This window comes from Streptomyces peucetius (genome assembly GCF_025854275.1).
GTDB lineage: Bacteria > Actinomycetota > Actinomycetes > Streptomycetales > Streptomycetaceae > Streptomyces > Streptomyces peucetius_A.
The window spans coordinates 7479956-7708964 of the sequence record NZ_CP107567.1; the positions used below are offsets into that span (position 1 = coordinate 7479956).

Consider the following 229009-nt stretch of genomic DNA (forward strand, 5'->3'; position numbering starts at 1 on the left):
CAGAACGTCGTGGACACCTTCTCCACCTGGTACGGCAACGTGATCTACATCGTCGCCATGCTGGCCGTCGGACTGCACGTCCGGCACGGCTTCTGGAGCGCCGCCCAGACCCTCGGCACAGGCAGCGCCCGCCGTGACCGCGCCCTCAGGGCCACTGCCGACGGCCTGGCGCTCGCGCTGACCGCCGGTTTCGTCTCCGTACCCGTCGCCGTCATGACCGGAGTGGTGAGCTGACATGAGTTACGCCGAATACCGGGCCGGCGCACCGATCGCCGACACCAAGGCCCCCGCCGGACCCGTCGCCGAACGCTGGGCCAAGCGCCGCTTCGAGGCGAAGCTGGTCAACCCGGCCAACCGCCGCGGCCACACCGTCATCGTCGTCGGCACCGGCCTCGCGGGCGGCGCGGCAGGCGCCACCCTCGCCGAACAGGGCTACCACGTCGAGCAGTTCTGCTACCAGGACTCCCCGCGGCGGGCCCACTCGATCGCCGCGCAGGGCGGGATCAACGCCGCCAAGAACTACCGCAACGACGGCGACTCGATCCACCGGCTCTTCTACGACACCGTCAAGGGCGGCGACTTCCGCGCCCGCGAGTCGAACGTCCACCGCCTCGCCGAGATCTCGGTCGAGATCATCGACCAGTGCGTCGCCCAGGGCGTTCCGTTCGCCCGCGAGTACGGGGGACTGCTCGACACCCGCTCCTTCGGCGGCGTCCAGGTCTCCCGCACCTTCTACGCCCGCGGCCAGACGGGCCAGCAACTGCTGCTCGGCGCCTACCAGGCGCTCTCCCGGCAGATCGCGGCCGGCACGGTGACGATGCACGCGCGCACCGAGATGCTCGACCTGATCGTCGTCGGCGGACGGGCCCGCGGCATCGTCGCCCGCGACCTGGTCACCGGCGAGATCTCCACGTACTTCGCCGACGCGGTGGTGCTCGCCAGCGGCGGCTACGGCAACGTCTTCTACCTGTCGACGAACGCCATGAACTCCAACGCCACGGCGATCTGGCGGGCCCACCGCCGCGGCGCCTGGTTCGCCAACCCGTGCTTCACCCAGATCCACCCCACCTGCATCCCGCGCACCGGCGACCACCAGTCCAAGCTCACGCTGATGAGCGAGTCGCTGCGCAACGACGGCCGCATCTGGGTGCCCAGGGCACGCGGTGACCAGCGGCCGCCGAACGAGATCCCCGAGCACGAACGCGACTACTACCTCGAGCGGATCTACCCCTCCTTCGGCAACCTCGTCCCCCGCGACATCGCCTCCCGGGCGGCGAAGAACGTCTGCGACGAGGGGCGTGGCGTCGGCCCCGGCGGCGAGGGCGTCTACCTGGACTTCGCCGACGCCATCGCGCGGATGGGCAGGGCCAAGGTCGAGGAGAAGTACGGCAACCTCTTCGAGATGTACGAGCGGATCACCGCGGAGAACCCGTACGAGGTCCCGATGCGGATCTACCCCGCCGTCCACTACACGATGGGCGGGCTGTGGGTCGACTACGACCTGCAGACCACGATCCCCGGCCTCTTCGCGATCGGTGAGGCCAACTTCTCCGACCACGGCGCCAACCGGCTTGGCGCCTCCGCCCTCATGCAGGGACTCGCCGACGGCTACTTCGTCCTGCCGTCCACCATCAACGACTATCTCGCCCGCGGCGGCCTCGACGCCGTGGACCCCTCCGATCCGGCGGTCACCGAGGCCGTCGCCGACACCGAGGACCGGCTCAACCTGCTGCTGGCCGTCGACGGCGACCGAACGCCCGACTCGTTCCACCGCGAGATCGGCGAACTCATGTGGGACTTCTGCGGAATGGCGCGCACCGACGAGGGCCTGCGCAAGGCCCTGGACCGGATCCCGCAGATCCGGGAGGAGTTCTGGCGCCGGATCAAGGTGCCGGGCACCGGAGCCCAGTTCAACCAGTCGCTGGAAAAGGCCAACCGCGTCGTCGACTACCTGGAGCTCGCCGAGCTGATGTGCCTCGACGCCCTGCACCGCGCCGAATCCTGCGGCGGCCACTTCCGCGAGGAGTCCCAGACCCCCGACGGCGAGGCCGCCCGCAAGGACGAGGAGTTCGGCTACGCCGCGGCCTGGGAGTTCCGGGGCACCGGCGAGCCGCCGGAACTCCACAAGGAAGACCTCGTCTTCGAGTACGTCCACCCCACCCAGCGGAGCTACGCATGAAGCTCAACCTGCGCGTCTGGCGCCAGCAGAACCCGGACGCCGAAGGCGCCATGGCCACCTACGAGGTCGACGGCATCTCCCCGGACATGTCCTTCCTGGAGATGCTCGACACCCTCAACGAGGACCTCATCCTGCGCGGCGAGGAACCCGTCGCGTTCGACCACGACTGCCGCGAGGGCATCTGCGGTGCCTGCTCCCTGGTCATCAACGGCGACGCCCACGGTCCGGAACGCACCACCACCTGCCAGCTGCACATGCGCTCCTTCCGCGACGGCGACACCATCGACGTCGAACCGTGGCGGGCCTCGGCCTTCCCCGTCGTCAAGGACCTCGTGGTGGACCGCTCCTCCTTCGACCGGATCATCCAGGCCGGCGGCTGGATCAGCGCCCCCACCGGCTCGGCGCCCGAGGCCCACGCCACGCCCGTGCCCAAGCCCGACGCCGACTTCGCCTTCGAGCACGCCGAGTGCATCGGCTGCGGAGCCTGCGTGGCGGCCTGCCCCAACGGCTCGGCGATGCTCTTCACCTCGGCCAAGGTCAACCACCTGGGCGTGCTGCCCCAGGGGGCTCCCGAGCGGGAGACCCGGGTGCTCGACATGGTCGCGGCCATGGACGACGAGGGCTTCGGCGGCTGCACCCTCACCGGGGAGTGCGCCAGCGCCTGCCCGAAGGGCATTCCGCTGCCGTCCATCGCCGCGATGAACCGGGAGTGGCTGCGGGCGACCCGGAAGGTCAGGCGGTAGGCCGTAGATCGGCGCCGTACACCGTCGCGTAGTCGGGCACGACGATCCGGGAGGCGGGGGACAGCCGGCGGACCTCGGCGGTGAACGCGTCGAGGTCCATCGCCGGATCCCTTCGGGGCGGCGCGCTGAGAGGCTCCTCGAAGTTGTCCCAGTGCACGGGGACGACCGTCCCCGGGTTCCCGAGCGTGCTCAGCAGCCGTGGCAGATAGCGGTGCGTCGACCGGCTCGAGGGCGTCGCGGCCATCAGCACGTCGGGCCGCAGACCGGCCGCGGACCGTTCGTCGAAGTCGCTCGCGCCCATGAGGAAGAACGAGGGCCCGTCGGCGACGGTCACCTGGAAGGCGAGCGTGTCGCCCTCCGGGAGATCGGAGACCGTCCGAGGCGCCGGGCGCGGCGGGGCGTGGAGCGTGCCCGGCGCGAAGTAGGACCACTTGGCGTTGCGGCTGTGCCGGGAGGCCACCACCTCGACCGTGAAACCGTCGAAGTCGAGCACCTCACCGCCCTTCACCACACTGATCTGCCCGGCGTCCACGCCGAGCGCCCGCAGCACGTGATACGTCGTCTCCGTGCCGATGACCCGGGCGCCCGTCGACGTCGCGATGCAGGGCACGTCGCCCACATGGTCCCAATGGGTGTGGCTGACGAGCACCAGTTCGGGGCGGCCCGCGTGCCGGGCCACCAGCTCCTCGTCGCTCCTCAGCCGGGTGTCCGGGTCGAAGCCCTTCGGCCCGAACAGTCCGGTCGGGAAGCGGGTGATGTACGGGTCGAAGAGAACGGTCCGGCCGCCGACACCGACGCCGATGCGCCAGCCGGACGTGCCGAGCCAGCGCAGGGTGGCAGCGTCGGGGCGTACCGCGCCCGACGCGCTCCCTGCCGAGCCGACCGGTGCCGCGTCCGCGCCGACCGGTGCCGCGTCCGGGGCGGCCTGCGCCGCGCCGGCCGCCGCCGGCAGCAGCGGAGCCGCCGCGCCCACGGCCGCGCCGCGCAGCAGGGTCCGTCGTACGAAGGTCCGCCGTCCGTCGTCGTGCCGCATGTTCGTGTGTTCGCTCATGGGACAGAGAAGATCAGCCCCAGGCGGCGGGCGTCCAAGACCCGGCCGCCGCACGACTCATACCGCCGGACGCATGAGGCCTGGTCAAAGGGGCTGCCCGGTCCCGGTGCCGCGCAGCAGATCCACCGCGGTCCGCGCCGCCGTACCGATGGCCACGTCCGTCTGCGTATGGTTCGCGACGAGGTCCGGGGTGCGGGCGAACACGGCGACCGCGTACCGCCCGCCGTCCGGGAACTCGACCACACCCACCTCGTTGTGCAGCCCGGGCAGCGTCCCGGTCTTGGCCGCGACGCGCACGCCGTCGCCGAACCCGGCGGCCAGCCGGTGCCGGAACACCTGCCGGGCCATCAGGTCCCGCACCTGGGCACACGCCTGCGGCGGGCCGGCCTCGTCACGCCACACCATCCGCAGCAGCCGCGTCATCTCGCGCGGTGTGCTCGCGTTCGTACGGGCAGGGTCGTGGACGCCGAGCGCCCGCACCTGCTCGGGGGACAGGGTCGGGAACACCGCGGCGAACTCCCGCTCGTCTTGGGCCCCCACCTCGGCGAGCATCGACTCCAGCAACTGCCTCGGGCCGCCCACGATCCGGGTGCCCACCAGACCGAGTTCCGCGGCGAGCAGCGCCACGGTGTCCGCCCCGACCCGTTCCATCAGCAGGTCGGCCGCCGTGTTGTCACTCACCGCCATGGCGAAGTGCGCGAGGTCGCGCAGCGAAAGCTCCACGTCGTCCAGGCAGCCGCCGGTGCCCCAGCCACCGAGCCTGCGGTCCGCGCTCACCCGTACCCGCTCCCGGGGGTCGAGCTGACCGGCAGCCGCCTGCCGGGCGAACTCCAGCACCAGCAGCACCTTGAACACGGAGGCCACCACCACCGGTTCGTCGGGGCGGCACCCGACCTCCCCCGGGCCGTCGATGTCCACGGCGTGCAGCGCCCCCGCGGCCCCCGCCGCGGCGAACACCGCACCCAGCCGCTCCTCCACCCGCATCCGGATCAACACTCCCGCCTGTCGCCTAAGGTCTTCCCCGTGGATCTCCTGCGCCACTTGCGTATCTTCGTCGCCGTCGCCGACGAGTTGAACTTCGGGCGGGCAGCCGAACGGCTCGGGATGGCCCAGCCCCCGCTGAGCCGTGCCGTGCGCAGACTGGAGGACGACCTCGGGGCCGAACTCTTCGACCGCTCCCGCCGGCAGGTGCGGCTCACCCCGGCCGGCTCGGTGCTCCTCGACGAGGCGAGGGAGCTGCTGGCACGCGAGGAGCGTACGAGAGCGCTCGTCCGGCGCGCCCGCGACGGCGACCTCGGGACGCTGCGCGCCGGCGTGCCGCCCGACACCTCGGCCGCGGTGCTCTCCGCGCTCCTCGTCCGGTGCGACGAGCGCGGACTGCGGGTCGATCTCCAGGAGGTGACGACGGACGAGCAGCTGCGGCTGCTGGCCTCCGGGGGCCTGGACACAGGGCTGGTGCATCAGCCGGTCGACGCCACGGAACTGGAGTTGGGACCGGAGGTCCGTATCGAGCTCGGAGTGGTGCTGCCCCGGACATCGCCTCTCGCGCGGCTGCCGGAGGTCGCCGTGGGCGACCTGGCGGGGCACGACCTGGTCCTCTTCCCCCGGACGTCGGCGCCCGGCTGGTACGACACGACGCTCGACGTCTGCCGGCGGGAGGGCTTCGTCCCCGGCAGGATCAGGCACGCACGCAACCCGGAGTTCCTCATCGGCCTGGTGACGGCGGGTCACGGAGTCGCCTTCGACCAGGGGACGGTCGCCCGCAAGGAGCCCAGGGCCGCCTGGCGGCCGCTCGTCGGCCGGCCGCTCGCCCAGCGGATCTGTGCCGCCTGGCCCCGCCGGTCGCCGCACGGCGCCGCGGCCCGGGAGTTCGCCGCTGTCGCGGCGGAGGTGCTCGGGCGCGACCGTACGGCGGTGCCGTACGGCGGGGGAGGGGAGGCGGGGCCACGGCCCTGGTCGGTGGTGTACGGCTGAGGGGCCGTCACGGCCGTCGAGCGGACCGGGGCCGGGGGCGGTCCAGGAGCGGGGCCGGAGCAGAACCGGCATATGTTCCGGTCATGTTTGCGGCGTGAGAATGTGCATGGATTCTGTGCCCGCACCGAAGAACGTCCGTTGAGGGCCCGCCTTCAGGGCGGAATATTCGCTTCCTGTGGTACCCGCAGGCCGCGTGATCGCAAGATCAACTTCTGTTCAATTCCGTACCTCTCGCGTCGAGTTGTCCATTTCGCGGCCAAGCGGCCCCCGCCGTTTACCGGGCGTCTCGCGGATCCAGGTAGGCATGTCCGCGGGCGGTGCCGACCACACCGCCGTACGGACCACAGCACCTCTGGGGGATCAGTCATGTCCCGACTCACCCGCCGTCAGGCCCTGGGCGCCGGCGCCGCCGCGGGCCTCGCCGTCGTCGGCGCCGCGCCTCCGGCACCTGCCGCACCTGCCACGGCTGCCGCACCGGCCGCCGTGCGACGGCGCACCGTCCACGGCACTCCGCAGCCCTTCGACGAGGTCTACCTCGGCCGTCGCATACAGGGCGGCCCGTCGCACAGCGGCGGCCACCACGCACACCACGCGGACGGCTGGATTGTGCGGATCGACGGCCAAGAACTGCACGTCATGCGCAACGCCGACGGTACGTGGATCAGCGTCGTGAACCACTACGAGCCGCAGGCCACCCCGCGGGCCCTCGCGCGCGCCGCGGTCCTGGAACTCCAGGGCGCCTCCCTCGTCCCCCTCGACCTCGCCTGACCCGGGAGCAGCCCGCACCATGACCGTACGCAAGAACCAGGCCGCGCTCACCACCGCCGAGAAGAGGCGTTTCACCGACGCGGTGCTCGAACTCAAGCGGACCGGCCGCTACGACGCCTTCGTCACCACCCACAACGGTTTCATCATGAGCGACACCGACCACGGGCCCCGCACCGGCCACCGGTCGCCGTCGTTCCTGCCCTGGCACCGCAGATTCCTCCTCGACTTCGAGCAGGCGCTGCAGTCCGTCGACCCGTCCGTCGCCCTGCCGTACTGGGACTGGACGGTCGACCGCACACCCGCCTCCTCGCTCTGGGCGGCCGACTTCCTCGGCGGCACCGGCCGCAGCCGCGACGGCGCAGTCATGGACGGGCCGTTCGCCGCCGCGGCCGGGAACTGGCCGATCACCGTGCGGGTGGACGGCCGTGACCATCTGCGGCGCTCGCTCGGCGCCCGCGGCCTCCAACTGCCCACCCGGGCCGAGACCGACTCGGTCCTCGCCATGCCCGTCTACGACATGCCCCCCTGGAACAGCGCCTCAGACGGCTTCCGCAACCACCTCGAAGGCTGGCGCGGCGTCAACCTCCACAACCGGGTCCATGTCTGGGTCGGCGGTCAGATGGCCACTGGAGTCTCCCCCAACGACCCCGTGTTCTGGCTGCACCACGCCTTCATCGACCGGCTCTGGACGCAGTGGCAGACCCGTCACCCGGACTCGGCGTACGCCCCGGCGGCCGCCACGTCCGACGTGGTGGACCTGCACGACCCGATGCGCCCCTGGAACGACGTGACACCCGCCGACATGCTCGACCACAGACCGCACTACACCTACGACACCGCCGCGTAGCCCCCGCCGCGGGGGCGACGGAGCCTATCGTCCGAGCGCCTCGGCGAGATACGGCGCGGTGCGGCTGCCCGCCGCCCGCGCCACCTCGGCCGGGGAGCCGGACGCGACGATGCGGCCGCCCTCGTCACCCCCGCCCGGACCCATGTCGATGACCCGGTCCGCGCCCGCCACCACGTCCATGTCGTGCTCGACCACCACCACCGTGTTCCCTGCGTCGACCAGGCCGTGCAGTTGACGCATCAGTACCTCCACGTCGGCGGGGTGCAGCCCGGTCGTCGGCTCGTCGAGCACGTACAGGGTGTGACCGCGGCGCAGGCGCTGCAGCTCCGTGGCGAGCTTGATCCGCTGGGCCTCACCGCCCGACAGTTCGGTCGCCGGCTGGCCGAGCCGCAGATAGCCGAGCCCCACGTCGAGCAGCGCGCGGAGACTGCGCTCGGCCGCCGGGGTCCCGGTGAGGAAGTCCGCCGCGCCCTCGACGGTCAGGTCCAGCACCTCGGCGATGTTCAGGCCCCGGTGCCTCACCTGGAGCGTCTCCTCGTTGTAGCGGGCGCCACCGCAGGCCGGGCAGGGCGTGTACGTGCTGGGCAGGAACAGCAGCTCCACCGAGATGAATCCCTCGCCCTGACAGGTCTCGCACCGCCCGCCGGACACGTTGAACGAGAACCGGCCCGCCCGGTAACCCCGCTCCCGGGCCTCCCCGGTGGCGGCGAACACCTTGCGGACCACGTCGAACAGGCCCGTGTACGTGGCGAGGTTGGAGCGCGGCGTACGGCCGATCGGCTTCTGATCGACCGTCACCAGACGTCCGACGCCCGGGTGTTCCTCCGTGACGGAGCCGACGAGGGTGGACTTCCCCGAGCCCGACACACCCGTCACCGCGGTGAGGACCCCGAGCGGCAGGCGCGTGGTGAGCCCGCGCAGATTGTGGCGGGTCACCGGCCCCAGCGTGAGGTGGCCGGACGGTTCGCGCGGTGTCCGGACGGGTGGCGGCCCGGCCTCCAGGAGGAAACGCCGGGTGACCGACTCGCTCACCCCGGCCAGCTGCTCCGGAGGACCGCTGTGCAGGACCCGCCCGCCGTGCTCGCCCGCCAGCGGCCCGACGTCCACCAGCCAGTCCGCGTGCCGGACCACCCCGAGGTGGTGCTCCACCACGAACACCGAATTGCCGCCCGCCTTGAGACGGTCGAGGACGACGAGCAGCGCCTCCGTGTCGGCCGGATGCAGTCCCGCCGACGGCTCGTCCAGCACGTACACCACGCCGAACAGTCCCGAGCGCAGCTGGGTCGCCAGCCGCAGCCGCTGCAGCTCACCGCTGGAGAGCGTGGGAGTGGCCCGGTCCAGGCTCAGATAGCCGAGGCCCAGTTCGGTCACCGTGGCGACCCGCGCCAGCAGGTCCGCCGTCAGCACCCGCGCCGTCTCACCGCCGTCCCCCTCCCGCAGCACTCCGGCCAGGGCTGTCAGCGGCAGCGCCGCGAGCTCGGCGATCGTACGGCCCGCGAAGGTCACCGCGAGCGACTCCGGCCGCAGCCTGCGGCCCGCACAGACCGGGCAGGGCTCACTGGTCAGGAACCGCTCCGCCCTGGCGCGCAGCGTCCGGCTCCTGGAGTCCGAGAACGTGTGCAGCACATAGCGCCGGGCGCTCATGTACGTCCCCTGGTAGGGGCGCTGGATGCGGCCCGCCTCCCGGACCGGGTGCACGGTGACGACCGGCTGCTCGTCCGTGAAGAGGATCCAGTCCCTGTCCTGCTGCGCCAGGTCCCGCCAGGGCCGGTCCACGTCGTGGCCGAGGGCGTCCAGCACATCACGCAGGTTCTTGCCCTGCCAGGCGCCGGGCCAGGCGGCGATCGCCCCCTCGCGGATCGACAGCGAGGGATCGGGCACCAGCAGCTCCTCCGTGGTGCTGTGCACGCGGCCCAGGCCGTGGCACTTGGGGCAGGCGCCGGCGGCCGTGTTCGGCGAGAAGGCGTCCGAGTCGAGACGCGGTGCGCCCTCGGGGTGGTCGCCGACCCGGGAGAACAGCATGCGCAGCGAGTTGGAGAGCGTGGTGACCGTCCCCACGGAGGAGCGCGAGGAGGGGGAGGAGCGGCGCTGCTCCAGCGACACCGCGGGCGGCAGACCGGTGATCTCACCCACCTTCGGCGCGCCCACCTGGTGGATCAGCCGGCGGGCGTACGGCGCGACGGACTCGAAGTACCGGCGCTGGGCCTCTGCGTAGACGGTGCCGAACGCCAGCGAGGACTTGCCGGAGCCGGACACGCCGGTGAACACGACCAGGGCGTCGCGCGGGATGTCCACGTCGACGCCGCGCAGGTTGTGCTCCCAGGCGCCTCTGACGCGCACATACGGGTCGTGAGGGGTGTGCATAACGGACGATTCTAGGTGTCGGCGCTGGTCAGCCGGTCGGCGACTGCCCTGTGATCCGGGCCAGACGCCGCAGCGAGTCCAGCAGCGCGGCACGGTCGTAGGTGCTCGTCGTGACCAGCACCTCGTCGGCGCCGCTCTCCTTCACCGCTGTCCCCAGCGCCTCGGCGACCTGCTCCTCGGTGCCCGCGATGTGGCCCCGCAGGCCCGACTCGTACAAGTCCCGCTCCTTGGCGGTCATCTCCAGGGCCTCGATCCGCTCCGGCGGCATGAGCGGCGGAAACGTCCCGTGGGTGCGGGAGTACGCCATCGACCAGGCCTCCGGCATCAGCAGCCGGTGCGCCTCCTCCTCGGTCCCGGCGACCGCGACCGTCCCCGCGACGACCACGTACGGCCGCTCGGCCCACCGGGACGGGCGGAACTCCCGCCGGTAGCCGTCCACGGCCGTCAGCAGCCGGTCCCGGCCGCGCAGATCACCGATGACCAGCGGCACGCCGGCCCGCGCCGCGATCCGCGCGCCTTCCCCGGTGGCGAGCAGGTACGGCGGCACCCGGAGGCCCTCGGAGGGGCGGGCGCGGACGTGGGGATGCGCCGTCTGCCCGCCGGTGAACCAGCCGAGGAGTTCCTCCAGTTGCACCGCGAAGTCCTCGGCGTCCTTCTTCTCCCGGCCCAGCGCCCTGCGGATGCCGTCGGTGAAGCCGACGGAACGGCCGAGGCCCATGTCGACTCGGCCCGGGAAGAGCGACTCCAGCACGCCGAACTGCTCGGCGACGACCAGCGGCTGGTGGTTGGGCAGCATGACCCCGCCGGTGCCCACGCGGATCGACGTGGTGGCGGCCGCGACGGCCGCCGCCAGCACGGTGGGCGCCGAACCGGCGACGCCGGGCACACCGTGGTGCTCCGAGACCCAGAACCGGTGGTAGCCCAGGGCCTCGGCGTGCCGGGCGAGGCTCACGGTGTCGCGCAGCGCGGCGGGAGCGTCGTACCCCTCCCGGGTGCGGGAGCGGTCGAGCACGGACAGGCGGGTCGATGCGGTCACTGAGCTCACATACCGGTTCAACGCTCACGGCCCGCCGGGATTCCCGTTCCCCGCTCTAGGGTGGGCGGTGTGACACACAGCAGCAGGCCGCTGGCCGTATTCGACCTCGACGGGACGCTCTCCGACGCCGGGCACCGCCAGCATCTGCTGGAACGCAAGCCGCGCGCCTGGGACGCCTTCTTCGCCGCTGCCCCGTACGACCCGCCGCTCGCCGAGGGCGTGGCGCTGTGCCTGGAGGCCGCGAAGGAGTGCGAGGTCATGTACCTCACGGGCCGACCGGAGCGGTGCAGGGCGGACACCCTGGACTGGCTCGCCGCCCAGGGGCTGCCGGAGGGCCGCCTCTTCATGCGGCGCAACGACGACCGGCGGCCGGCCCGCAGGACCAAACTGGAGATCCTGCGGCGGCTCGCCCGCGACCGGGAGGTCGGCATGCTGGTCGACGACGACGAACTGGTCTGCCAGGACGCGGAGCGCGCCGGCTTCAGGGTGGTACGGGCGGCGCGCTGGGGCGCGTCGAGCACGACACCCGTGATGCGGGACGCGCAGGAGCGCGAGGGCCGCACCTGAGGCGGCCGTCCCGCGAGGGCGCTCGGGCGGTCAGTCGCCGTCCTCGAGACGGAAGCCCACCTTCAGACCGACCTGGTAGTGCTCGATCTGCCCGTCGACGATGTGACCGCGGACCTGCGTCACCTCGAACCAGTCGAGGCCCCGCAGCGTCTGCGACGCCCGGGTGATCCCGTTTCGGATGGCCTGGTCGACACCGTCGTGCGAGGTGCCCACGATCTCGGTGACGCGGTAGGTGTGGTTGGACATGTCTGTCGCGCTCCTCTCGATGCGTTCACTCCACCGTGCCCCACGAAAAGGCTTCCCGCGAGGCGTCGGTGTCCGGCGGCCGTGCACGCCGGGCCGTGCACGCCGGCGTGCCGCACCGGCGGCGACGGGGCGGTGGCGTTCCGGCCACAGCCATGAATGCCGTGTGAAGGTCAGGTGAGCGCCCCGTGGACGGTACTCACGGGTCCTCCTTCGGTTGCCGGACTTGACCGGACCTTTGGTGCAGACCAAAATCCAGCCACACGCCCGTGCGAGCGCCGCGCGCTTCCCCCCACGTCGGGTCCATCCTCCGTGCCACGCAGAAGGTGTCCTACGTGAAGAACCGCTCGTTCGCCCTGTCCACCGCGCTCGTGTGTGCACTCACGCTCGCCGGCTGCGGGGTCCTCCCCGGCGGTTCGCAGAAGACCACCGTGGACGTCTGGCTGATGCAGGGCAGCGTCTCCGGCGAGTTCCTCGAGCGCTTCACCAGTGAGTACGAGAAGGAACATCCGTCCGTGGAACTGGAAGTCACCTTCCAGCAGTGGACCGGCATCGGCAAGAAGGTCATGGCGGCGCTCGAGAGCGACGACGCACCCGAGGTCATCGAGGTCGGCAACACCCAGGTCGCCCGGTACGCGGAGAGCGACGCGCTGCGCGACCTGACCCTGGAGTCCGTCCGCGACCTCGGCAGCGAGGAGTGGCTGCCCGGCCTCGCCGAACCCGGCAGCATCAACGGCTCCCAGTACGGCATCCCCTGGTACGCCGCCAACCGCGTCGTCATCTACAACAAGGACCTCTTCGCGGCGGCGGGCATAACCGAGCCTCCGAAGGACCGCGCCGAGTGGCTGGAGATCTCCGAGAAGCTCGACGGCAACGGCCGGCAGGGCATCTACCTGTCGGGCCAGGACTGGTACACCCTCGCCGGGTTCGTCTGGGACGAGGGCGGAGAGCTGGCCGTCGAGAGGGGCGGCAACTGGGAGGGTGCCCTGCACACGGAGGCGGCGCTGCGCGGCATGGCCTTCTACCAGGAACTCCAGTCGCACGGCGACGGACCGAAGGACGCCGACGAGGTCACGCCTCCCCAGGCGGAAGTCTTCGCCAAGGGCGACGTCGGGCAGATCATCGCGGTGCCGAGCGCGGTGCCCGCCATCGAGAAGGCCAACCCCGCGCTCAAGGGGAAGCTGGGCTTCTTCCCCGTGCCCGGAAAGACATTGGAGGCGCCGGGCGCCGTCTTCATCGGCGGCTCCGACCTGATCGTGCCCGAGAAGGCGGACCACCGGGCCGCCGCCGTCGAGGTGGTCACGGCACTCGCGAGCGAGAGGTGGCAGACGGAACTCGCCCTGACGATGAACTACGTGCCGAACAAGACGACGCTCGCCGGTGTCATCGAGGGCAACGAGGGCACGGCCGCGATGGCGGCCGGCGCCGCACGGGGTCGCGCCACCCCGAACTCCCCCCAGTGGGCGGCGGTCGAGGCCGACAACCCGATCAAGCCGTACATGACGGCCGTCCTCCAGGGCCAGGACCCGGCCCGCGCGGCCCGCGCGGCCTCCGAAAGGATCACGGCGGCGCTGCGCCCCTGATCCGGCGGTGGCGCGCCGAGGTGCCTTGCCCCCGGCGGGCACCGCGGGCCCGGTCGCCCGGCATTCAGAGTCCTCACATCCGCTCTCCGCCGGGCGGTCATGTCGAGTCCAGCCGGCCACGGAAGAAACAAGGAGCCGGGCCGCCGCACCCGCGGTCCGTCCCTCCGTCCGGCACAGGAGACCGTCATGCCCGCATCCCCGCTCGTCGTGCCTGCTCCGCTCCCCGCACAGGCCCCCGCGCCCGCGCCCGCCCCCTCCTCCGTACCGGCTCAGGGCGGCGAGCCCCGCTACGTCGTCTCGCTCGCCCGCGACCAGGAAGACGTCCGTGCCGCTCAGCGGCTGCGCCACCAGGTGTTCGCCGGAGAGATGGGTGCCCGGCTCGACGGACCCGAGCCCGGGCTGGACACCGACGCCTTCGACGCCTACTGCGACCACCTGCTCGTCCGCGAGGCGGACACCGGTGAGGTCGTCGGCACCTACCGGCTGCTGCCGCCGGAGCGCGCCAGGATCGCCGGCCGCCTCTACTCCGAGGGGGAGTTCGACCTCACGCGCCTCGACGCCATCAGGGACGACCTCGTCGAGGTCGGCCGCTCCTGCGTCCACCCGCTGCACCGCAACGGCGCCGTGATCGCCCTCACCTGGGCCGGCCTCGCCCGCTACATGACCCGCACCGGCCACAACTGGCTGGCCGGCTGCTGCTCCGTCCCCCTCGCCGACGGCGGCGGCCTCGCGGCCGCGACCTGGAACACCGTACGGGAGAAGAACCTCGCCCCCGAGGAGTACTGGGTCACCCCGCACAAGCTCTGGAACGCCGAGACCGTCACCCGTCCCGCGGGCCGGGCCGAACTGCCTCCGCTGCTGCGCGGCTACCTCAGGCTCGGCGCCTGGGTGTGCGGCGCTCCCGCCCACGACCCCGACTTCAACGTCGCCGACCTCTACGTCCTGCTGTCGCTGCGCCGCACCAACCCGCGCTACCTGCGCCACTTTCTCTCGCTCGCACCGGTCCGATGAACGTCTGGCTGCCCACCTCGCCCTGCACCCCGCAGGGCTGCGCCGGCCACCACGGAGCGGTGGCCGGCAGGGCCAGGGCCGCAGTCCGGCTGACGGCCGGCCTGGCGGTCGTCGCCTGCGGCGTACTGCTCGCGCCTCTCGCGGCGCTGCTCGGCAGGCTCCTGGGCGCCGCCGTCCGCCACCGGCTGACCCGCTGGTGGTCACGGGCCGTGCTGCGGGCGTTCGGCGTACGGGTACGGGTCGTGGGCGTCCCGCACGGGCTGCGGGGCGCGCTCGTCGTGGCCAACCACATCTCGTGGCTGGACATCCCGCTGATCGCCGCCGTACTGCCGGGGCGGATGCTCGCGAAGAGCGAGGTCCGCTCATGGCCCGTCCTCGGGCCGCTCGCCGCCCGCGGCGGGACTCTCTTCGTGGAACGGGACCGGCTGCGCACGCTGCCCGCCACCGTGGCGGCGATGGCGGGCGCGCTGCGCGACGGGGCGCGGGTCGTCGTCTTCCCGGAGGGCTCCACCTGGTGCGGTCGCGAACGGGGACGGTTCCGCCCGGCCGCCTTCCAGGCCGCGCTCGACGCGGGCGTCGCCGTCCAGCCCGTACGCATCACCTTCTCCCCGACCGGAGCGGCCGCCTTCGTCGGCGACGACCCGTTGCTCGTCTCGCTGTGGCGGGTCGCGACGGCCGGGAGGCTGACCGCGGAGATCCGGCTGCTGCCGCCGATCCTCCCCGGGAGCCGGCCCGACCGCCGCTCACTGGCGCTGGCCGCTCAGTTCGCCGTCGCGAGCGACAGGGCGAACCGGCCCTCCTTGTCCGTCCACCAGTGCGTCAGCTCCAGGCCGGCCGCCGCGAGTTCGGTCCGCACACCGTCCTGACGGAACTTCGCGGACACCTCCGTGCGCAGTTCCTCGCCCGCCTCGAACGGCACCGCCAGATCCAGCTCGGGAATCTTGACGGTGAGGGCCGAACGCGCCCGCAGCCGCATCTCGATCCACTCGTTGTCGCGGTCCCACAGCGCCACATGGTCGAAATCGCCCGGGTCGACGTCCGCGCCCAGCTCCCGGGCGAGGACCGCGAGCACATTCCGGTTGAACTCGGCGGTCACCCCGGCCGCGTCGTCGTACGCACGCACCAGCACCGCCTCGTCCTTCACCAGGTCCGTCCCCAGCAGCAGGAAGTCGCCGGGGTCCAGCAGGGCGCGCACCGACCGCAGGAACACCGCCCGCTCGCCGGGCAGCAGATTGCCGATCGTGCCGCCCAGGAACGCGACCAGCCGCGGCCCCGGTGTGCCGGGCAGCGCCAGCCCCCGGGTGAAGTCGGCGATCAGAGCATGCACGTTCAGCGACGGGCGCTCGGCGAGCAGCGCCTGAGCCGCCCCCGACAGAGCGCTCTCACTCACGTCCACCGGCACATAGGTGTGCAGGCCCGGCAGCGCGTCGAGCAGGAAACGGGTCTTCTCCGAGGAGCCGGACCCGAGCTCCACCAGGGTCCGCGCCCCGGTCGCCGCCGCGATCTCCGGCGCCCGGCCGGCGAGGATCTCCCGCTCGGCGCGCGTCGGGTAGTACTCGGGGAGCTGGGTGATCTCCTCGAAGAGCTCGCTGCCGCGCGCGTCGTAGAACCACTTCGGCGGCAGGGACTTGGGCGTACGGGTCAGGCCGTGCAGGACGTCACCGCGCAGCGCGGCGTCCGTCGCGTCCTCGGGCAGGGTGCGGGTCAGCAGGAAGGGGCTCACTTAGGTCGGCTCCTTGAGCTCGGTCAGCAGGATCTCGGTGCGGGTCGCGGTGAGCAGCGTGCGATCGGGCACCTCCTGCCAGCGCGGATCGTCGTCGTACGGCTCGGAGGCCACGACCGTGCGCCGGCCGGGCCCGGTGAGATACCAGAGGGTGTCGCCCCACGCGGTCGCGGCGACCGCCGTGCCGTCGGTGAGGAGCAGGTTCAACCGCGACTGTGGCGAGAGCGCGGCCGTGTCACGGACGGTGTCGGCGAGCGCCTGCCCCACGCCGTCGCCCGCGCGCAGCCGGTGCAGCACCAGCGCCCACAGCAGCGCCGAGTCGTTGCGCGCCTCCATCGACAGCAGTTCGTCCGCGGGCAGCGTCACGGCGAGCGCCCCCATCGAGGCGGGCCAGCCGCGCACCGCCCCGTTGTGGCTGAACAGCCAGGGCCCGGACGCGAACGGCGCCGCCGCGGCCTCGGCGTCCGCGCCCGGGGCGGTGGCGTCCCGTACGGCGGCGAGCACCGCGGAGGTGCGCACCACGCGCGCCAGGTCGGCGAACGACAGGTCGGCCCAGATCGGTCCCGCGCGCCGGTACCTGGCGGGCACGGGGTCGCCCTCCGCGTACCAGCCGATGCCGAAGCCGTCGGCGTTGACCGTGCCGTGACGCTGCCGGCGCGGCGCCCAGGACTGGCGCAGCAGACCGTGCGCCGGCTCGACGAGCGAAGTGCCCAGCGGCTCCGGCGGTCCCAGTACGGCTATGTGACGGCACATCAGATCGGCTCTCCGTTCCCGCTGCCCCGCTCCTCTGCGTCCCGGGCCGTCCGGAAGCCGGAGAAGATCTGCCGCCGCACCGGCAGGTCCCAGTTGCGGAACGTGCCCCGGCAGGCGACCGGGTCGACGGCGAAGGAACCGCCGCGCAGCACCTTGTGCTCGCTGCCGAAGAACACCTCCGAGTACTCCCGGTAGGGGAACGCGACGAAGCCCGGGTACGGCAGGAAGTCGCTCGCGGTCCACTCCCAGACGTCGCCGATGAGCTGCCGCACACCCAGCGGGGACGCCCCTTGCGGATAGCTGCCCGCAGGCGCGGGCCGCAGATGGCGCTGGCCGAGGTTCGCGTGGGCCACCGACGGCTCCTCGTCGCCCCACGGGTAGCGGCGGACCAGGCCCGTGCCCGGATCGTGCCGGGCCGCCTTCTCCCACTCGGCCTCAGTGGGTAGCCGGCGCCCCGCCCAGCGGGCGTACGCGTCCGCCTCGTACCAGCTCACATGCAGGACGGGCTCGTCCGGCGGCACCTCCTCGGTCACACCGAAGCGGCGCCGCAGCCACACGTGACCCTCCCGCCGCCAGAACAGCGGAGAGCCGATGTCGTGCCGGCGGATCTGGTCCCAGCCCTCACCGGCCCACCAGCGCCGGTCGCGGTAGCCGCCGTCCTCGATGAACGCCTGGTACTTGCCGCAGGTCACCGGCACCGTGTCGATGTGGAACGCCGGCACGATGCGTTCGTGCGCGGGCCGCTCGTTGTCCAGCGCCCACGGCTCCGTGGACGTCCCCATCGTGAACGCACCGCCGGGGACCAGGACTTCGGGCGGCAGCGGTCCGGTGTCATGCTTCGGCGGCGCGGGCGCCGACAACGCGGCCGGACCCTTCCTCAGCTGATGCGTGATCAGCATGGTCTCGTCGTGCTGCTGCTCGTGCTGGGCGATCATGCCGAACGCGAAGCCCGCGTCCACGAGCGGACCACCGCCCTCGAACGGGGTCCGCTCCAGGACGTCGAGGACCCGTCCGCGGACGTCGGAGGCGTACAGCCGTGCCTCCGCGGGCGCCAGCAGCGGCAGCGAGGGGCGCGCCGCCCGCGGATGCTCGAAGGCGTCGTAGAGGGAGTCGATCTCGGGCCGCAGCGCCTCGCCCCTGCCGACGTTGCGGAGCAGCCACTGCTCCTCCTGGTTGCCGATGTGGGCCAGGTCCCAGACCAGCGGCGACATCAACGGAGAGTGCTGCGCGGTCAGATCACGGTCGTCGACGCAGGAGGTGAGAGCGGCGGTACGGGTACGGGCGCGGGTCAGCGCGTCGAGGGCCTGACGCCGCAGTTCGTCGGTCATGTGCCGGACTCCTTGGCCACGGAGGGGAAGCTCGGGTCGTCGGCGGGGCACCGGCCCCGAAGGACATGGCGCTCGTTGAAGCGGGCGACGGCGTCGCGCACGGGCGTGGAGACGCCGAGCCGGTCCAGCGACTCCAGCGCGGCGGCGAAACACGTCACCGCGGCGGCGTGCAGCTCCTGATCGGCCAGCCCGTGCCGCGCCGCCGCCACCCACAGCGGATTGCGCGGAGCGGCGGCCTGCGCGTCCATGCACTCGGCGAGCGGCTTGAGGGCGCGGTACACGCTCTCCGCCGCTTCGGGATCGTCGAACAGCGCGGTGGCCACCGCCAGCGGCACCATCCAGCCGTCCTCGCCGGACTGCGCGTCGATCATGCGCAGCTCCAGATGGCCCCGGGGCCGTACAGGCGGGAAGAGCGTCGTGAGGTGGTACTCGAGATCCTCCACGGTCGCCGGCCGCCCCGTGTCCGAACGCAGCCACTCCCGGAAGGTGAGCCGGTCGGGAAGGGGCCAGGGCCCTTCCGGCGTGCGCACGCACATCACCGGGGCGTCCAGGACGTGCGCCGTCCACGCCGCACGCGGCTCCGCCTCCAGCGGCGGCGCCATCGGGCGCACCGGATCCAGCATGTTCCACACCGCCTGCCGCGTGGAACGCCAGCCGGTGCGACGCCCGGCCAGCACGGGGGAGTTGGCGAACGCCGCCAGCAGCACGGCGCCGAGCAGATGGGCGAGCCGCCAGCGGCGGCTGTGCCCGAGCGGCCCCGGCTCCTCCTCACCGGTGTCCAGGCAGACCTGGATCGAGGCGGAACTGCACATCATGGCGCGGCCGAAGGGACCGGACCGGTCGAGATACGTCTCCATCGCGTCGTAGCGCGGCTGGTGGAGGATGCGGCGGGGCGGATGCCAGGGATCCAGGCCCAGCCCGTTCAGAGTGAGACCTGCCGGGTGGAGGGCCGCTCGTACGGCCTGAAGGTCGGCGGCTGTGGAGTCGATGCACTCCATCAGCGAAGCGGCGGGGGGCGAGCTGAGCTCCAGCTGGCCGCCCGGCTCGAAGGTGAGGGCGGAATTCAGGGGCAGGGCGCGTATGTCGTCGAAGGCCGCCTCGAGGCGGTCCTGCGGTACGGGTTCCTCAGGCTGCTCCCGCGCGTGGACCAGCCATTCCAGCTCCACACCGACGGTGCGGGGAGGGCCCGTCTTGAAGCAGATGCACCGGAGCAGGTCCTCTGCCTCTGCCTCGGACATCGGACGGCCGACGTCGGCCGAACCGGGTGGGTGCATGATCGGCTCCTCCTGTCGAAGGGACTCAGCCAACCTAAGGCCACTGCCGCGGCCGCGCACAAGAGCGCCCCTGAGGAGCGGAAATGTGTTTGCGGCCGTCACCTGCGGTTCTCGATGATGCAAGCCATGAGCGCACGACTGCGGGGGATCGCGAAGCAGACCGAGGAGATCGTCCGGGCCGGGAGGTACCGCCTGCCCGACGGACGCGAGGTGAGCATCGGACAGCAGCTCGCCACGGCGCTGGAGGGCACCCGGATGTACGGGCCCGCGCCGGTGGCCGTCACGCCGGACACCGACCGGTCAACCGCCTGCCACGTGACGGGCGAGAGCAGCACGGAGGCCGCCCGCCGCCTCACCGGAGCCGGACCCGGCCCGGTCGCCGTCCTGAACTTCGCCTCCGCCCGTAACCCCGGCGGCGGCTATCTGGGCGGGGCGCAGGCACAGGAGGAGGCGCTCTGCCGGGCCTCAGCCCTGTACGCGACGCTGCTGCGGGTGCCCGAGTTCTACGACCACCACCGCGCGGAACGAAGCGTCTTCTACACCGATCGGGTGATTCTCTCGCCCGGCGTGCCCGTCTTCCGTGACGACCGCGGCCGCCTGCTGGAGACGCCGTACACGGCCGGCTTCCTCACCTCGCCCGCGCCCAACGCCGGGGTCATCACACGCCGGACACCCGGTGAGACCCACCGCATACCCGCCGCGCTCGCCGCGCGCGCCGAGCGCGTCCTGGAGACGGCGGTGGCGGGCGGCTACCGCCGTCTCGTCCTCGGAGCGTGGGGCTGCGGCGTGTTCCGCAACGACCCGGCCGTGGTGGCTGGGGCCTTCCGCGCCCTGCTGACCGGCGAGGGCCGGTTCGCCGGCCACTTCGACGAGGTCGTCTTCGCCGTCCTCGACAGGTCGGGCACGTCCCCCACCCTGGCCGCATTCCGCGGCGCCTTCGCCGACCGGCTCGGCACGGGCGCTCAGCTCCAGCCGTAGCGCTCCCGCAGCCGCCGCACGACCTGGTCGAAACGCGGCCGGTCCAGCGCGCACGCCTCACGGCGCATCCCCGCCTCGTGCACCCGCAGCACCCGGTCCAGATCCACCCACGACTCGCGCCCGGCGCCGTCCCACGGCCCGACGCCGATCGGCACCCACTCGCGGTCGTGGTCGTGCTGCTTGCTGGACAGCTGCACGGCGAGCAGGGTGCCGGCCGCCTCCCGGGCCACCACCAGCACCGGCCGGTCCTTGCCGCGGCCGTCGTTCTCCTCGAACGGCACCCACGTCCACACGACCTCGCCCGGGTCGGGATCGCCGTCACGGTTCGGGGCGTAGGAGGTGCGGACCGGCCCGACGTGCGCCGGGTCGGCCTCCGCGGTGGCGGCCGGCCCGGTGCTGCCCGGCAGGTCCGGGGAGGCATCGGCGCGGGACGAACCGTGCGGGCGCGGTGCGCCGGGGACGGGGGTGGTGGAATGCGTCATCCCGTCACCGTAGTGCGCGGCGCGCGGCGGGTGTCTAGCGTCGCCTCCATGAACACTCAACCGCAGCGCTTCGGGATCCTCGTGGTCCCCGAAACCGCCAAAGGCCTGGACCCCGCCGCCCTCGTCCGCCACGCGATCCGCTCCGCCGTCGTCGACGCCACCGGCGAGCAGGGCGCGTCCGGCTACCCGCGCTACGTCGGCGACGGCGTCGAGGCCGACATCGACCCGGAGACCCGCGCGGTGGAGGCCCTGCTGGTGGACGGGGCGGAGCTGACCCTGGGCCTGGTGGCGCGGGTGGTCGACGCGAACGAGGTGTAGCGGGGGCTTCCGCGCGCCGGGACCGGCTGCGCCTTTCCCGGCCGGGGCTCGGTCCGGGACCGCCCGTCACCGGGCTCGGCTCTCCTGGGCCGGGCTCCGCCCGGACCCGTTCACCGCGCCCCGTGCTGTCCGCACCGCATCCCCCGGGCCCTGCCGTCGGCGGCGCCGGGACCGTCGACGGGCTCTGTCGGGACCGCCGGTCAGCGGGCTCGGGGCCGCCGTTCCCGGGCCGGGGCTCGCTCCGGACCCGTTCACCGTGCTCCGCGGTGTGCCGGGGGCCTGCCAGGCCCGGGCCGGCGGCCGGGGGCGCACCGCGTGCCCGCGCTCCTGCGGCGGGCGGGAGCGGGCCCGTCACCGGGCTCGGCGGCCGGCTCGTGCGGCAGAGTCCGAGAACACCGCGCGAGACGCGGAGCGGGTTCGCGATCCGGGGCGGAGCCGCGGTTCCGGGAAGGGGCGGGGTGGGGAAGCGGCCCGCCGCAGGCGCCCTTGGCCGACCGCGCCGCCGCTGCCGTCACGTCGCCCGGCGCCGGCCCCGCCCGCCCGTCACGCCGCCCCCGTCACCCCCGTGACCGCCTCCACCGCTCGCAGCTCCGTCTCCACCCGCCCCGCCGTCTCCCGCAGTGCCGCCAGCATCGTCGCCCGCATCCCCTCCGCACTGCCCCGCCCCGCGTGCTGGGCGACGTTCAGCGCGGCCACCACCCTGCCCCGGCGGTCGCGTACGGGGACGGCGAGCGAGCGCAGACCCTCCTCCAGCTCCTGGTCGACCAGGGCGTGACCCTGCACGGCCACCTCGTCCAGGACCGCCGTCAGACGGCCCGCCGAGGTCACCGTGTGACCGGTCAGCGCCGGCAGTTCGGCCGGCAGAGCGGGCCGCTCACCGGCCGGCAGGCCGGCGAGCAGCACCCGCCCCATCGCCGTGGCGTACGCCGGGAAGCGGGTGCCGACGGTGATGTCGATGCTCATGATGCGCACCGTCGGCACCCTCGCCACGTAACGGATGTCGGACCCGTCGAGGACCGCCAGCGAGGCCGACTCGCCGACCTGCCGCACCAGGGCCGCGAGGTGCGGCTGCGCGATGTCGGCCGGCCCCAGGCCCGACAGCCGGGCGCAGCCCAGTTCGAGGACGCGCGGCCGCAGCGCGAACCGCTGCCCGTCGGGCCCCCGCCCCGCGTAACCGAGGTGCTCAAGGGTGAGCAGTGACCGCCTGGCCGTGGCCCGCGCCAGTCCGGTCGCCTTGGCGACCGCGGTCAGCGGCATGCCGCCGCCGGGGTCCGCGCCCAGCGCGCGCAGCACGTCCAGCCCGCGGGCCAGGGACTGCAGATACACGGGCCCCAACTCCCGTTTCGCGCCCGCGGACAGGTCCCGCGAGGCCGCCGCCACGGCACGCTGCGCCCGCGGCGCGGCGAGCGCGTCCTCCAGCGTGCCGCGCACCTGACGCAGCCGGGGCAGTACCGCTCGGGCCAGCGAGTCCGCGGTGTGCCTGCTGGTGTGACTGGCGACGCCGACCGCGCACACCGTACGCCCGGCCGTGTCCCGCAGGGGCAGCGCGACAGTCACCAGGCCCGGTTCGACGAGCTGCTCCTCGCAGGCCGCCTCCAGCCCGTCCCGGAAGACCGCGCCGGCCGCGCACCGCTCGGCCGGCAGCGCGTCCCCGACCCTGAAGCTGAGGTTCATGGTCCGGCGGCTCGAGGCCCGTACGACAAACCTCACCAGGTCCTGGTCGGGGACCGCGACGGACACCGGCTCGCCGAACTCGTCGGCGAGGCGCGCCACCGCCGGGCCCAGCGCCGCGGGGACACCGCTCGCCGCGAGATACGCGCCGCCGAGTTCCAGCAGCCGGGGCGCGAGCGCCACTTCGCGTCCGTCGCCGCGCACCATCTCCAGACGGGCGAGCGTGGACACCACCCGGTCCACCGTGGAGCGGGCGAAGCCCGTCGTACGGGCCAGCTCGCTGTGCCGGACCCGGTCCGGCGCCCGGGGCAAGGACAGCGCGCGCAGTACGGCGAGGCCGCGGTCGAGCGGACCCACGGGAGAGGGCAGGGGCTGCGGCACGGTGCCTCCTTGCGCGGTGGGTGCCCGGCCCGGCCGTTGACAGCGGGCACGGCCGGGCCGAAACTCGGGCACGAACGATTGTGAATGAAAGTTCACCATGCGAACAGCCGCACGAACACACCGTACCGAAGACCCGCGAACAGCCCCGACCGAAGAACTGAACAACCCCGCCGCTCCAGGCCCTGGGAGACAACCGATGAGCATCCGCGACGTGTACATCGTCGACGCCGTACGCACCCCGATCGGCAAGTTCGGGGGCGCGCTCTCCGCCGTACGGCCCGACGACCTCGCCGCGCACGTCGTGAGGGCGCTCGTCGACCGCACCCCGGACCTCGACCCGGCCCGCATCGACGACGTCGTCCTCGGCGACGCCAACGGGGCGGGCGAGGACAACCGCGACGTCGCCCGGATGGCGGTGCTGCTGGCCGGACTGCCGGTCTCCGTGCCCGGCGTGACCGTCAACCGGCTGTGCGGCTCCGGCCTGGAGGCGGTCGTCCAGGCCGCCCGGGCCATCGCCCTGGGCGACGCGTCCGTCGCGATCGCCGGCGGCGTCGAGTCGATGTCCCGCGCGCCCTGGGTGCTGCAGAAGCCCGAGCGCGCCTTCCCGGCGGGCCACCAGCAGCTCCACTCGACCACTCTCGGCTGGCGCATGGTCAACCCGAGGATGCCCGCCGAATGGACCGCGTCCCTCGGTGAAGGGGCGGAACTCGTCGCCGACAAGCACGCCATCACGCGTGAACAGCAGGACGCCTTCGCCCTCGCCAGCCACCAGAAGGCGGCCGAGGCCTGGGCGAAGGGCCTGTACGACGGCGAGGTCGTCCCCTACGGCGATGTGGACCTGCCTCGCGACGAATGCATCCGCGACACCACGTCCATGGAGGCGCTCGCCAAGCTGAAGCCGTCGTTCCGCACCGACGGCACGGTCACCGCGGGCAACGCCTCACCCCTCAACGACGGCGCCGCGGCGCTGCTCCTGGTCGACGAGGAGGGACTGCGGGCGACGGGCCGCGAGCCGCTCGCCCGGATCCGCGCCTCGGCGGTCACCGGGATCGAGCCGCAGCTCTTCGGGCTCGGCCCGGTCGAAGCCGTGAGGCGGGCGCTCGCTAAGGCGGACAGGTCCTTCGGCGATCTGACGGCCTTCGAGCTCAACGAGGCCTTTGCGGCACAGTCGCTCGGCTGCCTGGCCGAGTGGCCGGAGCTGGACCCCTCGGTCGTGAACCGGCGGGGCGGCGCGATCGCCATCGGCCATCCGCTCGGCGCGTCGGGCGCGCGCCTCGCCGGCTCCGTGGCCCACCAGCTCGCGGCGGCGGGCTCGGGAACCGGGGTGGCGGCCCTGTGCATCGGGGTGGGCCAGGGAATCGCCCTGGTGCTGGAGCGCTGACGCCGGCACACGTGCGGGGCGTGACCGGACCTTGTCCGCTCACGCCCCGCACGTACGACACGGTACGACTCACGGCCCGGGACAGGCCGTGAGCGCCGAGGTCAGGCCCCGGCCTGGCCGCCCTCGGGTGCGGCAGCACCCTGCTGGGCCTCCTCGATCGACTTGCGGACCTCGTCCATGTCGAGGGCGCGCGCCTGTCCGATGACGTCCTCGAGCGACGACTCGGGCAGCGCACCGGGCTGGGCGAAAACCGCGACGTTGTCGCGCACGATCATCAGCGTGGGGATCGAACGGATCTCGAAGGCCGCCGCGAGCTCCTGCTGGGCCTCGGTGTCGACCTTCGCGAACACCAGGTCGGTGTGACGCTCCGACGCGCCCTCGTAGACCGGCGCGAACTGGCGGCAGGGACCACACCAGGAAGCCCAGAAGTCGATCAGGACGAAGTCGTTGTCGGTCACGACCTGATCGAAGTTTTCCTTGGTGAGCTCAACGGTGCTCATGACGTACTACCTCTTCCTGACGTCCGGCGGACTCGCCCCGGACAACGGCGCCCGGGGTCGTGGTATTCCTGCCCCTGCCCATGTGGCCAGGACGCACACCCCGGATCAGACTGGCCCTATGACCCAAGCTGTGGAGTACGACGTCGTAGTGCTGGGCGCGGGCCCTGTCGGGGAGAACGTGGCGGACCGGACGAGAGCGGCGGGACTGAGTACCGCGGTGGTGGAGAGCGAACTCCTCGGCGGTGACTGCTCGTACTGGGCGTGCATGCCGAGCAAGGCGCTGCTGCGCCCGGTCATCGCCAGGGCCGATGCCCGCAGGCTGCCCGGCCTGAACGGCGCGGTACAGGGCCCGCTCGACACCAAGGCCGTACTCGCCCGGCGTGACGAGCAGGCGTCCCACTGGAAGGACGACGGCCAGCTGGCCTGGCTGGACTCCATCGGCGCCCGCGTCTACCGGGGCAAAGGAGCTCTGCACGGTCCGAGGAAAGTGGTCGTGTACGGACCGGAGGGCGAGCACTGGTCGCTGACCGCGCGGCACGCCGTCGTCGTGAGCACCGGCAGCCGGGCGGTCCTGCCGGACATCCCGGGCCTGGCCGGAGCCGGCGCGTGGACGAGCCGTGAGGCGACCAGCGCGCGCGAGGCGCCGGGGCGGCTGGCGATCGTGGGCGGGGGAGTGGTCGGCGTCGAGATGGCCACCGCCTGGCAGGCGCTCGGCTCGAAGGTGACCCTGCTCGTACGCGGCGGTGGACTGCTGCCCAGGATGGAACCGTTCGTGGGCGCGCACGTGGCCGAGGGGCTGAAGGAGGCCGGCGTCACGATCCGCACGGACACCGAGGTGACCGGCGTCGAACGCCCCGGCGGCAAGGGCCCCGTGACGCTGGTCCTCGGCGGGGGCGAGCGCGTCGAGGCCGACGAGGTGCTCTTCGCGACGGGCCGCGCCCCGCGCACCGACAGCATCGGCCTGGAGACCGTGGGCCTGGAACCGGGTTCCTGGCTGAAGGTCGACGACAGCTGCCGCGTCGAGGGCTCGCAGTGGCTGTACGCGGTCGGCGACGTCAACCGCCGGGCGCTCCTCACCCATCAGGGCAAGTACCAGGCGCGTATCGCCGGGGACGTCATCGCGGCCAGGGCGCAGGCCGTTCCGCTGATGGAGTCCGACCGCTGGGGCGCGCACTCTGCGACGGCCGACCACGCCGCGGTGCCACAGGTGGTGTTCACCGACCCCGAGGCCGCCGCCGTGGGCCTGTCCCTCGCCGAGGCGGAACAGGCAGGACACCGGGTGCGTGCCGTCGACCACGACCTCGCCGCGGTCGCGGGCGCCGGTCTCTACGCGGAGAACTACCGCGGCCGCGCCCGCATGGTCGTCGACCTGGACCGGGAGATCCTGCTCGGTGTGACCTTCGTCGGGGCGGGCGTCGGCGAGCTCCTGCACTCGGCGACGATCGCGGTGGCGGGGGAGGTGCCCATCGACCGGCTCTGGCACGCGGTCCCGTCGTACCCGACGATCAGCGAGGTCTGGCTGAGGCTGCTGGAGAACTACCGGGCGGGCTGAGCCGGACCGCGTTGTGACCGGGGGGCCGCCCCTCCGCCCGGAGCCGTGTGACCGGGGCCGCCTTTCCGCCCGAAGCCGCCGGAAGGCGCCTTGACCGCTCGCCGCCTGGAGCCGTGCGGTTGCCGCGGGGCCGCGCGGGGCTGTCCGGGGCCGCCCGAAGCCGCCGGAGGTGGCCCGGGGTGGTCCGGGGCCGTCCGCGTTGACCGGAGCCACCCCCTCCGCACGGGGGCGGCCGAGGGGTCGTGATCACCCTCGGGCATGCTGGCGCGGTGACCGTGCTCTCCGGCTTCCTGCCCATCTGGGTGATCACCGCGGTCGGCTGGGCGGCCGGCCGCTTCGGCGTACTCGGAGAGCAGGCCCAGCACGTTCTGGGCCGGTTCGCCTTCACGTTCGCCATGCCCGCGCTGTTGTTCGTGACCCTGTCGCGCGCCCGCGTCTCCGATCTGGCGAACCCCGGGGTGGCCGTCTTCGCCGTCAGCGTCCTCGTCATGCTCGGGCTCGGGCTGCTGATCGGGCGCTGGGTCTTCCACCGCAAGCCGGCCGAACGGGCCATAGGCGCGATGGCGGGCTCCTACGTGAACTCCGCCAACCTCGGCATACCCGTGGCCGTGCACGTCCTGGGTGACGCCTCGTTCGCCGTCGCGGCCGCTCTCTTCCAGACCCTGTTCGTCACACCCCTGATCCTGACCCTGCTCGACCTCGAGGCCGCGCCCGGCGCGGGCGGCAGGCGTCGCCTGTTGCGGCTGCCGCTGCGCAACCCGATCATCGCGGCGTCGGCGGCGGGCGTGGCGGTGGCCGCCCTCGGCCTGCGCCTGCCGGAGGCGGTGACCGCACCGGCCCAGATGCTCGGCGGCGCCGCCGTTCCCGCGGCGCTCTTCGCGCTCGGCATGTCCCTCGACATCCGCACGACGGGAAGCGCCGCCGTACCGCTCACCGAACCGGCACCGGCCGCACGCGCCGAGCGGCACGTCCTCGTCACCCTCAAAACGGTCGTCCAGCCGCTGGTCGCCTACGCGCTCGCCCGCTGGGTCTTCGGCATCGAGGGCCATGACCTGCTGGCGGTCGTGCTGTGCGCGGGCCTGCCGACGGCCCAGAACGCGTTCATCTTCGCGTCCCAGTACCGCCTCGACACACGGCTCGTGTCGGAGACGGTCCTGCTCTCCACCCTGCTGTCCATGGGCACCCTGTCTCTGATCACCTGGCTCCTCGCCTGAGTCTCACGGCCGCTGACCGGCGCCACGGTGCGCCGGTGGAAAACTCGGGAGCGGAGGGTGGACTTCCGGCGCCCGTACGGGAATAGGTTGTGTCCCATGAGCAATCTCGATCGCCAGGCCACCCCCACCGTATGCGGCGGTCGGGGGTTCGTCGTCGCCGAGCCCGTCCGCGAACTCCTCAGCCCCCGCCGTGTCCCGCTCGGCGAGTCGACCGAAGTCCGCCGCCTGCTGCCCAACCTGGGCCGGCGCATGGTCGGCGCCTGGGCGTTCGTCGACCACTACGGCCCCGACGACATCGCCGACGAACCCGGCATGCAGGTGCCGCCGCACCCGCACATGGGCCTGCAGACGGTCAGCTGGCTGCACGAGGGCGAGGTCCTGCACCGCGACAGCACCGGCGCGCTCGCCACGATCCGCCCCCGGGAGCTGGGCCTCATGACCTCCGGGCGCGCGATCAGCCACTCCGAGGAGAGCCCCCGGCCCCACGCCCGCTTCCTCCACGGCGCCCAGCTGTGGGTGGCGCTGCCCGCGGAACACCGCCACATCGAGCCCCACTTCCAGCACCACACCGACCTGCCCCGCGTCACTGCCCCCGGCCTGACCGCCACGGTCGTCCTCGGCAGCCTCGACGGAGCGACGTCACCGGGCCCGACGTACACCCCGCTCGTGGGTGCGGATCTCGCCCTCGCCCACGGCACGGAGGCACGCCTCCCGCTCGACCCGGACTTCGAGTACGCGGTCCTCGCCATGTCCGGCGAGGCCCACGTCGACGGCGTCCCGGTGCTCCCCGGCTCGATGCTCTACCTCGGCTGCGGCCGCACCGAACTCCCCCTGCGCGCCGAGTCCGACGCCGGCCTGATGCTGCTGGGCGGCGAGCCGTTCGAGGAGGAGATCATCATGTTCTGGAACTGGATCGGCCGGACCCAGGAGGACATCGCACAGGCCCGCGAGGACTGGATGCACGGCACCCGCTTCGGCGAGGTGAAGGGCTACGACGGCACTCCGCTTCCGGCGCCGGAGCTGCCGGCGACGCCGCTGAAGGCGCGGGGGAGGGTGCGCTGACCTGGGGCAATCGTCTGAACTGGCCTCGGGCGGGCCGACTTGGGAGAGGTTCCGTTTCCTGACGACTCGTAGCTGCTCGCTCGGCCCTTGAGGTGTGCTGCGGGCCTTGGGTGCGACTCCCATGTGGCGCAGGGTGTGGTGACGTTTGGCGGAACGAATGCTGACTCTATGCTGACTTTACTGACGGGTAGTCAGTTCATTTGGTGGCGACCCGCGCGTTGGCGTCGCGCCGGGAGTGAGCCAGCCGAAGGCTCCGCCGGCAAGGCCGTCTCGTACACGTGCGGAGTCGTGGCGTGTCTTGCGTCGCACGAGATGGGCAACGGTCGACTCCGTCTACGCCGATCCAGCGAGTTGTGGGTAGTCCACAAAGGATGCCCTCTCAGCTTCCCTCAGTTCGCGGCGGGACCGCGTCTGCGTGCGGGATCATGAGGTTAGTCGCCGAGTTCGCGAGAATGCCGCCGGAGAAGCGGCATCGGTCCTCCGTAAGTTGTTTGGCGGCCCGCGAAAGTCATCTCGGGGCCGCGGCAGATCTGGGTTTGTTGGGACGGACTGCTGATGTGCCAGCTGCCTCTACGGTCTGCTGGGAAGGCGATGCGGCGCAGCAACGGCGCACCCGCATCGTCGCCGTTGGTGCGATGCGCCCGCGCGGCGACAACGGCGGTTTCTAGGGGTCGTTGCAACACGTGGTCGGTTGTTCAGGCCGCGAGGAGTTTTGCAGGTGCTCGGCTGGGGTTTCCCAGTCGAGCGTTTTGCGTGGGCGGCCGTTGAGCTGGGCGGCAACGGTGTCGAGGTGTTCGCGGCTGTGGGGGGACAGGTCGGTCCCTTTGGGAAAGTACTGCCGTAGCAGGCCGTTCGTGTTCTCGTTGGAGCCGCGCTGCCAGGGACTGGCCGGGTCACAGAAGTAGACCGGGACGTCGGTGGCGAGGGTGAACGAGCGGTGGGCAGCCGTCTCGGAACCCTGGTCCCAGGTCAAGGACCGCTTGAGATGGGCGGGAAGCCGCTGGACGGTCTGCTGGAGTGCGTCGCGGACGGCCTCGGCGGTGCGGCCGTTGGGCAGGTGTACGAGCATGACGTAGCGGGTGGCGCGTTCGACCAGAGTGCCGATCGCCGAGCCGTTGTCCTTGCCGATGATCAGGTCGCCTTCCCAGTGGCCGGGCACTGCCCGGTCCTCGGCGTCGGCCGGCCGCTCGCTGATCATGACCATCGGGTCGGTGAAACGGGGCTGACGCTGGTGGGCCTGGCGCTGCGGCCTGCGGCGGGCCTGTCCGCTGCGCAGTGCGCCCGCGAGCTCTCGCCGTAGTTCTCCGCGTCCTTGCAGGTAGAGGGCCTGGTAGACGGTTTCGTGGACCACGTGCGTCTCCGGCCGGTCGGGGAACTGCCTGCGCAGAGCCTGACAGATCTGCTCGGGGCTCCACAGTTCGTCCAGGCCGGCCTGGACGACGGCCCGCAGTTCCGGGTTCTGGCTGATCTTGCGGGGTTTGGGGCGGGGCGGCGTTCATCGGCCCGGGCCTGGGCCGCGAAGGGCCGGTACTGACCGCTTCCAGGGTGGCGGTTGCGTCGGATCTCCCGGCTGACCGTGGACGGACTGCGGCCGAGCTCGGCGGCGATCGCCCGGACGGTGGCGTTCTCCCGCAGCCGGTCCGCGATATGAATCCGGTCGGCCTCGCACAGGTACCGCGCCGGCACGGAAAGCGGCTCCACCGCTTTGATCAAGACAGCGAACCGGGTGCTGCTGGGGCTGCTCGGCCTCGGGTTGTTCGCTCTGGGCGGCGGCGTGCTACTGGGTGGTCTGGATCTGCAGCGCCGATGGGGTTTCGACGTGCCGGGCTGGTGGCGCTTTCGCGGCCCGGCCGATGTCGTCCTGGGCAGCGAGGGGCGCCTGCGGTGGCGGGCGGGGGGCTGGTGGTGGCCGACCGTCATCACGGTGCTCGCCGCGTTGCTGGTGCTGCTGCTGTGGTGGCTCTGGACACTGCTGCGCAAAGACCGGCTGCATCAGGTCCTTGTCGACAGCCAGGACGGGACGGCGGCCCGACTCGACGGCCATGCACTGGAGGACGTGATCGAGGAAGACGCGCAAGCCTTGGACGGAGTCGCGCGGGCACGGGTGCGCCTGAGGGGCCGACGGACCGCCCCGGTCGCGCGAATGCGACTGTGGCTGGAGCCTCACGCGGAACCGGAACGGATTTTGGACCGACTCGACCGGGACACGCTCGCACGCGCACGGGACTCGCTCGGTCTGGACCGCCTCCCGGCGGAGGTCAGCCTCCGGGAAGTCCGCCACCGCGCCCATCGGGTCGACTGAGAATTCTCCGCCGTATCCAGGGAGATCCCACCCGCCGGCTCCCGGTCGCCGCGGCCGTCACATCGCACCTGATCGGCTTGCCGATCAGACGGCTTCTGTTCATACACGCGGGAAGGGCAGGAGAGTGACAGCCTGACAGGCCACCTCGGCGGCTTGCGCCTACCCTGGAATCGAGGTACCTGCGAGGCTGGAGGTCACCATGATCATTCTCGGGGTCATCCTGCTCGTCATTGGGTTCGTGGCCAGCATTTCCATCTTGTGGACGATCGGGATCGTCCTGGTCGTGATCGGGGTCATCCTGTGGATCCTCGGGGCGGTCGGTCACGCGGTCGGCGGACGCCGTCATTACTGGTAGGCGGCTCCGCTCCGAGCCGACGCAGCCCCCGTGGTCGAGTCTTCACCAGGCCGCCCTGCCGCAGGGAGGCGTAGCGCGATGTTTCTCTTCCTGATTCTCCTCAGCAGCGCCATCGCACTGATCGTCATCGGCGCTGTCGTGGACGGAACGCTGTACCTGCTCTCCACCGGGGTGCTGCTTCTCGTCGTCGCCGTGATGTACCTGCTGGTGCGCTCGATACTGCGCTCGCGCCGACGTAGGCCCACCGTGTTCTGACGGTAGGGGCCAACGTCACGCGGCCCTCCGGATGGCCGGCGAGTGGGTGAGGCGGCCCGCACTTCGGCCGCTCAGTGAGCGGCGAGAAAGATGGCGATGTAGTGGGCGGTGAAGGCTGCCACTGTCAGTGCGTGAAAGACTTCGTGGAAGCCGAACCAGCGGGGTGAGGGGTTGGGGCGCTGGAGGGTGTAGACGACGGCGCCCGCGCTGTAGAGAAGCCCGCCGGTCACGATCAGGGAGACCACGGCCACCCCGCCGCTGTGCAGGAAGTCGGGCAGGTATCGCACGGGCGCCCAGCCCAGAGCCAGGTAACAGGGGGTGTACAACCAGCGGGGAGCTCCGACCCACAGGACACGGAAGGCGATGCCGACCAGGGCGCCCGTCCACACGATCCACAGCAGGACCGACCACTGGTCCGGGGAGAGCAGGAGCACGGCGAGCGGGGTACACGTGCCGGCGATGATCAGGAAGATGTTGGCGTGGTCGAGGCGGCGCAGAACGGCCTCGCCGAGTGGACCCCAGGTGCCGAGGTGGTAGACGGCGCTGGTCCCGAACAGCAGCCAGGCCGTGACGGAGTACACGGTGCAGGCCAGCACGGCCTGTGGCGTCCCTGCCAGGCAGATGAGGACGATGCCCGCTGCCAGCGATGCTGGGACCATGCCGGCGTGAAGCCAGCCGCGCAGCCTCGGCTTGACGGGTTCCACCAGAGCGGCTGCACGCTCGACCAGGTCGGCCACCGGGCGGGAGTCCTCGGCTGCCCCGTCTCGTCGCGATCCCGAGGAAAGGCCGGTCGAGTCGCGTCCTTTGACCGTCGGTGGGGAAGAGACACTGCGGGCTTCGGCGTCGTCTCGGGACACTGCTTCCCCTCCCGAATCGGACTGCTGGGTATCACGGGCAACCATGTGCACATGCTAGGAACCTGACCGCGACGGGAGCCCAAGAGGTCCCCTTCATCGCGCGTAGTCGGTTCAGTCACCTCACGATTCCGGTCCCGGCTGCCTGCCGACGGCTGGGACCGTGGGAGTTGCGTATTCGGCGGGCCACCGAGCGCTGTCGGTGTTGCTCGGGCCACAGGCACTCACGGAACCGGTGGGGGCGCGTCTCGCCACCCAGGATGATTGCGGCCGGTCCGCAGGAGAGGGAAGCCGGCCACGTAGCCGTCGCCCCGCAGGATGGTTTCGAGGACACTTGTAAAGCCCTACCGTGGAAGACAGGGAACAATGCGCTGGAAGGCACCGTTGAACGCCTTCCAGATCGCCTTCGAAGGACGCCTCACCCCCACCAGCCACTGATACCTCAACAACCAAGATCAGCCGTTGATTGGACAGACCCCGCTGGTTCTGCAGAAGGTACGGCTGGAACGGGATGCTGGGGTTCTTGGAGTGCCGAAGCAGGTAGCCGTCTGACGTGCCGTACTTGTCGGCGTACCGCTCGATGGTGCGTTTCGTGCGCGCCGGGAGCGGGACGTCGCGGTACTCGCCGGCTTTGCGGTGCTTGAGTCGGTCGTACGTCTTGGTGCTCTGGTTCACCAGCTCGGTGATGCGGTAGACGTCGTCGGCCACGATGTTGTTGATGTTGACTGCCGCGGCCTCGCCATTGCGCATCCCGCAGCCGCTCATCAGGTCGGCCACGAGCAGGAAGGCGTCGTCGCCAGCGATGCGCACGCTCCGGAGCTGTGCGGGTGAGGGGATGACGGCGCGCTTGGGGTCGTACTGCGGTGGCCTGACGCCCAGGAGGGGGTTGTCCTCGAAGAGGCCCAGACGATGTGCGTCAAGGAGTATCGACTTCAGCTTGTCATACGCGTTCGACTGTGCTGCCAGCCCTGCGCCGTTGCGCTCCATGGTGCGGATGAAGCCGTCCACCACCTTGTGGTCGAACGTGCCCATCCGACGGCTCCCCAAGGCGGGGAAGACGTGGTGCTGGAGAAGCGTATCGAGGTGGCTGACCGAGGCTGCGGCGAGATGGCGCTGGCCGGCCTTCCTCTCCGCGGTGTACTCCCGGAACCGCATGTTTCCGTACTTCTCGATGCGCTCGCTCTTCGCCTGCTTCCGTGGAGCGGCATTCTTCGCCTTGTAAACACTGGTCAATCGGTCGATGGCCAAGTCCTGGGTCTCGAAGCCGGACTCCTCAACCTGCCTTCCGCTCGCACTCCGGTAGCGGATCTGGTAGAGGTGTGGGCACTTCGTCCACCGTGAGGGCGTGTGCTCGCAGTCCTTGAAGAACTTGCCCATTCCTCGCGGGAGCTTCTTGGCCGCCATGTTCCGGGGACTCCTGGGGTACCGATGCTGACGGTTTGCTGACCGTCAGCGACCCACAGAGTGCCTGACCTGCGGAAAGGCGCCTGCAACGCGATATGTTCTGGAACTGGATCGGCCGGACCCAGGAGGACATCGCACAGGCCCGCGAGGACTGGATGAACGGCACCCGCTTCGGCGAGGTCAAGGGCTACGACGGCCCTCCGCTCCCGGCCCCGGAGCTGCCCGCGACGCCGCTGAAGGCGCGGGGGAGGGTGCGTTGACCTGGAGCGTTTTCCCGTCCCGGCGTCAGGTGGGCTGACTTTCTGAATCCTCCGCTTCTGGTCGGGTCATAGCCGCCGCATCTTTATTGACGGGTAGTCAGTTCACCTGATGGTGGTCCACGCGTTGTCGTCGCGCCAAGGGCGAGTCGGCCGGCGCTGCGTCGGCAGGGCGGTCTCGTAGTCGGTGCAGGGGCGTGGCGTGTGTTGCGTCGCGAGTGATGCGCAACGGCCGCCTCCGCGTCTACGCCGATCCGGCGGATTGTGGGTAGTCCACAACATGCCCTCTCGCCTTCCCTTCAGCTCGAGGCGAGACCGCGCCTACGTGCCAGATCATGATGCGAGTCGCCGAGTTCACGAGGATGCCGCCGATGAAGCAGCATCGGCCGTGGCGACTGCCATTGAGGGGCGGTCTGCCCGGCGTGAGGCGCGAGGCAACTCCTTCGGGAGCGCCAGCGCCGAAGGGGAGCCGGCCGGTCGCAGCCTGGGTCACGAGCGCGCCCCAGGCGAACAGGTCGCTCGAGCGCATCGGCTCGATCTCCACGGCCGCGTCCCCGAGACGCCACTGGACGCTGCTCATCGTGGCCACCCGGTCCCGCCCCAGCTTGACCAGCTCGTCGTACCGGTCCCGGGTCACACTGCCGACCATCGGGGACATCCAAACTCACCTCCGGCGGGCCAGGATGCGGCACCCTTGCATGCCGTCAACTCGCCCTGGCAGACCTTCACTCCGCACCATCTGGTGGCCGAAGGCCGTCGGAAAGGGCGTGCGGCCCCGGCGCATGAAGCGGCCCCATGCCCGCCGGATGCGCGGGCTCACACCTCGCGCCATTCCGTGCGCAGCCCGTGGCAGGCCCGGTGCGGCAGCGGGGAGAGCAGTACGTTGCCGAGGCAGGACGTTCGACCCCGACCGTCCACGATGTGCTGCACTCCGGGCAACTGGACGTTGCGCCGGCCTGGACCGCCTCGGTTCTCGCCCTCGCCCGCCGCATCCGGCGCCAGTGCCGTGATCGGCACGCGGACGGACAGAACACCGCCGTCGCCTTCGCCGGGGGCATCAGCGGACCGCCGCACCCACGGCACAGCCGTGGCCCGGTGTCGTCGTCCTGACCACGACCAGCCTCAGCCGGGGCGCCCTGTCCCTGCCCATACGGGCACCATACGAAGCGAAGATGGGCGTCGATAGTCCCCCACCGCGAGACTGGCTTCCAGCGCAGGGCATGGACGGCTCATCGCCGCCACTGTGTGTGGGCGGCGGAATCAGGCGCGTGGCATCCAGGCCGTGATCAGGCCGTCTCGTCGGGGTGCAGGCGTCCCAGCAGCTCGTAGAGGCTGCGACGGCCCTCGTCGTCGAGGCGGGCGAAGGCCGCCGACGTGGCCCGCATATCGGCGCGGATCCGCCGGACGGCCTCCCTGCCCTCCTCCGTGGCGACCACGTTCTTGACTCGCCTGTCGGCAGGGTCGAGCTGCCGGGACACCAGTCCATGGGTCTCCAGCCGGTCGACGAGCCCCGTGATGTTGGAGGCGTCACAGGAGAGCAGCCCGGCGAGGGCACGCATGGGAGTGGGTTGTCGCAGCTGGATGAGCATCTTGGCCTGCGTCATGGTGAGCCCCTGTACCGCGGCCGCCGCGGTGAGGTCCCGGTAGTAGCCGGCGGCGGCGCGTGCCAGGCGCTCAAGGAGCTCGACGTAGGTGGGGTCGCTGCCCTGCGGGGCTGGGGTCTCGGAGGCCGGGTGCGCGGCGGGGGTGCGGGACATGGCTCCAGTCTAGGTGAGAACTCAAAGTTTGACATCCTCAACCATTGACCTCTACGGTCGTTCTCATCGCTTGAGTGCATCAAGCATCTACTTGTTCGAGCTGAGTCCCTTCACCGGCTCCGGCCCCTCGCCCCGCCCCGAAGAGAGCGCCCGTGTCCCAAACCCTTGCCCCGCCGCCCGGCCGACGCCGACGTGAGATCGCAGTTGTCCTCGTCCTGAGCCTCGCCGCCATGGTCGTGTCGATGATGCAGACACTGGTGATTCCGATCCTCGGCCTGATCGGTAGCAGCCTCGGCAGCAGCGCGGCCGAGGTCAGCTGGGTCACCACCGCGACCCTGCTCTCCGCAGCCGTCTTCACCCCCCTGCTCGGCCGCTTGGGCGACCAGCACGGGAAGAAGCCGACCCTGATCGGCGTCCTGGTGGTGATGATCGCCGGCTCGGTCCTGGCCGCCACCACCGACTCGCTCCTCTGGCTGATCGTGGGCCGAGTTCTCCAGGGCGCCGCCACGGCGATCTTCCCGCTCGCGCTGTCGGTACTCCGCGAGGAGGTCCCCGCCCACCGTCTGCCCGGAGCGATGTCACTGGTCAGCGGCACCCTGGCGTTCGGCAGCGGCTTCGCGCTGGTCACCACCGGCCTGCTGACCCGCGGCGACAACGCCGACTACCACCCCGTCTTCTGGCTGGCCGCCGGGCTGGCCCTGGTCACACTTCTCGCCGTCGTCCTCCTCGTACCGGCAAGCCGCACCAGGACCGGCGGGCGCACCGACCTCCTCGGCGCGCTCACCCTCGCGCTCTTCCTGGTCCTGCTTCTGCTGCCGATCTCCCAGGGCCACGAGTGGGGATGGACGTCCGCCCGCACCCTGGGCAGCTTCGCCGGAGCGGTCGTCATGGCCGGTGTCTGGGCCTTCACCGAGAGCCGCGTGCGCGAGCCGATGGTCGACATGAAGATGTTCCTCCACCGCCCGGTGCTCTTCAGCAATCTCGCGGGCCTGTTCGTCGGATTCGGGATGTTCGCCCAGTTCCTCGGCGTCTCCTACCTGGCGCAGGTACCACAGGACATCGCAGGCTACGGCTTCGGCGCATCCGTGCTCCGCGCCTCCGTCGAGTACCTGCTGCCCAGTACGATCGCCTCCCTCGTCGCCGCCCAGTTCGGCGGCTTGCTGATCCGCAGGATCGGCCCCCGTCTCACTCTCGCCCTGAGCGCGGTGACCGGCATCGCCGGCTTCGCGTGGCTGGCCGCCGCACACTCCTCGACCCCCTCGGTCATCGGCGCCGGAATGGCTGTCGGAACGGCCATCAGCCTCGGCTACGCCGCGATGCCCGCATTGATCGTCGCGGGGGTGCCGCCCCACCAGACCGGCGTCGCCAACGGCATCAACTCCATCTCCCGCTCGGTCGGAAGCTCCATCGGCAGTGCGCTGATCACGACACTGCTCGCCTCCCGGACCATCGAGCACCTGCCGGCCGGAGTGCCCCCGCTGCCTGCCGAGAGCCAGTTCACCCTGAGCTTCACCATCGCCGGTGTCGCCTTCGCCTTCGTCCTGGCCATCGCACTGGTCGGCCTGAAGCGGCAGCGGCAGGCGCCCCGCGCGAAACACCTGCCCGCCGCCGAGACGGCCCCAGAGCCGGCTGCCGCCACCGCGGCTGCCTGACGACCCACCCGATCCGCACCACTGCGATCTGCGCGACCGCACCACCGCACCAAGGAGCACCACCATGAAGGCCATCACCTACCACACCTACGGCGGCCCGGACGTCCTGGAATACGGCGACGTCCCCAACCCGAAGCTCGGCCCGGACAGCGTACTGATCCGTGTGAAGGCCGCCTCCGTCAACCCTGTCGACTGGAAGATCCAGGCCGGATACCTGGACGGCGTCATGGACACCGTCTTCCCCGTCATCCCCGGCTGGGACGTGGCGGGCGTCGTCGAGGAGACCGGCGTCGGGGTCGCCGAGTTCGCCCCGGGCGACGAAGTGATCGGCTACGTCCGTGAGGACTTCGTCTCCCGCGGCACCTTCGCCGAATACGTCGCCGCCCCGATCCGTACGCTCGCCCGCAAGCCCGCCAACCTCTCCTTCGAGGAGGCCGCCGGCATCCCGCTGGCAGGTCTCACCGCCTACCAGGCGCTGACCCGCGCCCTGAACGTGGGCAGCGGCCACACCGTGCTCGTGCACGCCGCGGCGGGTGGTGTCGGCTCCCTGGCCGTACAGATCGCCCGAGCGCTCGGCGCCCGCGTCATCGGCACGGCGAGCGAGCACAACCACGACTACCTGCGCGGGCTCGGCGCCGAGCCGGTCGCCTACGGCGAGGGCCTCACCGACCGCGTCAAGGCCCTGGCGCCGCAGGGTGTCGACGCCGTGCTCGATCTCATCGGCGGCGAGGCCCTGAAGATCTCCCCCGGGCTGCTCGCGGAAGGCGGCCGGCTGGCCTCCGTCGCGGACGGCGCCGTCCTCGGCCTCGGAGGCCGGTACGTCTTCGTCCGCCCCGACACCCAGGACCTCGAGGCGCTCACCGTCCTCGCGGAGCGCGGGCAGCTCAGCGTGGAAGTGGCCGCCACATTCCCGCTCGAGCAGGCCGCCGGCGCACAGCGGCTCAACCAGGAGGGCCACACCCGCGGAAAGGTGATCGTCACCGTCGCCTGAGCCACCCACTGCCCGCACGCCACCACCGCCACACCCCTTGCCGGACGAGAAGACACCCCACCACCGCGCGACCCCTGCGCGCTTTGAAGGAGACAGCTGTGACCACAGTTCTGTTCGTCGTCACCGGCGCCGACCACTGGACGCTCGCCGACGGTACCCTGCACCCCACCGGCTACTGGGCCGAGGAACTCGCCACACCACACCGGCTGTTCCGCGAGGCCGGGTTCGACGTCACCATCGCCACACCCGGCGGCGTGGCTCCGACCGTCGACGTCGTCAGCCTCGCCGCCGAGTCCACCGGCGGCAAGGAGCAGGCCGACGCCATCGCCGCATACCTGGCCTCCATCCGCGCCGACCTGGAGCACCCGGTCAAGCTGGAAGAGATCGACCTCGACGTGTACGCCGCAGTCCTCTACCCCGGTGGCCACGGCCCCATGGAGGACCTCGCCGCCGATGCCGGCTCCGGCCGCCTGCTCACCGCTGCGCTGGACTCCGGCAAGCCGCTCGCGGTGCTGTGCCACGCCCCCGCGGCCCTGCTCGCCGCCCGGCGCGAGGACGGCAGCTGGCCGTTCGCCGGCTACCGCATGACCGGCTTCACCAACGACGAGGAGACCGTGGCCGGTTTCGCCGACAAGGCCACGTGGCTGCTCCAGGACCGCCTGGTGGAACTCGGTGCCGACTTCGACGCCGCCGCCCCGTTCACCGCGCACGTCGTGGCGGACCGCAATCTGCACACCGGCCAGAACCCCGCCTCCTCCGAGCAGCTCGCCCGGAACATCATCGAGATCCTCAACCGCGGCTGATCCCCTTGCCCGACGCCGGCGCCCGGGCCTGCCCCGTGGCGCCGGCGACAGCGCCCCCCGTCCACGTATCGACCTGTGAGGGAACCATGAACAAGCCTGCGCCCGCGCAGTCCGCCGAGCTCGTTGCTCGGCTGCGCGCCACCTTCCGCACCGGCACCACCAAGTCCCTGGCCTGGCGTACCGGGCAGCTGCACCGGATGCGTGCCCTGCTCACCGAGCACGGTGAGGAGCTCGCGGCGGCGCTCCACGCCGACTTGGGGAAGAGCGCCACCGAGGCTTACCGCACAGAGATCGACTTCGTCATACGGGAGATCGACCACACCCTGGAGCATCTCGACGGCTGGCTGCGACCCGAGAAGGCCCCCGTCCCTGTGTTCATCGGGGAGGCGAGTGCCTGGACGCAGTACGATCCCCTGGGCGTCGTGCTGGTCATCGCCCCCTGGAACTACCCGGCGCAGCTGCTGCTGGCCCCGGTGGCCGGTGCCCTGGCCGCGGGCAATGCCGTGGTCGCCAAGCCCAGCGAACTGGCCCCGGCCACCTCCGCCGCCCTCGCCCGCCTCGTACCGCAGTACCTCGACACCGACGCGGTCGCCGTGGTCGAAGGCGGGGTCCCCGAGACCACGGCCCTGCTCGAGCAGCGCTTCGATCACATCCTCTACACCGGCAACGGCACGGTCGGGCGCATCGTGATGGCCGCGGCCGCCCGGCACCTCACTCCCGTCACCCTCGAACTAGGGGGCAAGTCCCCGGCGTTCGTGGACCGCGGCACCGACCTGGACACCGTCGCCGCCCGGCTCGCGGCGGGGAAGTTCCTCAACGCCGGACAGACCTGCGTCGCCCCCGACTACGTCCTCACCGACCGTGAGAGCGCACGCGCCCTGGAGGGAGCGCTGGCCAAGGCCGTGGAGAAGCTGTACGGACCGGACGTGTCCGGCTCCCCGGAGTACGGCCGTATCGTCAACGAGCGCCACTTCGACCGGCTGACTGCCCTCCTCGATTCCGGCCGCCAGGTCACCGGCGGCGCGTACGACCGGGACTCCAAGTACATCGCGCCGACCGTCCTGGCCGAGGTGTCACCGGACGCGCCCGTCATGCAGGAGGAGATCTTCGGCCCGATCCTCCCGATCGTCGAGGTGGCCGGGCTCGACGAGGCCATCGACTTCATCAACGACCGTGAAAAGCCGCTGGCCCTGTACGCGTTCACCGGCTCCGTCACCACCCGGGAGCGGCTCGCCGCCGAAACCTCCTCGGGAGGCCTCGTGTTCGGCCTGCCGCTGGCGCATCTCACCATCTCCGACCTGCCGTTCGGGGGCGTCGGCGAAAGCGGCATGGGCAGCTACCACGGCCGCTACTCCCTTGAGACCTTCAGCCACCGCAAAGCCGTCCTCGCCAAGCCCCTCAGCTGATCCCCCTTCAGCCGTGTGTGAGCACGGAGAAATGAGACATCCGCATCATGAACACCCTTCCCACCACCAGCCGTGAATGGCACCTGGTCGCCCGCCCGAACGGTGTGCCCCGGCCTCAGGACTTCGCCCTGCGTGAGGCGCCTCTCGCAGCGCCCGTCTCCGGTCAGATCCTCGTACGCAACCTGCACCTGTCGGTCGACCCGTACATGCGCGGCCGGATGAACGACGTGAAGTCCTACGTCCCGCCCTTCCGGCTGGACCAGCCGATGGACGGGGGTGCGGTCGGCGTCGTCGTCGCCGTGGGCGACGGCTCCCCCGCCGGGACTGTCGCAGTGGGTGATCACGTCCTGCATGGACTCGGCTGGCGGGAGTACGCGCTCCTCGACGCGGCGGACGCCGTGAAGGTCGACGCCGGGAACGCTCCGCTGAGCACGTACCTCGGTGTCCTCGGCATGCCCGGACTGACCGCCTATGCGGGCCTGCTGCAAGTGGCGGAGTTCCACGAGGGCGACACCGTCTTCGTCTCCGGCGCGGCCGGCGCGGTCGGCAGCCAGGTAGGGCAGATCGCCCGGCTCAAGGGCGCCAAGCGGGTCATCGGCAGTGCGGGATCGGACGAGAAGGTCCAACTGCTCCTCGAGAAGTGCGGCTTCGACGCCGCCTTCAACTACAAGAAGGCGCCGGTCGCCGAGCAACTCGGGGCCGCGGCCCCCGACGGCATCGACGTCTACTTCGACAACGTCGGCGGCGATCACCTCGAGGCCGCGATCGGCGCCCTCACCGTGCACGGCCGCGCAGCGCTGTGCGGCGCCATCGCCCAGTACAACGCGACGGCGCCGACCCCCGGCCCGCGCAACCTCGCGCTCGCCATCGGCAAGCGCCTCACCCTGCGCGGCCTTCTCGTCTCGGACCACAAGGACCTGCAACAGCAGTTCGTACACGAGGTCGGCGGCTGGATCCGTGACGGGCAGCTCCACTACGAGGAGACCGTGGTGGAAGGCATCGAGAACAACGTCGAGGCATTCCTCGGCATGCTCCGCGGCGACAACACCGGCAAGATGATCGTCACCCTTCCGGCACAGGCAGCAGTCGGCAACTGACGATCGTGGGCGGAAGACGAGGGACGGCAGCACGGCCTCCCACGCGGGCCGGGTGTGGACCAACTGCTACCACGCCTATCCGATGCATGCCGCGTTCGGCGGCTACAGGCAGTCGGGTGCCGGGCGTGGGACGCACAAGATGATGCTGGACCACTGCCAGCAGGCGAAAGACCTGGGTGTCGTACTCCTCGAAGGAGCTCGGCTTCTTCTAGCGGCACGGAGCAGGGCGCCTGACCTGGGATCTGGCCCGGCAGGCGCCCTGCCACTCGCCGCGTCGCGGTGGCTGCGCGGCGCCTGAGGCTGCGGGCCGACGCTACGACGTGCGCGTCACCACACGTGGGTGAACCATTGAAAGAGGTCGTGCGTGCAGCAGTCGCATGCGGGGGAAGTCAAGGTCCTGGGCTTCGACTTCTAGAGGTGGCGAGCGTGGACGTCTTCGATGCCGTCGTCGTCGGGTCGGGTTTCGGCGGGTCCGTGACCGCATTTCGCCTGGCCGAGGCCGACCTGCGCGTATGCCTTCTGGAAAGAGGAAAGCGATTCCCGCCCGGGTCTTTTCCACGTAGTCCCCACGACACGGCCAAGAACTTCTGGGATCCGGATTCCCACCTGTACGGGATGTACGACATGTGGAGCTTCTCGAAGCTCGACGCCCTTGTGTCGAGCGGGCTGGGCGGAGGCTCGTTGATCTATGCGAATGTACTGATTCGCAAGCCGGAAAGCTGGTTCGTGCACGAGTCGTTCGACGGCGGCTACGAGAACTGGCCCGTCACACGTGAGGATCTCGATCCTCACTACGATCGCGTGGAGACCATGCTGGGTGCACAGCGGTACCCGTTCGATGTGAAGCCTTACCAGGAAACACCCAAGACCGTCGCCATGCAGCAGGCGGCCTCGCGGCTGGGTCTTCCGTGGGAGCTTCCGCTGCTGGCCGTCTCCTTCGGAGACCCCCCGGTGCCCGGCGTTCCCATCGAGGGCGGTGAACACAATCTGCACCACAGTCCACGCTATACGTGCAGACTTACCGGTGAATGCGACCTGGGTTGTAACTTCGGCAGCAAGAACAGCCTGGATTTCACCTACCTCAGCGCCGCAGACCGGCTCGGGGTGGATATCAGGCCCCTCTGTGAGGTCCGCTCGTTCGAACCGATCCGACAGGGGTTCCTGGTCTCGTACATCGAGCACGGCGCCGCCGGGGGCGGAGATCCGCTCGCTCCTCCCGTGCGGCGCACTGTCAGGACCAGACGGCTGATTCTCTCTGCCGGTACGCTCGGCACGGCCTATTTGCTGCTCAGGAACCGCAGCGCCTTTCCTGCACTCAGCCCGGCGGTGGGTACTCATTTCTCCGGAAACGGGGACTTTCTCGGGCTGGTGTTCACAGCACGGGAGAGGCGTCAGGACCGGAACGGGGAGACTGTGCCGCGCATGCTGGAGCCGAGTTTCGGCCCGGTCATCACGAGTGCGATGCTCATGGATCGCAAGGCGAACGGTGAGACCGGCCGGGGTTTCTACATCGAGGATGCCGGTTACCCGGAATTCCTCAACTGGCTCGTCGAGCACAATGTGCTCACCATGTCCCACAGGGTCGGGCGGTTCCTGCTGCGGCGAGCGTGGTCGCAGCTGACCAGAACCGCCCGAAGCCGTGTGGGGCGACAGCTCGGTGACGCCATGGGCAAGGGGCTGTTCACTGCGACTTCCCTACCGTTGCTCGGCATGGGCAGGGATGTCCCCAACGGGCGGATGTTCCTCCGGGACGGACATCTGGACCTCGACTGGCATCTCGCCGCCTCCGATCAATACTTCGACCAGATGAACGAGACCATGGAGCGCGTGTCACACAGCCTGGGCGGACGCTACGCCTCGAATCCCCTGTGGTGGCTCAACCGCCTCATCACGGTGCATCCCGTGGGCGGCGCGCCGATGGGACGCAATGTGCAGGAAGGCGTGGTGGACTCCTTCGGGCGCGTGTACGGCTGTCCGGGGTTGTCGATCGCCGACGGCTCGGTGATGCCCGGTCCTGTGGGCCCGAATCCTTCGCTCACCATCGCGGCGCTGGCCGACCGGTCGGCAGACCGCATCATCGAGGATCACCGGAAGAACCCTACGAGGCCCTCATGACGACCGGACAGGCCACCGAGCCCCGCAGCGGATCTCCGCGCAGATCTCTCATCCTCGCCGGCGGCGGGCTGAAGGTGGCTTTCCAGGCGGGGGTCCTCCAGGTCCTGCTCGACGAGGCCGAGCTGGAATTCGACCATGTCGACGGCGCCAGCGGAGGTGTGTTCAACCTCGCGATGTACTGCCAGGGGAAGTCCGGGCATGAGATTGCGGACAATTGGCGCAGTCTCTCTCCTTTGAAGGGCGTCACCCCGAACTGGCGTGAGTGGCCGAAGGGGCCGTACGCCCGTTCCCTGTTCACGCTGGACGGCTATCGGCGTCGCGTCTTCCCGGACTGGGGGCTGGATTGGGAGAGAATCCGGGCCACCGATCGGGAAGCCACCTTCAACCTCTACAACTTCAGCGCCAATGAACTGGAGACAGTGACCGCCGACCGCATGGACGAGGATCGCTTCTGTGCCGGGGTGTCGCTGCCCATGTGGTTCCCTCCAGTCGTCATCGACGGGCAGACCTACATCGACCCGGTCTATCTGACCGATGGGAACGTCGAGGAGGCGATTCGGCGAGGCTGCGACGAACTGTGGATCATCTGGACGGTCAGCCGCCGGCACCGCTGGCGGGACGGCTTCGTCGCCAACTACTTCCACATCATCGAAACCGCGGCCAACGGCCAGTTGCAGCATTGGCTGCGTCGGATCGAGGTCAGCAACGCGGCCATCCGCAACGGAGATAACGGAGAGTTCGGACGCCTGATCGAGGTCAGGCTGCTGAGCGCCGAGGTTCCACTGAACTACCTGATCAACTTCAGTAGAGACCGATTTACCCAGGCCGTGGAACTCGGAGTCCGTCGTGCTCGCCAGTGGTGCACGGCCCAGGGGATTCCCTGGCAGCCCAGCGCCCCTCCGGACCGCCCCGCCGACCCGACCCGCATTCGATTCACCGAACACATGGTCGGCCGCGTCACCTTTGGTGAGAACGACTACCGGAAGGGGGCCTTGTCGGAGGGTGGAGCAGCCGCTGACATGGCCTTGCACCTGACCATCGACATTCAGGGTGTGGACCGTTTCATCGTCAGTCCGGAGCATGAAGCCTCACTGCAGGGAGAGATCGTCTGCCAGAAGCTGGGCGGACGCCTTCCGGTCGAGCGAGGAACCTTCCAGATGTTCGTGGAACACTCCGATCCGGAACACCTTCGGATGTGTTATCGCTTGTTCTTCACCGACCGAGCCGGTCACCGGCTCACGCTCAGTGGGTACAAGGACGTCAATGAGGATTCTCGTCGGGGGATCTGGAAGGACACGTCCGTCCTCTACACGCGCATTGTTCGTGGCCATGTCGACGCCGACGAAGAGTCCGGAGCAGAGTTGGTGGCCTCGGGAGCTGTGCGCATCCGCCCAACCGACTTCCTGAAGCAACTGACCACCTTCCGGGTCGAAGCGGAATCGCTCCCCGGCAAGGCGACAACGCTGGGGCGCTTCGGGCAGTTCTTCTTCGGCAAACTGTGGGATGTGTACGCGCAGGACTTCTTGCCCTGGTCACCGCTGTGACCGATGGCCGTGCTGCCACGTGACGCCGAACGGCGACGACACGTCCCGTGTGAGGGATCCGGGCCAACGGAGGAGCCATCGTGGACGTCCATGAGTTGCGCAAACACGCGGCGGCGCTACGGTTCACCCCGCAGGAGCCGGTGCGCTGGCTGGCACCGAAGGAACTGGCTCGTACGGCGGTCAAAGTCGGGCTGGCCGCCGTGTTCGCCGACTACGCGGACAAGCGCGAGATACAAGGCGCGCTGCAGGCCGAACTCCTGCGGGCACCCTTGGCGAATCCCGGCGCCGAGGAGATCTGGATCGACTTCGTCGCCGACCTCGGCGACGGCTTCGAGGCGACATACTCGGTGGCATCCGCACTGGCAGCGGCCCGACTCGCCGTCGCCGGGCGTGTCTTGCTCCCTCGTGGCTCGCTGCTCGTCCTCGGCGGGGACCAGGTGTACCCGGTGGCGTCCACGACAGCGTACGAGGACAGGATGAAGGGGCCCTACCGCGCCGCGCTCCCCTCGGCACCGGACCAGCCGCTCATGCTGGTGCTGCCGGGCAACCACGACTGGTACGACGGTCTCACCGCGTTCCTGCGGATGTTCGCCCAAGGAAGGCCCATCGGCGGCTGGCAGACCCGACAGACCCGGAGCTACTTCGCCGTGCAGCTGCCCCAGCGCTGGTGGCTCGTCGGGCTGGACAGCCAACTCGGCTCCTACTTCGACGATCCGCAGCGGCGCTATTTCGAGTCCTACCTCTCGCCGCGACTGCTGCCGGGCGACAGCGTGATCGTCTGCTCCGCCGCGCCCACATGGGTGAAGAGCAACGACGAGCCCAACGCCTTCAACTCCCTGCACTGGTTCGACCGAAACATCATTCGGACCCGGTTCAACCGGGCGACCGGGATACGTGAGGACACGGGCGCGTCCATTCGACTGTGGCTGACCGGCGACAAGCACCACTACGCCCGCTACGCGGAACGGTTGCCCGATGACGGGCCCGGATCCGACGACGCCCTTCCTCCTGACCCCCGGCGGCGCCAGATGGTGACGTGCGGCCTGGGCGGCGCGTTCCTGGCATCCACACACAGGCTCCCGAACGCTCTGCCGCTGCCGCCGGCCACCTCGCGAATGCGGGAGAAGGACGACCCGCCGCCGGTATTCGCCCTCACACAACACACGTACCCCGATGCGGAGGAGTCCCGCTCGCTCGCTCGTGCGATCGCCAAGCCCTGGTCGCGGTACTGGCTTCCGCGGCGCAACCCCGGGTTCGCCGTACTGGCCGGGGCCCTGCAGCTGGTACTCGTCCTGATGACGAGCGGCGCGTTTGCGCTGGCCGAAGGCAGACTCAATCCCGTCGACGCCCTGCGTAGGGCGGGCACCGACGACCTGCTCGGCCTGCTCTGCACGAGTGTCGCCCTCTTCGCTCTGCCCTTCGTGTTCGGCTGGGGGAACGGGCTGCTGCGCGGACGGCGGCCCAGGGCACCGTCCGGTGCGATCGTCGCCGTGCTGTTTCAGTCGGCGGTCACCGTCGCGGCACTGTCCGTCGCTGTCGCCGTGGCCCGGTCGGTACCACCCTCATGGAACGGGTTCTGGCTCCTGGCGATACTTCTGGTCGTCGCTGCTGTGATGGGCGCGTTCCTCGGCTCCCAGCTCTTCGCCCTGTGGGTGCTTTGGACGGACAGGGGCCTGGTTGCCGAGTGGCAGATGTCCGGGCAGTCCATTGACGACCGCAAGGGATTCGTGCGGATGCACATCGCACTGGACGGCACACTCACCCTCTACCCGCTGGCACTCGACGGCACCTGCCGGGACTGGCTCCTCGAGGAGGTTGCGGACACCCCGGCCGCGTGGCTGCGGCCGGTGCCCGAGACGCTGCCGACTGTGCGGTTCATCGAAGAGCCCGTTGTGATCATGCGGACGGAGGTGCCCGGTGCCTGATTCAAGACTCCGCCAAGGGCGTTGCGGCGCGCGCCCCTCCCCGGCAACCGACGTTTCTCGGCGTCGAGGTGCTCCTGCACGGCAGTGGGCAAGGTGGTGTGCGCGCATCCACCTGTCGCGCCCAGTGCCCTCACCAGGCACCCGGCACGCCAGAAGCATGCTGACACTGCCCTCAAGACTGCCGTTCACCGCGTGCGCCCGGGGCACGACTCCGTGCGCACCAGCACCAACACCACCCGGGCGGTCACCAATCATGACGGGACGACCGTCTCGCCGTGCTCGCACGCTCAGGTCATCAGCGCGCTCGGCGGTCGACCGCAATACCCAGTGCGGCGCCCGGCCCCGCCGGACCGCGCCGGGGACGAATCGCCCAACGCTGCCGGCCACGCCAGGCCAGGCGACTCCCGCGAAAGGACGCTGCCTGGCCGAACGCTGGTTCCGTCAGGTCGCGGAAGACGGCGAGGACGTCGTCGCGCAGCTCGACCAGATCGCCGCGATCCGCGAGGGCGGCACGATCGCCCCCGGCAAGGACCTCCGCCGGCTGCCCGAGCTCCGCGAGCGCGCGGAGGCCGGCGACGTCCATGCCGCGTACGCGTACGGGAAGATCCTCGGCGACTGGGCTGGCGCGGGCGACCGCCACCTGGTCCGGTGGATCGAACCCGCCGCGCCGGCCGGCGACCCGGAGGCCGCGTACGACTCGCGGAGCTCTACGGGTCGCTGCGCAGGCGCACGTTCCGCGACCACTGGTACCGGAGGGCGGCCGAGGCGCGGCACCACGACGCGTGCAACCAGATGGGCTGGCTATCCGAATACCACCGGTACTGCCAGGAGGCCGAGCGCTGGTATGTGCGCGCGGCCGACGACGGGTCACCGCTGAACACCATGCTCCGCGGGCAAACGGAAGGCTCAGCGCGGCGCGTACGCCGAGGCGGAGCCGTTTCTGCGCCTGGCCCGGGAGCAGGGCGGCGACACTGCGTACGGACCGCCGGGTACTACGGACTCGTCCTGCACCGGCTGGGCCGACTCGCGGAGGCCGTCGAGCCGCTGCGGGCGGCCACCGCAAGATGGGACGACGACGTGCGCGCCCGTTACAGCCGGGACGACCTGGTCGTGCTGGCCCGGACGGCGTGTTTCAGCTTGGCGCGGCTGCCTTCGACGTCCTTGGGCAGCAGTTCGTGACTGAGGGCTTCACAGACGTCCTTGGGCCGCAGCGGCCCGGTCGCCTGGTTGAGGACGGCGAGAATGCAGGGGTAGTGCGGGTGCTCGGGCAGGTCCATGGGACGGCCGGGAGTCGGTCGGCGAGGCCGGTGACGGTCTTGCGGGTAGTCGCGAGGTGCTCCTTGCCGAGACCTTTCTGATCCGCGACCTTCTCCCACTCACCGGGACCTGGGGCTGTTCGATCTTCGCAAAGTCGACGGAGTGCCATACGCACTTGGCGGAGTGCGGCCCGCGGGCCTGCTCCCGTACGAGCTCGTTGAGGAGCCGGTAGTACTCGGCGCTGGGTTCCCAGTCATGCCGCCGATCAGGCCGATGGTCTTCATTCGTTGACGCTCTGATGCGCGCGCAACCCGTTTTCCGGGAGCAGCTGATCCGTACGGACCGGCCGGCGCCGGCATGCGCCCCCGATGCCGCTCGCCTCCTCCCTTCCCGCTGGGCGTCTGCTCCGGACGGGTGGTTCTGTCGGTGATCTTGGTGAATTCCGGTGACCCGTCCCCAGAACCCCCGGGGGGTAGCGGCGCCGGGCTGCCATTGTCTGCGGGGGATCAGCACCGCCCGCCAATCGCTGGACCGGAAGGAGAGGTATGAGCAGAGCCAGACGGGGGGACGCATGTTGAACAACCGAAGGCGACGGCGTGCCCTCACCATCGTCAGCAGCATTCTCCTCGTTCTGCAGGCGCTTGTCTTCGTCGGACCCGCCCCCGCGTGGGCAGGTCAGGACCAAGCGCTCGAGACCGGCTTCGAGCCGCACAACGCCACTGCAAATCCGCGCAAACCATCGCAGGTCGCCGTCATGCGGGGATGCACCGTCCGTATCGACAACAACTTCGGCAAGGACGGCTTCCCGATCACGCGGACGTCGACCCTCCCGTGCTCGGGGGACCCGTCCCTCGCCTTCGACTCACAGGGGCGCCTGTTCGTCACGCATCTCTCGACCAGCTTCAACACCACCCCCAACCGGTTCGGAGTGGGGGTCGGCCAGATCAACGACCTGACGACGACGGGGAACCAGACCTACACACCCGTCCAGGTGAGCGCGAACAGCCCGAACAACCAGGACAAGCAGTGGCTGGTGGCCGATGCCAACCCCACCAGCCCCTACCGGGACAACCTCTACGTCGTCTGGTCGGACCTCGGCACACCGTGGGAGATCCAGTTCTCCCGCTTGGAGAGCGGCGCCACGAACTGGTCGGCTCCGCAAGTCCTCTCCACGGCCGGCGACGGGAACTCCTGGCCCTCCCACGCGGCTGTCGGTCCGAATGGCGACCTTTACGTCGCCTATCACGCCGACATCTGCGACGAGGGGACCGACGGGGCGCCCGGGGCGGGCACAGTACAGCTCCTCCGCGACGGCTCCGGCGGGGCCGACTTCGCCGCCGGTACCGTTCCGCAGCGAACCTCCGCGTTCGGGCCCGGACAGGCGAGCGTCTCCTGCAACGTGCAGGACAACTCGGGCGGTGAGATCCCGGGGACCGACTTCTGGCTCCAGGGCTCCATGCAGCCGTGGGTGCTGCCCGACCCGGCCCGGCCGGGCAACGTATACGTCGTCGCCAACGACGACCCCAACGACAACTTCGGGAACGGCGACGACGGTGACGTCCGCATCGCCCGCTCCACGGACAACGGCGTCTCCTTCGGCCCGCCCACCAGGGTCGACCACGGACCGGGCCAGACCCTCGCGGTGATGCCCACCGCGCACCTCGACCAGGACGGGAACCTCGTCGCCCACTGGTACGACAACCGCAGCGGCGAGCGGAACGGCGGCACCGGGCCGAACGGGAACGACAACTTCCTGCTCGAGGTCTACGGCACGACGAGCCGGGACGGCGGACTGACCTGGTCACAGGACTTCAGGATCAGCGACGCCCCGTTCGACCCCGACCTCAACGCCCGGTGCCGCTTCGGGCCGACCTGCCCCGCCCGGCCGGCCGACCCCGAGCAGACCTTGCGCATCGGCGAGTACAACGGTGTGTGGACGGTCGACGGCATCGGCTACGCGACCTGGACCGGCAACGCCACCCCGCCGACCGGCGGCAACCCGGCCGCCGGAAACCAGACCACGTACTACGACACGTTCTCGCTGCTGGGGGCCTTTCCCGACACGTTCGAACCGAACGAGTCCATCGACACGGCCGTCGCCGCAGCGCTCGGCTCCGACGACCGGTTCAACGGGGGCCGGCTCAGTCTGCACAGTGCGACCGACGTCGACTTCTTCCGGGTCGTACCCCGCCACACCGGGCACCTTGCCGCCGACATCGCCTTCAACGAAGTGATCTCCGGGCTCCAGGTCCGCGCGTACGACAAGTTCGGCAACAAGGTCTCGACAGGCACGGTGGCGACGATGAGGCCGGGCAGCTCGACCAGCAGGCTCGCAATCCCGGTCGTCGAGGACGAGCCGTACTTCATCGTGGTCAGCGACAGCGGCATCACCGACCCGACAAAGCCGGGTGACGCCTCGCCGACCGACCCACCGCAGGCTACGTACGACCTCTCCCTCGTCAACCGAGAGGCCCCCGAACCCTTCGGCCTCGACCTCAAGCGCGAGTCCGACTCGGGCCGGTTCGACAACGACGACGTCACCAGCACCACCGGGCCGGAGATCTTCCTCCGGGTCGACGACGCGGACCTGCGGGCCGCAAACATCCCGCTGTCGCCGGAGAACGGCACGTCCACCCTCGTGGACGACGGCCCGGGCTTCAAGGTGGCCGTGGAGCGCGACGGCGAGCGCGTCGGCTTCGCACAGCCCGTGAACCCGGTCACCAAGCCGGGGCTGTACGCAACCGACCTGGACCCCGTCCTGACGGAGGGGGAGAACCTGATCACCGCCGAGGTAATCATCGTCGACCCGTCCGACGACCCGGCCGTCCCCGGCACCGCCCACGTCGTCGGCTCGGGCCCGGAGAGCGCGCACCGGCTGGGGATCACGCTCGACACGACCGCACCGGCCGCACCGGCCGCGGCCCCGGACCTGCTGTCGTCGAGCGACACCGGCGGCAACAGCATCGACAACATCACGACCATCACCGAGCCCGCCTTCCAGGGCTCGCCGGTCGAACCAAACGCGTTGGTGCGGCTGACGGCCGACCCGCCGTCCGCCACCGGGCCGACCGTGGTCGGGAAGGACACCGTCACCTCGGCCGGTGGGTACGAGGTCGTAAGCGATCCGCTCGACGACGGAACGTATGACTTCGCCGTGCGGCTCGAGGACCTCGCGGGCAACGTCAGCGCCCCGTCACCCTCCCTCGCGGCGACCATCGCCAACCAGTCGCTCACGCTCACGGGCGCCACGCAGGACCTCGTCCTCGACGTCGACCAGAACACCGTGACCGGCTACCCGGGCATCCCCGGCGGCTTCGTCGGCGTCCGCGGCATCCCCGTGGTAAACCTGGACGCGGCCGGCCACGAGGTCGCCATCCAGGGTGGTGCGGGCGACGAGTCGCTGACGTTCACCCCGACCAGCGCCAACAGCGGGCGGCTGACCCGGTCCAACTCCGCGCAGGTGCTCAACTTCACCGGAGTCACGGGCGACGTGGCAGTCAACCCCGACGGCGGCGACGACGAGGTCACCATCGTCGGCACCACCGGGGTCGACTCGGTATTCGGCACCGTGGATCTGCTGACCCTGCTCCGGGTCCAGGGTCTGCTGGGCCTCGAGATCACCACCGACCAGACCGAGCGGATCGGCGTAAGCGCGCGCGGCGGCCGGGACACGGTGGACATCACCGCCATGGAAGAGGTCAGCGCCCTGCTGTCCGTCAACTCGGGTCCCCCGAACACGGCCGCACCGCCGCAGGGTGACACCCTGATCGTCCGCGGCGGCTCGCCCAAGGACCAGCTGGTCAACGTCCCGGGCGGCCCGTTCTCCGGCGAGGGCTCGGCCTTCGTTCGCTACCCGCACACGACCGGAGCCGAGACGCGCATCGACTACACCGAGACGGAGCGCGTGATCCTCGACCACTCGTAGAACACGGAGGGAACACACCGCGGCGCCCTTCCCCGGCCGCACCGGAGAAGGGCGCTGTCGCGTTGTCAGAGGTGTTCTGCGGGGGCTATGCCGGGAACCGAGGCCACCGCGTCCGTCCAGAGCTCCAGTGGTCTGGTCGAACAGCATCTGCCGCTCATCCTCGGCACCGGTGCGGGGAGGGGACGGGCCTGGGCCCGCAGATGTTCGATGCGCCCCCGCAGGTCGGGGTGGTTACTGACAGGCCACGTCGATGCGCCCGCGCCGGTCACGAAGGCGACTCTGCCGCTGAAGCCGCGGCGCATCGTCCCACTGCTCAGCAACACTCGCGGCGATCACGTCGCGAGGCTGCCCCTCACGCTGCCATTGCCTGCGGCGGTATCGCACGATCGAGGGGCGGCCTGTCGATGGCCACCCTTGACCACCCCGCAGCCCACTACACTCCAGCGGTCCAGCGAAACCCGCAGGTCAGACAGCAAGATCCTGCTGGAGTGCTAGGACACCAGTCCCTGACCCTCCAGCTCGGTCAGTCGCACGGTGCACAGCCCCCCACGCTCGGCCTTCACCTCCGTCACCTTCAGCTGCGTGCCCGGTGCGAGGATGTACTCCTCCTCGCCGGTGAACGCGGAGAACCGCCGGATCCTCACCGCCCGCGCCGGCGTCACCTCGAACATGGTGCGCCTGCCGCGGTTTCCGAGGAACGCCCGAGCCACGCCCAACTCGGACGTGCATGAGGACACACCCCACCATGTCACCGTCCGCCCCACCGGATACTGGGACCGCAGGTCCAGTGCCACACCACGCCACAACGGCTGCGTCTGCGCCGGCAACGCCGCCACCGCCGAGAACAGCAACCGCAAGTACGGCAGGTACGGCACCAACCGCTCCCGGTCAGGAGAACGGAGCACGGCGTTGATCTCGCGGTAGAACGCCGACTCGCACGTGTACAGGTACAGCGCCGAGATCGCGTCGGCGGACAGCTCTTCCCCGGACACCTTCTCCTCGGGCAGCCGCCTCCCGGCCTCCGCCTCCGCGACCTTGGCCTCCCCGAACCGGCTCGACCGCTCGATGTAATGATCCAGATGCTTGAGTACGCGAGACACCGGCTCGACGGCCTTTCGGAAATCCACCACCGGTGTGTCGAACACCCCGGTGATGGGCGGCAGGACCAGCCCCTCGTCCTTGACGCTGGTGAGCCGCTCCAGGTACAGCTGGTGCAGCTCCATCGTCGACGCGATGAACGCCCCCATCCGCTCCGCGACACCACCACCCTCCGACCCGCCGACCCCCGCCGTCTCCCGGTCCCAGCCCTTCCGCGGCAACCAGTCGATCGGTTCGGCCCCCACTGCCGCCAGGGCATCGTTGACCAGAGCGAAGTGGTCGCCCTCGCAGAAGATGTCCCCCTGCGCCGCCGGGTTCGGGTGGTCAAGATGCCGGACTTCGACCCCCGGGTACTTCTTCTCCAGTCGCTGGACGACCCTCTTCAGGCTCCGAGCGTGCGCGCCCCACCAGGCGAACACGACACCCCGATCCCCCTCTTCGGCATCCTGCTTCGCCCGAAGGATCTCCTCGACGATCTGCTCGGCCACGGGCCGCCAGAACGACGTGTGCCGATCGGTCGGCATCGCCCCGTCCGCACTCGCCGTGAGGGAAGCGTTCAGCAGCAGCACACCTTGGGTGAGCATCGCCTGGAACCACTCCGGCGGCGGAACCGTGTCTTCCTTCTTCAACAAGGCCCGGACATCCGCGATCGGCGTCTTCTTGGCGATGCCGTACTTCCACATCGCGGCCGCCTTGATGATGCAGCGAATGCTGACCACCCGACCGAACTGACTGTCCTTCCAGTCACCGAAGGTGTTGTCGAACATCGCGATGCCGGTCGCGCTCTCCGCCCGCGGATACGGGTTCTGTCCGAAGACGACCACCTTCCACTTCTGCGGGGGATGCGGCTTCAGCGCCTGGAACGTCAACTCCCGCACCGGAACCACCTCCGGACTGCGCTTCTGACCGATGAAATCAGCAGCACCCGGCTGCGCCTCGATCACCGGACCCAACAACGGAAGCCACGGCTCACCACCACCGGTGAACAGCTCGGCCAGCCCCAACGGGTCCCCGGCCGAGGAACCCGCCTCGCCCGCGGCCGGAACGTCGACATCACTCACGAGGGCAGAACTCCCAGGACTCGAACCGGACGCCCCCTCGGGCCCGCCGGCATGCTGCATGGATTCGACAAGGCCGTCGCCGGCATCCCCGCCCTGGGCGGTGCCGGCCTGCGCAGTGTTCGTGTCAGCGACGAAAGGAAGGCCGCTCCGGCACGTTGATCCGCACCCGCCGCGCGGACCCAGCTCCTTCGATGTCATCGAGCTGCCCCAACACCGCGGCCCGCAACTCGTCGTAGTCCCCGAACGTGTGATCCTGGAACAGGGTGTAACCCGTCCACATCAGATTCGCGCACACCGGCGCGGGCACCCGCCCTGTCTGCGCGCCCATGCCCACGAGCGCCACCGACCGGATGCTGGCGGGCTTCGCCCGGTTCTGCAGATGCACTGCCTGGAACGCGGCCGCGCACGCCAGCGCCACATTCATGGTCTCGCTGATGTTCTGCGAGGACTGCCGCATGGTCGGCGTCGAGATCAAATACCGCGGTACGGCCGCCCCGGACGGAACACACACCGCGCTGCCCACCGGCAGACTCCCGCCGAAGCGATCGCGGATCGCCCGTTGCACCCGCACCTGGACACCGGCACCGAGGTGCCGCTTGACGACGGCGTCGACCCCACCGTCCATCCGGCCCCGCGCATTGGTGGGGGACACCCACGCGTCGGCATCCACATTGAGAACAGAGCCCCGCCGGATCTCGACCTCGGGCGTGTCCGCGAACGCGGAACGCCAGGCCGTCACCACCTCGTCGTTGACATCGACCAGAACGACCCTCAAACGCTCGGCACCCACGCATCCGCCCCTCTCGCTCAATCTCTCGAACGAAAGCGAAGCTACCGCGCCCCACTGACAACGCCGACGCGTCCTCATCCTGCTGCGCAGCGGCCGGCTGCCGCGACGCGGGCCCAGGCCGACCGGAAGGTCGACCACGTAGGGACCGACTGATCGTCTCCTGACGATGGTTCAGGTACTGTCCGATGAGCCGTGCAGAGGGCGTTCAATGTTGCGGAGTCATCCGCGGCAGCCTCAGGGTGGTTGAATGCGCGGGTGGTGAACTGGGCACGGATGTACGACTGCCGCGGGGACGTCGATCGTGTCCCCGAGCTCCTGGCGCGGGTCGAGCGCGGGGAGGACACAGAGGCGTGGGACGAGCTGAGTCACCGGCTTGTCCTCGAGTGCGACTTGGTGTTCCCCGCCAGTTTCGCCGCACTGCCGCGTCTGGTGCGTCTCGCGTCGCGGAGCACGCGGGCGCGTGGGCTGGCCGGGACGATCGTGCGCTGTGCAGCAGGGGGTCATGGCTGCGACGATCTGCTGGCGGGCTGTGCCGACGCGATCGCGGAGTTTCGTGACATGCTGGACCGGCACCTGCGTTCGCGGCCGGACGACTACCTCGCGACCTTCCTCGACTTGCTCGCGGTCGAGGAGCAGTACCACTGGAGTGCGGCCCTGGGGGACTTCTCCGACGACTTCTACCAGGTCGCCTGCCCTCACTGCGATGTGGAGGTGACGATCGCCATCGGCAGCTACGGGCGCTATTCAGCGATTCGGGACTGGCACCTGGGCGACGTGGACCGATGCGACCTGAGGCCGATGTCCCCCGAGGGCCTCTCCAGCACCGGTCGATGGATGCATGAGACTGCCGTCCGTGATGCGGAAGCCGCGCTCGCCGACGGGATCGCCCATCTCTTCGGCCAGGCGGAGTGCCCGCGCTGTGCCAGCGTCTTCAACATCGCGGATGAGTACGCATCTTCCAATCGCCCCGTCATGTAAGCGGTGGGTCGGGAACGCCCGGTTGGCACGACAGCCCTCTCAGTTCTTACGGATGCGGTGGGCCTTGGCAACGAGTCTTCGAGGCAGCTTCGGCCCTGCACATGCGTAGTCGATCAGCAGGTTCCGGTAGGTCGTGTTCGCGAGCTCCGGCGCCAGGGCGATCAGGGCCCTCAAGTCGTCGGACGAGCCGGAAACGCGTGTGCGGTAGGCGGCGCCCGCCGCGCGCAGGGAGACTTCGTGAGGTTCGTATTCCAGGCCCTGTTCGACGAGGCTCGCGGCTGCGGCGAAGTCGCCCTGCTCGGCACGCACGTCCGCTAGGTCCAGGTAGAGCGACCAGTTGGCGGAGTCCAGGAGCAAGGCGGATTCGAAGGCCGCAGCAGCCTGATCCAGGTCGCCCATCACGCGCCAGGTGGTCGCTCGTGCGACTGCGGTCCACATGACCCGACTGATGGCATCGGCGCGGTCGCATAGAGCGAAGGACAGTTCGTACCGGCCGCAGGCCCGTGGCAGCCGGGCCATGGCGGCCAGCGACTCCGGTTCGGGATTCCGTTCTGACACCACGTCGAGGGCATGGAACCAGGGCGCGAACCGCTCCCGCATCTCGTCGGTGTCCAGGTCGTGGCCGTAGTCCAACGTACGCAGACACGCCTCGGCCAGCGCCTCGGCACTCACCGCGTCGAGAAAGCGCGCATCGCCGAACCAGGGCGCAGCGCCCCATGCCACGTTGGGCCGCACACCGGTGACCGAACCAAGGGCCATCACCGCGTCATCCATGTTCCCTTCAAGGAACAAGAAGTACGCCTGCGCCGGCACAGCGCTCAAGGAGCCGTCCTCTTCGAGGCTCTCCTTCAGTTCCGAGTGTCGGTCCTGCCACAATTCGGCGAGGGCCGCATAGGGCTCCGGAGCCGCCGGTGCCGAGGCTATTGCCCCCACCAGAAGCTCCACCGCGCCCACCAGGCTTCCGCCGCAGTGCGCCATCACACCAGCGAGACTGACTCCCGCCGCCACTGATTGATTCGACATCGCCAGAGAATACCCGTGGCCAAAGGTTCTGTGAGCACTCCCGCCTGGACGGTGGCACCTCTGTCGGTGATCTGTCAGTTACGGCAACCCTGACGGTAACGACGGCGCGCAAAGGCGACGATCACCGCAGTCGGCGTTCAGACCAGAAGAGGGAGAGCCTTCTCTCAACGCACTGCCCGATCCTGCCGGGTTGCTGCCTCGTTAAGGCATACAGCTGACGCCGCAACCGCCGCTACCTGCGGAGACGCCAGATCGAGCACACCATCCCAGAGCCGAAGGACCAGCGGGCCAACCGCAAACGGCGCGGCAGCAAAGGCGGCCGGCCCGCCACGGGCCGCGGTCGTGGGGATCAGGCGCAGGTACGGGGCGGACGGCGGCCAGGAGCAGCCGGTCCGAAGGGCAGCCCCGGCCGCGGCGGTTCAACGAAGCAGTGCTGCACGCAGGGTGATGCCGTGCCGCGTGCGCAGCCGCCGCAGCTCCCACATCGACACGGCGGTGACGGACAGCGGCGCTCCCAGGGTGAAGGCCACCCGCACCCCGAACGGCACACTGTCGTAGGTGCCCCGGAATACGTCGAAGAGGGCGACCTCCCAAACGAGCAGCGCTGCGAGCAGCGGTGGAATCGTCTCGTGGAGGTCTGCCGTCCGGAAGGCGTGCACGAGCGACTGCGCGATGCCGTAGAGGCCGAAGGGCTCCCGCCCCCGTTTCCGCTCATCCCCCGCGTCCTTCCTGTCGCCGTGCCCATAGGCCACGAGGAGAGTACGCAGATCTCAGCGTGTGAAGGCGCCTCATTCCCGCTGCAGTTGTGCTGCGGTCGTGTGCCGGCAGCGAATGGGCCGCCACCGCTGGACCGTCGAACGGATCGCGGCTCGGCTCGCCGGCCGCCGCCGTCTCCCACCGATGTCATGAGTGGCAGAGCCGAGCACTTCCGCGCCTCCGACGCCGCCCGCTGGATCACCGGTCTCAGGTCGTCGACGCGAGCGGTGGCCCGTTCCTCGGCCCACGCGTCTGACCGACGGGGGCGACGCGACGGCCGGCCGGACAGGACTCCAGCCGCCTCAGGCTCCGGAGGCCCGCGCCGTCCTCTCGGGTCAGTCGGCAGTCGGCAGTCCGAAGCCGGCTTTCCGGCGCCTGAGGTCGGTTGTACGTTCGGGGGGCGTTGTATCGGTGGAGGGGCCACCTGGCGCACCCCGCAACTCCGCTGGTCCTGGCCGTGCCGGTTACCCCGGATGGATGTGAGACCGTGCGCCGTGGACCGGCCGGCCGGAGGCTGGGCGCATGCAGACAAGACCCGCGAGAGCCGCTGCTGCCCTGCTCTCGAGCGCCGTTCTGCTCTCCGTGTCCTTGTCCGCCTGCGGCCCGCCCGGTGAGGGCGGTTCCGGTGGCGCAGCCGAGCGCGGCGGTCCGGAGAACGACCGTGGGCGGATATGGGCGCAGTCCCTGGGCTGGAAGGACTGCCCTGCCCCGTCCCCCCTCCAGGGCGGAGGAGAGCCGCCCGAGCCGTTGCCGGACGGCACGCGATGGCAGTGCACAACCATGCACGCGCCGCTGGACTGGGACAAGCCCGGGGGCGAGACGATCGACATCGCCCTGATCCGCGCCCGCTCCAGTGCAGACGCCACGGAGCGGATCGGTTCGCTGCTGTTCAACTTCGGCGGCCCCGGGGAGTCCGGAGTCGCCACATTGCCCGCCCTCGCCACCGCTTACGAAAGGCTCCGTGACCGCTACGACCTGGTCAGTTTCGACCCGCGCGGTGTCGGCAACAGCAACGGAGTCAGGTGTCTGGACGCCGAGGCGGCGGAGGACATGTCCGAGCAGGACGACACCCCGGACGACGGCACCGACGAAGTGGAAGCCCTTCTGAAGAGCAAACAGGAGTACGCGGCGGCCTGCGAGCGGGAATCGGGCCGCCTCCTTGCGCATGTGGGCACCGAGGACGCGGCCCGCGACATGGACCTGATGCGGCACCTGCTGCGCGACGACAAGCTGCACTACTTCGGCATCTCCTACGGCACCGAACTCGGCGGCGTCTACGCTCACCTGTTCCCCCGCAAGGTAGGCCGTGCCGTCCTGGACGGTGTCGTGGACCCCACGCTCGACCAACTGGAGGAGGGGCTGGCGCAGGCCGCGGGATTCCAGCTCGCCTTCGATCACTTCGCCGCGTGGTGCGTCCGGACGGGATGCTCGGTGGGGGACAGCGCCGACGAGGTGGAGACAGTCGTCATGGAGCTGGAGGCGGAACTGGACGACCGTCCACTGGCCGTCGACGGCGACCGGATGCTCACCGGTTCCCTCCTCCTCGAGGCGGTCATCCAGGCCCTCTGCCTGGAGACGGCCTGGCCCGCCCTCGAGGTGGGGCTGGAACAGGCTGCCGACGGCAACGGCGGGACCATGCTGAACCTCGCCGACGCCTTGGGCGCCCGCCGCGGCACGGCCGACAGCAACCAGGAGGACGCCCAGACCGCCATCACCTGTGCCGACCGCAGCGACCGCTACACCGTGGACGAACTATTGGAGGCGGCCCCGCGGTTCGAAGCAGCATCACCGGTCTTCGGCGACACCATGGTGTGGGGTGCGCTGGAATGCACCGGCTGGCCGGTGCCCGGCAAGGCCGAACATCCCGACGTGCGGGCGCCCGGCGCGCCACCCGTCCTGCTCGTCGGCAACACCGGCGACCCCGCCACTCCGTACGAGGGTGCCGCCCGAATGGCCGCGCAGCTCGGCAAGGGTGTCGGCGTCGAACTCACCTACAAGGGCGAGGGCCACGGTGCCTACAACTCGGGGAACACCTGTGTCCAGGGCGTGGTCAACGCCTATCTCCTCGACGGCGAAGTCCCTGCCCCCGGGCGCGTGTGCGAGCACGAACCACTGCAGGGCAAGTGACACCCCGCCCTTCGGGAACATTTCGGGGACAGCTCAGGACGCTCGCCCCAACCACCCGGCCGTTCCAAGGCGTCCGAGGCCCACCGCTACCAGCGCCGAACTGATCAGCAGGCCAAGGGTCCGTCGACGGCGCGTTCGTCCGAGCATTCCGGAAGCGAGTTCTGAACCGCTGAATCCAGGCGGCGTCCTCGACGGCAGCCCGCCGACCGCCCTGCTGCGGTCCGCGGGCTGCCCGCGCAGGCCCCTCTCGGCAGGTGGCCGGTTGTCAGCCGCTGAAAACGGAGCCGACGGCAGCCTTCACCGTGGCCAGAGCCTCGGAGAGGTCGACGTCTATTCCGCCGGGGTGCGAGCGGGACGCGGTCACAGGTGCGTGGCATCGGTGTCGAGGCCGTCGATCAGGCGGTTGAGGAACCGCGTGAAGGTGGCTTCGGGGGTGAGGGTGCGTCCGGGGGCGGAAAGGGCTTCGGCGAGTTCCGGATGGCAGCCGTCGGCGGCGACACCGGCGAGGTAACGGGCCTCGGCTGCGGCCCGGTCCGGGAACTGTGAGACTGCGGCCTGCGCAATCTCGTGGGCGACGTGCCCGGCCACGAATGCGGTGAGCTGGGCGAAAACCTCGAGCTTCGCCGCACCGTCCAGCCCGGTGGGCCGCAGGACGGAGAGCACCCGTTCCAGGAAGGCCAGCGTGTTCGGGCCCGGAACGCGACGGGTGGACAAGGCAGCGGGCAGCCAGGGGTGGCGCAGCATGTGGGCGCGCTGCAGGTGGGCGACGCTCTTCAGATCAGCACGCCACTCGCCACTGGGTGGATCCGTGAAGGTCAGTTCGCCGCTGACGTGGTCGACCATCAGCTCCAGCAGCGTCTCCTTGTCAGGGGCGTAGCTGTAGAGCGACATGACTCCGGCTCCGACTTGAGCGGCCACACGCCGCATGGTGACCGCTTCGAGCCCTTCCGCGTCCGCCAGACTGACGGCTGCCGCGGTGATCGCCTCCCGGCTGAAGGAGGGCCTGCGGCCCCTTCGGGGCTCGGTGGGACGCAGCCAGAGCTGTTCGAAGTCGACGCCCGCCGCGCCGGCCCCCTCGTCATGAGGCACGGTCTCGTGTTCCTTCCCGTGGTTTTCGAGGCTGCTCCTGCGAAGGTCATCCAAGCATCCTCTATTCTCGTACAACGTACGTAATAGAGGAGGGGAACGATGTCATCACGCACGCCCGGCGCTGTGGTCAGGCCGGCCTGGGAGCCGCCCACCCGAAAGCCGCCGCTGTCCTCACGGATGATGAGGGCGGCCTGGCGAGGTCTGCCGGCGAAACGGCATCAGGTCGGCTGGGAGCCGGGGCTGGTGGTGCCGGCCGCCGACGGCAGCTCGTTGATCACCGATCACTACTTCCCGCGTGCGGAGGGTGACTTCCCGACTCTCATGGTCCGCTCGCCCTACGGCCGGGGCCTGCCGTGGTCGCCCCAGTACGGCCTGCTCTTCGCCGAACAGGGCTTCCACGTGATCCTCCAGAGTTGCCGCGGCACCGGCGGTTCGGGCGGGACATTCGACCTGTGGCGCAACGAGGCCGCCGACGGCCGGGCCACCTTGTCGTGGCTGCGCGAGCAACCCTGGTTCAACGGAACACTGGGGACCGTCGGCCCCAGTTACCTGGGCTACGTGCAATGGGCCCTCGCTCTTGACCCGCCGCCGGAACTGAAGGCGATGGTGGTGCAGGTGGGCCTGCACGATCCCTACGCCCTGTTCCACGCGGACGGTGCGCTGCGCCTGGAGAACGCCCTCGCCGTCGGCGTGGGCATGACCTATCAGCACCAGGGCATGGTGCCGTTCCTGAGGGCTGCGCTGCGCCTGCGGCGCCGCCTGCGCGACGTCACCACGGCGCAGCCGCTGCGCGGGGCTTACGTGTCGGCCCTCGGGGGCGAAGTGCCCTGGCTGGACGACGTGATGACACACGCGGACGCCCAGGACGCGTACTGGCACGGCGCGTCGTCGGCCGAGTCGGCGGAGCGGCTCCGTGTGCCCACGAGTCTGATCACCGGGTGGCACGACGCGCTGGCCGACCAGACCTTCGAGCAGTACGACCGGCTGCGTCGGGCCGGTTGTGAGACCGCCCTGCTCGTCGGTCCCTGGACCCACACCTCCGCCCTGCAGCAGGGATGGCCCGAGGTGTTCGCCGAAAGCCTCGCCTGGCTGCGCGCCCATCTGTGCGCCGACCCCTCCGGTTTGCGTCCCACCGAGGTGCGCGTGCACATCGGCGGCGAGAACGCCTGGCGCGACCTCGCCGACTGGCCGTCGGCCCCTGCTGCCACGTCGTGGTATCCCGTCCCGGACGGGCATCTCACCCAGCGGGCCCCCATGGACTCCGCACCCCTGACGTCGTTCCGCTATGACCCGGCCGACCCCACCCCGTCCCTCGGCGGACCGCTGCTCTCCCGCACCGCGGGTCCCCAGGACAACAGGAGCCTGGAGGCCCGGGGCGACGTCCTGATGTTCACCGGACCCCCGCTGACCGAACCCGTGGACATCCTGGGCCCGGTCTCCGCACGGCTGAGCATCTCCACGGACACCGGGCACGCGGACGTCTTCACCCGCTTGTGCGACGTGGACGCCCGAGGTCGCTCCGTCAACGTGTGCGACGGGCTGGGCCGGCTCCGGACGACGGGACAAGCGCCCTCGCAGGTCACCGTGTCGATGAGCTCCGCCGCCCATCGCTTCGCCGTCGGTCACCGCATACGTTGGCAGATCAGCGGAGGCGCCCATCCGCGCTTCGCCCGCAATCCCGGCACCGGGGACTCGCCGGTGGACGCCACCACCTTCGCACCGGTGCGCATCACGCTCCACACGGACTCGGTATTGAGCCTGCCCCACAACTCCGCGCTCACGTAGTTCTCAGCTTCCGGGGAACGGTCGACGAGCCGTGGCTGTCAGGCAGCGATCGGGATCCCCGCCGGGGCCATCCTGTCCAGTGTCTGCTCGGCCCAGATGATCTTTCCGCTGCCGCTCGGACGGGTGCCCCAGCGGTCGGTGAGCTGGGCGACCAGCAGGAGGCCACGGCCGCCCTCGTCGAAGGTGCGGGCCCGGCGCATATGGGGTGCGGTGCTGCTCGCGTCGGAGACCTCGCAGATCAGGGCCCGGTCCCGGATGAGCCTCAGTTGGATGGGGGCGCCCCCGTAGCGGATGGCGTTGGTGACCAGTTCGCTGACGACGAGTTCGGTGACGAAGGCCGCCTCGTCCAGCCCCCAGCGGGTCAGCTGCTCGGTGGCGTGTCGCCTGGCGTCCGCGACCAGCGCCGGGTCGGCGAGCAGGTCCCAGACTGCCACCTGCTCGGCGTCCAGGGCACGGGTGCGGGCCAGCAGGAGGGCAACGTCGTCGGCGGGGCGGTCGGGAAGCAGGGCGTCGATCACGGTGTCGCAAGCGCCTTCAAGGCTCGCTGCCCCGGCCGCCAGCGAGTGGCACAGCGTGGCGGTGCCCGCGTCCACATCGAGGCCGCCGGCTTCGACGAGACCGTCCGTGTAGAGGGCGAGTACGGCTTCGTTCCGCTCAACGCCGCCGACAACTGGCTGCACTTCGCCCTCGGCATCGGCATGGTCGCCCTGGGCACCCTGCTGGCCAGGCCCACGACCCGCACCCGGGTCCGCTGATCCGACGCACCGGACAGCCGCCGGTGCTGTACGCGGCGCGCTGCATTGTGGGCGCCCGGCAGCCGGCAGACCGCTCCGATGGGCGTACGCGTGACCGCCGGCGCCACCCCTGTGCCGAGCGCACTGTTCCCCGGCACCGCGTCGAGACCCCTTCGTGTCATCGCGTGGGCGTGTCTGCGTCCCCTGGGCGCGCGAAGAGAAGACGATCTCATGGCACCCGCAGGACGCGCGGGAATCGTTTTCCGTATGCATCAAGGAGATCGCCATGGCCACCGGCACCGTGAAGTGGTTCAACCCGGAGAAGGGCTTCGGCTTCATCGAGCAGGACGGCGGCGGGCCGGACGTGTTCGTCCACTACTCGGCCATTGCCAGTACCGGATTCCGCGAGCTGTTCGAGGGGCAGAAGGTCCAGTTCGACATCACGCAGGGGCCCAAGGGGCCCCAGGCTGAGAACGTCACACCCGCTTGACCCTTCCGCCGGCGTGCCGGGCGCCGGCTGCTCCTGTGCAGTGCCACCCCGCTGTTCCGTTCTCCCCGGTGGCGTGGCGGCACGCCGTCCGTGCCCCACGTGGTGGGGCGACCGCCGGTCTCCGGTCACGGTGTGACGGCGGCAGTCCATGAGCCGGCCAAGGTTCTCCCGCGAGGGCCTTGGCACATGGTGCGAGTTCTTGTGCCACCCGCTCACCGGACCGGTAGCCGGGCGCAACCGCAAGGCCCTGCGAGGAGCCGTGCTGAGAGGGTGATTGCACTACTCCAGCGCCCGGAGGACCAACTGCGCTTGAGCGGCACTCAGAGCGGCAGCGGCGACTTTCCGCTCCCTCCCCGCCGTCCGTCGCGCCACATGAACAGCGAGGCGGTCGCCTCCCGCGGGTTCGCCATAGGTGTCGATGACCAACTGTGCAGCTTCCCGCGATTCCCCGGGCCGACTCCTGATGATCTCGGACCCACTCCGACCCCTCCGAGGGATCAACACAGCGGCACGCCACCACCTTCGCTCCGCGTACCCGCTGTCCGCCGGTGCATGACCGGCTTCTTCCTGATGGGGGAGCTCGCAATGCCCGGGCGGCCGAGGTGTTACGCGTGATCCACGAGCTGGGCGAATCCCCGCTGGCGTGCGCAGTTCGCGCAGCAGAAGAACTGGCCGTCCGACTGCAGGCCGTGGCCGAGGATGCGGCATTGGCAGTTGTCGCAGACCGGTGCCATCTTCTGGGCGGCACATTCGATGCTGTCGAAGATGTGGACCGCTCCTGCGGCGTGTACCTCGAACGCCATTTCGTAGTCGTTGTTGCAGACTTCGCAGACGGCCATAACGATGAACTCCTTGTTTGCGCGGGAGGAAGAGAAAGGGACAGGTCGATGCCCCGGGAACATAGCGGGACGGGCCGGCACCTGCCGAACGGCGCGTGGCTTCGGGGCCGGGTGGAGCACGTGAGAATCACCCGCCCGGGTGCGCGTCAGGGCGGGGCCGTCCACAGGCCGCCGGGTGCTCTGCCACCGACGCCGTACGCACGGCCGTCGACGCCGTACGCACGGCCGTCACGAACCGCGCGTCCAAACATCCGGGCCGCCGCCCCGCCACTCGATCAGTTCGGTGTCCTCGGTATCCAGGTTGTCGGGATCCAGACCGGCTCGGCGCAGGAATTCCTCCAGGTCACGGAGGCTGTATGCCGTTCCCAAAGACTCACTGTCGACGTAGACCTGTCTGCCGCCCCCGGGTGAGAGAGGGTGAACGACGACAGGCGGAAGAATGGCCATGCCCCCAGGGTGCGGCGCTCCACCGGTCTCGGCACCCGGAGGCGGACCGGGGGACGGAACGGCCAAGGTGCCTTCATCACCAGCGCCACGCTGCTGACCGATCCCACCTGCCGGAGGTTCGACGACCGGTCAGGAAGCGGCGGCCCGCGCCGTACAGGTGACGGTGGCCGACGGGGTGCCGGGCGAGGCCGGGGTGGTGGCGATGAAGCCGAACGAGGCGCTCGCGCCTGGGGCGAGGGCGCCGTTCCACCCCGCGTCGGCGACGGTGGCCCTGCCGTCAGCGGTCGTGGTGAGGCTGCCGTTCCAGAACTGGGTGAGGCTTACGCCCTCGGCCGGTACGACGGTCGCGGTCCAGCCCGAGAGGGGGGACACGGATCCGTTGGTCACCGTCACCTCGCCCTGGTAGCCGCCCTGCCAAGACGAGACGGCCCGGAAAGCAGCCGTGCAGGCGGGCTCCTCACCGCCCGGGTCACCGGGGACGCCCTGGCCGAGGGCGGCGGCGAGGGCCGGATACCAGCGGGCGGCGATCTTCTCGTCACCGGAGGCGGAGAGGTGGACCCCGTCGTAGGTGTCGGTGGCGGTGCTGAAACCGGTCCACTGGTCGACCACCGTCACGGGCGAGCGGCTGGTGCTCGTCGCCCGGGCCCGGTCAGGGATCAGCGCGTTGAAGTCGACAACGCGCGGGCCGCAGCCCGTGCGGTTGGCGGGATCCATCGGGATGAGCTGCGCGACGAGGATCTTCATGTCCGGGTTCGACGCCCGCATCTGTTCGACCAGCTTGGTGTAGGCGGCGAGGATGCGGGTCGGCGCGATACTGCGCCACACGTCGTTCGTGCCGAAGTGCATGACCACGATGTCCGGCCGCGTCGCCGCGAGCCGGGCGGGAAGCAGGTTTTGATCCGCCACGTCGGTCACCAACTCACCGCCGTGGCCTCGTTGTCGCTGTCGTGCCCCTGGGCGCAGCCCTGGTGGCTGAGGGTGGCGACGAAGTCGGTGTCCGAGTGCCCGCTACTTTGCAGGCGGTTCCAGAGCAGTGCCCGCCAGCACCCCGGCGAGCCGGTGATCGAGTCACCGAGCGGCATGATGCGTACGGGGGCCGCGGCGGTGGCGGCAGCCGCGGTCGGTGGTGCGAGGGCCATGCCGAGGAAGAGCAGGAGCGTGGCCCAGAAGGACCCGCGACAACGGTAAATGCACGGTGCTGCGCATGGTGGTGGCTCCCTTCCTGAAGCGTGATGCTCAGGGTGAGCGAGTTGTGGACGGAGAGCAGGTCGGTGCCCTGGCGTGCAAGGTGAAGGGCTCAACTGTGTGCAGGCGTGCAGGCGTGCAGGCGTGCAGGCGTGTCGGTGTGCGGGCGTGCGGGCGATCGCTGCCTGAGGTGCGCGGCGAGCGGCAGGTTCGGCTCAGTGGCCGACGGCGCAGGCGTCCCCGTTGAGTGTGAACCGCGGCGGCGGGGCCGAGTCACCGGTGTGGTCGGCGAGGTAGCCGAGGGTGATGCTCGCGCCCGGCGCGAGCGCGGCGTTGTGCGAGGCGTTGGTCGCCGCGATCGTGTTGCTTCCCTGCGTCAGGTCGGTGTTCCAGTCGGAGACGACGGTCTGCCCGAGGGCCAGCGGGAACTCGAGCGTCCAGCCGTTCACCGCCGTGCTGCCGGTGTTGGTGACCGTGAGGTTCACCGTCGTGCCGGTGCCCCAGGTCTGCACGGTGCGATCCACCCGGCAGGCGGGTTCCTCCTGCTCGAACGACACGCGGTGCAGGCCGCCGGGCAGGTCGTTGACCACGTAGAACTCCCCGTCGACGGTCGTGCCGATCGACGTCACCTGGGTGGGCAGCTCCCCGATCTCGGCCTCCGAGTAGCCGCCGCTGCCGTCGGGGCGCAGTGCCCAGACCGTGGACGAGCAGTAGTCGGTGGCGATGTACGTGCCGCCGAGGAGGCCGGCGTACTTCTGCCCCCGGTAGACGTGACCGCCGATGACCGAACAGCCTCCGGTGTAGGGGGAGTACGTGAAGACCGGTTCGGTGTGGGTCTCGCCGGGCGTGCAGTGCCCGCCCTCGAACCTCTCCAGGCCCTCGTAGCAGGACCAGCCGAGGTTCAGCCCGCCCTGTCCGGGGGCGAGGTGGTCGACCTCCTCCCATCGGCCCTGGCCGACGTCGCCGATCCACATCGAGCCGTCGGCGCTGTCGAAGGAGAACCGCCACGGGTTGCGCAGTCCGTACAGCCAGATCTCCTCGCGGGCGCCGGGCGTGCCCACGAAGGGGTTGTCGCCGGGGAGGCAGTAAGGGAGCGGGGCGCAGTCGCGGTTCACGTCGATGCGCAGGACCTTGCCCAGCAGGGTGTCCAGCCGCTGCCCGGCGCGGAGGGGGTCCGCGGAGCCGCCGCCGTCGCCGATGCTCCAGTACAGGTGGCCGTCGGGACCGAAGGCGAGCTGACCGCCGTTGTGGTTGCTGTACTCCGCGTGTTCCTGGGAGAGCAGGACCTCCAGGCGGGACTCGTCGAGCCGGTAGCGGGCGAGGGTGACCGCGCCGTCGGGCAGTGCCGTGTACGCCAGGTACAGGTCCTGACTGTCGGCGAAGTCGGGCGCAAGGGCGATGCCGAGCAGGCCGCGCTCGTTGCCCGACTGGTCCACGGCCGGGGTGATGTCGATGAGTGCGGTCCCGGCCAGGCCGGTGTCCGGGTGGTAGACGCGGACGGTGCCGGGCTTCTCGGTGATGAACAGCCGGCCCGTGCCGTCGTCGGGGGCGGCGATGGCGGTGGGCCGTCTGAGCCCGGAGGCCACCTGGGTGGTGGTCGTGCTGAGGGAGGGCAGGGGGACGGGCGCGGTGCGGGCCGCCATTTCCGTCCGGGGCGGGGTGGTGTCCGCTGTTGTGTGGGAGGCCGCCGCGAAGGACGCGGCCGTGGTGGTCGGCAGCAGGGCGAGGGCGGCGGTCAGCAGGAAGGCGGACAGAAGGGGTCCTGTCCAGCGGCGTCTTGGCATGTCGGCTCCAGTAGCAAGGACCGCTTGTTCCGGTCGGTGGGCAGGTCGCCGTGTGACGGCGGGCGGTGCGTCGGCCTCGGGGCGCCGCGTTGGTGGGCCGGAGAACGGACGGGGTCCCGCCGGACGGCGCGCGGCGTCCGGCGGGACGGCTCGGTGATCGGTCGATCAGCGGAAGTTCACGTCACTGCACAGGAAGTAGGTCTGGTCCATGTGCGAGGCCTGCCAGATCGTGTAGACGACATGGCGACCGCTGTAGCCGGACGTACTGACGGGGATCGAGTAGTTCTGGCTGGGCGCGTACCTGCCGGTGCTGGCGACCAGTTGCAGGTCGCTCCAGCGCAGAGGCTGGGTGGTGGGGTCGAAACCCTGCCGGGTGACGTAGACCTGGAAGTAGTCCGCACCGTGGCTGGCCTGGTCGTACAGCTTGACCGTGAAGTCGGAGCCGACGTCCGTGGTCTTCCACGCGCCGAACGTGTCCAGCGCGTTGTAGCGACCGCCCTCGGTCCGGCCGCCGCTGCACAGCTGCCCGTCCGGGACGACGGCCTGGAAGTTGCCGCCGGAGCCGTTGCGGTAGAGGCCGTTCCAGTTCCACATGGCGTTCGGGTCGGCCTGCCAGGCCTGCCAGCACATGGGGTCCTCCTGGGCCATGGCCGGATTCTGGAAGTCGCTGCCCCAGCGCAGCCAGCAGCCGTAGTTGCGCGACGCCGGGTCGACGACCGATCCGTGGGCGACGGCGGTGCCGCTCCAGGGGATCAGGCTGAGCAGCGCCGCGACGAGGGTCGTCAGGGCGAGCGTCAGACGGCGTCTGATGGTGTGTACATGACAATTCATGATCGCCTTCTTTCCGTGGGGGAATGCCGGATTCCTGTGGGGTCCGACGGTGTGGCGGTGTTCCCGCGGATGTGTGGGAGCGCTCCCACGCCTCCAGGCTGCGCCTCGCGAAACGGAGCGGCAACGTTTGATTGCGCCACTTTCGGGCCGCGTGGCGCGAAAGTGGCGATGTGCTACGGGCGCTGGTCGTCCTGCGTGCCGAGCGGGCCCGGTGTGCGGTGCCCCTCCCGTCGTGGGACCGGGAAGCCGGCCGTGTCCGAACCGTCCGACCCGCGCGGAACGAGCGCCGCCCCCACGAGCGGTACGGCCGCCAGAGCCGCCCACGGCCAGGCGCCCTCGGCTTCGACCAGCATCCCGGCCGGGGCTCCTCCCGCCAGGACCACCACGCCGGACAGGGACGACAGCATGCCCGTGTACAGGCCGAGGCGGTGCGCGGGGACCAGGTCCGGCAGCCAGGCGCGGGTGGCAGGTACCACCAGCATCTGTCCGAGCGTCAGGAGAACGACGAAGGCCAGCGACGACCACAGGCCGCCCGCCGGCCGCAGCACACCGGCCGCTGCGAAGGACGCCGAGACGACCAGCAACCCCGTACGGACCGAGGCGCCCCAGGACAGCCGCGCCGCGGCGTACCGCTCCAGCGGGAGCTGACCGGCGACCACCAGAGCCGACGACAGGGCGAAGAGCCAGCCGAGCGCCGCCTGGGAGCCCGTCGCCCCTCCGAGTTCGGCGGGCAGCGCCAGATAGAGCTGGTTGTAGGCCAGCAGGTAGCAGGAGTACGCGAGCGTGAGGGCCAGGAACCGGCGGTGGTGCAGGGTCTCCCGCAAGCCGGGCAGCGCCGCCGCCCGGTGAGCCGTGTCCGGCTCGGGGCGCCCCGGCATCAGCCGCCAGTGCCCGGCAAGCACCAGGGTGAAGACCCCCGCCCCCGCCAGACAGGCCGCGCCGAATCCGCCGTGCAGCAGGAGGACACCCAGCACCGGGCCGATCAGCGCGCCTGCCTGACCGCCCGCGGAGAAGCGCGCGAGCAGGCGGGTGCGCGGGGTGCCGGTGGCCGTCTCGTGCCGTACCGCCTCCCGTGCGATCTCCGACTCGACGGCGGGCGAGAACAGCGCGGCGGCCAGACCCACCACCAGAACGGCGCCCGTCACGGACCACACCGAGTCGGCGACGGCCAGCCAAAGGAAGCCGGCCACCCGCAGGGCACAGCCGGTCAGCACCACCGGGCGGGGCCCGAAGCGGTCGGTGAGCGCGCCCCCCACCACGAACAGCCCCTGCTGGCTGAAGGTGCGCAGACCGAGAACGAGGCCGACCATCCAGCCCGCCAGACCGAGGCAGCCGCTCAAGTGCGCGGCGAGGTAGGGGAGTACGGCGAAGAACCCGACGTTGAAGGCGAACTGGCTGCCGATGAGGAGCCGGGCGAGAGGGCTCACACGCTGATCCGTTCGATCCGGCCCGCCCGCATCTCGGCGGTCCGGTCGGCGAAGTGCCGTACGAGCGCCATGTCGTGGCAGATGAAGAGGAACCCGAGCCCCAGCTTCTCCTGGAGGTCCGCGAGCAGGTTGAGGACCCCGGCACGGACCGAGGGGTCCAGCGCGGACACCGGCTCGTCGAGGACCAGCAGCTTCGGCTCGCTCGCCAGGGCCCGGGCGATGCCGACGCGCTGGCACTGGCCGCCGGACAGTTCGTGCGGCAGTCGTCCGCCGTGCACCCGGTCGTCGAGTCCGACCACGGCGAGCAGCTCGGCGACCCTGGCCGGACCTGTGGCACGGTCCCAGCGGCCCTGGACGCGCAGGGGTTCCGCGACGGCGTCGCGGATGCTGCGCCGCGGGCTGAGCGAACCGTACGGGTCCTGGAAGACCGGTTGCATCGCCGGACGCAGCGGCCGCAAGGCGCGCTCGTCGAGCCCGGTCAGCTCTCGGCCGTCGAACCACACCTCGCCGCCGGCGGGACGACGCAGCTGGAGCACGGCGGTGGCGGTGGACGACTTGCCGCAGCCCGACGGGCCGACGAGGGCGAGGGTCTCCCCGGCACGCAGGCCGAAGGAGACACGGTCGACGGCGACGGTCGAGCCGTACCGTACGACCAGTTCACGGACGTCCAGCAGGTCGTCGCTCATCGGTGCTCCAGAAACAGATCGGCGGCGTTCCCCGGTACCTCGTGCGGACGGTGGCAGGAGACCTGACGGCCGTCCGTGGTCTGCGGCTCCGGGCTCTCGGTGCGGCAGCGGTCCTGGGCGAGCGGGCAGCGAGGTGCGAAGGCGCACCCGGCCGGCGGGGCGCCGACCGCGGGCGGCGCGCCGGGGACGGCGGGCAGGCGGGCTCCCCGCTCGGTCGGGGTGAGCGAGGCGAGGAGCCCGGCGGTGTACGGGGCGCGCGGCCGCGCGAACACCCGGCCCACCGGGCCCGATTCCACATGCCGGCCCGCGTACATGACGAGCACCCGGTCGGCGTGCGCGCGTGCGGCCTCCAGGTCGTGGGTGACGAGGACCAGCGCCGAGCCCGCCGCCTCCCGCTGCTCGGCGAGGACGTGGAGCACTTGCGACCGCAGGTCCGGATCGAGGGCGGTGGTCGGTTCGTCGGCGACGATCAGCTCGGGGTCGTTGACCGTCGCCATGGCGATCACGGCACGCTGCCGCATCCCGCCGGACAGTTCGTGCGGATACGCGCCGGACCTGGCCGCCGGGATCCCGACGCGTTCCAGCGCCAGGGCGGCTTTCGCGCGCGCGTCCTTGCGCGACAGCCGCTGCACGGAGCGGACGGCGGCGGCCAGTTGCTCCCCGACCGGGTGCACGGGTGACAGCGCGGACAGCGCGTCCTGCGGCACGAGCGCCACGCGCCGTCCCCACAGACCCTCCGCCCGGGCGCCCACCAGCTCGTCGGAACCAGCGTCGGAACCAGCGTCGGCACCGCCGCCGGCACCACCGTCGGAACCAGCGTCGGCACCGCCGGACGTCCGCAACCGGACGCTGCCGGTCACCGTCGCGCCGCGCGGCGGCATGCCGAGCAGGGCCCGCGCGGTCAGCGACTTGCCGGCCCCGGACTCGCCGGCCAGGGCCAGGACTTCACCGGCGCGGACCTCGAAGGAAAGCCCGCGCACGGCCTCGTGGGCTCCGAAGGCGACCCGCAGGTCCCGCACACGGAGCAGCGGCTCATCCGCCATGGGGCAGGTCCTTTCCCGTCGTTCTCGTGTACGCCGACAGCGACACCGCCAGCCCCGCCAGCAACGCCAGCGCCAGCGCGGGCGCCAGCGCCGCCCACGGTGCGCGTTCCACATAGGCCCGCGACTCGTCCAGCAGGAGCCCCCACTCCGGCGCGGGCGGCTGGGCACCCAGGCCCAGGAAGCCCAGCGACGCCAGGGCCAGGGCCATGCCCGGCAGGCGCAGTACGGCGTGGCGGGCGACCGGGCCGGTGACCGACGGGAGGACGTGCCGCCACAGGATCCAGCGCGGTGTCGCACCGATCGCCTTCTGCGCGAGCAGGAAGCCTGAGGCGCGTACCTCCTGGACCAGGGCCGCCGCGTGCGCCGCCAGGGGAGGCCAGGAGATCAGGGCCACCGCGAGCGCGGCCCCGCCCGTCCCCGGGCCGAGGACCGCGGCGACGAGAATGCCGACGATCACCGGCGGCAGGGCGTTGGCGATGTCGGAGAGGCCGGACGTCATGTTCGGTACGAAGCCGAGGGCCACGGCCAGCAGCCAGCTGAGCGCGCACACGGCGACCGCCGTACCGACCGTCGCGGCCGCCCCGTGCCCCAGCCGGGCCAGCACATCACGCCCGAGGCCGTCCGCGCCCAACGGGTGCGCGAGGGACGGCGGGGCGAGACGGGCGGCCGTGTCGATCGTGTACGGGTCGCGCAGCAGCCCGTACCCGATGACGGCCACCAGGACGGCCGCGAGCGCGACCGGCACGGCCGGCGCCACCCGAACGGGCCGCGCGGCGGGCAGTGTCAGGCCCGCGTCCCGCACTGCCGGGCCCAGCAGCCGCCGACGTGCCAGCGCCGCCAGCGCGCCGACGCCCAGGCCCAGCGCGAGCAGCGCCAGCACGGACCCCTGGAGCAGGGGCAGGTCCTGCGACTTGGCCGCGCCCAGCGACGTACGCCCGATGCCCGGCACCGCGAAGACCGTCTCGACGGCGACCGCGCCGCCGGTGAGGCCGACCGCGACCATGCCGAACTGCGGTACCAGAGGCGGCAGTACGCGCCGGAGCGCGGCGAGCGCGACCCGTCCCCGTGAGACACCGGCGCCGCGCCACAGTTCCACCCACCGCTCGTCGAGCACGGCGGGCAGCGCGTCGGCCACCAGCCGCCCGAGCAGCCCTCCCGCCGGAACGCCCAGCGCGACAGCGGGCAGCACGAGATGCGCGGGCCCCTGCCAGCCGGACGTCGGCAGCCAGTCGAGCCACACGCCGACGACGATCAGTCCCACGGTGGCCAGCAAAAATTCGGGTACGGCGGCGAGCATCGCCGCGAACGCGCCGGAGGTTCCGCGCCCGCGTACGAGGACCGGCGCGGCGAGGACGACCGCGACGAGCAGGGCGACCGCGAGCGCGGCGCCCATCAGGCCCAGCGACACCTGCAGCCCGGCGGCCACGGAGGGCAGGACTTCGGTGCCGGACACCCATGAGGTGCCCAGGTCGCCCCGGAGCAGCCCGGTGGCCCAGCCGCTCAGCAGCGACAGGGGCCCAGCGTCCAGCCCGAGGTCGGCGCGGATGGCGCCCAGCGCCTCGGCCGTGGGCTCCTGTTCGGCGGACCTGGCGCGCAGCACGGTGAGTGCCGGGTCGCGGCCGGAGAGCCAGGGCAGCAGGCCGACGACCGCCAGGACGGCGGCGAGCGCGCCGGCCAGCCCGACGCCCCGCGTCAGGCCGGCCCTCACTTGACGTACGTGGCGGACGTGACGAGCAGCCGCTCGCGCGGATCGTGCTCGACGCCCACGACACCGGCGGCGTCACCCTGGACGACCCGCTCGTGGAGCATCGGGATCGCGGCGTCGGTGGCGAGTACGGCGGCCTCGGCACGCATGACCGCCGTGCGCCGTTCCGGACCCGCCTCCTTCGCGCCGGCCTCGGCCAGGGCCTTGTCGACGGCGGGGTCGGCGAGCTGAGAGATGTTGAAGGAGCCCTGGGAGCCGAAGTCGCTGTAGAGGTAGGCCACCGGGTCGCCGGAGTCGAGGACGGTCGCCCGGGACAGGATGAACGCGTCGAACTCGCCCGCCAGCGCGTCGGATTCGATGTTCGCGTACTCGCGCACCTCCAGCTCGACCTTGAACCCGGCCTTCTGGAGCTGCTGCTGGAGGGTCTGGGCGACCTCCGGCAGTTCGGCCCGGTCGGTGAACGTCCCGATGGTGACCGTGGCGCCGTCCGGGTCGCCGGCCTTGGCTCGCGCCGGTTCGGTGCGCAGGTCCGCGGCCCACGGGAGGGCGGGTCCGAGCAGACCGCGGGCCACGTCGGCCCGGCCCTCGTACACGCCCTCGACGATCGCCTCCGCGTCGATGGCCTCGCGGGCGGCGGCGCGGAGCCCGGCGTCCTCGAAGGGGCTTTTGGTGGTGTTGAGGTACAGGGTGTTGGTGCGCGGCATCGGCACCTCGGTGATCAGTTCCTGGTCGAGCAGCGCCGCCTGCGAGACGGGCACGGCCTCCACGATGTCGGCCTCGCCGCTGCGCAGCGCGGCGGCGCGGGCGGTGCCGTCCGGTACGAACGTCACGTCGATGCCGGGTGCCTTGGCCTTCGTGCCCCAGTAGCCGTCGAACCGGTCGAGGGCGGCGGAGGAGGTGCCGTTGACCTTGGTCAGCTCGAAGGCGCCGGTGCCGGTACCGACGGGGTCGACCGTCTTCCCGCGGTACGCCGCGGCGGACAGGATCGACAGCTGCGGGGAGCTGAGCCGCTGCGGGAGGAGCGGGTCCTCGGTGGCGGTGGTGACCGTGACGGTGTGCTTGCCGGAGGCCTTCACGTCGAGGTCGACGCCGTCGAGGATGCGGGGCTTCGGCGAGGCGGTGGCGGCCTCGGTCAGGGCGTTGACGACCGCCTGGCTGGTGAGCGCGCTGCCGTCGTGGAAGGTGACGCTGTCGCGGAGGGTGAAGGACCAGGTCCGTCCGCTCTGCCGCCAGGAGGTGGCCAGGGACGGCCGGGCGTCGCCGTCGGCGTCGAGGTTGACGAGGGTCTCGGCGGTGGACCAGCGCGACAGCTTGAAGGCGTCGTCCGAGAGCGGGGACAGCCCGGAGCGCGGCGGGTTCATCATCGCCACACGTATGCGCTTGCCGTCGGCGCCCGTGTCGGCCCCCGTTCCGGAGGAGGCGAAGCAGCCGGTGAGCAGTACGGACACCGAGGACAGGACAGCGATGCGGAGAGAACGGGCAGGCAGGCGCACAGGGACCTTCCGGGCGGGAGGACGGGCAACTGAGGAGAGCGTGACGCTAACACGATGACAATCATTTTCAACAATTGAATGTTGATCTTGTCATGCCGATCGACCCCGTGTCGCGGTCGCTGCTCACCGTCCCGTCGCGCCCGATGCGGGCCGATCATGCGGGAGGAAGGTCCACCGTTGTCCTGACCTTGCCCGTCTTGGCAGGTACACCGACGGGATGCCGGCCCCGACGACTCCGCCGCACCGAGCCGGCGCAGTACCTCGGGGGACGCCTTCCGCAGGCCATGTGGGTGAAGCCCGGCGGCACCGGGCGGCGGGCATCGTGGGCGGCCCTGGGGCGGCCTCTGCCGCCCCGCGGTTGCGGCGGGGCGACGTCGCCGCGTACGCCGTGACATCGTGGTGCCATGACCATCGACGTCCGCCCGGCTTCGGTCTTCGAGGATGTCCGGGCCGTTCTCGGCCCGAAGTCGCCCGGAGCCAACGTCTGCTGGTGCCTGAGCTACCGGATCCCGTCCAGGCTCAACAACGAACTGCGCGGGCCGGCCCGTGGCGAGTACGTCGCCGGGCTGTGCCGTGCGGAACCCTCTCCCGGTGTTCTCGCCTACGACGGCGACGAGCCGGTCGGGTGGGCCGCCGTGGCACCGCGCTCGGACACCTCCTTCGCGCGCAACCGCAAGATCCCGCACGTCGACGACCTGCCGGTCTGGTCGTTGTGGTGCATCCGCGTACGCCCGGGGCACCGCAAGAAGGGCATCTCGCACGCGCTCATCGCCGGCGCGGTCGAGTTCGCCCGCACCCACGGCGCCCCGGCGGTCGAGGCGTACCCCCTCGACAACGGCGACGCCAGGGTCGACCTGACGATGGCGTACGCGGGGATCCGGAAGAACTTCGAACGCGCCGGGTTCGTCCATGCCGCCGACACCACCTCGGTGCTGGCCGGCCACCCCCGGGTCCTGATGCGGCTGGACCTGCGCTGAGAGCTCGGCACTTCTCGCAGCGGCGGCTCGGTGCACCGCGGACAGCCGGTTCCCACAGCGCCGCCGTCCGGCGCTGTGGGATGGTGGTCGCGTGACGTTGGAGGACCTTGTCCGGCTGCGCCGGGCCCGTGACCTGATGGACCGCGACTACGCGAAGCCGCTCGACGTTCCGGCGCTGGCGCGCGTCGCCCTCATGTCGGCGGGCCACTTCTCGCGCAGCTTTCGCGCCGCCTTCGGGGAGACCCCGTACAGCTACTTGATGACGCGCCGGATCGAGCGGGCGAAGGCGCTGCTGCGGCGGGGCGACCTGACGGTGACGGAGGTCTGCTTCGAGGTCGGCTGTACCTCGCTGGGGTCGTTCAGCTCGCGTTTCACGGAGCTGGTCGGCGAGAGCCCGAGCGCCTACCGTGCCCGCAGCCATGAGGAGGGCGCCGCCGTCCCGGCCTGCGTCGCGAAGGTCTACACGCGACCGGTCAGGAACGGAGAAGCGAAACGCTCCTCACCGCCCCTAGCGTGACAGGCATGGACATCAACCTTTCGCAGTGCTTCATCGCCGTCGACGACCACGACAAGGCCCTCGCTTTCTACCGGGATGTCCTCGGCCTGGAGGTGCGCAACGACGTCGGGTTCGAGGGGATGCGCTGGGTGACCGTCGGCTCGCCGTCGCAGCCCGATGTGGACATCGTCCTCGAACCGCCCCTCGCGGACCCGAACGCCTCGCCCGCCGACAAGGAGGCCATGGCGGAACTCCTGGCGAAGGGCCTGCTGCGCGGTGTCATCTTCAGGACCGACGACTGCGACGCCACCTTCGAACGCATCCGCTCCGCGGGCGGCGAGGTGCTGCAGGAACCGGTCGACCAGCCCTACGGCGTCCGCGACTGCGCCTTCCGCGACCCCTCCGGCAACATGCTGCGCTTCAGCCAGGCCCGTACGCAGTGACGGCCTCCGGTCCGCGGACCCGGCCCGGCTCGGCCGGCGAGGTCCGGCAGGGGCGTCCGCCTCAGCCGCTGCGCCGTTCGGGGCAATGTGCACCCGACCTGCGTCATGGCTTCTGTCCATCCGCCTCTCCCTCGTGACGCCGCGCCTGCGGTCCACAGCGAGAGGGGACCTGCCGTGACCGAACCGAGGACCAGCACAGCCGTGGAGTGGCTCGCGGCGGCCGCACCCGGCCCGCGGTCGTTCCGTCTGGAGTGGGAGCGCAATCCGTTCCAGACCCTGCTCCTGCCCGCGGGCAGACTGTGGGACGTCGTGCTCACCCCGGGAAGAATCGGTTATCCGGCTTTCGGCGTGCTGACCCGCCGCATCGACGCTCCCGGCCCGGTTCTCGCCGACCTGGGCGGCACCCGCACCGGATTCTTCGTACCCCCGGGCACCGCCGGCCGCTGGGCCGGCTCAGCGGCGAGCGGCGCGGGCCGGGGGACCTGGATCGTCGTTCCCTGCCCCGGACGCGCCGTCGGCGGCACGCGGTGGCTGGTGCCGCCCGACGGCGGAGGGGCTCTCACCGACCCCGTCCTGCTCGAACACGTCCTCCACGAGGTCGCCGCCCTGCCGGCGGGCGACGATGCGGCGCCCCAGATCCGCGCCCCCACGCCTTCATGGCCACTCACCTCCGCCTGCTCCGCGGGAGTTTCCGGCGTCTGTGCCGGGGATACCCGGCCCTGGTGGTTCTTGTCGGTCGGCCTGACGGAAGCCTGACGGAAAAGGGAAGCCGATGCGCGCACTGACCGTCCGTCCGCACATCAGTGATTCGCTGGAAGTCCGGGACGTGCCCGCGCCGGTCCGCCAGGAGGGACAGCTCCTGGTGGACGGTCTCGCGATGGGGGTCTGCGGCACGGACCGGGAGATCGTCGACGGTGCCTACGGCTGGGCACCCCCGGGCCGTGACCGGCTGGTGCTCGGACACGAGTCGCTGGGGCGAGTTCGCGAGGCACCGCCGGGCAGCGGGTTCTCCGCCGGTGATCTGGTCGTCGGAGTGGTGCGCCGTCCGGATCCGGAGCCCTGCGGGGCCTGCGCGCGCGGCGAGTTCGACATGTGCCGCAACGGCCGGTACACCGAGCGGGGCATCAAGCAGATCGACGGCTACGGCTCCGAAGCATGGTGTGTGGAGCCGGACTACGCGGTCGGGCTCGATACGCGACTGGAGCGCGTGGGGATGCTGCTGGAGCCGACGTCCGTGGCGGCCAAGGCGTGGGAGCAGGTCGAACGGGTCGGCAGCAGGTCCTGGTTCGAGCCGGAGCGTGTGCTGGTGACGGGAGCCGGCCCGATCGGCGCGCTGGCCGCCCTGCTCGGCGTACAGCGCGGCCTGGAGGTGCACGTACTGGACCATGTCACCGAGGGACCCAAGCCGTCGCTGATCGCGGCCCTGGGCGCGACGTACCACACGGAGGACGTCGAGAAGGTGATCTCGTCGGTCGGCCCGGACATCGTGATCGAGGCGACGGGGGCGGCCAAGGTGGTGTTCGAGGCGGTGTCCGGCACGGCACGGTACGGCATCGTGTGCCTGACCGGTCTCTCGCCCGCGGGCCGGAAGCTGACCGTCGAAGCCGGCAGCATCAACCGGGAGATCGTGCTGGAGAACGACGCGGTGGTGGGCTCGGTCAATGCCAACCTGCGGCACTACCGGGATGCGGCACGGGCGCTGGCGAAGGCGGAACTCCCATGGCTGGAGCGCTTCATCACCCGCAGGGTGCCACTGGACCGCGCCGGCGAGGCGTTCACGTCGCAGCCCCGTGACATCAAGGTGGTCGTGGCTCTCGACGCGTCCGCCGACGATGCCACGTGAGTGCTCCCCTGATCGTCGTCACGGGCGTCTCCGGGTCGGGGAAGACCACCATCGGGCAGAAGCTCGCCCAGCGTCTCGTCGTGCCGTACGCGGAAGCCGACGACTTCCATCCGCCGCGGAACGTGGCCAGGATGCGGGCCGGTGTCCCCTTGGACGACGAGGACCGCCGGCCCTGGCTCGACGCGATCGCCGGATGGCTGGCGGAGCACACCGACGGTGGGGGCGTGGTCACGTGTTCGGCCCTCAAACGGCGTTACCGCGACCGGCTGGCAGCGGTGTCACCCGACGTCTTCTTCCTCCACCTCGACGGCTCGGCGGAGCTCATCGCCCGCCGGCTCGAGGCACGCAGGGGCCACTTCATGCCGGCGCGCCTCCTGCAGTCCCAGATCGACGCTCTCGAACCGCTGGAGGCCGACGAGTCCGGCCAGGCGATCCCCATCGACGGCACGCCCGAGGAGACGACCACGCTGGCCCTCGCCGCGGTCAGGGAACACTGACCCGCGGTGCGGACCGCTGGTCCGGCCTGCGGGGACGGGTCAGCCACGGTCCTTCGCCAGAGGTAACAAACCGGATACACTGGGTTACCGGTTCTGCTATCGAAAGCGGTTGAGTATGGCGGTAAGGCGGAGATCCGGCATTTCCACGGCGGCTGCCGCAGGCGGCGGTTCCTTTACGCGGGCCGTGGGCCCCGCGTGATGTCGGAGTCATGATGTCGGAGTCGACGGCCACCGCCCCGGACACCGCGGAACCTCTCGTGTCGCCGGTCGGTTCCCACAACGAGTGGGACCCGCTCGAGGAGATCATCGTCGGACGCCTCGACGGTGCGACGATCCCCTCGAGCCATCCGGTCGTGACCTGCAACATCCCGCCCTGGGCCGCGCGGTTCCAGGGGCTGGCGGCCGGTTTCCGGTATCCGCGCAGGCTGATCGAGCAGGCGCAGTACGAGCTCGATCAGTTCGTCGCTCTCCTGCAGTCCCTCGGTGTCACCGTCAGACGCCCGGACGCGGTCGACCACAGGCAGCGCTACAGCACTCCCGACTGGTCGTCACGCGGCTTCTGCAACACCTGCCCCCGTGACAGCCTGCTGGTGGTCGGCGACGAGGTGATCGAGACCCCGATGGCCTGGCCGTGCCGGTACTTCGAGACCCACTCCTATCGCACGGTCCTCAAGGACTACTTCCGGCGCGGTGCCCGCTGGACGGCCGCGCCGAAGCCGCAGCTCACCGACGCCCTGTTCGAGCGGGATTTCCGCGTCCCCAAGGCCGGCGAACCGATGCGCTACATCCTCACCGAGTTCGAGCCGGTGTTCGACGCGGCGGACTTCGTGCGCGCGGGACGCGACCTGTTCGTCACGCGCAGCAACGTCACCAACCGCATGGGCATCGACTGGTTGCGCCGCCATCTCGGCCCCGACTACCGCATCCACGAGATCGAGAGCCGCTGCCGCACACCGATGCACATCGACACGACATTCGTCCTGCTCGCGCCCGGCAAGGTGATGGTCAACCCCGAATACATCGACGTCGACCGCCTGCCCGACGTCCTCAGGTCGTGGGACGTGCTGATCGCCCCGCAGCCCGACCCGATCGAAGAGCGCCTGCTCAAGATCACGTCGATGTGCGGCAAGTGGCTCAGCATGAACGTACTCATGATCGACGAGAAGCAGGTGATCGCGGAGCGGCACCACACCGACATGCTCCGCACGCTGGAGAAGTGGGGATTCGAGCCGATCCCGTGCGACATGCTGCACTACGCCCCTTTCGGTGGATCGTTCCACTGCGCGACGCTCGACGTCCGGCGTCGCGGCACGCTCGAGTCGTACGTCGACTGACCGTGGCGTGCCGGCCGTACGGGCGGGGGCCCGGACGGCTCCGGTGCAAGGCCGGTGGGGGCCGCCGGGTACGTTGCGGCCGGGCGGGCCGCCCGGAATGCGGCGCCACGCCCGCCGTGCGAGCGTGTTGTGGTGACCGAGGGTGAGAACGAGCCCTCCGGGTACTCGTCGACCGACCGTTCGAAGTCCGGGGGAGCATCCCGTGTTCGAGTGCACTGACATCAGAGAATGGCGCGGCCGTGACGTGGTCGACTCCGACGGCGACAAGATCGGCACCCTGGAGGCCGTCTACGTCGACACGGCCACCGACCTGCCCGCCTTCTGCACCGTGAAGATCGGCCTGCCCACCCGTCATCGCCTGGCCTTCGTGCCTCTGTACGACGCACGGGTCGGCCCCGACTACGTGCAGGTGGCCGTGTCCAAGAAGCTGGCCAAGAGCGCGCCCGCCATCGACCTCGACGGGGTACTGCCCGCCGAGGACGAGCCCGCGGTCTTCGGGCACTACGAACTGGACCACCGGACCGGCACCGGCGGTGAACGACGCCTCGCGCGACGCTGACCCGCACGATCCGAACCGACCCACACCACCCGATCCGATCCGATCCGCACGAGCTGACCTGCATGCCGCCACGAGTGTGAAGTCCGCGAGAAAGGCACCACGATGTCGCTCTTCCTGCTCCTCGTCCTTGCCGCGGTCGTCCTGGGCATCATCGGCGTCGTCGTCGAGGGTCTCTTCTATCTGCTGATCATCGGAGCGGGCGTCCTCCTCGTCGCTGTGCTGCTCCTCGGCCTGCGCATGGGACGCCGCACGGGACGCAGCCCGCGCTGACTCCCTCCGGCATCCGGCCGTCCTGTCGAGGGGATGACCCGATCAGGTGATCGCACCCGACTCGCCTCACGCGATGCGGCGACTTGCGTACGCTGTGGCGCGCCGGTGCCCATCGGGGGCGGCGGCACGATGGCCACGGGGGTGCCATGGGATTCGGGTTCGGTCAGCGCAGACTGTGGGGGGGAGCTGCCGGTGGAGCGCACGAGCTTCGTCGGTCGCGTCGAGGAACTCGGCCTGATCGAGGCGGGGTTTCGAGCGGTCGAGGCTGGTGACTCTCGTCGGGCCCGGTGGTGTCGGCAAGAGCCGCACGGCTCTGCGGGCGGCCGCCGCCGCGCGGTTCTCCTCACGGGCGCAGATCCGGCGGCGGCCGACCAGGTGGCGTGGCGCTCGCCCTGGACGAATGAGTCCGATGCCGCGGCCGGTGCGCGAGCCCTGAAAAGATGGCTGCTCAGGATCGCCACGGCGGTCACCTGTTGCGGGGTTCTGCTCCGCAGGTTCAGGGGTAGAGGCCGGCCCGGAAGACGAAGGAGACGAGTTGGGCCCGGTCGCGCGCGCCGACTTTTGTCATGGCTCGGACCGCGTGCGTCTTCACGGTGAACGGTGACACGGACATCTGGGCCGCGATCTCGTCGTTGCCGAGACCGCGCGCGACCAGAACGACCACGTCCCGCTCCCTGGGGGTCAGAGCGCTGAAGCGTCGCAGCAGTTCCTTGTCGATCAGCGGGGGCGGACTGTCGGTCATGTGACCGATGAGCGCGGCCGTCGCGGCGGCCGACAGCGCACCGCCACCGGCCACGACCTCGGCGATTCCGGCGACGAGTTCGGCAGGGCTCACGGTCTTGCTCAGGAAGCCGTTGGCGCCCGCGCGCAGGGCGGCGAGGACGATGTCGTCCTGGTCGAAAGTGGTCAGCACGATCACCCGCGTCTTCTCGGGCGGATGCTCTGCGCGGATCCGGCGGGTGGCCTCGACACCGTCGATGCCGGGCATCCGGATGTCCATCAGCACCAGATCGACGGGGTGATCCCGGAGGAAGGGGACGACCTGGAGTCCGTCGGAGAGATCCCCCTCGACGACGAGACTCGGGTCCAGCCGAAGCATCGCCCGGATCCCGGCCCTGATCTCGTCCTGGTCGTCGACGATCAGAATCCGTGTCATCGGACGACCGTTCCCAACGGGCTGAACTCCGCGTGGACCCGGAATCGCCCGTCGTGACTGTCGATCGTCAGCCGCCCGCTGGAGGACTCGACGCGTTCGCGCATCCCCACGAGTCCGAGTCCGCTGCCCGGATCGGAGCCGCGTGGTGAGTGACCGACCCGGTTCTCCACCGTGACGCAGATCCTGCCGTCGTGCTCCCGCACATCCACCGTTGCCGTCCCCTCTCCATGCCGGTAGGCATTCGTGAGCGCTTCCTGAACGACCCGGTAGACCGTCACGCCGACGCTCGGCTCCACGAAGCCGGCCGGGATGTCGATGGAGGGCCGGACGTCGAGGCCGATGCTTTCGAATGAGGCGATGAGTCCTTCCAGGCCGCTGAGCGACGGGGTCGGCCGGAGCGCCTCGTCGCCGGAGACGTCGTCCCCGAGGCGGAGGAGCGCGAGGATGCGCTGCGTCTCGACGACGACGGTACGGGCGCTGGACCTGGCCGAGACGAGGGCCTGCCGGGCGGACTCGGCGTCCTCGGGCAGCCCGATCTCCGCCGCACCGAGGTGCAGGCTCAGCATCGCGACCTGGTGACCGATGACGTCGTGGAGGTCCCGGGCGATACGGAGACGTTCCTCGGTCACCCGTCGGGTGGCTTCGATCTCGCGGGTGGCGATGGCGATCTCGGCCCGTTCATCCAAAATCCACCAGTGCTCCCGATGGATACGGAGCGCGGCCCCCGTCGCACCTCCCGCCACGGCCGAGAAGAGGGCGGCGGCTCCCACCACCGCACCGCCGCGGAATCCTCCGACCGTCATGAACGCCCCCAGGAAGAATGCCGCCACGATGCCGGTCCCGGCCAGCGGCTGCTTTCCCCTGAGGGTGACCGAGAACAGCACGAGCACCGCCATCATCCACACCGACAGAGGGTCGTCACCCACCGCTGTCACGGCGAAGGACGCCGCACTCGTCACGACCAGTCCTGCCCATGGCTTCCACCACGAGAGGGCGACGCCGCCGCCGGCGAGGAGCACAGAGAGGGCCGTCGGCCAGTCCGACCCCCTCACCGTCGCCGCCACGATCTGCCCGGTGAACACCAGCGCTGCCATTGAATAGGCGACCCGGTGCAGCACCTCGGGGCGGCGGACCCACAGCGGTGCCGCGGGCCCGTCCTGACTGTTCTGCGCCTTGACCATGAGCCGATTCTCGTCCACGTGTGCGGCGGCCGTGTACTTCGAACGATGTAGACGACCGAGCTGCTCCGGGCGGCGGAGAGCGCAGAACCCGTTGCGTCGAAGGTGGATCGCAGAAGTACTTCGTTCGAAGTACGCGGCTCCTCCCGAGGCCGCTGAGACTCCTCATCGAGGCGACCGTCTCACACCGCCACGATCACAACGGGACACCCGATGACTCAGACCACCGTAACTTCGACCACTTCGGCCACGGCCACGACGATGTCCTCCGGGCTCCGATCGCTCCACCTGATCCGAGTCGCCTTCTCCCTGATCTGGGTGGCACTCGTCTTCACGACCTCCGGCTCGCTCGTGTCGACGGACGAGCCCACAGTGATCGCGGCCGTGCTGCTCGTCGTCTACCCCCTGTGGGACGCCATCGCCACGTTCATCGAGCGCCGCCTGGCCGGCACCGGCTCCACGAACAGCGTCAGCACCGTCAACATGGGTCTCGGCCTCGCCGCCACCGCCGGGATGATCGGCGCCGTCCTCTCCACCATCGGGACGGCCCTTCTCGTGTTCGGCGTCTGGGCCCTCTTCTCCGGAGCCATCCAGCTCGTGGTGGCGATCCGGCGCCGGCGCACCGTCGGCGCCCAGTGGCCCATGGCCATCAGCGGCGGACAGTCCGTCCTCGCCGGTGCCGCCATCGCCGCCACGTCCGCCTCGCCGACGAGCAGCCTGTCCACGGTGGCCGGATACTCGGCGTTCGGCGCCTTCTGGTTCCTCGTCTCCGTTGTCGCCCTGAGCATCCGCAGCCGACGCGAAAAGCGTTGACCACCGTGTACCGACGCTGCCGCTGCCGGCGGGCGATTCGGTATACCCATGGGGGCCGAATCCCGGGTGCGAGAGGTCGCCCGGCCGACATGATGTGAGTGCCGCCGGGAGGGGCAGCGGCCTCGGGCTCGGCAGTTGCTCCCCCACCTCGACTGTCATGGCGTGGTGCACGTACCCGGCTCCTCCCGGCGGCACGGAGGTGGCGGCTGCCCAGTCGGTGCGGCAGCCGCCACCCTCTCTTCGCGCCGGGCGTCGTCTCCCCGGCCACGCGCGCCCTGCCCGGTCCGGACGAGGCCTCGGGGGCCGAGGTCCTAGGGACAGGGGAGACGGCTGATGAGCCGGGGCAGGGGGACGATCGCACCCGTCGGCGAAGCGGGGGAGAGCCGGGCGCGTGCCGGACGGCCGGCCTCGATGTCCGCGATCAACTGTTCCAGCGCGGCGGTGGTTCCGTGCGGAGCCGGCCGGTGGCCGAGGGACGCGAGGGTTCTGCGCGCCCGCCGCAGGGCCCGGCCGTTGCGGCCCTCCCGGTGGTCGGCCAGCGCGAGGGCGTAGCGGGCGACGATGCACGCCCAGGTGTCGATGCGCACACCGGGCTGGGTGAGGGCCCGGCGGGCTGTGTGCCGCGCCGCGCGCGGGGCGGCGCCGGACCGGGCGACGGCAAGGGCCGCCAGACTCACCGCTGTGGAGGGCCCGCCGGGCGCCTGGACCGGGATGGTGCGGGCGGCCTCCTGGAAGTGCTCGGCAGCGGCCGTCGGGTCGCCCTGGTGCATGGCGAGCACACCCTGCACATGAGCGATGCGGCCCACCGTGGCGTCGTCGCCCGTCATGACGGCCGCCACCCAGGCCCGGTGCAGCAGGTCGCAGGCCGCGCGACGGTCACGGCCCGCGGTGAGCCATGCCTCCAGCCACCGGCCCCGCACGGCGGCCGGATGGTCCTCGTGGCACAACGGCAGCAGCAGCTCCAGATACCGGCGTCCTTCCTCGGCACCGCCGTAGACCGTCCACCAGAACCACAGATTCACGACGGCCTCCAGGAGCGGGCCCGCCTGGTCGATCTGGTGCGGCACGTATTCGAACATGGCTACGAGGTTGTCCCGTTCGTCCCGTACGAGCTGCACGGCCTGCGGCTGCCTGCCGCTGTTCCACAGGAACTCGGCCGTCGCGGCCACACGCCGGCCGTGCATGGCGTGCCGGTCCTTGGCCACCGCGAACTCCTCGGCCTGCTCCAGCCGTTCGGTCCCGAAGTGGCGAGCGGCGCGTGTCATGCGGTACCGGGGTTCGCAAGGTCCTCCGGGATCACCGACCGGTTCCAGGAGCCCGGCGGCCGCCAGTTCGGCGAGGCAGGCGGGCACCTCATGAGCCGCCACGCTGCCGCCGGCGCACACGAAGGCGGCCGCCGAGACGTTGAAGGAACCGGCGAAGACGCTGGTCCTCGCCCAGACGACCCGTTCCTGTCGGTCGCAGAGCACATAGGCCGACGCGACGGCACGGCGCAGTGACCGGTGCCGTGGGAGCGCGATCCGGCGGCTGGCCAGCCAGCACTGTTGGTGAAGCAGCAGACCGGCAAGGTCCTGCGGGTCGCTGCAGTCCATCTGGGCCGCGGCCAGCTCCACGGCGAGCGGGAGGCCCTCCACGCTGCGGCAGATGGCCGTCACCGCGTCCAGGTCGCCGTCGGCGGCGGTGAAGTCCTCCCGCGCCGCGCGTGCTCTGTCGAGGAACAGCCGCACCGCCGGCGCCGGTCCCTCGTGGCCGTCCACCGGTACGGTGCTCAGCGGCGCCAGGCGCAGTACCCGTTCGTCGCCGAGTCCGAGGGGCCGGCGCGAGGTGACCAGCACCCGAAGGTCCGGCACGGTGTGGAGCAGAGCCTGCACCAGGCCGACGCATTCCCGGTGGACCGGGTCGACGTCGTCGAGGAACAGCAGTGGCCTTCCCGCTCGCAGAGCGCGGACCACCGTGTCGAGGACGGAGAACTCCGCGGAGCCCGGACGCGGTCCGCTTCCGGTCGCGGCGTGGAGGACGGCTGTGGTCAGCGCACCGGGCGGGCCGGGCCGGGCGCCGTGCCGCCGCACCCGCAGGACCCGGTCCCATCCACCGGGCGTCGTCCCGGTCACGAAGTCGGCCAGAAAACTCTTGCCCACTCCGACGCAACCGGCCACGGTGACCAGCCGGGATTCCCGCAGGAGGTCACGCAGTCGCGACGTCTCGGTCGCCCTCCCGATCGGAGCACCGGCGGCAGGTCCGTCGCCCGCACGCTGTTCGCCGTCTTCGGCGGCACCTGTCCACACTTCGCTGCTCCCCGTACATCCGTCCCGTCGGCGCCGGCAGTATCGGCAATGCGGTGCAGAACCGTCACTGCCGCGACATCACGGCACCCCCAACGCGCCCGGCACTCCGGGGGTGTCGCTCATGGGCAACAGATCACACTCCGCAACGACGATTCGAGCGCGCGTGCGACCACGGCCGCCGAGCCGCGCCGCGTTCGGGCCAGGCCTCCTGCCGTACCTCTTCGTCCAGGCCGTCTTCGGCTTCTGCCTGCTCGAAGTCATCAACTGCACCGAGCACTACGGCCTGCTGCGCGAACGCACCGCGTCCGGCCGCTACGAGCGCTGCGCCCCCCGGCGCAGCTGGAACAGCGACAACGTCGCCACCAACGTCTTTCTCTACCACCTGCAGCGGCACAGCGACCACCATGCCGACCCCACCCGCCGGCACCAGGCACTGCGGCACTTCGACGAGGCACCCGAACTGCCCACGGGGTATGCGGGCAGGAACGGACGGGCGCGCCCCGCGAGGGCTTCCCGGCGGGCACGCCGTGGCAGCGGATACCGGACGACTGGTCCTGCCCCGACTGCGGTGCCGCCAAGGCGGACTTCGAGATGACCGAGATCACGCACGCCTGAGGACGCGCATGCCTGAGGAGGGCGTCCGCCTGAGGACGCGCACGCCTGCATGCCGGAGGACGCGCGACTGAAAGGCCCTTGGGCTCCGAGGTCAGAGAACCGCGATGCCCAGCGGGCGTTCGCCCGCCGCCAGGCGGCGGGTGTCGCCCGAGGCCAGGTCCACGACCGTGATGCCGTTCCAGTGGCCGTCGCGGGTGAACCCGCCCGTGACGTACGCCGTGCGGCCGTCACGGGAGACGGTGACGTCCTCGTGGGGCCCGTCGAGCGGAATGATCCGCTCGGAGCCGTCCGGCGCGCGCACGGTCAGGGACGGGCCCCGGTCGCGGGCCGGGTCGATCGGTCCCGTGCCGACGACGAGCAGCGTGCCGTCGCCGGTGATCGTCGCGCCGTGCTGGTGGGTGTCGGCCGTCATGGGCTCGGCGCGGGATGCGCCGGTGCCGGGGTCGAGGACGACGAGCCGCTCTCCTTCGAACGGCAGCAGCAGCCGTCCGTCGGAGGGCCGTACGACGGCGTAGTGCGGCTTCAGCCACGAGCCCAGGCCGCCCGCGGTGCCATAGGGCGCGACCTCGATGCGCCGGGTGGCCAGGCCGTCGGTCTCCACCACGGTGACGTCGAACGAGTCGTGGCCGGTCACGTACACCTCGCGGCCGTCACGGGAGACGTCCACGTCGAACGGGCGGCGGCCCACGCCGGCGACGTCCGTGACCTTCAGGGTGCGGGTGTCGATCACCTCGACGGTGCCGTTGCCGCCGGGCCGGTTCACGCCGGCGTACACGTGCCGGCCGTCAGGAGCCAGGGCGATGCCCATGCCTCCGCCGCGGTACTCCCCGTGCGCGGGCGCTCCGACGCCGTCCGTCTCGTAGGGGACGAGGGCGGTCCGTGTACGGGTCTTCGTGTCCACGACGGCCACACCTTCGGCGGTGGCGACCCAGGCCCGTCCGTCGTCGCCGACGGCCAGCCCGTACGGCGCGGTGCCGACCTCGACGGAGTCGAACGCGCCCCGGCCGGGATCGGTGAACGTGACCGTGTCCGCGCCGAAGTCGGCGACCAGGAGCGTGCCGGACGGGGTGCGGCCCGACGGCGCGGGCGCCGAGGCCGCGGGCCGCTCGGCGGCATCCCGGCCCGGACGGGCGGAAGCGGAAGGGGAGTCGACCGGTCCGCCCACGGTGCACCCGGTGACGAGGGCGAGGGCGGCCATCGTCGCGGCGACGCCGGCGCGATGCTGCGTGTGCTTCATGAGTGTCGACTCCGGAAATGGCTCGGCGGACCGGGAAGGGGGGCGCGCACTGGTCCCGGCGCCCCTCCGCGTCCCATCCTCGCTCCGCTTCTGCTGCTTCCGGTCGCCGTGGCGGCTGGACGCGGCGCGCGCAACGGGGGACACGGGGGTCGGCCGATCGGTTGATGCCGGCCGCCGTTCCGTGTGCGGGCCCGGACGTGCGACGGACGCAGATCCGACGGTGCCGTTGGAGACATCCCGCCGTGCGGTGCGGGACTCGACGACGGGAGTGGTCGCCATGACGGCCCGGGTGCCGCGGGCCTGCACCCTCTCCGGCACGGAACAACCGCTGCGGGTGGCCGAGTTCGACGCGTGCATGTACGCGCCCCGCGGCCACTGACCTCCCCGCTCCCGGCACGAGGACCGCCGCACATTACCCATAGGTATGCCGTGACTTCTAGCACGGACAGCAGTAGAACGTGTTCCCATTCGCTCAAGAGTGAGGAACATCACATGAGCCCTCCTGGCAGGCAGGACAGACCCGTTCAGGGTGTGTCCCGCCGTGACTTCATCGCTGGAACCGGTTCTGTTCTGGGCGGAGCGCTCCTCGCGGGCCACGCCACGACGGCCCGTGCGGCAACGGCCGGCGAGCACTCCTTCCCGGCCGCCGCACCGCTCGCCCCCGGGGCGCACGTCCCCGCGCTGGTCATCGGCACCGGGTACGGCGGCTCCGTCGCCGCGTTACGTCTGGCCCGGGCCGGCGTCGACGTGCACATGGTCGAGATGGGCATGGCCTGGGACACCCCCGGGCCCGACGGCAAGATCTTCGCCAACACGACCAGGCCCGACCACCGGTCGTTCTGGCTCCGCACGAGGACCAAGCAGCCGCTGAGCAACTTCCTCGGCTTCCCCCTCGACAAGGACGTCCCCCGGTACACCGGCATCCTGGACGCCGAGGAGTTCGGCGGCATCACGGTCTACCAGGGCCGAGGCGTCGGCGGCGGCTCCCTCGTCAACGGCGGCATGGCGGTCACGCCCCGGCGGGAGAACTTCCCGGCCGTCCTGCCCACCGTCGACCCCGCCGAGATGTACGACGTCTACTACCCGCGCGCCAACGCCGGTCTCGAGGTCGCCGACGTGGACCAGGGCTGGTGGGAGAGCGCCGCCTGCTACCAGTACGCCCGGGTCGGCCGCAAGCACGCGGAGCGTTCCGGTTTCCCGTTCGTCTTCGTCCCCAATGTGTACGACTGGGACTACATGGAACAGGAGGCGGCCGGTGCCGTCCCCGCGTCGGCGCTGGACGGCGAGGTGCTGTTCGGCAACAACCACGGAAAGAAGTCCCTGCAGAAGACCTACCTGGCCCGGGCCGTGGCCACGGGACGGGTCGCCGTCTCACCGCTCCACAGAGTCACTTCGGTCGCTCCCGCGCCCGGCGGCGGCTACAGGGTGCTCGTCGAACGGCTCGACACCACCGGAGCCGTCACGGCCACCACGGCCGTCACCGCGGACAGGGTCTTCTTCGCGGCCGGCAGCGTCGGTACGAGCAAACTGCTGACCAGGCTGAAGGCCACCGGTGTGCTGCCCGCTCTCAACGACGAGACCGGCAAGGGCTGGGGCGACAACGGCAACGTCATGTGCGGCCGCGCCAACCACATGTGGGACGCGACCGGCAGCCTCCAGTCCGCCATGCCCACGGCCGGCATCGACAACTGGGCGGCCGGCGGGGTGTTCGCCGAAGTGGCACCGCTGCCGACCGGTATCGAGACCTACGCCTCGTTCTATCTGTCGATCACCAGGAACCCGCACCGGGCCGCGTTCTCCTGGAACGCCGCGGCGGGCAGGGTCGACCTGGACTGGCAGACGGTCTGGAAACAGCCGTCGATCGCCGCCGCGAGGACGGTCTTCGACAAGATCAACACGAAGGAGGGCACGATCTACCGGACCGACCTCTTCGGCTCCTGCAAGATCTGGGGCGACCACCTCACGTACCACCCGCTCGGCGGCGCGGTACTGGACAGGGCCACCGACAACCACGGCCGGCTCCACGGCTACCGCGGGCTGTACGTCATCGACGGCGCGCTGATCCCCGGCAACGCCAGTGTCAATCCGTTCGTCACGATCACGGCGCTCGCCGAGCGGAACATCGAGGAGATCATCGCCAAGGACCTGTGACCGGCCCCGCGGTGGACCTCAATGCCCGGGCAGGACGCACGCGGTGTCCAGGCCCAGGACATGGTTGAGCCGGCCGAACGCCAGCCAGGAGCCGATGCTCATACTGAGCTCCACGATCTCGGGCTGGCTGTAGTGCGCGGTCATCCGTGACCAGAACGCGTCGTCGAGACCGTGGTGGTCCAGGGCGTACCGCTCGGCGTACTCGGCGGCCAGCCTGGTGCGGTCGTCGAACGCGTCGGTGGTGCGCCACCGGGTCACCGCGTCGGCGAACGACTCCTCGACCCGCTGCCCGTCGCGTTCGGTCCGCCAGTCGAGGCAGAACAGACATCCGTTGATCTGCGCGATCCGCAGCCGTGCGGCCTCGAACTCCCGTAGCCCCAGCGTCGTGTGGGCGTAGACCGACAGGGAGAAGTTCGCGGCGGCGGCCCCGATACCCGGGACCATGTCGCCCCACACGTACTCGATCGGGTTCCTGCCCTCGGGGACGTCGATGTTCACTGCTGTCTCCTTCCGAGCCGGCCGGCCGCGGGGCGCAGCGGGACGTCGAGCGCGTCGTAGAGTCCGGGGCCGGCGTCCACCAGCCAGTCGACGGCGTTCACCAGCCGGCCCACCGCCGTGGCGTTGCCGCCCGCGGACCGGTTCTCGCCCTCGTCGGTGGCCGAGACCGTGACCTCGATCCGCGGACGGCCCTCGATGATCACCCGGTGGGCACCGGCACCGTCGGGCGGCGACGGCCAGTGGGGAGCGCAGGACGGATGGATGCGGGTGATGTGCTCGACGACGATGAGCGGTTCCCCGCCGACGACGCCCTGCACCTCGAACCGCACCGCACCCTGAGTGCCCGCCTCGAACTCGCCCATCGACCGGGTGCTCACGCGGGTCTCCAGCGGGTACCGGTCCATGGTCTCCCGGATCTCGTCGACCTCGGCGCCGAGCGCCCGCGCCATCAGCCGGACCTGCCCGCCCCACACCATGGTCGGGACGGACGGCGCGAGCATCAGCGGCTCGTACTCCATCGGCTGCCCCATGCCGACCAGGTACCGGACCGAGTCCGGCTGGTCGTACGTCGAGTAGTCGAAGATCTCCTGGCAGCGGACCGCGTCCACCGTCGTGCCGAGTCCGCTGATCAGCAGCGGCAGCACGTCGTTGCCCCAGCCGGGGTCGACGCCCGAGACGAACAGCGACCCGCCGCCCTCCTCGATCGCGTCCAGTACGGGTTCCCGCAGCTCCGGCGGAGCGCTCCGGTGGTCGTAGAGCGCGTACAGGGCCGGCGTGACGACCACGGCTCCGGCCCGGATCGCCCTGAGGACGTCGGCGAGGGCGCCGTCGGGCCGGACGTCGCCGGACGCCGCGTACACCACCGCACGCGGGCGGGGGCGGGCCGCCAGGACCGCGTCGGCGTCGTCGGTGGCGGCCACCCCCAGGTCCCGGCCGAGCCCCGCGAGTTCGCCCGCGTCACGGCCGGTCTTCCCCGGGTTGTGGACCACCACGGCCGCCAGGTCGAGCGCGGGGTGGGCCGCCACGGCGCGGATGGCCGCACGGCCGACATTGCCAGTCCCCCACACCACCGTCGGAATCATGCGGCGGAGGGTAGCGCCCGGCTCCGCAGGTTCCCAGAGCCGTGAACGGGTCAATGCCGCACACCCGGGTGATCCCGCGCACCGGGCGACGCCCCCGCACCGGAAGGTACGACCGACCGGGGCGCGGCTGTCCCTGGTGGTGGTGACACCAGGACCGGTACGCACTCCCCGCACCGCCGCGCGTCCGCCAGGATCACCGGCATGAACCGACCCACCACACTCGTCACCGGTGCGACCCAGGGCCTCGGCCGCGGCGTCGCACTCGACCTCGCCCGCCGCGGCGGCACCCTGTTGCTCCACGGCCGCGACGCCCGACGTCTTGATGCGGTCGTGGCGGAGGTGCGGGACGTCGCACCGGACACCACGGTCCGGACCGTGCTCGCCGACCTCTCCGACCTCGACCAGGTCCACGCCATGGTCGCCCACATCCTGCAGACCGAGACCCGCCTCGACGCACTGGTGAACAACGCGGTCGCCGGCGGCGGCAGCGAGCCGCTGCGGCGCGAACTCAGCGCGCAGGGGCACGAACTGCGCTTCGCCGTCAACCACCTCGCGCCGTACGCCCTCGTCCGCGGCCTGCTGCCACTGCTGATGTCGTCCGCGCCCGCCCGTGTCGTCAACGTCGCCTCCATGGGTCAGGAAGCGATCGACTTCGACGACGTCATGCTGGAACGGGGCTACGAAGGGCTGCGGGCCTACTGCCGCAGCAAACTCGCGCTGATCATGGCGACTTTCGACCTGGCCGACGAGCTCGCCGGGACCGGAGTCACCGTGAACGCGCTCCATCCCGCGCACCTGATGGACACCGAGGGCGTGCGCGCCTACGGCCTCGTACCCGTCGTCGGTGTCGAGGAAGGGGTGCGCCCGACCGTACGGCTGCTCACGGACCCGGAGCAGACCGATGTGACGGGGCGTTACTTCGACCGGTTCACCGACTCCCGTGCCCACGAGCAGGCCTACGACACCGATGCCCGCGCCCGGCTCATGGAGCTGACCCGCGCCCTCACCGCTCCCACCGGGCCGCAGTTCACGCGCTCCTAGGCAACCGGCCACATCGCGGGCGGCCGTCCGACACCAACCCGCAGAAGACTTCCGGCGGTTCAACCGAACAGCCAAGGAGGATTCTGTGGGCACACGTCCTGTTTCCCGGCGGCAGCTGATCGGCTTCGGCGGCGCGGGTGCCGCTGCGCTGATGCTCGGCACCGGCGAGTGGGGCTCAAGCTCCGCCTTCGCCGCCCCGACCATGAAAAGCAACCCCTTCTCCCTCGGCGTCGCCTCCGGGGAGCCGCGGTCCGACGGGGTCGTGCTCTGGACGCGGCTGGCCCCCGATCCCTTCGCCGAGGACGGGATGGGCGGCATGCCCGCGAAACCCGTCCGCGTCCACTACGAGTTGGCCCAGGACGAACGGTTCCGGCGCGTGGCGCGCCGCGGCAGCGTCGTGGCCACGCCCGAGCTGGCCCACTCGGTGCACCCCGAGATCCACGGCCTGCAGCCCGACCGTGAGTACTACTACCGCTTCCGTGCGGGGTCCTACGTCTCACCGGTGGGCCGCACCCGCACCACCCCGCCGCCGTGGACGACCCCCAGGGAGCTCAGGTTCGCCTTCGCGTCCTGCCAGGCCTGGCAGGACGGCTTCTTCACCGCGTACGAACACATGGCCGGCGAGGACCTCGACCTGGTGGTGCACCTCGGCGACTACCTCTACGAGTACGGCGTCAAGTCCAACCGGCGCGGTGTGACCACCGACTCCAGGTTCCACACGGAGACGCTCGACCTCGCGCGCTACCGGCTCCAGTACGGCCTCTACAAGTCCGAGGCCCCGCTGCAGCAGGCGCACGCCCGCTTCCCTTGGATCATGACGTTCGACGACCACGAGGTCGAGAACAACTGGGCCGACGACATACCCGAGAAGGACCAGGACCCGGAGCCCTTCGTGCAGCGCAGGGCCGCCGCGTTCCAGGCCCTGTACGAGCACGCGCCGCTGCGCCACGCCCAGTTGCCCGACGGCCCCGACGTGCAGATGTACCGCCGGCTCTCCTACGGCCGGCTCGCCGACTTCACCATGCTCGACACCCGCCAGTACCGGGACGACCAGCCCTGCGGCGACGGCCTCTCCGCCGACTGCGCCGACCGGTTCGCCCCGGACCGCACCCTGCTCGGGGCCCGCCAGCGCGACTGGGTCCTGAAGGGCTTCAGCCGTTCACCCGCCCGTTGGCAGGTGCTCGGCAACCAGGCGCCGATGGGGCAGACGGACCACGACCCGGGTCCCGGCGCGACCGTCTGGATGGACCCGTGGGACGGCTACGTGGCCGAGCGCAACCGCCTGCTCGCCGAGGCCGGCACCCGCGGCGTGCGCAACCTCGTCGTCATCACCGGCGACCGCCACCAGAACTACGCCTGGGACCTCAAGCGCGACTACGCGGACCCGGAGTCGGTCACGGTGGGGTCCGAGTTCGTGGGCACGTCCGTCACCAGCGGCGGCGACGGCGCCGACATGACGGCCGACGGCACCAAGTTCCTCGCCGCCAACCCGCACATGAAGTTCTTCAACGGCCAGCGCGGCTATGTGCGCGTCACCGTCGACCGGGAGCGCTGGACGAGCGACTTCCGGGTCCTGCCGTACGTGACCAGGCCCGGCGCTCCGATCAGCACCCGCGCCAGTGTCGTCGTCGAGGACGGCGTCCCGGGCGTCCAGCTCTGAACGACGGCTCGCCGTGCGACCGCACGCACGGCGAGGCGCCCGGCCCCCTGTGCGGGGCCGGGCGCCCGGGACGCTCCGGGGGGCGGTCAGCCCTTGCCGCGGCTCGTGAGGAGATCGCGGACCCGGTCCACCATGCCCATGCCGGGCGCCAGGAGCTTGTTGGCGGGTGGTGTTTGCGGGCTGGAGGGATGCGGTCGGGTGGGCGCGGTCTCCTTGGCCCGCCGGACCTTCTCGCCCAGTTCCATCAGCATGTCGGCGTTGCACGACTCGGCGAGCAGCGGGAACAGCCGCTTCTCCTCGTCCGCGACGTGCGAGGTGACCGACGACTTCAGCTGGGTGATCAGCGTGTCGAAACGGGGGTCGCCGGCCTCGCAGCCCTCGAGCTCCTTCAACATGCGCTCGACCTCGGCATGGTCGGCGATCTCCTTGTCCGCCAGGTCGTCGCCGTCGTCCACGAAGCGGCGGACTGCGGGATACAGGTACTCCTCCTCGGCGACGGAGTGCCGCACGAGTTCCTTGGTCAGGTCGTCCGCCAGTTCCCGGCGCTGCGGGGCGCCAGGGCCCAACGCCTCGATCTCGGCGAACATCTGGTCGACCTCGCGGTGGTCGGCCGTCAACTCCTGGATGACGTTTCCGCCGTGTGCCATGTGCTGGCGTCCTCTCTCGCTCGCTGCGAAGAATCCCCCACGGGCCCGGCTGCCCCGTCTCACGGGCGACCCTAACGCGGGTGCCCGGCTCCGGCGCGCGCACCGGGCGGCGGCCACCCGGTGGATTCCACCCCCGGCCGGGGGTCTTCCACGGAGCTGCCCGGACGCGTCAGGCCACGTCGGGGAGGGCGGGGCGCAGCCTCGTACGGAGGAGATCGCCGTGCAGGCCGGCGACCGGGGCCAGCAGGTCCGGATGGCGCAGCAGGGCGGCCGCCCGCCGGTCGCTGTCGTCGGGCGAGACCAGGCGCCGGTACACCCCCGGCGTACCCTCCGCGAGCCCGGCCACCGCGTCGGCCGCCAGCTCGGGGCTCCCGAGCAGACACGCGGCCCAGCTGGCGACGACCTCGTCGACCCAGCTGCGCCAGGCATGCTCCTGCGGCGCGCCGGAGCCGGCGTGGCCCGTTTCGCCCAGTTCGTCGAGCCGCCCGGAGCCGCCCGGGCCGGCCATGGCGGCCAGGGAGGCGTCCATCGGGGTCGGGTACCGCAGCATCGCGGCGACCGTCACCGCTTGCCGCGCCTGTGCCTCGCACAGCGCGGTCGCCATCGCGCCGCCGACCGCCGGGTAGGCGCGGGTCAGCCAGGTGGTCGTCGCCGCTATCAGCGGCGACAGATCAGCATGCACAGCGGGGCCGCCCGTTTCGAGAGGAAATGGTGAGGTGAAACTACCGCCGTCGTCCGCCCGGACAAATGACGCACGTCACGCCGCCGTGCTACATCTCGCCGGCGTACGGCGGCTCCGCCCCGGCCTTCGCGCAGGTGAGCGCCGCCGCCCTGGCGGCGAGGCCCAGCACCTCGCGCCAGCGGCCCGGGGCCAGCGACGCGACGGCGTCCCGCGACAGCAGGTGCCGCTCGGCCAGGGCGTGCAGCAGCGCCGCGTTCACCGTGTCGCCCGCCCCGATGGTGTCCACCACCTCGACCCGCTCGGCGGGCACGGAGATGGAGTCCCCGCCGCGGGTGAGTGCCGTCAGCCCGTCCCCGCCGCGAGTGACCACGACGGCGGCGGGACCGGCCGCCGCCAGCTCCCGGACGTCGAACCCGAGCCATTCGGCGTCGTCCTCGCTGAGCTTGAGCAGCGAGACATGGGGGAGCCAGCTCCTGAACCGGGCACGGTAGGCGTCCGCGTCCGGGATCAGGCCCTCGCGGACGTTCGGGTCGAGCGTGACGAAGACGCCCCGGCCGGCCTCCCGGCGCATCAGCTCCTCGTAGGCGCTTGCTCCCGGTTCGAGCACCAGCGAGCAGGTGCCCAGCGACAGTGCGCGCGTTGCGGGAGGCAGCTCGGGCGGCAGTTCGAAGAGGCGGTCGGCGGTGCCCTCCACGTAGAACGTGTAGGCGGCGGAACCGCCGGCGCCGATCGACGCGACGGCCAGCGTGGTCGGTTCGGGGCCGCGCTGCACCAGCTGGAGCGCGACGCCCTCCTCGCGCAGCCGCTCGACCAGTGACTCGCCGAAGGCGTCGGTGGAGATCCGCGAACAGAACGCGACCCGGTCGCCGAGCCGCCCGAGCGCGATCGCGGTGTTGTACGGACCGCCGCCCCGGGCGGGCAGCAGCGGCGTCGGCGGACCGACGCCGGACTGCGGCACCAGATCGATCAGGGCCTCACCGGCGACGACGATCACTGAGGCGTCTCCTTCTCCACGGGTGTCGGCGGCCGGACGGTCGGCGACGGCCGCCGCGGACAGCGGCGGGTCAGATTCTGACCGGCTCGCCGGTGGGCCCGGCGCCCGGGGGTTCACTTTCCGTCGTCCGCCCGGGCGGCGGCGCGGACCACGGCCGCGGCCGCGGGGGCGGCGTCGAGCACAGGGGCGGTGGAACGGGAGGCGCGGCCGAGCATGAAGGCGCCCTCGAGGAGTGCGATCACGGCGGTCGCCGTCGCGCGCGGCTCGGCGACACCCTGGGAGCCGAAGTAGCCGGCGAGGGCCTCGGTCCATGAGGCGAACATCTCCGCAGCGGCCGACCGCAGGGTCTCGTTCGTGCCGGCGACCTCCATGGCGATGGTCGCGACCGGACACGGGTCGGCGAAATCGAGGTCGAGCAGTGTCTGCGCGGCCCCGGTGAACGCCTGGGCGGTCCTTTCGGCCGGATCGGCGCCCTCGTCCCGGAAGAGCTCGCCGATCAGGGCCAGGTAGGCGGCGCCGGAGGTACGGATCACCTCGTCGCCCAGCTGCGTCTTGCCGCCGGGGAAGAAGTGGTAGGCGGAGCCGTACGTGGCGTCCGCCGTCGCCAGGATCTGCTTCATGCCGGTGGCCGTGTAGCCCTGACGACGGAAGAGCTCGGTCGCCGCCGTCAGGATGCGCGCTCTGGTATCGCCTGTCGTCCTCATCAGGGCTAGTCTCTCACTAGATCGATCGATCCAATCGAGAGAGACGGGCAGATGCCGATGCCGGGGATCGAGTTGAGTGTCGGGACCGTCGCGTACACGGACACCGGCGGAGACGGTGAGGTCGTGGTGCTGCTGCACGGCCTCGCCTTCGACGAGTCGGTGTGGGAGCGGGTCACGGACGGCCTGCGCGCCGACTTCCGCGTCGTGGTGCCCGTCCTGCCGATGGGCAGCCACCGCAGACCGATGCGCGCCGGCGCCGACCTGTCCGCGCAGGGCGTGGCCGACCTCCTCGCCGAATTCCTGGAGCGGCTCGATCTGCGGGACGTCACCCTCGTCCAGAACGACGCGGGTACGGCCCAGCTGCTCGTCGGAGCACGGGACGAGCGGGTCCACCGGCTCGTCCTCACCTCGTGCGAGGCCCTGGAGAACTACCCGCCCGGCGTGCAGGGCCGGACCCTGCAGGCCCTGAGCCGGGTCCCGGGCGGCATCTTCCTGCTGCTGCAGTCCTTCCGGGTCCCCTTCCTGGTCCGGCTGCCGAACTCGCTCGGCGGCATGGCGAAACACCCGATCCCCTACGAGCTGGTCCGCCGCTGGTACGGACCGCTGTTCACGGACAGGCGGATCCTGCGGGACTTCGCCACGTTCCTCCGCAGCACCCGCAAGGACACCTATCTCCGGGCGGCGGAGCGGCTGCGGGAGTTCCGCGGCCCGGCGCTCGTCGCGTGGGGCGCGGAGGACCGCATGATGCCGCACAGCACCGGCCGGCTCGCCGCCCTGCTGCCCCGGGGTGAGTACGTCGAGATCCCCGACGCCCGCACTCTCGTACCGCTCGACAACCCCGGCGCGCTCTGCGCCGAACTGCGCCGCTTCATCAAGGAGTCACCCGACTCACGCCGGCCGGACGCGGCCGGCTGACACAGTGGCTGCGTGATCCCGCGTACCCGTCGTGGAAAGGACGCATCCGTGATGCGAGCAACGCCGCTGTTCACCGGACTCGACACACAGCTTCCCGCACTGAGGGACCTCTACCAGGACCTGCACGCCCATCCGGAACTGGCGTTCCAGGAGGTCCGTACGGCGGGTGTCGTGGCGAAGCTGCTGCGGGCACAGGGCTGGGAGGTCACCGAGCGCGTGGGCGGTACGGGCGTGGTCGGCGTGCTCGGATCCCAGGCAGGCCCCGTCGTCCTGCTGCGGGCGGACATGGACGGACTGCCCGTGCTGGAGGCGACCGGGCTGCCCTACGCCTCCACGCGCACCGGGGTCGACGCCGACGGCGCCGAAGTGCCCGTCATGCACGCCTGCGGGCACGACATGCACGTCACCTGCCTGCTCGGTGCGACGGCCCTGCTCGCCGTCCACCGGGAGGCGTGGCGGGGCACCGTGGTCGCCGTCTTCCAGCCGGCCGAGGAGGTCAGCGGGGCGCAGGCCATGATCGACGACGGGTTCGCCGAGCGTTTTCCGCGCCCCGATGTGTGCCTGGCCCAGCATGTGGGCCCCCTCCCGGCCGGCGTCGCCGCCACCCGGCCCGGCGCCGTGATGAGCGCCTCCGACAGCTTCGACGTCCGGCTCTTCGGCCGGGGCGGTCACGGGTCCGCGCCGGAGAACACCGTCGACCCGGTGGTGATGGCGGCCGCGGTCGTCATGCGGCTGCAGACCGTGGTGTCCCGCGAGGTGGGGGCGAACCAGGCCGCCGTCGTCACCGTGGGGTCCCTGCACAGCGGCACCAAGGAGAACATCATCCCGGACACGGCGGAGATGAAGCTCAACATCCGCAGTTCCGACCCGGCCGTGCGCACCAAGGTGCTCGCCGCGGTCGAGCGGATCGTACGGGCGGAGGCGCTCGCGGCGGGTGCGCCGAAGGAACCGGAGATAACCCCGCTCAACAGCTTTCCGCTCACGATGAACGACGCCGACGCGACGGCCACCGCGACGGCGGGACTCGAGGCGGTGCTGGGCGAGGGGCAGGTGTGGACACTGCCGCAGCCCGTCACCGGCAGCGAGGACTTCGGTGCCTTCGGGGCGTCGATGGGAGTGCCCTCCGTCTTCTGGCACTTCGGCGGCGCCGACCCGGCCCTGTTCCCGGACCCTTCGCCGGCGGCGCTGATGGGTGGCGGTCTGCCCCCGGGGGTGGCGTACAACCACTCGCCGCAGTACGCCCCTCTCCAGGACCCGACCATCGAACTGGGCGTGCGGGCGCTCCTCGGCGCGGCGGGGCAGTGGCTCGTGCGCGGCGGGGGCGACGCGGGGTAGCCGTCTGCCAGCCTTGGCCGTTCGCCGGGCGGCGGCCCAGGAGACCGCGCGCCCGGCGTAGGGGCGGGGGCCGGGCGTACGGGCGGGCCGCGAGGCGCGGGGCGGCGGTGTCCACGACCCTTGACGGTCGGCCCGCAGCCTCACATACTGGCGGCCAAATCGATTTGGCCAAATCGATTTGGCTCTCCGTCCAGGGCCGGATCGCGGCTGAAACATCCGAGCGTGCCGTACGCCCGAACGGAGCCCGAACGTGTCCAGTCCCCGTCAGACCTGGCCCGGAGCCGGTCAACCACCCACGCCCGACGGAGCAGAGTCCGCGCGCCCTGCCGAGGATTCCGTAGCCGTCGCGCGCCCCGCCGAGGAGCCCCGAACGACCGCCCCCGACGTCCACCCCGTCGACGAGTCGCGCCCGCTCGGGCGGATCCTGCTCTTTGGCATTCAGCACGTCCTCGTCATGGCCGCCACCCCCATCTCGGCGATCTTCCTGATGAGCGCCACGCTCCGGCTCGACGCCTCGCTGACCGTCGACTTGCTCTCCGCGGCCTTCGTGCTCTCCGGTGTCGGGTCACTGATCCAGTCGCTCGGGCCCTGGAAGTTCGGCCCGCGGCTGCCCTTCGTGATGCTGCCGGGCGGGGCGCCGCTCATCCTGTTCATCGCGGTCGCCGAGCAGCACGGCCTGCGCACCGCCACCGGCGCGGTCATCCTGACGGCGGCCTTCTACTTCGTCGTGCTGCCCGTCTTCTCCCGGCTGCTCGCGTTCTTCCCCGCCCTCGTCATCGGCACGATGATCGTCATCGTCGGCGTCAATCTGGTGAAGGTCGGCGCGGTCCTGGTCACCGGGCGCCCCGGCGAGCCCGGTTTCGCCGACCCGGTGAACCTTGGCCTCGGCATGGCGACCATCGGATTCACCGTCGTGTTCTACCTGCTCTTCACCGGCGTCCTGCGGCAACTCGCCGTGATGCTGGGACTGCTGGCCGGAACCGCTGCCGCCGCCGTGGCCGGCGCGATCGACGTCGGCGGCGGCGCCGGCGGCGGACTGGTTCAGCTGCCGCAGCTGATGCCCTTCGGCTCGCCCGAGTTCAACCTTGTCGCCGCGCTGCCGCTGATGCTCTACAGCCTCGCCTCCATGGCGGAGGCCACCGGGCAGACCGTCATCAACGCCGAGGCCGTCGGCAAGGACATCGACAAGCGGACCGACGTACCGAAGACCGTCAGAGGCGACGCGCTCACCTCGCTGTTCGGCGGGTTCTTCGGCCTGCCGCTCATGGTCACCAGCGGTGAGAACATCGGCATCGTCCGCGTCACCGGCGTCCGCAGCCGCTACGTCACCGCCGCGGCCGGCGTCGTCCTCATCGCCATCGGGTTCCTCGCGCCCGTGACCAGCGCGATCAGCGTCATCCCGTCCGCGGTCGTCGGCGGAACCGCCATGGTCGTCTTCGCCGTCATCACGGTGCTCGGCATCCAGATGCTCGGCCGCTCCGACCTCGACAAGCACACCAGCACCTTCATCTGCGCCGTCGCTCTCGCGCTCGGGCTGCTGCCCATCCTCGTCCCCGGGGTGTACGGCGGCTTCCCGCCGAACGTGCGGATCCTCCTCGAAAGCGGCGTCGCCGTAGGCGCGTTCGTCGCCGCCGTCCTCAACGTCCTCTTCCACCACGTCAGGCCCGGCGTCGCCGCGCGCCTGAGCACCGCACGCACGGAAAGCGACCGATGAACCAGCCCGATCACGACCTCCTCGCCGCCCCCGGCCCGCTCTTCCTCATACCCCACGCCGTCCTGCTCCCCGAAGGCCCTGCCGAGGGCTGCGCGGTCGTGGTCGACGACGGCCGTTTCGAGGCGGTCGGACCCGCGGACGAGCTCGAGTGCAGATATCCGCAGCTCCGCGCCGTACGGATGCCCGGCCGACTGCTGATGCCCGGCTTCGTCGACGCCCACCACCACCTCACGCAGAGCTTCGGTTCCGCGCTGGCCTTCGGGGAGCCCTCGGAGATCTTCCGCCGGGTCTGGGTGCCGCTGGAGGGCGCACTGGACGAGGAATCGGCCTACACGGCAGCCAAGTTGGCGGCACTCGAGGCACTGCGCGGCGGGTTTACCACCGTCGCCGACGCCGGCACCCGCGCCGGCGTCGATGTGGACGTGGTCGCCTCCGCCGCGCGCGACGCCGGGATCCGCTGTGTCCTCGGGCTCGTCTGCAGCGACGCGGAGGGCGCAGAGGACGCCGGCCCCGGCGTCCTCGAGAGGGCAGAAAAGCACCTCGTGCGCTACGCCGGCGACCCGCTCGTCCACCCCTCCCTCGCCGTCTCCGTCCCGGAGGCGGCCACCGACCGCACCCTGCACGTCACCGCCCGACTGGCGGCGGAAGCCGGGGCCGTCGTCCAGATCCACGTCAACGAGCACCTCGCCGGAGTGGAGCGCTCGCTCGTACGGAACGGGCTGCGCCCCCTCGAACACCTCCACCGTATCGGCGCGCTCGGCCCCCAACTGCTGGCCGCGCACGCCACCCTCCTCACGCCGCGCGAGCTCACCCTCCTCGCCGACACCGGGACCGCGGTCAGCTACAACCCCGTCGCCAGCGCCTGGAAGGGCAACGCCGTCGCGCCCGCCACCGCCATGGCCGAGCGCGGCATCCGCTTCGGGCTCGGAACCGACGGGACCCGCGGCGACGGGTTCCGGCTCGCGGAGGCCGCCGAGTTCGCCCAGCGGCTCGCGTACGGGCTGGTCACCGGCGACTCGTCGTGCGGCGCCGGCTGGACCTGGCTGGAGCACGCCACGCGCGGCGGCGCGGACGCGGTCGGTCTCGGCGCCCGCACCGGCACCGTCGCAGAGGGCCTGGCGGCCGACTTCCTCCTCGTCGACGTCGAGACGCCGGAGCTCGCGCTCTCCTGGGACCTGCCGTGGGAGCTCGTCCGGCGCGGCAACCGGGACCAGATCACGGCCGTGTTCGTCGCCGGGCGTCTGCGCATGTGGCGCGGACTGCCCGCCGACTGGGACGGCCCCGCGCTCGTGCGGCGGGCCGCGGAACTGGCCCGTGCCACCGTGGCGAAGGCACCCATCACGCGGGTGCACCCCACCTCCACAGCGGCGCGTGGGCTGAGCCGGTCACGGGAGCCCGGCCGGCCGGGGGTGCCGAACCGTTCGCCGGACGGGAGCACGGTGGCGCGGGAATCCTCCGCGCAGGACCGGAGCCCGGCACAGTGAGTGCCGAGACGCTGGCGGTCCTCGCCGTCACGGTGGCCGTCGCCGCGTTCGTGCAGGGCAGCAGCGGGCTCGGGTTCGCCCTGATCGTCGCGCCCGTGGCCGGGATCCTCGACCCCGGCCTGCTCCCGGTCTTCGTGCTGGCGTCCATGATCCCGCTCAACGTGTACGTCGCCTGGCGCGAGCGGGCGTCGCTCGACCTGCGCGGTGCGGGCTGGATCACCGGGGCACGGCTCGCCGCCACCCCGGCGGGGCTGGGGCTGCTCTGGCTGGTGCCGGAACGCAGCCTCGGCCTCCTCGTGGGGGTCGCCACGGTGCTCGCGGCCGTCGTGAGTCTGGCCGCGCCCGCCTTCACGCCCGGCAGGGTGGCCTATGTCGGTGCGGGAGCGGTGACCGGGCTGACGGAGACCGCGACCGGCGTCGGCGGGCCGCCGCTCGCGCTGGTCTACCAGCACCGGCCGCCGGCCGAGCTGCGCTCCACCGTGGCCGCGTGCTTCCTCATCGGCGAAGTGGCCTCGCTCGTCCTGCTCTTCGCGGCGGGCAAGGCGCAGGCGACGGATCTCGGGCATGCGGCTGCGCTGCTGCCGGCGATCGCCGCCGGTGCCTGGCTGAGCCGCCTGGTGCACCACCGACTGGACGCGCGCCGGATGCGGCTGTTCGTCCTCGTCTTCGCGCTGGTCTCGGGGTGCGTCCTGATGCTCGGCCTCTGACCGCCGGCGACTGCCGGACCGGCCGCCTCAGGCCGATCCGGCAGGTCCGTCGGCCGGTTTCACACCGTGCGCGGTTCCCGCGCCGACGATGCCCGCGCGACGACCCGCGGTTCGGGCGGCACCGCCACCGCCGGGGTGGCGGTGTCGCCGCGCAGCCGCCCGAGCAGCAACTCCACCGCGTCGGACGCCGCCCGGTCCAGATGCAGGTCGACCGCCGTCAGCGGCGGCTCGCAGGTGCGGGCCCGCAGACCGTCGTACCGGGTGACGACCATGACGTCGTCCGGTACGGTCCGTCCGCTGTCCCGGATCGCCCGGACCGCACCTACCGCGAAGGCGTCCACCAGTGCGCAGACCGCGTCCACCTCGGGATGCTCGGCGAGAAGTGCGGCGCACCGCTCGTACCCCGCCTGCTCGCCGCCCGACTCGGGGGCCCTCGCCACGACCGGTGTCCAGCCGCGCTCCTCGGCGACGCGTTCGTACGCGGCGAGCGCGTCGACGGACGAGTGCCGGGAACCGGAGCCGATGATCAGCGCCGGCCGCTGTGCGCCCTGCTCGTGAAGGTGGGTCAGCAGCAGCTCCGCGACGCGCCCGCCGCGCAGATCGACGTACGGCGCGTCGTCGCCGGGCGACACCGGCCTGCCGAGCGTCACGTACGGCAGGCCCCGCTCCCGCAGCTGCGCCGCCGCCACGTCGTCGGCGTCCGGCTCGACGACGATGGCCCCGTCGATGTCGACCGAGTAGAGGGCGGAGCCGGACTGCACGGGCGGTACGAGCACCAGCGCGTAGCCGTGCAGCAGGGCGCTCTCCGCGGCCGCGGCGGCGACCTCCATGTAGAAGCCGAGCCGTGACGGGCCGCCCGCCACCGCGAACGGCATGGAGGAGGCGAGCGCGATGGCCTTCGCCTGCCCGCGTCGCAGCCGCTGCGCCCGGAGATTGGGGCGGTAGCCGAGCTCGGCGGCGACCTGCTTGATGCGTTCCCGGGTCCGGGGATCGACCTTGCCGAGCCCGTTGAGGGCGTGCGACACGGTCGTGCGTGAGACACCGGCGACGCGTGCGACGTCGGCGATCGTCGGCGGTCTCGAGCCGGAACCGGACGTGGGCATCGGCGCTGACGCTCCTCGGTGAGGGGACGGTGACGCGACCATCTTCGCCGAACTGGCGCGCCGTGTGGCAGCCGGGCCGTTCCGGAAGACGCGAGGGCGGCCACGTGGTGCTTCGTGATCACAGGAGCCATGCTTGTTCTTGTTCGTAACAGCGCCCTTATGAACATCTATTGACATGCCATCGCCGGTCCCGCCAGAGTCTTCCCCGCCAGTGATGCCGAATCGCGGACCCGAGGAGCGTTCCCTCATGCCCGAAATTCCCGCAGTCTCACGCCGCTTGCTTCTGGGAGGAGCTCTGGCCACCGGGGCGCTGGCGGCCCGTGTCGGCTCCGCGCAGGCGGCGCCCCTCGCCACCGGCGCGGCGGCACCGACCCCCACGCCCCGGCGCAGCCCGGGCCAGAAGACCATGGTCGATGTGCCCTACGACGTCCACAGGACCGTCCGCGTCGGTGTGATCGGCCTCGGCAACCGGGGCTCCGGCATGAGCGAGGGCTGGTCCGTCGTCCCCGGCTGCACGGTCACCGCCGTCTGCGACATCCGCGCCGACCGCGCGAAGCGCACCGCCGACCGGCTGGCGGCGCAGGGCAGGCCGCGCCCCGCCGAGTACGGGGGTTCCGACGAGTCGTACGCGCAGATGCTGCGGCGCGACGACATCGACCTCGTCTACATCGCCACGCCCTGGGAGTTCCACTACCGCCAGGGCAAGGACGCGCTGCTGGCCGGTAAGCACGTCATCGTCGAACTGCCCATCGCCACCGAGCTGGACGAGCTCTGGGACCTCGTCGACACCTCCGAGCGCACCCGCCGGCATTTGATGCTCTCGGAGAACTGCTCCTACGGCCGCAACGAACTGGCGATGCTGAAGATGGCGCACGAGGGCCTGTTCGGCGACGTCACCAACGGCCACGGCGGCTACCTGCACGACCTGCGCGCCCTGCTCTTCTCCGACACGTACTACACCGACGCGTGGCGCCGTCTCTGGCACACCCGCAGCACCGCCTCCTTCTACGCGATGCACGGCCTCGCGCCGGTCGCCGCGGCCATGGACATCAACCGCGGCGACCGCATGACGGTGCTGCGGGCCACCGCGACCGAGCCCAAGGGCCTCGCCGACTACCGCGAGCGGTTCGTCCCGAGGTCCCACCCCTCGTGGAACGAGACCTACATCAACGGTGACCTGGTCACCTGTCTGATCGACACCGCGAAGGGCCGGGTCATCAGGGCCGAGCACGACGTGAGCTCGCCCCGCCCGTACAGCCGGATCAACAGCCTCGCGGGCAGCCGTGGCATCTTCGAGGACTACACGGGCACCTCGACGACCGGCGGGCGGATCTACGTCGAGCCCGACCACAGCGGGCACTCCTGGCGCGACTTCGACACCTACCGCAAGGAGTTCGACCACTGGCTCTGGAAGAAGATCGGCGACGACGCCGCGAACAACGGCGGCCACGGCGGCATGGACTACGTACTGCAGTGGCGCACGGTCCAGCTGATGCGGGCCGGGCTCGTTCCCGACATCGACGTGTACGACTCCGCCGCCTGGTGCGCGCCGGTACCCCTGAGCGTCAAGTCCCTCGCGGCCGGCGGCCGTCCGGTCGAGATCCCGGACTTCACCCGGGGCTCCTGGGTGAATCTGCGCATGGGCCTCGACTCCCGTACCTCCGAGATGCCCCCCGTCGCCTGAGTGTCCCCACTCGGGCGGCCCGAACGAAGGAGCAGTCAGTGAGACCAGCCGGACTGATCACGTCTCTCAGAGCCATGGCGGTGGCGGCGGCGGTGCTGCTCGTCCCCGCACCCGCCGCGGTCGCCGCCGAACCGGAGCCTGCCCCGGCCGCCGCGGCGACCGAGGTGACGATATCGCCCGTCGACCTGGACGGGCCGGCCATCTCGACGGTGAAGGTGACCGTCAAGAACGCCGGACCCGACCGGATGCGGTCCCTGGAGGTGTCGTTCGCGGGGCCGGTCGGCTGGGCCGTCCAGCCGTCCGTGCGCAGCGTCGACGGGACGTTCGCCGCGGGAGCCACAGCCGCCGCCGAGTTCCGGATCCAGGTGCCGGAGCAGCGTTCCGGGTTCACCGTGCGGACCTTCACCGCGACGGCCACCTACAAGGGCGGTGACGGGGCCGGCTCCGCGACGGGAACCCGGACCCAGACCAGCGGCACCCCGCTGGCGGACCTCGCCGCCGCCTACAACAACGTGGGCGTCACCGACGAGAGCAACACCGCGCCGGGCAACTACGACGGCGACGGCAACAGCTTCTCGGCGCAGAAGCTCGCCGATGCGGGGCTGACCCCGGGCGGCCGGGTCCAGGCGCTGGGCGCCGAACTGACGTGGCCGGACGCGGCACCGGGCACCAAGGGCAACGTCTCCAGTGCCGGCCAGGCGATCAGCATGAGCGGCCAGGGGAGCAAGCTGGTGTTCCTCGGCTCCGGTGTCACCAGTGGGGCGGTCGGCAATGCCACGGTGTACTACACGGACGGCACCAGCAGCACCGGCTCGTTCGGCTTCCCCAACTGGTCGTTCGACCCGGCCGACGCCCACGGCGCGACGCTGGTCGCCTCGTCCGACGGCCGCAACCGGCCCAGCGGGTACGGGAACGCGGGCATCGCCTACCGGATCTTCGCCCACTCGATCCCGGTGGATTCCGCGAAGCAGGTCGAGTTCGTGGTCCTGCCGAGCAACGGGAACATCCACGTCTTCGACATGGCCCTCGCTCCCTGACGCGTCCTCCTTCCCCGACGCGTCCGGGTGACCGGACACCGGCCCCCCCCCCCCCCGGGCCCCCCCCCCCCCCCCCCCCCCCCGGCGGGGGGGCCCCCCCCCCGGGGCCCCCCCCCCCCCCCGCCGGGCCCCCCCGCCGGTGGTGGCCGCGTCAGACGGCGTGGACCTTGATGCCCGCCTCGGTGAGCCGGGCCGCCATCTCGGCGGGCAGCGCCGAGTCGGTCACCAGGACGTCGATTCGGTCCAGGCCGCAGATCCTGGCGAAGGCGCGCTTGCCCATCTTCGACGAGTCGGTGACCACGACGACGCGGCGCGCCCGCTCGGCGAAGAGCCGGCTGATGCTGGCCTCGTCCTCCTGGTGGGTCATCAGGCCCAGCTGCGGGTCGACGCCGTCGACCCCGAGGACGGCGACGTCGAGGACCACCTCGTTCAGCACCCCGACGGTCAGGGGGCCGACGAGCTCGTAGGTCTGGGGCCGGGCCACGCCGCCGGTGACCACGATCTTGATCTGGGGGCGCACGGCGAGCTCACCGGCGATGTTGAGCGCGTTGGTGACGACGGTGAGCGACGGGGCGGAGGCGTCCGACGACTCCCGACGCCCTCCTCCCGTGCCGCCACCGCCCGCGCGCAGCGCCAGGGCCCGTGCCACCTCGGTCGTGGTGGTGCCCCCGTTGAGGCCCACCACATCGCCCTGGCCGATGAGTTCGGCGACGGCCGCGGCGATGCGCTGCTTCTCGGAGGCGTGCCGGGAGGACTTGTAACGCAGGGGCAGCTCGTAGGAGACGCCGTGTGCGACGGCTCCGCCACGGGTGCGGACCAGCATCTGCTGCTCGGCGAGCTCGTCGAGATCCCGCCGGATGGTGGCGGGCGACACCTCGAGGGTCGTCGCGGCGTCCTCGACGTCCAGCCTGCCCTCGGCGGCCAGCAACTCCAGCAGTCTGCTCCACCGCTCATGTTTGGACATGTGTCGGACTCCTTCGGGCATCGGTCCTGCGCTCTCGACACGCTAAGGGACGGGGTCGCGAGCACGGGAGCGAGGGCAGCTCTGTGCGTGAAGCTGATCGTATCCGGCGCTTTCGGAGCAGTCGTCGTCATGAATCGCGGAGCCTTCTTGGCAACGTTCGGGTAACGGCCCCTGGACCCGGCCTGCACTCCTGCTGAATACTGCGCGAAACCAAGGATGCTCGGAACTGCTCGAAAGAGCCGTGGATTGTGCAGAATCAATCAGACTGTGCAGCTCCATGTCAGACAAGGCGGTTAGACGTAGTGAACAAGCGAATGATCGTTTTCCCGGCGGCGTGCGTGGCCGGTGCACTTGTCCTCACGGCATGCGGCGGCGGCGCCGGGGAGTCCGCGGACGGGACGGTGACCCTCAAGCTCGTCGCGGCCGACTACGGCGACAAGGCCTCCAACAGCTCCACCGTGTACTGGAAGGACGTGGCCGAGCGGTTCGAGGACGCCAACCCCAAGATCAGGATCGATGTCCGGGTCATCAACTGGAACGACATCGACGCGCAGGTCAAGACGATGATCCAGAGTGGCAACATGCCCGACGTCCTGCAGACCGGCGGCTACGCCGACAAGGTCGCCGACGACCTCCTCCACAAGGCGGAGGACGTGCTCTCCGAGAGCACCCGCGCCAATCTCGTCGACACCTTCGCCGAGGCCGGCGAGGTCGACGGCGTGCAGTACGGCATCCCGTTCGTCTCCTCGGCGCGCGCCCTCTTCTACAACAAGAAGATCTTCGCCGCCGCCGGAATCACCGAAGCACCCAGAACCTGGGACGACGTCAGGTCCGCCGCCGAGCGCATCAAGGCCAAGGCCCCCGGCGTCACGCCGTACGCCCTGCCGCTCGGCCCGGAGGAGGCACAGGGCGAGAGCCTGATCTGGCAGCTGGGCAACGGCGGCGACTACACCGACGCGCAGGGCGAGTACACACTCGACAGCCCGGCCAACGTCGAGACCTTCCAGTGGCTGAAGACCAACCTGGTCGGCCCGGGCCTCACCTACGCCAACCCCGCCGCCACCGACCGCAAGACGGCCTTCGCCGACTTCGCCGCCGGCAAGGCCGGCATGCTCAACGGCCATCCCTCGCTCATCCAGATGTCCAAGGACGGCAACGTCGACTACGGCGTCGCGCCCATCCCCGGCAAGGACGGCGCCCTCGACTCCACCCTCGGCGTCGCCGACTGGATGATGGCCTTCAAGGACCGGGGACACAAGGAGGAGATCAGGAAGTTTCTCGACTTCGCGTACTCCAAGGAGAACACGCTGAAGTTCGACGAGATGTACAACCTGATGCCCGTCACCGAGGACACTCTCGAGGAGATGACCTCCAGCGGCCGGCACAAGGACCTCGAGCCCTTCTTCGAGCTGCTGCCGAAGGCCTCCTTCTACCCCCTCGGCGACACGACCTGGGACGCGGTCTCCGCCGAGATCAAGAAGAGCGGCGGCACCGCTGTCAGCGACGACCCGGCCAAGGTGCTGGGCGACCTGCAGAAGAAGGCCGAGCAGGCCGTCGCCGACCAGTAAACCCCGTACGGCACCGAGGAACAGACACCCGGAAGGCACCCCCGTGTCCACCAACGCCACTTCCGCCGACGGCCGAAGGCCCGCCGTCGAGAGTCCGGGCAGCGGCCGGCCCTCCCCGGTCGGCGGCCGCCGCTCCGGCCTCGGCCGGCTGGGGCCGCTGCCCTGGATCGGCCCCGCCGTCCTGCTCATCGTGCTCGTCGTGCTCTGGCCCGTCTACGAGATGGTCCGCACCTCGTTCCTGAAGATCAGCGTCAGCGGCTTCGTGCGGGGCCCGGCCGGCTTCGACAAGTACCGGGAACTGTTCGACGAACCGGGCCTCGGCGCCGTGATCACCGCCACCGTGATCTGGACCGTCGGCGTCGTCGCGCTCACGATGGTGCTGTCGCTCGCCCTGGCCCAGCTGTTCAACCAGCGCTTCCCCGGGCGGCGGGTGACCCGCTGGGCCCTCATCGCACCGTGGGCGGCCTCCGTGCTGATGACCGCCATCGGCTTCAAGTGGATGCTCGACCGGACCGCCGGGGTGCTCAACACCGCCATGACCGACCTCGGTCTGATCGACGGCCCCAAGGACTGGCTCGGCGACCCGGCCACCGCCTGGCCCTGGATGATGTTCGTCGCCGTCTTCGTCTCCCTGCCCTTCACCACGTACACCCTGCTCGCCGGTCTGCAGACCGTCCCGGGCGAGGTCTACGAGGCGGCGCGGGTCGACGGCGCCGGCACCTGGCAGACCTACCGACGGATCACCCTGCCGCTGCTGCGCCCGGCGTTCCTCGTCGGCGTCGTCATCAACCTGATCAACGTCTTCAACTCGTTCCCCGTCATCTGGGGCATGACCCGCGGAGGCCCGGCCAGCGACACCGCGACCACCACCGTGTTCATGTACCAGCTCAAGAGCTCCGACATCGGCGAGTCCGCGGCCATGTCCGTCGTCAACTTCGCGCTGGTCGTGGCCATGGTGGCCGTCTTCCTGAAGGTCAGCCGCTGGAACAAGGAGGAAGCCTGATGGCCCAGCAGACGATCCGGCCCTCCCTCGCCGCCCCCGCCGCGCCGGTGCCGGGCGAGCAGCGGCCCCGTACCCCCGCCCGGCCCGGGCGCGCGCTGCGCCCCCGCACGGTGGTCGTCGCCTCGGCGGCCTGGCTGATCGCCGCCGTGTTCCTGCTGCCGTACGCGGAGATGGTGATCACCGCGCTCCGGCCCGCCGACGAACTGCGCGACTCCACCTATCTGCCCAGCGCGTTCGCCTGGTCCAACTTCATCGACGTCTGGCGGGAGTCCAACCTCGGCTCCAACCTGCGCGTCACCCTGCTCGTGGCCGGCGGGTCCACACTGCTGGTGCTGCTCGTCGCGGTACCCGCCGCGTACTACACCGCCCGGATCAGGTACCGGGGCCGCAAGGTGTTCCTGCTGCTGGTGCTGATCACCCAGATGTTCCAGCCGACCTCGCTGCTGGTCGGCCTGTACCGCGAGTTCTACCAGCTGGGCATGCTCAACTCGGTGTGGACCCTGGTCCTGTGCAACGCCGCCTTCAACCTGGCGTTCGCCATCTGGATCCTCACCGCCTACTTCTCCTCCATCCCGGTGCAGCTGGAGGAGGCCGCCATGATCGACGGACTGGGCCGGGCGGGCGCGCTGTTCCGCGTGACCCTGCCGCTGGCCATGCCGGGCGTGGTCACCGCGGTGATCTTCACGTTCATCGCCGCGTGGAACGAGTTCGTCATGGGCCTGACCCTCTCCACGGTCCCGGAGAACCAGCCGCTGACCGTCGGCATCAACAGCTTCATCGGCAACTACACCGTCCAGTGGAACTACCTGTTCGCCGGGTCCGTCCTCGCGATCGTTCCGGTGGTGGTGCTGTTCGCCTTCATCGAACGCCAGGTGGTGTCCGGGCTCACCGCCGGTTCGGTGAAGTAGACCGGTCCTTGCCCCGCCCCGCCCGTTCGCCCGTCCTTCACGAAGGAGTACGCCACTTTGTCCGCCAACACCTCCTCCCGCACCTCGGCCGAGATCGCCACCCAGCCCGCCGTGTGGCGGCAGGCCGCCCAGTCGCTGCCGCGGCACACCGCGGCCCTGCCCCGCCGCGGTGAACGCGTCGCCGTCATCGGCTGCGGCACCTCCTGGTTCATGGCCCAGTCCTACGCCGTCCTGCGCGAGAGCGGCGGCCACGGCGAGACCGACGCCTTCGCCGCCTCCGAGTTCCCGCACGGCCGCCGCTACGACCGGGTCCTCGCCATCACCCGGTCCGGCACCACCACCGAGGTCCTCGACCTGCTGCACCGGGTCAAGGGCACCGTGCCCACCGGCGCGATCACCGCCGACCCCGCGACCCCCGTCATGGGGGCGGCCGACGCCGTGGCCGTACTGGACTTCGCCGACGAGGAGTCCGTCGTCCAGACCCGGTTCGCCACCGCCAACCTGGCGCTGCTGCGTGCCCACCTGGAGGCGGAGAACGCCCTGCCCGCCGGCGTACTGCCCCTCGACACCGCGATCCGCGACGCCGAACGGGCCGTAGCCGAGCCCCTCGACGCCACCGTGTGCGGTGCCGAGCAGTTCACCTTCCTCGGCACCGGCTGGACCTACGGCCTGGCGCTGGAGGCCGGACTGAAGATGCGCGAGGCCGCCGGCGCCTGGACCGAGGCGTACCCGGCGATGGAGTACCGCCACGGGCCGATCAGCATCACCGGACCCGGCCGCGTCGCCTGGGCGTTCGGCCCGCTCCCGCCCGGCCTGGCGGACGACGTGGCACGCGTCGGCGGCACCCTGGTCGCCGGCTCCACCGGCACCGGCCCGGGCCTGGACCCGCTCGCCGACCTCGTCCGCGCCCAGCGCCTCGCGGTCGTCCTCGCCACAGCACGCGGGCAGGACCCCGACCGGCCCCGCAACCTCACCCGGTCCGTCGTCCTCGAGAACAGCCATGCCTGAGGACCCCGACGATCACGGCTGTGTGATCGCCCTCGACGTCGGCGGCACCGGGATGAAGGGCGCGCTCCTCGACCGGGGCCTCGACCCCCTGGTCACCCTCCGCCGTCCGACCCCGCGAACGGCGGGGCCCGGCGCGGTGGTCGACGAGATCGCGGCCACCCTCGCCGTCCTCGCCGGGCGGGCCGCCGCCCGGGGGCTGACGGTCCACCGGGCGGGGGTCGTGGTCCCCGGCGTCGTCGCCGAGGACCTGCGGACCGCGGTCCACTCCGCCAACCTCGGCTGGCGCGACCTCCCGCTCGCCGCACTGCTGGAAGCCCGCACCCGGCTGCCCGTCACCCTCGGCCACGACGTACGCGCGGGCGGCGCCGCCGAGTGCCTCCTCGGCGCCGCCCGCGGCGCCAGGAACGTGCTCTTCGTGGCGATCGGCACCGGCATCGCCGCCGCCGTCGTCTGCGACGGACGCCCCGTACGGGCCGACGGCCACGCCGGCGAACTCGGCCATGTCGTCGTCGAACCCGGCGGTGCCCGCTGCGCCTGCGGCGGACGCGGCTGCCTGGAGACGGTGGCGTCCGCGTCGGCGGTCGCCACCGCGTTCGCCGCGCGCTCCGGCCGCGAGGGGACCGACGCCGCGGACGTGGCCGCACTGGTCGCGCGGAGCGACCGCGACGCACTCGCCGTCTGGGACCGTGCGGCCGACGCGCTCGCCACGGCGCTCGCCACCGCCACGACACTGCTCGCCCCCGAGCTGATCGTCCTCGGCGGCGGCCTCGCCGAGGCCGGCGACCTCCTCCTCGGCCCGGTACGGGCCCGGCTGGCCGACCGCCTCACGTTCCAGCGCCGGCCCGGGCTGGTGCGCGCCGAACTGGGCGACAGGGCGGGGTGCCTGGGCGCCGGCCTCGCCGCCTGGCACGACGTCGACAGCACGACGGCACCGGACCCGCGCACCACAGGGACGGGGGCACGGGACCGGTGATCCTGACCGTCACCCTCAACGCCGCCCTCGACGTCACCTACGGCGTCGACAGCCTGCGCCCCCGCACCTCGCACCGCGTCGACACCGCCCGCGAACGCGCCGGCGGCAAAGGCGTCAACGTCGCCCGCGTCCTCGCCGCGCTCGGGCACGAGAGCGCCGTCACCGGGCTCGCGGGTGGCCCCACCGGAACCCTGCTGCGCGACGGACTGCGCACGGCCGGGCTGCGCGACGAACTCGTCACCGTCTCGGGCGACTCACGGCGGACCCTCACCGTCGTCTCCCGCGACGACGGCGACGCGACCGTGTTCAACCAGCGCGGCCCCCGCGTGAGCCCGGGGGAGTGGAAGACCTTCACGGAGCACTTCGCGTCGCTGGTACGTGACGCCACGGTCGTCGCGCTCTGCGGCAGCCTGCCTCCCGGCCTGCCCTCCGACGCGTACGCGCAACTCGTCCGGACCGCCACCGGGGCAGGGGCGGTCACGGTCCTCGACACGAGCGGCCCCGCACTGCTCGACGCGCTGGGCGCCGGCCCCGACGTGGTCAAGCCCAACGCCGCCGAGCTCGCCGACGTCACCGGAAGCCGGGACGTACCGGCCGCCGCGGAGCGGTTGCGCGCCCTCGGGGCCCGCACGGTCGTGGCGTCGTCCGGTCCCGAAGGCGTCCACGCCGCCACCCCGCAGGGCGCATGGCGCGCCGTACCGCCGAAGCAGCTCGCCGGGAACCCCACCGGGGCGGGGGACGCGTGTGTCGCCGCGCTCGCGGCAGGGCATGCCACCGGCGCACAGTGGCCCGACATCCTGCGTGAGGCCGTGGCTCTGTCGGCCGCGGCCGTCCCCTGCCCCGTGGCCGGCGATTTCGACGCCGGCACCTACCGCCGCTTTCGTACCGCCGTATCCGTGGAGGAAGTCCATGCCGCTCACACCCACTGACGCCGTCGTCCGCTCCGCCGCTCAAGACGGCGTGGGCATCGGGGCGTTCAACGTCGTGCAGCTCGAACACGCCGAGGCCATCGTGAGCGGGGCAGAGGCCGCGGGGCGGCCCGTGATCCTGCAGATCAGCGAGAACACCGCCCGCTACCACGGCTCCCTGGAGCCGATCGGGCTCGCGACACTCGCCGTGGCCCGCGCGTCGAGCGCCCCCGTCGCCGTCCACCTCGACCACGCCGAGTCCACGGACCTCGTGCACGAGGCCGTCGGACTCGGCTTCACATCCGTCATGTTCGACGCCTCCAAGCTCCCCTACGACCAGAACGTGGCGGCGACCCTGGAGATCACGTCCCACTGCCACGCGAGGAACGTATGGGTCGAGGCGGAACTCGGCGAGGTCGGAGGCAAGGACGGTGCGCACGCCCCCGGCGTACGCACCGATCCCCGTGAGGCACGCGACTTCGTCGCCGCCACCGCCGTCGACGCCCTCGCGGTGGCCGTGGGCAGCTCGCACGCCATGCTCACCCGGGACGCGGTCCTCGACTTCGCGCTCATCACCAGGCTGCGGGACTCCGTGAGCGTGCCGCTGGTCCTGCACGGCTCGTCCGGGGTCGGGGACGCGGGCCTCACCAGGGCCGTCGAGGCGGGCATGACGAAGGTGAACGTCTCCACCCACCTCAACAAGGCGTTCACCCGGGCCGCCCGCGAGTACCTGGAGGATCACCCGGAGACCGCCGACCCCCGCAAGTACCTCGGCCCCGCCCGGGACGCCGTCGCCGCCGAGGTGGCCCGGCTGCTGCGCGTACTGGACGCAGGCTGCGGTCAGGAGCGGGGCGGTGAGTCAGGGCAGCGGGGTCCCGCCCGTCGCGTTGACGATCTCGGCCGTGATGTAGCTCGCCTGCGGTGACGCGAGGAACACGTAGGCGGGCGCCATCTCCGCGGGCTGCGCGGGCCGGCCGAACGGCGACTTCTTGCCGAACTCGGCGGTGTCCGGCATGGTCGCGGGGATCAGGGGCGTCCATACGGGGCCGGGCGCGACGGCGTTGACGCGGATTCCGTCGGACGCCACCATCTGCGCGAGTCCCTGGGTGAAGGTGACGATCGCGCCCTTGGTCATGGCGTAGTCGAGCAGATGCGGGCTGGGCTTGTAGGCCTGCACCGAGGTGGAGTTGATGACGCATCCGCCCCGTGGCATGTGGGGCAGCGACATCTTCGACAGCCAGAACATGCCGTACAGGTTGGTGCGCACGACCCGGTCGAACTGCTCAGTGGTGATCGCGCCGATCCCGTCCGGCTGCGACATCTGGTAGGCCGCGTTGTTGACCAGGATGTCGATGCGCCCGAACTCGCTCACCGCGCGGTCGACGAGCTGCCGGCACTGCTCCTCCTCCCGGATGTCGCACGCCACGGACACCGCCTTGCGCCCCGCGTCCTCGACGAGCGCGCGGGTGCGCGCCGCTTCCTTCTCCTCTTCCGGGAGGTGAGTGAACAGCACATCGGCGCCCTCGCGTGCGAAGGCGAGCGCGACCGCCCGGCCGATGCCCGAGTCGCCGCCCGTCAGCACCGCCTTGAGATCGCGGAGCAGCCCACTGCCCCGGTAACTCTCCTCGCCGTGGTCGGGCGGCGGGTCCATCGGCCCGGTCCAGCCCGGGTGCTCCTGCTCCTGTTGTGGGAACTCCGGTTCCGGATGCTTCGACACCGGGTTCCTGGCCTCGTCGTTCTGCTCGGGCACGACCGACTCCTCCTTGCTGTGCGTCTCTGCCTCGGTGGGCCGTCCCCGCCTACCCTCCGGTGCCTCGGAAATGCCCGCAAACGGGGCGAACGCGGTGTGCGGGGGTTCCCCGATCACCGTCGGACCGGAAGGGTGTCGGTGGGGGCGCGACGTCAGGACGTCACGGCCGGCGGCTTCGGCCGGAGCTCGGTCGCTCCGCTCTGCCCGGTCGCCGCCGGTCCGGCGGACGGTGACGGGCGGGCCCAGGACCTTACGCGACGGCGGCCGGGCCTCGAGTGCCGGCCGGCATGGTGCCGTCGCGCGGCGCGCGAAGAGAACAGACGTTCCTCGTACCGGTCCAGCGCGACCACCATCCCGAGGAGCAGCACCGGGAGCAGCAGAGCGGTCACGAGAGCGGCGGCGCCCCCCGGGCCCGGTATCACGGCTGCGGCTCCGTCCCGGACAAAGGGCGGTTCGCCGGCAGGTGTCTCGCGGCGCGACCCGGCCGGCAGACGGCGCGCACGGCGCGGACACCGGCCGGACGGCTGGGCACGGGCTGCTTCCGAAGTCGGGCGAAGTGCTCCATACAGTGCGCCTGCCCCCGCGTCGCGCACGTACGCGGCGCCGCGGCGGAACGCCGACCGTCGGACCCGGTTGCCCGCGCCGGCGCATCGAGTACGCGTGGCCGGGCACCTGAGAGGTCTCGACGGCGGCCGATGAGGAGTGAACCGATGGACGTGCGCACCGTGGGCGTGGAGGAGGAGCTTCTCCTCGTGGACCCCGACTCCGGGGAGCCGCGTGCGCTGTCCGCGGCCGTGCTCGCGTCGGCCGGACGGGAGGGCGGTGTCGGCCAGGAGGTCTTCGAGGCGGAGTTGCAGCGTGAGCAGTTGGAGTTCGCCACGCTCCCGCAGGCGTCGATGAGCGATCTCGCCGACGAGATCGTCCGCTGGCGCGCGGAGGCCGCCCGCCACGCCGCACGGCTGGGAGGCGCGGTTGCCGCACTGGCGACGTCTCCGCTGCCCGTCAGTCCGTCGCTCGCGGCCGGTGAACGGTACGGCTGGATGGCCGAGGAGTTCGGGCTGACCACGCAGGAACAGCTCACCTGCGGCTGCCATGTCCATGTGTCGGTCGGCTCGGACGAGGAGGGCGTCGCGGTCCTCGACCGGATCCGTCCGTGGCTCTCCGTCCTGGTGGCGATCAGCGCGAACTCTCCCTTCTGGCAGGGCAGGGACAGTGGCTATGCCAGCTACCGCAGTCGCGTCTGGGGCCGCTGGCCCTCGGCCGGGCCCGTGGAGCTCTTCGGGTCGGCGGACCGTTACCACGAGCAGGTGTCCGCGATGGTCGGCACCGGCGCCCTGCGGGACCGGGGGATGATCTACTTCGACGCCCGGCTCTCGGCCACGTACCCGACCGTGGAGGTCCGGGTGGCCGACGTCTGCCTGGACCCGGCCACCACCGTGCTGATCGCCACGCTCGTCCGCGGGCTGGTCGAGACCGCGGCCCGCGAGTGGCGCGCGGGTCTGCCGCCCGTACCGCACGGCGTCGGCCTGCTGCGGCTGGCCTCGTGGCGGGCGGGCCGCTCAGGCATGGAGGAACAGCTCATCCATCCGCTCACCATGCGCCCCCGGCCCGCGGCCGACGTGGTCGGGGCGCTGGTCGGCCACGTCAGGGACGCCTTGGAAGACGCGGGCGACGTACCTCTGGTGGAGGAGGCGGTGGCCGCGCTGCCGGAGACCGGCAACGGTGCCCGCTTCCAGCGCGACGTGGTGAAGCGTACGGGCAGCCTGCGGGAGGTCGTGGCCGCCTGCGTGCGCAGGACCTGTGGAGGCTGAGCTCGCCCGGACCCGCAGCGTCTCCGTGCCCCGGCGCTGGTCGGCCCGCGTGCACGACGCCCCTCGTCCCGGCCTGCACCTTCAGGCATGCATCGTCGCCACATGGGCATACGTCCACCGGGCCCCGCCGCGCATCCCCCGTCGCGGCGGGGTTCCTCCGGCGAAAGAGGTCATCCGCTTCTGCGGGCGGTCACCAGCAGGTACTCCCACTGCATGATGGAACGTCCCGTTCCGCAGCCGTGCTGCCGGGCGATCCCGACGAGGGCACTGTCGAGTTCGGCGATCCGTTCGGGGAAGTCGGCGATGTTCCGGTAGACCGCGATGGTGGGTCCGTAGACGGTCTTGAAATAGTCCCGGAAGGCCTCCGGCCGCTCGAAACGGGCCACCTCCACGCTCGCCCTGCGCGCCTCGACATCCGTCACCAGGTCCCCGAGGAGCGTGCGGACATGCTCCTCGTTCCCCCACAGCGGCGGTGGCTGGGCGCCCGGCGGCGGAGCGGGCGCGTACGGCCGCATCACGGCGAACATCTGGCCCACGAAACCCTCGGGGGTCCAGTTGAGCAGGCCGATGGTGCCGCCCGGGCGGCAGACCCGGACCAGCTCGCCGGCTGCCGCCTCGTGGTGCGGGGCGAACATCACCCCCACACAGGACATGACCGTGTCGAACTCGCCGTCCCCGAACGGAAGCGCCTCGGCGTCGGCCTCCTGCCAGGTGAGTCCGACGCCCTGCCGCCCGGCCAGTCGCCGTCCGGTGTCCAGCAGCTCGGGCGTCAGGTCGCAGGCCACGACATCGGCTCCTGCCATAGCCGCCGGAATCGCCGCGTTGCCCGTGCCGGCGGCGATGTCCAGCACCCTCTCACCCGGCTTCACCCCGCACGCCCGGACCAGGACGGCGCCCAGGCCGGGGATGAGGTCGCCGACCAGCGCGGGGTAGTCGCCCAGCGCCCACATCTTGCGGTGTTTCGCCTTGAGAGCCTGGTCGGCCCCGGTCCCCGCGATCGCGTCCGTCATGACAGATCTCCTCAGGAGTCCGGCCGGCGGCCGCTCGGAGGGAGTGTCCGTTCCGACCTGTTGATCGCCACTTCTGTCGATGCGTCCCACGATAGATCGGTGCTGCCCGCTGTTCCCTGTTCGGGGAACGTCACGCGTTCGGGCGACGTCAAGTGTCCATGCGGTGTCGTGCGTTCGGGCGGCGCCGACTGTTCAGGCGACGTCGAGGACGATCTTGCCGCGGGCCCGGCCGGCCGCACTCAGCCGGAAGGCCTCCGCCGCCTCGGCCAGGGGCAGCGCAGTGTCGATGGTCACGGTGAGAGCGCCCGTGTCGGCGAGCCGTCCCAGGTCGGCGAGATCGGCACTGCTGGGCCGCACCCACACATGGTGCCCGCCGCGCCCGGTGACCGAGGGGGCCACGATGGACGCGACCCGGGACGGGTCGGTGAGCAGCCGCTGGGAGACCTCCACCGCGTCGCCGCCGACGTAGTCGACGGCCGCGGTGATGCCGCCGGGTGCCAGCGCCCGTACGCGGTCGGCGAGGCCCTCTCCATAGACGACGGGCTCCGCGCCCAGGGAGCGCAGGAACTCGTGATTGCGCTCGCTCGCCGTGCCGATGACCCGTGCGCCGCGTGCCACGGCGATCTGTACGGCGAAGACGCCCACACCGCCGGCGGCGGCGTGCACCAGGACCGTGTCGCCGCCGGTGACGCCGATCCGCGCCAGCGACTGGTGGGCGGTGAGGCCGGCCAGCGGCAGGCCCGCGGCCTGCTGCCAGGTCAGGGAGGCGGGCTTGGGCGCCAGTGTGCGGACCGGAGCGGCGACCAGTTCGGCGAACGTGCCGTGCTGCACCTCGTCCTTGCGCACGTACCCGCAGACCTCGTCGCCCACGGAGAACTCCGTCGCGTCCAGGCCGACGGCCTCGACGACACCCGACACGTCCCAGCCGGGGATCAGCGGGAAGTGGACGTGCATGATCGGGTCGAGATGGCCGGCGACGATCTTCCAGTCGACGGGATTCACGCCGACGGCCTTCACGCGCAGCAGGACGGCGTCGGGCGCGATCTTGGGGTCGTCGGTTTCGGTGAGCTCGAGAACCTCAGGGCCGCCGTAGCGGTTGGCTGTGATGGCTCGCATGGCCTTTTTGTACACGGTGGCAGGCGCTCGGCCGTGGGTGTGCGGTCGCCGCCGTGTCGGCGCCGGGCCGCGGGGGTACCCGCGAGGCGTGCCCGGCCATGCCGCGAACCACGTCACGAGGGAGGCCGCCATGAGCGACGACTACCGCCCGGAGGGATTCGAGGACAGCGACAACCCACTGCCGCGGGACATGCCCGATCAGCAGGCCGGTGCGGAGGAGACGCGGAAGGGGGAGGAGGAGGCCGACCGGCGGGCCGGGACGGGCGCCGACGCGGGGAAGCCCGGCGGGACGGGGGAGACGGGCGGGACCGGGGAAGACGTGCCCGAGGCCGACGAGGCCGGAACCGGTCGCCGCGGCTCGCCCGAAGCGAGCGGCCCCGGAACCCCGGCACCCGAGGAGTCCCCCGGCTGAGCCGCCGGCGGGGCATCCCTGGGGACCCCAGGGATGCCCCTGCCGACCTGCCGCAGGGCTCCGGAGACCTGACGCCCCCGTCCCGAGGACGGGGGCGCCGGCGCGGTCTGCCGGGGCGACCGGCTCCCCCACTGTGATCGGTATGCTCCTGCGAAACGGTCAAACGAACAGCGCGTGACGCGCGCACGGAAGGGCCAGGCATGCGGGAGCCGAGCGATGCGAGACGTCAGCGGATTCTCGCGGTGGTGCGGTCCAGGGGTTCGGTGCGCGTGGCCGACCTCGCCGCCGAGCTCGAGGTCTCCGTCGTGACCGTCCGCCGGGACGTCGAGGAACTGGCCCGGGCCGGCCGGCTCCGGCGCGGCCACGGCGTGGCCCGCTCGCTCGAGGCCGTGGAACGGCCGCCCGGGCCCGCGGGTCCGGTGGCCCCCGCGAGTGCGGCGGTGGCCCTGGTCGTCCCCGAGCGGCACACGTATCTGTACGAGACCATGCACGGCGCCCGAACGGTGCTCGAGGAGGCCGGGCTGCGCGTGGCCCTGCACATCGCTGCGCAGGCCGCCGGCGCCGAGCGTCCCCTCGTGGAAAGGGCGCTGGCCGACGGGGCCGGCGGCCTGCTGATCGCCCCGCGGTGGAGCACCGCGGCCGAGGAGGAGGCGGACTACGCCTGGCTGGCCCGGCTGGGTGTGCCGACCGTGGTGATGGAGCGCAGGCCGCGGCGGGGGAGCGCACTGCACGCCATGGACTCGGTCTGCTCCGACCACTGGTACGGCATGCATCTCGCCGTCGAGCACCTCGTGTCGCTGGGGCACCGCAGGATCGTGCTGGCGGCCCGCGACGACAGCCCCACCGCCCGCACCCTGCGGTCCGCCTTCGCGGAGATCGCCCGGGACCGCGAGGAGATCGAGGACTGGACGGTGATGCTCAGCGCTCCCGGTCCCGTCGGCTCCCCGGACGGGGGTGGCGCGGCCGCCGGCCCGGAGCAGGACCGGCGGACCGGGTCGGCGAGCCTCGCCGCCCTCCTGCAAGAGCGGCGCGCCACCGCCGCCGTGCTCCACGGCGATGTCGACGCGCTGATGCTGGTCCAGCAGCTCGCGGACAGCGGTGTCCGGGTGCCGCAGGACTGCTCGGTCGTGGCGTACGACGACGTGGTGGCCGCCTTCGGCAGTACTCCGCTGACCGCTGTCGCTCCGCCGAAGGCCGAGGTGGGGCGGGTGGCGGCGGAGCTGCTGGTGCACCGGCTGGCGGGAGGGGGCGGCGGGGTGCGTCGGGTCGAACTGCTGCCGGAGTTGAAGGCCCGTGGATCTGCCCGGAAGCCGTGAATGTTCGTTTGACCGCTTTCTATCCTTTGATTGATCTGTTGACCGCAATCCGGTCAGTCGATCAGGATGGCCGGTGTCCGGACCTCCGCCGCAGAACGACTTCCGGTCGACCCGGCCGGCGGCCCCGCCCACAGCGCGGCCCCTCACGACGACACCTCCCAGGAGAGAGATGCCCCGCACCACCGCCGCACCCGGTCCGTCGGGCCGCCGCCCCCGTGCCGCACTCGCCATGGCGGCCGACGCGGCCGCCGCGGTGCTCGACCCCGCCGCCAGGGCCGCCCTGCGCGAGGTCTGCGACCTCGCGCAGGAAGCCACCCTCGACGACCTCACCACCGAGCGGGCGCGGGACGTCCTCGCCGACGTCGAGATGCTGGTCACCGGCTGGGGCTGCCCGCCGCTGGACGCCCCCGTACTCGACGCGGCCCCCCGGCTCCGCGCCGTCGTCCACACCGCCGGTTCCGTACGCGGGCACATCACCGAAGCGTGCTGGGAACGCGGCATCGAGGTCTCCTCCGCCGCCGCGGCGAACGCCTTTCCGGTCGCGGAGTACACCGTCGCCATGATCCTGCTCAGCGGCAAACGGGCCCTGGAGAGCGCCCGGTGGCTGCGCGCCGAGCGCCGACGGCCCGACCTGCTCGCCACGCCGCGCGACGTCGGCAACTACGGCCGGACCGTCGGCATCCTGTCCGCCTCCCTGACCGGACGTCGCGTGCTCGAACTGCTGCGGCCCTACGACTTCGAGTTGCTGCTGCACGATCCCTACGTCACCGACGAGGACGCGGCAGGGCTCGGCGCGCGGTCCGTCTCCCTCGGCGAACTGTTCACCCGCAGCGACGTCGTCAGCGTCCACACACCGCTGCTGCCCGCGACCCGCGGTCTCGTCAGCCGTGAACTGATCGGCGCCATGCGGCCCGACGCGGTCCTCGTCAACACCGCACGCGGCGCCGTGGTCGACCAGGACGCCCTCACCGAGGCCGCCGCACAGGGCCGTGTCCGGGCCGTCCTGGACGTCACCGACCCCGAAGTGCTGCCGCCCGACCACCCGTTGTGGACCTGCGACAACGTCACGATCACCCCGCACCTCGCCGGCTCACTCGGCAACGAGTGGGGCCGGCTCACCGGCCTGGCCGTCGCCGAGATCCGCCGCTGGGCCTCCGGCGGCGGATTCGCCCACCCCGTGCGACGCGAAAGGCTGGCCCATCTCGCATGAACACCCTCCGACTCCCCGGCGACGACCGCGCCAAGAGTCCGTACACCGGATACACCCGCGACCACTGGGAGGCCGCTGCCGACGGTCTGCTGACCGCCGCCTGGCAGTGGGCCACGCCGCGCGGAGCGCTGCTCGCCCTGCCCGGACGGCCCTCGGTGTCCGGCGTCCGCTCCGACGGCCTCGAAGGCTATGCGCGCACCTTCCTCGCCGCCGGGTTCCTGGTGGCGGGCGCCGGGGGCAAGGACCCGCACGGCCGTCTGGAGCGGTACGCGGAAGGACTCGCCGCCGGCACCCGCACCCCCGGCCGGGACGACACCGAGTCGTGGCCGCTGATCCTCGGCCACGACGTCGCCGGCCAGCCGATGGTTGAATCCGCCTCCGTGGCCCTCGGGTTGCGGATGACCCGCCCCTGGCTGTGGGACCGGCTGGACGAGGACGTCCAGGACCGGGCGGAGGAGTGGCTGCGCGGCGCCCTGCGCCATGTGCCCTCGCCGAACAACTGGTACCTCTTCCCGTACACGGTGGCCGGGTTCCTGGAATCCGTCGGGCGCGGCGACGCGGAGACCGCCCGCGCCAGGGAACGGGCCCTCGGCCTGCTGGAGACCTGGTACCGGGGCCAGGGCTGGTACGCCGACGGCGACGGCCGGGCCTTCGACCACTACAACGGCTGGGCCCTGCACCTGTATCCGGTGCTCGACGACCTGCTCGGCAGCGCCGGGACGGGCCCGTACGGAGCGCGGCTGCGTGAGCACCTGGAGAGCTTCGGGCTGCTCTTCGGAGCGGACGGCGCGCCGGTCCACTTCGGGCGCTCCCTGACCTACCGCTTCGCCGCCGCGTCTGCCGTCGGGCTCGGTGCCGTCACCGGCCACACGCCTCTCGCACCCGGTGTCTCCCGCAGACTGATCAGCGGCACGCTGCGGTACTTCCTCGACCGCGGCGCCGTCGGACCGGACGGCCTGCTCGGGCTCGGCTGGCACGGCCCGCACGAGGCGACGCTGCAGAACTACTCCGGTCCGGCTTCGCCCTACTGGGCGTCGAAGGCGTTCGTCTGCCTGCTGGCGCCGGCCGGACATCCGCTGTGGACCGCCACCGAGGAGGCCGCCCCGAGCGAGGGACCCGACCGGGTACTGGCACTGCCCGCGCCCGGACTGCTGATCCAGAGCACCCGCGAGGACGGGATCGTCCGTCTGCACAACCACGGCAGCGACCATGTCCGGCCGCACGAGGGCGAGTCGGCCGCCGAGGACGATCCGCTCTACGGCCGCCAGGCGTACTCCACCCGGACCGGCCCGACCACGGCCGCCGACACGGCGGACAACCACCTTGCCGTCGTGGTCGACGGCGCGCGCAGCGTCCGCCGGCGCATCCACCCGCTGGGGGCGGGCGGCGGCGACGGCTGGGGCTGGGCGGCCTCGTGGCACCGGCCGGTGTTCCCTTCCGGTCCGCCCATGGTCCCCGGGCTGCGGGTGGAGAGCGTCACCGTCGCACACGGGCCGCTGGAGCTGCGCGTGCACCGGGTGCTCGGCGCCCCGCCAGGGGCAGCGGTCGAGCAGACGGGCTGGGCGACCGGTCCCGGCGACCCCTTGCACTCGGCGCTGCGTCCGCTGCTCGGCTGGCGCGAACAGGACGAGGTACCGGCCCCGCAGGGGACGGCGTACACACCACGGGCGGTGCTGCCCCGGCTGACGGCACCGGCGGAGGGGACGGCGGTCTACGCGGCACTGGCGACGCTCACCGCCGGGCAGGACCGCGGGGTCCTCGCGGGCGCCGTCGACGAGGTGACCGTGGACGGTGACCGCGTCGAGGTCCGCTGGTCCGACGACGGCTCCCGGACCAGCGTCACGTTCGGCCCTGTCGCGGTGCACCGCACCGCGGCGCGGGAGACGCCGCACCGCATCTGACCTTCGGGTGGGTCGGGGTGCCGGGCGCGTCGGGGTGCCTAGGCTGCTCACGGCCTCGGATGGAGGCCGTGAGCAGGCGTCAGCACGTGTCCTCAGATGCCGAACTCCGTGGGGGACAGGCCCAGCGTCGCGCAGACCTCCCGGATGATCTCCAGTTCCGCCGGCTCGACATATCCGTCGGCCCCGGCGATGACGATGCCGGTCTGGACGACCGCCCTGGCCTCCGTGGGCTTCTTGGCGACCTTGGCGATCTCCTGCATCACCTCCGCCTTGCCCAGCAGGAAGTTGGCCGACAGCCGGTCGGCGTGCTTGTTGAACCGCTGGCGCAACTGGTCCGCGGGGAAGTTCTGCAGGACGTCGTTGCCCAGGATCAGGGACTCCACATGCTGCCGCTCCGCCGCGTCCACATGCCCGTCGGCGGCCGCGACCAGCGCGCACATCGCCATGCTGGCGTCCCGGAAGGCCCCGCTCTTCAGCTCCGTCTTCAACGAAGTCAGCTGCGTCTTCAAGGTGTTCACCAACTGGGCGCGAGAGCCTCCCCCTGAACGCGAGCCTCCTGCGGGACGCGAGCCGGCTCCGTGACCGCCCACCGCGCTCCGGGCGCCCTGGGACTGCTGCAGGTTCTTGGCCTGGTCCTTGATCCGGTCCCACATTGCCACTGGTGCCACCTCGGCTTCTTCTCATGTCGTTCTTTGGACGTCGTGCGCGCCGACGGCGCTCACTTCCTCAACGCTCGGACCCCGTCAGGCGTTCCGGGACAGGACAGGGAAGCGTGAACCGGGCCGCCGGCACCGGGCCCGTCGGCACCCCGGCCGTGTCCCACCGTGTCCGGACCCGTTTCGGCGTACGCGAGGCGGTCACCCGGCAGAACAGCACCTGAACACCCTTACCTTCCACGACTGTTGCGAGGAGCACATGGACGACTGGCGTGACGACGCGGCATGCCGCGACGAGGACCCCGACCTCTTCTTCCCCATCGGAACCACCGGACCGGCGCTCATGCAGGAGGCCGAGGCCAAGGCCGTCTGCGGCCGCTGCCCGGTGCGGGAGCCGTGTCTGCGATGGGCGGTGGAGGCAGGTCAGGACCTCGGGATCTGGGGAGGTACGAACGGAACCGAACGACGCAGGCTGAAGCGGCGTGCCGCCCGCCGCAGCCGCTGACAACGGGGTCCGGCCCAGGAACAGGACCCGGGCCGGATGGGGCCGGGCCCGGGCCGGATGCGGCTGGGCCCGGCCGGACCGGCGGCTCATGGCCTCAGGCCCTGCGGACCGGGGTGGTGGACGTCCGGTCACTGAGCGGACGGGTCCGCGAGGCCGAGTCCGGCGTAGTAGCGGGCCACGTCGGCGAGATAGGCGCTGTCCGCCGTCTGACTGTCTGTGGTGAACCGGGGAGCGTTCTTGATCTGGTCCTTGGTGGCCACCACCGTGACCGTCCGCTCACTGGGGTTGATCCGCCGGACGAAGCCGGCGGGGACCAGTACGCTCCGTCCGAAGACCCACGCCCCGGTGTCGACGACCAAGTGCTGCATCCCCTGCCTGTCGGACTGCCGGTCGACACGGCCCAGCACCCCGTCCGGTGCCTCCACGGTGAACCCGGTCAGGTCCCGTGCCGGAGCGTAGCCGCTGTCGGCCGGGTAGACCCACATGTCCTGCACTGTGCATCCTCCAGATCGTCGAACGCGGCCGCGTGCCGGCCACTTCCGGGAGGGGCCGCACAGGGACGCCCGGTCCCCACCGGGCGTGCCCACGAGGCGGGCGGGGAAGTCCGGCGCGCGCCGGACGCCGCTCTCCCGGTCTGCCCCACGGGGCACATCCCGACACGCCTCGGCGCGACGTGGCCGCGCCGGAGGTGACGGCCGGTCCTGCTCACGGCCCGGCTCCCTCCTGCGGCGCCCAGGAGGGGACCACCGCCCCGGCACCGTTCCGGACCGCCTGCACCACCGCGTCGTGCAGTGCCCGGCTCGCCTCCTCGGAGGGACAGGGCGTGGGGCTGCCCGTCATCGTGAACCAGTCGGTCGCGCCGGTGAACTGCAGAGCGACCTGTGCGGTGCCGTCGGCCCAGGTGGTGTGGACCGTGAGGTTCCCGGTCATCACACCGGTCTCCTCCGTGAGCGCACCGCCACGCCCTGTGTAGACATTGCGAGTTGTCCATGACGCCCAGCTCATGATTCCAGCGTCACACTGCCGTCGCGGATGCGCGACCGACCTGGCAGGCGAGGGCGCCCCGGAACGCGCGAGGCCGGCCGCGCCGGCGGTCCGCGCACACGGGGCTGGGCCCGTTGCGTCGTCGCAACGGGCCCGGCGCTGTGCGCGCGTCAGTGGCGGAAGACGTCCTTGGCCTTCTCCTTGGCCTGCCGGGCGTCGCCCTTCGCCTGCTCCGTCCGGCCCTCGGCCTCCAGCCTCTCGTTGCCGACGGCGCGGCCCGCGGCTTCCTTCGCCTTGCCCTTGGCCTGTTCCGCCTTCGCGCGGGACTTCTTCTTCTCAGCCATGGAACTCACATCCCAGGTGCATCCGACGTCATGGCTCGGTTGATCGCCTGTCCACTGCTCCCCGCCCCAAACGTCACCGGCCCCGCGCATCGCCCGCAGCTGGTCCGCCGGCCCGGCAGCGAGCCGGCCGCCCGATGCGCAGACGTCGGACCCCGCCGGGCCCGTACCGCCACGGAACGTCGCCGCCGGAAGCGGTGCGTCACTTGCTCCCGCCTGAGGGGTGCGGCGTCTCCCGACGGCGCTTCTCGGAACGCGGCGGCCCCCCGACGGCGCCCGGCGACTCGCGCGTGCCTCTCACCCGCGCCTGCGGGAACGCGGCGCGCCCCTCAACGGCGCTTCTCGGAACGCGGCGCGCCCTTCGACGTCCGGGGACGCGCACGCGTCTTGCCCGCGCCCGGGGGCATGGTGCAGCCGGGGCCTGCGCCCGCGGAAACGCGGCGCGACCTTCGACGGCGCTTGCGAAGACGTGGTGGCGTGCCCGTCGACGGCGCCTGGGGGACGCGGCGCGTCTCCCGACTGGGTCTGGCGGAGACGTGGTGGGCCAGTCGACGGTGCCTGGGGGACGCGCGCCTCGTGCCCGCCGTCGCTGGACGCGGCGGCGTCTTCCGTACGCGCCCGGCGGGATGCGGTGCGCGGCTCGACGGCGTGTCCGGCGTCGGTGGAGTGTCCCCGCCGGCGCGCGGTCGGGCCGTGGCGGCTAGGGAAGTGCGGCGCCGCGCGCGGTGATCCAGAGCCGGTACCACTCCTCGTGGGTGAGCTCGGGTTCCCGCCGCGCCGCGTCGCCGCAGGCGCGGACACGGTCGGGCCGCGCGCTGCCGATGACCGGCGCGATCCGTGCCGGATGCCGCTGGAGCCACCACAGCAGGACCGTCTCCGGCGTGGTGCCCTTCGCCTCGGCGAGCGAGGTGACGAGCTGCGCCGTCGCCCGCTCCGCCGGCGTCTCCTGCCGGCCGGTGAAGCGTCCCTGGGCGAGGGCGCCCCAGGCCTGCAGGCGGACACCGTTCGCCCGGCAGTGCTCCAGCGTCCCGAGCGGGAAGCCGTTCGCGGCGGCTTCGTGGGTGTTGACCAGAACACCGGCTTCGAGCCAGTCGCGCCGGTGGAGGCTCATCTCGAGCTGGTTGGCGACCAGCGGCAGACCGAGACAGCTCTGCAGGGTCGAGATCTGCGCGGCGCTCATGTTGGACACCCCGAAGCTGCGCACCAGCCCCTGGCGGTGCAGCGACGTCAGGGCGTCGGCGATGTCCTCCGGGTCCGCCAACGGGTCCGGCCGGTGCAGGAGCAGCACGTCGAGGACGTCGGTGCGCAGGCGGCCGAGGCTCTCCTCGACGCGCCGGACGATGCTGCCGCCCCGCAGGTCGTAGATGCCCGGGCGGTCGCCGTCGGCGAGCCGGATGCCGCACTTCGTCTGCAGGACGATGCGCTCACGCAGACCGGGTGCGCGGGCGAGGACCTCACCGAAGACGGCCTCGGCCTTTCCGTGCCGGTAGATGTCGGCATGGTCGAAGGTCGTGATCCCACTGTCGAGTGCCGCCTCGACCGCTGCCTCTGCGGCTGCGATGTCCGCCGCACCGTGGGGTGTGGTGTCCCAGCTTCCGCCCAGTCCCATGCAGCCGTAGAGCAGCCGCTGCTCCCCGCCCTTTTCCGCGTTCGTCGTCACGCGGTCACCCTTCCATGGGCGGGCAGGTCCGCCCAAACCCGTTTCCGCGCGGCAGACGCACAGGGCCGGGCCGCCGGGGCCCACGAGGAGGCGGGCAGCACAGGCGCCGCGCCCGGACAGGAGTCACGATGGAGGTAGGGCGCCGCGCGGCCGACATGCGTTTCCCGGTCGCGCACAGCGCCCGGGAGGCGGTCATGGAGGACTACCCGGAGAGCTACGAGCTCATTTTCCAGGCGTCGGCCGTGGACGACGTGGTCGTGGTCCGGCGCACCGACCAGGCAGGAGCGGGAGGCAGCCCGATCTACGAGGACGAGACCGGAATCGTTCGTGCCGAGATCAGTGCCCGCGGCGAGGTACGGATGCTGGCCAGCGGAGGACACCAGGCCCACGAGCTGCCGGTGACGGCCCGACGGACGGCGAGTGTATGAGCCGGAAGCCGTCTCACACGGTCATGCACGCGCACGGTCTTACACGTGCGCATGGTCCTACACGCGCCGGTCGCTGAAACCGCAGAGCCAGGCGAGGGCCGCGTGCGCACCGCGGACGTAGTCCCGGGTGACGGGATCGGCCGCGGCCTCGTCCTCCCGTACCACCGCGGCGTCGATCTCCGCGGTCAGGAGTTCCATGTCCGGGACGCCCTTCGCGCCGGCTCCGGTGACGGGCGCCCTGGCGTCGCGTCCGAGGGCCCAGGCGTATCCCGCGGACACCCCGGCGCGGTATTCGGGCGGATGCTCGCCGCCGGAGAACAGCGCGGGCAGGTCCCGCTCCGCCGCCTCGGCGTCCGCATAGGCCCGAACCCCCACGCGCTGCCCTTCGTCCCGCTGTGACTGCGCAGGTGCGGTCACTGATGTCACCTGTCCTTCCGGCCCTTGCCGGGCCGTCTCGAGGGACCGCCGACGGCCGGGCGGTCCGCCGGCGGCAGGTTCCTGGCGGGTACCCGGATCGGGCCCCGATTCCACCGGAACGCCATGAACTACGTGTTTCCCCCTCGGTGGCCGCGTGCCCGGAACGCCGCACCGATCACTCGAAGGGCGGCGTATGCCCGGCGGCTGCGCGGGGACATGCGAGGAGTGAGCGGTGAACAGGAGAGACCAGCGCGGTACGAGCCGCCCCCCGTCCCCCGGCGCCCCGAGGGCATGAGCGACACCACCGTCGCGGCCCTGGGGGCTCTGTCGAAGGCACTGGAGACGACGGAGCGGGCACGCGGCCACCTGTACTCCTTCCACCAGCTGACGGGCACTGCGGACCTTCAGCTCGACGAGGCCGTGCGGCTGCTGCGGCAGGCCGGTCACACGGTTCAGGCGGACCGGGTCGAGCAGGAGATCGTGGGGCGGAACGTCATCCCGGGACACTGGACCTTCCAGATCGTCGAGGCGTACGACGCGACGTACTACCGGCCCTTCGCCCGGACCGAGGAGGAGATCAGGCAGGAACTCGCCGACGGACAGGGCCATCTCTACGAGGCCGAGATGCGAGCGGCCCGCCGGACGCCGGGGCACCCGGACCACCCGGTGCTGCCGGAGGAGGACACGCCGCCCTGACGGCCTCGCGGAGCCCGTGAGGCGCCCGGTTCGAGACGTGGGAGTCCGGAGCGCACGGCGACGGGCGGCACAGAGAGCGACCCCGCCTCCGGGGGGACGAGGACGGGGCCGCGACGCCTCGCTGCCGGCCAGGGGGGTGGGCCGGGTGGCGAGCGCTCATCCTTCGCGTGCCCGCCCCGCCAAACGGGTATGCCTACGACTTCGTGCGGTACGGCGGAAAGTTTCCCCGCCGGTCGTGGAACGGCTGCGCAGGGCCGCCGCACGGCGCATCGTGGGGGCATGCGGCTGCTGCTGACCTCCGACACCCATGTGCCCGCCCGGGCACGCCGACTGCCTGCGGAACTCATGGATGCCGTGCGCCGGGCGGACGTGGTGATCCACGCCGGGGACTGGATCGACGCCGCGACCCTCGACCTGTTCGAATCCCGGTCCGCGCGTCTCCTCGCGGTGTACGGCAACAACGACGGGCCCGAGCTGCGGGCCCGGCTGCCGGAGGTGGCACTGGCCGAGCTCGGCGGAGTGCGGTTCGGGGTCGTCCATGAGACCGGCCCCGCCCAGGGGCGCGAACGCCGCTGCGCGGAGCGGTTCCCCGAACTCGATGTGCTGGTGTTCGGACACAGCCACATCCCCTGGGACACCACGGCGTCTGCCGGGCTGCGGCTGCTCAATCCCGGCTCGCCGACCGACCGCCGACGGCAGCCCCACTGCACCTATATGACCGCCCGGGTCTCCGGAGGCCGGCTGACGGACGTCGAACTGCACCGTCTGCCGCACCGCCGCTGACCCGGGGGTCCCGGCCGTCCGGCGCAGTGACCGACCGGCTCACGGGCTCACGGGCGACCGGCTCACGGGAGCACTGACCGACCGACTCATGGGCCGACCGGCTGACGCGGACGAGCGACCCGGTCAGCCGGTCTCATAGACGTCGAGGCGGCCGCACATGCCGTAACGCCCCCGCGCGGAAGGCAGTTCGGCCCGCACCCGCGCCCGCGACAGATGACCGGCGTCACCCCGTTCGAGCCCGTCCAGCTGTGCGCCCGTCGCGGCCGACGCTGCGGCCGCGCCCTCCCGCCAGCGCCCGCGCCAGGCGCCGACGAAGGGCCGCACCAGGGCCGCGGCGGCCCGGTGGAAGGCTGCCAGGGGCCCCGGGTCCCCGGCCTCCGCCGCCTCGCGCAGCGCGGCAAAGCCTTCGAGGGCCAGGTCCCGGCGGCGGCGGGCCGCCCGCTCCAGTTCCTCCTCCGATCCGCCCTCGGGCAGGGCGATGGCGGCGCGGTAGGTATCCGCGTCCGTGAGCAGACGCGGCGGCAGGGTCAGCACCGCGTCCCCCGCCTCCGGGAGACCGCAGTTCTGCATCAGCACCACGATGGTCAGATCGCCCTCGTTGACCAGGCGGTGGATCGTGCCCGGTGTGAACCAGACCAGCGCGCCCGGGGCCAGGGGCGTCTGCTCGAACCCCGAGGCGGTCAGGGTCTGCACCGCGCCCCGGCCGCCGGTCACGGCGTAGCCCTCCGAACAGGTCAGATGGACGTGAGGCGTGCCGCCCCGCAGGCCGTCGGCGCCCGGCCAGTCGTAGACCCGCAGCCGGGACACACCGATCCCGCCGGGCAGACCGTCGTGGCCGACGGCCGCGGTCGTGTCCCGCGTGGTCACCACTGTTCTCCTTCGGTCGCGCGGCGCGGCCGCTCCACGTGCGGTTAGTAAGCGCTTTCCATCGACCAACGTAGGCTGCCCCGGGACACAGGGTCAAGAGCCGCACCCCGTGGCGCGGCCGATGGTCGGGCGGTCAGACCATCAATCGGTCGGACAGTCAGGCCGTCAGCCGCGCCGGCAGCCAGCGCAGTTGTGCGGCCTGCTGGAACGGGCCGCCGCCCTCGTGGTCGTTGAAGTCGTAGACCTCGATCTGCTTGTCCTCGTGTGCGTACGCGTTGAAGGCGGCGAACACCGTGGAGGGCGGGCAGGTCTGGTCCTCCAGCGCCACGGAGAACAGCGCCGGCGCGCGACCGCGCGCCGCGAAGTGCACCCCGTCGAAGTAGGCGAGCGTCCGCGCCGTCTGCTCGGTGCGTCCCCGGTGGATCTTCAGATAGTTGCCCACCTCCCGGTACGGGTCGCGGTCCGTGAGCGTCGTGGCGCGCGGGAAGTCGCACAGGAACGGCACGTCGGGGGCGACGGCCGCGAGATCCGGTACGAGACCGGCGGCGGCCAGGGCGATTCCGCCGCCCTGGCTCCCCCCGACCGCGGCGGTGCGGGAGGCGTCGGTGGCCGGGTGCGAACGGGCCGCCTCGATCGCGCGTACGGCGTCGGTGAACACCCGGCGGTAGTAGAACTCGTGCGGGTCCTCGATGCCCCGTGTCAGGAAGCCCGGATACGACGGCGCACTGCCCACCGGGTCCGCCGTGTTCCCCGTGGACCCGCCGCTGCCCTGGCCCCGGGTGTCCATCACGAAGTGCGCGAAGCCGGCCGACGCCCACAGCAGATGCGTGTGCGGCAGTCCCCGGCCACCGCCGTAGCCGACGAACTCGACGACCAGAGGCAGTGATTCGTGCGCGCCGGCGGGGAGTATCAGCCATCCCTTCACCGGGTGGCCGCCGAAGCCGGCGAAGGTCACGTCGTGGACCTCGACCGAGGTGAGACCGCTCTCCACGCGTTCGAAGCGGGCGTCGAGGTCATGGTCGCGGGCCTCCTCGAGCGTCTTCGTCCAGAACGTGTCGAAGTCCTCCGGCTCGGGGGAGAGGCTGCGGTATTCGCGGAGTTCGGCGAGTGACAGATCGAACAGGGCCATGGGGCCGCCTTCCGTACGGGATGGGTGAGCAGATCAACACGGGCGGCCGTGGCTGGGCAAGTACCGCCCGAAGGCCGGACGGGACGGCCGAGGGGCGGGCCGGCGGGAACTCCTCGTGCTGCGCTGGACGGTCCAACCTGGTTTGCACGCACCCCGGGCGAATCTGATCGTGGCCCCATGAACAGACCCAGGGTGGTTGTGGGGCCACCGGACAGCCGCGGCCTGCGCGAGATCGCTGTCGGCGGCAAGACGGTGGGCAGCGCCTGGTCACTTCGGGGGTTGCGAAGGGTCCTCAGCCGTCTCGGTTACCCGGCAGACCTCGATGTGGAAGACCGGTCATCCATATTGTGGAGCGGTGGGGGCAGCGGGACGTGGCCCGACCGCACCTGGTGGAGGCGCTCGGTCATCACGCTCATGATGGCGGGCCTCCTGGGCTCCATGGCCCTTCTTGTTGCCGTCGGGATGCCGGACGCCATCGGGGCGCTGACTTTCGCGGGGCGTGTCACTGGATTTCTGTTCGCCTTTGCGGGCGTGGTGCAGGGCGTGGCTGCGCCGGCGGTGCTCGATTACTGGGGAAAGCGACAGTTGAAATTCTCCGGAGCGTTGATCCTGCTGGGGACGTTCGTCGGTCTGGCCACCAATGGCCTGCTGCTCTTCATGTGGCTCCAGGAGCGCGAGTACACGCCCTACGTACTGACGTACCTTCCGCTCTGGTGCTGGTCCCTATGGGCCTTCCAGTTGCTTATCCGAAAAAAGGCGTGGCAGGGTGTTCCCTACCCCAAGCAATTCGCTGCGGGAGTGACGGTCACGACGCTTCTGGCCACCGCCAACCTGGCGTATTCCACCCTCTATCAACCGACGTCCGCCCCGGTCCTCTTCGATCTGAATGTGAAATTCGGAACTCCGAGAATGGACGCGAAACAGCCCGTCATCCACCTCCCGGTGACCTTCCGGGCTCGGAACTCCGGACAAATTCCGGCTTACATCATCAGCGATGGCTACTGGATCTACGGGGTTTCTGTCGAGTACTCGAGCGACGGCGGCGGGCTCCTGGAGTGGAGAAAGACGATGGACGCCGGGTCGGACGGGTCGAAGGTCGGGCGTTATGTGAAGTCTCCCACCCGGGAGGCGATCGGCGCCGCGCGGTTCTACGGGCCGGGCAACTGGCTGGAGCCCGGTGAGCAGTACGTCCAGGAGAGGGTCGTTCAACTGCCCAAGTCTGCCGAGTACGACGTGATTGAGGCCGACTTGGTCATGACCCTCATGGAAGGACCGCGGCAGGATCGACGAGGAGTTCGCGACCCCGCATTATTCCTGGCACAAGAACGGGAAATTCTATTGCCATCCCAGTGAATGCGACGACCACATCATCAATCGGGGCAGGGTTCTTCACAACAACAACATCATCAACGTGACCCGCAGACCTCGGTTTGTGACGTCGTACTACGGGTGGACCGGATCCGGTGCCGACATCCAGTCATATGTCCTGTCGTACGAACCCCGGGATGCTCTTGGCTTCAGCAAGGAGGTGGCCGAGGAGGACGAACGGGAAAGGAAGAGATACGGGGTTGCCGTGGCCGAAGCCATGGCCGCTGTTCCCTTCGCCGAGCTGCTGAAAGCGGACGGCAACTGACTCGACCGTCTCGACCGGTGCGTACGAGACCCACCGGACGGCCGAGCGCGGCGCTCCGTCGGATAGTGCCGACAGCTGTTCGTGCGGCCCGGCTACATGGAGCACATGCTCACCTGTTCAACAAGTCGCGGCAAATGGCAACTGCCTTGTCCGCGCAGGTCGCCGAACTCCGGCGGACCGTCGCCGCTGCCTTCGGAGCGTGTGGAGGTCCGGGCTGATCCCGGGGCGCGGTGGTGGCGTTGCGCATTGCGCCACACGGGTAAAGAGTGGAATCAGATCGTCTATTGCACTGAGAGTCGCAGAATCCCGTGGCGGCGGTCCTCTCTCAAGGCGCCTCCGCGACGGACAGGCCGACACAACCGAGAAGCGCAGCTGGAACGATCATGGGCACAGTTGTCCGGCGAAATCTCTTCCGCACGCTGGGGGTATCGGCCGTGGCCGCCCTGCTCGCGCTGCCGGCAAGCCTGGCGAGCGCTGCGGCAGCTCCAGGAACGGGCAGCGTGACCATGACGGCGGTTCCCGCACAGCCCACGCCGCCCCCGCCGCCGCCTCCGGACGACACGCCTCCGCCGGGGCCTACGACGCCTCCTGCGGAGACACGCCCGACGGCTCCGCCGACGCCGGGCGACACCACCGCGCCGGGTGACACGTCCGCGCCGGGTGACACGTCCACGCCACGGGAGTCGCCGGACTCCGATCTGCCGTCGGGCTCTGGGGAGCCGGGCGAACCGGTGGCCGAACAGCTCGCGAAACAGAGGGAGGAGATGGAAGAGGCAACGGCAGATCTGGCCGAGCTGGGGAGGCACGTCCCTGAGGAACTGGAACCGGCTGTGCAGCAGCTGACTGCCACGCTCGAGGCGGCGGAGGAACCGGCGACGTCACCGCAGGAACGCGAAGAGGTCACCGAAACCGTCCAGCGGGTGACCTCGGCGCTGATGGTCATAGACGACCCGGAAACGCCTCCTGAGTTGCGGGAACGTCTGATTGTGATTGTGCAGCAGGTGGCCTCCGTGCTGGAAGGCAGTCAAGGCCCGACGGTGCCGCCCGAGTTGCGGGCCGGCATCATCGCGGCGGTGGAGCAGGCGACTTCGGCCCTGAGCGTGATGTGGGACTCCGGTGCTCCGTCCGAGCTGCGGGCGCAAGCGGATCTCATTCTCAACCGGATGACTGCCGCGTTGGAGGAGAGCCTGGAGCCGCGACGGCATTGGCTGGCGAGGCCGGCAGGGGAGTTGGGCGGTCCAGCGGAGACGATCGCCGACCCGCAGACGCCTCAGGAGCAGAAGCAGGCGCTCGCGAGCGCCACAGCTCGGGCCGCCTCGTTGCTGCCGGCACTGGGCGACCCCACCGGATCGCGGGGGGAGCGGGCAAAGGCCCAGAAGGCCTTCCGTGAGCAGACCGCTGAGATGACGAGGCAGCAGGAGAAGGCTGCTTCCGCGCAGGACGTACCGGACGTTCCCCTCGGCAAGGCGGCTGAGGTGTGTACCAATGCCGTCTTCGCGGCCGTCTCCGATCGTGCACTCGGCTGGAGTCTGAGGGAGCTCCTTCCCGAGAAGTGGGAAATCGAAGGGGTGCGGGACTTCTGGAAGGCCAGGGAGGGAGGCAGTGACTCCCTCGATGTCCTCGCGCAGCTGAGGAACGGTGAACATGCCGATGCCCGGTTCGAAGTGGGGCGGCTCACCACTCAACTCGCTGAACTCGTACCGGCACGCACCCTGTTCGGCAGGATCGGACCTCCGGGGCTCTACTGCCTTCAGGCCGCTTGGCAACTCGACCAGCAGGCGGGGATCGCAGCGGGGACCTGGCTCGAGATGGCTCGTGAGAAGAAGGGGGACGGCTGACCGTTCCTAATCAGTGGGCAGGAGTGAGTCTTGCACCCATACCTGGTCACTGCGGGTATCCCGAACGGTTTTGGGTGCCCTGGTCGCCCGCTTTCGCTCCGCGTCCGGTTGCACGGATCGTGTCCGTGGTCCGGGGATGCGGGGGCGGGTTTCCTCACGCCCCCGTGCACCACGATCGGCCTGGACGGTCCGATGCCCACGACGATCGCTCTGGTCGTTGTGGGGCGGTGCCGTCCGTCGCCGGATCGGGTGCCCGAGGGCGCGTCGCCCGATCGCGATGCCGGCGGCATCGTGACGGGACATCTTTCGCTTGTCGCTGGTCAGGGGCTTGCGCCAGTGCTGGTCGCCCCACATCGACGTATACGCCGGGTCGACGGCGACGATCGCGAGGTCGTATTCGGCGGCCATCGACACCAGCCGGGCTTTGAGCTTCCCGGTCGGCATGCCGGAGATCAGCTGACGGAACCATTTGCGTCGGCCGTGCTTCTCGCGGGTCTTGTCCTGCGCGAAGTCCAGGTCCTCGATGCCGATCGCTTTGACGCCGCACCTCTTGGCCCAGTGCAGCAGGCGGATGATGGCGTGCCGGATCTGCGCGTCGCGGTGGTCGGCGGTGCCGGCCAGGTCGGAGAAGAACCGCTTGGGTTCGCCGGCCGCGTTGCCGTGCGGGTCGAGCAGGTAGGCCGCGAAGTGGTCCGCGTTCGTGTTCACGCCGACCACGCCCTGGGCACGGGCCGCCTCCAGCGGGATCGTCTTCACCACCGGGCGGGACCAGGCAGCGGTGAGGTACCAGCGGCCCCGCGCTGCGTCGTAGTGGATGCGGTAGGCCACGGCGCGGTTGCCGCCGATGCGGTCTCGCCACTCGTCGCCACGGTGCTGGAACTGCACCTTGGAGGCGAGGACGTACCGGCCGCGCGGCGCATTGGCCAGGTGAGCGAGCGGCGCGGGCAGTTTGATGGAGACCTCGCCGCCAGGAGCGACACGGATCGTCTCGTTCCCGAAGCGTTTGCCGGACTCTCCATCGGCGGCGAGGAACCAGCGCTCCGCTTCCCATCGCTGGCGCCACTCCAGCTCCGTGAGCTGGGCGGCCTGGAGGTTGTGACGGTTGCGGGCCAACTTCTTCCCGCCCCGCACGACGTGCACGACACCTGCCTCCCGGTCGGCGCGAGCCGCATCGAGACGGCGCTCCAGGGTGTGCAGGCGCCGGGACTTTTGGAACCACTCGCCCTTCGACCGGTAACCACCCGGCGCCTTCTTGGTGCCCTTCTCCCCGACAGGCTGCGACAGGCGGTACATCAACGTGCGCACACCGGCCTCGAGGCCCTGGATGTGCGCGAGCTGACAGCGACGCGACAGCGCCCACTGATCGTGAGTGGCCTTCGTGATGCTCCTGGCCCAGCGGGAAGACGACTGGGCCGTCAGGCCCTGCTTACGGGCCGCCCACCTGTCCTCGTCGTGGCCGTTGCCGTCCGCGCACCGGGCCTTGAGGTCCGACGAGGCCAGACTCTCCAGATGCTCGCCGACCAGGTGCAACACCTTCTCGTCCTCGGACCTGAGGTGCTTGAGCCGGTCGCGTACCGCCACACCGGACGGGCCGAGGGCAACGAACGGCGTGGCGATGGCACGCAGTTGCTTCTTCTTCGGCTCAGCCATGCTAGGCCGCCTCAAGGGCCTTGCGGGCGCGGTTCTTCGCCGAGCGGCGGCCGTACAGGCGGGCGCAGACCGACGCCAGCACGTCCACGATGTCCTGCACCAGGTCGTCATCGACCTCGCTGTCATCCAGAACCACCAGACGGCGGCCGGTGGCAGACAGGGCGGCTTCGACGAGTTCGACGTTCATGCGGCCAAGTCGGTCCCGGTGCTCCACCACCACGGTCGTCACGTCCGGATCAGCCAGCAGCCGACACGCCTTCGCGCGGGAGCCGTTCATGCCCGAACCGGTCTCGGACTCGATCCGCACCACCCGGTACCGGGCCCTGGCCGCCCACTCCGAAAGGCGCGTCACCTGACGGGCCAGATCGTCCTTCTGGTCGTGGGAGGACACACGGGCATACAGCCCGACACCGCCGACCACCTCGGGCGTTGCGGCGGCCTCGATGTTCACCAGGATCGTGCGCGGACCGACCCTCCCCCAGACTCCGTCCGGGGGGACCCCCAACCGCCGGTACCGGCAACGTCCCCTCACGGAACCAGCGATACGCGGTCTGCGGGTGCACACCCTGCGCTTTCGCCCACTCCTTGAGGTTCATACATCCGAAGGTAACAACACTCATCAAAGTGCACTATCACTCACAAGAGTGATCTAACGAACCAACAGCTCCCCACCCCTGAGGCGGCGGCCCCCTGGCATCACGGCGCGCCACACCGTGCTCCGACGACCGCCGCTCCGACGACCGCCGCTCCGACGACCGCCGCTCCGGCGCCGTCTTCGGGACCCGGGCCGGCTGATCCCGTCCCCGTGGACGTCCCCGCCCGGCCGTTGTGATCCACTGGACGGGCGGGGGCGCACAGGAACAGGAGCAGCAGTGGCCAGCTATCGGCAGCCGGGGGTCGTCCTCACCGACCATCACTTCACCGTTCCGCTCGACCACGACGATCCCTCGGGCGAGCAGATCGAGCTCTACGGCCGGGAGGTCGTTGCCGCGGCCCACGCGGACGACTCGCGGCCGTGGCTGGTGTATCTGGAAGGCGGCCCCGGCAACGCGGTGCGGCGTTTCGTCGGAAAGCCGGCCTGGCTCGGGCGGGCCGTCCAGGACTTCCGTGTACTGCTGCTCGACCAGCGCGGCACCGGACGCTCCACACCCCAGAGCCGGCAGACGCTTCCGCAGCGGGGCGGACCGGCGGCCCAGGCCGGCCACCTCGCGCTCTTCCGTGCCGACAGCATCGTCCGCGACTGCGAGAGCGTCCGGCAGCGGCTCACCGGCGGAGCGCCCTGGACCGTGCTCGGCCAGAGCTTCGGCGGGTTCTGCGTCACCCACTACCTGTCGACCGCCCCCGAAGGACTGGCCACCGCCTTGATCACCGGCGGTCTGCCCTCCCTGGACGCCCACGCCGACGACGTCTACCGGGCCGCGTACCCGCGCATCCGACGCAAGGCCGAGGCGCACTACGCCCGTTATCCGCAGGACGTGGAGCGCGCCCGGCGCATCGCCGCCCACCTCGCCGAACGCCCGGCGCGGCTGCCCGGCGGCTACACCCTCACCGTCGAGGCGTTCCAGTCCCTCGGCATCCTGCTGGGCAGCGGGGACGGCAGCCACCAGCTGCACTACCTGCTGGAGAACGCCTTCGTGCGCACGGCCGCCGGCCATGAACTCTCCGACGCCTTCCAGGAAGGCGTACGCCCGGTCCTGTCCTTCGCCACGCATCCGCTGTACGCGGTGCTCCACGAGGCCATCTACGCCCAGGGCGGGCGACCGACGGACTGGGCCGCCGAGCGGGTGCGCGCCGAGTTCCCGGAGTTCGACGCGGCGACGGCGCTCGCGGGCGACGAGCCGGTGCTGTTCACCGGCGAGACCATCCACCCCTGGCACTTCGAGGTGGACCCGGCCCTCCGCCCGTTGCGCGAGACGGCCGAACTGCTGGCCGCCCGTGCCGATTGGGCGCCGCTCTACGATCCCGCGCGGCTCGCGGCCAACGAGGTGCCGGTCGCGGCGGCCGTCTACCACGACGACATGTACGTCGACACCGCCGACTCGCTGCGCACCGCCCGTGCCGTGCGCGGACTGCGGAGCTGGGTCACCGACGAGTTCGAGCACGACGGAGTGCGGGCGAGCGGGCCCCGGGTGCTGGACCGGCTGCTGGCGCTCGCCCGGCAGGAGCTCTGACACAGGATCAGGGATCCGTATCCTGCGGGACATGACTGATCCCAAGACCGAACAGCTCCAGGAGATGCCGGCCGACTGGCAGCGCGCGCTCGCGGTCGTCGCCCACCCCGACGACCTCGAGTACGGCTGCGCGGCGGCCGTCGCGACATGGACCGACGAGGGCCGCGACGTCGTCTATCTGCTGGCCACGCGCGGCGAGGCCGGGATCGACGGCATCTCCCCCGAGGAGTGTGCGCCGCTGCGCGAACGGGAGCAGCGGGCCAGTGCGGCCGTCGTCGGTGTCTCCACCGTGGAGTTCCTGGACCACAAGGACGGCGTGATCGAGTACGGGACCGCGCTGCGGCGGGACATCGCGGCGGCCATCCGCAGGCACCGGCCGGAGCTGGTGATCACGCTCAACCACCGCGACACCTGGGGCGGTACCGCCTGGAACACCCCCGACCACCGTGCCGTCGGCCGGGCGACACTCGACGCGGCCGCCGACGCGGGCAACCGCTGGATCTTTCCCGAGCTGATCTCCGAGCAGGGGCTCGAGCCGTGGGACGGTGTGCGCTGGGTGGCCGTCGCGGGGTCGGAGAGGCCGACCCACGCGGTCGACGCGGGCCCCGGTCTCGAGCGGTCCGTGGCCTCGCTGCTGGAGCACCGGCTCTACATCGAGGGTCTGACGGACCAGGCCCCCGAGGAGTACTGCCGCGCGTTCCTCACCGGCATGACGCAGATGGCGGCGCCCCGCTTCGGTGGCCGTCCCGCGGTCGCGTTCGAGCTTTTCGGGAGCTGACGCCGCACAGCCGTGACCGTGCTCGTTTGACAAATGGCATTGCTGTTTCTGCAATAGGGGTATGAGCAACGACGGTGGCGCACACAGCGATCACGGTGGACACGACGATCAGGACGACGCGCGGCTCGATGCCGTGCTCAACGAGGTGGGCCCCCGGCTCCGCCGGATCCGGCGCGAGCGGGGGGCCACGCTCGGGGCGCTCTCGGAGGCGACCGGCATCTCCGTGAGCACCCTCTCCCGGCTGGAGTCCGGCGGCCGGCGCCCCAGCCTGGAGCTGCTGCTGCCGATCGCCCGCGCCCACCAGGTCCCGCTGGACGAGCTGGTCGGCGCGCCGCCGGTCGGCGATCCGCGGGTGCGTGCCAAGCCCATCGTCCGCGGCGGCCGGACGATGTACCCGCTCACCGCGCGGCCGGGCGGGCTCCAGGCGTACAAGGTGATCCACAAGGTCTTCGGCGAGAAGCCGGAGCCCCGCACTCACGAGGGCTACGAGTGGATGTACGTCCTGTCCGGCCGGCTGCGGCTGGTGCTCGGTGACCACGACGTGGTGCTCACCGCGGGGGAGGCGGCGGAGTTCGACACCCGCGTGCCGCACTGGTTCGGGTGCGCCGACGACAAGCCGGTCGAGTTCCTGAGCCTGTTCGGCCCGCAGGGGGAGCGGATGCATGTGCGGGCCAGGCCCAAGGGGGCCTGAGGGGTCTTCCCGCGGAGGCAAGCGACCGCTTAGTATGCGGCGAGGACAGACTGCCCTTACGTGTGGGAGGCCCCGAGATGCAGGCATGGCAAGTGCACCGCAACGGCGAGCCGGGCGAGGTGATGCGGCTCGAGGAGGTGGACCGGCCCACGCCCGGTGAGGGACAGCTTCTGCTGAAGGTCCGAGCCGCGAACATCAACTTCCCGGACGCCCTCCTCTGCCGCGGCCAGTACCAGGTACGCCCCCCGCTGCCCTTCACCCCCGGCGTCGAGGTCTGCGGCGAGACCGAGGACGGCCGGCGCGTCATCGCCAACCCCGTCCTGCCGGGCGGCGGGCTCGCCGAGTACGTGGTCGCCGACGCGGCCGCCGTGCTGCCCGCGCCCGAGTCGCTCGACGACGCCGAGGCCGCCGCCCTGCACATCGGCTACCAGACGGGCTGGTTCGGGCTGCACCGCAGGGCCGCGCTCAAGGAGGGCGAGACCCTCCTCGTCCACGCAGCGGCCGGCGGGGTCGGCAGTGCCGCCGTACAGCTCGGCAAGGCGGCCGGCGCCCGGGTGATCGGCGTCGCCGGCGGTGTGGGGAAGGCCGCCGTCGCCAGGGAACTCGGCTGCGACGTCGTCATCGACCGCAATGCCGACGACATCGTCGCCGCCGTGAAGGAGGCGACCGGCGGGCGGGGCGCGGACGTGATCTACGACCCGGTCGGCGGGGACGCCTACGCGAAGTCCGCCAAGTGCGTGGCCTTCGAGGGCCGCATCGTCGTCGTCGGTTTCGCCAGCGGCGACATCCCGGCCCCGGCCCTCAACCACGCCCTGGTCAAGAACTACTCGATCATGGGCCTGCACTGGGGGCTGTACGCGGCAAAGGACCCGCGCTCCATCGGCCGCTGCCACGAGACGCTCACCGAGTACGCGGCCAAGGGCCTGATCAAGCCGCTCATCAGCGAGCGGGTGGCCTTCAAGGACGCCGCCGGCGCCGTGCAGCGGGTCGCCGACGGCACCACCACCGGCCGTCTCGTCGTCGTCCCGGACGGAGCCGCCCGATGACGGACGCCGCAGGACTCCTCGACCTGACCCGGAAACTGCTGGCCGACCACCCGCCGGCCACCACCGACCGCACCGACTTCCTCAAGGCGCGCTTCGACGCGGGCCTCGCCTGGGTGCACTTCCCGCAGGGCCTCGGCGGGCTCGGCGCCCCCCGCGCCCTGCAAGCCGTCGTCGACGCCGAACTCGCCGCCGCCGGCGCACCCGACAACGACCCCCGCCGGATCGGCATCGGCCTCGGCATGGCCGCGCCGACGATCCTCAAGTACGGCTCCCAGGAGGTCAAGGAACGCTTCCTGCGCCCCCTGTGGATCGGTGAGGAGGTGTGGTGCCAGCTGTTCAGTGAGCCCGGGGCCGGCTCCGACCTCGCCGCGCTCGGCACCCGCGCCGTGCGCGACGCCGACTCGGGAGACTGGATCGTCACCGGCCAGAAGGTGTGGACCTCCAGTGCCCACGTCGCCCGCTGGGCCATCCTCATCGCCCGCACCGACCCGGACCTGCCCAAGCATCGTGGCATCACCTACTTCGTCTGCGACATGACCGACCCCGGTGTGGAGGTCCGGCCGCTGCGCCAGATCACCGGCGAGGCCGAGTTCAACGAGGTCTTCCTCACCGGGGTCCGCATCCCTGACGCGCACCGCCTCGGTGAGGTCGGCGAGGGCTGGAAGGTCGCACAGACCACGCTGAACAACGAACGCGTCGCGATCGGCGGCATGCGCCTGCCCCGCGAGGGCGGCATGATCGGCCCCGTCTCCCGGACCTGGCGCGAGCGGCCCGAACTGCGCACCCACGACCTGCACCAGCGGCTGCTGACCCTGTGGGTCGAGGCCGAGGTCGCCCGGCTCGCGGGCGAGCGGCTGCGCCAGCAGCTCGTCGCCGGCCAGCCCGGCCCGGAGGGCAGCGCGATGAAACTCGCCTTCGCCCGCCTCAACCAGGAGATCAGCGGCCTGGAGGTCGAACTGCGGGCCGAGGAAGGGCTGCTGTACGACGACTGGACCATGCGCCGGCCCGAGCTGGTGGACTTCACCGGACGCGACGCCGGATACCGCTATCTGCGGTCCAAGGGCAACTCGATCGAGGGCGGTACCACCGAGGTGCTGCTGAACATCGTTGCGGAACGCGTCCTCGGACTGCCCGCCGAGCCGCGCAACGACAAGGACGTCGCCTGGAAGGACCTCGCGCGATGACGGATCTGCTCTACTCGGAGACCGAGGACGACCTGCGCGCCGCCGTACGGTCCCTCGTCGACGCCCGCGGCGACCGGGCGGCACTCGCCGCGCGCGCCGAGACCGGCTCCCCCGGCGACCCGCAGCTGTGGACCTCGCTCGCGGCCGGGATCGGCGCCGCCGGCCTGCTCGTACCCGAGAAGCTCGGCGGCCAGGGCGCGAGCCACCGTGAGGCGGCAGTCGTGCTGGAGGAACTGGGCCGCGGTGTCGTCGCCGCGCCGTACCTCACGAGCTCGGTCGTCGCCACCGAAGTGCTGCTTGCCCTCGGGACGGAGACGGAGGCGCAGGCCGGACTGCTCGGCGCGCTGGCGGAGGGACGGCGCACCGCCGTCGTCGCGGTGCCGCTGTCCACGGCGCCCGACGGCCCGCTGCCCGACGGCGGCGGCCGTGTCAGCGGCGTCGCGGACGCGGCGGGTGCCGATGTGCTGCTGGTGTTGCGGGCCGACGGCCTGTACGCGGTCGAGGCGGCACAGGCCGAGGTCGAGGCGCTGACCCCGCTCGACCTCACCCGTCCGCTCGCTGCGGTCACCGCCCCCGATGGCGGGACGCTCCTCGCCGACGTGGCGGCGGGCGAGGCAGCGGTGCGCCGCGGTCTGCTCGCCGGGGCCGGCCTGCTCGCCTCCGAGCAGCTGGGTCTCGCCGAATGGTGTCTTGAGGAGACGGTCCGGCACACCGGTGAACGGCACCAGTTCAACCGCCCGGTCGGCTCGTTCCAGGCGCTCAAGCACCGCATGGCCCAGCTGTGGCTCGAGGTCGTCTCCGCGCGGGCGGCGGCCCGCGCCGCCGCGGACGCGCTGGCGACCGGCAGTCCCGAGGCCCCGCTCTCGGTGGCCGTAGCCCAGGCGTACTGCTCCCGGGTCGCCGTCCACGCGGCCGAGGAGTGCGTGCAGTTGCACGGCGGCATCGGCATGACGTGGGAACACCCCGCCCATCTGTACCTGAAGCGGGCCAAGGCCGATGAGATCGCCCTCGGTGCGCCGGGACGGCACAAGGAAGTGCTCGCCGGGCTCGTCGACCTGCGGGCCCCGTAACGATCGCGCCGGAGAAGCCCGCGGAGCAGCCTGGGTCGAGTAACAACCCAGGTTCCGTGACACCCTTTACATACTGTTTAATGCGAGAGGTTTGCAATAACAGCTGATCTTCAACAGGGGTGTACACGCATGACGGGCCGATCGATACGGGCCGCGGCCGCCACGGCCATGGCCGCCGCGCTGACCTTCGGCGCGGCGGCCTGCTCCGCCCCGGGCGGCGTTACCGGCGGTTCCACGGCGACGGACTCGGCGGTCGTCGGCATCGCCTACGAACCCGACAGCCTCAGCCCGCTGCTCGGCTACGGCAAGGACGGCAACTCCAAGATCTTCGACGGACTGCTCGCCTTCGACCGGGACATGAAGCTGCGGCCCGCGCTCGCGGCCGAGCTGCCGGAGGTCAGCGCCGACGGCTTCACCTACACCTACAAGCTCCGCCGGGGCGTGAAGTTCAGCGACGGTGAGCCGTTCGGCGCCGAGGACGTCGTCTTCACCTACCGGACGATCCTCGATCCGAGGACGAACAACGCGTCCCGGACCGAACTCGACGCCGTCAAGGACGTCAGGGCCGTCGGCGACGACACGGTGGTCTTCACGCTCAAGTACCCCTACGCGCCCTTCGCGCAGCGCACCGTGCTGCCCATCGCCCCCGAGCACATCGCGGGTGAACAGGACGTCAACACCGGGCCGTTCACCACGAAGCCGGTCGGCACCGGCCCCTACGTCCTCACCGGCTGGTCCAAGGGCGAGAAGCTGACCTTCAAGGCGAACCCGGACTACTGGGGCGGCGCGCCCGCGGTGAAGAAGTTCACCATGGCGATCATCAAGGACGACGACGTCCGCGCCACGCGGCTGCGCGCCGGAGACCTCGACGGCGCCGTCCTCCCGCCCAACCTGGCACGGGGCTTCAAGAACGAGCCGGGCAAGAAGACGTACGAGGCCACCACGTACGACTACCGCACCGTCACCCTGCCCACCCATCACAAGGTCACGGGCGACACCGCCGTCCGCCGGGCGCTCGACATCGCCGTCGACCGCCAGGCCATGGTGGACGGCATCCTGGACGGCGCGGGCAGGCCGGCCTACGGGCCCGTCCCCACCGACAGCGAGTGGTTCACCGAGGGCACGGAGCGCCGCCACGACCTCGCCGGGGCGAAGAAGATCCTCGACGAGGCCGGCTGGAAGCCCGGCAAGGACGGCATCCGCGTCAGGAACGGCGTACGCGCCGCCTTCCCGCTCTGGTACCTCACCGGCGACAAGCTCCGCCAGGACCACGCCCTCGCCTACGCCTCCGACGCCAAGAAGGCCGGCATCGACATCACCACCAGGGCGGGCAACTGGGAGGTCATCGAACCGCGGATGAAGCACGACGCCGTCCTCGCCGGCGGCGGATCGCCCGGCGACCCGGACTTCGACCAGTACCTGCTGCTCACGTCGTCCCTCGCCGGCGACGGCTTCAACAACATGGCGTGGTACGACAACCCAGCCGTCGACCGGGCCCTCGAAGCCGGCCGCCGCAGCGGGGACAAGGCCGAACGCAAGGCCGCCTACGACACCGTCCAGCGTGAACTGGTCAAGAACCCGGGCTACACCTTCCTCACCCACATCGACCACGTCTACGTCGTGAACGACAAGTGGGACGGGCTTACCACGCAGGTCGAGCCGCACGACCACGGACTCGCCTCCGGCCCCTGGTGGAACGTCGAGGACTGGACGCCGAAGAAGTGATCCGCGCCCTGCCCCTGGCGGCGATGGCGCGGATGGCGGGACGACGGGCCCTGTTCGCCGTCCCCGTGCTCCTCACCGTGACGTTCGCGGTCTTCGCCGTCGCCGCCGCCTCGCCCTTCGACCCCGTCAAGGCGTACACCGGCGCCGCCGGACTCACCGCCTCGCAGGAGAACCTCGACCAGATCCGGGCCAACCTCGGCGTCGACGAGCCGCTGGTCACCCGCTGGTGGAACTGGCTGACCGCAGCACTCCGTGGCGACCTCGGCGTCTCCAGCGTGATGCGGCAGCCCGTTGCCGACGTCGTCGCCGAACGGATCGGCTGGTCCGTACTCCTCGCCGCCACCGCCTTCGCCGTGGCCATCCTGGCCGGCACCGCCCTCGGCGTGCTCGCCGCACGCCGGCGCGGCGGGTACCTCGACCGGTGCGTCAGCTCGCTCGCCTACACCCTTGAGGCCGCGCCCGCGTTCTGGCTCGGACTCCTCGCCATCTGGTTCTTCGCGCTCGAACTGGGCGTGCTGCCGGCCGGCGGCCTCACCGACACCGCCAGCGACACCGTGACCTTCGGCCAGGTCGCCGCCCATCTGGTGCTCCCCGCCGCGGTCCTCGGCGTCAGCCAACTGCCGTGGTTCTTCCTGTACGTGCGCCAGGGCGTCGGCGACGCCCTCGACGAGGACCCCGTACGCGGCGCCCGCGCCCGCGGCCTGGGTGAGGGGACCGTCCTCGTCGGCCACGCGCTGCGCTCCGGCATGCTGCCGATGCTCACCCTCATCGGCTCCCGCGTACCCGAACTCATCACCGGAGCACTGCTCGTGGAGACCGTCTTCAGCTGGCCCGGCATCGCCGCCGCCACCGTGCAGGCCGCCACCTCCGTCGACTTCCCGCTGCTCGCCGCGCTCACCGTCCTGGCGACGGCGGCCGTGCTGCTCGGCAACCTGCTGTCCGACCTGCTCTACGGACTGGCCGACCCGAGGGTGGGCTTCGATGGCTGACCTCGTCTGGAAGTCCCACGGGCTCACGCGTCGCTCCACCCGCACCGTGCGCCTCACCGTCTCCGCCGTGACCGTCACGGCCGTGGCGCTGGCGGTGCTGCTCGTACCGCCGATCGTCGGGCTCGACCAGCAGGCCGTCGACCTGTCGATGAAGCTGCGGCCGCCGTCCCCCGCCCACCCCTTCGGCACCGACGACGTCGGCCGCGACCTGCTGCTGCGCTGCGTCTACGGCCTGCGGTTCTCGCTGCTCGTCGGGCTGGTCGCGGCCCTCGTCGCCACCGTCATCGGCACGGTGGTGGGCGCGACGGCCGCCGTGGCGGGCGGCTGGGCGGACCGTGTGCTGATGCGGCTCGTCGACGCCTTCTCCTCCGTGCCGCACCTGCTGCTCGGCATCTTCGTCGTGGCCATGTTCCGGCCCGGGGTGTGGCCGGTGATTGTGTCCGTCGCGCTCACCCACTGGCTGTCCACGGCCCGGATCGTGCGCTCCGAGGTGCTGTCGCTGCGCTCACGTCCGTACATCGACGCGGCGATCAGCGGCGGCGCGAGCCGGTGGCGGGTGGCCGTGCGACACCTGCTGCCCGGAGTGCTGCCGCAGGCGGGACTCGCCGCCGTACTGATGGTGCCGCACGCCATGTGGCACGAGTCGGCGCTGTCGTTCCTGGGCCTCGGACTGCCCACGCACCAGGCGAGCCTGGGCAACCTGGTGCAGTCGGCCCGCGGCTCGCTGCTCGCCGGCGACTGGTGGCCGACGCTCTTCCCCGGCCTGTTCCTGATCGTCCCCACCCTCGCCGTAGCCGGACTGGCCGGCGCCTGGCGTGAACGGATCAACCCCCGCCGCCGATCGGAGCTGATGCTGTGACCGCGCGAGCCGTCGGCCACCCGACCCACGAGAACGCCGCGGCGCGGCCGGTGCTCACCGTACGCGGGCTGTCCGCGCGCTTCCGGATGCGCGACGGGCGGCACGTCGCCGCCGTCAGCGACGTCTCGTTCGACCTCGCGGCAGGTGAGTGCCTGGCGCTCGTCGGCGAGAGCGGCTGCGGCAAGTCCGTCCTCGCCTCCGCGCTCCTCGGACTGCTGCCCGCCAACGCCCAGACCTCCGGGTCGGCCGTCGTCGTCGGCGTCGAACTGCTCGGCGCCGACGAACGCACCCTGGCCCGCACCGTCAGGGGCCGTCTCGTCGGGCTGGTGCCGCAGAGTCCCGCGGCCCACCTCACACCCGTACGGACCGTCGGCGCCCAGCTCGTCGAGACCGTACGGGCCCTCACCGGGCTGCGCGGCCCCGCGGCGAGCGAGGCGGCCACGGCGGCGGCCGGACGCGCCGCGTTCCCCGCCGACCATCTCGACCGCTACCCGCACGAACTCTCCGGCGGACTCGCACAGCGGGCCGCCACCGCGATCGCGCTCGTCGGCGACGCGCCACTGCTGCTCGCCGACGAGCCGACCACCGGCCTGGACCGCCCTCTCGTCGACCACACCGCCGACGAACTGCGCCGCCACGCGGACGAAGGACGCGCGCTGCTGCTGATCACCCACGACCTCGCGGCCGCCGAGCGTATCGCCGACCGCGTCGCCGTCATGTACGCGGGGCGGATCGTCGAACTCACCGCCGCCGACGCCTTCTTCGGAGACCCCGGCCCTCGCCACCCCTACGCCCGCGGGCTGCTGAACGCGCTGCCGGAAAGGGAGTTCACCCCGATCCCCGGGCTGCCGCCCGAGCTCGGCGACCTCCCCGGCGGCTGCGCCTTCGCCCCGCGCTGCGACCGGGCCGACGAGGCCTGCACCACGCTTCCCCGCCTCACCGACGGCACCGCCTGCCACCACGCCGAGGAGCCGCAGCGTGTTCGAACTGTGTGACATCACCGCCGGTTACGACCGCCGCAGGCCCGTCGTACGCGGCGCTTCCCTGACCATCGCCCCCGGCGAGGCGGTCGGCCTCCTCGGACCCAGCGGCTGCGGCAAGTCCACCCTCGCGAAGGTCGCCGCCCTGCTGCACCGGCCCGACTCCGGCCGGGTCGTGATGGACGGCGCCCCCATGGGTCCGGGAGACGGGTGGCGCCACCGTGCGCCGCGCGCCCGGCGCACCGCCGTCGGCGTGGTGTTCCAGCAGCCGCGGCTGTCCGCCGACCCGCGGCTGTCGCTGCGCGAGCTGATCGCGGAACCACTGCGCGCCACGGGTCACCGGCGGTCCGACGCCGACGCCCGCGCCGAGGAACCCGCCGCGGCCGTCGGCCTCACCGCCGAACTCCTCGGCCGGCGGCCGCACGAAGTGAGCGACGGACAGCTCCAACGCGCCTGCCTCGCCAGGGCACTGGTGCTCCGGCCGCGCTGGCTGGTGTGCGACGAGATGACCGCCATGCTCGACGCGTCCACGACCGCCGCGCTGGTGGCCGTCGTCGAGGACTACCGCCGAGAGCACGGCGCCGGACTGCTCGCCGTCGGTCACGACCACGTGCTGCTGAACCGCTGGTGCGACCGGACCGTCAACTGGTCGGAGGTCGCGGAGGACTGACGCCCCGAGCGGGAACGGCACATGACGGACGGCCGAACTCTCCGCGCTGCCCTGCCGATCGGACCCGGCCCGGCGGATACTCACCGGTGTCCCTCCCGACCCGCAGAGCCCGGAGGTCCTCGTGCCGGCCACCCGTCGCACAGTCGTCACCACCCTCGCCGCCGCCGCACTCACCGGCGCCGTCGGGGCACCCGCCCACGCCGCCACCGCCGGGAGCGGTGGCGGGCAGAGCCGCCCGGCGCCGCTGCGCCGGGCCCACGCGCACAACGACTATCTGCACGAACACCCGCTGCATGACGCGCTGTCGCACGGTTTCACCAGCGTCGAGGCCGACATCTTCCTGGTCGACGGGGAGCTGCTCGTCGCCCACGAACCGGCGGAACTCGACCCCTCCCGCACTCTGCGCTCCCTCTATCTGGACCCGCTGCTCGCCCGGGTCCGCGCGAACCACGGCAGCGTGTACCGGGGGCACCGCCGGCCGTTCCAGCTGCTGATCGACATCAAGACGGACGGGGTCGCCGCCTATCTCGAACTCGACCGCCAACTGCGGCACTACCGGCGCATGCTGAGCGGTTGCTTCCACGGACACATACGCCTCGGAGCCGTCACCCCCGTCATCTCCGGCGACCGTTCCGCGCGCGCCCCGATGGAGGCGCAGCGGGTCCGGTACGCCTTCTACGACGGCCGACTGGACGACCTGGCGGCCGGCGACCCGGCGCCGGCGTCCTTCGTCCCGCTGATCTCCGGCAACTGGACCCACAGCTTCAGCTGGCTCGGCTCGGACGAATTTCCCGCCGCCCAGCGGCAGAAGCTGCACACGCTCGTCACGACCGCTCACAGCCGCTCCCAGCGGGTCCGCTTCTGGGCCACCCCCGACCTCCCGGGGCCGGCGCGGGACGCCGTCTGGCACGAACTGCTCGCCGCCGGTGTCGACCACGTCAACACCGACGACCTGGCGGGCCTCGAGCACTTCCTGCGGCGGTACGACGGCTAGAGCCGGCCCTTCCGCCGGGCCGTCGTCCCCACACGGACCGCCCGTCGTCACCACGGTCTCGCGAGGTACACCCGTACGGCGGACACGCCAGTCGGCCGGACGGGACCTCCGCTGCGCCAGACTGGCCGCCGAATGCCGCAATTCCGGCGCGGCGAAGGAGGTTGGCGATGGCCATTTCGATCTCGGTGGTGCTGCTCCTGCTGGTGCTCGCAGTGATCTTCCTGCGCAACGGTGGGCTGAAGATGAGCCATGCGGTGGTGTGTGCGCTGCTCGGCTTCTTCCTGGCCGGCACCAGCATGGCGCCGACGATCCAGGAGGGCATCGCGGCCACGGCCAATGTCGTGGGCAGCCTCAGGCCCTGATTGGCACGGTGGCGGGGTGGGAAGCAGCACAGGCGTGCCGGTCCGCGGCCGGCTGTCGGGCGACAACGATGGGATGTGTGCGATGCCTCTTGAGGGTGAGTACGAGCCGAGCCCCGAAGCCTGGGTGCGTGAACAGGTGGAGGAGTACGAGAGTTCGGGCGGCAGGAGCGGGACGACGCTGCGCGGCATGCCGGTCGTCGTGCTCACCACCCGCGGCGCCAGGAGCGGCAAGATCCGCAAGACCCCGCTGATGCGGGTCGAACACGCGGGTGCCTACGCCCTGGTCGCCTCACTGGGCGGCTCGCACTCCCACCCGACGTGGTACTACAACCTGAAGGCCGACCCGCAGATCGAGTTGCAGGACGGCCCGGTCCGCAGGGACATGACGGCGCGTGAGGTGACGGGCGAGGAGAAGGCGCTGTGGTGGGGACGCGCGGTGGAGGCGTATCCCGACTACGACGACTACCAGAAGAAGACCGACCGCGAGATCCCCGTCTTCGTCGCGGAGGTGCCGGACCGGGACCGCTGAATCGCCGGAGGACCGGTACGCCGGCGGGCGTACCGGTCCGGGTCCGGTACGCCCGCCCTAGCGGCCGGGAGGCGCGGCGCCGAAGCCATTGCTGCCCAGTTGCTCGAACCGCTCCTGGACATTGGCCGCGAACACCCGCTGCTCGGCGGCGGGATACGAGTCGTGACTGTTCATGGCCACGGTCAGCACTCCGCTGACCGGTGCGGTGGGCGACGTTCGTACGGGGGTGCACAGAAAGCTGAAGGCCTGCGGCGAGGGCGAGTCGTACGTGGTGATCGCCGCATGGGGGAGCGTGGTCGTGCGGCCGGTGTGGAAGGCCTCGTCCATCGCGTTGAAGACACCGACGGAGTCGAGCCCGGACAGGACCTGCCTCCCGGGGCTGAACTGGGGGACCATGCCGAAGGCCGCGCCCTGCTTGCCGTTGGCGTAGCGCAGCAGGTGGTGCGGCCCCTCGGTGAGCATGATCGGGAAGGGTGCGCCGTCGAAGACGGCGAACAGCTCGTGCTGCTGGGCCAGCAGGCTGTCTCTCAGCTTGAACTCGGAGAGCAGGGTCTCCGTGAGCTCCTGCATCCCCTCCTTGATCTTGCGGTCCCAGGTGCGGGCGACCATGTCGGCCACGCACACCGTGCCGAGGATCATGCCGGTGTTGTCCCGCAGCGGGGTGCCCAGGTAGGAGCGCACACCCATGTCGTTGACGAGTGCGTTGCCCCGGAAGCGGGGGTAGTCGAAGACATCGTCCAGGGCCAGCTGGGACCCCTGGGCGACCACATGGGGGCAGAAGCCGTAGTCGTTGGGGGCCTCGCGGGCTATGTCGCTGAGGTCGAAGACGATGCCCCGGCCCTCCGAGTCGGTGGCACCGTCGGGAGAGGTCGGCGGCACGTACATGCCCCGGAACATCTGCCGCTCGTCGTTGATGAAGTTGACCATGGCGAGGGGAGACTGGGTGAAGCTCGCCGCGAGCCGTGCCACACGGTCGAACGTGGCTTCGGCCTCAACGGTGTTGAGGCCGAGAACCTGCAGTCGGAGCCTGCGCTGTTCGCCTGCGTGCCGTGTCTGATCGGGTGTCAGGGGGTCCATGCGACCAGATGAAACCAGATCAGCGGTACCTCGCACGAACCAAGTGCGTTCTTTTCCGGATCACTTGCGAAGCCCGGGTCACCGGGAGGGCGGGCGAAGGTCACCGGCATGGCCCTGTCTCTGCAGGCGGGACCGTGCATTCTGGGTGAATCGGGCAAGATTTCGACCTCGGGCGATCACTTCCCGCCAATCCATCAACCGGAATCGGTCGGAGCGGTTTTACATATGACAATCATGCGGTGGGTATCCATGCGGCGGACGGCGCCGTGGGGCCGCGGGGAGGGGAACAGCGCAGTGGGGCAAGTGCGGTTCGGACAGCAGGGGCACTGCCGCGGGCACGGGCAGTACGGCCCTGCCGCTGACCGTGCCCCGCTCGATGGCACACGGCGAAGCCGTCCTTCGCCGGGACCCATGGCCGCAGTCCCCGCTCCGCGGGGCGCGGCCGGGGCGCCCACCCGTGCCTCGCGCGCGGTCCGCCCGCCGGCGCCGTACACCGTGGCACAGCGCCCCGCCCGTCGCGCCGCGACGTCGTTATGGACAGCATCTCGAACCTCGGGCACGGCGCCGTCCCCGCCGCCCGTGAGCAGCGCCTGTGCTGCCTGTCCGTGAGAGTCCACGGCAGGCCGGACACCCGTGCCGGAACCGAACCCGGCAGCACGACGCCGGAGTTCGTTCCCATCCGTGAGCCGTTCGGTCCGACCGGTCCCGGTGCGGCCCCCGCCGAGCGGCGGCGACCGCCCCGGGACACAGGCACGGCCGCTGTTCCCGGCGGCCTCGTGGATCCTCGTGAACAGCGCGTTCGTGCATCGGTATCACGAAGCGAAGTATCTGAAGGAGTGGTCTGATGAACAGGACGGACGACGTCGACGCACGGTCGGTCGCGGTGATCGGCATGGCCTGCAGGCTGCCCGGCGCCGACGGCCCCGACGAGCTGTGGGACCTGCTGCGGGACGGTGTCGATGCCACGAGCGAGACACCACCTGATCGTTACGACGTGAATGCCCTGCACTCCGAACGGCCGGGACCGGGCATGATCGGCAGTCGGCGGGGCGGCTACCTCGGCGGCATGGCCGACTTCGACGCCGAGTTCTTCGAGATGTCGCCCACCGAGGCGCTCGAACTCGACCCGCAGCAGCGGCTGCTGCTGATGACGGCCTGGGACGCGTTGGAGGACGCGGGCCGGCGGCCCGACGAACTGGCGGGCACCCGCACCGGTGTCTTCGTCGGCAACGCCCGCGGGGACTACCTGGAGATCAGGTTCCGCCAGGGTCTGCAGACAGTGACCGCCGCGCAGCTCAACAACTACCGCTCCCTGCTGCCGGCCCGTCTGTCCTACTTCCTCGACCTGCGCGGGCCGAGCGTCGTGCTCGACACCGCCTGCTCCTCCTCGCTGGCGGCTGTGCACAGCGCCGTGCAGAGCCTCCGCGCGGGGGAGAGCCCCCTGGCGATCGTCGCCGGAGTGAACCTCACCCTCCGCCCCGACGAGGGCGTGGTGATGACCCAGGCGGGCGCTCTGGCCGCCGACGGCCGGAGCAAGTTCGCCGATGCCGGCGCCGACGGCCACACCCCCGGCGACGCGGTGGGCGTCGTCGTCCTCAAGCGCCTCACCGACGCCCTGGCCGACGGCGACCCGATCCGGGCCGTCATCGAGGGAAGCGCGATCGGCAACGACGGACGCACCAGCGGCTCACTGCTTAACCCTTCCAGGACCGGACAGGTCGAGGTGCTCCGCTGGGCGTACGAGGACGCCGGCGTGTCACCGGCCGACGTGGACTACGTCGAGGCGCACGGATCCGGCTCACCCGTGCTCGACGCCCTGGAGATCACCGCTCTCGGCGAAGTGCTGGGCGAGGACCGGCCGTCGGACCGTCCGCTGCTCGTCGGCTCCGTCAAGACCAACATCGGCCACGCGGAGGCCGCGGGCGGCATCGCCGGACTGATCAAGACCGTCCTGTGCCTGGAGCACGGCCAGGTCCCGGCCAGTCTGCACCTCGGCACACCGACCCCCGAGGTCCCCTGGGGGGAACTGCCGGTGCTCGTCCCGGAGAAGCTCCACGACCTGCCCGACCACGGACGGCCGTATCGCGCCGGAATCTCGGGGCAGGGCTCCTCGGCCCTCAACGCACACGTGGTGATCCGCCAGGCGGACCCCCGGCCGCACGCCGCCACGCCGGCTCCGGACGGCAAGCCGTACCTGCTGGCGCTCTCCGCCCGTACACCGGAGGCCCTGGTGGCCCTCCGCCGTTCCTGGGCCGCGTACCTCGGCCCCGAGGGGCCCGGCACGGCTCACCCGCTGCGGGACATCTGCTACAGCGCGGCCACCCGCCGTCAGCACCACGAACACCGCCTGGCCGTCGTCGGGGCGTCGCACGAGGAGATGGCGGCGGCATTCGACGCGGCCGGCGAAGCGCCGCGGCGCAGGAGCGTCCCCAAGAAGCTGGCCGAGGCCGCGGACCGCTACCGCGAGAACGGCACGGTGGACTGGCAGGCGCTGGCCGGCGAGCCCGGACGCTTCGTCCCGCTGCCCCGCTACCCCTGGCAGACCAAGCGCTACTGGCCGGACGACGAGCGGGAGGAACGCACCGGCGACCTGGCCGACTGGGTGCTGCGCGAGCACGCCCGCACCTCCTACGACGACGACTCGACACTCGTCGACGTCGGGATCGACTCGCTGGCGAAGCTGCGGATCATCGTGGAGCTGTCCGAGCAGACCGGCCGCGAGGTCGACCCCGAGGAACTGGGCGGGCTGCGCACGGTCGGCGCGCTGCGCGGATGGATCCGGGCGATGGAGGCGCACACGCCATGAGCAACCCCCGGACCGTGTACGAATGGTTCGCCCGTTCCGCCGCCGTCTTCGGGGACGACTGCGCCCTGGAAGTGGACGAGGAGCGGCTGACCTACCGCGAACTGCGCGAGCTGGCCGAGCGGATCGCCGCCCGGCTGGTCGCCTTCAACGGCGGCGCGGCCCCCCGCAGGGTCGGCCTGCTCGCGAGCCGCTCGGTGACCGCGTACGCCGGCTATCTCGCCGTGCTGCGGACCGGCGCGGCCGTCGTGCCCCTCAACCCGGAGCACCCGCCCGCCCGTACGGCCCGAATAGCCGAGACGGCGGGGCTGGAGCTGGTGCTCGCGGACACCTCCGGGGCCGACGCCGCCCCAGGGGTGCCGCTGCTCGTACTGGGCCCCGGCGAACTGACGTCACTGGCGGCCCGGCCGGCGCCCGACCTTCCGGACCCGAGGACGGAACCGGACGACGTCGCCTACATCATCTTCACGTCCGGTTCGACGGGCGCCCCCAAGGGAGTTCCCGTCTCGCAGGCCAATCTCTGCGCCTACCTCGGCCATGTCGCGTCTCGGTACGACATCGGCCCGGGCAGCCGGCTCTCCCAGACCTTCGACCTCACCTTCGACGGCTCCGTGCACGACCTGTTCGTCGCCTGGGCGTCCGGCGGCACCCTGGTCGTACCGAGGCGCAGCCAGCTCCTGTCGCCGGTCAGGACCGTCAACGCGCTGCGGCTCACGCACTGGTTCTCCGTACCGTCGCTGATCGCCTTCGCCTCCCGCCTGGGCACCCTGAAGCCCGGCAGCATGCCCACCCTGCGCTGGAGCGTGTTCGGCGGTGAGCCGCTGACCCTGGCCGCCGCGGCGGAATGGCAGACGGCGGCGCCGGAAAGCGCACTGGAGGTCCTGTACGGGCCGACCGAACTCACCATCTCCTGCACCGCCTACCGGCTTCCCCGCCACCGGGCGGACTGGCCCCGTACGGCCAACGGGACGGTGCCGATCGGGGCCGGCTACCCGACGCTGGACATCCTCCTCCTGGACGACGACGGCAGACCGGCCGAGGCCGGCGAGCTGTACGTCCGCGGACCGCAGCGCTTCCCCGGCTACCTGGACCCGGCGAACAACGCCGGGCGGTTCCTGTCCGGCGACGACCACGGCGCAGCCGCCGCCCGCGACAGCGCGGAGCTGCCGCTGACGGACAAGCACTGGTACCGCACCGGGGACCGCGCGGCCGTGCAGGACGGGCACCTGGTGCACCTGGGCCGGACCGACCACCAGGTCAAGATCCGCGGTCACCGGATCGAACTCGGCGAGATCGAGGCCATGCTGAGGCAGCAGCCGGGCGTGCGCGACGCGGTCGTGCTCGCGGTGCGGGCGTCCGACGGCGAACCGGAACTCGAAGCCGCGGTCAGCGGCACCGGATGCGCCGACCAGCAGCTGTACTCGGCACTGGGCGAGCGGCTCCCGCCGTACATGCTGCCCCGCCGGATCGTCACCCTGGAGGAAATGCCGCTCAACGCGAACGGCAAGATCGACCGGCAGGCGCTGCTCGCCCGGCTCGGGCACAGCCGCTGAATCCCGCGAGGAACGGTCCGCACGCCACCGGCGCACGTGCCGTCCCCGCACCCGCTCCTCTCCACGTCTGTGAGGTACGCAGGTCCATGTTCGATGCCATCGTGGTAGGGGCGCGCTGCGCCGGAGCTCCCACAGCCATGCTGCTCGCCCGTGCGGGGCACCGGGTGCTGATGCTCGACCGGGCGGGCTTCCCCTCCGACACCCTCTCCACCCATCTCATCCACCAGCCCGGCGTGGCCGCGCTCGCCCGCTGGGGAGTGCTCGACACCATACGCGCCACCGGATGCCCGCCCCTGGACCGCGCGGTCTACGAGGTGGCCGACATCCGTCTCGAAGGCTGCGGCCGGGGAGTCGAGGGGCAGCGGGCCGGATACGCCCCCCGCCGGTACGTCCTGGACGCCGTACTGGTGGACGCGGCCGTCGCCGCAGGGGTCGACTTCCGTGAACGCTCCTCCGTGACCCGGCTCCTGCACGACGACACCGGACGCGTCATCGGCGTGGAGGGCAGCCACGGCGGCCGCCCCTTCACCGAACGGGCTCCCCTCGTGATCGGTGCCGACGGCATGCGCTCCACGGTCGCCAGACTCGCCAAGGCGGGCTTCACCACGAGCGACCCCAGACTGACCTGTGCCTACTACGGCTACTGGGAGGACGTGCCGGCCACCCTGGAGCTCTACGAGAGTCCCGGCAGCTGGGTGGCCACCGTACCCACCAACAACGAGGCGACGCTGGTCCTGGCCTACTTCCCGCAGTCCAGGTTCGACGAGGTGCGGGCCGACCCGCGCTCCGCCTATCTGCGGCAGATCCGGGCCACCGCCCCGGCCCTGTACGAGCGGCTGCAGGGCGGACGGCGCGTCGAGCGGCTGCGCGGCACCGGCGACCAGCAGAACTTCTTCCGCCGGGCGACCGGCCCGGGATGGGCCCTGGTGGGCGACGCGGGGCACCACAAGGACTCGATCACCGCACGCGGCATCAGCGACGCGTTCCTCCAGGCGGAAGCGCTGGTGCGGCACGCGGGCGGCCTGCTCGGCGGTGATCCGGACAAGCTGGACGAGGCACTGCGGAACTACGCGGACGAGCGCGACGCCTTCCTCGCCCCCGGCTACGAGGCGACGCTGTCGGCGGCGCAACTGGCGCCCCACGAACAGCGGCTGTCGCTGCTGCGTGCCGTGAGCAAGGACCCGGAACTGACGTCGATCTACTTCGACATGGTCGCGGGCACCGGGACCGCCGGCGCCCTCTACACCCCCAAGCTGCTGGCCCTGCTGTGATCCGCCCGGCCGCGGCACCCGGCCCGGGCAGGGACCCGGCGGACCGCAAGATCCATTCGGTCGAAGGCTGCGGGTGAAGGAGCGGCATGATCCTGGTACGGTTCAACCGCCCCGACGCCTTGTATGACAGGCCATCAGAATACGGCGCGTGGGAGGCACTTGGACATTGAATCGTCCCTTACTGCCATGAGTGGTGTGTTTCGCTGCGTATGAGGAATCAGATGCCAGGCACCCGCGACCAGCGGACAACTCACCGGTCCGCCCCGCGCAGATCTCTTCGCATGTCCTTCGCCGTGCCCTTCGTCGTCCCGGCCCTGTGCCTCACCGGACTGTGGGGCTACACGGCCACCGGACTCGTCGACGAGCAGATGCAGCTCGGCGCCGACATGGACCGGGTCGTCTCCGTCGGACAGCCCGCGCACGGTGTGCTGTCGAGCCTCCAGGACGAACGCCGCCTCACCGCCGTCTGGCAGGCCGAACGCACTCCTTCCTCCCGCGCCGTCCTCGACAGCGCCCGGGACAGGACCGACGCCGCGGTCGAGGACTACCGCCGCGCCTCGCCCTCCGGGCTGGACACCGCCGCGTTGCGGAGCCGGGCCACGAAGCTGGACGAGGCACTCGGCAAGCTGGCCGAGCGCCGCAAGGCGATCGACGCGCGCAGTCTCTCCGTCGGTGACGCCTTCGAGTACTTCACGGACACCGTCGCCGACGCCGCGAGCGTGCTCTCCGCGGCCACCCGGACCGGCGACGGCGCCTTCGCCAGCAGTGTCGCCGCCGCGGCCTCCCTGGTGCAGGTCACCGAGATGCTCTCGCGCGAGGACGCCATGATCTCCGGGGCTCTGCCGTCCGGCCGGATGGCCGCCGCGGAGCGCACCCGGTTCGGCCAGTACACGGCCGTCCGGAGGCAGGCCGCGGACAGCCTGCACGCCCCCGACCTCCTGTCGGGCGGCGCCGGCAGCTACGAAGCCATCACCGACAGCCCGCGGTGGAAGGCGCTCGCGTCGACCGAGGACGCCGTGGCCGCCGACAGCGAACTGCCCGAAGACGCCACCACCTGGCCGGACGACGCCGGCAGCGTGGTCAAGGACCTGCAGGAACTGAACGCGGCCTTCCTCGAGGACCTGGCCGGCGCCGGCTCCGACCGCGCCGACGGCCTCCTGCTCGGCGTCGTCCTCGGCAGCGCCGGAACCGCCGCCGCCCTGGCGCTCGTCGGAGTGCTGGCCCTGCGTGTACGGCGCTCGGTGCTCGGACGCGTCGAGGAACTCCAGCACAAGGCCGAGGACCTGGCGGGCACCCGGCTGCCGGAAGCACTCGCCCGGCTCGAGCGGGGCGAACCGGTCGACCCGGCCGCACTGACCGCGCCCGGGCAGCAGCGCACCGGCGACGAACTGGGGCGGCTCGACGCGGCGATCGAGCAACTGGCGCGCGCCGCGGCGGACACCGCGGTCCGCCAGTCCCTCGGCCGCGAGGGTACGGAGAAGGTGTTCGCCAAGCTCATCCGCCGTACCCAGACCCTGATTCACCGCCTCATCTCGCTCCTGGACGACCTCGAGCGCAAGCACGAGGACTCGGACCTGCTGAAGGACATCTTCAGGGTCGACCACCTCGCCACCCGCGTGCGGCGTCACTCGGAGAACCTGGTGATCCTCGGCGGCTCACCGCCCACCCGGCGGATGACCGCCCCGGTCTCCATCACCGACGTGATGCGCAGTGCCGTGGCCGAGACGGAGCACTACACCCGGGTCAAGGTGAAGAACCTTCCGCCGGGACGGCGGATATCCATCGCGGGCCGCTCCGTCGCCGACGTCACCCATCTGCTGGCGGAGCTCATCGAGAACGGCACGAACTTCTCGCCGCCCGACACCCAGGTGTTCGTCAGCGCGACGAAGGTGGCCAGGGGACTGGCGCTCCACGTGGAGGACCACGGCCTCGGGATGCCGGAGGAACACCGCGCCCGGGCCAACCGGCTGCTGGCGAACCCGCCCAAGCTCGACATGATGACGCTGGGCGAGGACCCGCGACTGGGCCACTTCGTGGTGGCCAGGCTCGCGGAGCGGCACAAGATCAAGGTCGAACTGCGCGAGTCCGTCTACGGCGGGACGCTCGCGATCGTGCTCGTGCCCACGGCCCTGCTCGAAGAGCAGGACTCCCCGCTGATGGAGCACCTCAAGTCGGCGGCCGAGGAGCCCGAGCCGTCCGCCGCACCTGCCGCACCCGCCGTGCCCGCTCTCCACGCGGAGGTCGCGGAGCCCGCCGCACCCGCCGCCGGCGCGGCCACCGCTGTGCGGGACAGGCCCCACGACCCTCAGGGGTACCCCGAGTACGGAGGTGCAGGTCTGTTGCCGGCCGTATCCGCCCACCCGCCCGCCTCCGGCTCCGGGCGCGCCCCCGCGGCGCCCGCTCCGGTCCGGACCCCGGCGCCCGCTCCCGCTCCGGAGTGGTCGCCGCCCCAGGAGCACCCCGATCCCGAGGCCGCGTCCCCCGGATTCATGGACCACGGGGACCCCCGGGCCGGATCCGCACCCCTGACGACCCCCCGCGTACTTCCGCAGCGCACCCGGGGCGCGAGCCTCGCGCAGCAGTTGCGCAAGGAAGCGGCGCAGGCGCAGGGCGAGGAGGCCGACGGCGAGAGCGGTGGCCTTTCTCCCGGCGAATCGGCCCGCACCATGATGGCCATCCAGCAGGGGATGAAGCGGGCCAGGATCTCGGACACCGACGAGTCGGCTGGTGCGGACGGTCAGGCACAGTCGCCCGACCGCAGCGCCAACTAACTGTGAGGGAAAATCAGTAATGACTGAGCAGGTAAGAGCCACTCCCCAGCTGGACTGGCTGCTGGACAGCCTCGTCGAGCAGATCCCGGAGATCCGCTGCGCCATCGTCCTCTCCGGGGACGGCCTTCTTATCGGTAAATCGAAGGGCCTCGGCCGGGACGACGCCGAACATCTGTCGGCAGTCGGTTCGGGCATGCACAGCCTCGCCCGCGGCGCCGCGCGCCACTTCCACGGCGGAGAGGTCCAGCAGACGGTCATCCAGATGGACAAGGCGTTCCTGTTCGTCACCGCGGCCGGCAGAGGAGCGAGGCTGGCCGCGATCGCCTCGGAGGAAGTGGATGTCGGGATGATGGCGTTCGAGATGGGCACGCTCGTCAAGCAGGTGGGCAAGTACCTCAGCGCCGCGCCCCGCGTGCAGGCTTCCTTCCACGGTCACATTCAGGATGCCTGAGGCGCGGTGGTCCGACGACGAGGGGGCCGGACGCCATGTCCGGCCGTACGCCATCACCGGCGGCCGTACCCGCCACAGTCAGCACGCGTTCGCGCTGATCACGCTCGTCGTCACCAGGTCCCTGGACGACGCGGGGCACGAGCCCCTGGAGCCGGAGTCGGCCGAGATCCTGGATCTCTGCCGTGAGCGCGCGGTGGCGGTGGCGGAGATCGCCGCTCACCTCGATCTGCCGGTGAGTGTGGTGAAAGTCCTCTGCGGGGACCTGCTGAACTCCTCGTTGATCCTGGTCCAGTCCCCGCCCGACGAGACGGAGAAGCCGAGCGTGGAACTCATCGAAAGGGTGATGGATGCTATCCGCCAGCTCTGAGCCGGTCATGCCGACGGCTCTGAAGATCCTCATCGCGGGGGGCTTCGGCGTGGGCAAGACCACCATGGTCGGCTCGGTCAGCGAGGTGCCTCCCCTGGAGACCGAGGAACGCATCACCGAGGCGAGCTACGGGATCGACGATCTGGCCGGTGTCGAGGGCAAGCACTCGACCACCGTCGCGATGGACTTCGGCCGGATCACCGTCTCCCCCCAGCTGGTGCTCTATCTGTTCGGCACCCCCGGCCAGGACCGCTTCTGGTTCATGTGGGACGACCTGGCGCTGGGTGCGCTGGGGGCCGTGGTCCTGGCAGACACCCGGCGACTGGACGCCTCGTTCGCCTCGGTGGACTTCTTCGAGGAGCGCCAGATCCCCTTCGCGGTGGGAGTCAACTGCTTCGACGGCAGGCGGGAATGCACCGCCCAGGAGGTCCGGTCCGCACTGGCGCTCGACCCCGCCACCCCCGTCATGCTGTGCGACGTCCGTGACCGCAACTCCAGCAAGACGGTGCTGCTCGCCCTGCTGGAGGCGGCGCGGGCGCAGGCGTTCGCCAGGATGACGCCGGCCGGCCACTGACGACCGGGCCGCCGACCGGCGAGTACCGCGCGGCGCCGGCGGCCCGGGTCACGAGAAGTTCACGAGACGGATGTAGCGCACCCAGTCCCAGTTCGGGCCCGGATCGGTGTGGGTGGCTCCGGGCACCTCGGAGTGGGCGATGATGTGCGCCCGGTCCTTCGGGATGCCGTACCGGTCGCAGACCGACGCCGTGAGCGCCGCCGACCGCTCGTACATCGCATGGGTGAAGTACGCCGGCCGGTCCACCCACCCCTCGTGCTCGATGCCGATGCTCCAGGTGTTGTAGTTCCAGTTGCCGGCGTGCCAGGCGACGTCGCGCTCCCGGACGCACTGTGCGACATGTCCGTCGGACGAGCGGACCACGTAGTGCGCCGAGACCTTTCTCGCCGGGTCCCGGAAGATCGCCAGGGTGTCGGCGTAGGTCTCCTGCGTCACGTGCACGACGACGTACCGCACCGGGAAGGAGGAAGGCCTGTTCGAGGCGGTGAAGTTGCCCGAGGAGGCCGGCACCCACTCGGCGTACGGATAGTCGGTGCCCGCCCGGGTGGCGGCCCGGGCCGGCGGCGTGGACAGCAGAGCGGGGACGGACGCCGCGGCGGCGGCGCCCCGGAGCAGAGTTCTGCGGTCCACAGGGCCTTCTCCTGGTGGGGGGAGGGGAGCGCGGCAGGACAAGGCCCGTGAGAGCCTCGCGGCCCTACGGTACTGGCGGCCGAGTGAACTGCGGAAGGACACGTCGGTAGCCAACGGTTATTGATATGAACGGGAGTTGGGGCTCAGCCGTGCGGTCCGCCGCCCGTCAGGCACTCTCTCCGAGGGCACCCGCCAGCGCCTCGGCGGGATCGGGCGAGGCGGGACCGGCCGGTGCCCACACGCCCCTTTCCTTGCGGAACGGCCACCACTGGCCGTCCGGCCCCAGGCGCAGTTGCGTCCCGGCGCCGACGACCGTCCAGCGGGCCGGCCCCGCGGGACGCAGCCGGGGCCGGTCCGCGTCCGCAGCCTCCGCCCAGGCGGCCGCGAGCGCGTGCTCCGCCCGTGCCCGCAGCACCGCGTCGGGTGTGAACTCCTCCTCCAGCGCCGCCAGTCCGGCGGCTCGGCCGAACCGCCAGGCACGAACGGCCAGTTCGACGTCGGCGCGCGTCCTTCCCGTCGCGGCGGCGAGCCGGCCGGTGATCACCGGGCCCGGCACCGAAGCGGCCATCCGCACCGCGTCCCGGTCCTGGGACGGCTCCGGCTCCGGAGGCTGCTCGTCATGCCCGGGCGCGAGGGCCTGCGCCAGCATGAGACGGGCGCGCGCCGCCGCGTCCGCGACGAGGAACTCCAGCGCCGCGGTGTCCAGTCCGTGCCCCGGAGGTGTCTGAGTGTCCAGGGCCGGGGCCGGTCCGGGCTCGTCGGGCACCGGGGGCGCAGGGGGCAGCGGAGGCAGGATGCTCCCCGCTCCGAACGCCTCGTCCGCGCGTACACCGCCCGGCGTCGTCGCCTCTTCGGCCGCCGGCTCCTGAGCCCGGGCCACGCTGCGCAACTGCAGTTCGTCCAGCAGACGGCGCTCCCCGCGCCCGCGCATGAGCAGCAGCACGAACGGGTCCTGGTCCAGCAGACGGGCCACCTGGTAGCAGAGGGCCGCCGTGTGCGGACAGTGGTCCCACGCCTCGCAGCTGCACCCGGGCTCCAGGTCGCCGATACCGGGCAGGAGTTCCACACCGGCCGCGGCGGCGTCCTCCACCAGGTGCGGCGGCATGTCCCGGTCGAGCAGCGCCGCGATGTGACCCGCCCGGTCCGTGGCCATGTCGAGGAACCGTTCCCAGTCCTGCTCGCTCAGCTCCTGGAGCAGCACGTCACTGCGGTACGCCGTGCCGTCGCTGTCCCGTACCACCGCGGTGATCCGTCCGGGCCGGACGGAGACGGCGCCGACCGCGCCCTGCCGTGCCTGCCGGCGGCCCTTCTTCAGCTGCTCGCCGTCGAGCGCCGTGTCCTGCAGGGCCTTGATCCAGGCCTGGCCCCACCATGTCTGCGCGAAACCCCTGCCGTGGGCCGGCGGGAGCGCGGCGAAGGTCCGCTCGAGGTCCCGTCCGTCGGGTGCGTTCATCGTCCAGCTCCTCGCAGTTCGACCAGCTCGGCCAGTTCGTCGTCGGTCAGTTCGGTGAGGGCCGCCTCGCCGGAACCGAGCACCGAGTCCGCCAGGTCCTTCTTCCGTTCCAGCATCCGGGCGATCCGGTCCTCGATCGTGCCCTCGGCGATCAGCCGGTGCACCTGCACCGGCCGGTCCTGCCCGATCCGGTAGGCACGGTCGGTGGCCTGCGCCTCGACGGCCGGGTTCCACCACCGGTCGTAATGCACCACATGCTCGGCCCTGGTGAGGTTCAGGCCGGTGCCCGCCGCCTTCAGCGACAGCAGGAACACCGGGATCTCACCGTTCTGGAAGCGGGCCACCATCGCCTCCCGCTCCGGCACCGAAGTGCCGCCGTGCAGGAACTGCGTCCGCACGCCGCGCTCGGCGAGATGCTCCTCCAGCAGCCGCGCCATCCGCACGTACTGCGTGAAGACGAGCACGCTCGCGTCCTCGGCCAGGATGGTGTCCAGCAGTTCGTCGAGCAGTTCGAGTTTGCCCGAGCGGTCCGCGATCCTGGGCCGTTCCTCCTTGAGGTACTGCGCGGGATGGTTGCAGATCTGCTTCAGCGAGGTCAGCAGCTTCACCACCAGACCGCGCCGCTCCATGCCGTCCGCCCCGGAGATCGCGGTGAGGGTCTCGCGCACCACCGCTTCGTACAGCCCCGCCTGTTCCGGCGTCAGGGACACGGCCCGGTCGGTCTCGGTCTTGGGCGGCAGCTCGGGCGCGATGCCCGGGTCGGACTTGCGCCTGCGCAGCAGGAACGGCCGGATCAGCGCGGCCAGTCGGCGGGCGGCCGCCGGGTCGGTGCCCCCCTCGACCGCCTGCGCGTAGCGGCTGCGGAAGGTTCCGAGGCGCCCGAGCAGACCGGGCGTCGTCCAGTCGAGGATCGCCCACAGCTCGGACAGGTTGTTCTCCACGGGGGTGCCGGTGAGGGCGACCCGTGCCTTCGCGCCGATGGTGCGCAGCTGCCGGGCGGTGGCCGAGTACGGGTTCTTGACGTGCTGCGCCTCGTCGGCGACCACCATGCCCCACGAGGCGCCGGCGAGCCGCTTTGCGTCCAGACGCATCGTGCCGTACGTCGTCAGGACGAACTCGCCGTCGGCGAGGCCCTCCAGGGAACGGGCGGCGCCGTGGAAGCGCCGTACCGGGGTGCCGGGGGCGAACTTCTCGACCTCGCGCTGCCAGTTGCCCATCAGGGACGTCGGGCAGACGACCAGGGTCGGGCCGGCGGCCGAGGCGTCGGTCTGCCGGTGCAGATGCAGTGCGATGAGCGTGATGGTCTTGCCGAGTCCCATGTCGTCGGCGAGGCAGCCGCCGAGGCCGAGGGACGTCATCCGGTGCAGCCAGCCCAGACCGCGCAGCTGGTAGTCGCGCAGGCTCGCCGCGAGCGCCGCCGGCTGGGCCACGTCCTGCGGCCCTCCTTCCGGATCGGCGAGCCGCGCGCGGAGCCGTTCGAGCGCGCCGGACGCCTCCACAGCGACCGTGCGCCCGTCCACCTCGGTGGTGCCGGTCAGTACGGCGCCGAGGGCGTCGACGGGGGACATCTTGCGGTCCTGGCTCTCACGGGCGCGTCGCACCTCCGCCGGATCGACGAGGACCCATGCGTCGCGCAGCCGCACCACGGGCCGGCCCGCCTCGGCGAGCCGGTCGAGCTCGGCGCGGGTGAGCTGGTGGTCCCCCAGTGCGAAACGCCAGTCGAAGGAGAGCAGGGCGTCCGCGGACAGGAACGACGGAAGGCCCGAGGAGCGCTCGTCCAGGCCGTGCCCGTCCCCGCCGGGAGAGCCGATCACCGCACGCGCGGTCAGCCGGCGGGCGAGCTGCCGCGGCCAGTGCACCTGGACACCGGTGGCAGCCAGCGCTCGTGACGCCTCGCCCAGCAGCTCCGCGACCTCCTCGTCGGCGAGTTCGACGGCGTCGGGCACGGCGGCCTGGAGGAGGGGCGCCAGCGCCGGCCAGGCGCGGGCCGCGCGGCGCAGCGCGAGGAGCGCGTCCAGCCGGGCCCGCGGCCCGAACCCGGCTGCCGCGGCACCGGTGCCGGCCCACACGTCGGCGGCGTCGGCCACGAGCGCGGCGTCGTTGACGCCGTGGATCTGCAGCACCGCACGGAACGCGGGAGCTTCGCCCCCCGCTCCGTCGTGCTCCGGGCCGGCCGGTTCTTCGTCGCGTTCCAGGCCCGTCAGTTCGACCCGGAGGGAGAGGCGCACGCCGGCGTCGTACCCGGCGGCGATGTCCGCGGCCCAGGCCCGCAGACCGGGCAGGTGCTGGGGTTCCTGCGCGGCGAACGCGGCGCCCCCGGCGGCGAGGGGGGCGGCGGGTGAGCGGGGCAGGCCGTCCGCGACCGCGTCCAGGAACCGGCGCAGCAGGCCCTCCGGTTCGGGCAGCAGCAGCGTCCCGGCCGCCGGGTCCAGGGGGACGGCATGGGCGGCGGGCGGCATGGAGGCGGCCAGCGTCCGCAGCCGCTCCAGGTCCTCGGGCGCGAGCGGGCCCGCCCGCCAGCTGTCCATGCCGGTGGGGCTCAGACCGGGCAGAAGCAGTCCACGCGAGGCCAGTTGGAGCGCCAGCACCGCCGCCGCCCCCCAGAACGCCGCCGACCCGGAGGCGCCGCCGGCGGCGCGGGCCCGGGTCAGGACCGGCAGCGCGTCCCCCACGGGCAGCAGCAGCGCGGGTACTTCGGTGGTGCGGAGGCCGGCCGTGACGACAGTGAGGGGCCGGAGCGCGTCGTCGCCGACGGGCAGCGCGTCCCCGTCCGGGTGCCAGAACGCGACATGGCCGGTACGGGCCGGATCGCCCGGGATGAAGACGGCCGAGCAGCGGGTGAGTGCGGTGAGCGCGGGCAGGTCGACATGCACGGCGATGACTGTCCTCAAATTTGACTACTGCGGAGACCGAAGCGCCGAGGGTACAACACCGGGCCCCGCCCCGGGGGCCGGCGACCGGTGACATGGCTCACTCCACGGCCGGGCTCCGGCTGCCGTACCGTCGAGGGTGCAGTCAGCGCCACCCCGGACAGCGGGATTGCCCCCGCGGGACCCGGGGGGTGGCGCCATCGCCCCGAAGGGCCCCCGGTCCATACGTTTGTCAGGCCGGAGCAGTCGGACAGTTCGCGCATCCGGCGCACCCACACGTCTTTCGCGCTCGCGCGTATCCGGCGCACCCGTCGTCCACAGACCGGAGACCCACCATGCCCCAGGGCACCGCCGTCCTCGCCCCGCCCGCCGCCCCTATCGCAGCCCGGCCCGCCGGCAGTGAATTCGCACCGTTGCTGCGGACCGTCAAGGAGCAGGGGCTGCTGGAGCGCCGCACCGGCTGGTACGCGCGCGGCATCATCGTGAACCTCGCGGCTCTCGCCGCCGTCGTCGCCGGAGTGGCGCTGGCCGGGGGTTCCTGGTGGGTGTTGCTCCTCGCGCCGCTGTTGGCCCTGTTCTCCACCCGCGCCGCCTTCTTCGGTCACGACGCCGGACACGCGCAGATCGCCGCGGACCGCCGCACCAACCGGATCATCCAGCTGGTCCACGCCAACCTGCTGCTCGGGATGAGCCAGGAGTGGTGGAACGACAAGCACAACCGGCACCACGCCAACCCGAACCACCTCGACAAGGACCCCGACGTCGCGGCCGACGTCCTCGTCTTCAGCGAGAAGCACACGGCGGGCCGTGCCGGAGTGAGCGGCTGGCTCACCCGTCACCAGGCGTGGCTGTTCTTCCCGCTCACCACGCTCGAGGGCATCGCGCTCAAGGTCTACGGCTTCCGCGCCGTGTTCTCCCGAAGCGGCGGGGGCCGCCAGTCGCGCGGGGGACGCGTCCTCGAGGGCGCGATGCTCCTCGCGCACGTCGCCGCCTACGCGACCCTGCTGCTGACCACCATGCCCCTCGGGCAGGCGGTGCTGTTCGCGCTCGTGCACCAGATGGTCCTGGGCCTCCACCTCGGCATGGCCTTCGCCCCGAACCACAAGGGCATGGAGATGCCCGACGAGGAGACCGGCAAGGCCTGGGGTCATCTGCGCCGGCAGGTCCTCACCTCGCGCAACATACGCGGCGGCCACGTCACGGACTGGTTCCTCGGCGGTCTGAACTACCAGATCGAGCACCACCTCTTTCCGAGCATGCCCCGCCCGCACCTGAAGCTCGCCCAGCCGCTGGTGCGCGCACACTGCCGCTCGCTGGACATCCCGTTCACGGAGACCGGGCTCGTCGAGTCGTACCGCCAGGCCCTCGCCCACCTGCACGAGGTCGGCGAACCGCTGCGAACAGCCGCATAGTGGAACCCTGGGGCGAGTGTGCACGTTCTCATGACAGGAGCGGCCACGGCCGCGGAGGAGGCGTCGGAAATGTCGACACGCACAAAGATCGTGATCGGGGGAGTGGCCGTCGGCCTGCTCCTGATGCCGCTGCTCGGATTCTGGCTGTCGCTGCTGGTGGTGCTCGGTGTGCCGACGGTGGCGTACCTGATGCTCGACCCGAGCCAGCGCCGCAGGCTGCGGCGTGTGTCCCGCAAGGAGATCGGCCGCTGACCGCACGGCCGGCAGACCGCTGAACGGCACCCGGGCCCCAGGGCCCGGGTGCCGGCGCGTTCCGTTCCGGGGCCGGGCCCTTGCCGCCCGGGGCCTCTCGCATCGACGTGTCGGCGTGCGCCCTCGGGGACGAAGACCTCAGGAGGGGCGGCCTCAGGACGGGTGGACGGCCACCTTCTCCAGCGCCTCCAGCAGCCCCGGCAGCTCCGGGCCGCGGCCCACCGGGACGACCTCCCCCGGCTCCTCGTCCAGCAGCAGGAACGCGATGTCGTCGGTCCTGGCGACCAGCGACCAGCCGGGCCCGTCCGCGCGCAGCGTCCTGGCGCCGCCCGGCGCGAAAGACGAGCGCACCCGGCCCGGCGGCGGTGCCGACTCCACGTACACCCTGGCCTCCTCCAGGGCGCGGCGGACAGCCTCACGCGGCTGTGGGCGCCCCTCCAGGGGTGGGCCCGAGGCGGTCCCCGCCTCGGCGTCGTCGATCTGGGCCCGCCACTGCGCCCACTGCAGCGCCACCTCGTCCGCGCCGAGCCGCCGCTGGGCAGGGCCCCAGGTGTCCGGGTCGGGCGGGGCGAGCGGCGGCCGGTCGCCCTCCTCGGGGGCGGGGTCGTGCGGCGCCGGAACCCCGGGCGCGGCGACGGCGACGGCCAGCGGCCAGCCCGGCAGCGCCGCCACCACACTGTGCTCGGTCGTAGTCCATTCCGCAGTCCCACGAGGCGATGGCGACGGCGACGAGCGACACGTCGTCGACCACGACCGTCCAGCGGGCACCGCCGGAGTCCTGGCCGATGACCAGCCCGTAGCCCTCGGCGTACGGTTCGAGGGCCAGCGCCTCGCAGGCGGCCGGGTAGTCGTCGCCGAGCACGCTCGGGAACTGCGCGGGTGTGAGCAGCACCGCGGTCAGCACATACAGCGAGTCGTCGTCGACGGTGTCTTCCGCGCCGGCCACGGCAACCTCCCCTGCCCATCGTTCGTCGGCGCACCTTAACCAGTGGGTAACCCGCACGTCGAGAGTGGGCGGCGGCTAATTCGATCCCGCCCGCTCAGCCCGCGGAAGCCCGAGAAGGTCACGTGCCACGGTCTCCACGGGCTCGTTCCGCTCGTGGGCGAGCGCGGTCACGGCACGGCAGGCCAGTTCGTTGAGGCCGAAGACGAGCGCGTCGGGGGCGACCCAGCCCGTCGCCTCGTTCATCCGGTCCTCGTCGTCCGCCACGCACGCCGACACATACGTGGCGGCCGCCTCGAAGACGTTGTGCCGGCGGGAGGGCCCGGACGTCTTCGTACGGGCGGGGCGGCGAGCCAGAAAACCACGGAACCGAGCGAGCACGGCGACCAACCTTCCTCGGGGCGGCGGACGCCGCCGAACTGTGAAGTCCTCCATTTTCGCACCGCGTTCGAACGGTGACGAGGGTGCCTCGGGACAGCTTGGCGCCTACCGGCCTTCTGTCCGAGAGCGCTCTCCTGTCCGAGCGCGTCTTCCTGCTCGAGTGCGTCGACGGTCTCCCGGAGTCATGCGAGTTCGGCCGTGGTCGTGGCCCGCGCGACGATGAGGATGCCGCGCCGGAAGGGGTCGTCCAGCCCCTACGTCCGCAAGGGCCGACCACCGTCGTGGAAGAAGCTCGCCGCTCCTCCAGGAAGGCCGGCCGACGGCGCAGCACGGTAATCGCGATCCGCCGCGCACCGCGGGCAGCAGTGGTATCGCGTCGTTCACCGAGTAGGGGGTTCGTCCACGATGGCGGCTTCGGCCGGGTGCTGGAGCGGGTCGGCCCTCTCTGTGCGGTCATCATGCGGCTCGCCGGCCCTCTCGCCCTGCACCGCAGCGCCACCGGCTTCGTCCGGGCACGCGGCCCACCATGCGCCGGATCCTGTTGGAGCGCGCGGGGGACCGCACAGTCTCCAGGAGGAGCACAGCGGCGACCTGCCCTGCCACGACGAGCTGGTCACCCACGGGTACGGGTGGTGACGGTCCGGGGCGCCGGGCGCAACGTCATGTTCGACAACCCCGACGCTTTCACAGCGGCCTCGCTCCGCGCTGATCAGGCGTCTGTGCGGCCCGCGCCGATCCGCGCTCGGCTCGGCCACGAGCCGTTCACGCTTCGGCGGCGCTCTCCTGCCGTACGGCCAGCGCCAGGAACCGGTCGTCCTCGTCGGCGTAGGAGGTCAGCCGCCAGCCCGAACGGGACAGAAGCGGACGCAGGTTGGGCTCGGCCCGCAGATCGTCCGGGGTGACCTGCCGCCCCTGGCGCGTGGCGAGAGCGGCCCGGCCGACCGGATGGAACAGCGCCAGCAGCCCGCCGGGCCGCACCACCCGGGCCAGCTCCCGCAGGTTCTCCGCCGGTTGCGGCAGATGGGAGATCAGTCCGGCGCCGAAGACCGCGTCAAGGGAACCGCCGCGCAGCGGCAGCCGGGCCACATCGGCGAGCATCAGCAGGCCGCTGCGGTCACGTCCGGCCCGCCGGGCGGCGTCCAGCATCTCGGGCGTGAGATCGGCACCGAGGACCGTACCGGACGGGCCCACGGCCGCACGAAGCGGTTCGAGGGCGCGTCCCGTGCCGCAACCGGCGTCGAGCACGGCGTCACCGGCGCGCAGCCCCATCTCGCCGACGGCGGCGGCATAGGCGGGGTCGTCGTCGGGAAAGCGGCTGTCCCAGGCCGCGGCCCGGGCTCCGAAGAACTCCCGCACCCGGCTGTGGTCGTTCGTACGATCGTCGGCCATGGGCCCCATGATCCGTCATCCGGGCCCGGTGCGTCATGCCGCCCGTGCGCGGTCCCGGTGCCGACGCCGGAATGCCCGACGCGTGATGCCTGCCGCCGGGCCACCGCCGTGCCGCGGCACGCGGTCGGGTTCCGCCGGAGCGACGCGGCCGATGGACTCCCAGACCCCGACAGCGCCGGCGGGACACCACCGCACCGCCCTCGTGCTGAAGATCCTGGCCGCGTCGGCGTCGGCGAGACCACTCTTGTCGGCGCGGTCAGCGAGACCCGGCCGCTGCGGACCGGCCTGTCCACACGACCCGCATGCTCGACTCCTGCGGACCGCCGTACTGACGGGGCTGCCCGGGGCACCTTGCCGTGCGCCGCCGCGTGCGAAAGGCTGACCGGGCGAACGCGAGGCCACGGGGAACGGAACAGCGGGGAGGACGATCGACCATGGCGTTGGACAAGGGACTCGACTGGCTGCTGGACGACCTGACGGAACGGGTCGAACACATCAGGCACGCACTCGTGCTCTCCAACGACGGCCTGGTGACCGGCGCGAGTTCGGGCCTCGCACGTGAGGACGCGGAACATCTCGCCGCCGTCTCCTCCGGTCTGCACTCCCTCGCGAGGGGGTCGGGCCGCCACTTCCGGGCGGGCAGGGCACGCCAGACGATGATCGAGTTCGACGACGCGCTGCTGTTCGTGACGGCCGCGGGGGAGGGCAGCTGCCTGTGCGTCCTCAGCGACGCCGAGGCCGACATAGGCCAGGTCGCCTACGAGATGACGCTCATGGTCAACCGGGTGGGAGAACACCTCGCGGTCGACGCGCGCCAGCCGGACGGCAGTCCCTTCTGACACGTTTGAACAGCGCCGGGACGAGTTGTCCACAGGCCGCGGCGGGATGTCCCCGCTTCGGGCTACGGTCGTCACCGAGAGTATTCACAGCTCACGGGGGAGACCGGCATGACGGTACGGCAGGCAGCGACCACCAGTCTGGCACTCGGCCGGGCGGCACAGGAACTGGGGCTGCGACGCGGCGAATTCGCACTCGCCGTCCAGCTGGGACGGGTGCGCGCGCTGCCGGACGGACGCGGCGGAACACCGCGCTTCGACCGGCGGGAGATCGAACGGCTCCGGGACAGGCAGGGCTTCCCGGAGTCACTCCGGGAGCGGGTGCGGACCGTCGGTACGGCGGACGGCGCGGCCCTCGCCTCGATCAGCCAGGGCAGGTTTTTCAACCTCGCCCGTACGGGCCACCTCACACCGGTCCGTTTCTACGTCAACCGCTACCACGCCGTGGTGTGGCAATACCTCGCGGAAGAGGTGCGGGACTTCGCTCGTCACCACCCGGCGCTGCTGACCGGCGTGGCGCCGCCGCAGGTCCGTGCCGCGCTGGCGGCGGGGGAGGACCGCCGCCCGCGGAACTGGCGGGGACGCCGGCTCGGGCAACTGCTGCGCCTCGGCAATGACCCCTGGGGGCGGGCCGCGGCGATCGCGGCCATGCTCGATCCTGTGACGATCGCCGAGGTCGTCCGCGATCCCTACGAGCGTTCCCGTCTGCGTGTGCTCCGCCCGGAGCTCGTGCCGGCCAGGCCGAAGTCGCCCGCCGGACAGGAGATCGTGGAGCGGCTGCGGCAGGCCGACGACCCGGACGAGATCCTGTGGCATCGGACGAGCCTCGCCCATGCGTTGCGGCAGGCGCGCGAGGAGTCCCCGGCCCCGCGTCCCGCACCCGGGCACCGGCCACAGTCCACGGCAGCCGGCCCCGCCCGGCACCACCCGCCGGGGCGCCGGCGGGGACCGAAGGCACCCGATCCCACGGCACGGCCGTCCGGGGCACGCCTCTCCACGGCAGGCGCCTCCAGGGCCCGGGTGCCCGCCGCGACCGGGCGGGAGGCGCCTTCGCCGACGGCACCGGCCCCGTCGCGGAGGAGGGCACCGAGCCTGTTCGGGCGGCTGTGGCGGCGACGGGCGGCGCGGGCATGAAGCTGCGCTGTTGGCCCGCTTAAGAAAACCTCGATGGACGTGACGCTCCGAGCTGGGCAAATTGGAGCCCGTCCACTGACCGGGGCCGTATTTTCGATATCCGGTCACCGTGAACCGTCCGTCCCCCCATGCCTGGAGCCGCATCGATGAAGGCACTTGTCAAGCAGCATGCCGAGCCAGGGCTGTGGCTCATGGACGTCCCCGAGCCGGAGACCGGTCCCGGGGATGTGCTCATCAAGGTGCTGCGCACCGGCATCTGCGGCACCGACCTGCACATCAGGTCGTGGGACGGCTGGGCCCGGCAGGCCGTTGCCACGCCCCGGGTCCTCGGCCACGAGTTCGTGGGCGAGGTCGCCGCGGTCGGCGCGGACGTGAACGACATCGCGGTCGGCGACGTCGTCAGCGGCGAGGGCCACCTGGTGTGCGGCAAGTGCCGCAACTGCCTGGCCGGCCGCCGGCACCTGTGCCGCAGCACCATCGGCCTCGGCGTCGGGCGCGACGGGGCGTTCGCCGAGTACGTGGCACTGCCCGCGTCCAACGTGTGGGTGCACCGCACGCAGGTGGACCTCGATGTCGCCGCGATCTTCGACCCCTTCGGCAACGCCGTGCACACCGCCCTCTCCTTCCCCCTCGTCGGTGAGGACGTCCTGATCACCGGCGCCGGGCCCATCGGGATAATGGCCGCGGCCGTCGCCCGGCACGCCGGCGCGCGCAACGTCGTCATCACCGACGTCAGCGAGTCCCGGCTCGAGCTCGCCCGCAAGGTCGGAGCGACCCTCGCGGTCAACGTCGCCGAGACCGACATCGCGGCGGCGCAGCGACAGCTCGGTCTCAAGGAGGGCTTCGACATCGGCCTGGAGATGTCCGGCCGCCCGGAGGCCGTGCGCGACATGCTGGACAACATGACGCACGGCGGCCGCATCGCGATGCTCGGCCTGCCCGCGCAGGAGTTCGCCGTCGACTGGTCGAAGGTCGTCACGTCGATGATCACCATCAAGGGCATCTATGGCCGCGAGATGTTCGAGACCTGGTACGCCATGACGGTCCTGCTCGAGGGCGGCCTCGATCTCAGCCCCGTGATCACCGGCAGCTACGGCTACCAGGACTTCGACGCGGCCTTCGACGAGGCCGCCACCGCCCGCAGCGGCAAGATCATCCTCGACTGGACCGTCTGACGGTCCCGCGCCCCGCGCCCACGCACCCAGGAGAAGCCTCATGTACGCGTCCGTCCGCGACGACCTCCGCGCCACGATCGACGAGATCCGCGACGCCGGTCTCTACAAGCCCGAGCGGGTCATCGGCACCCCGCAGAGCGCCTCCGTCGCCGTCACCGCCGGCGGAGCCCCCGGTGACGTCCTCAACTTCTGCGCCAACAACTACCTCGGCCTCGCCGATCACCCGGAGGTCGTCGCCGCCGCCAAGGACGCGCTCGACCGCTGGGGCTACGGCATGGCGTCCGTCCGCTTCATCTGCGGCACCCAGGAGATCCACAAGGAGCTCGAGCAGCGCCTGGCCGCCTTCCTCGGCCAGGAGGACACGATCCTCTACTCCTCCTGCTTCGACGCCAACGGCGGCGTGTTCGAGACCCTGCTCGGCCCCGAGGACGCGGTCATCTCCGACGCCCTCAACCACGCCTCCATCATCGACGGCATCCGCCTGTCCAAGGCCCGTCGCCACCGCTACGCCAACCGCGACCTCGCCGACCTCGAGCAGCAGCTGAAGGACACACAGGACGCCCGCCGCCGGCTGATCGTCACCGACGGCGTCTTCTCCATGGACGGCTACGTCGCCCCGCTCGCCGAGATCTGCGACCTCGCCGACCGTTACGACGCCATGGTCATGGTCGACGACTCGCACGCCGTCGGCTTCGTCGGCCCCGGCGGCCGCGGCACGCCAGAACTGCACGGTGTGATGGACCGCGTCGACATCATCACCGGCACCCTCGGCAAGGCACTCGGCGGCGCCTCCGGCGGATACGTGGCCGCCCGCGCCGAGATCGTCGAGCTGCTGCGCCAGCGCTCCAGGCCGTATCTGTTCTCGAACTCCCTGGCCCCGGTCATCGCCGCCGCGTCCCTCAAGGTGCTCGACCTGCTCGAGTCCGCCGGCGACCTGCGGGAGAAGCTCGCCGCCAACACCAAGCTCTTCCGCACCGAGATGGCGGCGGCCGGCTTCGAGATCCTTCCCGGCGACCACGCCATCGCCCCCGTCATGATCGGCGACGCCGCCGAAGCCGGACGCATGGCGGAACTGCTGCTGGAGCGCGGCGTGTACGTGATCGGCTTCTCGTACCCGGTCGTCCCCATGGGCCAGGCGCGGATCCGGGTCCAGCTGTCCGCCGCACACTCGACGCAGGACGTGAAGCGGGCGGTGGCGGCCTTCGTCGACGCACGCGCGACAATGGCCGGGTGATCGACCCCCGACGGCTGCGCATCCTGCGGGCCGTGGCGGACCACCGTACGGTGACCGCCGCGGCCTCCGCGCTCTACCTGACCCCCTCGGCCGTCTCCCAGCAGCTCAACGCGCTGGAGCAGGAGACCGGCCACGCCCTGCTGATCCGCAGCGGAAAGGGCATGCGGCTGACGGCGGCCGGTGAAATCCTGCTCACCCACACCCACGCCGTCCTGGCGCAACTGGAGCGGGCAGAGGCGGAACTCGCCGCGTACGCGGACGGCGCGGCCGGAGAGGTGAGCGTCGCCGCGTTCGCCACCGGTATCGCCGAGGTCGTGGCCCCGGCCATGATCCGGCTGGCGCAGGCACGCCCCGGGATCCGCGTACGCGTGCGGGACGCGGAGGGCGACGAGAGCCTGCCCCTGGTGCTCGACGGGGAGGCGGATCTCGCCGTCGCGGTGGAGTACCGGGGCGCACCCGGCGCCGACGACCGGCGGCTCGCCCGCGTGCCGCTGTACTCGGAACCGTTCGACGCGGTCCTGCGCGCCGACCATCCGCTCGCCGCGAAGGAGCGCGTGGCGCTGGCCGAGTTCCACGACAGCGACTGGATCGGCCCGTACCCGGGCAACCCCTGCCACGACATGGTGCTGCTGGCCTGCGAGCTGGCCGGGTTCGAGCCGCGGCTCGTGCACTCCTCCGACGACTTCCGCGCCGTCGTCGCCCTCGCCGGAGCGGGGGCCGGGGTCGCCCTCGTGCCCCGCTCCGCCCTGCGCGGCATGGAACTGCGCGACACGGTGGTGCGCCCCGTCGCGGGCCCGGCCGCCACGCGCCGCGTGTTCGCCGCGGTGCGGCGCGGTGCGGAGACCCACCCGCTGATCCGCCCGGTCCTCGACACCCTGGCCGGGACGGCCCGGGGCCTCACCACCGGCTGACCCGCCCCCGGGGGCCGCCGCCGGCCTGCCCGGCGTCCTCGGCGACCGGCATCCACCCGGACCGGTATCCGCCCGGACCCGGACCCGGACCGACTGGGACCCGGTCCCGGACCCGGACCCGGGCCCCCGCCTTCGCGCCCGGCACCGGCGTACCGGCGGCCGCCGCGGAGTCGGCGACGCGGCGCCCCGGGTCCGTCCCTCCTGAGGACGTCAGGCGGGCTCCGACTCCATCGCCTGCTTCAGGTTGTCCAGCGTCCTGCGGATGTTGCGGCGCTGGAAGTCGGCGAAGGTGTGACCCCGGGTCGCCGCCTTGTCGAACGCGTTGGCGACGCAGTCCGGCCACGCCCGACGGTCGTCGATCCAGGTCTCCGTCACTCTCGTCCCGCCGCCGACGGCCGGTTGGAGGCGGTACTCCCAGGTCGCGATGCGGCCCGGCAGCACGGGACGCCGCCTGCCGATGGCCCGCACCCGGAACGCGAACCGCTCGCCGGGATCCGCCGCGGTGACCGTGCAGCGCGTGGTCCAGGTGAACGGCCCCCGGGTGTTGCGTCCGTCGAAGACCATTCCCACATAGGCCCTCTCACGGCCGTCGTGCACGATGGCGCCGCGGTTCTCGGGGCTCCACCGCCCCATCAGCGCAGGGTTGCTGACCTGCGCGTAGATCGTCGAGGGAGCGGCGTCGATCACGACGCTGTCCGAGACGCTGAATATCCGGGCCATGCGTACGACTCCGATCACCGTGGGCGCCTGACGCTACCGCGCCTCGCGCGGCCGCCGGGCCGAGGGGCACCTTCTGCGGCGCATGCGACACCGGCCGGGGCGGCGCCCGGCCGCGGCGGCGGCCGTGTGCCGGACATGCCGGTCCGGGCGTCTTCGACCGAGTCTGTCGTGGCGCTTCGCCCGCCTGCCGTGCGGGCAGCTTCAATACGGCCAAACCTCTCATAAGTCATAAGGCGCGTGATCGGAGAAGCGCGATGCTCGTCCATGCAGTCGACCGGGGGATCCTGGTCGTCATCGTCCGCGTCGACATCGACATCAGCAGCCGGGCGTACGCGGTGCAGGACATCGCGCGCCTCGTCCGTTCCCATCTGCCGCTGCCCGTGGTCCTCTTGCTCGCCGCGCCGGTGGTCGGTGCCGCGACGCTCAGTGCGGTGCTGAGGGTCCACCGGCTGTGCAGCGGTCTGCAGGTGCCTTTGGCGGTCGTCACGCCCAGCGGCGCGGCGCGGCGCATCCTCCGGGCGAGCGCCGATTCCACCCCCCACTTTCCGCTGGGCGTCTTCGCCACTGCCGAGAGCGCCCTCGCGACCTGTGCCACGGCCCACGACGCATCGGCGTGAGATGACAGCGGTGCCCAGGGGCGGCAGCCTGGAAGAGCATGAGGAGGCCTCGCCAGGAGGCCTCCTCCGACGGCCGTGGGACCCGGCGGGCCGGTCGGGGGCCGTGGGCGGGATCGGACCGGTCGGGTCGGCGGGGGCGGTCACCGGTCATGTGCTGTCACCGGGCGCCGAAGGAGGCCGATATGACGACCAGTGAGAAGGCGGGCCCGGTCTGCGGGCATCTCGACCAGGTCCGTGACGTCAGCCCTGACAGTCCCGACAGCTGCCCCGAGTGCGTCGCCCAGGGTGATGGCTGGGTCCATCTGCGGGAGTGCCAGACCTGCGGGCATGTCGGCTGTTGCGATTCCTCGCAGAACAGGCATGCCTCCGCCCATCACGCCGTCACGGGACACCCGGTCATCCGCTTCTACGAACCGGGTGAGGGCTGGTGGTGGTGCTACCCGGACCAGGTGGCGTTCGAGGTCGAAGGGGCGCTGCCGCCCCGCTCGGCCTGACCGCCCGGCCCACGACGAGCGGCGGGACGGCCTGGGGAAGGCGCCGGCCGTCCGGTCGGGTCATCTCGTCACCGTCCACTTCTGGTTGGCGGTCCCGGCGCAGGTCCACAGCTGGAGCCGGGTCCCGTTGGCCGAGCTGTTCCCGGTGGCGTCCAGGCACTTGTTCGCCTGGGGGTTGACGATGTCGCGGGCGGCGTTGGCGTCCCAGCGCTGGGCCGCACTGCCGTTGCAGTCCCAGAGCTGGACGAGTGTGCCGTCGGCGGTGCCGCCGGAGGCGGCGTCGAGGCACTTGCCGAGCGCCTTGATCGTGCCGTCGCCGCCGACGCTCCAGCGCTGCGCGGCGGTGCCGTTGCAGTCCCAGAGCTGTACGGGCGTGCCGTTGGCGGTGTTCGCGCCCGCCACGTCCACGCACTTGCCGCCGGTACCCGTGATCGGACCGCCCGTCGTCGGAGTGTCACCGGTGGTGACCCGGACGTGGTCGACGACGAGCTGCTGCGGGAAGACCGTGCTGCCGTCGGGGTCGCCGGGCCAGTAACCGCCGACCGCCAGGTTGAGAATGAGGAAGAACGGCTTGTCGAACACCCACTGCCGGCCGTCGAGGTCGGCTGGTGTGCGGGTCTGGTACACGTTGCCGTCCACCGACCAGGTCACCTTGTTCGGTGACCAGTCGACGGCGAAGGTGTGGAAGGCGTCGGCGAAGGCCTGACCGCCGGGCAGCGTGTAGCCCGCGCCGATGCCGCCCGAGCCCGAGTAGCCGGGACCGTGCAGAGTGCCGTGGACGGTGGACGGCTCGAAGCCGACGTTCTCCATGACGTCGATCTCGCCGGAGGCGGGCCAGCCGACCTGCCCGATGTCGTTGCCGAGCATCCAGAACGCGGGCCACATGCCCTGGCCGCGCGGCACCTTCATCCTGGCCTCCACGTGCCCGTAGGTCGTGGTGAACCGGCCCGCGGTGTTCAGCCGCGCCGAGGTGTACTCACAACGGCCGTACCAGCACTGGTAGTTGCCGGGGTTCTCCCGGCGGGCCGTGATGACCAGATGGCCCTGTCCGTCGAGCGCGGCGTTGCGGTTGCCGGCCGTGTAGTACTGCCGCTCGTGGTTGTTGACGTTGTCGCCGGTCTCGATCTGCCATTTGCCGCCGTCGACGGCGGAGCCGGCCGGCCCGTCGAAGTCGTCGGAGAACGTCACGGCGGCCGCTTCGGCCGCCGGCTGCACGGCGTCGGGGGCGGTCTGCGGCCCGGGGGCGCCGTCGGCCACGCCGGTACCGAGAGCGGCGAGGGCCATTGCGGACACGGCGGCCGCAAGCAGGCGGCGGGGGAAGCGCGGGGAGTCCATGACTCTCCCTTCCGGAGTGTGGGGGGCGAGGAAGGGGCTCTGTCAGGGATATGACAGGTAGGTTAGTTCATCACGTGATTTAAGAAGTGAACTAACCCACTGTCAAGGGCTTGGTACGGACCTGTCTCCCTCCGGAGGTGAGGGACGGTGAGCGCAGGGCTCGTGAAAAGCGGCGCGCTTGCAATCAAATGCGTCTGCAACTATTGTCGACGCACGTAAGGTGCACTCGCAATTCTCTGAAAGGTCTTCCATGCCTCTCGCCCTGCTGGCTCTGGCGGTCGGTGCCTTCGGCATCGGCACCACCGAGTTCGTGATCATGGGGCTGCTGCCTGAGGTCGCGGCCGACTTCGGGGTGTCGATCCCCACCTCCGGTCTGCTGGTGACCGGCTACGCCCTCGGTGTGGTGGTCGGTGCCCCGCTGATGACCGCGCTGGGCACGAAGGTGTCCCGCAAGCGGATGCTGATGCTGCTGATGGGCCTGTTCGTGCTCGGCAACGTCGTGTCGGCCCTGGCGCCCGGCTTCGGCATGATGCTCACCGGCCGCATCGTGGCCTCACTGGCCCACGGCGCGTTCTTCGGCATCGGCTCAGTGGTGGCCGCGGACCTCGTCGCCCCCGACAAGAAGGCCGGGGCCATCGCGATGATGTTCACCGGTCTGACGGTCGCCAACGTCGTCGGTGTCCCCGGCGGCACCCTCATCGGCCAGTCCGTCGGCTGGCGCACCACCTTCATGATCGTCGCGCTGCTCGGCGTGATCGGCTTGGCCGGCATCGCGCGGCTAGTGCCCGACATGCCCAGGCCCCAGGGAGTAAGGCTGCGGGACGAGGTGGCCGCGTTCAAGAATGCCCAGGTACTGCTGGCGATGGCGATGACCGTCCTCGGCTTCGGCGGCGTGTTCGCCGCGATCACCTACATCGCCCCGATGATGACCGGGGTCGCCGGCTTCGCCGACACCTCCGTCACCTGGCTGCTGGTCCTCTTCGGTGCCGGCATGGTCGGCGGCAACCTGATCGGCGGCAAGTACGCCGACAAGCACCTGATGCCCCTGCTCTACATCACCCTGTCCGCTCTCGCCCTGGTCCTCGGCCTGTTCACGCTGACCGCGCACCACAAGGTCGCGGCCGCCGTCTCGATCGTGCTGATCGGTGCGCTCGGCTTCGCGACCGTGCCTCCACTGCAGAAGCGTGTCCTGGACCAGGCCCACGGCGCCCCGACCCTGGCCTCCGCCGTCAACATCGGAGCCTTCAACCTCGGCAACGCGCTGTCCGCGTGGCTCGGCGGCATGGTGATCGCGGCCGGGATGGGGCTGACCGCCCCCAACTGGGTCGGCGCCCTTCTCGCGGCGGCCGCCCTGGTGCTGGCCGTCCTGTCCGCCGCTCTCGAACGCCGCGAGGCCCGGCCCGGCAGCCGTGTCGTCACCGGCTCCACGGCCGCGGCGACCACGGCGGAGGCAGCGGCCCCCGCCACCGCGGCCCACCACTGACCCCCGCCACCCGGAACGCCCACCGGGATCCCGCGCCTCGGCACCGCCGCACCACCGATCGACCAGAACCCGCCCCCGGCACCGCCGGAACACCGCACCAGGAGAGACCCGTGAGCATCACCACCACCGTTCCTGAAGACTGAGCAGGCGTTAGTCCGTTCAGCCGCACACCCCGAACGGTCTTGGGCGCACTGGTCCCCGGCGTACTCGACCCCTGGGCGGCGACACGCATCGCGTGCGTGGTCCGATCCAAGGAGGCCAGTTCCCTCACGACCTGGCCAAGTGGGTACGGACAGAGGGCGACGGAGAGGCCCCAAACGTTCTCTCTGGAGGAGAGGGGGCTCCGCACGCTGGCTCCGTTCCCGGCGTCCCAGATCGCAAGATCACGTTAACCCGATCAGCCCAGGGCACCGCAAGCCCGCACCCGGACCATCACACGATCGAGCGGACTTGACCTTGTACGCACTCCCCGGTGAGCAGTTACCACCCCCGCCCCACTGACCGTCCACGACGCGGAAGCCCTGGTCGAGGGCGTCCGCGCCGCCGCCGCGGTCGCCGCGCTGGAGCGGGGCGCGGCCGCCTGAGCGGGCCCCGCGCACGGACCGCCGCATCCGCATCCGCATCCGCAGTCGCCGCCGTCGCCGCAGCATCCGCTGCCGCGACGGCGGCGGCCCGCGTGGCTCCGCCGCCGGGTCTCAGACCACGGCGCCCGACCGCTCCCGATCCCGCTCCTTCGCCTGCTTACCGCTCCGGGAGTCGCGTTCCTCCGGATACCGGGACTGGAGCACCAGTGCCACGGGCATCGCGGTGAAGACCGTCGAGGCCATGCCCAGCACCACCCCCGCGAGCAGGGCGACGGAGAAGTCGGTCAGCGAATCACCGCCCAGGACGGCCAGCGCGACCAGGACGAACAGCGCCCCCATACCCGTGTTGACCGTACGCGGCAGGGTCTGTGCGACGGCCCGGTCGGCCAGGTCTCCCAGCGGGATCGAGCCGCCGGTCCGTCGCAGCTCGCGCAGCCGGTCGAGCACCACGACCGTGTCGTTGACGGAGTAACCGACGACGGTCAGCAGCGCCGCGAGGAAGACGCTGTCCACCGGCTTGCCGAGCCAGGCGAACAGACCCACGACCAGGAGCACGTCCTGCGCCATCGCGACGACGGCGGCCGTGGCGAACGTCCAGCGGAAGCGCACCGACAGATACAGCAGCTGTGCGGCGACGGCGACGCTCAACGCGATGAGGGCGTACCTGCGCAGTTCGCTGCCGAGGCTGGGCCCGATGAGGTCGTCCCGCTCGACGGTCACCTTCCCCGCGACGCCGTCGAGCGCCTCACGGATGCGCTCCTGCTGGGCGTCTCCGCGCTCCTTCGTACGTACGGAGATTCCGTTGCCGTCGGTGGACTGCACGACGGCGTCGGGGAAACCGGCGGAGACGACGGCCCGGCGGGCGGTGTCCGCGTCGACGGACCGCTCCGCCGCGTACTGCACGACCCGTCCGCCGGTGAACTCCACCCCGAACTCCAGCCCGCGCACCCCGATCCCGGCGACCGCGAGCAGCAGCAGCCCCGAGCAGATCCCCAGCCAGCGGCGCCGGTGCCGCATCAGCCGCGGCGTCCGCCGGGTGAGCCGGGCCCGCAGCCGCCCTGTCCCCGACATACCGGTCAGGGCCGGGCGGCGACGGACGAACGGCACGCGTACCGCCCACTCCGCGAGCAGCCGGGTGATCACCATGGCCGACACCATGGACGCCAGCACACCGATGGCCAGGGTCACGCCGAAGCCCTTCACCGGCCCCGTGGCGAAGACGAAGAGCAGCCCAGCCGCCAGCAACGTGGTGATGTTCGAGTCGGCCACCGCGCTCCAGGCCTTGGAGAAACCGGTGCGCAACGGACGCCTGAGGTCGCGCGGAGGGGTACCGCGCCGGCCCGTGGGCCGGTTGTACTCCTCTCTCGCGCGTTCGAAGACCAGCACGTTGGCGTCCACGGCGATCCCGATCGCCAGCACGAACCCGGCGAGCCCCGGCAGGGTGAGCGTCGCGCCGAGGGCGACGACGGCGGCGTACGAGATCAGCCCGTACAGCGCGAGCGCCACCGTGGCCAGCAGACCGAGCAACCGGTAGACGACGATGATGAACGCGCCGGTGCACACGAGTCCGATGAGCGCGGCCGCAGCGCTGGCCCGGATGGCCTCCGCGCCCAGCGTCGGGCCCACCGTGCTCTGTTCGACGGTCGTCACGGGCACGGGCAGCGCGCCGCCCTTCACCAGGGTGGCCAGATCGCGCGCCTCTTCGGCGGAGAAGCCGCCGGTGATCTGTGCGGAGCCGCCGGTGATGCCCGCACCGCAGGGAACGCCGCTCTGCATGCCCGGTGCCGACACCACCTGGTCGTCGAGCACGATCGCGACCCTGCGCGCGGGCTCCTCGGGCGCCGCGCAGGCGGCCTCGCCCGTGATCTTCGCCCACTGCTGCCCGGCGTCGCCCCGGAAGGAGAGGTCGACGGTCCAGCCGCGGCCGGTCTGTGTGTCGAGCACCGCCTCCGCGTCGTCGACACCGTCGCCGGTGAGGGCCGGCGGGCCGAGCCGCAGGAACCGGCCGGGAGCGTCGGGGTCGGCCAGGACACGGGTGCCGTCCTTCGCGGGGCCGCTCGCAGGCCCCGAGGAGGACGCGGTGACCGGGTGGAAGGTGAGTTGCGCGGTCCGGCCGATGACCTCGGCGGCCTCACGCGGGTCCTGAAGGCCGGGCAGTTCGACGATGATGCGCCGCTCACCGGAGCGCGCGAGCGAGGGCTCGGTGACCCCGAGGCCGTCGATACGCCGGCGCAGCACCTCCATCGCCCGGTCGGTGGCGGCCGAATCGGCCCGCACGGTGGGGGAGTCCCGGGTCTCGAGGACGATACGGGTCCCGCCCCGCAGGTCGAGGCCGAGCCGGGCAGGTGTGGTGAGGGCGACGTACAGGGACACGGCGACGACGGCGAGCGCGATCAGCGCCCGCCAGAACGTTGCTCGAGATGACATGGGGGCTCCACGGGGCAGCACGCAGGCGCGCCCGGCGCCTGCGGTTCAAGGACGCAAGGGGAAAGGCGCGTCGCGCGTGGGCTGTCTGCGGGCATGCCGCAGCACCGGCCGGCGGACGCCTGGGAACGTCAGCTGTGCCGCGTGGAGGGAGGGCCGCGGGTGTGCCGCGGGTCGTACGGGCCGGACGGCGGCGCCCGCTCCTGGCAGGGACCGGCCGGCTCGGCACCGTGCGGGGGCTCGAGGTACGGGGCGGCGCCCTCACCGGGCAGGGCCGGCGGAGCGCCGGGCGGCCGCGCACTGTTCTCGGCGGCGGCCGGTTGACGGACCGTCTCGGCGGGCCGTGACCGGGGCCCGCCGTCCGTGATGCGCTGAGCCGCCGCGAGAGGCGGCGGGGCGGCGGCGGGCGCCACCGCGATCGGTACGGCGGAGGGCTGCGCCCCCGGTCCCGTACCGGTGAGGACGAGGAACACGGACCAGACACCGAACAGCGCTGCCGGAAGCGCGGTCGCGAGGGCGAGCCGTACCCGTCCGCCCATGCCGCCCCTCCTCGCCGGTCGCCGGACCCCGCCCGGATGTGTGCCGCGCCCAGCCTAGGCGAGCCGAACAGGCCCGCGGGCACCGGCCGGTGGGGCCGGACGAAGAGTCCCGTGTCCGGGAGGCCGGTGCACCGGAGGGACGTGGCCGCCCCTGGGGCAGCCGAGCCGGCCGTCCGAGGAGTGGAACACCTGGTGGACAGCTCCGTCACACCATGCGCCCCGTGGCTTACCATCTCGGCGGGCGGTCGCGGACTGCGGCCTCCCGTCCCCCCACCCATGGAGGTCATCGTGTTCGGGACGGCCAGCGGCCACCGCACCCACCGCAGCAGTTTCCGCGTCCGCGCCACCGCCGGCGTGGTGGCTGCCGGGATGTTCCTCGCCGTCGGATGCTCCTCCTCGGACGACGGGCCCGGAACGGCGGCGGGCGGTGTCCCCGTGGTGGAGAAGGGCAAGCTGACCACCTGCACCCACCTTCCCTACCCGCCCTTCCAGTTCGAGCGGGACGGCAAGGTCGTCGGGTTCGACGTCGCCCTGATCGATCTCGTGGCGAAGAACCTCGAGGTGGAGCAGAAGATCCTCGACACCCCCTTCGAGAACTTCAAGACCGGTGCGTTCCTCAACTCCGGCGAGTGCGATCTGGCCGCCGCCGGAATGACGATCACCGACGAGCGCAAGAAGAACGTGGACTTCTCCGTCCCCTACTTCGACGCCACCCAGGCGCTGCTGGCCACCAAGAAGAGCGGCGTGACGTCGCTGGACGACATCAAGTCCAAGAACAAGAAGCTGGGCGCGCAGGCCGAGACGACCGGCGAGAGCTACGCCGTGAAGCAGGGCTTCGACCCCGTCGCCTTCGAGAGCTCGGACGCCGTCCTGAACGGGCTGCGCACCGGCCAGGTCGACGCGGTCGTCATCGACTACCCGGTCGTCCAGGGCTGGCTGAAGGACAAGGCCAACGCCGAGCGGTTCGTCATCGGGGAGAACATCGAGACCGGTGAGCAGTACGGCTTCTCGGTCAAGAAGGGCAACGACAAGCTGCGGGCCGCCATCGACAAGGCGATCAAGGACGCCCGCGCCGACGGCACGTACGACAAGCTCTACAAGCAGTGGATCGGCCCGCTGCCCGAGGCGCGCTCGTGACCTCACGGCTCACCCGCCGCCAGCGGAAGCGGGTTTCGCAGGCCGTCCAGTACGCGATCTTCGTGGCGGTCCTGGTCGTGATCGGCCTCAAGGCCGACTGGGACCGTCTGCAGAACCAGTTCGCGCAGAAGGACCTCGTCTCCGAACTGTTCCCGGACATCATCACCACCGCGCTGCGCAACACGGTCGTCTACACCGTGTCCGGCTTCCTCTTCGGGCTGGTCCTGGGCCTGGTCATCGCGTTGATGCGGCTGTCGTCGGTCGCCCCCTACCGGTGGGTGGCGAGCGTCTACATCGAGATCTTCCGTGGCCTGCCGGCGCTGCTGATCTTCATCTTCGTCGGTGTGGCCGTGCCGCTGGCCTTCCCCGGCACGGAGATCCCCGGCGGCACCTACGGCAAGGTCGCCCTCGGCCTCGGGCTGGTCGCCGCCGCCTACATGGCGGAGACGATCCGGGCAGGCATCCAGGCGGTGCCCAAGGGGCAGATGGAGGCGGCCCGCTCGCTCGGCTTCTCGCACGCCAGGGCCATGGTGTCCGTCGTCATCCCGCAGGCGTTCCGCATCGTCATCCCGCCGCTCACCAACGAACTGGTCCTGCTCTTCAAGGACTCGTCACTGGTGCTGTTCCTCGGGGTGACCCTCCAGGAGCGCGAGCTGACCAAGTTCGGCAGGGACCTGGCGAGTCAGACCGCCAACTCCACGCCGATCCTCGTGGCCGGGCTCTGCTACCTCCTGGTGACCGTGCCCCTCAGCTTCGTGGTGCGCCGCCTCGAGGCCCGCGCCGACAAGGCCAGGTGACGGCTGGAATGCGTATCGGGCCAAGGTCGTCGGAAAACGTGAACGACAGCGGCAGCGGCGTCGCGCGGGACATGAGCGGCACGAACGGCAGGAGCAGCGGGAGCATGGACAGCACCGATCGCCCGGAGATCGAGATCCGGGGCCTCCACAAGGCGTTCGGCGACAACCAGGTGCTGCGCGGCATCGACCTCGACATCGCCAGGGGCGAGGTGGTGTGCGTCATCGGCCCCTCGGGCTCGGGCAAGTCGACGCTCCTGCGGTGTGTGAACCTGCTGGAGGAGCCGACCGCCGGCCAGGTGTTCGTCGGCGGTACGGAGGTGACGGACCTCGATGTCGACATCGACGCGGTGCGCCGCCGGATCGGCATGGTCTTCCAGCAGTTCAACCTCTTCCCCCACGTCAGCGTCACCGAGAACCTGACCCTGCCGCAGCGGCGGGTGCTGGGCCGGGGCAAGGAGCAGGCCGCCGAGGTGGCGAGGCGGAACCTGGAACGCGTCGGTCTGTCGGACAAGGCCGGCGCCTATCCGTCGCAGCTCTCCGGCGGTCAGCAGCAGCGGGTGGCGATCGCCCGGGCGCTGAGCATGGGCCCGGAGGTGATGCTCTTCGACGAGCCGACCTCCGCGCTCGACCCGGAACTGGTGGGCGACGTCCTCTCGGTCATGCGGCAGCTGGCGGCCGAGGGCATGACGATGATGGTCGTCACCCACGAGATGAGCTTCGCCAGGGAGGTCGCCGACCGGGTCGTGTTCATGGACGGCGGAGTGATCGTCGAGGAAGGGCCCGCCGAGCAGGTCGTGGGCGACCCGCAGCAGCCGCGCACCCGGGACTTCCTGATGCGCATCCTCGACCCGGCCGCCGCCGAGCCGCCGCACGGCGCGGAGCCCCCGGGTCCGGCCAAGGAGCTGTGACGGCTCCCCGAGGGGCGCCCCGGCCGGGAGGGGGCGCCCCGGCCGGGGCTGTTCAGACCGGCGGCGGTCAGCGTCCGGGGCACTCCTTCCAGGCCATGTGGTAGATCGTGCTGATGTCGCCGTCGGTGGAGTCCATGGTCATGAAGTTGGTCTGCGCAGGGTCCGACGTGCCCGCGTTGACCCGGAGTTCGGTGTTGATGTTGAAGTTCCGCTGCACACCGCAGGGTGCCCAGACCAGCTGCGCCCAGTCGGTCTGGTCCGTGGCCTGCCAGTTGTCGTCGTACGGGCCCTCGAACGTGTGGGACCGGAACGCGGTGCTCGGCGAGCCCTGGAAGTAGTACGAGGCCTTCTCCGTACCGCTCGCGCCGGGCTGCAACGAGGCGAAGCCTCTGTAGTCGGCGCTCGCGATCGCGTACGTGAAGCCCTGTGGCACATGCACAATCAGGTTGAGCTGGCAGTTCTTGCGGAACGCGGTGGCCGGGGCGCCGCCGCCGACCTGGGCGAGGTAGTCGCTGTAGGTCACGGTGAAGGCCGTGTTGTCCTGTGAGACGGCGACGGCGGCCGTCCCCGCGGGACATCCGGAGCCGTTGACCGTCGCGACCTCGATCACGATCTTGTCCGGCGGCGGGTCGGTGATGGCGGACGGGCTCTGCTGGGCGGGGAGCGCGGAGGCGAACAGCGCGGCGATCGCGCCGCTCACCAGCATTCCACCGGTCATGGGGTTCTCCGATCCATTGCTGTCGGTTCCGGGCGGCCGTCACACATCGGTGCCGGCCGTCGGTCGGGGGGTGCGGCCGCCCGCGTGGGCGGTGCGGCCGTCGCGGACCAGTTGCGCTGGAGTGAGCTCTCGTTCCGCGGCGCGCGTCACGGAATTGTTGAAGAGTCATGTACATGACATGCGCGCGCCGGGCTCGCGACCTCTGCAGGCCGGGAGTTGATCGAATGGTAGATACCTGCCCAGGGAGCGGCTAGGGCGATGTCCGGCCATTCGGCCGCTCCCTCGGGAGGCTGCCGCGGCTCAATCCAGCAGCCGCAACGACGTGTCCGCGATGCCCACGGATACCGACTGCCCCCGGGTGAGACTCAGGCAGTCGCTCTCCATTCCGTCACCGAAGACCACCAGCCGGTCCGACTCCACCGTGATCCGCAGCCGTCGACCCGGCGCCAGCGCGCCCGCCACCCGGCTCGTGCCGGTCGTGGGGGACGGCCAGGCCTCCCTGACGAACCACACGAGCCGCGGGTCGGTGGGCCCCGGCAGCGCGACCGGTCCGCCCCGCTCCTGCCACACGGAGCGCAGCCACCCCGTCGCGCCGGTGCCCGTGCCGACCAGCACCCCGGACGATGCCTGGGGCTCCGCGCCCCGCCCCACCTCGCCGCCGTCGTCGTCGTCGCCGTCGTGTCCGAGACGGTAACGGGCGGTCTGATGGCCGGGTGGACCGAGATAGATCTCGTTGAGCGCCGGCAGCCGCTGGGTGTCGTCGGCGACGGCCTCCACCATCGTCAGCTCGTCGGCCGTGCGGCCCGGCAGAACGGCGGAGCGCAGCAGCCGCCGTGCGTCCTTCGCGCGGTGACGCACCAGGACCCCGGGGTTGCGGCCCGGTTCCGTGTCGATGCCCACGACCGGCTGGCCCGTGAGGTACTTGGCGGTGTTGGCGACGAGTCCGTCCTGCCCCACCACGACCACCACGTCCTCGGGTCCGAACAGGAACCTGTCGAGATCCCGCCGTTCCACCCGGGCCTGGCGCCACTGCAGCGGGACGGCGGCCGACACGTCCGCCAGCGCCCGCCGCGTACGGTGGTGCCGTTCGGCCACCTCCCGGATGCCGCGGCCGCGCGACGTCAGGAAGAAGTCGGCCTGGCCGTGGGTCCCGTGCCGGGCCAGCAACTCCTCGTACTCGGTGCTGCGGTGCACCAGGACGGCGCGCGGGGCCAGGGTCACGACCGGCCGCCGCCCTGCCCGCCCGTCCGGCCGGCTCCGCCCGCCCGGCTCTGGGTTCCCTCGCCGCCCGCCCGGCCCTGCGGGGCCGGCCCGCCCTGCCCGTCCGCCTCCCGCCCGCCGAGCCTGGCGAGCAGGCCGGTCAGCACGTCGGGGGAGAGGGTGACGCTGTCGATCCTCGGCAGGTTCTCGGCGAGCCGGGTCGCGGTGAGTGCGTGCAGCGTCGCGGGATCCACCTCCCCGTGCACGCGCAGCCATGCGGCCTGCGCCCCGGCCCGTGCCTCGCCGACCTCCTTCGCCGCCTCGGCCTCCGCCCGGGCGAGGCGCACCGTGCGCTTCGCCTCCGCGTCCGCGCGCACGGCGTCCGCCGCGGCGCTCTCCTCGGCCTGGCGCCGGGCGTTGGTGCCGTTCTGCTCGACCAGCTGCTCCTCGCGGCGAGCCAGCTCGATCCTGCTGTCCAGTTCGTTCTCCGCGATGGCACGTTCCCGCTCCACGGCGACGGCCCTGCGTTCGTACGTCGCGCGGTCCGCCTCCTGCTGGATCTGCTCGCGCGCCGGGGTGCGCAGGGCACGTTCCACTTCGGGCTCCGGGCGGATCGCCACGACCCGCACCGCCACCACCTCGATGCCGGTGGCCGGCAGCCGCGGCTCCGCGGCCAGTCCCTCCGTGATGCGGGCGCGCACGGCCGCGACACCGTCGGCGAGCGCCGACGCGAGCGGCGTGCGGGCCAGTACGTCGAGGGCGTGCTGCTGCGCGGTCTCCGTGAGAAGGGTGGCGATCTGCTCCAGTGGCGCCGCGCGCCACGCCCCCGTGTCGGGGTCGATGGAGAAGTCCAGCCGGGCCGCGGCCGTCGAGGGATCGCTGATCCGGTACGTCACGGTGGCCTGCACCGAGACGTCCTGGAAGTCGGCGGTGCGGGCGTGGAACGACACGGCCAGCTCCCGGTCGTCGACCGGGACCTCGGACAGCGCGGCGGTCAGTGCGCGGAACCAGAAGCTGAGGCCCGTGCCGTCGTGGGCGAGGCCTCCGCGCCGGTGGTGGCGGACATGGGCGGTGGGCGCGGCGCGCAGGTGGCGCCAACCGAGACGTGCGGTGATGTCGGCCATGACAGTACCCCCTCTTTTCGTCTCTGTGACGATATAAGCCAGGAAGCTTATCGTCAATATGACGAAAGTGATCGCCGGGTTCCGCCGGCCCGTCAGGCGCTACGCTGACGGCGATGTTCACCGCCCAGGGCCCCACGCTTCGTGAACTCGCCGCGCAGGCGCTCTCCTCGATCGAGCACGGCTACGACCTGCTCGCCCCCAAGTTCGACCTGACGCCGTTCAGGACGTCGGACCGGCTGCTGGACGCCGTGACGGGCGCGCTGCGGCCGCTCGGTCCCTTCGGAGCCGGCCTCGACATCTGCTGCGGCACCGGGGCGGGCATGAGGGTGCTGCGGCAGGTGTGCCGGCAGCGGGCCGTGGGCGTGGACTTCAGCGCCGGGATGCTCGCCGAGGCGACCGCCACCGTGCCGCCGACCGCGGATCCGCCGGCCCGCCCCGGCACCCCGGCCGTGTCGTGGGTCCGGGCGGACGCGCGGGCCCTGCCTTTCGCCCCTGCCTTCGACCTGGCCGTGAGCTTCGGCGCCTTCGGCCATTTCCTGCCGCGCGAACGCCCGTTGCTCTTCGCCCAGGCGTACGCCGCCCTCCGCCCCGGCGGCACCTTCGCGTTCCCGGCGCCCGCGCCACCCGGACCGGGCTCCGCGCTCTACTGGAAGCTGCTCGGCTTCGACGTGGCCATGCGGGTGCGCAACGCCGTGTGGCGGCCGCGGTTCGTCATGTACTACCGCACCTTCCCGCTCTCCGGAGTGCTCACGGACCTCCGCCGGGCCGGATTCACGGTGGAGATGCGGCCGTTGACCGAGCTGGGGCACCTGGCGGACGGCAGCCCGCGACTCCGCCTCGTGGTGGCGCGGAAACCCGCGAACGACTGACCGGCCGGTGCCGCCGGCCCCGACTGCGGCCGGACGGACATCGGCTGGATGCCGATGGGTGTCCCCGGCCCGTTCGTCCCCCTGAACCGCACCGGTGTCCGTCACTCCGCTGCGAGCTGGCAAGATCGTCGGTCCGACGGGGAAACGGAGCGGCGGGGCATGAACGACGCGGACGAGCACGACACCGACGCGCATGGACACAGCGCGCACGGCGCCGACGGACGCGGCGCCGGTGAGAACGGCAGCAACGACAGCGGTCGGGACACGGGCCGGCGCCGCTTCCGGCTGCCCCGCAGGGGCAGTCGGGGCACCGACCGCCGAGGGCGCTCCCGCTTCGGCCGCGGCCGCGTGATCGCGGCCCTCGCCGTGATCGTCGCCTGTCTGCTCGCCTTCCACTCCGCGGTGCCGAACGCCGTCGGCCGGTTCGGCAGTCTGCTGGAGACGTTCCTGCCGTGGCTCGGTCTCGCGGTGCCGGTCCTGCTGACCGCCGCCCTGCTGCGCCGTTCCGTCACGGCCCTGATCGCCCTGCTGCTCCCGGCGGCCGCCTGGCTCGGGCTCTTCGGCGCGTTGCTGCTGCCCCCGCCCGGCGGACCCGCCGGGATCGTCGCCGTGCAGCACAACGTCAGCGACGTGAACGCCGATCCAGCCGGCACCGCGCGGGCACTGCTGCGTGTACGCCCCGACCTCGTCGCCCTCGAGGAGGTCACCCCGTCCGCGCTGCCCGCCTACCGGAAGGCGCTGGGCCGGGACATGCCGCACCACGCCGTCGTGGGCACGGTGGGCCTGTGGTCGAGACATCCCCTGAAGGACGTCCGGCCGGTGGACATCAAGCCCCGCGAAATCGGTCCCGGCTGGAACCGCGGAATGCGGGCCACCGTCCTGACCCCGCGGGCCGAGGTCGCCGTCCACGTCGCGCATCTTCCGTCGGTGCGCATCGGAGGCAGCGGTTTCAGCTCTGCCTGGCGCGACGAGAGCGCGCGGCTGCTCGGCGCCGCCCTCGCCGCCGAGCAACCGTCCCGGCTGATCCTGCTGGGCGACCTCAACGGCACCGTCGACGACCGCGGCCTCGACCCGGTTCTGGCCCATGTGGGCGTGGCGGGCCCGGGATTCGCGTTCAGCTGGCCGGCGTCCTTCCCACTCGCGCGGATCGACCAGATCCTGGCCCGGTCGGCGAAGGTGACGCACGTCCGGTCGCTGCCCGCGACAGGCAGCGACCACCTTCCGATCGTCGCCCGCATCACCCTGTGACCCGCGGCCGCCCACGCCTCCAGCGCCACCGGTGCCGAGCGGCACGCCCGCCGTGCTGAACGCCCGCCGCGCCGCGGCCGTACTCCACGGCAGCCGTCGAGCACCGAGGAGGTGCGCAGCCGATGACCGGACGCCGCCGCATCACAGCCGTCGCCGCGCCGGCCGGCGCCGTGTTCCTGGTCCTGCTGGCCGCCGCCGGTCCCGCCCGGGCGCACGGGGCGCCGACCGACCCGGTCAGCAGGACCGTGGTCTGCGGGGTCGAAGGGGCACAGCGTGCGTCGGGCGCCTGCCGGGCCGCCGTCGCGGCCAACGGGGGAGCGGAGCTGGGAGCTTGGGACGACCTGCGGCTGCCCGGCGTCGCCGACAGGGACCGTGCGGCCGTCCCCGACGGACAGTTGTGCAGCGCCGGTCTCGCGGCGTACCGCGGCCTCGACGTCGCCCGAGCCGACTGGCCGGCCACGCCGCTGACGGCGGGCGGCCCCTTCACGCTCACCTACCGTTCGAGCATCCCGCACCGGGGAACGTTCCAGCTGTATCTGACCGAGCAGGGGTACGACCCGGCCGCGCCGCTGCGGTGGGCCGATCTCGAGGACCGCCCCTTCGCCACGGTCACCGACCCGGTGCTCGAGGACGGGGCGTACCGGATCAGCGGACGTCTGCCCTCGGGGCTCACGGGCCGTCATGTGCTGTATACCGTCTGGCGGAACACGGACACCCCCGACACGTACTACTCGTGCTCGGACGTGGTCCTCACCCCCGACGAAGACCCCCGGCAGAGCGGCGCACAGCCCGGACCACCCCCACCCCCGCCCCCACCGGCGCCTCCGTCCCCAGCCCCGCCTGCCTCGTCGGTCCCCGCCTCCCCTCCAGCCTCCGCTCCCGCCTCCGCCTCCGCCCCGTCCTCCGGCCGGCCCGGTCCGGCGGTCGCCGGATCGGCCCGCGCCGCCGGTGAACGCTCCACGATCCTGGCCGGTGTCGGCGCCGCCGCCCTGGCGCTCGTCCTCGTCTGCGGCTCCGCGGCACTCCGGCGCCGGAACCGGAACCGGACCTGACACCTCCGCCGATCGGAGGCAGCCTGGACGAGCCGGGACGCGCCCGCCGACGGCCCAATGCCCGGTGACGAACCGATCGCCGAGCCAGCGTGAAGGCAACCCCGGTGTCCCGTCTGCCCTCTTCCTCCATGCAGCGGGCTGCGGGGAAGCAGCCCGCCCCCACCGCATGGAGTGAGATGACAACGGTCCATACTTCGGTCGTCGTGCCCTGCTTCAACGAGGACGACGTGATCGACGCCTTCCACGAGGAGCTGGTCGGCACCCTCGAGCCGGGCGCCACCGCCTTCGAGATCTGCTACGTCGACGACGGCAGCGGCGACGGGACCAGAGCGCGCCTCAAGGAGCTGGCGGCGGCCGATCACCGTGTCCGCTACACCTCGCTCAGCCGCAACTTCGGCAAGGAGTCCGCGATGCTCGCAGGGCTGCGCATGGCTCGCGGCGACGTTGTCGTCCTCATGGACGCCGACCTGCAGCACCCGCCGCACCTGGTTCCCCGCATGCTGGAACTGCACAGCCACGGCTACGACCAGGTCGTCGCCCAGCGGGACCGTACGGGCGAAGGTGCGGTGCGGACGCTGCTGAGCCAGGCCTACTACCGTCTCGTGCGCCGCTCCATGGACGTCGAAGTCGTCGACGGAGCGGGGGATTTCAGGCTGCTGTCCCGCCGGGCCGTCGAGGCGCTGCTGACCATGCCGGAGTCCAACCGTTTCTCCAAGGGGCTCTTCTCCTGGATCGGCTTCGACACCGTCAGCTTCACCTACACCAATGTGCGGCGAGCCGCCGGCCGCTCCAAGTGGGGCGGACGGCGGCTGCTCGAGTACGGCATCGACGGGCTGCTGTCCTTCAACAGCCGGCCGCTGCGGCTGGCGATCCACACCGGACTGTGGCTCTTCCTGTCGGCGCTCGTCTACGCACTGTGGATCATCGCCAACGTTTTCCTCGACGGCGTCGACACTCCCGGGTACGCGACGCTGATCGCCGCCATCGTCGGGCTCGGCGGGATCCAGCTCGCCACCCTCGGGGTCATCGGCGAGTACGTGGGCCGCATCTACCACGAGTCCAAGCGCCGACCCCACTACGTGATCCGTGAGACCGACGAGAGCGCCCCCGCGCAGCCCGACGCGCGCGTCAGGGAAGCCGCGTTGAGTAAGTGACCCCGTCCAGGCGGTAGTAGTCGGCGACGCACTGCGCCGGCCACTTCCGGCGCCCTTCCTGACTGAACGGCTCCAGCATCCGGCTCACCGACAGCGGCGTGTAGGGCAGCTCCGTCGCTCCCCGCGCCGCGCCCTCGCGCAGGAAACGGTCCTGGCGGTCCCACCGCTCGGCCCGTACCCGCATGTCGTGCCCGAGACCGGCCAGAGGAGCCACGAGTCCCAGGACCGCCACGGCGCACACGGCGGCGGCCGCGGTCTTGACCATGCCCGTCCGCCGCCCGGCCAGGCGCGGCCGGAGCGCCCGGCCGGCGAACGCACCGGCGGCCACCAGCAGCAGGACGTACAGCAGCAGATAGTCGTTCCAGGTCCGCTCGGTGGTGACGACCTTCATGCCGAAGACGGGATACGTGATGACGGTGCACAGATAGCCGGACACCAGGAAGGCGAGGGCCCCGAGACCGGTCAGGAACAGCGGTCGTGGCGGCAGCAGCACCGGCTTCCCGCTCCGCCGTCCCCGTGCCACCAGCCCCAGGAGCACACCGACCGCGACCGCGCCGGCGTACTGCCAGGTGGTGAGGACCGTCTCGAGGATCCGTGCGTAGCCACGCAGGGCGCCCAGCAGGGATTCCGGGGCCAGCATGGACGTGGTCTCCGCCCCGTACCGCTCGCGCCGGTTGCGCGACCCGGGCGAGGTGACCAACAGCAGTGTGCCGACCGCCACTCCGGCGGCTCCCGTCAGCGACCAGACCCGCGCGAAACGGCACGCCCGCCCGGCGAAGATCCGGTGGGCGAAGAGCACCACGCCCGAGAGCACCACCAGAGCGACGACCGACACCTCCTCGGACAGTGTTCCCATGAACACCCCGGTGACGGCGACCGTCACCAGCGCGGCCGCCCTGCCTCGCCGCCCACGGACGCACAGCAGCGGCAGCGCAGCGGCGCACGCCAGCACGGGGGCCAGGGTGTGCGAGACGGACGCGGCCGGCCAGTAGAACGTCTTGTACGTGTTCGGCGTCGCGAACAGGAACAGCGCACAGACCGTCGCCGCAACCAGCAGCGGCACGCCACGCGGCACCCGCTGCCCGGTCCTGCGCAGCACCAGGACGGTGAGCGCCCAGAGCAGCACCAGCATCACCACGCCGCTCACCAGGCCGAACCACTGATGCCCGGCGACCGGGAACTCGGCGTAGAGGCCGACGAGCAGGCCGTTGGCGAACCGTCCGTTGTCGGTGAACCAGAACTTGCCGATCAGACCGGAGATGCCGTCCTCGCGGACCACGGGCAGAAAGCACCACTCGTCGGCGCTCGGCCGCACATGCCGGCCGTACCAGGACGCCAGAGCAAGCAGTCCCAGCGGCAGCAGCGAAAGGGCCGCGGGCCACAGGGACCGCCATCGGGCGAACCGCCCGGGCCGGCCGTTCCCCGGCACTCGGCGTTCGTCCTCACCCGCGACGGCGACGCCGGGTGCGTCGACGGCCATGCCACCACTGCCTTTCGGTAAACCGGAGAACCGACCTCGAAGAGGTGAATCCACGAAGTCGCGTTCCATTCTCCGGCAGGCAAGATCGTCGGCTCCGCCCGACAGGCCGCCGGCCGCGGTGAGACCACACATTCGTGGCGGTCCGCGGTCCGCGGTCCGCGGTCCGCGGTCGGCGGTCGGCGGTCGGCGGTCGGCGGTCGTCCGGGCGGAGCCGACGGACCCGCTATGCCGAGAAGAGCAGCCGCGCGAGGCGCACGGGACCGCTCAGTTCGACATGGACGTCGTGCGGACCGCTGCCGGCCGGCCCGGCGGCCGAGAGGGCGCGGCCCGACGTCACGTAGTCGTACACCCCGTCCGTGGCCGGGACGTCGAACGCCGCGAGGACCGTCCCGTCCGCCAGCCGCAGCACGACGGCGCCCGGCCCGGTCGCGGACACCTCGACCGACACGGACCCGGCGCCCTCGAGGTCGCACCGGCGGAAGACGAGCTCCCCAGGGGCGCCGTCACGGGACGGTGTCACGGCGTCCCCGGACGTCTTGGCCCGGTCCACGATCAGTGTGCCGCGCTGCTCGTCGTAGTCGGCCGCCTCGACCGGGCGTCCCACCGTCGCGCGGACAGCGGGCGCCTCGCCGTCGATCTCGGCGGTGACCGTCTGCCGGATGTCCGCACTGGAGGCGCCGGCCAGGAACTCGTACCGGCCCGCGGTGACCGTCCAGCGCCCCCGCGCCACGTCCCAGAAGCCCAGTTCGGCGACGGGGACGGCGAACCCGAGCCGTGCGGACGCGCCCGGGGCCAGCGAGAGGCGGCGGTGCGCGGCCAGCTGACGCGCCGGGCGCGGCACCGCGCAGTCGAGGGCGCGGGTGTAGAGCTGGACGACCTCGTCGGCGGTGACGGTACCGGTGTTGGTGACGGTGAGGGACACCGTGACGGTGTCCTCTTCGCGTGCCGCCGTCAGGCCCTCGTAGCGGAACGACGTGTAGGACAGGCCGTGGCCGAACGGGTAGAGGGGCGTCCCCGCGAAGTAGAGGTAGGTCTGACCGCTGCCGATGATGTCGTAGTCGAGCAGATCCGGGAGATCGGCATCGGCCGCGTACCAGGTCTGCGGCAGCCGGCCGGCGGGGGAGACGTCGCCCGCCAGCACCCGGGCCAGGGCGGTGCCCGCCGCCTGCCCGCCGTGCGCGGTCCACAGCAGGGCGGGCAGCGCGGCGTGCGCGTCGGCGACCGCGTACGGGTACGAGGAGACCAGCACCAGCGCCGTGCGCGCGTTCGCGGCCACGGCCGCGCGCCACAGGCGGTCCTGATGGCCCGGCAGGGCGAGCGTGCGCCGGTCCTCGGTCTCCCGGCCGTTGATGTGCGGGTCGTTCCCGGCGACGACGACCACCACGTCGGCGCCGGCGGCGGCCGCGGCGGCCGCGTCCTCGCCGCGCTCGGTGATCTCGACGCCGAAAACCTCCCCGATGTCGGCAACCTTCAGGCCGTCGGCGGCGACGGACACGTACCGGCCCGTCCCGATGTGCTCAAGGAGGTGCCCCGCGCCGTGCTCCCTCAGCCGGAACGTCTCCTGGACGACCCAGCCGCCCGGCTGGTCGGCGGAGGCGCGGAGGAATCCGTCCTCGGCGACCGACAGATACCGCCCGTCAGGAGCGCGGAAGGTGAGCACGCCGTGGCCCCAGTCGATCATGGCCAGCTCCGACGCCTCGTCGCCGCACGTCAGCGGCGGCAGATCGGTGCGCCCGGCGAGCAGCGCCGGGTCCAGGGCGCCTTCGGCGCCCCGCGCCTGCTCGGGCTCCGACGACTCGGGCACCCGCACCCAGCCGGACGTGCACCGCAGCCGGACCCGGTCGGCGCCCTCCGCGAAGACGACGTTCTGCGCGCCGAATCGTTCCCGCAGCCCGTCCAGCGGGGTCGAGCGGTGGATCAGCGTGCCGCTGTACCAGTCCAGCTTGCACTCGTCGGCGAGCAGGCCGACGACGGCGACGCGCGCTCCGTCGGCGATCGGCAGCAGGGCGTCGTTCTTGAGCAGCACCACGGCCTGCTCGGCGCACTCCTGGGCGAGCGCACGGTGTCCGGGGGTGTCGAAGCCGGCGGCGGCCGCGTACGGCCCGGTGCCGGGGTCGAACTCGCCGAGGTCGAACCGCATGCGGAGCAGCCGGCGTACGGCCCGGTCGATGTCCTTCTGGTCGATCAGCCCCTGTTCGTGTGCGCGGCGCAGCCGGCCGTCGATGACGGAGGAGTCCTGGCCGTGGTCGGTGAAGCTGTCCACCCCGGCGCGCAGCGCGGCGGCCGTGGACTCCTCATGGGTGTCGTAGTAGTGCTCGGAGTCCACCAGGTTGGACGGGGCACCCGCGTCCGAGCACACCACCAGCGACCGGTCGGTCCAGTCGCGCAGCTGGTCGAGCAGGTGCGGGGAGAGGTGGTTGGGCCGCCCGTTGACGAGGTTGTAGGACGGCATCACCCCGGCGACCGCGCCCGCCTCGACGGCCGTGCGGAAGGCCCGCAGGTCGTACTCGTGCAGCACGCGCGGCCTGACCGACGAGGAGGTGGTGTCCCGGTCCGTCTCGTTGTTGTGTGCCAGCCAGTGCTTGAGCACCGGTGCGGTACGCCAGTGGACGGGGTGGTCGCCGCGCAGGCCGCGGGTGTAGGCGACCGCGACGGCGGACGTCAGCACGGGGTCCTCGGAGTACCCCTCCTCGTTGCGGCCCCACAGCGGATGCCGCAGCAGATTCACCGTCGGTGCCCAGACGTTCAGCCCGACCCGGGGGTCGCGCGCCTTCATGGCGCGCGTCTCGGTGCCGACCGCCTCGCCCACCCGGCGCACCAGCTCCTCGTTCCAGGTCGCACCCATCCCCACGGCTTGGGGGAACACCGTGGCGGCGCCCATCCAGGCGACACCGTGCAGCGCCTCCTGGCCGGTGCGGAAGGCATCGACGCCCAGACGTTCGACGGCCGGCGCGAACTGGTGCAGCATCGCGATCTTCTCGTCGAGCGTGAGCCGTCCGAGCAGATCCTCGACGCGCTCGGCAACGGGCAACCGGCCGTCACGGAAAGGGGGATGAATGTCGGTCACAGGAGTCCCTCTGGGGTGGCGGTACCGGAATGTATTCGAAGCGCTTCGATGCTGGGTCGTCCGATGCGGTGTGTCAAGACGTGCAGGCCGGTATCGGCCTGCTCCCGTTGAATCCCGTTCCGTGAAGGTGATGGGCCGACGGTCAATTTCGCTTCGACTCTTGAACGGCTTGCCATCCTCACTTAACCTCGCTGCAGCTTCGAAGCGCTTCGACTGCGAAGTCCACAGAAGGCCACCGCTCGTCCTGAACCGCCGCCACACATCCGCCGCCACACTTTGCCGACACACCCACGCGAAGCCGATCACTCATGCGCCGGCTGCCCGCGTGAGGAAAGGGTTGACGTCATGCCCAACGCCCAGAACCCCAGCCGGAGATCGTTCCTCGCCTCCACCGCGGTCGCCGCGGCAGCTGTCGCCGGCGGCGTGCCGCTGCTCGGTGCGTGCAGCGGATCGTCCGGCGGCGAGCGCTCCGAGGGCACCACCACCGGCAAGAAGCTCCAGGAGATCCTGCCGGCCTTCGTGGGGTCCGACGTCGTGGAGCCCGACGTCCCGAGCAAGAACGGCTCGGCGGTGGGCTTCACCACCGCCCTGCCGGCCTCGCAGCTCGCCGTCTCGGTTCCGCAGAAGCTCGGCAAGGGCAGCGCGGTCACGGTCATGGCCCCGATGTGGGGCACCTCGCCCAAGTCCGGCAACCCGTACTGGACGGCCATGGACGAGGCCATCGGCGTCAAGGTCGACTGGCAGAACCAGGACGGCAACACCTACGGGCAGAAGCTCGGCGCGGTCCTGGCCTCCAGCTCGATCCCGGACGCCGTGGTCGTCCCCGGCTGGGAACTCCGCGGCAAGATAGCCAGCGCGATCAACAACAAGTTCGCCGACCTCGGCCCCTATCTGTCGGGCGACAAGGTCAAGGACTACCCGAACCTCGCGGCGATTCCCACCGGTGCCTGGCAGCGCGCCGTCTTCGGCGGGAAACTGCGCGGCCTTCCCATGCCGGCGAGCGACATCCCCAACATCGCGCCGTTCTACCGGGTCGACCTCTTCAAGGAGAAGGGGTACCAGGCGCCCACCACCACCCAGGAGTTCTTCGACCTCGCCAAGGAGGTCACCTCGGCCCGGAACAAGGTCTGGGGCTGCGGTGACATGACCTGGGCCGCGTACAGGTTCTTCGGCGTGCTCGACGAGAAGCCCACCTGCTGGAAACTCGTCGGGGACAAGCTGGTCCACCGGATCGAGACCGACGAGTACCTCGAAGCCCTCGAGTGGTCCCGCTCCCTGTACTCCGCCGGCCTCGTCCACCCCGACGCCAAGGCCGAGACCGGCGACCTGGGCAACCTGTTCGCGTCCGGCAAGGTGTGGATGTACAACGCGGACATCTCCGACTGGTACGGCAAGACCGTGGTCCAGCGCGGTGACAACCCCGGCTTCACCATGGCCGCCATGGACTACTTCCACCACGACGGGGGCAAGCCACACCTCTACGCCGGCTCGCCGTCCAACATCTGGGCCTTCGTCAACAAGGACGCCGACGAGCAGACCGTCCGCGACATCCTCGCCATCGCCAACTTCACCGCCGCTCCCTACGGCACCAAGGAGCAGCGACTGAAGGCCTACGGCGTCGAAGGCGTGCACCACACCGTCGAGGGCGACGAGATCACCAAGACGGAGACCGGGAACAACCAGGTGTTCGCCACCTACGAATACATCGCGAGCCCCCAGCAGTTCTTCGCGTACCCCAACCACCCGGACGTCGCCGAGGGCATGGTCCGCTGGCAGCAGCGCATGGGCGCCTTCCTCACCAAGCCCCTCTTCTACGGCATGCAGATCCAGGAGCCGAACCGCTGGGCCGAACTCAGCAGCCAGTTCGAGGACCTCGAGAAGGACATCGTCCGTGGCCGCAAGAAGGTCGCGGACATGCAGCAGGCGGTCTCCGACTGGCGTTCACGCGGCGGCGACCAGCTGCGCGACTGGTACCGGAGGCTGCTCGACGAGACCGGCGGCCAGGCGTCCTGAGCGGCCGCCCGGCGGACGGGGAGCGAGGAGAGAGAACGTGTCGCAGAGCAGGGTGGCGGGCCCCGCCCGTACCACCGACGACCGCACCCCAGCGCCGTGCGGGGACGGTGAGGAGGCGCCCGCCGGACCGCCGGAAGACCCGCCGCCCGCCCGCCGCGGCACCGCCGGCGGGATCACCTGGCGGATCCGGCTGCGGCGGGACCGCACGCTGATCCTGATGACGCTGCCTGCCGTGCTGCTGGTCCTGGTCTTCAACTACATACCGCTGCTCGGCAATGTCGTGGCCTTCCAGGACTACGACCCCTATGTCGGCGACAACGCGTTGCAGGCCATCGCCCGCAGCCCCTGGGTGGGCGTGGAGCACTTCACGCGGATGGTCGAGGACCGGCTGTTCCGGCAGGCGCTGGGCAACACCCTGGCGATCTTCCTGGTCCAGCTCACCCTGTTCTTCCCCGTGCCGATCATGCTGGCGCTGCTCATCAACAGCTTCGTCCGGCCCCGGGTGCGCGCCGTCGCCCAGGCGGTCCTGTATCTGCCGCACTTCTTCTCCTGGGTGCTGGTCGTCACCATCTTCCAGCAGATGTTCGGCGGTGCCGGCATGCTCGCGCAGACCCTGCGCGAACACGGCCACGAGGGCATCGACCTGATGACGAACCCGGGACTGTTCAAGTTCCTCGTCACCTTCGAGATGGTCTGGAAGGACGCCGGATGGGGCGTCATCGTCTTCCTCGCCGCGCTGTCCGCCGTCAGCACCGACCTGTACGAGGCCGCCGCGATGGACGGTGCCTCACGATGGCGGCGCATGTGGCACGTGACACTGCCCGCGCTGCGTCCGGTGGTGGCCCTGCTGCTGGTCCTCCAGGTCGGCAACGCCCTGACTGTGGGCTTCGAGCAGATCCTCCTCCAGCGCACCGCCGTCGGCCCCACCGCCGCGGAGGTACTCGACACCTACGTCTGGAACGTCGGCATCCAGTTCGGTGACTTCAGCTACGCGGCCGCCGTCGGCATCGTCAAGGGAATCTTCGGCCTCTGCCTGGTGCTGGGGGCCAACAAGGTCGCTCACATGATGGGCGAACAGGGGGTGTACAAGCGATGAGTCTCGTTCTCCCGTCCAAGCGCCGTGCGGGCACCCGCGGCCGGCTGCGGCCGGCCTGGGAGGAGGAGCCGCGCCCCGCGGGGCTCACGGCGAAGGGACTGGTCCTGGCACTGGCCTGCGCAGCCGTCCTCTTCCCGCTGTGGATCGTCGTCGTGACCAGCGTGTCGTCGGTGAAAACGATCACGGAGGCGGGCGGCCTGGTCGTCGTTCCCCGCGGTGTCACCTTCGTCGCCTACCAGGAGCTGCTCAGCGGTGGCCAGGTCACCCGCGCGGCGACGGTGAGCCTCGGCGTCACGGTCGTCGGCACGCTGTTCAGCATGACGGTGTCGGTCCTGTGCGCCTACGGACTCTCCCGCAGCGGTTCGGTGCTGCACCGGCCGCTGCTGATGATCCTGCTCGCCACGATGTTCTTCGGCGCGGGACTCATCCCGACCTATCTGCTGGTGCAGGGGCTCGGACTGACCGACACCTACCTGGCGCTGATCCTCCCCAGCGCGGTGAACGTCTTCAACATCCTCGTCCTGCGCTCCTTCTTCATGAGCGTGGCGCCCGAACTCATCGACAGCGCACGGATCGACGGCGCGGGCGACGTACGGATCCTGTGGAAGATCGTCATGCCGCTGTCACGCGCGGTGCTGGCCGTCATCTCGCTGTTCTACGCGGTCGGATACTGGAGTGCCTGGTTCAACGCCTCCATCTATCTGAGCGACCAGGACATGATGCCGCTGCAGAACGTGATGATGCAGCTGGTCCTCAGGCAGGAACGGCCCACGGGACTCGCGCAGGCCATCAACACCGGCCAGCTCTCGCCCCTGTCCATCCAGATGGCCGTCATGGTGCTCGCCCTGCTGCCGGTCGCCGTGCTCTCGCCGTTCGTCCAGCGTCACTTCAAGAAGGGCATGCTCACCGGCGCGGTCAAGGGCTGACGCCGGAGCCGCCTGCCGCCGCGGGCCCCTGACCCTCCTCGGCGCGTCCCACAAGCCGCCGCCGTGTCCCTCCGTACCTGACAACGGTCGGACACGGCGGCCACCACCCCCCACTCGCCGCTCACGGATAGAGGTAACCGCCATGTTCCTGCCACCGAGCCGCCCCGGCAGGCGCGCCGTCCTCACCGCCGGCGCCGCCGCCGGTCTCGCCGCCGTACCGGCCCTGCACGGCACGGCCACGGCCGCCGACAGCCCGGCCGGTACGGTGAAGCAGCCCGCCGCAGCAGGAGCGACCCAGGCGCACCGCTGGCGCAACGTCGTCATCGGTGGCACCGGCTTCGTCACGGGTGTCCTGTTCCACCCTCGTGTCGAGGGCCTCGCCTACGCCCGCACCGACATCGGCGGAGCCTACCGGTGGGACGCGCGCAAGCGGTCCTGGACGCCGCTCAACGACGACCTCGGCTGGGACGACCACAACCTCCTCGGCGTCGAGGCGATGGCCGTCGACCCGCACCACCCCGACCGGCTCTACCTCGCCGTCGGCACCTACACCCAGAGCTGGGCGGGCAACGGCGCCGTGCTGCGCTCCGACGACCGGGGGACCACCTGGTCGCGCACCGATCTGCCGGTCAAGCTCGGCGCCAACGAGGACGGCCGCGGCGCCGGCGAGCGCCTGATCGTCGATCCGAGGGACAGTGACACGCTGTGGCTCGGCAGCCGCCACGACGGTCTGTGGCGGTCCACCGACCGCGGCGCCACGTGGGCACGGGCCGACTTCCCCGCGGAGCCCTCCCCGACCGGGCAGGGCGTCACGTTCCTGGTCGCCGCCGGACGCGTGCTGTACGCCTCCTGGGCCGACGGCGGTGCGACCCTGCGCCGCTCCCGCGACGGCGTCCGCTGGGAGGACGTCCCCGGCCTGCCGGGCGGGGCGGCGGCCCGTGTGCCGATCCGAGCGGCGTACGACGAGGCGAGCCACGCGCTCTACGTCACCTTCGCCGACGCGCCGGGTCCCAACGGCCAGAGCGACGGCGGTGTGCACCGGCTCGACACGGTCACCGGCGCCTGGACCGACGTCACCCCCGTCCGCCCCGGCGGCACCGCCGACGACGGGTCGCGCGACACCTTCGCCTACGGCGGTGTCGCCGTCGACGCCCGCCGCCCCGGCACCGTGGTGGTGACGACCAACAACCGCTGGGCGCAGGTCGACACCGTGTTCCGGTCCACCGACGGCGGACGCAGCTGGGTCTCCCTGAAGGACTCCGCCGTCCTGGACGTCTCCGAGACGCCCTACCTCCGCTGGGGCGAGCCGCAGCCCAAGTTCGGCTGGTGGATCCAGACGGTCGCCGTCGACCCGTTCGACTCCCGGCACATCGTCTACGGCACCGGCGCCACCCTCTACGGCACCCGCGACCTGGTCCACTGGGCCCCGGAGATCCGCGGGCTGGAGGAGAGTTCCGTACGGCAGCTGGTGTCCCCGCCGACCGGCAGAGCCCGTCTGATCAGCGGCCTGGGCGACATCGGCGTCATGTACCACGACTCGCTCACCGCCTCGCCCTCGCGCGGCATGGCCGGCAACCCGGTCTTCGGAACCGCCACCGGCCTCGCGCTGGCGGCCCGGAAGCCCTCGTACGTGGTGCGGACCGGCTGGGCCTCCGGCGCAGGCGGCGCGTACTCCCACGACGGCGGCAGGACCTGGCAGCCCTTCAGGAGCCAGCCGGAGATCGCCGCCACCGCCCCCGGGCCGATCGCCGTGAGCGCCGACGGCCGGGTCCTGCTGTGGTCGTTCGTCCACTGGGACGGTTCCACGCACGCCACCCACCGCTCCGCCGACGGTGGAACAACCTGGGCCGAGGTACCCACGTTCCCCAAGGGCGCCACGCCGGTCGCCGATCCCGTGGACCCACGGCACTTCTACGCGTACGACACCGCCGCGGGCACCGTGTACCGCTCGACCGACGGCGGGCGGACGTTCACCGCCGGTGCGGACGGGCTGGCCTCGGGCGACAGCCAGTTCCGGATCGCGGCGGCACCTGGCCGCTGCGGCGACCTGTGGCTCTCGGCCAAATGGAACGGGCTGTTCCGGTCCACCGACGGAGGGCGGACCTTCACCAGGATCACCAGCTGCTGGGCCTCCTACAGCCTCGGCTTCGGCAAGGCCGCCGCCGGCGCCCGTTACCCGGCCGTCTTCCAGGTCGGCGCGACCGAACAGATCACCGCCGTGTACCGGTCCGACGACGAGGGCGCCTCCTGGACGCGGATCAACGACGACGCCCACCAGTGGGGGTGGATCGGGGAGACCATCACCGGCGATCCACGCCGCCACGGCCGCGTCTATCTCGGGACCAACGGCCGCGGCATCCAGTACGCCGACCCTGCCTGACCTCCCCCTTCCCCCGCACCCCTCCCGCGACGAAGCGAGTTCCGGTCATGCCCTCCCTGAACGACGCCACCGGCCGCCGTGTGTTCTTCGGCGGCGACTACAACCCCGAGCAGTGGCCGGAAGAGACCTGGCACGAGGACGTACGGCTGATGAAGCAGGCCGGGGTCAACTCGGTCACGCTCGGGGTGTTCTCCTGGGCCAGGATCGAACCCCGCCCGGGAGCCCGCGAGTTCGGCTGGCTCGACCGGCTGACGGACCTGATGCACGGCAACGGCATCGGTGTTGTCCTCGCCACGCCGACCGCCTCGCCGCCGCCGTGGATGGGCTCCCGGCACCCCGAGACACTGCCGCGCGGCGAGGACGGATCGGTGATCTGGTACGGGTCCCGCCAGCACTTCTGCCCGAGTTCCCCGGTCTACCGGGAGTACGCGGCGGCGATCACCGAGGACCTCGCGGCACGCTACGGCGACCACCCGGCGCTGCGGATGTGGCACATCAACAACGAGTACTGCACGTTTTGCTATTGCGAGGAGACCGCCCGACACTTCCGCCGCTGGCTGCGGGCGAAGTACCCGTCCCTCGACGCCCTCAACGACGCCTGGGGCACCGCCTTCTGGAGCCAGCGCTACGGCGACTGGGAGGAGATCATCCCACCCCGCAGGGCCCAGTACCTGCGCAACCCCGCCTGCACGCTGGACTTCCGGCGGTTCACCTCCGACGCACTCCTCGAGTGCTACGTCGCCGAGCGGGACATCGTCTCGGCCCGCACCCCGCGGCTGCCGGTCACCACCAACTTCATGGCCTTCTGGACCGGTCAGGACGCCTGGCGGTGGGCCGAAGAGGAGGACGTCGTCTCCGTCGACAGCTATCCGGACCCGCGCGATCCGCTGGGCGGGCAGTACGGCGCGATGATCCAGGACATGACCCGCTCGCAGGCGCGCGGGCCGTGGATGCTGATGGAACAGGCGGCGGGACCGGTCAACTTCCGGGGCGTGAACCATCCCAAGCCCCGCGGACTGAACCGCCTCTGGTCGATGCAGGCCGTGGCGCGCGGCGCGGACGCCGTCTGCTACTTCCAGTGGCGGCAGTCCAGGCAGGGCGCGGAGAAGTTCCACTCGGCGATGGTCACCCACGCCGGTGAACAGGGCCGCACGTACCAGGAGATCAAGCAGATCGGCGCGGACCTGTCGGGGATCGGCGAGCATGTCGCAGGCGCCGGTGTGTCCGCCGACGTGGCGATCCTGCACGACTGGAACTCGTGGTGGGCGGGCGACCAGGAGGGCCGGCTGTCCCGCGAACTCGACCACCCGGCCGTCGTCCGGGCCTGGCACCGCGCCCTGTGGGAGGCGGGCCTGGCCACCGACTTCGCCCACCCCGAGCACGACCTCGGCGCCTACCGCCTCGTCGTCGTGCCCCATCTGTACCTGCTGACCGACACCGCCGTCGACAATCTCGTCGGCTACGTCCGCGGCGGCGGCACGCTCGTGTCGGGCTTCCTCACCGGCGCCGCGGACGGTGACAACCGCATCCGGCCCGGCGGCATGGACGAGCGGCTCCGGGAACTCTTCGGCATCGCGACGGTCCACGAATGGTGGCCGCTGGAGGCCGGCGAGACGGTCGATTGCGACGGACCCGAGCCCTTCGAGGGAACCGTGTGGTCGGAGGAACTCCAGGCCTCCACCGCCGACACGGTCGCCGTCTACAGCAGCGGCGAACTCGCCGGACTGCCCGCCGTCCTGCGCCGGGGCAGTGCCTGGTACGTCTCGACACTCCCCGGTCCCGCGCCCCTGCGGGACCTGCTCGCACGCGTCGCCGACGACGCCGGGGTCCGGCCCGTGCTGGCGGACCGGCCGGCCGGGCTGGAGGCAGTACGCCGGGGAGACCTGCTCTTCCTCCTCAACCACGCTCCCGGACCGGTCACCGTCACCGTGCCGGGGCACCACCGGGACCTGCTCACCGGCGAGATGACCGACGGCCCGGTCCGCCTGGGCCGCCACGGCGTGGCCGTACTGAAGGAAGAACGGCCGTGAGGCACGGAACCTGGGAACCGCGCCCTGCGGCGCGGTGGGAGGACGCCTTCCTCAGCGGCAACGGCCGGCACGGCGCCATGGCGTACGGAGACCTCGGCGACGAGCGTGTCGTCGTCAACCACCACACCCTGGTGTGCCCCAACGGGAGCGAGACGGCCGGCCCGCCGGAGCTGGCGGCCGGACTGCGGGAGCTCCAGGACGCGCTGCTGGCCGGTGACACGACGGCCGCCGAGCGCTTCGGGGCCGGGTACCCGCACCTGTGGGTGCAGCCCTTCCACCCCGCCTTCCAGGTCCGCGTCCGGCACACCGGCGTGGTCGCGGCCGGTGCGGGACAGTACCGCAGGGAAGTGGACTTCACCTCCGGCGTGGTGACCGCCGTGCGCGGCGCCTGGCGCAGCGAGGTGTTCGTCTCGCGCGCCGACGACGTGATCGTCCATCGGACGGTGACGGAACCGGGCGGCCTCAGCGCCGACCTCACGCTCGACGAGCACCTGCCCGGCCTTCCCGGCGGGCTGCGGTTCACCCGCTCGACCACCCCGGAGGACGACAAATTTGGCACCGCCCTGCTGTGCCTGCGCACCGACTACCCGAACGGCCGGACCTCCTTCACGGGCACCACCCTGGCCGCCGTCACCGGTGGAAGCACCACGCGGACCGGGAACGGTCTGCGGGTGACCGGCGCCTCCTCGGTTCTGCTGCTGACCCGGGTCGAGCGCCACCCGGCGGACCTCGACCCCGCGCCGGAGCAGGCCGTGGCCCTCCGCCGGCTGCTCACGACAGACTCCGCGGACCTGTACGCACGCCTCCTCGAACGCCATCTCCCGCCGCACCGGGGCGCCTACGAGCGTGCCGGGCTCCGCCTGGACGCCGACCCGTCGGAGCGGGCGCTGCCGGGCAGCGAACTGCTGCGCGGGCCCGCCGGTGCCGCACTGCTGGAGCGGCTCTTCGCCGCGGGCCGCTACCACCTGCTGTCGTCCAGCGGCATGCTGCCGCCCCGCCTGGTGGGCCTGTGGACCGGCGACTGGAACACCGCCTGGTCCGGCGCGTTCACCACGAACGCCAACCTCAATCTGCAGATCGCGTCCGCCGCCGTCGCCGCGCTCCCCGAAGTCTCGGCGGCCCACGCCGAGCTGGTCCACGGCCAGTTCGGCGACTGGCGCGACAACGCCCGCGCGGTCTTCGGCGCCCGCGGTGTCGTGGCGCCCTCCCACACCGACGGGGAATCCGGCCACACCCGGCACTTCCGGCGCGCCTACCCGCTGCATCTGTGGACCGCGGGCGCCGACTGGCTGCTGCTGCCACTGCTCGACGAGGCCCTGGCCGGCGGCGCGCCCGACCCCCGGCTGGCGCCCGCCCTGGCAGAGGTTGCTGCGTTCTACGAGGACTTCCTCATCCCCGCCGGGCCCGGCGGACGGCTCACCGTCGTCCCCTCGTACTCGCCGGAGAACCGTCCGGCCAACGCGAGCTGGGGCACCGCCGACGCGACGATGGACATCGCCGCCGCCCGGCACGCCCTGACCACGGCCGCCGCGCACAACCCCGGCCATCCACGGGCCGCGCACTGGCGGGAGCTGGCCGGTCGGCTGCCCGGCTACCGCGTCAACGACGACGGCGCGCTGGCCGAATGGGCCCGGCCCGGCCTGGAGGACACGTACGACCACCGGCACATCAGCCATCTGTACCCGGTGTGGCCGCTCGACGAGATCAACCCCTACGACACCCCGGACCTCGCGGCGGCCGCCCGCCGGGCGCTGGAACTGCGCGGCGCCGAGAACGACTCGGCGCACGGACATCTGCACACCGCGCTCGTCGCCGCCCGGCTCCGCGACGGCGACCGGGCCGGGCGGGCCCTGGGCGAGGTGCTGGGCGGCGACTTCTTCCACGACTCGCTGATGAGCGCGCACTACCCCGGTCGTGACGTGTACAACGCCGACGCCGCGCACGCGCTCCCCGCCGTACTCCTCGAATGCCTGGTCCAGTCGACCCCGAGCCGCCTGGTGCTCCTGCCCGCCGTGCCGCCCGGCTGCCGGGCAGGCACCCTGCGGGGCGTCCGCACCCGCTTCGGGGCCCGGCTCGACCTGAGCTGGCGCGACGGGTTGGTCACCGCCGAGCTGCGGTCACCCGTCGACCGGACCGTCGAAGTGGTCGCCGGACCGGACCGCTTCCCCCTGACTCTCGTCGCCGACGAGAAGCACGTCCTCTCCTTTCCCACGAGGACGTGATCCCCCCACCCATGGAAGGGACTCCATGGCACACCCCACACAGGGCGCACGCCGGGCACTGAGGCGCGCGGCGCTCGCTCCGCTCCTCGCGCTGCTCGCCGTCGTCGGCCTCGCGTCCGCCCCGGCGCACGCGGCCGTCTGGTACTCCTCCGACCGCTGGGGCACCTGGAACAGCGGCGGCTACACCCTCTACAACAACATCTGGGGCTCGGGAGCCGGACCCCAGACCATCTGGGCCGACTCGGCCACCGACTGGGGCGTCTGGGCCGACCACCCCGGCACCGGCGGGATCAAGTCCTATCCGAACGCCAAGAAGGTCGTGAACAAGAAGATCGGCGCCATCTCCACACTCACCAGCCACTACAACGTCTCGGTCCCCGCCGCCGGCGCGTACAACACCGCGTACGACATCTGGGACAGCGGCTACGACCACGAGATCATGCTGTGGGTCAACCACCACGGCCCGGTCGGGCCGCTGGGCACCGCACAGGGAAGGGTGAGCCTCGGCGGCCACACCTGGGACGTCTACCGGGGCGACAACGGCGCCAACGCCGTCTACTCGTTCCTGCGCACCGGTGACTCCACCTCCGGCACGGTCGACCTCAAGGCCGTGCTCGGCTGGCTGAAGAACACCAAGGGATGGATCGGTGACGTGACCGTCGGCGATGTCCAGTTCGGCTACGAGATCACCTCGTCGCCGGGCGGACTGGACTTCGTGACCCACGACTTCGGCGTGCGATCGAGCTGACGTCGAAGCAACGCGCCGCGGTGCGGCCGGCTCGCCGCCGGCCGCACCGCGGTCGCATGTCACGGCGCGATCGGCAGCGCCGCGCCGTCCCTGAGGAACAGCGGGATACGCTCCAGCGGCGCGTCCACCGTCACCGCGCGCCCGCCCTCGTACTCCTCGCCCGTCCAGGCGTCCGTCCACCGCGCCCCGGCAGGGAGGTACGCCGTACGGCTCGTCGCCCCCGCCTCCAGCACCGGCGCCACCAGCAGATCGGGGCCGAACAGGTAGGCGTCGGCCACGTCCCACGTCTTCTCGTCGTCCGGGAACTCCAGGAACAGCGGGCGCATCGGCGGCACGCCCTTCTCGTGGGCCGCCCGCATCTGCTCCAGAACGTACGGCTTCAGGCGCTCCCGCAGCCCGAGGTACCACGCCAGGATCTCCCCGGCCCGCTCGCCGTACGACCAGATTTCGTTGGGGCCGCCGGTCATCGACGGCCCGAGGGGCATGCCCGGGTCGCGGAAGCCGTGCAGCCGCATCAGCGGGGACAGCGCACCGAACTGGAACCAGCGGACCATGACCTCGCGGTACGCCTCGTCGTCCGGGTCGCCGCCGTGGAAGCCGCCGATGTCGGTGTTCCACCACGGGATGCCGGAGAGCGCGGTGTTGAGGCCCGCGGCGATCTGGCGCCGCAGGGTGGCGAAGTCGGTGCCGATGTCACCGGACCACAGGGCCGCCCCGTAGCGCTGGCTGCCGGCCCACGCCGAGCGGTTGAGGGTGACGACCTCCTCTTCGCCCGCGGCCAGCATCCCCTCGTAGAAGGTGCGCGCGTTCTCGCGGGGATAGAGGTTGCCGACCTCCAGGCCGGGTCCCGCATGGTAGCGCAGGTTGGCGGAGAAGCCGGGCTTGAGCTCCGGTTCGCAGGCGTCCAGCCAGAACGAGCGGATGCCGTACGGCTCGAGGTAGTTCTCCCGCACCCGCGACCAGACGAAGTCGCGCGCCGCCGGGTTCGTCGCGTCGTAGAACGCGACCTGCACCGGCTCCGCGACCTCCTTGTCCGGCCAGTCGGCGTGCGCGATGGGGCCGTACTCCGTCCCGATGAAGTGGCCCAGCTGCTCCATCGGTGCGTGGTTCTCGCTCAGCGGCGACACCGACGGCCACACGGAGACCACCAGCCTGATGCCGAGCTCCTCCAGTTCGCGGGTCATGGCCGCCGGGTCGGGCCACTCGGCCGGGTCGAACTTCCACTCGCCGAGGTGCGTCCAGTGGAAGAAGTCGCAGACGATCGCGTCGATCGGCAGCCCGCGCCGCTTGTACTCGCGGGCCACGGACAGCAGTTCCTCCTGGGTGCGGTAGCGGAGCTTGCACTGCCAGAAGCCGGCCGCCCACTCCGGGAGCATCGGCGTCCGGCCGGTCACCGCCGAGTAGCGCTCCTGGGCGGGCGCCGGGTCGCCCGCGGTGATCCAGTAGTCGATCTGGCGTGCGCTGTCGGCCACCCAGCGAGTGCCCGTCTGCGCGAGCTCGACCCGGCCGATGGCCGGGTTGTTCCACAGCAGGGTGTAGCCCCGGCTGGAGGTGAGCACCGGGATGCTGACCTCCGCGTTGCGCTGGACCAGGTCGACGACGGCGCCCTTCTGGTCGAACAGGCCGTGCTGGTGCTGCCCGAGGCCGTACAGCTTCTCGTCCTCGTAGGCGGCGAAGCGCTGCTCCAGGCGGTGGTAGCCGTTGCCGCCCGGTGTGTACAGGCGGGGGCCGGGCCACCAGAAGTGCGCGCGTTCCTCCGCGAGGAGTTCGCGCCCGTCGTCGGTGGCGGTGAACCGCACCATGCCCTCGGCATCGATCTCCGCGGTCAGCGCGCCGTTGACCACTCGCCCGCGTCCTTGCTCGATCTTGACGGTGGCCGCGGCGGGGGGCGGCGAGCCGAGCAGCGCACCCGGAAGGCCGTCCAGCAGCGGACCGCCGAGCGTGGCCCGGACCCGGACGGCGTCGGGCCCCCACGGTTCGATGCGCACGGTCTCCCGGCGCCCGCTCCACTCGAGGGCCCCGGCGTCCTCGCGAAACGTGCCGACGGTGGGGGAGGACTGGGCAAGACTCGCTGACTGGTCCACGGACGGACTCCTGGGGAGTGAAGGCATACGGGGCCGTATGCGGGACGAAGGAAGCGGGGCAGGGATGTTCAGCCGGAGACGGGCGCGGGACCGGAGCTGGCGCGCACCGTGAGTTCGGGCTCCAGAAGGACCACCTGGTCGCCCGCCCGGTCCTCGATCTTGGCGATCACATGCTCGACGGCGTGCCGGGCCATCTCCCGCGCCGGGACGGCTACGGAGGTGAGCCGCACGGACCCCTGGACGGCCACCTGCTCCGGGCAGACGGCGACCACCGAGATGTCCTCGGGCACGGCCCGCCGGTTCTGGCGCAGCAGACCGATCAGCGGTTCGACGGCTGTCTCGTTCTGTACGACGAAGCCCGTGGTGTCGGGGCGTTCGGTGAAGATCTGGGCGAGTGTGCCGGCCATCGCCGCGTAGCCGCCCTCGGAGGGGCGGTGCAGCACGCGCAGCCCGAGCGAGCGCGCACGTGCCCTGAGCCCGTCGATGGTCCGCTCCGCGAAGCCCGTCCGCCGCTCGTAGACGGCCGGGGCCTCACCGATCACGGCGATCTCGCGGTGTCCGAGGCCGGCGAGGTGCTCCGCGCACAGCGCACCGGCCTCGGCGAAGTCCAGATCCACACAGGTCAGGCCGGTGGTCTCGGCGGGCAGGCCGATCAGCACCGCGGGCCGTCCGCTCTGGCGGAGCAACGGCAGCCGGGCGTCCTCGAGTTCGACGTCCATGAGGATCATGGCATCGGCGAGACCGCTGCCCACCACCCGGCGCACCGCCTCCGGGCCCTCCTCGCCCGTGAGCATCAGGACGTCGTACCCGAAGGAGCGGGCGTGCGTGGCGATCGCGATGGCGATCTCCGTCATCACGGGCACGTACATGTCCATGCGCAACGGCATCATCAGGGCGATGATGTTGGATCTGCTGCTCGCCAGCGCACGGGCCCCCGCGTTGGGGTGGTAGCCGAGTTCCGCGATGCTCCGCTCGACGCGTTCGCGGGTGACCGCGGAGATGGTCCGCTTGCCGCTGAGGACATAGCTCACCGTGCTGGCCGAGACTCCGGCGTGCTGCGCCACGTCGGCAAGGGTGACCATGGACTATCTCCAGTGCTGAAGCGCTTCGACTGAGCCGGGCGTGTCGGTGACGAGCAACTGGTGCAGAGCGTAATTCCCTGCCTTGCGCGATGTCCAGAGCATTGTCGAAGCGCTTCAATGAAATGCGTGTGCAGTGAATGAGTCCATGCGTCACGGACAGCGGTAGACGAACGACGCGTCGGCGGTGTGCCGGGACGGCGAAATGATGTGGAGCTCGGCGCCGGCCCGGTACTCGCCCCTGCCGTGGAACGTCCACAGCAGGTGCAGACGGGCCTGCTGCCGGCCGCGGGTCACCTCGTGGCGCAGCACGCCCGAACGGGTTCCGTCGCTGCGCACCCACCGGTACGTCAGCGTGCCCGGCCGTCCGTCGGTGCGCACCACGCCCACGACATCGACCGTCCCGTCGCAGCCCGGCCCCTCGGGCGGCGCCGTCACGGTCACGTCCCGCACGGCCACCCGCGGTCCGAACCGCTGCCAGGCGAGGAAACCGAGCACGAGCGCCAGGACGAGAGCGGCCGAGGCGTACCGCCGCATCGCACGGCGTCGCCGGTGCGGGGGCCGGCCCGGGGCGGCCTGCTGACCCGCGAGCGTCCCGTGCCACACGGCGGCGGCCGTGGGCCCGCCGCCGTGCTGCCGGACGGACGCGGTCACACCGGGGCCGAAGCGCAGCACGTCGCCCTCGACCCGGTCGGGAACGGCAGCAGGCCCGGGCCGCTGGAACCAGTGGCTCGCCAGCTCGGTCGCGCTGTAGTCGTAGTCGTAGTCGCAGCCGTGGTCGTCGTCGCCGGGAGGCGCGGGCCGGTGGTTCACGGGATCGGGCACCCCCTCCTGGTCAGCAGCTGACGGGTGGAAACGCCGCTCGCCGCCGCGGGACCGGTGCTCGCCCGGACGGTCCAGTAGCAGCCCGTGCCCTGGTACGTGTGGTCCAGTGCCAGGGTGTAGCCGGTGGCGCCGCTCCGCTCGAACGACTCGGTGCTCTCGGCGGCCCCCGGTTCGCCTTTCACGTCTCCGGTGGACCAGGAGACGGTGATCGTCACCGGGCCCGTTCCGTCCGTCACGACCTCGACGGTGGCGGCCGCTGTCGCCGTACCGGTCTGCCGGAAGCCGGTGACGTCGACGGACTTCACCCGCACGGGAACGACCGTCGGCGGCGGACTGCTGACCGGCCGGGCCGGCGGCTGAGAGGGTGGCACGGAAGGCGGTGCGGCGGACTCCGTCGGCGTGGCGGACGTGGCGGACGTGGCGGATGTGGCGGGCGAGGGCGCGGAGGGCCCGGTGTCCGCGCTCGCGGAGGCCGGGGGAGAGGCGGGAGCCGGTGAATCCGCCGGTCCCGGCGCGCCGGTGGTCCCGCCCGCCTCCGTGGACGGCGCACCGCCCCCGGACGGCAGTGCGCTGGTGGTGGCGACCGCCCGGGCTGCCGTCTCCGGCGAACCTCCCTCGCCCGCCCGGGCACTGACGGCGATCGCGGCCGCGACGGCCAGGGCGGCCGCCCCCGCGAGGGCCTTGCGCAGCGCCGGCGGCAGCCGTCCGGCGGGGTGGGCCCCGGTGCCGATGCCCGCGCCTTCACCCGTGCCTTCGCCGATCGCGGTCGTGGCGGTGTCGGCCGCTTCGGCGGCCCGGCCGCCCGAAGGCAGCAGCAGGGGCAGCAGCGCGGCCAGCGCCGCCAGTCTGCGCTGCCCGCGCTCCTCCCAGTCGGGGCCGTACGCCGCTCCCGCGATCTCCTCGAGTTCGGCCACGAACGCCGCCGCGTTCGCCGGCCGCCGGCCGGGCGACTTGGCAAGTCCCCGGCGGATCAGGGGCCTTACGGGCTCCGGCGCGTCGTCCTCGGGGACGGGCGCGCCGATGTGCTGGAGCGCCAGCTCCGCGATGTTCTCGCCGCGGAACGGCTTGTGGCCCGTGAGGCATTCGTAGAACGTCGCGGTGGCCGCGTACACGTCGGCCGCGGGCGACGCGGGCTCGCCGTGCCACTGCTCGGGGGCCATGTAGGCGGGTGTGCCCGCCACGCCCGGCGTGGTGCCGCGGCCCGCGGCGATGCCGAAGTCGACGAGCTTGGACGAGCCGTCCACCGCCACCAGCACGTTCTCCGGCTTGTAGTCCCGGTGGACCACCCCCGCGCCGTGGGCGGCGGCCAGCCCCAGCAGCGAACCCTTCAGCACCGCCAGCGCCGCCTCCGGGCCGGTCGCGCCCTCCCGCAGCAGCAGGGCGCGCAGCGCGACCCCGTCGACCAGCTCCATCACGATGGCCGCGCCCTGCGGGGACTCGACGTACTCGTGCAGCCGCACCACGTACGGGGAGTCGAGGCCGCCCAGCAGCTGGGCCTCCGCGCGGAACTCCCGTACGAAGCCGGTGTCCGCGCGCAGCCGCTCGTTGAGGTACTTCACCGCCACCGGAACGCCGGTGGCGTCGTGCACGGCGAGCACGACACGCCCGCATCCTCCGGAACCGAGCTCCCGGGATTCCGTGTACCCGGGCACCGACCAGGTGTTCATGGTGTTCCCCCCGCCCTGGCGCTGTCTACGGCACAGACACATTTCCCCGCACGGCCGGTTCCCGCCGGGATCCGGGCAATTCCGGCGCGCACCGCACTTGGCATGGACCTGCTCCCGCAGTTCGGTTACGCTCCGCCGGGGCGCACCTGAGAGCGCTCTCAGGTGCGGCCTGTTCCATCCCCCACATCGCTGGAACAACCGAAAGGTCAACCCCTTGAGACGCACGACAGTCATACGCACGGGCCTGTCCGCACTCCTCCTCCTGGGTTCCTGGGCCGCCGTCGGGTCCGGGCCCGCCGCCGCCTCCACTTCCGCCTCCTCCGTCCCCGCGCCGGAGTCCCGGCTCTCCACCGGTCTCCTCGAGGCCATGCAGCGCGACCTCGGCCTCGACGAGGCCGGGGCGAAGGCCCGCCTGGCGGCGGAGGAGAAGGCCGCCGCTGTCGAAGGAAAGGCGCAGCGCGCCGCCGGAAAGGCCTTCGGCGGTTCCTGGTTCGACGCCGGCAGCGGAAAACTGACCGTGGCCGTCACCGACTCCGGCAAGGCCCGTGGCGTACGGGCGACGGGCGCCGACGTCCGCCTCGTGTCCCACAGCGCGAAGCAACTCGACTCCGTCAAGCGGGAGATCGACGCACTGAAGGCGCCCGCCGGCGTCAGCAGTTGGCACGTCGACCCGAAGGTGAACCGGGTCGTGGTGAACGTGGTCGCCTCGGAGCGGGCTGACAACGATGTCCAGGCATTCCTGGACCGGGCGGAGGACGCCGGCCCGGTCGCGGTCGAGGAGATCTCGCAGGCGCCGCAGCCGTTCGCCGCGGGCACCGTCGGCGGCGACCCGTACTACACCGGCAACGTCCGCTGCTCCATCGGCTTCTCCGTCCACGGCGGCTTCGTCACCGCCGGGCACTGCGGACGGGCGGGAGCCGCCGTGCGCGGCTGGGACGGCTCGTACATCGGCACCTTCCAGGGCTCGTCGTTCCCGGGTGACGACTACGCCTGGGTCAACGTCGGCAGCGGCTGGTGGACCGTCCCCGTGGTCCTCGGCTGGGGAACCGTCCCCGACCAGCTGGTCCGCGGCTCGGCCGAGGCCCCGATCGGCGCCTCCGTCTGCCGCTCCGGCTCCACCACCCACTGGCACTGCGGCAACGTCCTCGCCAAGAACGAGACCGTCAACTACAGCCAGGGCGCCGTCCATCAGATGACCAAGACGAGCGTCTGCGCCGAACCGGGCGACTCCGGCGGCTCGTTCATCAGCGGCGACCAGGCGCAGGGCGTCACCTCCGGCGGCTGGGGCAACTGCAGCACCGGCGGTCAGACCTGGCACCAGCCCGTCAACGAGATCCTCGGCCGCTACGGGCTGCGCCTGCACACGGCCTGACGAACGGACGGCCGCCACGGCCGGGCCGCTCGCACCCCCGTGCGACCGGCCGTCGTGGCCGCCGCGGCCGGGTCACGCAGCCGCGTGGCCCGGCCCGCCGGCGGGGGTCCGGATCCCGAGGACCCGGCCGAGGTGCGCGGCGAACTCCGGCGCGGCGGGCGGCGACTGCCGCAGGCCCACATGGCCGTCGGGGCGCAGCAGGATGCCCGTCGGGCCCGTCACGTGGTAGACGCGCCGGAACTCGCCCCGGCTGTCCCGCCACGCTGGCAGGCCCGCGCCGCCGTCGGCCGCATCGGCACCGAGTACGAGACAGGAGCTCACCTGCCCGTGCGTCAGCCGCCCGGTCTCCGCGGCCACTCGCGCCGAACGCTCCAGCGAGCCGGGGTCGTCCGCGTAGAGCAGCAGCGTGTGCGTGTCGTGGCCCCGGAGCGCGTCGAACAGCCGGACCGGGAACGTGGCGACCGGTCCGAGGAGACCACCGCAGTCCGGCGCCCGGTCACCGGCGTCCGGACCGTCGTGCCCCACGGCGGCCGGGCCGACGACCGGGCTGCCCCGGTAGCCGACCAGCAGCTGGGCCTCCCGCAGCAGAAGCGTGCGACGGTCCTCCGGATCGGCCTGGACCCCGCCCGCGGTCGCATGCCGGACCGTGCGTCCCACCACCTCCTCGCCGACGGGTCGGCGCTCGGCGTCGTAACTCTCCAGCAGCCGCGGACCGGCGGCGCCGGCCACCGCGAGGGCCAGCTTCCAGGCCAGGTTCCAGGCGTCCTGGATACCGGTGTTCATGCCCTGCGCACCGGTCGGCGGATGGATGTGCGCGGCGTCGCCCGCGACGAACACCCTGCCTCGCGAGTAGCGGTCCACGAGCCGGTGGCTGATCCGGAACACCGACGACCAGCGCAGCGCGGAGGCTGTGGTGGGCTCCGGCGCGAGACGGTCGAGTACGGCCTGGACATGTTCGAGCCCGGGGGCACGGCCACTCTCGAGCCCGTGGGCCACCCGATCCCCGTCCGGCTGCCGTTGTACGGACAGTTCGGGCGGGACGAGCATCGACATGCGGTAACGGGAGCGCCCCGGCAGCGGGATGCACACCAGCAGGTCGTCGGTGGCGCCGTCGCCGCGGTGCAGGGCCCGCACCCCGTAGCCCGCCGGCAGGCTCCAGTCCACCTCCACGTCCGCGAGCATGTACTCCTCGGGGAACGCACCGCCTTCGAAGGTGAGCCCCAGCGACTTGCGGACGATGCTGTGGGCACCGTCGCAGCCCACCAGGAAACGGGATCTGACCTCCTCCTCGCGGCCTGACGGCGTGGTGATCCTGCACCACACCCCCTCGTCGTCCTGCTCGAAGGACACCAGCTCCACGCCCCGTTCGATCCCGGTGTCCCACCGGGCCAGGTGCTCCTCGATGATCCGCTCCGTCTCGTACTGAGGCAGCGCGGCGAAGCCGTACGGGACGTCCGGCGGCAACGAGAGCTCCACGCGCGCCTGTTCCGCACCGTTCACGTACATCAGCTGGCCGCGCATCGGCACCGCGGCGTCCAGAGCGGCGCCGACCATGCCCATCCGGTCCCAGATCTCCAGGGTCCTGGGCTGGATGCCGACGGCCTTCGCGTACGGCAGGCGGGCCGGCAGTCTGTCGATGACGCGGCACCCCACACCCCGCCGCCGCAGCTCCGCCGCGGCGGTCAGCCCGACCGGCCCCGCGCCCACCACCAGAACATCGGTGTGCACCACTGGCATCTCCCTCGAAGAGGCCCCCTGCGTGCCGACGGGTTCCACCCCTGTCTCTCATGGTCGCCCGGTGGCGGGCGTCCGGCGACCCGGCGGTCCCACCAGACGGCAGACCCGGCGGAGCCCCGCCGTGCACCCGCGGCGGCACGCTGAAAGAAGCCGCGGATCTTCTGCCCGACGATGTCGAATCGGCCCCGCCCCGATCGACGCACGGGTGAGAACGTCGCACACCGCACCGAAGGAGCTTCGTATGACGACGACCGTCACCGCCGATCTGGCCATGTCCCTGGACGGCTTTGTCGCCGGAACGGACATCGGCCCGGACAACCCCGGAGGCAACGGCGCACAGGCGCTGTTCCACTGGATCCACGACCTCGCGTCGTGGCGCGAGCGCCAGGGCATGACCGGCGGCGAGGACAACCAGGACTCCGAGATCATGCGCGAGTGGTTCGACTCGACCGGGGCCGTCGTGATGGGGCGGACGATGTACGACACCGGTGAGGAACCGTGGGGCGACAACCCGCCCTTCCGCTCTCCGGTGTTCGTCCTCACCCACCGTCCGCGTCAGCCGCTCGTCAAGGAGGGCGGCACCACGTTCACATTCGTCACGGACGGCATCCACAGCGCGCTGGAACAGGCGAAGGCCGCCTCCGGCGGGCGCAATGTCGACATCGCGGGCGGCGCCGCCACCGTCCAGCAGTATCTGCGGGCAGGGCTGATCGACGAACTGCAACTCCATGTGGTTCCGGTGCTGATGGGCGCGGGGCTGCGGCTGTTCGACAACCTGGGGACGCGGCAGCGGCGCCTGGAGGCCGTCAGGGTCGTCGGCACCCCCGGCGCCACACACCTCAAGTACCGCCTCCACGGGTAGCATCGCCACGGTCGTCCGGCCCGGTTCACGGAACCGGGTACGGTGCTGATGTGCTGATCACAGGGGAGAACGGGAAGAATCCGGAACCGGGGACGGCGCTGCTCCTCGCGGCCGCCCCGGCCGGCAAGGGGCGGCTGATCGACGCGGCGTCGGTGCTGCCCGCGCTCGCCGCCGTACCGGCGGACATCCTCGCCGGTACGGCCGGAGCCGCGTCGGCCACCGTGATCGAGCTCGCCGACCCGCTCGATCCCCAGACGGTTCTCACCCGTATCCGTGCCGCCGCGGCGGCACCGGGACCGCTGCACCTCTATCTCGCCGGGCAGTTGCACGTGGACCGCAAGCAACGGCTGCTGCACATGGCCCTCGCGCGGACGGCCCCGGCGACGCTGCGCTACACCGGACTGCCCTGGCACTGGCTGGCCGGCGAGATCAAGGCCCGGCGGCCGGGCTCCACCACGGTCGTCCTCGATCTCGTCGCCGACGCGGAAGCGTGGCGGCAGGTCACCGGTGGTCACATAGGCCTGGGCGACGGAACCCGGGTGTACGGGCGGATCGCCCCCGCGTCCGGCAGGCGCCGGGTCGCTGCTCCCGTCCATCTGAAGGCCGTGGCGGGGATCTGGCGCAGCGGGGCGCGTCCGGCCCTTCCTGAGCTGCACGGACAGGCCGCCGCGCAGGCCGCGGCCGAGAACGGTCCGGACGGCGCGCTGCTGTTCGGCGTCACGACGGCCGGCCCGGCCCACACACACGCCCCGCACGCGCAGCAGGCCCCGCACGCACAGGCCCACGCGCAGGCACCGCAGACACAGGCCCACATACCGGGCCACACGCCGGCGCCCCTGCCCGTGGCCGTTCCCGTGCCCGGGCAGGTGGCCGTTCCCGCCGCGGCTGACGACGCCGCCCCGCCGCGGGCCTCCGGGGCCGAACCCGCCGTTCCCGCCGAACCCGCCGCAGTCGCGCCGCGAGCGCCGGGGGCCGAACCGCCGCAGGCACCCGCGGCCGGATTCGCACCAGGGACCCAACCGCCCAGGAGCGATCCGCATCCGGCGATCCTCGCCGCCGCCCGGGCCGGACGCCACGCCGAGGCCGCCGCCGCGGCCGCGGCGCGGGAGAACGAGGCCCTGCGCCTCCACGGCCCCGGCTCGGTCCAGGTCCTGCACTGGCTGGAGGTACGGGCGGACCTGGCACGGCTCGCCCAGCACCCGGCCCGCAGTTGCGAGTTGTGGATGACCGCCGCGGACGTGCGGCTGGGACGGCAGCAGACCGCGGACGATCCGGACGTCGAGGCGGCCGTGGACCGCGCCCACCACCAGTGGGAGCAGATCAGGGACGCCGCCCGGGCCCGCCGGCTCGCCCCGGCCCTGGTCGCCTTGCGACGCCGTGTGCCCGGCCGGCAGCGCGGCGCGCTCAGACTGCTCCAGCGACGCCTGGAGCAGCTCCACGAGGAGCGGCCGGGAACGCTGCCCGCCGCGCCGACGCGCTGACGGTGCGTCGGCGGTGCACAACCGCCGAGGGAGCCTGACCGGTTGCAGGAACCGAGGGCGCCTGACCGGTTCCAGGAACCGTCAGGCGCCCTCGGCTTGCTTCGGCCGCCCCCGTCGCCCCGTTTCTGCCGGCGCTCGCGCCCCGTCCCGCGTCAGGCGGCGCCGCCCGGGCCGCCGCGTTCGTGCTTCTCGCGGGAGGCCTGCTCCGCGGCCTTGTCCGGCATGTCGGCCTCGATCCGCTCCTTGCGGACCCGGCCCTTGACCGTCTCCTCCTCGATGCGCTCTTCGGTGGTCAGCCGGACGCGCTCGACCGGCTCGACGCGGGTCTCCACCACCGGCCGGTCCTCGTACAGCGTGACCTCGTAGTCGGCCTCGGAGATCTCCGGCCCGGACAGCGCGGCACCCCTGTTCTTCTCGGTGATCGGCTCGCGCTCCACACGGACCTCGTCGTGGCGCAGCGGAATGGTCTGCTCCTGCTCCTCCGCCACGACGTACTTGTGCAGGCGTGCCCTGCCGACCTCGTGGCGTTCGGTGCCGACGTGCATGGTCTCCTCGGACCGTGTCATCGCCGTGTCGGTCTCGCCCTTGCGGTCCCGGCCCGCCATGTCACGGCGGTCGCCCGCCAGATCACGGCCGTAGGGTTCGCCGGCCGCCGCCGTACGCCCGCGGGCGGGGGTCTCGCCGGCCATGCCCTCGCCGGACGTCGCACGGCTCCTGCCCGCCATGCCTGCCGCGCCGGCAGCCCCTGCCGCACCTGCAACACCCGGGCCCGTCGTACCGGCCGCACCGGTCCTGTCCGATTGGGCCCGGCCTTCGGAGGGCTCGTTGGCGCGCTTCCACGCGGCGTCCCAGTCGATGCTGTAGTGGCGGTACAGCCGCTGCTCCTCCTGCGCCGAAAGGTGACCACCGGCGTCGACGTCGACGTTCGGCGCGTCCTTGATCTTGTCCTTCGGGTAGGGCACCTCGAGGTGGTCCCCGACCATGTGCGCGTCGCGGATCGGTACGAACGACTCGTTGCTGCCGAACATGCCCGTCTGCACGCTCACCCAGTCCGGTTCCCCGGTGGCATCGTCGAGGAAGACATGCTTGGTGTTGCCGACCTTGTTGCCGTCGGCGTCGTAGACCGGGTGGTCGAGCACATTGCGGATCTGTGCTTTGGTGATCACTTTTCTTCCTCCTTCTACGGCGTCCCTCAGGCCGTGTAACCACCCCAAAAAGGGGCTAAACGGCACGTGGATTCGTGGATGCCGCCCTTGTCAAGAGGCTCGAACGCCGATTACAATCCGAACCGGAACATAATTGAATGGAGGGGGAACATCATGCGGGTGAAGGACTTCGACCACCTGGTGCTCAATGTCCAGGACGTCGAGCGCTCCCTGGAGTTCTACTGCGGACCGCTCGGCCTCGAGCCCGTCCGCGTGGAGGAGTGGCGGGCCGGCAAGGCGCCGTTCCCGTCGGTCCGGGTCAGCCCGGTCACCATCGTCGATCTCGTCGGCCGGCCCCGAGGCGAGTCGAACGTGGACCACATATGCCTCGTCGTCGACCCGCTGGACTGGCAAGAGGTCGTCGACTCCGGGGTGTTCACCGTCCTGGAGGGTCCGGTCGGGCGCTACGGCGCCCGCGGCGACGCGCAGTCGATCTATGTGCGGGACCCCGACGGAAACACCGTCGAGCTGCGCTGGTACCCGCAGGACGGCGAGCGGTGACCCCCGCCGCGGCCGGCCGCCCGCGCGACCCGGCGATCGATGCCGCGGTGGTGGCGGCGACCCTCGACGTGCTGCGCGAACACGGGTATGCCGGGTTCTCGCTCGAGGCGGTCGCGGCCAGGGCCGGCACGACGAAACCGTCCGTCCGGCGACGATGGCCCACCCGCCAGAGCCTGGTGATCGACGCCCTCGCCTCCGTCCTGGTCACCCCGCCCGTGCCGGACAACGGCTGCACCCGCTGCGACCTCACCCAGAGCGTCGGCCTGCTCGCGGAGGCGCTGCTCGACCGCCTCCCGGCGGGCGTCCTCGCCCCGCTGGTCGCGGACTGCGCCCACGACGCCGCCCTGCACCAGCGGTTGATCGACGTGCTGGTGCGGCCCAGCAGGCACGCCGCCGCGGTCGCCGTACGACGCGCCGTCGACCGCGGCGACCTGCGGGCCGGTGTCGACCCGGAGCTGCTGGTCGACCTGCTGGCCTCGGTGGTCTATCAGCGGGCCCTCTTCGGCGGGCCGGCGGCCGACCGGGCCGGCGCCCGCCCGCTGGTCGACCTGCTGTTGCAGGGCGTGGCGGTCGACTTCGGCCACCTGGTGCGGGTGAGCGAGCTGCCGGCCCATGCCAGGCACCGGCACTGACCACCCGTCAGGCAGCCCTTCCTGGCCGCCGTCAGGCCGCTCGGCCGCCGCCGGACGTCCCTCCCGGGCCGCCGTCGGGCCGCCCGTCCGACGCCGTCGTCGGTCCGGCCGCCGGATCAGCCGGAGGTACGGGGGACGAGCGGCCGGACCTCTTCGGCCACGAAGCGTACGAAGTCCTCCGGGGCGGGTTCGTCGGCCGTCGGCTGGAGCACCACGGTGTCCGCGCCCGCGTCCACCACGCGCTGTACGGCCTTCGCCACCGAGCCCGCGTCGCCCGCCACGCCGAGTTCGCCGCCGAGGGCGTGGCCCGAGCGCTCCAGCTCGGCCCTGAGCCGGTCCTCGGCGCCGGGGCCCGTCGCCGTGTGGAGATAGACGACGGTCTCGTGGCGGCCCGTGCGTCCGGCCGCTGCCCGCCCCTCTTCGACGAGCCGGCACGCCTCCCGTACCTGGTCGGGGGCCATCGAGGCGTCCAGGATCGTGCCGTCGGCCGCCTCGCCCGTCAACCGCAGCGAGCGCGGACCGGTGGCTCCCGCCAGCACCGGCGGCGCGGTGGCCGGCGGCCAGTCGAGGGCGACGTCGTCGAGCTTCACGTAGCGGCCGTCGACGGTGACCCGCTCACCGCTCAACAGGGCGCGCATCGCGGCGAGATACTCGCGCAGCAGCGTCAGCGGCGACTCGGCGCGCGCGCCGACCTGGCCCATCCAGTCCTGGACGCCGTGCCCGACGCCCAGTGCGATCCGCCCGGGGAAGAGCCGGTGCAGCGTGGCGGCCTCCATCGACGTCAGCGCGACGTTCCGCAACGGCACCGGGAGGAGGCCGACGCCC

The 229009-nt window shown here is 71.6% G+C and carries 202 protein-coding genes and 11 pseudogenes (2 of these 213 cut by a window edge); 129 read left to right on the forward strand and 84 right to left on the reverse strand.

Annotation, left to right across the window (positions count from 1 at the left end):
* The 3 genes in view from OGH68_RS33745 to OGH68_RS33755 are tightly spaced (at most 1 nt apart) and all read left to right on the forward strand, a layout consistent with a single transcriptional unit that may run on beyond the window.
* Window positions 1-234, forward strand: partial view of a succinate dehydrogenase gene (locus OGH68_RS33745; protein WP_264249283.1) — the 3' portion only. It extends 474 nt beyond the left edge of the window; 234 of the gene's 708 nt are visible here — the last part of the coding sequence; its start codon lies beyond the left edge, outside the window; the stop codon is at window positions 232-234.
* A gap of 1 nt (window position 235) precedes the next feature.
* The gene (locus OGH68_RS33750) at window positions 236-2179 is read left to right on the forward strand and encodes a fumarate reductase/succinate dehydrogenase flavoprotein subunit (protein ID WP_264249285.1); all 1944 of its coding nucleotides are present in this window, start codon (window positions 236-238) and stop codon (window positions 2177-2179) included.
* Window positions 2176-2922, forward strand: a complete 747-nt coding sequence (locus OGH68_RS33755; protein ID WP_264249286.1) for a succinate dehydrogenase/fumarate reductase iron-sulfur subunit — start codon at window positions 2176-2178, stop codon at window positions 2920-2922. Before OGH68_RS33750 ends, OGH68_RS33755 begins: the two co-directional genes overlap by 4 nt.
* Here OGH68_RS33755 and OGH68_RS33760 read toward each other — a convergent pair.
* Both OGH68_RS33760 and OGH68_RS33765 read right to left on the reverse strand, forming a co-directional pair.
* Window positions 2912-3973: an MBL fold metallo-hydrolase gene (locus tag OGH68_RS33760; RefSeq protein ID WP_264249288.1), complete on the reverse strand. Its 1062-nt coding sequence runs from the start codon at window positions 3971-3973 to the stop codon at window positions 2912-2914. The genes OGH68_RS33755 and OGH68_RS33760 overlap by 11 nt on opposite strands.
* 84 nt (window positions 3974-4057) lie before the next feature.
* A complete protein-coding gene (locus OGH68_RS33765) occupies window positions 4058-4957 on the reverse strand; it encodes a serine hydrolase (protein WP_264250417.1) in 900 nt (299 codons plus the stop codon).
* Between the two features lie 48 nt (window positions 4958-5005).
* On the opposite strand from OGH68_RS33765, the gene OGH68_RS33770 reads away from it, so the two are divergent.
* The 3 genes from OGH68_RS33770 to melC2 all read left to right on the forward strand — a co-directional run bounded on the left by OGH68_RS33770 (window position 5006) and on the right by melC2 (window position 7562).
* Window positions 5006-5947, forward strand: coding sequence for a LysR family transcriptional regulator (locus OGH68_RS33770; protein ID WP_264250419.1), 942 nt, complete (start codon window positions 5006-5008; stop codon window positions 5945-5947).
* Between the two features lie 366 nt (window positions 5948-6313).
* Entirely contained in the window at window positions 6314-6715 is a 402-nt protein-coding gene (melC1, locus tag OGH68_RS33775; protein WP_264249289.1) for an apotyrosinase chaperone MelC1, read from the forward strand.
* Window positions 6716-6734: 19 nt separating this feature from the next.
* On the forward strand, window positions 6735-7562 hold the full coding sequence (gene melC2, locus OGH68_RS33780; protein WP_264249291.1) for a tyrosinase MelC2: 828 nt from the start codon (window positions 6735-6737) through the stop codon (window positions 7560-7562).
* A gap of 24 nt (window positions 7563-7586) precedes the next feature.
* Here melC2 and OGH68_RS33785 read toward each other — a convergent pair whose 3' ends face one another.
* Window positions 7587-9926: an excinuclease ABC subunit UvrA gene (locus OGH68_RS33785; RefSeq protein ID WP_264249294.1), complete on the reverse strand. Its 2340-nt coding sequence runs from the start codon at window positions 9924-9926 to the stop codon at window positions 7587-7589.
* Window positions 9927-9954: 28 nt separating this feature from the next.
* Entirely contained in the window at window positions 9955-10971 is a 1017-nt protein-coding gene (locus tag OGH68_RS33790; protein ID WP_264249295.1) for an MsnO8 family LLM class oxidoreductase, read from the reverse strand.
* 60 nt (window positions 10972-11031) lie between these two features.
* On the opposite strand from OGH68_RS33790, the gene OGH68_RS33795 reads away from it, so the two are divergent.
* Window positions 11032-11529, forward strand: coding sequence for a hypothetical protein (locus OGH68_RS33795; protein WP_264249297.1), 498 nt, complete (start codon window positions 11032-11034; stop codon window positions 11527-11529).
* Window positions 11530-11559: 30 nt separating this feature from the next.
* Here OGH68_RS33795 and OGH68_RS33800 read toward each other — a convergent pair whose 3' ends face one another.
* Window positions 11560-11775 carry a dodecin gene (locus OGH68_RS33800; protein ID WP_264249298.1) on the reverse strand — a complete coding sequence of 72 codons (216 nt, stop codon included), beginning with the start codon at window positions 11773-11775 and terminating at the stop codon, window positions 11560-11562.
* A gap of 332 nt (window positions 11776-12107) precedes the next feature.
* On the opposite strand from OGH68_RS33800, the gene OGH68_RS33805 reads away from it, so the two are divergent.
* From OGH68_RS33805 to OGH68_RS33815, 3 genes are all read left to right on the forward strand, one after another.
* Complete coding sequence (locus OGH68_RS33805) at window positions 12108-13355, forward strand: extracellular solute-binding protein (protein ID WP_264249299.1); 1248 nt, start codon at window positions 12108-12110, stop codon at window positions 13353-13355.
* 186 nt (window positions 13356-13541) lie between these two features.
* On the forward strand, window positions 13542-14366 hold the full coding sequence (locus OGH68_RS33810) for a GNAT family N-acetyltransferase (RefSeq protein ID WP_264249301.1): 825 nt from the start codon (window positions 13542-13544) through the stop codon (window positions 14364-14366).
* Complete coding sequence (locus tag OGH68_RS33815; RefSeq protein WP_264249302.1) at window positions 14363-15232, forward strand: lysophospholipid acyltransferase family protein; 870 nt, start codon at window positions 14363-14365, stop codon at window positions 15230-15232. The genes OGH68_RS33810 and OGH68_RS33815 overlap by 4 nt, the downstream gene beginning before the upstream one ends.
* On the opposite strand, the gene egtD is transcribed toward OGH68_RS33815, so the two are convergent.
* Genes egtD through egtA form a run of 4 tightly spaced genes read right to left on the reverse strand, consistent with a single transcriptional unit; the run spans window position 15127 to window position 19444 of the window.
* Entirely contained in the window at window positions 15127-16089 is a 963-nt protein-coding gene (gene egtD, locus OGH68_RS33820) for an L-histidine N(alpha)-methyltransferase (protein WP_264249304.1), read from the reverse strand. The genes OGH68_RS33815 and egtD overlap by 106 nt on opposite strands.
* Window positions 16090-16842 carry an ergothioneine biosynthesis protein EgtC gene (gene egtC, locus OGH68_RS33825; protein ID WP_264249305.1) on the reverse strand — a complete coding sequence of 251 codons (753 nt, stop codon included), beginning with the start codon at window positions 16840-16842 and terminating at the stop codon, window positions 16090-16092.
* Window positions 16842-18170, reverse strand: a complete 1329-nt coding sequence (gene egtB / locus OGH68_RS33830; protein ID WP_264249306.1) for an ergothioneine biosynthesis protein EgtB — start codon at window positions 18168-18170, stop codon at window positions 16842-16844. The genes egtC and egtB overlap by 1 nt, the downstream gene beginning before the upstream one ends.
* Window positions 18167-19444: an ergothioneine biosynthesis glutamate--cysteine ligase EgtA gene (gene egtA / locus OGH68_RS33835; RefSeq protein ID WP_264249308.1), complete on the reverse strand. Its 1278-nt coding sequence runs from the start codon at window positions 19442-19444 to the stop codon at window positions 18167-18169. The genes egtB and egtA overlap by 4 nt, the downstream gene beginning before the upstream one ends.
* 126 nt (window positions 19445-19570) lie before the next feature.
* On the opposite strand from egtA, the gene OGH68_RS33840 reads away from it, so the two are divergent.
* Window positions 19571-20422, forward strand: a complete 852-nt coding sequence (locus tag OGH68_RS33840; protein WP_264249309.1) for a TIGR02452 family protein — start codon at window positions 19571-19573, stop codon at window positions 20420-20422.
* On the opposite strand, the gene OGH68_RS33845 is transcribed toward OGH68_RS33840, so the two are convergent.
* Window positions 20407-20904 carry a type II toxin-antitoxin system PemK/MazF family toxin gene (locus OGH68_RS33845; RefSeq protein WP_264249310.1) on the reverse strand — a complete coding sequence of 166 codons (498 nt, stop codon included), beginning with the start codon at window positions 20902-20904 and terminating at the stop codon, window positions 20407-20409. The two genes, OGH68_RS33840 and OGH68_RS33845, sit on opposite strands and share 16 nt — an antisense overlap.
* A 48-nt stretch (window positions 20905-20952) precedes the next feature.
* Here OGH68_RS33845 and OGH68_RS33850 point away from each other — a divergent pair, with 48 nt between their 5' ends.
* Window positions 20953-21222 carry a hypothetical protein gene (locus tag OGH68_RS33850; RefSeq protein WP_264249311.1) on the forward strand — a complete coding sequence of 90 codons (270 nt, stop codon included), beginning with the start codon at window positions 20953-20955 and terminating at the stop codon, window positions 21220-21222.
* A 543-nt stretch (window positions 21223-21765) separates the two neighbouring features.
* On the opposite strand, the gene OGH68_RS33855 is transcribed toward OGH68_RS33850, so the two are convergent.
* Window positions 21766-23274, reverse strand: a complete 1509-nt coding sequence (locus OGH68_RS33855; RefSeq protein WP_264249312.1) for an IclR family transcriptional regulator C-terminal domain-containing protein — start codon at window positions 23272-23274, stop codon at window positions 21766-21768.
* Between the two features lie 196 nt (window positions 23275-23470).
* On the opposite strand from OGH68_RS33855, the gene OGH68_RS33860 reads away from it, so the two are divergent.
* Complete coding sequence (locus OGH68_RS33860) at window positions 23471-24655, forward strand: thiolase family protein (RefSeq protein WP_264249313.1); 1185 nt, start codon at window positions 23471-23473, stop codon at window positions 24653-24655.
* A 101-nt stretch (window positions 24656-24756) separates the two neighbouring features.
* Here OGH68_RS33860 and trxA read toward each other — a convergent pair whose 3' ends face one another.
* Window positions 24757-25155 (reverse strand): thioredoxin, encoded by a 399-nt coding sequence (trxA, locus tag OGH68_RS33865; RefSeq protein WP_264249314.1) that lies wholly within the window; start codon window positions 25153-25155, stop codon window positions 24757-24759.
* Between the two features lie 118 nt (window positions 25156-25273).
* Between trxA and OGH68_RS33870 the strand changes: the two genes are divergently transcribed.
* The 3 genes from OGH68_RS33870 to OGH68_RS33880 all read left to right on the forward strand — a co-directional run bounded on the left by OGH68_RS33870 (window position 25274) and on the right by OGH68_RS33880 (window position 28983).
* A complete protein-coding gene (locus OGH68_RS33870) occupies window positions 25274-26707 on the forward strand; it encodes a dihydrolipoyl dehydrogenase family protein (RefSeq protein ID WP_264249315.1) in 1434 nt (477 codons plus the stop codon).
* Between the two features lie 269 nt (window positions 26708-26976).
* Complete coding sequence (locus OGH68_RS33875) at window positions 26977-27921, forward strand: AEC family transporter (RefSeq protein ID WP_264249317.1); 945 nt, start codon at window positions 26977-26979, stop codon at window positions 27919-27921.
* Between the two features lie 96 nt (window positions 27922-28017).
* Window positions 28018-28983 carry a pirin family protein gene (locus tag OGH68_RS33880; protein WP_264249318.1) on the forward strand — a complete coding sequence of 322 codons (966 nt, stop codon included), beginning with the start codon at window positions 28018-28020 and terminating at the stop codon, window positions 28981-28983.
* 664 nt (window positions 28984-29647) lie between these two features.
* On the opposite strand, the pseudogene OGH68_RS33885 reads toward OGH68_RS33880, so the two are convergent.
* Window positions 29648-30693, reverse strand: a pseudogene (locus OGH68_RS33885) (IS30 family transposase).
* On the opposite strand from OGH68_RS33885, the gene amaP reads away from it, so the two are divergent.
* From amaP to OGH68_RS33900, 3 genes are all read left to right on the forward strand, one after another.
* The gene (gene amaP, locus OGH68_RS33890) at window positions 30689-31285 is read left to right on the forward strand and encodes an alkaline shock response membrane anchor protein AmaP (RefSeq protein ID WP_264249319.1); all 597 of its coding nucleotides are present in this window, start codon (window positions 30689-30691) and stop codon (window positions 31283-31285) included. The pseudogene OGH68_RS33885 and the gene amaP sit on opposite strands and share 5 nt — an antisense overlap.
* A gap of 199 nt (window positions 31286-31484) precedes the next feature.
* The gene (locus tag OGH68_RS33895) at window positions 31485-31640 is read left to right on the forward strand and encodes a DUF6131 family protein (RefSeq protein ID WP_252547627.1); all 156 of its coding nucleotides are present in this window, start codon (window positions 31485-31487) and stop codon (window positions 31638-31640) included.
* 78 nt (window positions 31641-31718) lie between these two features.
* Window positions 31719-31895, forward strand: coding sequence for a hypothetical protein (locus tag OGH68_RS33900; RefSeq protein WP_264249320.1), 177 nt, complete (start codon window positions 31719-31721; stop codon window positions 31893-31895).
* Window positions 31896-31966: 71 nt separating this feature from the next.
* On the opposite strand, the gene trhA is transcribed toward OGH68_RS33900, so the two are convergent.
* On the reverse strand, window positions 31967-32797 hold the full coding sequence (gene trhA, locus OGH68_RS33905; protein WP_264249321.1) for a PAQR family membrane homeostasis protein TrhA: 831 nt from the start codon (window positions 32795-32797) through the stop codon (window positions 31967-31969).
* 75 nt (window positions 32798-32872) lie between these two features.
* On the reverse strand, window positions 32873-34153 hold the full coding sequence (locus OGH68_RS33910) for a site-specific integrase (RefSeq protein ID WP_264249322.1): 1281 nt from the start codon (window positions 34151-34153) through the stop codon (window positions 32873-32875).
* Between the two features lie 95 nt (window positions 34154-34248).
* On the opposite strand from OGH68_RS33910, the pseudogene OGH68_RS33915 reads away from it, so the two are divergent.
* Window positions 34249-34413: pseudogene (locus OGH68_RS33915) on the forward strand (pirin family protein); the annotation flags it as partial.
* A 241-nt stretch (window positions 34414-34654) separates the two neighbouring features.
* Here the strand turns inward: OGH68_RS33915 and OGH68_RS33920 are convergent.
* The gene (locus tag OGH68_RS33920; protein WP_264249323.1) at window positions 34655-35068 is read right to left on the reverse strand and encodes a hypothetical protein; all 414 of its coding nucleotides are present in this window, start codon (window positions 35066-35068) and stop codon (window positions 34655-34657) included.
* Between the two features lie 628 nt (window positions 35069-35696).
* Complete coding sequence (locus OGH68_RS33925) at window positions 35697-36167, reverse strand: MarR family winged helix-turn-helix transcriptional regulator (RefSeq protein WP_264249325.1); 471 nt, start codon at window positions 36165-36167, stop codon at window positions 35697-35699.
* Between the two features lie 152 nt (window positions 36168-36319).
* On the opposite strand from OGH68_RS33925, the gene OGH68_RS33930 reads away from it, so the two are divergent.
* The 9 genes and pseudogenes from OGH68_RS33930 to OGH68_RS33970 all read left to right on the forward strand — a co-directional run bounded on the left by OGH68_RS33930 (window position 36320) and on the right by OGH68_RS33970 (window position 47700).
* Window positions 36320-37819, forward strand: a complete 1500-nt coding sequence (locus OGH68_RS33930) for an MFS transporter (RefSeq protein ID WP_264249326.1) — start codon at window positions 36320-36322, stop codon at window positions 37817-37819.
* A gap of 64 nt (window positions 37820-37883) precedes the next feature.
* Entirely contained in the window at window positions 37884-38810 is a 927-nt protein-coding gene (locus tag OGH68_RS33935) for an NADP-dependent oxidoreductase (RefSeq protein WP_264249328.1), read from the forward strand.
* Window positions 38811-38908: 98 nt separating this feature from the next.
* Window positions 38909-39613 (forward strand): type 1 glutamine amidotransferase domain-containing protein, encoded by a 705-nt coding sequence (locus OGH68_RS33940; RefSeq protein WP_264249329.1) that lies wholly within the window; start codon window positions 38909-38911, stop codon window positions 39611-39613.
* An 86-nt stretch (window positions 39614-39699) separates the two neighbouring features.
* A complete protein-coding gene (locus OGH68_RS33945) occupies window positions 39700-41019 on the forward strand; it encodes an aldehyde dehydrogenase family protein (protein WP_264249330.1) in 1320 nt (439 codons plus the stop codon).
* 47 nt (window positions 41020-41066) lie between these two features.
* A complete protein-coding gene (locus OGH68_RS33950; protein ID WP_264249331.1) occupies window positions 41067-42116 on the forward strand; it encodes an NADP-dependent oxidoreductase in 1050 nt (349 codons plus the stop codon).
* Window positions 42117-42132: 16 nt separating this feature from the next.
* Window positions 42133-42328 (forward strand): annotated as a pseudogene (locus OGH68_RS33955) (aldehyde dehydrogenase family protein); the annotation flags it as partial.
* Window positions 42329-42542: 214 nt separating this feature from the next.
* Window positions 42543-44231, forward strand: coding sequence for a GMC oxidoreductase (locus OGH68_RS33960; protein WP_264249333.1), 1689 nt, complete (start codon window positions 42543-42545; stop codon window positions 44229-44231).
* Window positions 44228-45775, forward strand: coding sequence for a patatin-like phospholipase family protein (locus OGH68_RS33965; RefSeq protein WP_264249334.1), 1548 nt, complete (start codon window positions 44228-44230; stop codon window positions 45773-45775). The genes OGH68_RS33960 and OGH68_RS33965 overlap by 4 nt, the downstream gene beginning before the upstream one ends.
* An 80-nt stretch (window positions 45776-45855) precedes the next feature.
* Window positions 45856-47700: a hypothetical protein gene (locus tag OGH68_RS33970; protein WP_264249335.1), complete on the forward strand. Its 1845-nt coding sequence runs from the start codon at window positions 45856-45858 to the stop codon at window positions 47698-47700.
* A 295-nt stretch (window positions 47701-47995) separates the two neighbouring features.
* Here OGH68_RS33970 and OGH68_RS33975 read toward each other — a convergent pair whose 3' ends face one another.
* Together OGH68_RS33975 and OGH68_RS33980 are read right to left on the reverse strand one after the other, a co-directional pair.
* A complete protein-coding gene (locus tag OGH68_RS33975; RefSeq protein ID WP_264249337.1) occupies window positions 47996-48283 on the reverse strand; it encodes a hypothetical protein in 288 nt (95 codons plus the stop codon).
* Between the two features lie 505 nt (window positions 48284-48788).
* Window positions 48789-48977 carry a hypothetical protein gene (locus OGH68_RS33980; RefSeq protein WP_264250469.1) on the reverse strand — a complete coding sequence of 63 codons (189 nt, stop codon included), beginning with the start codon at window positions 48975-48977 and terminating at the stop codon, window positions 48789-48791.
* Between the two features lie 551 nt (window positions 48978-49528).
* Between OGH68_RS33980 and OGH68_RS33990 the strand changes: the two genes are divergently transcribed.
* A complete protein-coding gene (locus OGH68_RS33990) occupies window positions 49529-52882 on the forward strand; it encodes an Ig-like domain-containing protein (protein WP_264249339.1) in 3354 nt (1117 codons plus the stop codon).
* A gap of 491 nt (window positions 52883-53373) precedes the next feature.
* Here OGH68_RS33990 and OGH68_RS33995 read toward each other — a convergent pair whose 3' ends face one another.
* On the reverse strand, window positions 53374-55041 hold the full coding sequence (locus tag OGH68_RS33995) for an ADP-ribosyltransferase domain-containing protein (RefSeq protein WP_264249340.1): 1668 nt from the start codon (window positions 55039-55041) through the stop codon (window positions 53374-53376).
* 124 nt (window positions 55042-55165) lie between these two features.
* Window positions 55166-55831, reverse strand: a complete 666-nt coding sequence (locus tag OGH68_RS34000; protein ID WP_264249341.1) for a macro domain-containing protein — start codon at window positions 55829-55831, stop codon at window positions 55166-55168.
* A gap of 255 nt (window positions 55832-56086) precedes the next feature.
* Here OGH68_RS34000 and OGH68_RS34005 point away from each other — a divergent pair, with 255 nt between their 5' ends.
* A complete protein-coding gene (locus tag OGH68_RS34005; protein ID WP_264249343.1) occupies window positions 56087-56809 on the forward strand; it encodes a hypothetical protein in 723 nt (240 codons plus the stop codon).
* Between the two features lie 39 nt (window positions 56810-56848).
* On the opposite strand, the gene OGH68_RS34010 is transcribed toward OGH68_RS34005, so the two are convergent.
* Window positions 56849-57832: a tetratricopeptide repeat protein gene (locus OGH68_RS34010; protein ID WP_264249345.1), complete on the reverse strand. Its 984-nt coding sequence runs from the start codon at window positions 57830-57832 to the stop codon at window positions 56849-56851.
* Window positions 57833-58050: 218 nt separating this feature from the next.
* On the opposite strand from OGH68_RS34010, the pseudogene OGH68_RS34015 reads away from it, so the two are divergent.
* Window positions 58051-58158: pseudogene (locus OGH68_RS34015) on the forward strand (IS5/IS1182 family transposase); the annotation flags it as partial.
* Window positions 58159-58251: 93 nt separating this feature from the next.
* Here OGH68_RS34015 and OGH68_RS34020 read toward each other — a convergent pair.
* The gene (locus OGH68_RS34020) at window positions 58252-58584 is read right to left on the reverse strand and encodes a hypothetical protein (protein ID WP_264249346.1); all 333 of its coding nucleotides are present in this window, start codon (window positions 58582-58584) and stop codon (window positions 58252-58254) included.
* A gap of 526 nt (window positions 58585-59110) precedes the next feature.
* Here OGH68_RS34020 and OGH68_RS34025 point away from each other — a divergent pair.
* Window positions 59111-60715 (forward strand): alpha/beta hydrolase, encoded by a 1605-nt coding sequence (locus OGH68_RS34025; RefSeq protein WP_264249347.1) that lies wholly within the window; start codon window positions 59111-59113, stop codon window positions 60713-60715.
* 360 nt (window positions 60716-61075) lie between these two features.
* On the opposite strand, the gene OGH68_RS34030 is transcribed toward OGH68_RS34025, so the two are convergent.
* On the reverse strand, window positions 61076-61804 hold the full coding sequence (locus OGH68_RS34030; protein ID WP_264249348.1) for a TetR/AcrR family transcriptional regulator: 729 nt from the start codon (window positions 61802-61804) through the stop codon (window positions 61076-61078).
* Between the two features lie 180 nt (window positions 61805-61984).
* Here OGH68_RS34030 and OGH68_RS34035 point away from each other — a divergent pair, with 180 nt between their 5' ends.
* Entirely contained in the window at window positions 61985-63589 is a 1605-nt protein-coding gene (locus OGH68_RS34035) for a CocE/NonD family hydrolase (protein WP_264250420.1), read from the forward strand.
* A gap of 38 nt (window positions 63590-63627) precedes the next feature.
* Here the strand turns inward: OGH68_RS34035 and OGH68_RS34040 are convergent.
* Window positions 63628-64233 (reverse strand): annotated as a pseudogene (locus OGH68_RS34040) (ATP-binding protein); the annotation flags it as partial.
* Here OGH68_RS34040 and OGH68_RS34045 point away from each other — a divergent pair.
* Both OGH68_RS34045 and OGH68_RS34050 read left to right on the forward strand, forming a co-directional pair.
* Entirely contained in the window at window positions 64153-64344 is a 192-nt protein-coding gene (locus tag OGH68_RS34045) for a DUF4383 domain-containing protein (RefSeq protein ID WP_264250470.1), read from the forward strand. The pseudogene OGH68_RS34040 and the gene OGH68_RS34045 overlap by 81 nt on opposite strands.
* Before the next feature lie 265 nt (window positions 64345-64609).
* Window positions 64610-64813 carry a cold-shock protein gene (locus tag OGH68_RS34050; RefSeq protein WP_264249349.1) on the forward strand — a complete coding sequence of 68 codons (204 nt, stop codon included), beginning with the start codon at window positions 64610-64612 and terminating at the stop codon, window positions 64811-64813.
* A gap of 605 nt (window positions 64814-65418) precedes the next feature.
* Here OGH68_RS34050 and OGH68_RS34055 read toward each other — a convergent pair.
* The 10 genes and pseudogenes from OGH68_RS34055 to OGH68_RS34100 all read right to left on the reverse strand — a co-directional run bounded on the left by OGH68_RS34055 (window position 65419) and on the right by OGH68_RS34100 (window position 76253).
* Window positions 65419-65652, reverse strand: coding sequence for a hypothetical protein (locus OGH68_RS34055; RefSeq protein ID WP_264249350.1), 234 nt, complete (start codon window positions 65650-65652; stop codon window positions 65419-65421).
* Between the two features lie 228 nt (window positions 65653-65880).
* Window positions 65881-66099 (reverse strand): hypothetical protein, encoded by a 219-nt coding sequence (locus OGH68_RS34060; protein ID WP_264249351.1) that lies wholly within the window; start codon window positions 66097-66099, stop codon window positions 65881-65883.
* Window positions 66100-66228: 129 nt separating this feature from the next.
* A pseudogene (locus OGH68_RS34065) lies at window positions 66229-67305 on the reverse strand (GDSL-type esterase/lipase family protein).
* Between the two features lie 194 nt (window positions 67306-67499).
* Entirely contained in the window at window positions 67500-69068 is a 1569-nt protein-coding gene (locus tag OGH68_RS34070) for a PQQ-dependent sugar dehydrogenase (RefSeq protein ID WP_264249352.1), read from the reverse strand.
* Between the two features lie 165 nt (window positions 69069-69233).
* Window positions 69234-69899, reverse strand: coding sequence for a lytic polysaccharide monooxygenase (locus tag OGH68_RS34075; RefSeq protein ID WP_264249353.1), 666 nt, complete (start codon window positions 69897-69899; stop codon window positions 69234-69236).
* A gap of 173 nt (window positions 69900-70072) precedes the next feature.
* Window positions 70073-71326 carry an MDR family MFS transporter gene (locus OGH68_RS34080; protein ID WP_264249354.1) on the reverse strand — a complete coding sequence of 418 codons (1254 nt, stop codon included), beginning with the start codon at window positions 71324-71326 and terminating at the stop codon, window positions 70073-70075.
* Window positions 71323-72012, reverse strand: a complete 690-nt coding sequence (locus OGH68_RS34085; RefSeq protein WP_264249355.1) for a dipeptide/oligopeptide/nickel ABC transporter ATP-binding protein — start codon at window positions 72010-72012, stop codon at window positions 71323-71325. The genes OGH68_RS34080 and OGH68_RS34085 overlap by 4 nt, the downstream gene beginning before the upstream one ends.
* Window positions 72009-73055, reverse strand: a complete 1047-nt coding sequence (locus OGH68_RS34090; RefSeq protein WP_264249356.1) for an ABC transporter ATP-binding protein — start codon at window positions 73053-73055, stop codon at window positions 72009-72011. The genes OGH68_RS34085 and OGH68_RS34090 overlap by 4 nt, the downstream gene beginning before the upstream one ends.
* Window positions 73045-74763: an ABC transporter permease subunit gene (locus tag OGH68_RS34095; protein ID WP_264249357.1), complete on the reverse strand. Its 1719-nt coding sequence runs from the start codon at window positions 74761-74763 to the stop codon at window positions 73045-73047. The genes OGH68_RS34090 and OGH68_RS34095 overlap by 11 nt, the downstream gene beginning before the upstream one ends.
* The gene (locus OGH68_RS34100) at window positions 74760-76253 is read right to left on the reverse strand and encodes an ABC transporter substrate-binding protein (protein WP_264249358.1); all 1494 of its coding nucleotides are present in this window, start codon (window positions 76251-76253) and stop codon (window positions 74760-74762) included. The genes OGH68_RS34095 and OGH68_RS34100 overlap by 4 nt, the downstream gene beginning before the upstream one ends.
* Before the next feature lie 404 nt (window positions 76254-76657).
* Here OGH68_RS34100 and OGH68_RS34105 point away from each other — a divergent pair, with 404 nt between their 5' ends.
* From OGH68_RS34105 to OGH68_RS36545, 10 genes and pseudogenes are all read left to right on the forward strand, one after another.
* Complete coding sequence (locus tag OGH68_RS34105) at window positions 76658-77230, forward strand: GNAT family N-acetyltransferase (protein ID WP_264249359.1); 573 nt, start codon at window positions 76658-76660, stop codon at window positions 77228-77230.
* A 91-nt stretch (window positions 77231-77321) separates the two neighbouring features.
* The gene (locus OGH68_RS34110) at window positions 77322-77747 is read left to right on the forward strand and encodes a helix-turn-helix domain-containing protein (protein ID WP_264249360.1); all 426 of its coding nucleotides are present in this window, start codon (window positions 77322-77324) and stop codon (window positions 77745-77747) included.
* Window positions 77748-77752: 5 nt separating this feature from the next.
* Window positions 77753-78169 (forward strand): VOC family protein, encoded by a 417-nt coding sequence (locus OGH68_RS34115; RefSeq protein WP_264249361.1) that lies wholly within the window; start codon window positions 77753-77755, stop codon window positions 78167-78169.
* Window positions 78170-78343: 174 nt separating this feature from the next.
* Window positions 78344-78925, forward strand: a complete 582-nt coding sequence (locus OGH68_RS34120) for a hypothetical protein (RefSeq protein WP_319020261.1) — start codon at window positions 78344-78346, stop codon at window positions 78923-78925.
* A 16-nt stretch (window positions 78926-78941) separates the two neighbouring features.
* Window positions 78942-80012, forward strand: a complete 1071-nt coding sequence (locus OGH68_RS34125; RefSeq protein ID WP_264249362.1) for a glucose 1-dehydrogenase — start codon at window positions 78942-78944, stop codon at window positions 80010-80012.
* Window positions 80009-80509: a gluconokinase gene (locus OGH68_RS34130; protein WP_264249363.1), complete on the forward strand. Its 501-nt coding sequence runs from the start codon at window positions 80009-80011 to the stop codon at window positions 80507-80509. The genes OGH68_RS34125 and OGH68_RS34130 overlap by 4 nt, the downstream gene beginning before the upstream one ends.
* 209 nt (window positions 80510-80718) lie before the next feature.
* Window positions 80719-81843 (forward strand): amidinotransferase, encoded by a 1125-nt coding sequence (locus OGH68_RS34135; RefSeq protein ID WP_264249364.1) that lies wholly within the window; start codon window positions 80719-80721, stop codon window positions 81841-81843.
* A 202-nt stretch (window positions 81844-82045) separates the two neighbouring features.
* Window positions 82046-82402 (forward strand): PRC-barrel domain-containing protein, encoded by a 357-nt coding sequence (locus OGH68_RS34140; protein WP_264249365.1) that lies wholly within the window; start codon window positions 82046-82048, stop codon window positions 82400-82402.
* A 102-nt stretch (window positions 82403-82504) separates the two neighbouring features.
* Complete coding sequence (locus OGH68_RS34145) at window positions 82505-82672, forward strand: hypothetical protein (protein WP_264249366.1); 168 nt, start codon at window positions 82505-82507, stop codon at window positions 82670-82672.
* Between the two features lie 146 nt (window positions 82673-82818).
* Window positions 82819-83012 (forward strand): annotated as a pseudogene (locus OGH68_RS36545) (hypothetical protein); the annotation flags it as partial.
* Between the two features lie 156 nt (window positions 83013-83168).
* Here the strand turns inward: OGH68_RS36545 and OGH68_RS34150 are convergent.
* Entirely contained in the window at window positions 83169-83828 is a 660-nt protein-coding gene (locus OGH68_RS34150; RefSeq protein ID WP_264249367.1) for a response regulator transcription factor, read from the reverse strand.
* Window positions 83825-85009 carry a sensor histidine kinase gene (locus tag OGH68_RS34155; protein WP_264249368.1) on the reverse strand — a complete coding sequence of 395 codons (1185 nt, stop codon included), beginning with the start codon at window positions 85007-85009 and terminating at the stop codon, window positions 83825-83827. Before OGH68_RS34155 ends, OGH68_RS34150 begins: the two co-directional genes overlap by 4 nt.
* Before the next feature lie 258 nt (window positions 85010-85267).
* Here OGH68_RS34155 and OGH68_RS34160 point away from each other — a divergent pair, with 258 nt between their 5' ends.
* Window positions 85268-85819, forward strand: a complete 552-nt coding sequence (locus OGH68_RS34160) for a hypothetical protein (protein ID WP_264249369.1) — start codon at window positions 85268-85270, stop codon at window positions 85817-85819.
* Window positions 85820-86130: 311 nt separating this feature from the next.
* Here OGH68_RS34160 and OGH68_RS34165 read toward each other — a convergent pair whose 3' ends face one another.
* Window positions 86131-88104, reverse strand: coding sequence for an ATP-binding protein (locus OGH68_RS34165; RefSeq protein WP_264249370.1), 1974 nt, complete (start codon window positions 88102-88104; stop codon window positions 86131-86133).
* A 121-nt stretch (window positions 88105-88225) separates the two neighbouring features.
* On the opposite strand from OGH68_RS34165, the pseudogene OGH68_RS36250 reads away from it, so the two are divergent.
* Window positions 88226-88513, forward strand: a pseudogene (locus OGH68_RS36250) (fatty acid desaturase); the annotation flags it as partial.
* Window positions 88444-88719, forward strand: coding sequence for a rubredoxin (locus OGH68_RS36255; RefSeq protein WP_319020285.1), 276 nt, complete (start codon window positions 88444-88446; stop codon window positions 88717-88719). The pseudogene OGH68_RS36250 and the gene OGH68_RS36255, both read left to right, overlap by 70 nt.
* Window positions 88720-88810: 91 nt before the next feature.
* On the opposite strand, the gene OGH68_RS34180 is transcribed toward OGH68_RS36255, so the two are convergent.
* On the reverse strand, window positions 88811-89956 hold the full coding sequence (locus OGH68_RS34180) for a YncE family protein (protein WP_264249372.1): 1146 nt from the start codon (window positions 89954-89956) through the stop codon (window positions 88811-88813).
* Between the two features lie 220 nt (window positions 89957-90176).
* Between OGH68_RS34180 and OGH68_RS34185 the strand changes: the two genes are divergently transcribed.
* Together OGH68_RS34185 and OGH68_RS34190 are read left to right on the forward strand one after the other, a co-directional pair.
* Window positions 90177-90335 (forward strand): hypothetical protein, encoded by a 159-nt coding sequence (locus tag OGH68_RS34185; protein ID WP_264249373.1) that lies wholly within the window; start codon window positions 90177-90179, stop codon window positions 90333-90335.
* 113 nt (window positions 90336-90448) lie between these two features.
* Window positions 90449-92107 (forward strand): GMC oxidoreductase, encoded by a 1659-nt coding sequence (locus OGH68_RS34190; RefSeq protein ID WP_264249375.1) that lies wholly within the window; start codon window positions 90449-90451, stop codon window positions 92105-92107.
* 18 nt (window positions 92108-92125) lie between these two features.
* Here the strand turns inward: OGH68_RS34190 and OGH68_RS34195 are convergent, their stop codons facing one another.
* Both OGH68_RS34195 and OGH68_RS34200 read right to left on the reverse strand, forming a co-directional pair.
* Window positions 92126-92605, reverse strand: coding sequence for a carboxymuconolactone decarboxylase family protein (locus OGH68_RS34195; protein WP_264249377.1), 480 nt, complete (start codon window positions 92603-92605; stop codon window positions 92126-92128).
* Window positions 92602-93687 (reverse strand): dihydrodipicolinate reductase, encoded by a 1086-nt coding sequence (locus tag OGH68_RS34200; RefSeq protein WP_264249378.1) that lies wholly within the window; start codon window positions 93685-93687, stop codon window positions 92602-92604. The genes OGH68_RS34195 and OGH68_RS34200 overlap by 4 nt, the downstream gene beginning before the upstream one ends.
* Before the next feature lie 201 nt (window positions 93688-93888).
* Here OGH68_RS34200 and OGH68_RS34205 point away from each other — a divergent pair, with 201 nt between their 5' ends.
* Window positions 93889-94728 (forward strand): SDR family NAD(P)-dependent oxidoreductase, encoded by an 840-nt coding sequence (locus tag OGH68_RS34205; protein ID WP_264249379.1) that lies wholly within the window; start codon window positions 93889-93891, stop codon window positions 94726-94728.
* A 151-nt stretch (window positions 94729-94879) separates the two neighbouring features.
* Window positions 94880-96388, forward strand: a complete 1509-nt coding sequence (locus tag OGH68_RS34210; RefSeq protein WP_413471143.1) for an alkaline phosphatase D family protein — start codon at window positions 94880-94882, stop codon at window positions 96386-96388.
* An 86-nt stretch (window positions 96389-96474) separates the two neighbouring features.
* Here OGH68_RS34210 and OGH68_RS34215 read toward each other — a convergent pair whose 3' ends face one another.
* The 4 genes from OGH68_RS34215 to OGH68_RS34230 form a co-directional block, all read right to left on the reverse strand.
* Window positions 96475-97035, reverse strand: a complete 561-nt coding sequence (locus OGH68_RS34215; protein WP_264249382.1) for a hemerythrin domain-containing protein — start codon at window positions 97033-97035, stop codon at window positions 96475-96477.
* Window positions 97036-97204: 169 nt separating this feature from the next.
* Window positions 97205-97717, reverse strand: a complete 513-nt coding sequence (locus OGH68_RS34220; protein WP_264249383.1) for a hypothetical protein — start codon at window positions 97715-97717, stop codon at window positions 97205-97207.
* 88 nt (window positions 97718-97805) lie between these two features.
* Entirely contained in the window at window positions 97806-98711 is a 906-nt protein-coding gene (locus OGH68_RS34225) for a carbohydrate kinase family protein (protein ID WP_264249384.1), read from the reverse strand.
* Window positions 98712-98824: 113 nt separating this feature from the next.
* Window positions 98825-99415 carry a TetR/AcrR family transcriptional regulator gene (locus OGH68_RS34230; RefSeq protein WP_264249385.1) on the reverse strand — a complete coding sequence of 197 codons (591 nt, stop codon included), beginning with the start codon at window positions 99413-99415 and terminating at the stop codon, window positions 98825-98827.
* A 57-nt stretch (window positions 99416-99472) separates the two neighbouring features.
* Between OGH68_RS34230 and OGH68_RS34235 the strand changes: the two genes are divergently transcribed.
* The 5 genes from OGH68_RS34235 (at window position 99473) to OGH68_RS34255 (ending at window position 105570) form a co-directional block, all read left to right on the forward strand.
* The gene (locus tag OGH68_RS34235) at window positions 99473-100330 is read left to right on the forward strand and encodes an alpha/beta fold hydrolase (RefSeq protein WP_264250421.1); all 858 of its coding nucleotides are present in this window, start codon (window positions 99473-99475) and stop codon (window positions 100328-100330) included.
* 51 nt (window positions 100331-100381) lie between these two features.
* Window positions 100382-101665: an amidohydrolase gene (locus OGH68_RS34240; RefSeq protein ID WP_264250422.1), complete on the forward strand. Its 1284-nt coding sequence runs from the start codon at window positions 100382-100384 to the stop codon at window positions 101663-101665.
* Window positions 101666-102086: 421 nt separating this feature from the next.
* Window positions 102087-103379, forward strand: a complete 1293-nt coding sequence (locus OGH68_RS34245; protein WP_413471144.1) for a uracil-xanthine permease family protein — start codon at window positions 102087-102089, stop codon at window positions 103377-103379.
* Window positions 103376-104863, forward strand: a complete 1488-nt coding sequence (locus OGH68_RS34250; protein ID WP_264249387.1) for an amidohydrolase family protein — start codon at window positions 103376-103378, stop codon at window positions 104861-104863. The genes OGH68_RS34245 and OGH68_RS34250 overlap by 4 nt, the downstream gene beginning before the upstream one ends.
* A complete protein-coding gene (locus tag OGH68_RS34255) occupies window positions 104860-105570 on the forward strand; it encodes a sulfite exporter TauE/SafE family protein (protein ID WP_264249388.1) in 711 nt (236 codons plus the stop codon). Before OGH68_RS34250 ends, OGH68_RS34255 begins: the two co-directional genes overlap by 4 nt.
* Window positions 105571-105629: 59 nt before the next feature.
* Here the strand turns inward: OGH68_RS34255 and OGH68_RS34260 are convergent, their stop codons facing one another.
* Window positions 105630-106673 (reverse strand): substrate-binding domain-containing protein, encoded by a 1044-nt coding sequence (locus tag OGH68_RS34260; RefSeq protein WP_264249390.1) that lies wholly within the window; start codon window positions 106671-106673, stop codon window positions 105630-105632.
* A 247-nt stretch (window positions 106674-106920) separates the two neighbouring features.
* Here OGH68_RS34260 and OGH68_RS34265 point away from each other — a divergent pair, with 247 nt between their 5' ends.
* A complete protein-coding gene (locus tag OGH68_RS34265; RefSeq protein ID WP_264249391.1) occupies window positions 106921-108357 on the forward strand; it encodes a Gfo/Idh/MocA family protein in 1437 nt (478 codons plus the stop codon).
* 74 nt (window positions 108358-108431) lie between these two features.
* Complete coding sequence (locus OGH68_RS34270) at window positions 108432-109394, forward strand: NEW3 domain-containing protein (RefSeq protein ID WP_413471145.1); 963 nt, start codon at window positions 108432-108434, stop codon at window positions 109392-109394.
* A 151-nt stretch (window positions 109395-109545) separates the two neighbouring features.
* On the opposite strand, the gene OGH68_RS34275 is transcribed toward OGH68_RS34270, so the two are convergent.
* Window positions 109546-110358 carry a DeoR/GlpR family DNA-binding transcription regulator gene (locus tag OGH68_RS34275; protein WP_264249394.1) on the reverse strand — a complete coding sequence of 271 codons (813 nt, stop codon included), beginning with the start codon at window positions 110356-110358 and terminating at the stop codon, window positions 109546-109548.
* Between the two features lie 314 nt (window positions 110359-110672).
* Between OGH68_RS34275 and OGH68_RS34280 the strand changes: the two genes are divergently transcribed.
* Genes OGH68_RS34280 through OGH68_RS34310 form a run of 7 tightly spaced genes read left to right on the forward strand, consistent with a single transcriptional unit; the run spans window position 110673 to window position 117651 of the window.
* Window positions 110673-111926, forward strand: a complete 1254-nt coding sequence (locus OGH68_RS34280; protein WP_264249396.1) for an extracellular solute-binding protein — start codon at window positions 110673-110675, stop codon at window positions 111924-111926.
* Between the two features lie 43 nt (window positions 111927-111969).
* Window positions 111970-112929: a carbohydrate ABC transporter permease gene (locus OGH68_RS34285; protein WP_264249397.1), complete on the forward strand. Its 960-nt coding sequence runs from the start codon at window positions 111970-111972 to the stop codon at window positions 112927-112929.
* The gene (locus OGH68_RS34290; protein WP_264249398.1) at window positions 112929-113837 is read left to right on the forward strand and encodes a carbohydrate ABC transporter permease; all 909 of its coding nucleotides are present in this window, start codon (window positions 112929-112931) and stop codon (window positions 113835-113837) included. Before OGH68_RS34285 ends, OGH68_RS34290 begins: the two co-directional genes overlap by 1 nt.
* Before the next feature lie 57 nt (window positions 113838-113894).
* The gene (locus tag OGH68_RS34295) at window positions 113895-114845 is read left to right on the forward strand and encodes an SIS domain-containing protein (RefSeq protein ID WP_264249399.1); all 951 of its coding nucleotides are present in this window, start codon (window positions 113895-113897) and stop codon (window positions 114843-114845) included.
* Window positions 114838-115818: an ROK family protein gene (locus tag OGH68_RS34300; protein ID WP_264249401.1), complete on the forward strand. Its 981-nt coding sequence runs from the start codon at window positions 114838-114840 to the stop codon at window positions 115816-115818. Before OGH68_RS34295 ends, OGH68_RS34300 begins: the two co-directional genes overlap by 8 nt.
* A complete protein-coding gene (locus OGH68_RS34305) occupies window positions 115815-116747 on the forward strand; it encodes a 1-phosphofructokinase family hexose kinase (RefSeq protein ID WP_264249402.1) in 933 nt (310 codons plus the stop codon). The genes OGH68_RS34300 and OGH68_RS34305 overlap by 4 nt, the downstream gene beginning before the upstream one ends.
* Window positions 116728-117651 carry a class II fructose-bisphosphate aldolase gene (locus OGH68_RS34310; protein WP_264249404.1) on the forward strand — a complete coding sequence of 308 codons (924 nt, stop codon included), beginning with the start codon at window positions 116728-116730 and terminating at the stop codon, window positions 117649-117651. The genes OGH68_RS34305 and OGH68_RS34310 overlap by 20 nt, the downstream gene beginning before the upstream one ends.
* Here the strand turns inward: OGH68_RS34310 and OGH68_RS34315 are convergent.
* The gene (locus tag OGH68_RS34315) at window positions 117586-118476 is read right to left on the reverse strand and encodes an SDR family oxidoreductase (protein WP_264249405.1); all 891 of its coding nucleotides are present in this window, start codon (window positions 118474-118476) and stop codon (window positions 117586-117588) included. The two genes, OGH68_RS34310 and OGH68_RS34315, sit on opposite strands and share 66 nt — an antisense overlap.
* 710 nt (window positions 118477-119186) lie before the next feature.
* Here OGH68_RS34315 and OGH68_RS34320 point away from each other — a divergent pair.
* Window positions 119187-120287 (forward strand): glutamate--cysteine ligase, encoded by a 1101-nt coding sequence (locus OGH68_RS34320; protein ID WP_264249407.1) that lies wholly within the window; start codon window positions 119187-119189, stop codon window positions 120285-120287.
* Window positions 120288-120457: 170 nt separating this feature from the next.
* Here the strand turns inward: OGH68_RS34320 and OGH68_RS34325 are convergent, their stop codons facing one another.
* Together OGH68_RS34325 and OGH68_RS34330 are read right to left on the reverse strand one after the other, a co-directional pair.
* Window positions 120458-121297: a class I SAM-dependent methyltransferase gene (locus OGH68_RS34325; RefSeq protein ID WP_264249409.1), complete on the reverse strand. Its 840-nt coding sequence runs from the start codon at window positions 121295-121297 to the stop codon at window positions 120458-120460.
* 192 nt (window positions 121298-121489) lie between these two features.
* A complete protein-coding gene (locus OGH68_RS34330) occupies window positions 121490-122413 on the reverse strand; it encodes an NADP-dependent oxidoreductase (protein WP_264249410.1) in 924 nt (307 codons plus the stop codon).
* A 130-nt stretch (window positions 122414-122543) separates the two neighbouring features.
* On the opposite strand from OGH68_RS34330, the gene OGH68_RS34335 reads away from it, so the two are divergent.
* From OGH68_RS34335 to OGH68_RS34350, 4 genes are all read left to right on the forward strand, one after another.
* Window positions 122544-122825, forward strand: a complete 282-nt coding sequence (locus OGH68_RS34335; protein WP_264249411.1) for a hypothetical protein — start codon at window positions 122544-122546, stop codon at window positions 122823-122825.
* A 200-nt stretch (window positions 122826-123025) separates the two neighbouring features.
* Window positions 123026-124141, forward strand: a complete 1116-nt coding sequence (locus tag OGH68_RS34340) for a substrate-binding domain-containing protein (RefSeq protein WP_264249412.1) — start codon at window positions 123026-123028, stop codon at window positions 124139-124141.
* A gap of 169 nt (window positions 124142-124310) precedes the next feature.
* Entirely contained in the window at window positions 124311-125351 is a 1041-nt protein-coding gene (locus OGH68_RS34345; protein WP_264249413.1) for a hydroxyacid dehydrogenase, read from the forward strand.
* On the forward strand, window positions 125348-127252 hold the full coding sequence (locus tag OGH68_RS34350; RefSeq protein WP_264249415.1) for a DUF2264 domain-containing protein: 1905 nt from the start codon (window positions 125348-125350) through the stop codon (window positions 127250-127252). The genes OGH68_RS34345 and OGH68_RS34350 overlap by 4 nt, the downstream gene beginning before the upstream one ends.
* 92 nt (window positions 127253-127344) lie before the next feature.
* Here OGH68_RS34350 and OGH68_RS34355 read toward each other — a convergent pair whose 3' ends face one another.
* Window positions 127345-127911 (reverse strand): tellurite resistance TerB family protein, encoded by a 567-nt coding sequence (locus OGH68_RS34355; protein WP_264250424.1) that lies wholly within the window; start codon window positions 127909-127911, stop codon window positions 127345-127347.
* Window positions 127912-128167: 256 nt separating this feature from the next.
* On the opposite strand from OGH68_RS34355, the gene OGH68_RS34360 reads away from it, so the two are divergent.
* The gene (locus OGH68_RS34360; protein ID WP_264249417.1) at window positions 128168-128413 is read left to right on the forward strand and encodes a WhiB family transcriptional regulator; all 246 of its coding nucleotides are present in this window, start codon (window positions 128168-128170) and stop codon (window positions 128411-128413) included.
* A gap of 128 nt (window positions 128414-128541) precedes the next feature.
* On the opposite strand, the gene OGH68_RS34365 is transcribed toward OGH68_RS34360, so the two are convergent.
* The 4 genes from OGH68_RS34365 to OGH68_RS34380 form a co-directional block, all read right to left on the reverse strand.
* Complete coding sequence (locus tag OGH68_RS34365; RefSeq protein ID WP_319020286.1) at window positions 128542-128898, reverse strand: PRC-barrel domain containing protein; 357 nt, start codon at window positions 128896-128898, stop codon at window positions 128542-128544.
* A 220-nt stretch (window positions 128899-129118) separates the two neighbouring features.
* A complete protein-coding gene (locus tag OGH68_RS34370) occupies window positions 129119-129418 on the reverse strand; it encodes a hypothetical protein (RefSeq protein ID WP_264249419.1) in 300 nt (99 codons plus the stop codon).
* A 149-nt stretch (window positions 129419-129567) separates the two neighbouring features.
* Window positions 129568-129741 carry a CsbD family protein gene (locus OGH68_RS34375; protein ID WP_264249420.1) on the reverse strand — a complete coding sequence of 58 codons (174 nt, stop codon included), beginning with the start codon at window positions 129739-129741 and terminating at the stop codon, window positions 129568-129570.
* 697 nt (window positions 129742-130438) lie between these two features.
* Entirely contained in the window at window positions 130439-131398 is a 960-nt protein-coding gene (locus tag OGH68_RS34380; RefSeq protein ID WP_264249421.1) for an aldo/keto reductase, read from the reverse strand.
* Window positions 131399-131526: 128 nt separating this feature from the next.
* Between OGH68_RS34380 and OGH68_RS34385 the strand changes: the two genes are divergently transcribed.
* Complete coding sequence (locus OGH68_RS34385; RefSeq protein ID WP_319020262.1) at window positions 131527-131826, forward strand: DUF6296 family protein; 300 nt, start codon at window positions 131527-131529, stop codon at window positions 131824-131826.
* Between the two features lie 57 nt (window positions 131827-131883).
* On the opposite strand, the gene OGH68_RS34390 is transcribed toward OGH68_RS34385, so the two are convergent.
* The gene (locus tag OGH68_RS34390; RefSeq protein ID WP_264249422.1) at window positions 131884-132243 is read right to left on the reverse strand and encodes a hypothetical protein; all 360 of its coding nucleotides are present in this window, start codon (window positions 132241-132243) and stop codon (window positions 131884-131886) included.
* A gap of 291 nt (window positions 132244-132534) precedes the next feature.
* On the opposite strand from OGH68_RS34390, the gene OGH68_RS34395 reads away from it, so the two are divergent.
* Together OGH68_RS34395 and OGH68_RS34400 are read left to right on the forward strand one after the other, a co-directional pair.
* On the forward strand, window positions 132535-132939 hold the full coding sequence (locus OGH68_RS34395; RefSeq protein WP_264249423.1) for a hypothetical protein: 405 nt from the start codon (window positions 132535-132537) through the stop codon (window positions 132937-132939).
* 279 nt (window positions 132940-133218) lie between these two features.
* Window positions 133219-133722 carry a metallophosphoesterase family protein gene (locus tag OGH68_RS34400; protein WP_264249425.1) on the forward strand — a complete coding sequence of 168 codons (504 nt, stop codon included), beginning with the start codon at window positions 133219-133221 and terminating at the stop codon, window positions 133720-133722.
* A 123-nt stretch (window positions 133723-133845) separates the two neighbouring features.
* On the opposite strand, the gene OGH68_RS34405 is transcribed toward OGH68_RS34400, so the two are convergent.
* Both OGH68_RS34405 and OGH68_RS34410 read right to left on the reverse strand, forming a co-directional pair.
* Complete coding sequence (locus OGH68_RS34405; RefSeq protein WP_264249426.1) at window positions 133846-134589, reverse strand: cupin domain-containing protein; 744 nt, start codon at window positions 134587-134589, stop codon at window positions 133846-133848.
* Between the two features lie 157 nt (window positions 134590-134746).
* On the reverse strand, window positions 134747-135718 hold the full coding sequence (locus OGH68_RS34410) for an acetylxylan esterase (RefSeq protein ID WP_264249428.1): 972 nt from the start codon (window positions 135716-135718) through the stop codon (window positions 134747-134749).
* A gap of 177 nt (window positions 135719-135895) precedes the next feature.
* Here OGH68_RS34410 and OGH68_RS34415 point away from each other — a divergent pair, with 177 nt between their 5' ends.
* The 3 genes from OGH68_RS34415 to OGH68_RS34425 all read left to right on the forward strand — a co-directional run bounded on the left by OGH68_RS34415 (window position 135896) and on the right by OGH68_RS34425 (window position 139189).
* A complete protein-coding gene (locus OGH68_RS34415) occupies window positions 135896-137071 on the forward strand; it encodes a hypothetical protein (RefSeq protein ID WP_264249429.1) in 1176 nt (391 codons plus the stop codon).
* A gap of 58 nt (window positions 137072-137129) precedes the next feature.
* Window positions 137130-137351: a hypothetical protein gene (locus OGH68_RS34420; RefSeq protein ID WP_264249430.1), complete on the forward strand. Its 222-nt coding sequence runs from the start codon at window positions 137130-137132 to the stop codon at window positions 137349-137351.
* Between the two features lie 731 nt (window positions 137352-138082).
* A complete protein-coding gene (locus OGH68_RS34425) occupies window positions 138083-139189 on the forward strand; it encodes a hypothetical protein (RefSeq protein WP_264249431.1) in 1107 nt (368 codons plus the stop codon).
* Between the two features lie 6 nt (window positions 139190-139195).
* Here OGH68_RS34425 and OGH68_RS34430 read toward each other — a convergent pair whose 3' ends face one another.
* Window positions 139196-140839 (reverse strand): transposase, encoded by a 1644-nt coding sequence (locus OGH68_RS34430; RefSeq protein WP_264249432.1) that lies wholly within the window; start codon window positions 140837-140839, stop codon window positions 139196-139198.
* Between the two features lies 1 nt (window position 140840).
* Window positions 140841-141435 (reverse strand): annotated as a pseudogene (locus tag OGH68_RS34435) (IS607 family transposase).
* 276 nt (window positions 141436-141711) lie between these two features.
* Here OGH68_RS34435 and OGH68_RS34440 point away from each other — a divergent pair.
* The 14 genes from OGH68_RS34440 (at window position 141712) to OGH68_RS34505 (ending at window position 154887) form a co-directional block, all read left to right on the forward strand.
* Complete coding sequence (locus OGH68_RS34440) at window positions 141712-143010, forward strand: alpha/beta hydrolase (protein WP_264249433.1); 1299 nt, start codon at window positions 141712-141714, stop codon at window positions 143008-143010.
* 31 nt (window positions 143011-143041) lie between these two features.
* Window positions 143042-143788, forward strand: a complete 747-nt coding sequence (locus OGH68_RS34445; protein ID WP_264249434.1) for a PIG-L deacetylase family protein — start codon at window positions 143042-143044, stop codon at window positions 143786-143788.
* A 61-nt stretch (window positions 143789-143849) separates the two neighbouring features.
* Window positions 143850-144479 (forward strand): helix-turn-helix domain-containing protein, encoded by a 630-nt coding sequence (locus OGH68_RS34450; protein ID WP_264249435.1) that lies wholly within the window; start codon window positions 143850-143852, stop codon window positions 144477-144479.
* A 77-nt stretch (window positions 144480-144556) separates the two neighbouring features.
* Entirely contained in the window at window positions 144557-145525 is a 969-nt protein-coding gene (locus tag OGH68_RS34455; protein ID WP_264249436.1) for an NADPH:quinone oxidoreductase family protein, read from the forward strand.
* A complete protein-coding gene (locus OGH68_RS34460; RefSeq protein ID WP_264249437.1) occupies window positions 145522-146709 on the forward strand; it encodes an acyl-CoA dehydrogenase family protein in 1188 nt (395 codons plus the stop codon). Before OGH68_RS34455 ends, OGH68_RS34460 begins: the two co-directional genes overlap by 4 nt.
* A complete protein-coding gene (locus tag OGH68_RS34465) occupies window positions 146706-147779 on the forward strand; it encodes an acyl-CoA dehydrogenase family protein (RefSeq protein ID WP_264249438.1) in 1074 nt (357 codons plus the stop codon). The genes OGH68_RS34460 and OGH68_RS34465 overlap by 4 nt, the downstream gene beginning before the upstream one ends.
* Window positions 147780-147908: 129 nt before the next feature.
* Entirely contained in the window at window positions 147909-149504 is a 1596-nt protein-coding gene (locus tag OGH68_RS34470) for an ABC transporter substrate-binding protein (protein ID WP_264249439.1), read from the forward strand.
* 23 nt (window positions 149505-149527) lie between these two features.
* Window positions 149528-150493, forward strand: coding sequence for an ABC transporter permease (locus OGH68_RS34475; protein ID WP_264250426.1), 966 nt, complete (start codon window positions 149528-149530; stop codon window positions 150491-150493).
* Entirely contained in the window at window positions 150486-151352 is an 867-nt protein-coding gene (locus tag OGH68_RS34480; RefSeq protein WP_264249440.1) for an ABC transporter permease, read from the forward strand. Before OGH68_RS34475 ends, OGH68_RS34480 begins: the two co-directional genes overlap by 8 nt.
* 86 nt (window positions 151353-151438) lie before the next feature.
* The gene (locus tag OGH68_RS34485) at window positions 151439-152347 is read left to right on the forward strand and encodes an ABC transporter ATP-binding protein (RefSeq protein WP_264250428.1); all 909 of its coding nucleotides are present in this window, start codon (window positions 151439-151441) and stop codon (window positions 152345-152347) included.
* A complete protein-coding gene (locus OGH68_RS34490) occupies window positions 152331-153002 on the forward strand; it encodes an ABC transporter ATP-binding protein (RefSeq protein ID WP_264249441.1) in 672 nt (223 codons plus the stop codon). Before OGH68_RS34485 ends, OGH68_RS34490 begins: the two co-directional genes overlap by 17 nt.
* Before the next feature lie 121 nt (window positions 153003-153123).
* Entirely contained in the window at window positions 153124-153996 is an 873-nt protein-coding gene (locus tag OGH68_RS34495; protein WP_264249442.1) for a phosphatidylinositol-specific phospholipase C/glycerophosphodiester phosphodiesterase family protein, read from the forward strand.
* A gap of 167 nt (window positions 153997-154163) precedes the next feature.
* Window positions 154164-154358: a hypothetical protein gene (locus OGH68_RS34500; protein ID WP_264249444.1), complete on the forward strand. Its 195-nt coding sequence runs from the start codon at window positions 154164-154166 to the stop codon at window positions 154356-154358.
* Window positions 154359-154440: 82 nt separating this feature from the next.
* Window positions 154441-154887 carry a nitroreductase family deazaflavin-dependent oxidoreductase gene (locus OGH68_RS34505; protein WP_264249446.1) on the forward strand — a complete coding sequence of 149 codons (447 nt, stop codon included), beginning with the start codon at window positions 154441-154443 and terminating at the stop codon, window positions 154885-154887.
* Window positions 154888-154944: 57 nt separating this feature from the next.
* On the opposite strand, the gene OGH68_RS34510 is transcribed toward OGH68_RS34505, so the two are convergent.
* Window positions 154945-155964 carry a GAF domain-containing protein gene (locus tag OGH68_RS34510; RefSeq protein ID WP_264249448.1) on the reverse strand — a complete coding sequence of 340 codons (1020 nt, stop codon included), beginning with the start codon at window positions 155962-155964 and terminating at the stop codon, window positions 154945-154947.
* A gap of 844 nt (window positions 155965-156808) precedes the next feature.
* On the opposite strand from OGH68_RS34510, the gene OGH68_RS34515 reads away from it, so the two are divergent.
* The 7 genes from OGH68_RS34515 to OGH68_RS34545 all read left to right on the forward strand — a co-directional run bounded on the left by OGH68_RS34515 (window position 156809) and on the right by OGH68_RS34545 (window position 165754).
* A complete protein-coding gene (locus OGH68_RS34515) occupies window positions 156809-158770 on the forward strand; it encodes a beta-ketoacyl synthase N-terminal-like domain-containing protein (RefSeq protein ID WP_264249449.1) in 1962 nt (653 codons plus the stop codon).
* Window positions 158767-160320 carry an amino acid adenylation domain-containing protein gene (locus tag OGH68_RS34520; RefSeq protein ID WP_264249451.1) on the forward strand — a complete coding sequence of 518 codons (1554 nt, stop codon included), beginning with the start codon at window positions 158767-158769 and terminating at the stop codon, window positions 160318-160320. The genes OGH68_RS34515 and OGH68_RS34520 overlap by 4 nt, the downstream gene beginning before the upstream one ends.
* Before the next feature lie 86 nt (window positions 160321-160406).
* Window positions 160407-161591, forward strand: coding sequence for an FAD-dependent oxidoreductase (locus OGH68_RS34525; RefSeq protein WP_264249453.1), 1185 nt, complete (start codon window positions 160407-160409; stop codon window positions 161589-161591).
* 281 nt (window positions 161592-161872) lie between these two features.
* Window positions 161873-164362 carry a nitrate- and nitrite sensing domain-containing protein gene (locus OGH68_RS34530; protein ID WP_264249455.1) on the forward strand — a complete coding sequence of 830 codons (2490 nt, stop codon included), beginning with the start codon at window positions 161873-161875 and terminating at the stop codon, window positions 164360-164362.
* Between the two features lie 19 nt (window positions 164363-164381).
* Complete coding sequence (locus tag OGH68_RS34535) at window positions 164382-164813, forward strand: roadblock/LC7 domain-containing protein (protein ID WP_264249457.1); 432 nt, start codon at window positions 164382-164384, stop codon at window positions 164811-164813.
* On the forward strand, window positions 164806-165180 hold the full coding sequence (locus OGH68_RS34540; protein ID WP_264249458.1) for a DUF742 domain-containing protein: 375 nt from the start codon (window positions 164806-164808) through the stop codon (window positions 165178-165180). The genes OGH68_RS34535 and OGH68_RS34540 overlap by 8 nt, the downstream gene beginning before the upstream one ends.
* The gene (locus tag OGH68_RS34545) at window positions 165161-165754 is read left to right on the forward strand and encodes a GTP-binding protein (RefSeq protein WP_264249459.1); all 594 of its coding nucleotides are present in this window, start codon (window positions 165161-165163) and stop codon (window positions 165752-165754) included. Before OGH68_RS34540 ends, OGH68_RS34545 begins: the two co-directional genes overlap by 20 nt.
* Window positions 165755-165802: 48 nt before the next feature.
* Here the strand turns inward: OGH68_RS34545 and OGH68_RS34550 are convergent, their stop codons facing one another.
* The 3 genes from OGH68_RS34550 to OGH68_RS34560 all read right to left on the reverse strand — a co-directional run bounded on the left by OGH68_RS34550 (window position 165803) and on the right by OGH68_RS34560 (window position 170710).
* Window positions 165803-166384, reverse strand: a complete 582-nt coding sequence (locus tag OGH68_RS34550) for an N-acetylmuramoyl-L-alanine amidase (protein WP_264249461.1) — start codon at window positions 166382-166384, stop codon at window positions 165803-165805.
* 166 nt (window positions 166385-166550) lie between these two features.
* A complete protein-coding gene (locus tag OGH68_RS34555; protein ID WP_264249463.1) occupies window positions 166551-167837 on the reverse strand; it encodes an SWF or SNF family helicase in 1287 nt (428 codons plus the stop codon).
* On the reverse strand, window positions 167834-170710 hold the full coding sequence (locus OGH68_RS34560) for a DEAD/DEAH box helicase (protein WP_413471066.1): 2877 nt from the start codon (window positions 170708-170710) through the stop codon (window positions 167834-167836). The genes OGH68_RS34555 and OGH68_RS34560 overlap by 4 nt, the downstream gene beginning before the upstream one ends.
* A 332-nt stretch (window positions 170711-171042) precedes the next feature.
* On the opposite strand from OGH68_RS34560, the gene OGH68_RS34565 reads away from it, so the two are divergent.
* A complete protein-coding gene (locus OGH68_RS34565) occupies window positions 171043-172119 on the forward strand; it encodes a fatty acid desaturase family protein (RefSeq protein WP_264249464.1) in 1077 nt (358 codons plus the stop codon).
* 69 nt (window positions 172120-172188) lie between these two features.
* Window positions 172189-172371 (forward strand): hypothetical protein, encoded by a 183-nt coding sequence (locus tag OGH68_RS34570; RefSeq protein WP_264249466.1) that lies wholly within the window; start codon window positions 172189-172191, stop codon window positions 172369-172371.
* A 153-nt stretch (window positions 172372-172524) separates the two neighbouring features.
* Here OGH68_RS34570 and OGH68_RS34575 read toward each other — a convergent pair.
* The 4 genes and pseudogenes from OGH68_RS34575 to OGH68_RS34590 form a co-directional block, all read right to left on the reverse strand.
* Window positions 172525-173317: pseudogene (locus OGH68_RS34575) on the reverse strand (hypothetical protein).
* Between the two features lie 75 nt (window positions 173318-173392).
* A complete protein-coding gene (locus OGH68_RS34580; protein ID WP_264249467.1) occupies window positions 173393-173704 on the reverse strand; it encodes a hypothetical protein in 312 nt (103 codons plus the stop codon).
* 173 nt (window positions 173705-173877) lie between these two features.
* A pseudogene (locus tag OGH68_RS34585) lies at window positions 173878-174026 on the reverse strand (PadR family transcriptional regulator); the annotation flags it as partial.
* 431 nt (window positions 174027-174457) lie between these two features.
* Complete coding sequence (locus tag OGH68_RS34590) at window positions 174458-175084, reverse strand: class I SAM-dependent methyltransferase (RefSeq protein WP_264249468.1); 627 nt, start codon at window positions 175082-175084, stop codon at window positions 174458-174460.
* Window positions 175085-175518: 434 nt separating this feature from the next.
* On the opposite strand from OGH68_RS34590, the gene OGH68_RS34595 reads away from it, so the two are divergent.
* The 5 genes from OGH68_RS34595 to OGH68_RS34615 all read left to right on the forward strand — a co-directional run bounded on the left by OGH68_RS34595 (window position 175519) and on the right by OGH68_RS34615 (window position 180374).
* A complete protein-coding gene (locus tag OGH68_RS34595) occupies window positions 175519-175923 on the forward strand; it encodes a roadblock/LC7 domain-containing protein (protein WP_264249470.1) in 405 nt (134 codons plus the stop codon).
* Between the two features lie 108 nt (window positions 175924-176031).
* On the forward strand, window positions 176032-177054 hold the full coding sequence (locus OGH68_RS34600; protein WP_264249471.1) for a DUF6397 family protein: 1023 nt from the start codon (window positions 176032-176034) through the stop codon (window positions 177052-177054).
* 146 nt (window positions 177055-177200) lie between these two features.
* Window positions 177201-178229 (forward strand): L-threonine 3-dehydrogenase, encoded by a 1029-nt coding sequence (gene tdh, locus OGH68_RS34605; RefSeq protein ID WP_264249472.1) that lies wholly within the window; start codon window positions 177201-177203, stop codon window positions 178227-178229.
* 40 nt (window positions 178230-178269) lie between these two features.
* A complete protein-coding gene (locus tag OGH68_RS34610) occupies window positions 178270-179463 on the forward strand; it encodes a glycine C-acetyltransferase (RefSeq protein WP_264249474.1) in 1194 nt (397 codons plus the stop codon).
* Entirely contained in the window at window positions 179460-180374 is a 915-nt protein-coding gene (locus tag OGH68_RS34615) for a LysR family transcriptional regulator (protein ID WP_264249476.1), read from the forward strand. The genes OGH68_RS34610 and OGH68_RS34615 overlap by 4 nt, the downstream gene beginning before the upstream one ends.
* Before the next feature lie 210 nt (window positions 180375-180584).
* Here the strand turns inward: OGH68_RS34615 and OGH68_RS34620 are convergent, their stop codons facing one another.
* Window positions 180585-181094: an SRPBCC family protein gene (locus OGH68_RS34620; protein WP_264249477.1), complete on the reverse strand. Its 510-nt coding sequence runs from the start codon at window positions 181092-181094 to the stop codon at window positions 180585-180587.
* A gap of 254 nt (window positions 181095-181348) precedes the next feature.
* Here OGH68_RS34620 and OGH68_RS34625 point away from each other — a divergent pair, with 254 nt between their 5' ends.
* Window positions 181349-181711: a hypothetical protein gene (locus OGH68_RS34625; RefSeq protein WP_264249479.1), complete on the forward strand. Its 363-nt coding sequence runs from the start codon at window positions 181349-181351 to the stop codon at window positions 181709-181711.
* A 182-nt stretch (window positions 181712-181893) separates the two neighbouring features.
* The gene (locus OGH68_RS34630; RefSeq protein ID WP_264249480.1) at window positions 181894-182205 is read left to right on the forward strand and encodes a UBP-type zinc finger domain-containing protein; all 312 of its coding nucleotides are present in this window, start codon (window positions 181894-181896) and stop codon (window positions 182203-182205) included.
* A gap of 60 nt (window positions 182206-182265) precedes the next feature.
* Here OGH68_RS34630 and OGH68_RS34635 read toward each other — a convergent pair whose 3' ends face one another.
* Window positions 182266-183540, reverse strand: a complete 1275-nt coding sequence (locus tag OGH68_RS34635; protein WP_264249482.1) for a ricin-type beta-trefoil lectin domain protein — start codon at window positions 183538-183540, stop codon at window positions 182266-182268.
* A 250-nt stretch (window positions 183541-183790) separates the two neighbouring features.
* Here OGH68_RS34635 and OGH68_RS34640 point away from each other — a divergent pair, with 250 nt between their 5' ends.
* On the forward strand, window positions 183791-185023 hold the full coding sequence (locus OGH68_RS34640) for an MFS transporter (RefSeq protein ID WP_264249483.1): 1233 nt from the start codon (window positions 183791-183793) through the stop codon (window positions 185021-185023).
* A gap of 695 nt (window positions 185024-185718) precedes the next feature.
* Here the strand turns inward: OGH68_RS34640 and secD are convergent.
* On the reverse strand, window positions 185719-188034 hold the full coding sequence (gene secD / locus OGH68_RS34645; protein WP_264249485.1) for a protein translocase subunit SecD: 2316 nt from the start codon (window positions 188032-188034) through the stop codon (window positions 185719-185721).
* A 128-nt stretch (window positions 188035-188162) separates the two neighbouring features.
* Window positions 188163-188570 carry a hypothetical protein gene (locus OGH68_RS34650; RefSeq protein ID WP_264249486.1) on the reverse strand — a complete coding sequence of 136 codons (408 nt, stop codon included), beginning with the start codon at window positions 188568-188570 and terminating at the stop codon, window positions 188163-188165.
* A 276-nt stretch (window positions 188571-188846) separates the two neighbouring features.
* On the opposite strand from OGH68_RS34650, the gene OGH68_RS34655 reads away from it, so the two are divergent.
* From OGH68_RS34655 to OGH68_RS34665, 3 genes are all read left to right on the forward strand, one after another.
* Window positions 188847-189707 (forward strand): transporter substrate-binding domain-containing protein, encoded by an 861-nt coding sequence (locus OGH68_RS34655; protein ID WP_413471067.1) that lies wholly within the window; start codon window positions 188847-188849, stop codon window positions 189705-189707.
* On the forward strand, window positions 189704-190504 hold the full coding sequence (locus tag OGH68_RS34660; RefSeq protein ID WP_264249487.1) for an amino acid ABC transporter permease: 801 nt from the start codon (window positions 189704-189706) through the stop codon (window positions 190502-190504). Before OGH68_RS34655 ends, OGH68_RS34660 begins: the two co-directional genes overlap by 4 nt.
* A gap of 104 nt (window positions 190505-190608) precedes the next feature.
* Complete coding sequence (locus OGH68_RS34665) at window positions 190609-191412, forward strand: amino acid ABC transporter ATP-binding protein (protein ID WP_264249488.1); 804 nt, start codon at window positions 190609-190611, stop codon at window positions 191410-191412.
* Between the two features lie 67 nt (window positions 191413-191479).
* Here OGH68_RS34665 and OGH68_RS34670 read toward each other — a convergent pair whose 3' ends face one another.
* From OGH68_RS34670 to OGH68_RS34680, 3 genes are all read right to left on the reverse strand, one after another.
* Window positions 191480-192130: a DUF4360 domain-containing protein gene (locus tag OGH68_RS34670; protein ID WP_264249489.1), complete on the reverse strand. Its 651-nt coding sequence runs from the start codon at window positions 192128-192130 to the stop codon at window positions 191480-191482.
* Between the two features lie 300 nt (window positions 192131-192430).
* Window positions 192431-193351 (reverse strand): hypothetical protein, encoded by a 921-nt coding sequence (locus OGH68_RS34675; RefSeq protein WP_264249492.1) that lies wholly within the window; start codon window positions 193349-193351, stop codon window positions 192431-192433.
* Complete coding sequence (locus OGH68_RS34680) at window positions 193348-194454, reverse strand: SPFH domain-containing protein (RefSeq protein ID WP_264249494.1); 1107 nt, start codon at window positions 194452-194454, stop codon at window positions 193348-193350. The genes OGH68_RS34675 and OGH68_RS34680 overlap by 4 nt, the downstream gene beginning before the upstream one ends.
* Window positions 194455-194567: 113 nt before the next feature.
* Between OGH68_RS34680 and OGH68_RS34685 the strand changes: the two genes are divergently transcribed.
* The 4 genes from OGH68_RS34685 (at window position 194568) to OGH68_RS34700 (ending at window position 198777) form a co-directional block, all read left to right on the forward strand.
* Window positions 194568-195323, forward strand: coding sequence for a class I SAM-dependent methyltransferase (locus tag OGH68_RS34685; RefSeq protein ID WP_264249495.1), 756 nt, complete (start codon window positions 194568-194570; stop codon window positions 195321-195323).
* A gap of 159 nt (window positions 195324-195482) precedes the next feature.
* Window positions 195483-196571 carry an endonuclease/exonuclease/phosphatase family protein gene (locus tag OGH68_RS34690; RefSeq protein WP_264249496.1) on the forward strand — a complete coding sequence of 363 codons (1089 nt, stop codon included), beginning with the start codon at window positions 195483-195485 and terminating at the stop codon, window positions 196569-196571.
* Window positions 196572-196693: 122 nt separating this feature from the next.
* On the forward strand, window positions 196694-197623 hold the full coding sequence (locus OGH68_RS34695) for a lytic polysaccharide monooxygenase (protein WP_264249498.1): 930 nt from the start codon (window positions 196694-196696) through the stop codon (window positions 197621-197623).
* A gap of 176 nt (window positions 197624-197799) precedes the next feature.
* On the forward strand, window positions 197800-198777 hold the full coding sequence (locus tag OGH68_RS34700; RefSeq protein WP_264249499.1) for a glycosyltransferase family 2 protein: 978 nt from the start codon (window positions 197800-197802) through the stop codon (window positions 198775-198777).
* Here OGH68_RS34700 and OGH68_RS34705 read toward each other — a convergent pair.
* A complete protein-coding gene (locus OGH68_RS34705; RefSeq protein WP_264249501.1) occupies window positions 198752-200257 on the reverse strand; it encodes a DUF6056 family protein in 1506 nt (501 codons plus the stop codon). The genes OGH68_RS34700 and OGH68_RS34705 overlap by 26 nt on opposite strands.
* A 223-nt stretch (window positions 200258-200480) precedes the next feature.
* A complete protein-coding gene (locus OGH68_RS34710) occupies window positions 200481-203324 on the reverse strand; it encodes a glycoside hydrolase family 3 C-terminal domain-containing protein (RefSeq protein WP_264249503.1) in 2844 nt (947 codons plus the stop codon).
* Window positions 203325-203669: 345 nt separating this feature from the next.
* On the opposite strand from OGH68_RS34710, the gene OGH68_RS34715 reads away from it, so the two are divergent.
* The 7 genes from OGH68_RS34715 to OGH68_RS34745 all read left to right on the forward strand — a co-directional run bounded on the left by OGH68_RS34715 (window position 203670) and on the right by OGH68_RS34745 (window position 214739).
* Window positions 203670-205337: an extracellular solute-binding protein gene (locus OGH68_RS34715; protein ID WP_264249504.1), complete on the forward strand. Its 1668-nt coding sequence runs from the start codon at window positions 203670-203672 to the stop codon at window positions 205335-205337.
* A 37-nt stretch (window positions 205338-205374) separates the two neighbouring features.
* On the forward strand, window positions 205375-206433 hold the full coding sequence (locus tag OGH68_RS34720) for an ABC transporter permease (protein WP_264249506.1): 1059 nt from the start codon (window positions 205375-205377) through the stop codon (window positions 206431-206433).
* Window positions 206430-207359 carry a carbohydrate ABC transporter permease gene (locus OGH68_RS34725; protein ID WP_264249507.1) on the forward strand — a complete coding sequence of 310 codons (930 nt, stop codon included), beginning with the start codon at window positions 206430-206432 and terminating at the stop codon, window positions 207357-207359. The genes OGH68_RS34720 and OGH68_RS34725 overlap by 4 nt, the downstream gene beginning before the upstream one ends.
* A 142-nt stretch (window positions 207360-207501) precedes the next feature.
* On the forward strand, window positions 207502-209739 hold the full coding sequence (locus OGH68_RS34730) for a 1,4-beta-glucanase (RefSeq protein ID WP_413471068.1): 2238 nt from the start codon (window positions 207502-207504) through the stop codon (window positions 209737-209739).
* Between the two features lie 47 nt (window positions 209740-209786).
* Window positions 209787-211769 carry a beta-galactosidase gene (locus tag OGH68_RS34735; protein WP_264249508.1) on the forward strand — a complete coding sequence of 661 codons (1983 nt, stop codon included), beginning with the start codon at window positions 209787-209789 and terminating at the stop codon, window positions 211767-211769.
* Window positions 211766-213991, forward strand: coding sequence for a glycoside hydrolase family 95 protein (locus tag OGH68_RS34740; RefSeq protein ID WP_264249509.1), 2226 nt, complete (start codon window positions 211766-211768; stop codon window positions 213989-213991). The genes OGH68_RS34735 and OGH68_RS34740 overlap by 4 nt, the downstream gene beginning before the upstream one ends.
* 25 nt (window positions 213992-214016) lie before the next feature.
* Window positions 214017-214739, forward strand: a complete 723-nt coding sequence (locus OGH68_RS34745) for a glycoside hydrolase family 12 protein (protein ID WP_264249510.1) — start codon at window positions 214017-214019, stop codon at window positions 214737-214739.
* Window positions 214740-214798: 59 nt separating this feature from the next.
* Here OGH68_RS34745 and OGH68_RS34750 read toward each other — a convergent pair whose 3' ends face one another.
* From OGH68_RS34750 to OGH68_RS34765, 4 genes are all read right to left on the reverse strand, one after another.
* On the reverse strand, window positions 214799-216850 hold the full coding sequence (locus OGH68_RS34750; protein WP_264249511.1) for a glycoside hydrolase family 31 protein: 2052 nt from the start codon (window positions 216848-216850) through the stop codon (window positions 214799-214801).
* 41 nt (window positions 216851-216891) lie between these two features.
* Window positions 216892-217905: a LacI family DNA-binding transcriptional regulator gene (locus tag OGH68_RS34755; RefSeq protein ID WP_264249512.1), complete on the reverse strand. Its 1014-nt coding sequence runs from the start codon at window positions 217903-217905 to the stop codon at window positions 216892-216894.
* 150 nt (window positions 217906-218055) lie between these two features.
* The gene (locus OGH68_RS34760) at window positions 218056-218727 is read right to left on the reverse strand and encodes a hypothetical protein (protein ID WP_264249513.1); all 672 of its coding nucleotides are present in this window, start codon (window positions 218725-218727) and stop codon (window positions 218056-218058) included.
* On the reverse strand, window positions 218712-220394 hold the full coding sequence (locus tag OGH68_RS34765; RefSeq protein ID WP_264249514.1) for a serine/threonine-protein kinase: 1683 nt from the start codon (window positions 220392-220394) through the stop codon (window positions 218712-218714). Before OGH68_RS34765 ends, OGH68_RS34760 begins: the two co-directional genes overlap by 16 nt.
* A 214-nt stretch (window positions 220395-220608) precedes the next feature.
* On the opposite strand from OGH68_RS34765, the gene OGH68_RS34770 reads away from it, so the two are divergent.
* Window positions 220609-221766, forward strand: coding sequence for a S1 family peptidase (locus tag OGH68_RS34770; RefSeq protein ID WP_264249515.1), 1158 nt, complete (start codon window positions 220609-220611; stop codon window positions 221764-221766).
* A 72-nt stretch (window positions 221767-221838) separates the two neighbouring features.
* Here OGH68_RS34770 and OGH68_RS34775 read toward each other — a convergent pair whose 3' ends face one another.
* The gene (locus OGH68_RS34775; protein ID WP_264249517.1) at window positions 221839-223497 is read right to left on the reverse strand and encodes an FAD-dependent monooxygenase; all 1659 of its coding nucleotides are present in this window, start codon (window positions 223495-223497) and stop codon (window positions 221839-221841) included.
* A gap of 247 nt (window positions 223498-223744) precedes the next feature.
* Here OGH68_RS34775 and OGH68_RS34780 point away from each other — a divergent pair, with 247 nt between their 5' ends.
* Both OGH68_RS34780 and OGH68_RS34785 read left to right on the forward strand, forming a co-directional pair.
* The gene (locus OGH68_RS34780; protein ID WP_264249518.1) at window positions 223745-224365 is read left to right on the forward strand and encodes a dihydrofolate reductase family protein; all 621 of its coding nucleotides are present in this window, start codon (window positions 223745-223747) and stop codon (window positions 224363-224365) included.
* Window positions 224366-224415: 50 nt separating this feature from the next.
* Window positions 224416-225846, forward strand: a complete 1431-nt coding sequence (locus tag OGH68_RS34785) for a hypothetical protein (RefSeq protein WP_264249519.1) — start codon at window positions 224416-224418, stop codon at window positions 225844-225846.
* 152 nt (window positions 225847-225998) lie between these two features.
* Here OGH68_RS34785 and OGH68_RS34790 read toward each other — a convergent pair whose 3' ends face one another.
* The gene (locus OGH68_RS34790) at window positions 225999-227012 is read right to left on the reverse strand and encodes a PRC and DUF2382 domain-containing protein (protein WP_264249520.1); all 1014 of its coding nucleotides are present in this window, start codon (window positions 227010-227012) and stop codon (window positions 225999-226001) included.
* A gap of 153 nt (window positions 227013-227165) precedes the next feature.
* On the opposite strand from OGH68_RS34790, the gene OGH68_RS34795 reads away from it, so the two are divergent.
* Window positions 227166-227552, forward strand: coding sequence for a VOC family protein (locus tag OGH68_RS34795; protein ID WP_264249533.1), 387 nt, complete (start codon window positions 227166-227168; stop codon window positions 227550-227552).
* Window positions 227549-228184 (forward strand): TetR/AcrR family transcriptional regulator, encoded by a 636-nt coding sequence (locus OGH68_RS34800; RefSeq protein ID WP_264249535.1) that lies wholly within the window; start codon window positions 227549-227551, stop codon window positions 228182-228184. The genes OGH68_RS34795 and OGH68_RS34800 overlap by 4 nt, the downstream gene beginning before the upstream one ends.
* A 116-nt stretch (window positions 228185-228300) precedes the next feature.
* Here OGH68_RS34800 and OGH68_RS34805 read toward each other — a convergent pair whose 3' ends face one another.
* Window positions 228301-229009: the 3' portion of an LLM class flavin-dependent oxidoreductase gene (locus tag OGH68_RS34805; RefSeq protein WP_264249536.1), read on the reverse strand. It continues 176 nt past the right edge of the window; only the last 709 of its 885 coding nucleotides appear in the window; its start codon lies off the right edge, out of view; it ends in the stop codon at window positions 228301-228303.

What these genes read in the sequence shown, in the direction of transcription:
- OGH68_RS34430 (WP_264249432.1), bottom strand. Translation starts at nt 140,839, where the DNA reads ATGGCTGAGCCGAAGAAGAAGCAACTGCGTGCCATCGCCACGCCGTTC.
- OGH68_RS34060 (WP_264249351.1), bottom strand. Translation starts at nt 66,099, where the DNA reads ATGGCCATTCTTCCGCCTGTCGTCGTTCACCCTCTCTCACCCGGGGGC.
- OGH68_RS34690 (WP_264249496.1), top strand. Translation starts at nt 195,483, where the DNA reads ATGAACGACGCGGACGAGCACGACACCGACGCGCATGGACACAGCGCG.
- OGH68_RS34700 (WP_264249499.1), top strand. Translation starts at nt 197,800, where the DNA reads ATGACAACGGTCCATACTTCGGTCGTCGTGCCCTGCTTCAACGAGGAC.
- OGH68_RS34260 (WP_264249390.1), bottom strand. Translation starts at nt 106,673, where the DNA reads ATGCCCACGTCCGGTTCCGGCTCGAGACCGCCGACGATCGCCGACGTC.
- OGH68_RS34630 (WP_264249480.1), top strand. Translation starts at nt 181,894, where the DNA reads ATGACGACCAGTGAGAAGGCGGGCCCGGTCTGCGGGCATCTCGACCAG.
- OGH68_RS34415 (WP_264249429.1), top strand. Translation starts at nt 135,896, where the DNA reads ATGAACAGACCCAGGGTGGTTGTGGGGCCACCGGACAGCCGCGGCCTG.
- OGH68_RS33850 (WP_264249311.1), top strand. Translation starts at nt 20,953, where the DNA reads ATGAACACTCAACCGCAGCGCTTCGGGATCCTCGTGGTCCCCGAAACC.
- OGH68_RS33910 (WP_264249322.1), bottom strand. Translation starts at nt 34,153, where the DNA reads ATGGCGGCCAAGAAGCTCCCGCGAGGAATGGGCAAGTTCTTCAAGGAC.
- OGH68_RS34555 (WP_264249463.1), bottom strand. Translation starts at nt 167,837, where the DNA reads ATGAACGCACCCGACGGACGGGACCTCGAGCGGACCTTCGCCGCGCTC.
- OGH68_RS34475 (WP_264250426.1), top strand. Translation starts at nt 149,528, where the DNA reads ATGGCGCGGATGGCGGGACGACGGGCCCTGTTCGCCGTCCCCGTGCTC.
- OGH68_RS33845 (WP_264249310.1), bottom strand. Translation starts at nt 20,904, where the DNA reads ATGACGCATTCCACCACCCCCGTCCCCGGCGCACCGCGCCCGCACGGT.
- OGH68_RS33975 (WP_264249337.1), bottom strand. Translation starts at nt 48,283, where the DNA reads ATGGACGTCGCCGGCCTCCGCGCGCTCGCGGAGCTCGGGCAGCCGGCG.
- OGH68_RS33950 (WP_264249331.1), top strand. Translation starts at nt 41,067, where the DNA reads ATGAACACCCTTCCCACCACCAGCCGTGAATGGCACCTGGTCGCCCGC.
- OGH68_RS34500 (WP_264249444.1), top strand. Translation starts at nt 154,164, where the DNA reads ATGGCCATTTCGATCTCGGTGGTGCTGCTCCTGCTGGTGCTCGCAGTG.
- OGH68_RS34070 (WP_264249352.1), bottom strand. Translation starts at nt 69,068, where the DNA reads ATGCCAAGACGCCGCTGGACAGGACCCCTTCTGTCCGCCTTCCTGCTG.
- egtB (WP_264249306.1), bottom strand. Translation starts at nt 18,170, where the DNA reads ATGACCGACGAACTGCGGCGTCAGGCCCTCGACGCGCTGACCCGCGCC.
- OGH68_RS34600 (WP_264249471.1), top strand. Translation starts at nt 176,032, where the DNA reads ATGACGGTACGGCAGGCAGCGACCACCAGTCTGGCACTCGGCCGGGCG.
- OGH68_RS33765 (WP_264250417.1), bottom strand. Translation starts at nt 4,957, where the DNA reads ATGCGGGTGGAGGAGCGGCTGGGTGCGGTGTTCGCCGCGGCGGGGGCC.
- OGH68_RS34595 (WP_264249470.1), top strand. Translation starts at nt 175,519, where the DNA reads ATGGCGTTGGACAAGGGACTCGACTGGCTGCTGGACGACCTGACGGAA.
- OGH68_RS34450 (WP_264249435.1), top strand. Translation starts at nt 143,850, where the DNA reads ATGAGCAACGACGGTGGCGCACACAGCGATCACGGTGGACACGACGAT.
- OGH68_RS34375 (WP_264249420.1), bottom strand. Translation starts at nt 129,741, where the DNA reads ATGGCTGAGAAGAAGAAGTCCCGCGCGAAGGCGGAACAGGCCAAGGGC.
- OGH68_RS34650 (WP_264249486.1), bottom strand. Translation starts at nt 188,570, where the DNA reads ATGGGCGGACGGGTACGGCTCGCCCTCGCGACCGCGCTTCCGGCAGCG.
- OGH68_RS33785 (WP_264249294.1), bottom strand. Translation starts at nt 9,926, where the DNA reads ATGCACACCCCTCACGACCCGTATGTGCGCGTCAGAGGCGCCTGGGAG.
- OGH68_RS34280 (WP_264249396.1), top strand. Translation starts at nt 110,673, where the DNA reads ATGATCGTTTTCCCGGCGGCGTGCGTGGCCGGTGCACTTGTCCTCACG.
- trhA (WP_264249321.1), bottom strand. Translation starts at nt 32,797, where the DNA reads ATGGTTGCCCGTGATACCCAGCAGTCCGATTCGGGAGGGGAAGCAGTG.
- OGH68_RS34655 (WP_413471067.1), top strand. Translation starts at nt 188,847, where the DNA reads ATGGAGGTCATCGTGTTCGGGACGGCCAGCGGCCACCGCACCCACCGC.
- OGH68_RS34535 (WP_264249457.1), top strand. Translation starts at nt 164,382, where the DNA reads ATGACTGAGCAGGTAAGAGCCACTCCCCAGCTGGACTGGCTGCTGGAC.
- OGH68_RS34075 (WP_264249353.1), bottom strand. Translation starts at nt 69,899, where the DNA reads ATGAATTGTCATGTACACACCATCAGACGCCGTCTGACGCTCGCCCTG.
- OGH68_RS34705 (WP_264249501.1), bottom strand. Translation starts at nt 200,257, where the DNA reads ATGGCCGTCGACGCACCCGGCGTCGCCGTCGCGGGTGAGGACGAACGC.
- OGH68_RS34275 (WP_264249394.1), bottom strand. Translation starts at nt 110,358, where the DNA reads ATGTCCAAACATGAGCGGTGGAGCAGACTGCTGGAGTTGCTGGCCGCC.
- OGH68_RS33860 (WP_264249313.1), top strand. Translation starts at nt 23,471, where the DNA reads ATGAGCATCCGCGACGTGTACATCGTCGACGCCGTACGCACCCCGATC.
- OGH68_RS34350 (WP_264249415.1), top strand. Translation starts at nt 125,348, where the DNA reads ATGAACACCCTCCGACTCCCCGGCGACGACCGCGCCAAGAGTCCGTAC.
- OGH68_RS34610 (WP_264249474.1), top strand. Translation starts at nt 178,270, where the DNA reads ATGTACGCGTCCGTCCGCGACGACCTCCGCGCCACGATCGACGAGATC.
- OGH68_RS34050 (WP_264249349.1), top strand. Translation starts at nt 64,610, where the DNA reads ATGGCCACCGGCACCGTGAAGTGGTTCAACCCGGAGAAGGGCTTCGGC.
- OGH68_RS34160 (WP_264249369.1), top strand. Translation starts at nt 85,268, where the DNA reads ATGTCCTCCGGGCTCCGATCGCTCCACCTGATCCGAGTCGCCTTCTCC.
- OGH68_RS34290 (WP_264249398.1), top strand. Translation starts at nt 112,929, where the DNA reads ATGGCCCAGCAGACGATCCGGCCCTCCCTCGCCGCCCCCGCCGCGCCG.
- OGH68_RS34640 (WP_264249483.1), top strand. Translation starts at nt 183,791, where the DNA reads ATGCCTCTCGCCCTGCTGGCTCTGGCGGTCGGTGCCTTCGGCATCGGC.
- OGH68_RS33815 (WP_264249302.1), top strand. Translation starts at nt 14,363, where the DNA reads ATGAACGTCTGGCTGCCCACCTCGCCCTGCACCCCGCAGGGCTGCGCC.
- OGH68_RS34445 (WP_264249434.1), top strand. Translation starts at nt 143,042, where the DNA reads ATGACTGATCCCAAGACCGAACAGCTCCAGGAGATGCCGGCCGACTGG.
- OGH68_RS34570 (WP_264249466.1), top strand. Translation starts at nt 172,189, where the DNA reads ATGTCGACACGCACAAAGATCGTGATCGGGGGAGTGGCCGTCGGCCTG.
- OGH68_RS33980 (WP_264250469.1), bottom strand. Translation starts at nt 48,977, where the DNA reads ATGGACCTGCCCGAGCACCCGCACTACCCCTGCATTCTCGCCGTCCTC.
- OGH68_RS34745 (WP_264249510.1), top strand. Translation starts at nt 214,017, where the DNA reads ATGGCACACCCCACACAGGGCGCACGCCGGGCACTGAGGCGCGCGGCG.
- OGH68_RS34325 (WP_264249409.1), bottom strand. Translation starts at nt 121,297, where the DNA reads ATGACGGACGCGATCGCGGGGACCGGGGCCGACCAGGCTCTCAAGGCG.
- OGH68_RS34545 (WP_264249459.1), top strand. Translation starts at nt 165,161, where the DNA reads ATGCTATCCGCCAGCTCTGAGCCGGTCATGCCGACGGCTCTGAAGATC.
- OGH68_RS34250 (WP_264249387.1), top strand. Translation starts at nt 103,376, where the DNA reads ATGAACCAGCCCGATCACGACCTCCTCGCCGCCCCCGGCCCGCTCTTC.
- OGH68_RS34765 (WP_264249514.1), bottom strand. Translation starts at nt 220,394, where the DNA reads ATGAACACCTGGTCGGTGCCCGGGTACACGGAATCCCGGGAGCTCGGT.
- secD (WP_264249485.1), bottom strand. Translation starts at nt 188,034, where the DNA reads ATGTCATCTCGAGCAACGTTCTGGCGGGCGCTGATCGCGCTCGCCGTC.
- OGH68_RS34210 (WP_413471143.1), top strand. Translation starts at nt 94,880, where the DNA reads ATGCTCGGCACCGGCGAGTGGGGCTCAAGCTCCGCCTTCGCCGCCCCG.
- OGH68_RS34780 (WP_264249518.1), top strand. Translation starts at nt 223,745, where the DNA reads ATGACGACGACCGTCACCGCCGATCTGGCCATGTCCCTGGACGGCTTT.
- OGH68_RS34510 (WP_264249448.1), bottom strand. Translation starts at nt 155,964, where the DNA reads ATGGACCCCCTGACACCCGATCAGACACGGCACGCAGGCGAACAGCGC.
- OGH68_RS33900 (WP_264249320.1), top strand. Translation starts at nt 31,719, where the DNA reads ATGTTTCTCTTCCTGATTCTCCTCAGCAGCGCCATCGCACTGATCGTC.
- OGH68_RS34565 (WP_264249464.1), top strand. Translation starts at nt 171,043, where the DNA reads ATGCCCCAGGGCACCGCCGTCCTCGCCCCGCCCGCCGCCCCTATCGCA.
- OGH68_RS34370 (WP_264249419.1), bottom strand. Translation starts at nt 129,418, where the DNA reads ATGAGCTGGGCGTCATGGACAACTCGCAATGTCTACACAGGGCGTGGC.
- OGH68_RS34150 (WP_264249367.1), bottom strand. Translation starts at nt 83,828, where the DNA reads ATGACACGGATTCTGATCGTCGACGACCAGGACGAGATCAGGGCCGGG.
- OGH68_RS34135 (WP_264249364.1), top strand. Translation starts at nt 80,719, where the DNA reads ATGATGTCGGAGTCGACGGCCACCGCCCCGGACACCGCGGAACCTCTC.
- OGH68_RS34300 (WP_264249401.1), top strand. Translation starts at nt 114,838, where the DNA reads ATGCCTGAGGACCCCGACGATCACGGCTGTGTGATCGCCCTCGACGTC.
- OGH68_RS34400 (WP_264249425.1), top strand. Translation starts at nt 133,219, where the DNA reads ATGCGGCTGCTGCTGACCTCCGACACCCATGTGCCCGCCCGGGCACGC.
- OGH68_RS34270 (WP_413471145.1), top strand. Translation starts at nt 108,432, where the DNA reads ATGGCGGTGGCGGCGGCGGTGCTGCTCGTCCCCGCACCCGCCGCGGTC.
- OGH68_RS34625 (WP_264249479.1), top strand. Translation starts at nt 181,349, where the DNA reads ATGCTCGTCCATGCAGTCGACCGGGGGATCCTGGTCGTCATCGTCCGC.
- OGH68_RS33895 (WP_252547627.1), top strand. Translation starts at nt 31,485, where the DNA reads ATGATCATTCTCGGGGTCATCCTGCTCGTCATTGGGTTCGTGGCCAGC.
- OGH68_RS34530 (WP_264249455.1), top strand. Translation starts at nt 161,873, where the DNA reads ATGTCCTTCGCCGTGCCCTTCGTCGTCCCGGCCCTGTGCCTCACCGGA.
- OGH68_RS34190 (WP_264249375.1), top strand. Translation starts at nt 90,449, where the DNA reads ATGAGCCCTCCTGGCAGGCAGGACAGACCCGTTCAGGGTGTGTCCCGC.
- OGH68_RS34520 (WP_264249451.1), top strand. Translation starts at nt 158,767, where the DNA reads ATGAGCAACCCCCGGACCGTGTACGAATGGTTCGCCCGTTCCGCCGCC.
- OGH68_RS34635 (WP_264249482.1), bottom strand. Translation starts at nt 183,540, where the DNA reads ATGGACTCCCCGCGCTTCCCCCGCCGCCTGCTTGCGGCCGCCGTGTCC.
- melC2 (WP_264249291.1), top strand. Translation starts at nt 6,735, where the DNA reads ATGACCGTACGCAAGAACCAGGCCGCGCTCACCACCGCCGAGAAGAGG.
- OGH68_RS34670 (WP_264249489.1), bottom strand. Translation starts at nt 192,130, where the DNA reads ATGACCGGTGGAATGCTGGTGAGCGGCGCGATCGCCGCGCTGTTCGCC.
- OGH68_RS34620 (WP_264249477.1), bottom strand. Translation starts at nt 181,094, where the DNA reads ATGGCCCGGATATTCAGCGTCTCGGACAGCGTCGTGATCGACGCCGCT.
- OGH68_RS33945 (WP_264249330.1), top strand. Translation starts at nt 39,700, where the DNA reads ATGAACAAGCCTGCGCCCGCGCAGTCCGCCGAGCTCGTTGCTCGGCTG.
- OGH68_RS34685 (WP_264249495.1), top strand. Translation starts at nt 194,568, where the DNA reads ATGTTCACCGCCCAGGGCCCCACGCTTCGTGAACTCGCCGCGCAGGCG.
- OGH68_RS34465 (WP_264249438.1), top strand. Translation starts at nt 146,706, where the DNA reads ATGACGGATCTGCTCTACTCGGAGACCGAGGACGACCTGCGCGCCGCC.
- OGH68_RS34665 (WP_264249488.1), top strand. Translation starts at nt 190,609, where the DNA reads ATGGACAGCACCGATCGCCCGGAGATCGAGATCCGGGGCCTCCACAAG.
- OGH68_RS34515 (WP_264249449.1), top strand. Translation starts at nt 156,809, where the DNA reads ATGAACAGGACGGACGACGTCGACGCACGGTCGGTCGCGGTGATCGGC.
- OGH68_RS34365 (WP_319020286.1), bottom strand. Translation starts at nt 128,898, where the DNA reads ATGTGGGTCTACCCGGCCGACAGCGGCTACGCTCCGGCACGGGACCTG.
- OGH68_RS34590 (WP_264249468.1), bottom strand. Translation starts at nt 175,084, where the DNA reads ATGGCCGACGATCGTACGAACGACCACAGCCGGGTGCGGGAGTTCTTC.
- OGH68_RS34715 (WP_264249504.1), top strand. Translation starts at nt 203,670, where the DNA reads ATGCCCAACGCCCAGAACCCCAGCCGGAGATCGTTCCTCGCCTCCACC.
- OGH68_RS33920 (WP_264249323.1), bottom strand. Translation starts at nt 35,068, where the DNA reads ATGTCCCCGATGGTCGGCAGTGTGACCCGGGACCGGTACGACGAGCTG.
- OGH68_RS34485 (WP_264250428.1), top strand. Translation starts at nt 151,439, where the DNA reads ATGCGCGACGGGCGGCACGTCGCCGCCGTCAGCGACGTCTCGTTCGAC.
- OGH68_RS34320 (WP_264249407.1), top strand. Translation starts at nt 119,187, where the DNA reads ATGGACGTGCGCACCGTGGGCGTGGAGGAGGAGCTTCTCCTCGTGGAC.
- OGH68_RS33990 (WP_264249339.1), top strand. Translation starts at nt 49,529, where the DNA reads ATGTTGAACAACCGAAGGCGACGGCGTGCCCTCACCATCGTCAGCAGC.
- OGH68_RS34540 (WP_264249458.1), top strand. Translation starts at nt 164,806, where the DNA reads ATGCCTGAGGCGCGGTGGTCCGACGACGAGGGGGCCGGACGCCATGTC.
- OGH68_RS34460 (WP_264249437.1), top strand. Translation starts at nt 145,522, where the DNA reads ATGACGGACGCCGCAGGACTCCTCGACCTGACCCGGAAACTGCTGGCC.
- OGH68_RS34735 (WP_264249508.1), top strand. Translation starts at nt 209,787, where the DNA reads ATGCCCTCCCTGAACGACGCCACCGGCCGCCGTGTGTTCTTCGGCGGC.
- OGH68_RS34105 (WP_264249359.1), top strand. Translation starts at nt 76,658, where the DNA reads ATGACCATCGACGTCCGCCCGGCTTCGGTCTTCGAGGATGTCCGGGCC.
- OGH68_RS34360 (WP_264249417.1), top strand. Translation starts at nt 128,168, where the DNA reads ATGGACGACTGGCGTGACGACGCGGCATGCCGCGACGAGGACCCCGAC.
- OGH68_RS34410 (WP_264249428.1), bottom strand. Translation starts at nt 135,718, where the DNA reads ATGGCCCTGTTCGATCTGTCACTCGCCGAACTCCGCGAATACCGCAGC.
- OGH68_RS34335 (WP_264249411.1), top strand. Translation starts at nt 122,544, where the DNA reads ATGAGCGACGACTACCGCCCGGAGGGATTCGAGGACAGCGACAACCCA.
- OGH68_RS34230 (WP_264249385.1), bottom strand. Translation starts at nt 99,415, where the DNA reads ATGAGGACGACAGGCGATACCAGAGCGCGCATCCTGACGGCGGCGACC.
- OGH68_RS33870 (WP_264249315.1), top strand. Translation starts at nt 25,274, where the DNA reads ATGACCCAAGCTGTGGAGTACGACGTCGTAGTGCTGGGCGCGGGCCCT.
- OGH68_RS34725 (WP_264249507.1), top strand. Translation starts at nt 206,430, where the DNA reads ATGAGTCTCGTTCTCCCGTCCAAGCGCCGTGCGGGCACCCGCGGCCGG.
- OGH68_RS34090 (WP_264249356.1), bottom strand. Translation starts at nt 73,055, where the DNA reads ATGGCGGATGAGCCGCTGCTCCGTGTGCGGGACCTGCGGGTCGCCTTC.
- OGH68_RS34795 (WP_264249533.1), top strand. Translation starts at nt 227,166, where the DNA reads ATGCGGGTGAAGGACTTCGACCACCTGGTGCTCAATGTCCAGGACGTC.
- OGH68_RS34155 (WP_264249368.1), bottom strand. Translation starts at nt 85,009, where the DNA reads ATGGTCAAGGCGCAGAACAGTCAGGACGGGCCCGCGGCACCGCTGTGG.
- OGH68_RS34265 (WP_264249391.1), top strand. Translation starts at nt 106,921, where the DNA reads ATGCCCGAAATTCCCGCAGTCTCACGCCGCTTGCTTCTGGGAGGAGCT.
- OGH68_RS33800 (WP_264249298.1), bottom strand. Translation starts at nt 11,775, where the DNA reads ATGTCCAACCACACCTACCGCGTCACCGAGATCGTGGGCACCTCGCAC.
- OGH68_RS34180 (WP_264249372.1), bottom strand. Translation starts at nt 89,956, where the DNA reads ATGAAGCACACGCAGCATCGCGCCGGCGTCGCCGCGACGATGGCCGCC.
- OGH68_RS34035 (WP_264250420.1), top strand. Translation starts at nt 61,985, where the DNA reads ATGAGGGCGGCCTGGCGAGGTCTGCCGGCGAAACGGCATCAGGTCGGC.
- OGH68_RS33935 (WP_264249328.1), top strand. Translation starts at nt 37,884, where the DNA reads ATGAAGGCCATCACCTACCACACCTACGGCGGCCCGGACGTCCTGGAA.
- OGH68_RS34025 (WP_264249347.1), top strand. Translation starts at nt 59,111, where the DNA reads ATGCAGACAAGACCCGCGAGAGCCGCTGCTGCCCTGCTCTCGAGCGCC.
- OGH68_RS34215 (WP_264249382.1), bottom strand. Translation starts at nt 97,035, where the DNA reads ATGGCACACGGCGGAAACGTCATCCAGGAGTTGACGGCCGACCACCGC.
- OGH68_RS34125 (WP_264249362.1), top strand. Translation starts at nt 78,942, where the DNA reads ATGCGCGCACTGACCGTCCGTCCGCACATCAGTGATTCGCTGGAAGTC.
- OGH68_RS34310 (WP_264249404.1), top strand. Translation starts at nt 116,728, where the DNA reads ATGCCGCTCACACCCACTGACGCCGTCGTCCGCTCCGCCGCTCAAGAC.
- OGH68_RS34115 (WP_264249361.1), top strand. Translation starts at nt 77,753, where the DNA reads ATGGACATCAACCTTTCGCAGTGCTTCATCGCCGTCGACGACCACGAC.
- OGH68_RS34695 (WP_264249498.1), top strand. Translation starts at nt 196,694, where the DNA reads ATGACCGGACGCCGCCGCATCACAGCCGTCGCCGCGCCGGCCGGCGCC.
- OGH68_RS34395 (WP_264249423.1), top strand. Translation starts at nt 132,535, where the DNA reads ATGAGCGACACCACCGTCGCGGCCCTGGGGGCTCTGTCGAAGGCACTG.
- egtC (WP_264249305.1), bottom strand. Translation starts at nt 16,842, where the DNA reads ATGTGCCGTCACATAGCCGTACTGGGACCGCCGGAGCCGCTGGGCACT.
- OGH68_RS33925 (WP_264249325.1), bottom strand. Translation starts at nt 36,167, where the DNA reads ATGTCCCGCACCCCCGCCGCGCACCCGGCCTCCGAGACCCCAGCCCCG.
- OGH68_RS34345 (WP_264249413.1), top strand. Translation starts at nt 124,311, where the DNA reads ATGCCCCGCACCACCGCCGCACCCGGTCCGTCGGGCCGCCGCCCCCGT.
- OGH68_RS34145 (WP_264249366.1), top strand. Translation starts at nt 82,505, where the DNA reads ATGTCGCTCTTCCTGCTCCTCGTCCTTGCCGCGGTCGTCCTGGGCATC.
- OGH68_RS34680 (WP_264249494.1), bottom strand. Translation starts at nt 194,454, where the DNA reads ATGGCCGACATCACCGCACGTCTCGGTTGGCGCCACCTGCGCGCCGCG.
- OGH68_RS34240 (WP_264250422.1), top strand. Translation starts at nt 100,382, where the DNA reads ATGCGAGCAACGCCGCTGTTCACCGGACTCGACACACAGCTTCCCGCA.
- egtA (WP_264249308.1), bottom strand. Translation starts at nt 19,444, where the DNA reads ATGCACCCACCCGGTTCGGCCGACGTCGGCCGTCCGATGTCCGAGGCA.
- OGH68_RS34235 (WP_264250421.1), top strand. Translation starts at nt 99,473, where the DNA reads ATGCCGGGGATCGAGTTGAGTGTCGGGACCGTCGCGTACACGGACACC.
- OGH68_RS34505 (WP_264249446.1), top strand. Translation starts at nt 154,441, where the DNA reads ATGCCTCTTGAGGGTGAGTACGAGCCGAGCCCCGAAGCCTGGGTGCGT.
- OGH68_RS33965 (WP_264249334.1), top strand. Translation starts at nt 44,228, where the DNA reads ATGACGACCGGACAGGCCACCGAGCCCCGCAGCGGATCTCCGCGCAGA.
- OGH68_RS34055 (WP_264249350.1), bottom strand. Translation starts at nt 65,652, where the DNA reads ATGGCCGTCTGCGAAGTCTGCAACAACGACTACGAAATGGCGTTCGAG.
- OGH68_RS33810 (WP_264249301.1), top strand. Translation starts at nt 13,542, where the DNA reads ATGCCCGCATCCCCGCTCGTCGTGCCTGCTCCGCTCCCCGCACAGGCC.
- tdh (WP_264249472.1), top strand. Translation starts at nt 177,201, where the DNA reads ATGAAGGCACTTGTCAAGCAGCATGCCGAGCCAGGGCTGTGGCTCATG.
- OGH68_RS33760 (WP_264249288.1), bottom strand. Translation starts at nt 3,973, where the DNA reads ATGAGCGAACACACGAACATGCGGCACGACGACGGACGGCGGACCTTC.
- OGH68_RS34480 (WP_264249440.1), top strand. Translation starts at nt 150,486, where the DNA reads ATGGCTGACCTCGTCTGGAAGTCCCACGGGCTCACGCGTCGCTCCACC.
- OGH68_RS34455 (WP_264249436.1), top strand. Translation starts at nt 144,557, where the DNA reads ATGCAGGCATGGCAAGTGCACCGCAACGGCGAGCCGGGCGAGGTGATG.
- OGH68_RS34750 (WP_264249511.1), bottom strand. Translation starts at nt 216,850, where the DNA reads ATGCCTTCACTCCCCAGGAGTCCGTCCGTGGACCAGTCAGCGAGTCTT.
- OGH68_RS34010 (WP_264249345.1), bottom strand. Translation starts at nt 57,832, where the DNA reads ATGTCGAATCAATCAGTGGCGGCGGGAGTCAGTCTCGCTGGTGTGATG.
- OGH68_RS34730 (WP_413471068.1), top strand. Translation starts at nt 207,502, where the DNA reads ATGTTCCTGCCACCGAGCCGCCCCGGCAGGCGCGCCGTCCTCACCGCC.
- OGH68_RS34340 (WP_264249412.1), top strand. Translation starts at nt 123,026, where the DNA reads ATGCGGGAGCCGAGCGATGCGAGACGTCAGCGGATTCTCGCGGTGGTG.
- OGH68_RS33880 (WP_264249318.1), top strand. Translation starts at nt 28,018, where the DNA reads ATGAGCAATCTCGATCGCCAGGCCACCCCCACCGTATGCGGCGGTCGG.
- OGH68_RS34385 (WP_319020262.1), top strand. Translation starts at nt 131,527, where the DNA reads ATGGAGGTAGGGCGCCGCGCGGCCGACATGCGTTTCCCGGTCGCGCAC.
- OGH68_RS34205 (WP_264249379.1), top strand. Translation starts at nt 93,889, where the DNA reads ATGAACCGACCCACCACACTCGTCACCGGTGCGACCCAGGGCCTCGGC.
- OGH68_RS34525 (WP_264249453.1), top strand. Translation starts at nt 160,407, where the DNA reads ATGTTCGATGCCATCGTGGTAGGGGCGCGCTGCGCCGGAGCTCCCACA.
- OGH68_RS34330 (WP_264249410.1), bottom strand. Translation starts at nt 122,413, where the DNA reads ATGCGAGCCATCACAGCCAACCGCTACGGCGGCCCTGAGGTTCTCGAG.
- OGH68_RS33840 (WP_264249309.1), top strand. Translation starts at nt 19,571, where the DNA reads ATGAGCGCACGACTGCGGGGGATCGCGAAGCAGACCGAGGAGATCGTC.
- OGH68_RS34755 (WP_264249512.1), bottom strand. Translation starts at nt 217,905, where the DNA reads ATGGTCACCCTTGCCGACGTGGCGCAGCACGCCGGAGTCTCGGCCAGC.
- OGH68_RS34085 (WP_264249355.1), bottom strand. Translation starts at nt 72,012, where the DNA reads ATGAGCGACGACCTGCTGGACGTCCGTGAACTGGTCGTACGGTACGGC.
- melC1 (WP_264249289.1), top strand. Translation starts at nt 6,314, where the DNA reads ATGTCCCGACTCACCCGCCGTCAGGCCCTGGGCGCCGGCGCCGCCGCG.
- OGH68_RS34200 (WP_264249378.1), bottom strand. Translation starts at nt 93,687, where the DNA reads ATGATTCCGACGGTGGTGTGGGGGACTGGCAATGTCGGCCGTGCGGCC.
- OGH68_RS33750 (WP_264249285.1), top strand. Translation starts at nt 236, where the DNA reads ATGAGTTACGCCGAATACCGGGCCGGCGCACCGATCGCCGACACCAAG.
- OGH68_RS33755 (WP_264249286.1), top strand. Translation starts at nt 2,176, where the DNA reads ATGAAGCTCAACCTGCGCGTCTGGCGCCAGCAGAACCCGGACGCCGAA.
- OGH68_RS34470 (WP_264249439.1), top strand. Translation starts at nt 147,909, where the DNA reads ATGACGGGCCGATCGATACGGGCCGCGGCCGCCACGGCCATGGCCGCC.
- trxA (WP_264249314.1), bottom strand. Translation starts at nt 25,155, where the DNA reads ATGAGCACCGTTGAGCTCACCAAGGAAAACTTCGATCAGGTCGTGACC.